212 protein-coding genes, 1 pseudogene and 1 riboswitch (2 of these 214 running past the window's edge) are annotated in these 228,843 nt (G+C 68.4%); of the genes and pseudogenes, 117 read left to right on the top strand and 96 right to left on the bottom strand.

What is annotated here, in order from left to right:
* The 3 genes in view from EV653_RS13205 to EV653_RS13195 are tightly spaced (at most 21 nt apart) and all read left to right on the top strand, a layout consistent with a single transcriptional unit that may run on beyond the window.
* On the top strand, positions 1-3,942 hold the 3' portion of the coding sequence (locus EV653_RS13205; protein ID WP_134102206.1) for an ATP-binding protein. The gene continues 1,572 nt to the left of window position 1, outside the view; only the last 3,942 of its 5,514 coding nucleotides appear in the window; the start codon falls outside the window, past its left edge; the stop codon is at positions 3,940-3,942.
* 21 nt (positions 3,943-3,963) lie between these two features.
* Positions 3,964-6,090 (top strand): transglycosylase domain-containing protein, encoded by a 2,127-nt coding sequence (locus EV653_RS13200; protein WP_134102203.1) that lies wholly within the window; start codon positions 3,964-3,966, stop codon positions 6,088-6,090.
* 6 nt (positions 6,091-6,096) lie between these two features.
* On the top strand, positions 6,097-7,050 hold the full coding sequence (locus EV653_RS13195) for a calcium/sodium antiporter (protein ID WP_134102200.1): 954 nt from the start codon (positions 6,097-6,099) through the stop codon (positions 7,048-7,050).
* On the opposite strand, the gene EV653_RS13190 is transcribed toward EV653_RS13195, so the two are convergent.
* The 3 genes from EV653_RS13190 to EV653_RS13180 all read right to left on the bottom strand — a co-directional run bounded on the left by EV653_RS13190 (position 7,047) and on the right by EV653_RS13180 (position 8,431).
* The gene (locus EV653_RS13190; protein WP_134102197.1) at positions 7,047-7,382 is read right to left on the bottom strand and encodes a hypothetical protein; all 336 of its coding nucleotides are present in this window, start codon (positions 7,380-7,382) and stop codon (positions 7,047-7,049) included. The genes EV653_RS13195 and EV653_RS13190 overlap by 4 nt on opposite strands.
* Positions 7,383-7,451: 69 nt before the next feature.
* Entirely contained in the window at positions 7,452-7,676 is a 225-nt protein-coding gene (gene infA, locus EV653_RS13185) for a translation initiation factor IF-1 (RefSeq protein WP_134102194.1), read from the bottom strand.
* Positions 7,677-7,678: 2 nt separating this feature from the next.
* Positions 7,679-8,431, bottom strand: coding sequence for a GNAT family N-acetyltransferase (locus tag EV653_RS13180; RefSeq protein ID WP_134102191.1), 753 nt, complete (start codon positions 8,429-8,431; stop codon positions 7,679-7,681).
* Between the two features lie 236 nt (positions 8,432-8,667).
* Between EV653_RS13180 and EV653_RS13175 the strand changes: the two genes are divergently transcribed.
* On the top strand, positions 8,668-12,093 hold the full coding sequence (locus tag EV653_RS13175) for an error-prone DNA polymerase (protein WP_134102188.1): 3,426 nt from the start codon (positions 8,668-8,670) through the stop codon (positions 12,091-12,093).
* Between the two features lie 1,098 nt (positions 12,094-13,191).
* Here the strand turns inward: EV653_RS13175 and EV653_RS13165 are convergent.
* A complete protein-coding gene (locus EV653_RS13165) occupies positions 13,192-13,734 on the bottom strand; it encodes a hypothetical protein (protein WP_134102185.1) in 543 nt (180 codons plus the stop codon).
* A gap of 73 nt (positions 13,735-13,807) precedes the next feature.
* Between EV653_RS13165 and EV653_RS13160 the strand changes: the two genes are divergently transcribed.
* Positions 13,808-14,248: an SRPBCC family protein gene (locus EV653_RS13160; protein WP_134102182.1), complete on the top strand. Its 441-nt coding sequence runs from the start codon at positions 13,808-13,810 to the stop codon at positions 14,246-14,248.
* Between the two features lie 4 nt (positions 14,249-14,252).
* Here EV653_RS13160 and EV653_RS13155 read toward each other — a convergent pair whose 3' ends face one another.
* Both EV653_RS13155 and EV653_RS13150 read right to left on the bottom strand, forming a co-directional pair.
* A complete protein-coding gene (locus EV653_RS13155) occupies positions 14,253-15,032 on the bottom strand; it encodes an inositol monophosphatase family protein (RefSeq protein ID WP_134102179.1) in 780 nt (259 codons plus the stop codon).
* Between the two features lie 26 nt (positions 15,033-15,058).
* Positions 15,059-15,541: a MarR family winged helix-turn-helix transcriptional regulator gene (locus tag EV653_RS13150; RefSeq protein WP_134102176.1), complete on the bottom strand. Its 483-nt coding sequence runs from the start codon at positions 15,539-15,541 to the stop codon at positions 15,059-15,061.
* A gap of 86 nt (positions 15,542-15,627) precedes the next feature.
* On the opposite strand from EV653_RS13150, the gene EV653_RS13145 reads away from it, so the two are divergent.
* The gene (locus EV653_RS13145; protein ID WP_134102173.1) at positions 15,628-16,200 is read left to right on the top strand and encodes an NADPH-dependent F420 reductase; all 573 of its coding nucleotides are present in this window, start codon (positions 15,628-15,630) and stop codon (positions 16,198-16,200) included.
* Positions 16,201-16,286: 86 nt separating this feature from the next.
* Here the strand turns inward: EV653_RS13145 and EV653_RS13140 are convergent, their stop codons facing one another.
* Positions 16,287-16,916 (bottom strand): LysE family translocator, encoded by a 630-nt coding sequence (locus tag EV653_RS13140; protein ID WP_134102170.1) that lies wholly within the window; start codon positions 16,914-16,916, stop codon positions 16,287-16,289.
* Between the two features lie 39 nt (positions 16,917-16,955).
* Between EV653_RS13140 and EV653_RS13135 the strand changes: the two genes are divergently transcribed.
* Both EV653_RS13135 and EV653_RS13130 read left to right on the top strand, forming a co-directional pair.
* A complete protein-coding gene (locus EV653_RS13135) occupies positions 16,956-18,329 on the top strand; it encodes a BNR-4 repeat-containing protein (protein ID WP_202871583.1) in 1,374 nt (457 codons plus the stop codon).
* 23 nt (positions 18,330-18,352) lie between these two features.
* Entirely contained in the window at positions 18,353-19,480 is a 1,128-nt protein-coding gene (locus tag EV653_RS13130) for an MFS transporter (protein ID WP_134102167.1), read from the top strand.
* Here the strand turns inward: EV653_RS13130 and EV653_RS13125 are convergent.
* On the bottom strand, positions 19,446-20,030 hold the full coding sequence (locus EV653_RS13125; RefSeq protein ID WP_166679382.1) for a TetR/AcrR family transcriptional regulator: 585 nt from the start codon (positions 20,028-20,030) through the stop codon (positions 19,446-19,448). The two genes, EV653_RS13130 and EV653_RS13125, sit on opposite strands and share 35 nt — an antisense overlap.
* A gap of 70 nt (positions 20,031-20,100) precedes the next feature.
* On the opposite strand from EV653_RS13125, the gene EV653_RS13120 reads away from it, so the two are divergent.
* Positions 20,101-21,180: a serine hydrolase domain-containing protein gene (locus tag EV653_RS13120; RefSeq protein WP_238159703.1), complete on the top strand. Its 1,080-nt coding sequence runs from the start codon at positions 20,101-20,103 to the stop codon at positions 21,178-21,180.
* On the opposite strand, the gene EV653_RS13115 is transcribed toward EV653_RS13120, so the two are convergent.
* A complete protein-coding gene (locus EV653_RS13115; protein ID WP_134102160.1) occupies positions 21,168-22,616 on the bottom strand; it encodes an alkaline phosphatase PhoX in 1,449 nt (482 codons plus the stop codon). The two genes, EV653_RS13120 and EV653_RS13115, sit on opposite strands and share 13 nt — an antisense overlap.
* 272 nt (positions 22,617-22,888) lie before the next feature.
* On the opposite strand from EV653_RS13115, the gene EV653_RS13110 reads away from it, so the two are divergent.
* Positions 22,889-23,173, top strand: a complete 285-nt coding sequence (locus EV653_RS13110; protein WP_134102157.1) for a hypothetical protein — start codon at positions 22,889-22,891, stop codon at positions 23,171-23,173.
* A gap of 194 nt (positions 23,174-23,367) precedes the next feature.
* On the opposite strand, the gene EV653_RS13105 is transcribed toward EV653_RS13110, so the two are convergent.
* A complete protein-coding gene (locus EV653_RS13105; protein WP_134102154.1) occupies positions 23,368-24,636 on the bottom strand; it encodes a S8 family peptidase in 1,269 nt (422 codons plus the stop codon).
* A gap of 63 nt (positions 24,637-24,699) precedes the next feature.
* Here EV653_RS13105 and EV653_RS13100 point away from each other — a divergent pair, with 63 nt between their 5' ends.
* The 3 genes from EV653_RS13100 (at position 24,700) to EV653_RS13090 (ending at position 28,454) form a co-directional block, all read left to right on the top strand.
* Positions 24,700-27,321 carry a CHAT domain-containing protein gene (locus tag EV653_RS13100; protein ID WP_134102151.1) on the top strand — a complete coding sequence of 874 codons (2,622 nt, stop codon included), beginning with the start codon at positions 24,700-24,702 and terminating at the stop codon, positions 27,319-27,321.
* Between the two features lie 72 nt (positions 27,322-27,393).
* Positions 27,394-27,987 (top strand): RNA polymerase sigma factor, encoded by a 594-nt coding sequence (locus EV653_RS13095; RefSeq protein ID WP_134102148.1) that lies wholly within the window; start codon positions 27,394-27,396, stop codon positions 27,985-27,987.
* Positions 27,984-28,454 carry a hypothetical protein gene (locus EV653_RS13090; RefSeq protein ID WP_134102145.1) on the top strand — a complete coding sequence of 157 codons (471 nt, stop codon included), beginning with the start codon at positions 27,984-27,986 and terminating at the stop codon, positions 28,452-28,454. Before EV653_RS13095 ends, EV653_RS13090 begins: the two co-directional genes overlap by 4 nt.
* Positions 28,455-28,584: 130 nt before the next feature.
* On the opposite strand, the gene EV653_RS13085 is transcribed toward EV653_RS13090, so the two are convergent.
* From EV653_RS13085 to EV653_RS13075, 3 genes are read right to left on the bottom strand one after another with little or no spacing between them, the layout of a single operon-like run.
* Positions 28,585-29,016 carry a VOC family protein gene (locus tag EV653_RS13085; protein WP_134102142.1) on the bottom strand — a complete coding sequence of 144 codons (432 nt, stop codon included), beginning with the start codon at positions 29,014-29,016 and terminating at the stop codon, positions 28,585-28,587.
* Between the two features lie 20 nt (positions 29,017-29,036).
* Positions 29,037-29,858 (bottom strand): IclR family transcriptional regulator domain-containing protein, encoded by an 822-nt coding sequence (locus EV653_RS13080; RefSeq protein WP_134102139.1) that lies wholly within the window; start codon positions 29,856-29,858, stop codon positions 29,037-29,039.
* 21 nt (positions 29,859-29,879) lie between these two features.
* Positions 29,880-31,346 (bottom strand): amidohydrolase family protein, encoded by a 1,467-nt coding sequence (locus EV653_RS13075; RefSeq protein WP_202871582.1) that lies wholly within the window; start codon positions 31,344-31,346, stop codon positions 29,880-29,882.
* Positions 31,347-31,538: 192 nt separating this feature from the next.
* Between EV653_RS13075 and EV653_RS13070 the strand changes: the two genes are divergently transcribed.
* Genes EV653_RS13070 through EV653_RS13050 form a run of 5 tightly spaced genes read left to right on the top strand, consistent with a single transcriptional unit; the run spans position 31,539 to position 35,704 of the window.
* Positions 31,539-32,690 (top strand): CaiB/BaiF CoA transferase family protein, encoded by a 1,152-nt coding sequence (locus EV653_RS13070; protein ID WP_238159702.1) that lies wholly within the window; start codon positions 31,539-31,541, stop codon positions 32,688-32,690.
* Positions 32,687-33,487 carry a citryl-CoA lyase gene (locus tag EV653_RS13065; protein WP_134102133.1) on the top strand — a complete coding sequence of 267 codons (801 nt, stop codon included), beginning with the start codon at positions 32,687-32,689 and terminating at the stop codon, positions 33,485-33,487. The genes EV653_RS13070 and EV653_RS13065 overlap by 4 nt, the downstream gene beginning before the upstream one ends.
* 10 nt (positions 33,488-33,497) lie before the next feature.
* The gene (locus EV653_RS13060; protein ID WP_134102130.1) at positions 33,498-34,361 is read left to right on the top strand and encodes an extradiol ring-cleavage dioxygenase; all 864 of its coding nucleotides are present in this window, start codon (positions 33,498-33,500) and stop codon (positions 34,359-34,361) included.
* Positions 34,358-34,720 carry a hypothetical protein gene (locus EV653_RS13055; RefSeq protein ID WP_134102127.1) on the top strand — a complete coding sequence of 121 codons (363 nt, stop codon included), beginning with the start codon at positions 34,358-34,360 and terminating at the stop codon, positions 34,718-34,720. Before EV653_RS13060 ends, EV653_RS13055 begins: the two co-directional genes overlap by 4 nt.
* A 9-nt stretch (positions 34,721-34,729) precedes the next feature.
* Positions 34,730-35,704, top strand: a complete 975-nt coding sequence (locus EV653_RS13050; RefSeq protein WP_134102124.1) for a quinone oxidoreductase family protein — start codon at positions 34,730-34,732, stop codon at positions 35,702-35,704.
* Here the strand turns inward: EV653_RS13050 and EV653_RS13045 are convergent.
* On the bottom strand, positions 35,688-36,350 hold the full coding sequence (locus EV653_RS13045; protein WP_134102121.1) for an ATP-dependent Clp protease proteolytic subunit: 663 nt from the start codon (positions 36,348-36,350) through the stop codon (positions 35,688-35,690). The genes EV653_RS13050 and EV653_RS13045 overlap by 17 nt on opposite strands.
* Positions 36,351-36,434: 84 nt before the next feature.
* A complete protein-coding gene (locus tag EV653_RS13040; protein WP_134102117.1) occupies positions 36,435-37,364 on the bottom strand; it encodes a nucleoside hydrolase in 930 nt (309 codons plus the stop codon).
* 64 nt (positions 37,365-37,428) lie between these two features.
* Between EV653_RS13040 and ftsH the strand changes: the two genes are divergently transcribed.
* Positions 37,429-39,483, top strand: coding sequence for an ATP-dependent zinc metalloprotease FtsH (gene ftsH / locus EV653_RS13035; RefSeq protein ID WP_134102113.1), 2,055 nt, complete (start codon positions 37,429-37,431; stop codon positions 39,481-39,483).
* Positions 39,484-39,582: 99 nt separating this feature from the next.
* On the opposite strand, the gene EV653_RS13030 is transcribed toward ftsH, so the two are convergent.
* Genes EV653_RS13030 through EV653_RS13020 form a run of 3 tightly spaced genes read right to left on the bottom strand, consistent with a single transcriptional unit; the run spans position 39,583 to position 43,956 of the window.
* Positions 39,583-41,016, bottom strand: coding sequence for a DUF4832 domain-containing protein (locus EV653_RS13030; protein WP_134102110.1), 1,434 nt, complete (start codon positions 41,014-41,016; stop codon positions 39,583-39,585).
* A 17-nt stretch (positions 41,017-41,033) separates the two neighbouring features.
* The gene (locus EV653_RS13025; RefSeq protein WP_238159701.1) at positions 41,034-42,767 is read right to left on the bottom strand and encodes a DUF4832 domain-containing protein; all 1,734 of its coding nucleotides are present in this window, start codon (positions 42,765-42,767) and stop codon (positions 41,034-41,036) included.
* 58 nt (positions 42,768-42,825) lie between these two features.
* Positions 42,826-43,956 (bottom strand): ROK family transcriptional regulator, encoded by a 1,131-nt coding sequence (locus EV653_RS13020; RefSeq protein ID WP_134102107.1) that lies wholly within the window; start codon positions 43,954-43,956, stop codon positions 42,826-42,828.
* 169 nt (positions 43,957-44,125) lie between these two features.
* On the opposite strand from EV653_RS13020, the gene EV653_RS13015 reads away from it, so the two are divergent.
* Together EV653_RS13015 and EV653_RS13010 are read left to right on the top strand one after the other, a co-directional pair.
* Positions 44,126-45,106: a Gfo/Idh/MocA family protein gene (locus EV653_RS13015; RefSeq protein ID WP_134102102.1), complete on the top strand. Its 981-nt coding sequence runs from the start codon at positions 44,126-44,128 to the stop codon at positions 45,104-45,106.
* A 10-nt stretch (positions 45,107-45,116) separates the two neighbouring features.
* Positions 45,117-46,109 (top strand): Gfo/Idh/MocA family protein, encoded by a 993-nt coding sequence (locus EV653_RS13010; protein WP_134102099.1) that lies wholly within the window; start codon positions 45,117-45,119, stop codon positions 46,107-46,109.
* On the opposite strand, the gene EV653_RS13005 is transcribed toward EV653_RS13010, so the two are convergent.
* Positions 46,106-47,014 carry an SDR family oxidoreductase gene (locus tag EV653_RS13005; RefSeq protein WP_134102096.1) on the bottom strand — a complete coding sequence of 303 codons (909 nt, stop codon included), beginning with the start codon at positions 47,012-47,014 and terminating at the stop codon, positions 46,106-46,108. The genes EV653_RS13010 and EV653_RS13005 overlap by 4 nt on opposite strands.
* Positions 47,015-47,102: 88 nt before the next feature.
* Between EV653_RS13005 and EV653_RS13000 the strand changes: the two genes are divergently transcribed.
* Positions 47,103-47,660 (top strand): TetR/AcrR family transcriptional regulator, encoded by a 558-nt coding sequence (locus EV653_RS13000; protein ID WP_134102093.1) that lies wholly within the window; start codon positions 47,103-47,105, stop codon positions 47,658-47,660.
* Here EV653_RS13000 and EV653_RS12995 read toward each other — a convergent pair.
* On the bottom strand, positions 47,623-48,867 hold the full coding sequence (locus EV653_RS12995; RefSeq protein WP_202871581.1) for a low temperature requirement protein A: 1,245 nt from the start codon (positions 48,865-48,867) through the stop codon (positions 47,623-47,625). The two genes, EV653_RS13000 and EV653_RS12995, sit on opposite strands and share 38 nt — an antisense overlap.
* 139 nt (positions 48,868-49,006) lie before the next feature.
* Here EV653_RS12995 and EV653_RS12990 point away from each other — a divergent pair, with 139 nt between their 5' ends.
* The 6 genes from EV653_RS12990 to EV653_RS12965 all read left to right on the top strand — a co-directional run bounded on the left by EV653_RS12990 (position 49,007) and on the right by EV653_RS12965 (position 53,051).
* Positions 49,007-49,762 (top strand): SDR family oxidoreductase, encoded by a 756-nt coding sequence (locus EV653_RS12990; RefSeq protein WP_134102090.1) that lies wholly within the window; start codon positions 49,007-49,009, stop codon positions 49,760-49,762.
* The gene (locus EV653_RS12985; protein WP_134102087.1) at positions 49,759-49,977 is read left to right on the top strand and encodes a hypothetical protein; all 219 of its coding nucleotides are present in this window, start codon (positions 49,759-49,761) and stop codon (positions 49,975-49,977) included. The genes EV653_RS12990 and EV653_RS12985 overlap by 4 nt, the downstream gene beginning before the upstream one ends.
* 13 nt (positions 49,978-49,990) lie before the next feature.
* A complete protein-coding gene (locus EV653_RS12980) occupies positions 49,991-50,860 on the top strand; it encodes an RNA polymerase sigma-70 factor (RefSeq protein ID WP_134102084.1) in 870 nt (289 codons plus the stop codon).
* A 12-nt stretch (positions 50,861-50,872) separates the two neighbouring features.
* Positions 50,873-51,235 carry a hypothetical protein gene (locus EV653_RS12975; protein ID WP_202871580.1) on the top strand — a complete coding sequence of 121 codons (363 nt, stop codon included), beginning with the start codon at positions 50,873-50,875 and terminating at the stop codon, positions 51,233-51,235.
* Positions 51,236-51,321: 86 nt separating this feature from the next.
* Positions 51,322-52,368, top strand: coding sequence for an LLM class flavin-dependent oxidoreductase (locus EV653_RS12970; protein WP_202871679.1), 1,047 nt, complete (start codon positions 51,322-51,324; stop codon positions 52,366-52,368).
* On the top strand, positions 52,365-53,051 hold the full coding sequence (locus EV653_RS12965; RefSeq protein WP_134102081.1) for an NADPH-dependent F420 reductase: 687 nt from the start codon (positions 52,365-52,367) through the stop codon (positions 53,049-53,051). Before EV653_RS12970 ends, EV653_RS12965 begins: the two co-directional genes overlap by 4 nt.
* 118 nt (positions 53,052-53,169) lie before the next feature.
* Here EV653_RS12965 and EV653_RS12960 read toward each other — a convergent pair whose 3' ends face one another.
* A complete protein-coding gene (locus EV653_RS12960) occupies positions 53,170-54,039 on the bottom strand; it encodes an EamA family transporter (RefSeq protein ID WP_134102078.1) in 870 nt (289 codons plus the stop codon).
* A 71-nt stretch (positions 54,040-54,110) separates the two neighbouring features.
* Here EV653_RS12960 and EV653_RS12955 point away from each other — a divergent pair, with 71 nt between their 5' ends.
* Entirely contained in the window at positions 54,111-54,989 is an 879-nt protein-coding gene (locus tag EV653_RS12955) for a LysR family transcriptional regulator (protein WP_134102075.1), read from the top strand.
* A gap of 24 nt (positions 54,990-55,013) precedes the next feature.
* On the opposite strand, the gene EV653_RS12950 is transcribed toward EV653_RS12955, so the two are convergent.
* Positions 55,014-56,744 carry an L-aspartate oxidase gene (locus EV653_RS12950; RefSeq protein WP_134102072.1) on the bottom strand — a complete coding sequence of 577 codons (1,731 nt, stop codon included), beginning with the start codon at positions 56,742-56,744 and terminating at the stop codon, positions 55,014-55,016.
* A gap of 153 nt (positions 56,745-56,897) precedes the next feature.
* Between EV653_RS12950 and EV653_RS12945 the strand changes: the two genes are divergently transcribed.
* The 3 genes from EV653_RS12945 (at position 56,898) to EV653_RS12935 (ending at position 61,860) form a co-directional block, all read left to right on the top strand.
* The gene (locus EV653_RS12945; protein WP_134102069.1) at positions 56,898-57,608 is read left to right on the top strand and encodes an alpha/beta fold hydrolase; all 711 of its coding nucleotides are present in this window, start codon (positions 56,898-56,900) and stop codon (positions 57,606-57,608) included.
* 85 nt (positions 57,609-57,693) lie between these two features.
* Positions 57,694-60,459, top strand: a complete 2,766-nt coding sequence (locus tag EV653_RS12940) for a helix-turn-helix transcriptional regulator (RefSeq protein ID WP_134102067.1) — start codon at positions 57,694-57,696, stop codon at positions 60,457-60,459.
* 60 nt (positions 60,460-60,519) lie between these two features.
* Positions 60,520-61,860 (top strand): NAD(P)/FAD-dependent oxidoreductase, encoded by a 1,341-nt coding sequence (locus EV653_RS12935; RefSeq protein WP_238159700.1) that lies wholly within the window; start codon positions 60,520-60,522, stop codon positions 61,858-61,860.
* Here EV653_RS12935 and EV653_RS12930 read toward each other — a convergent pair.
* The 3 genes from EV653_RS12930 to EV653_RS12920 all read right to left on the bottom strand — a co-directional run bounded on the left by EV653_RS12930 (position 61,838) and on the right by EV653_RS12920 (position 66,730).
* Entirely contained in the window at positions 61,838-63,190 is a 1,353-nt protein-coding gene (locus tag EV653_RS12930; protein ID WP_134102064.1) for a peroxidase family protein, read from the bottom strand. The two genes, EV653_RS12935 and EV653_RS12930, sit on opposite strands and share 23 nt — an antisense overlap.
* A 68-nt stretch (positions 63,191-63,258) precedes the next feature.
* Complete coding sequence (locus EV653_RS12925; RefSeq protein ID WP_238159699.1) at positions 63,259-65,226, bottom strand: heparinase II/III domain-containing protein; 1,968 nt, start codon at positions 65,224-65,226, stop codon at positions 63,259-63,261.
* Positions 65,227-65,347: 121 nt separating this feature from the next.
* Entirely contained in the window at positions 65,348-66,730 is a 1,383-nt protein-coding gene (locus EV653_RS12920) for an MFS transporter (protein WP_134102060.1), read from the bottom strand.
* Positions 66,731-66,820: 90 nt separating this feature from the next.
* Between EV653_RS12920 and EV653_RS12915 the strand changes: the two genes are divergently transcribed.
* Positions 66,821-67,594 (top strand): SDR family oxidoreductase, encoded by a 774-nt coding sequence (locus EV653_RS12915; protein WP_134102057.1) that lies wholly within the window; start codon positions 66,821-66,823, stop codon positions 67,592-67,594.
* 112 nt (positions 67,595-67,706) lie between these two features.
* On the opposite strand, the gene EV653_RS12910 is transcribed toward EV653_RS12915, so the two are convergent.
* The 6 genes from EV653_RS12910 to EV653_RS12885 all read right to left on the bottom strand — a co-directional run bounded on the left by EV653_RS12910 (position 67,707) and on the right by EV653_RS12885 (position 74,514).
* The gene (locus EV653_RS12910; RefSeq protein ID WP_238159698.1) at positions 67,707-68,741 is read right to left on the bottom strand and encodes an ABC transporter ATP-binding protein; all 1,035 of its coding nucleotides are present in this window, start codon (positions 68,739-68,741) and stop codon (positions 67,707-67,709) included.
* Between the two features lie 118 nt (positions 68,742-68,859).
* Positions 68,860-69,837, bottom strand: a complete 978-nt coding sequence (locus EV653_RS12905; protein WP_238159697.1) for an ABC transporter ATP-binding protein — start codon at positions 69,835-69,837, stop codon at positions 68,860-68,862.
* Positions 69,818-70,753: an ABC transporter permease gene (locus EV653_RS12900; RefSeq protein ID WP_134102049.1), complete on the bottom strand. Its 936-nt coding sequence runs from the start codon at positions 70,751-70,753 to the stop codon at positions 69,818-69,820. The genes EV653_RS12905 and EV653_RS12900 overlap by 20 nt, the downstream gene beginning before the upstream one ends.
* Positions 70,754-70,756: 3 nt before the next feature.
* Positions 70,757-71,755, bottom strand: a complete 999-nt coding sequence (locus EV653_RS12895) for an ABC transporter permease (RefSeq protein ID WP_134102046.1) — start codon at positions 71,753-71,755, stop codon at positions 70,757-70,759.
* 64 nt (positions 71,756-71,819) lie between these two features.
* Positions 71,820-73,535 carry an ABC transporter substrate-binding protein gene (locus EV653_RS12890; RefSeq protein ID WP_134102043.1) on the bottom strand — a complete coding sequence of 572 codons (1,716 nt, stop codon included), beginning with the start codon at positions 73,533-73,535 and terminating at the stop codon, positions 71,820-71,822.
* A 31-nt stretch (positions 73,536-73,566) separates the two neighbouring features.
* Positions 73,567-74,514: an ROK family protein gene (locus EV653_RS12885; RefSeq protein WP_134102040.1), complete on the bottom strand. Its 948-nt coding sequence runs from the start codon at positions 74,512-74,514 to the stop codon at positions 73,567-73,569.
* A gap of 119 nt (positions 74,515-74,633) precedes the next feature.
* On the opposite strand from EV653_RS12885, the gene EV653_RS12880 reads away from it, so the two are divergent.
* The 3 genes from EV653_RS12880 to EV653_RS12870 all read left to right on the top strand — a co-directional run bounded on the left by EV653_RS12880 (position 74,634) and on the right by EV653_RS12870 (position 76,675).
* The gene (locus EV653_RS12880; protein ID WP_134102037.1) at positions 74,634-75,830 is read left to right on the top strand and encodes an ROK family transcriptional regulator; all 1,197 of its coding nucleotides are present in this window, start codon (positions 74,634-74,636) and stop codon (positions 75,828-75,830) included.
* Positions 75,831-75,894: 64 nt separating this feature from the next.
* On the top strand, positions 75,895-76,251 hold the full coding sequence (locus EV653_RS12875; RefSeq protein ID WP_134102034.1) for a VOC family protein: 357 nt from the start codon (positions 75,895-75,897) through the stop codon (positions 76,249-76,251).
* A gap of 19 nt (positions 76,252-76,270) precedes the next feature.
* Positions 76,271-76,675 (top strand): hypothetical protein, encoded by a 405-nt coding sequence (locus tag EV653_RS12870; RefSeq protein WP_134102031.1) that lies wholly within the window; start codon positions 76,271-76,273, stop codon positions 76,673-76,675.
* On the opposite strand, the gene EV653_RS12865 is transcribed toward EV653_RS12870, so the two are convergent.
* Positions 76,652-77,161 carry a winged helix-turn-helix transcriptional regulator gene (locus tag EV653_RS12865; protein WP_134102027.1) on the bottom strand — a complete coding sequence of 170 codons (510 nt, stop codon included), beginning with the start codon at positions 77,159-77,161 and terminating at the stop codon, positions 76,652-76,654. The genes EV653_RS12870 and EV653_RS12865 overlap by 24 nt on opposite strands.
* Before the next feature lie 53 nt (positions 77,162-77,214).
* On the opposite strand from EV653_RS12865, the gene EV653_RS12860 reads away from it, so the two are divergent.
* Complete coding sequence (locus tag EV653_RS12860; RefSeq protein ID WP_134102024.1) at positions 77,215-77,673, top strand: nuclear transport factor 2 family protein; 459 nt, start codon at positions 77,215-77,217, stop codon at positions 77,671-77,673.
* Here the strand turns inward: EV653_RS12860 and EV653_RS12855 are convergent.
* From EV653_RS12855 to EV653_RS12845, 3 genes are read right to left on the bottom strand one after another with little or no spacing between them, the layout of a single operon-like run.
* Positions 77,663-78,394, bottom strand: coding sequence for a DUF4386 domain-containing protein (locus tag EV653_RS12855; RefSeq protein ID WP_134102021.1), 732 nt, complete (start codon positions 78,392-78,394; stop codon positions 77,663-77,665). The two genes, EV653_RS12860 and EV653_RS12855, sit on opposite strands and share 11 nt — an antisense overlap.
* Positions 78,391-78,630, bottom strand: coding sequence for a hypothetical protein (locus EV653_RS12850; RefSeq protein ID WP_134102019.1), 240 nt, complete (start codon positions 78,628-78,630; stop codon positions 78,391-78,393). The genes EV653_RS12855 and EV653_RS12850 overlap by 4 nt, the downstream gene beginning before the upstream one ends.
* A gap of 54 nt (positions 78,631-78,684) precedes the next feature.
* Positions 78,685-81,261 carry a LuxR C-terminal-related transcriptional regulator gene (locus EV653_RS12845; protein ID WP_134102017.1) on the bottom strand — a complete coding sequence of 859 codons (2,577 nt, stop codon included), beginning with the start codon at positions 81,259-81,261 and terminating at the stop codon, positions 78,685-78,687.
* A gap of 135 nt (positions 81,262-81,396) precedes the next feature.
* Here EV653_RS12845 and EV653_RS12840 point away from each other — a divergent pair, with 135 nt between their 5' ends.
* From EV653_RS12840 to EV653_RS12830, 3 genes are all read left to right on the top strand, one after another.
* Positions 81,397-82,449 (top strand): M4 family metallopeptidase, encoded by a 1,053-nt coding sequence (locus EV653_RS12840; protein WP_134102014.1) that lies wholly within the window; start codon positions 81,397-81,399, stop codon positions 82,447-82,449.
* 126 nt (positions 82,450-82,575) lie between these two features.
* Positions 82,576-84,327, top strand: a complete 1,752-nt coding sequence (locus tag EV653_RS12835) for an ABC transporter ATP-binding protein (protein WP_238159696.1) — start codon at positions 82,576-82,578, stop codon at positions 84,325-84,327.
* Positions 84,320-86,104 (top strand): ABC transporter ATP-binding protein, encoded by a 1,785-nt coding sequence (locus EV653_RS12830; RefSeq protein ID WP_134102008.1) that lies wholly within the window; start codon positions 84,320-84,322, stop codon positions 86,102-86,104. Before EV653_RS12835 ends, EV653_RS12830 begins: the two co-directional genes overlap by 8 nt.
* Here EV653_RS12830 and EV653_RS12825 read toward each other — a convergent pair.
* Entirely contained in the window at positions 86,101-86,523 is a 423-nt protein-coding gene (locus tag EV653_RS12825) for a cupin domain-containing protein (protein ID WP_238159695.1), read from the bottom strand. The two genes, EV653_RS12830 and EV653_RS12825, sit on opposite strands and share 4 nt — an antisense overlap.
* Before the next feature lie 93 nt (positions 86,524-86,616).
* Here EV653_RS12825 and EV653_RS12820 point away from each other — a divergent pair, with 93 nt between their 5' ends.
* From EV653_RS12820 to EV653_RS41660, 10 genes are all read left to right on the top strand, one after another.
* Positions 86,617-87,633, top strand: a complete 1,017-nt coding sequence (locus EV653_RS12820; RefSeq protein ID WP_134102003.1) for a ferritin-like domain-containing protein — start codon at positions 86,617-86,619, stop codon at positions 87,631-87,633.
* Between the two features lie 144 nt (positions 87,634-87,777).
* A complete protein-coding gene (locus EV653_RS12815) occupies positions 87,778-88,716 on the top strand; it encodes an ABC transporter ATP-binding protein (protein WP_134101999.1) in 939 nt (312 codons plus the stop codon).
* On the top strand, positions 88,716-90,080 hold the full coding sequence (locus EV653_RS12810) for an ABC transporter permease (RefSeq protein ID WP_134101996.1): 1,365 nt from the start codon (positions 88,716-88,718) through the stop codon (positions 90,078-90,080). Before EV653_RS12815 ends, EV653_RS12810 begins: the two co-directional genes overlap by 1 nt.
* Before the next feature lie 96 nt (positions 90,081-90,176).
* The gene (locus EV653_RS12805) at positions 90,177-92,843 is read left to right on the top strand and encodes an alkaline phosphatase family protein (RefSeq protein WP_238159694.1); all 2,667 of its coding nucleotides are present in this window, start codon (positions 90,177-90,179) and stop codon (positions 92,841-92,843) included.
* A gap of 148 nt (positions 92,844-92,991) precedes the next feature.
* The gene (locus EV653_RS12800; RefSeq protein ID WP_134101990.1) at positions 92,992-95,013 is read left to right on the top strand and encodes a HelD family protein; all 2,022 of its coding nucleotides are present in this window, start codon (positions 92,992-92,994) and stop codon (positions 95,011-95,013) included.
* Positions 95,014-95,039: 26 nt separating this feature from the next.
* Positions 95,040-96,311 (top strand): hypothetical protein, encoded by a 1,272-nt coding sequence (locus EV653_RS12795; RefSeq protein ID WP_134101987.1) that lies wholly within the window; start codon positions 95,040-95,042, stop codon positions 96,309-96,311.
* Between the two features lie 66 nt (positions 96,312-96,377).
* Positions 96,378-97,811, top strand: coding sequence for a glucose-6-phosphate dehydrogenase (locus tag EV653_RS12790; RefSeq protein WP_202871578.1), 1,434 nt, complete (start codon positions 96,378-96,380; stop codon positions 97,809-97,811).
* A 90-nt stretch (positions 97,812-97,901) separates the two neighbouring features.
* Entirely contained in the window at positions 97,902-100,397 is a 2,496-nt protein-coding gene (locus EV653_RS12785; protein ID WP_134101984.1) for a X2-like carbohydrate binding domain-containing protein, read from the top strand.
* Positions 100,398-100,622: 225 nt separating this feature from the next.
* Positions 100,623-101,558, top strand: a complete 936-nt coding sequence (locus EV653_RS12780) for a GTP-binding protein LepA (RefSeq protein ID WP_166679381.1) — start codon at positions 100,623-100,625, stop codon at positions 101,556-101,558.
* 10 nt (positions 101,559-101,568) lie between these two features.
* On the top strand, positions 101,569-102,162 hold the full coding sequence (locus EV653_RS41660) for a TetR/AcrR family transcriptional regulator (RefSeq protein ID WP_202871577.1): 594 nt from the start codon (positions 101,569-101,571) through the stop codon (positions 102,160-102,162).
* 16 nt (positions 102,163-102,178) lie between these two features.
* On the opposite strand, the gene EV653_RS12770 is transcribed toward EV653_RS41660, so the two are convergent.
* Positions 102,179-102,955, bottom strand: a complete 777-nt coding sequence (locus EV653_RS12770; protein WP_134101981.1) for an NPP1 family protein — start codon at positions 102,953-102,955, stop codon at positions 102,179-102,181.
* A 224-nt stretch (positions 102,956-103,179) separates the two neighbouring features.
* Between EV653_RS12770 and EV653_RS12765 the strand changes: the two genes are divergently transcribed.
* From EV653_RS12765 to EV653_RS12755, 3 genes are all read left to right on the top strand, one after another.
* The gene (locus EV653_RS12765) at positions 103,180-103,443 is read left to right on the top strand and encodes a hypothetical protein (RefSeq protein ID WP_134101978.1); all 264 of its coding nucleotides are present in this window, start codon (positions 103,180-103,182) and stop codon (positions 103,441-103,443) included.
* Between the two features lie 70 nt (positions 103,444-103,513).
* Complete coding sequence (locus tag EV653_RS12760; protein ID WP_134101975.1) at positions 103,514-104,284, top strand: SDR family NAD(P)-dependent oxidoreductase; 771 nt, start codon at positions 103,514-103,516, stop codon at positions 104,282-104,284.
* Entirely contained in the window at positions 104,281-105,549 is a 1,269-nt protein-coding gene (locus EV653_RS12755) for a wax ester/triacylglycerol synthase domain-containing protein (RefSeq protein ID WP_134101972.1), read from the top strand. Before EV653_RS12760 ends, EV653_RS12755 begins: the two co-directional genes overlap by 4 nt.
* Here the strand turns inward: EV653_RS12755 and EV653_RS12750 are convergent.
* Entirely contained in the window at positions 105,505-106,695 is a 1,191-nt protein-coding gene (locus tag EV653_RS12750; protein WP_134101969.1) for a PucR family transcriptional regulator, read from the bottom strand. The genes EV653_RS12755 and EV653_RS12750 overlap by 45 nt on opposite strands.
* A gap of 118 nt (positions 106,696-106,813) precedes the next feature.
* On the opposite strand from EV653_RS12750, the gene hpnC reads away from it, so the two are divergent.
* Genes hpnC through hpnH form a run of 7 tightly spaced genes read left to right on the top strand, consistent with a single transcriptional unit; the run spans position 106,814 to position 115,327 of the window.
* Positions 106,814-107,659, top strand: coding sequence for a squalene synthase HpnC (gene hpnC / locus EV653_RS12745; protein ID WP_238159693.1), 846 nt, complete (start codon positions 106,814-106,816; stop codon positions 107,657-107,659).
* Positions 107,656-108,534: a squalene/phytoene synthase family protein gene (locus EV653_RS12740; protein ID WP_134101966.1), complete on the top strand. Its 879-nt coding sequence runs from the start codon at positions 107,656-107,658 to the stop codon at positions 108,532-108,534. The genes hpnC and EV653_RS12740 overlap by 4 nt, the downstream gene beginning before the upstream one ends.
* A complete protein-coding gene (gene hpnE / locus EV653_RS12735) occupies positions 108,531-109,892 on the top strand; it encodes a hydroxysqualene dehydroxylase HpnE (protein ID WP_134101963.1) in 1,362 nt (453 codons plus the stop codon). The genes EV653_RS12740 and hpnE overlap by 4 nt, the downstream gene beginning before the upstream one ends.
* A gap of 14 nt (positions 109,893-109,906) precedes the next feature.
* Positions 109,907-110,929 carry a polyprenyl synthetase family protein gene (locus EV653_RS12730; RefSeq protein WP_134101961.1) on the top strand — a complete coding sequence of 341 codons (1,023 nt, stop codon included), beginning with the start codon at positions 109,907-109,909 and terminating at the stop codon, positions 110,927-110,929.
* Positions 110,926-112,830, top strand: a complete 1,905-nt coding sequence (gene shc, locus EV653_RS12725) for a squalene--hopene cyclase (RefSeq protein ID WP_134101958.1) — start codon at positions 110,926-110,928, stop codon at positions 112,828-112,830. The genes EV653_RS12730 and shc overlap by 4 nt, the downstream gene beginning before the upstream one ends.
* Entirely contained in the window at positions 112,827-114,329 is a 1,503-nt protein-coding gene (gene ispH / locus EV653_RS12720) for a 4-hydroxy-3-methylbut-2-enyl diphosphate reductase (RefSeq protein WP_134101955.1), read from the top strand. The genes shc and ispH overlap by 4 nt, the downstream gene beginning before the upstream one ends.
* A gap of 2 nt (positions 114,330-114,331) precedes the next feature.
* Entirely contained in the window at positions 114,332-115,327 is a 996-nt protein-coding gene (hpnH, locus tag EV653_RS12715) for an adenosyl-hopene transferase HpnH (RefSeq protein ID WP_238159820.1), read from the top strand.
* Positions 115,328-115,406: 79 nt separating this feature from the next.
* On the opposite strand, the gene EV653_RS12710 is transcribed toward hpnH, so the two are convergent.
* Both EV653_RS12710 and EV653_RS12705 read right to left on the bottom strand, forming a co-directional pair.
* Positions 115,407-116,615 carry an MFS transporter gene (locus EV653_RS12710; protein WP_134101950.1) on the bottom strand — a complete coding sequence of 403 codons (1,209 nt, stop codon included), beginning with the start codon at positions 116,613-116,615 and terminating at the stop codon, positions 115,407-115,409.
* A 94-nt stretch (positions 116,616-116,709) separates the two neighbouring features.
* Positions 116,710-118,038, bottom strand: coding sequence for an ADP-ribosylglycohydrolase family protein (locus EV653_RS12705; RefSeq protein ID WP_202871576.1), 1,329 nt, complete (start codon positions 118,036-118,038; stop codon positions 116,710-116,712).
* Between the two features lie 41 nt (positions 118,039-118,079).
* Between EV653_RS12705 and EV653_RS12700 the strand changes: the two genes are divergently transcribed.
* The gene (locus EV653_RS12700; protein WP_134101948.1) at positions 118,080-118,646 is read left to right on the top strand and encodes a putative glycolipid-binding domain-containing protein; all 567 of its coding nucleotides are present in this window, start codon (positions 118,080-118,082) and stop codon (positions 118,644-118,646) included.
* A 66-nt stretch (positions 118,647-118,712) separates the two neighbouring features.
* On the opposite strand, the gene EV653_RS12695 is transcribed toward EV653_RS12700, so the two are convergent.
* Positions 118,713-119,639: a hypothetical protein gene (locus tag EV653_RS12695; protein ID WP_134101945.1), complete on the bottom strand. Its 927-nt coding sequence runs from the start codon at positions 119,637-119,639 to the stop codon at positions 118,713-118,715.
* A 499-nt stretch (positions 119,640-120,138) separates the two neighbouring features.
* Here EV653_RS12695 and EV653_RS12690 point away from each other — a divergent pair, with 499 nt between their 5' ends.
* On the top strand, positions 120,139-120,603 hold the full coding sequence (locus tag EV653_RS12690) for a hypothetical protein (RefSeq protein ID WP_134101942.1): 465 nt from the start codon (positions 120,139-120,141) through the stop codon (positions 120,601-120,603).
* Here EV653_RS12690 and EV653_RS12685 read toward each other — a convergent pair.
* The gene (locus EV653_RS12685) at positions 120,600-121,547 is read right to left on the bottom strand and encodes an alcohol dehydrogenase catalytic domain-containing protein (RefSeq protein ID WP_202871575.1); all 948 of its coding nucleotides are present in this window, start codon (positions 121,545-121,547) and stop codon (positions 120,600-120,602) included. The two genes, EV653_RS12690 and EV653_RS12685, sit on opposite strands and share 4 nt — an antisense overlap.
* A gap of 82 nt (positions 121,548-121,629) precedes the next feature.
* Here EV653_RS12685 and EV653_RS12680 point away from each other — a divergent pair, with 82 nt between their 5' ends.
* Entirely contained in the window at positions 121,630-122,208 is a 579-nt protein-coding gene (locus EV653_RS12680; protein ID WP_134101937.1) for a TetR/AcrR family transcriptional regulator, read from the top strand.
* Positions 122,209-122,273: 65 nt separating this feature from the next.
* On the opposite strand, the gene EV653_RS12675 is transcribed toward EV653_RS12680, so the two are convergent.
* Positions 122,274-122,876 carry a sigma-70 family RNA polymerase sigma factor gene (locus EV653_RS12675; RefSeq protein WP_134101935.1) on the bottom strand — a complete coding sequence of 201 codons (603 nt, stop codon included), beginning with the start codon at positions 122,874-122,876 and terminating at the stop codon, positions 122,274-122,276.
* A 168-nt stretch (positions 122,877-123,044) separates the two neighbouring features.
* Here EV653_RS12675 and EV653_RS12670 point away from each other — a divergent pair, with 168 nt between their 5' ends.
* On the top strand, positions 123,045-123,542 hold the full coding sequence (locus EV653_RS12670) for a DUF2505 domain-containing protein (RefSeq protein WP_134101932.1): 498 nt from the start codon (positions 123,045-123,047) through the stop codon (positions 123,540-123,542).
* 46 nt (positions 123,543-123,588) lie between these two features.
* On the opposite strand, the gene EV653_RS12665 is transcribed toward EV653_RS12670, so the two are convergent.
* From EV653_RS12665 to EV653_RS12655, 3 genes are read right to left on the bottom strand one after another with little or no spacing between them, the layout of a single operon-like run.
* The gene (locus EV653_RS12665; protein WP_134101929.1) at positions 123,589-125,166 is read right to left on the bottom strand and encodes a DUF4139 domain-containing protein; all 1,578 of its coding nucleotides are present in this window, start codon (positions 125,164-125,166) and stop codon (positions 123,589-123,591) included.
* A 27-nt stretch (positions 125,167-125,193) separates the two neighbouring features.
* Positions 125,194-126,027 carry a helix-turn-helix domain-containing protein gene (locus EV653_RS12660; protein WP_202871574.1) on the bottom strand — a complete coding sequence of 278 codons (834 nt, stop codon included), beginning with the start codon at positions 126,025-126,027 and terminating at the stop codon, positions 125,194-125,196.
* A gap of 9 nt (positions 126,028-126,036) precedes the next feature.
* A complete protein-coding gene (locus EV653_RS12655; RefSeq protein ID WP_134101926.1) occupies positions 126,037-126,837 on the bottom strand; it encodes an alpha/beta fold hydrolase in 801 nt (266 codons plus the stop codon).
* Between the two features lie 81 nt (positions 126,838-126,918).
* Here EV653_RS12655 and EV653_RS12650 point away from each other — a divergent pair, with 81 nt between their 5' ends.
* The 9 genes from EV653_RS12650 (at position 126,919) to glsA (ending at position 138,638) form a co-directional block, all read left to right on the top strand.
* Complete coding sequence (locus EV653_RS12650; protein WP_134101923.1) at positions 126,919-127,419, top strand: hypothetical protein; 501 nt, start codon at positions 126,919-126,921, stop codon at positions 127,417-127,419.
* A gap of 26 nt (positions 127,420-127,445) precedes the next feature.
* A complete protein-coding gene (qcrC, locus tag EV653_RS12645) occupies positions 127,446-128,288 on the top strand; it encodes a cytochrome bc1 complex diheme cytochrome c subunit (RefSeq protein ID WP_134101920.1) in 843 nt (280 codons plus the stop codon).
* 163 nt (positions 128,289-128,451) lie between these two features.
* Positions 128,452-131,073, top strand: a complete 2,622-nt coding sequence (locus tag EV653_RS12640; protein ID WP_134101917.1) for a LuxR C-terminal-related transcriptional regulator — start codon at positions 128,452-128,454, stop codon at positions 131,071-131,073.
* Between the two features lie 20 nt (positions 131,074-131,093).
* Positions 131,094-132,050, top strand: coding sequence for an RDD family protein (locus tag EV653_RS12635; RefSeq protein WP_134101914.1), 957 nt, complete (start codon positions 131,094-131,096; stop codon positions 132,048-132,050).
* 85 nt (positions 132,051-132,135) lie between these two features.
* Positions 132,136-132,618, top strand: a complete 483-nt coding sequence (locus EV653_RS12630) for a DUF1269 domain-containing protein (RefSeq protein WP_134101911.1) — start codon at positions 132,136-132,138, stop codon at positions 132,616-132,618.
* Between the two features lie 34 nt (positions 132,619-132,652).
* A complete protein-coding gene (locus EV653_RS12625; protein WP_134101909.1) occupies positions 132,653-134,176 on the top strand; it encodes a leucyl aminopeptidase family protein in 1,524 nt (507 codons plus the stop codon).
* Positions 134,173-135,843, top strand: a complete 1,671-nt coding sequence (locus EV653_RS12620) for an AbgT family transporter (RefSeq protein WP_134101906.1) — start codon at positions 134,173-134,175, stop codon at positions 135,841-135,843. Before EV653_RS12625 ends, EV653_RS12620 begins: the two co-directional genes overlap by 4 nt.
* Positions 135,844-135,859: 16 nt before the next feature.
* Complete coding sequence (locus EV653_RS12615) at positions 135,860-137,650, top strand: SLC13 family permease (protein WP_134101903.1); 1,791 nt, start codon at positions 135,860-135,862, stop codon at positions 137,648-137,650.
* A 1-nt stretch (position 137,651) separates the two neighbouring features.
* Positions 137,652-138,638, top strand: a complete 987-nt coding sequence (gene glsA / locus EV653_RS12610) for a glutaminase A (RefSeq protein ID WP_202871573.1) — start codon at positions 137,652-137,654, stop codon at positions 138,636-138,638.
* Between the two features lie 11 nt (positions 138,639-138,649).
* On the opposite strand, the gene EV653_RS12605 is transcribed toward glsA, so the two are convergent.
* The 3 genes from EV653_RS12605 to EV653_RS12595 are packed head-to-tail and all read right to left on the bottom strand — an operon-like array spanning position 138,650 to position 142,740.
* Positions 138,650-139,783 (bottom strand): S1C family serine protease, encoded by a 1,134-nt coding sequence (locus EV653_RS12605; RefSeq protein ID WP_134101887.1) that lies wholly within the window; start codon positions 139,781-139,783, stop codon positions 138,650-138,652.
* Positions 139,784-139,786: 3 nt separating this feature from the next.
* Positions 139,787-141,727, bottom strand: coding sequence for a hypothetical protein (locus EV653_RS12600; protein ID WP_134101885.1), 1,941 nt, complete (start codon positions 141,725-141,727; stop codon positions 139,787-139,789).
* A gap of 35 nt (positions 141,728-141,762) precedes the next feature.
* Positions 141,763-142,740 carry a lysylphosphatidylglycerol synthase domain-containing protein gene (locus EV653_RS12595; protein WP_166679380.1) on the bottom strand — a complete coding sequence of 326 codons (978 nt, stop codon included), beginning with the start codon at positions 142,738-142,740 and terminating at the stop codon, positions 141,763-141,765.
* 176 nt (positions 142,741-142,916) lie between these two features.
* On the opposite strand from EV653_RS12595, the gene EV653_RS12590 reads away from it, so the two are divergent.
* Together EV653_RS12590 and EV653_RS12585 are read left to right on the top strand one after the other, a co-directional pair.
* Complete coding sequence (locus EV653_RS12590; RefSeq protein ID WP_134101879.1) at positions 142,917-143,132, top strand: hypothetical protein; 216 nt, start codon at positions 142,917-142,919, stop codon at positions 143,130-143,132.
* Positions 143,133-143,281: 149 nt separating this feature from the next.
* Positions 143,282-144,760 (top strand): GntT/GntP/DsdX family permease, encoded by a 1,479-nt coding sequence (locus EV653_RS12585; RefSeq protein WP_134101876.1) that lies wholly within the window; start codon positions 143,282-143,284, stop codon positions 144,758-144,760.
* 19 nt (positions 144,761-144,779) lie between these two features.
* Here EV653_RS12585 and EV653_RS12580 read toward each other — a convergent pair whose 3' ends face one another.
* Positions 144,780-146,375 (bottom strand): S53 family peptidase, encoded by a 1,596-nt coding sequence (locus EV653_RS12580; protein WP_202871572.1) that lies wholly within the window; start codon positions 146,373-146,375, stop codon positions 144,780-144,782.
* Positions 146,376-146,575: 200 nt separating this feature from the next.
* Positions 146,576-146,959, bottom strand: coding sequence for a substrate-binding domain-containing protein (locus EV653_RS12575; RefSeq protein WP_166679379.1), 384 nt, complete (start codon positions 146,957-146,959; stop codon positions 146,576-146,578).
* Between EV653_RS12575 and EV653_RS41110 the strand changes: the two genes are divergently transcribed.
* Positions 146,873-147,157, top strand: coding sequence for a hypothetical protein (locus EV653_RS41110; RefSeq protein ID WP_166679242.1), 285 nt, complete (start codon positions 146,873-146,875; stop codon positions 147,155-147,157). The genes EV653_RS12575 and EV653_RS41110 overlap by 87 nt on opposite strands.
* On the top strand, positions 147,157-147,417 hold the full coding sequence (locus EV653_RS12570) for an RICIN domain-containing protein (protein ID WP_238159692.1): 261 nt from the start codon (positions 147,157-147,159) through the stop codon (positions 147,415-147,417). The genes EV653_RS41110 and EV653_RS12570 overlap by 1 nt, the downstream gene beginning before the upstream one ends.
* A gap of 278 nt (positions 147,418-147,695) precedes the next feature.
* Here the strand turns inward: EV653_RS12570 and EV653_RS12565 are convergent, their stop codons facing one another.
* Both EV653_RS12565 and EV653_RS12560 read right to left on the bottom strand, forming a co-directional pair.
* Positions 147,696-149,498 carry a bifunctional metallophosphatase/5'-nucleotidase gene (locus EV653_RS12565; RefSeq protein WP_238159691.1) on the bottom strand — a complete coding sequence of 601 codons (1,803 nt, stop codon included), beginning with the start codon at positions 149,496-149,498 and terminating at the stop codon, positions 147,696-147,698.
* Positions 149,499-149,627: 129 nt separating this feature from the next.
* Entirely contained in the window at positions 149,628-150,794 is a 1,167-nt protein-coding gene (locus tag EV653_RS12560) for an ROK family transcriptional regulator (RefSeq protein ID WP_134101868.1), read from the bottom strand.
* Between the two features lie 206 nt (positions 150,795-151,000).
* On the opposite strand from EV653_RS12560, the gene EV653_RS12555 reads away from it, so the two are divergent.
* The gene (locus tag EV653_RS12555; RefSeq protein WP_134101865.1) at positions 151,001-151,195 is read left to right on the top strand and encodes a hypothetical protein; all 195 of its coding nucleotides are present in this window, start codon (positions 151,001-151,003) and stop codon (positions 151,193-151,195) included.
* A 25-nt stretch (positions 151,196-151,220) separates the two neighbouring features.
* Here EV653_RS12555 and EV653_RS12550 read toward each other — a convergent pair whose 3' ends face one another.
* From EV653_RS12550 to EV653_RS12540, 3 genes are all read right to left on the bottom strand, one after another.
* On the bottom strand, positions 151,221-152,525 hold the full coding sequence (locus EV653_RS12550; protein ID WP_134101862.1) for an epoxide hydrolase family protein: 1,305 nt from the start codon (positions 152,523-152,525) through the stop codon (positions 151,221-151,223).
* Positions 152,526-152,614: 89 nt separating this feature from the next.
* Positions 152,615-154,213, bottom strand: coding sequence for a DHA2 family efflux MFS transporter permease subunit (locus EV653_RS12545; RefSeq protein ID WP_134101859.1), 1,599 nt, complete (start codon positions 154,211-154,213; stop codon positions 152,615-152,617).
* Between the two features lie 61 nt (positions 154,214-154,274).
* On the bottom strand, positions 154,275-155,159 hold the full coding sequence (locus tag EV653_RS12540) for a helix-turn-helix transcriptional regulator (protein ID WP_134101856.1): 885 nt from the start codon (positions 155,157-155,159) through the stop codon (positions 154,275-154,277).
* A gap of 118 nt (positions 155,160-155,277) precedes the next feature.
* On the opposite strand from EV653_RS12540, the gene EV653_RS12535 reads away from it, so the two are divergent.
* The 3 genes from EV653_RS12535 to EV653_RS12525 are packed head-to-tail and all read left to right on the top strand — an operon-like array spanning position 155,278 to position 156,955.
* Positions 155,278-156,267 (top strand): aldo/keto reductase, encoded by a 990-nt coding sequence (locus tag EV653_RS12535; protein ID WP_134101854.1) that lies wholly within the window; start codon positions 155,278-155,280, stop codon positions 156,265-156,267.
* A gap of 46 nt (positions 156,268-156,313) precedes the next feature.
* Positions 156,314-156,628, top strand: a complete 315-nt coding sequence (locus EV653_RS12530; RefSeq protein ID WP_134101851.1) for a hypothetical protein — start codon at positions 156,314-156,316, stop codon at positions 156,626-156,628.
* 27 nt (positions 156,629-156,655) lie between these two features.
* On the top strand, positions 156,656-156,955 hold the full coding sequence (locus EV653_RS12525; RefSeq protein ID WP_134101848.1) for a hypothetical protein: 300 nt from the start codon (positions 156,656-156,658) through the stop codon (positions 156,953-156,955).
* Here the strand turns inward: EV653_RS12525 and EV653_RS12520 are convergent, their stop codons facing one another.
* The 7 genes from EV653_RS12520 to EV653_RS12490 all read right to left on the bottom strand — a co-directional run bounded on the left by EV653_RS12520 (position 156,956) and on the right by EV653_RS12490 (position 162,524).
* Positions 156,956-157,435, bottom strand: a complete 480-nt coding sequence (locus EV653_RS12520) for a pyridoxamine 5'-phosphate oxidase family protein (protein ID WP_134101846.1) — start codon at positions 157,433-157,435, stop codon at positions 156,956-156,958. It abuts the gene before it with no gap.
* 40 nt (positions 157,436-157,475) lie between these two features.
* A complete protein-coding gene (locus EV653_RS12515) occupies positions 157,476-158,450 on the bottom strand; it encodes an RNA polymerase subunit sigma-70 (protein ID WP_134101843.1) in 975 nt (324 codons plus the stop codon).
* Between the two features lie 11 nt (positions 158,451-158,461).
* Complete coding sequence (locus EV653_RS12510) at positions 158,462-159,295, bottom strand: zinc-binding dehydrogenase (RefSeq protein WP_238159690.1); 834 nt, start codon at positions 159,293-159,295, stop codon at positions 158,462-158,464.
* Positions 159,296-159,512: 217 nt separating this feature from the next.
* The gene (locus tag EV653_RS12505; RefSeq protein WP_134101841.1) at positions 159,513-160,442 is read right to left on the bottom strand and encodes a hypothetical protein; all 930 of its coding nucleotides are present in this window, start codon (positions 160,440-160,442) and stop codon (positions 159,513-159,515) included.
* 185 nt (positions 160,443-160,627) lie between these two features.
* Positions 160,628-161,611, bottom strand: a complete 984-nt coding sequence (locus EV653_RS12500; protein ID WP_134101838.1) for a calcium-binding protein — start codon at positions 161,609-161,611, stop codon at positions 160,628-160,630.
* Positions 161,612-161,778: 167 nt separating this feature from the next.
* Positions 161,779-162,207, bottom strand: a complete 429-nt coding sequence (locus tag EV653_RS12495) for an SRPBCC domain-containing protein (protein ID WP_166679378.1) — start codon at positions 162,205-162,207, stop codon at positions 161,779-161,781.
* Positions 162,204-162,524, bottom strand: a complete 321-nt coding sequence (locus EV653_RS12490; protein ID WP_238159689.1) for an ArsR/SmtB family transcription factor — start codon at positions 162,522-162,524, stop codon at positions 162,204-162,206. The genes EV653_RS12495 and EV653_RS12490 overlap by 4 nt, the downstream gene beginning before the upstream one ends.
* Positions 162,525-162,591: 67 nt before the next feature.
* Here EV653_RS12490 and EV653_RS12485 point away from each other — a divergent pair, with 67 nt between their 5' ends.
* Complete coding sequence (locus EV653_RS12485) at positions 162,592-162,990, top strand: DUF6855 family protein (RefSeq protein ID WP_134101830.1); 399 nt, start codon at positions 162,592-162,594, stop codon at positions 162,988-162,990.
* On the opposite strand, the gene EV653_RS12480 is transcribed toward EV653_RS12485, so the two are convergent.
* A complete protein-coding gene (locus tag EV653_RS12480; protein ID WP_134101828.1) occupies positions 162,987-163,634 on the bottom strand; it encodes an HAD family hydrolase in 648 nt (215 codons plus the stop codon). The genes EV653_RS12485 and EV653_RS12480 overlap by 4 nt on opposite strands.
* Complete coding sequence (locus tag EV653_RS12475; RefSeq protein WP_134101825.1) at positions 163,631-165,706, bottom strand: hypothetical protein; 2,076 nt, start codon at positions 165,704-165,706, stop codon at positions 163,631-163,633. The genes EV653_RS12480 and EV653_RS12475 overlap by 4 nt, the downstream gene beginning before the upstream one ends.
* A 163-nt stretch (positions 165,707-165,869) precedes the next feature.
* Between EV653_RS12475 and EV653_RS12470 the strand changes: the two genes are divergently transcribed.
* Complete coding sequence (locus EV653_RS12470; protein ID WP_134101822.1) at positions 165,870-166,217, top strand: YciI family protein; 348 nt, start codon at positions 165,870-165,872, stop codon at positions 166,215-166,217.
* Here the strand turns inward: EV653_RS12470 and ligA are convergent.
* From ligA to EV653_RS12455, 3 genes are all read right to left on the bottom strand, one after another.
* On the bottom strand, positions 166,214-168,202 hold the full coding sequence (gene ligA / locus EV653_RS12465) for an NAD-dependent DNA ligase LigA (protein ID WP_134101819.1): 1,989 nt from the start codon (positions 168,200-168,202) through the stop codon (positions 166,214-166,216). The genes EV653_RS12470 and ligA overlap by 4 nt on opposite strands.
* 32 nt (positions 168,203-168,234) lie before the next feature.
* Entirely contained in the window at positions 168,235-170,964 is a 2,730-nt protein-coding gene (locus EV653_RS12460; RefSeq protein ID WP_134101816.1) for a helix-turn-helix transcriptional regulator, read from the bottom strand.
* Positions 170,965-171,078: 114 nt separating this feature from the next.
* Positions 171,079-171,450, bottom strand: a complete 372-nt coding sequence (locus tag EV653_RS12455; protein ID WP_134101814.1) for a glyoxalase superfamily protein — start codon at positions 171,448-171,450, stop codon at positions 171,079-171,081.
* 86 nt (positions 171,451-171,536) lie between these two features.
* Here EV653_RS12455 and EV653_RS12450 point away from each other — a divergent pair, with 86 nt between their 5' ends.
* Positions 171,537-171,941: a DUF1003 domain-containing protein gene (locus tag EV653_RS12450; protein ID WP_134101811.1), complete on the top strand. Its 405-nt coding sequence runs from the start codon at positions 171,537-171,539 to the stop codon at positions 171,939-171,941.
* Positions 171,942-172,014: 73 nt separating this feature from the next.
* Here the strand turns inward: EV653_RS12450 and EV653_RS12445 are convergent, their stop codons facing one another.
* Complete coding sequence (locus EV653_RS12445; protein WP_134101808.1) at positions 172,015-174,672, bottom strand: beta-N-acetylhexosaminidase; 2,658 nt, start codon at positions 174,670-174,672, stop codon at positions 172,015-172,017.
* A 305-nt stretch (positions 174,673-174,977) separates the two neighbouring features.
* Here EV653_RS12445 and EV653_RS12440 point away from each other — a divergent pair, with 305 nt between their 5' ends.
* Positions 174,978-177,746: an ATP-binding protein gene (locus EV653_RS12440; RefSeq protein WP_134101805.1), complete on the top strand. Its 2,769-nt coding sequence runs from the start codon at positions 174,978-174,980 to the stop codon at positions 177,744-177,746.
* Here the strand turns inward: EV653_RS12440 and EV653_RS12435 are convergent.
* Positions 177,740-178,129: a hypothetical protein gene (locus tag EV653_RS12435; protein WP_134101802.1), complete on the bottom strand. Its 390-nt coding sequence runs from the start codon at positions 178,127-178,129 to the stop codon at positions 177,740-177,742. The two genes, EV653_RS12440 and EV653_RS12435, sit on opposite strands and share 7 nt — an antisense overlap.
* The gene (locus EV653_RS12430) at positions 178,129-180,414 is read right to left on the bottom strand and encodes a CehA/McbA family metallohydrolase (protein ID WP_134101800.1); all 2,286 of its coding nucleotides are present in this window, start codon (positions 180,412-180,414) and stop codon (positions 178,129-178,131) included. Before EV653_RS12430 ends, EV653_RS12435 begins: the two co-directional genes overlap by 1 nt.
* 148 nt (positions 180,415-180,562) lie before the next feature.
* A riboswitch (cobalamin riboswitch) is annotated at positions 180,563-180,683 on the top strand.
* Between the two features lie 39 nt (positions 180,684-180,722).
* On the opposite strand from EV653_RS12430, the gene EV653_RS12425 reads away from it, so the two are divergent.
* From EV653_RS12425 to EV653_RS12415, 3 genes are read left to right on the top strand one after another with little or no spacing between them, the layout of a single operon-like run.
* Positions 180,723-180,938 (top strand): CbtB domain-containing protein, encoded by a 216-nt coding sequence (locus EV653_RS12425; RefSeq protein ID WP_238159688.1) that lies wholly within the window; start codon positions 180,723-180,725, stop codon positions 180,936-180,938.
* Between the two features lie 21 nt (positions 180,939-180,959).
* A complete protein-coding gene (locus tag EV653_RS12420) occupies positions 180,960-181,817 on the top strand; it encodes a CbtA family protein (RefSeq protein ID WP_134101797.1) in 858 nt (285 codons plus the stop codon).
* A complete protein-coding gene (locus EV653_RS12415) occupies positions 181,814-182,506 on the top strand; it encodes a (2Fe-2S)-binding protein (RefSeq protein WP_134101794.1) in 693 nt (230 codons plus the stop codon). The genes EV653_RS12420 and EV653_RS12415 overlap by 4 nt, the downstream gene beginning before the upstream one ends.
* Here the strand turns inward: EV653_RS12415 and EV653_RS12410 are convergent.
* On the bottom strand, positions 182,489-183,094 hold the full coding sequence (locus EV653_RS12410; RefSeq protein ID WP_134101791.1) for a TetR/AcrR family transcriptional regulator: 606 nt from the start codon (positions 183,092-183,094) through the stop codon (positions 182,489-182,491). The two genes, EV653_RS12415 and EV653_RS12410, sit on opposite strands and share 18 nt — an antisense overlap.
* Before the next feature lie 76 nt (positions 183,095-183,170).
* Here EV653_RS12410 and EV653_RS12405 point away from each other — a divergent pair, with 76 nt between their 5' ends.
* Entirely contained in the window at positions 183,171-184,253 is a 1,083-nt protein-coding gene (locus tag EV653_RS12405) for an ABC transporter permease (RefSeq protein WP_134101789.1), read from the top strand.
* A gap of 40 nt (positions 184,254-184,293) precedes the next feature.
* On the top strand, positions 184,294-185,043 hold the full coding sequence (locus EV653_RS12400) for an alpha/beta fold hydrolase (RefSeq protein WP_134101786.1): 750 nt from the start codon (positions 184,294-184,296) through the stop codon (positions 185,041-185,043).
* A 90-nt stretch (positions 185,044-185,133) separates the two neighbouring features.
* Here the strand turns inward: EV653_RS12400 and EV653_RS41105 are convergent, their stop codons facing one another.
* A complete protein-coding gene (locus EV653_RS41105) occupies positions 185,134-185,829 on the bottom strand; it encodes a sigma-70 family RNA polymerase sigma factor (RefSeq protein WP_166679377.1) in 696 nt (231 codons plus the stop codon).
* A 253-nt stretch (positions 185,830-186,082) separates the two neighbouring features.
* On the opposite strand from EV653_RS41105, the gene EV653_RS41100 reads away from it, so the two are divergent.
* The 6 genes and pseudogenes from EV653_RS41100 to EV653_RS12370 all read left to right on the top strand — a co-directional run bounded on the left by EV653_RS41100 (position 186,083) and on the right by EV653_RS12370 (position 191,402).
* On the top strand, positions 186,083-186,694 hold the full coding sequence (locus EV653_RS41100) for an Rv1733c family protein (protein ID WP_166679376.1): 612 nt from the start codon (positions 186,083-186,085) through the stop codon (positions 186,692-186,694).
* Positions 186,695-186,770: 76 nt separating this feature from the next.
* A pseudogene (locus EV653_RS12390) lies at positions 186,771-187,007 on the top strand (WhiB family transcriptional regulator); the annotation flags it as partial.
* A 107-nt stretch (positions 187,008-187,114) separates the two neighbouring features.
* Positions 187,115-187,288, top strand: a complete 174-nt coding sequence (locus tag EV653_RS12385) for a CsbD family protein (protein WP_134101780.1) — start codon at positions 187,115-187,117, stop codon at positions 187,286-187,288.
* 133 nt (positions 187,289-187,421) lie between these two features.
* A complete protein-coding gene (locus EV653_RS12380) occupies positions 187,422-188,522 on the top strand; it encodes a lactonase family protein (RefSeq protein ID WP_134101777.1) in 1,101 nt (366 codons plus the stop codon).
* A gap of 85 nt (positions 188,523-188,607) precedes the next feature.
* Entirely contained in the window at positions 188,608-190,260 is a 1,653-nt protein-coding gene (locus EV653_RS12375) for a DUF4091 domain-containing protein (protein ID WP_202871571.1), read from the top strand.
* A gap of 89 nt (positions 190,261-190,349) precedes the next feature.
* The gene (locus EV653_RS12370; RefSeq protein WP_134101771.1) at positions 190,350-191,402 is read left to right on the top strand and encodes a Gfo/Idh/MocA family protein; all 1,053 of its coding nucleotides are present in this window, start codon (positions 190,350-190,352) and stop codon (positions 191,400-191,402) included.
* Between the two features lie 3 nt (positions 191,403-191,405).
* Here EV653_RS12370 and EV653_RS12365 read toward each other — a convergent pair whose 3' ends face one another.
* Positions 191,406-192,431: a lysylphosphatidylglycerol synthase transmembrane domain-containing protein gene (locus tag EV653_RS12365; protein ID WP_166679375.1), complete on the bottom strand. Its 1,026-nt coding sequence runs from the start codon at positions 192,429-192,431 to the stop codon at positions 191,406-191,408.
* 90 nt (positions 192,432-192,521) lie between these two features.
* On the opposite strand from EV653_RS12365, the gene EV653_RS12360 reads away from it, so the two are divergent.
* The 7 genes from EV653_RS12360 (at position 192,522) to EV653_RS12330 (ending at position 197,731) form a co-directional block, all read left to right on the top strand.
* Positions 192,522-193,130 carry an HD domain-containing protein gene (locus tag EV653_RS12360; RefSeq protein WP_202871570.1) on the top strand — a complete coding sequence of 203 codons (609 nt, stop codon included), beginning with the start codon at positions 192,522-192,524 and terminating at the stop codon, positions 193,128-193,130.
* 105 nt (positions 193,131-193,235) lie between these two features.
* On the top strand, positions 193,236-194,615 hold the full coding sequence (locus EV653_RS12355; RefSeq protein ID WP_134101766.1) for a protein kinase domain-containing protein: 1,380 nt from the start codon (positions 193,236-193,238) through the stop codon (positions 194,613-194,615).
* 70 nt (positions 194,616-194,685) lie between these two features.
* Positions 194,686-195,141 (top strand): MarR family winged helix-turn-helix transcriptional regulator, encoded by a 456-nt coding sequence (locus EV653_RS12350; protein ID WP_134101763.1) that lies wholly within the window; start codon positions 194,686-194,688, stop codon positions 195,139-195,141.
* 101 nt (positions 195,142-195,242) lie between these two features.
* The gene (locus EV653_RS12345) at positions 195,243-195,506 is read left to right on the top strand and encodes a hypothetical protein (RefSeq protein ID WP_134101760.1); all 264 of its coding nucleotides are present in this window, start codon (positions 195,243-195,245) and stop codon (positions 195,504-195,506) included.
* A gap of 81 nt (positions 195,507-195,587) precedes the next feature.
* Entirely contained in the window at positions 195,588-196,490 is a 903-nt protein-coding gene (locus EV653_RS12340; protein WP_134101756.1) for a universal stress protein, read from the top strand.
* Positions 196,491-196,597: 107 nt separating this feature from the next.
* Positions 196,598-197,329, top strand: coding sequence for an FHA domain-containing protein (locus EV653_RS12335; protein ID WP_166679374.1), 732 nt, complete (start codon positions 196,598-196,600; stop codon positions 197,327-197,329).
* Positions 197,330-197,335: 6 nt separating this feature from the next.
* Positions 197,336-197,731 carry a hypothetical protein gene (locus EV653_RS12330; RefSeq protein ID WP_134101750.1) on the top strand — a complete coding sequence of 132 codons (396 nt, stop codon included), beginning with the start codon at positions 197,336-197,338 and terminating at the stop codon, positions 197,729-197,731.
* Here EV653_RS12330 and EV653_RS12325 read toward each other — a convergent pair.
* The 9 genes from EV653_RS12325 to EV653_RS12285 all read right to left on the bottom strand — a co-directional run bounded on the left by EV653_RS12325 (position 197,633) and on the right by EV653_RS12285 (position 204,756).
* Positions 197,633-198,535, bottom strand: a complete 903-nt coding sequence (locus EV653_RS12325; protein WP_134101747.1) for a hypothetical protein — start codon at positions 198,533-198,535, stop codon at positions 197,633-197,635. The two genes, EV653_RS12330 and EV653_RS12325, sit on opposite strands and share 99 nt — an antisense overlap.
* 23 nt (positions 198,536-198,558) lie before the next feature.
* On the bottom strand, positions 198,559-198,957 hold the full coding sequence (locus EV653_RS12320) for a DUF302 domain-containing protein (protein WP_134101744.1): 399 nt from the start codon (positions 198,955-198,957) through the stop codon (positions 198,559-198,561).
* Between the two features lie 23 nt (positions 198,958-198,980).
* Complete coding sequence (locus EV653_RS12315) at positions 198,981-199,256, bottom strand: DUF167 domain-containing protein (RefSeq protein ID WP_134101741.1); 276 nt, start codon at positions 199,254-199,256, stop codon at positions 198,981-198,983.
* A 19-nt stretch (positions 199,257-199,275) separates the two neighbouring features.
* Positions 199,276-199,662: a hypothetical protein gene (locus EV653_RS12310; RefSeq protein ID WP_134101739.1), complete on the bottom strand. Its 387-nt coding sequence runs from the start codon at positions 199,660-199,662 to the stop codon at positions 199,276-199,278.
* A 158-nt stretch (positions 199,663-199,820) separates the two neighbouring features.
* Positions 199,821-200,042 carry a hypothetical protein gene (locus EV653_RS41655; RefSeq protein ID WP_202871568.1) on the bottom strand — a complete coding sequence of 74 codons (222 nt, stop codon included), beginning with the start codon at positions 200,040-200,042 and terminating at the stop codon, positions 199,821-199,823.
* Positions 200,039-200,758 carry a hypothetical protein gene (locus EV653_RS12300; protein WP_134101735.1) on the bottom strand — a complete coding sequence of 240 codons (720 nt, stop codon included), beginning with the start codon at positions 200,756-200,758 and terminating at the stop codon, positions 200,039-200,041. Before EV653_RS12300 ends, EV653_RS41655 begins: the two co-directional genes overlap by 4 nt.
* Positions 200,755-201,399 (bottom strand): hypothetical protein, encoded by a 645-nt coding sequence (locus EV653_RS12295; RefSeq protein ID WP_134101732.1) that lies wholly within the window; start codon positions 201,397-201,399, stop codon positions 200,755-200,757. The genes EV653_RS12300 and EV653_RS12295 overlap by 4 nt, the downstream gene beginning before the upstream one ends.
* A 60-nt stretch (positions 201,400-201,459) precedes the next feature.
* On the bottom strand, positions 201,460-204,003 hold the full coding sequence (locus EV653_RS12290; RefSeq protein ID WP_134101729.1) for an ABC transporter permease: 2,544 nt from the start codon (positions 204,001-204,003) through the stop codon (positions 201,460-201,462).
* A 3-nt stretch (positions 204,004-204,006) separates the two neighbouring features.
* Positions 204,007-204,756: an ABC transporter ATP-binding protein gene (locus tag EV653_RS12285; protein ID WP_134101726.1), complete on the bottom strand. Its 750-nt coding sequence runs from the start codon at positions 204,754-204,756 to the stop codon at positions 204,007-204,009.
* 205 nt (positions 204,757-204,961) lie between these two features.
* Here EV653_RS12285 and EV653_RS12280 point away from each other — a divergent pair, with 205 nt between their 5' ends.
* Both EV653_RS12280 and EV653_RS12275 read left to right on the top strand, forming a co-directional pair.
* Complete coding sequence (locus tag EV653_RS12280; RefSeq protein ID WP_166679373.1) at positions 204,962-206,251, top strand: GAF domain-containing sensor histidine kinase; 1,290 nt, start codon at positions 204,962-204,964, stop codon at positions 206,249-206,251.
* A 1-nt stretch (position 206,252) separates the two neighbouring features.
* Positions 206,253-208,256 (top strand): hypothetical protein, encoded by a 2,004-nt coding sequence (locus EV653_RS12275; RefSeq protein WP_134101721.1) that lies wholly within the window; start codon positions 206,253-206,255, stop codon positions 208,254-208,256.
* On the opposite strand, the gene EV653_RS12270 is transcribed toward EV653_RS12275, so the two are convergent.
* The 6 genes from EV653_RS12270 to EV653_RS12245 form a co-directional block, all read right to left on the bottom strand.
* On the bottom strand, positions 208,240-208,623 hold the full coding sequence (locus tag EV653_RS12270; RefSeq protein WP_202871567.1) for a response regulator: 384 nt from the start codon (positions 208,621-208,623) through the stop codon (positions 208,240-208,242). The genes EV653_RS12275 and EV653_RS12270 overlap by 17 nt on opposite strands.
* 114 nt (positions 208,624-208,737) lie before the next feature.
* A complete protein-coding gene (locus tag EV653_RS12265; protein ID WP_134101715.1) occupies positions 208,738-209,403 on the bottom strand; it encodes a response regulator transcription factor in 666 nt (221 codons plus the stop codon).
* A gap of 51 nt (positions 209,404-209,454) precedes the next feature.
* Positions 209,455-210,435 (bottom strand): PD40 domain-containing protein, encoded by a 981-nt coding sequence (locus tag EV653_RS12260; protein ID WP_134101712.1) that lies wholly within the window; start codon positions 210,433-210,435, stop codon positions 209,455-209,457.
* The gene (locus tag EV653_RS12255) at positions 210,432-211,679 is read right to left on the bottom strand and encodes an MFS transporter (protein WP_134101709.1); all 1,248 of its coding nucleotides are present in this window, start codon (positions 211,677-211,679) and stop codon (positions 210,432-210,434) included. Before EV653_RS12255 ends, EV653_RS12260 begins: the two co-directional genes overlap by 4 nt.
* 84 nt (positions 211,680-211,763) lie before the next feature.
* A complete protein-coding gene (locus tag EV653_RS12250) occupies positions 211,764-212,615 on the bottom strand; it encodes an alkaline phosphatase family protein (RefSeq protein ID WP_238159686.1) in 852 nt (283 codons plus the stop codon).
* Between the two features lie 170 nt (positions 212,616-212,785).
* On the bottom strand, positions 212,786-213,313 hold the full coding sequence (locus EV653_RS12245; protein WP_202871566.1) for an AAA family ATPase: 528 nt from the start codon (positions 213,311-213,313) through the stop codon (positions 212,786-212,788).
* Positions 213,314-213,385: 72 nt separating this feature from the next.
* Here EV653_RS12245 and EV653_RS12240 point away from each other — a divergent pair, with 72 nt between their 5' ends.
* Positions 213,386-213,973 (top strand): TetR/AcrR family transcriptional regulator, encoded by a 588-nt coding sequence (locus EV653_RS12240; protein WP_166679372.1) that lies wholly within the window; start codon positions 213,386-213,388, stop codon positions 213,971-213,973.
* Here EV653_RS12240 and EV653_RS12235 read toward each other — a convergent pair.
* The 3 genes from EV653_RS12235 to EV653_RS12230 all read right to left on the bottom strand — a co-directional run bounded on the left by EV653_RS12235 (position 213,963) and on the right by EV653_RS12230 (position 216,310).
* Positions 213,963-214,724, bottom strand: coding sequence for a GAF and ANTAR domain-containing protein (locus EV653_RS12235; protein WP_202871565.1), 762 nt, complete (start codon positions 214,722-214,724; stop codon positions 213,963-213,965). The two genes, EV653_RS12240 and EV653_RS12235, sit on opposite strands and share 11 nt — an antisense overlap.
* An 86-nt stretch (positions 214,725-214,810) precedes the next feature.
* Positions 214,811-214,951 carry a hypothetical protein gene (locus EV653_RS41095; RefSeq protein WP_166679371.1) on the bottom strand — a complete coding sequence of 47 codons (141 nt, stop codon included), beginning with the start codon at positions 214,949-214,951 and terminating at the stop codon, positions 214,811-214,813.
* Between the two features lie 57 nt (positions 214,952-215,008).
* Positions 215,009-216,310 carry a cytochrome P450 gene (locus tag EV653_RS12230; protein WP_134101699.1) on the bottom strand — a complete coding sequence of 434 codons (1,302 nt, stop codon included), beginning with the start codon at positions 216,308-216,310 and terminating at the stop codon, positions 215,009-215,011.
* A 114-nt stretch (positions 216,311-216,424) separates the two neighbouring features.
* Between EV653_RS12230 and EV653_RS12225 the strand changes: the two genes are divergently transcribed.
* The 6 genes from EV653_RS12225 to EV653_RS12200 all read left to right on the top strand — a co-directional run bounded on the left by EV653_RS12225 (position 216,425) and on the right by EV653_RS12200 (position 221,203).
* Positions 216,425-216,859 (top strand): SRPBCC family protein, encoded by a 435-nt coding sequence (locus EV653_RS12225; RefSeq protein ID WP_134101696.1) that lies wholly within the window; start codon positions 216,425-216,427, stop codon positions 216,857-216,859.
* A 149-nt stretch (positions 216,860-217,008) separates the two neighbouring features.
* Positions 217,009-217,785 carry a phytanoyl-CoA dioxygenase family protein gene (locus tag EV653_RS12220; protein ID WP_134101693.1) on the top strand — a complete coding sequence of 259 codons (777 nt, stop codon included), beginning with the start codon at positions 217,009-217,011 and terminating at the stop codon, positions 217,783-217,785.
* A gap of 162 nt (positions 217,786-217,947) precedes the next feature.
* Positions 217,948-218,226, top strand: coding sequence for a twin-arginine translocation signal domain-containing protein (locus EV653_RS12215; RefSeq protein ID WP_134101690.1), 279 nt, complete (start codon positions 217,948-217,950; stop codon positions 218,224-218,226).
* Between the two features lie 70 nt (positions 218,227-218,296).
* Positions 218,297-219,673 carry a DUF4331 domain-containing protein gene (locus EV653_RS12210; protein ID WP_134101687.1) on the top strand — a complete coding sequence of 459 codons (1,377 nt, stop codon included), beginning with the start codon at positions 218,297-218,299 and terminating at the stop codon, positions 219,671-219,673.
* Entirely contained in the window at positions 219,673-220,044 is a 372-nt protein-coding gene (locus EV653_RS12205; RefSeq protein WP_134101684.1) for a hypothetical protein, read from the top strand. Before EV653_RS12210 ends, EV653_RS12205 begins: the two co-directional genes overlap by 1 nt.
* 76 nt (positions 220,045-220,120) lie before the next feature.
* The gene (locus EV653_RS12200; RefSeq protein WP_134101681.1) at positions 220,121-221,203 is read left to right on the top strand and encodes a Gfo/Idh/MocA family protein; all 1,083 of its coding nucleotides are present in this window, start codon (positions 220,121-220,123) and stop codon (positions 221,201-221,203) included.
* On the opposite strand, the gene EV653_RS12195 is transcribed toward EV653_RS12200, so the two are convergent.
* Positions 221,197-221,985, bottom strand: a complete 789-nt coding sequence (locus EV653_RS12195; protein WP_134101679.1) for a maleylpyruvate isomerase family mycothiol-dependent enzyme — start codon at positions 221,983-221,985, stop codon at positions 221,197-221,199. The genes EV653_RS12200 and EV653_RS12195 overlap by 7 nt on opposite strands.
* 136 nt (positions 221,986-222,121) lie before the next feature.
* Between EV653_RS12195 and EV653_RS41650 the strand changes: the two genes are divergently transcribed.
* The 3 genes from EV653_RS41650 (at position 222,122) to ppgK (ending at position 224,571) form a co-directional block, all read left to right on the top strand.
* Positions 222,122-222,385: a hypothetical protein gene (locus EV653_RS41650; protein WP_202871564.1), complete on the top strand. Its 264-nt coding sequence runs from the start codon at positions 222,122-222,124 to the stop codon at positions 222,383-222,385.
* A gap of 130 nt (positions 222,386-222,515) precedes the next feature.
* Positions 222,516-223,655, top strand: coding sequence for a CehA/McbA family metallohydrolase (locus EV653_RS12190; protein WP_202871563.1), 1,140 nt, complete (start codon positions 222,516-222,518; stop codon positions 223,653-223,655).
* Positions 223,656-223,809: 154 nt separating this feature from the next.
* A complete protein-coding gene (gene ppgK / locus EV653_RS12185; RefSeq protein ID WP_238159685.1) occupies positions 223,810-224,571 on the top strand; it encodes a polyphosphate--glucose phosphotransferase in 762 nt (253 codons plus the stop codon).
* 13 nt (positions 224,572-224,584) lie between these two features.
* Here ppgK and EV653_RS12180 read toward each other — a convergent pair whose 3' ends face one another.
* The 3 genes from EV653_RS12180 to EV653_RS12170 form a co-directional block, all read right to left on the bottom strand.
* Positions 224,585-225,250, bottom strand: coding sequence for a phosphatase PAP2 family protein (locus tag EV653_RS12180; protein WP_134101677.1), 666 nt, complete (start codon positions 225,248-225,250; stop codon positions 224,585-224,587).
* A gap of 14 nt (positions 225,251-225,264) precedes the next feature.
* Positions 225,265-226,653, bottom strand: a complete 1,389-nt coding sequence (locus EV653_RS12175) for a sensor histidine kinase (protein ID WP_134101674.1) — start codon at positions 226,651-226,653, stop codon at positions 225,265-225,267.
* 76 nt (positions 226,654-226,729) lie between these two features.
* The gene (locus tag EV653_RS12170) at positions 226,730-227,536 is read right to left on the bottom strand and encodes a PIG-L deacetylase family protein (protein ID WP_238159684.1); all 807 of its coding nucleotides are present in this window, start codon (positions 227,534-227,536) and stop codon (positions 226,730-226,732) included.
* 81 nt (positions 227,537-227,617) lie between these two features.
* Between EV653_RS12170 and EV653_RS12165 the strand changes: the two genes are divergently transcribed.
* Positions 227,618-228,661, top strand: a complete 1,044-nt coding sequence (locus EV653_RS12165; RefSeq protein ID WP_134101671.1) for a lysylphosphatidylglycerol synthase transmembrane domain-containing protein — start codon at positions 227,618-227,620, stop codon at positions 228,659-228,661.
* Positions 228,658-228,843, top strand: partial view of a glycosyltransferase family 4 protein gene (locus tag EV653_RS12160; protein WP_134101668.1) — the 5' end (the start) only. 915 nt of this gene lie beyond the right edge of the window; only the first 186 of its 1,101 coding nucleotides appear in the window; it begins with the start codon at positions 228,658-228,660; its stop codon lies beyond the right edge, outside the window. Before EV653_RS12165 ends, EV653_RS12160 begins: the two co-directional genes overlap by 4 nt.

Here is a 228,843-nt window from a genome sequence, read left to right as displayed (position 1 = left end):
TTCCGGGTCGGGGTGGGCAACGGCAACGGCAACCTGAAGGTCGTGGACGCCGAGCTGGAGCGGCTGGACGAGTACACGAGCAGGCTGGTTGTCGGCGGACAGCGGTTCCGCCTGGTGACCGCGACGCACGGCCCGGTGCACCTGGTCGAGGTCGACGGCGTGACCCACCGCGTCAGTCGCGACGAGGGCGGCGTACTGCGCTCGCCCGCGCCCGCGCTGGTGGTCGCGACGCCGGTGCAGACGGGTGCTGAGATCGAGGCCGGTGCGCCGGTGCTCGTGCTCGAGAGCATGAAGATGGAGACGGTGCTCTACGCGCCGTTCAAGGCGACCGTGAAGGAGCTGCTGGTCTCGACCGGCAGCCAGGTGGAGACCGGTGCGCCGCTACTCCGGCTTGAGCCTGTGGCAGATGACAGCCTCGAGCAGGCGGCACCGGTTCAGAACGGCGTAGAGCTGGATCTGCCGAACGGTACGGGGGAGAAGTCTGCTGCCGAGCGGGTGGAGCGCGGGCTCGATGACCTGCGGAGCATGCTGCTCGGGTTCGATATCGACCCGCAGGACGAGGGCGGCATGCTGGCCGACTACCTCGCCGCGCGATCCGAGCTCGCACATCAGCTGGCCGGGCCTCCGGTCGGGCCTGAGATCGAGCTGCTGAGCGTGTTCGCCGACTTCGCCGAGCTGAGCCGGAACAGGCCAGCCGGCACGGACACGAGCATCGAGAACCGCGTACACAGCCCGCGCGAGTACTTCTATACGTACCTGCAGAGCCTGGATCCGGATCGCGGTGGATTGCCGGCCGAGTTCCAGGCCCGGTTGACGCGGGTGCTCAGCAACTACGGCGTGACCGGGCTGGAGCGCAGTCCCGAGCTGGAGGAAGCGGTCTTCCGGATCTTCCTGGCGCAGCAGCGCTCGAATCCCGACGTGGTGCTGGTGACGTCCGTGCTGCAGCGGTGGATCGCCGAGCCGCTGCCGGAGTCGCCGCTCGACGAGTCCGTGCACGAGCTGCTGGACCGGCTGGTGCCGGCGACGCAGCTGCGGTTCCCGGTCGTCGGTGACCTGGCCCGGAGCGTTCGCTTCCGCTGGTTCGACCAGCCGCAGGTCGACGCCGAGCGGGCCTCGATCATCGCCGGGGTGAGCGACGAGGTCGCCGACCTGGCCGCGCACCCGGATGCGCCGGACCGGCAGCAGCGGATCGACGCGCTGGCCGCGATCCCGGAGCCGATCGTGCGGTTCCTCGCACAGCGGCTCGAAGGCGGCTGGGGTGAGCGCGAGCCGATGCTCGAGGTGCTCGTCCGCCGGCACTACCGCGAGTACGAGCTGCACGACCTGCGCGACTTCGCCGTCGACGGGCGGCCGGTCGCAACCGCCGACTATTCGATCGACGACCGTCCGAGCCATCTGGTCACGACGGTCGGGACCGTGGCCGAGCTCGCCGACCGCGACAGCGCCCTGTCCCGGATGCTGACCGCGCAGGTCGACGCTCGTACGGCCGGCCACGAGGCCGTCGTCGAGCTGTACCTGTACGGCCCGGACCTGCCCGAGTCGCAGCAGGAGGCCTCCGACCTGTACCGCCGCATGGTCGGCGACCTCCCGGTCTCCCAGCGGGTACGCCGGATCTCGGTCGCGGTCGCACCGGGACAAGGCCGCCCGGTCTCGTACTTCACGTACCGCCCGGCCGGCGGGTCGATGGCCGAGGACGACAACGTCCGCGGCGTACACCCGATGGTCGGCCGCCGCCTGAACCTCTGGCGGCTGCGCGACTTCCGCATCACCCGCCTCGATGCGCCCGAGGATGTGCTCCTCTACTACTGCGTCGCCCGGGACAACCCGGCCGACCGGCGGCTCGTCGCGCTGGCTCAGGTCCGCCAGTTCGCCGTCGTCCGGGACGAGGACGGCCAGGTCACCTCGCTGCCGCACGCGGAGCGGGCGATCGCGAACTGCCTCGAGGCGATCCGCCGCGCCCGCTCAGCGCGTGGTGCGGCCGGCGCCAAGCTGGACATGAACCACGTCTGGGTGCAGATCTGGCCGGTGGTCGAGGCCCAGGTCGACGAGGTGACCGCGCTGCAGCGCAACATCGCCCCGCTGACCGCGGGCGCCGGGATCGAGGAGGTCCTGGTCCAGGGCCAGGTCCAGGCTCCGGACGGTACGACGAACCCGGTCGCGGCCCGGTTCTACTACCAGCACGGCGCGGGCGTCGTCACGTCGGTCGAGCAGCCGCCGACCGGTCGGCTGATGCCGCTCGACGACTACGCCCAGAAGGTTCAGCGGTCCCGGCGACGCAACACGATCTACCCGTACGAGGTCAGCGGCATGGTCGCCGGTCAGGGCGGCTCGTTCGTCGAGCACGACCTCGACGACGCCGGCAACCTGGTCCCGGTCGAGCGGCCGAAGGGCCTGAACAAGGCCGGCATCATCGTCGGTATCGTCACCACGCCGAGCGAGCGGTACCCCGAGGGCGTCACCCGGGTCGCGATGAGCGGCGACCCGACGATGGCACTCGGCGCGGTGGCCGAGGCGGAGTGCTCGCGGATCATCGCGGCGCTCGACCTGGCCGAGCGGATGCAGGTCCCGGTCGAGTGGTACTCGCTGTCGGCCGGCGCCCGGATCTCGATGGACTCCGGCACCGAGAACATGGACTGGGTCGCGAAGGCGCTGAAGCGGATCGTCGAGTTCACCCAGGACGGCGGCGAGATCAACGTCGTGGTCGCGGGGATCAACGTCGGCGCGCAGCCGTACTGGAACGCCGAGGCGACGATGCTCATGCACACCAAGGGCATCCTGGTGATGACGCCGGACAGCGCGATGGTTCTGACCGGCAAGCAAACGCTGGACTTCTCCGGCAGCGTGTCGGCCGAGGACAACTTCGGCATCGGCGGGTACGACCGGGTGATGGGCCCGAACGGACAGGCGCAGTACTGGGCGCCCGACCTGAAGGCGGCCCGGGACGTGCTGATGACGCATTACGACCACACGTACGTCGTGCCGGGGGAGAGCGGTCCGCGCCGGGCCGTGACGTCGGACCCGGTGGATCGCGACGTCACGCCGTACCCGCACGAGGTGGCCGGGAGCGACTTCAAGACGATCGGTGAGATCTTCTCGACCGCGACGAACCCGGACCGGAAGAAGGCGTTCGACATCCGCACGCTGATGCGGGCGGTCACCGACCAGGACCACCCGGTGCTGGAGCGCTGGGCGGGGATGGCCGACGCCGACACCGCGGTCGTGCAGGATGCCCGGCTCGGCGGGTTCCCGGTCTGTCTGGTCGGGATCGAGTCCAAGTCGGTTCCGCGCCGGGGCTTCCCGCCCACCGACGGCCCGGACACGTACACCGCGGGCACGCTGTTCCCGCGGTCGTCGAAGAAGGTGGCGCGGGCGATCAACTCGGCCAGCGGCAACCGTCCGCTGGTCGTGCTGGCGAACCTGTCCGGCTTCGACGGCTCACCGGACTCGATGCGGAACCTGCAGCTCGAGTACGGCGCCGAGATCGGTCGCGCGATCGTGAACTTCCGGGGACCGATCGTTTTCTGCGTCGTCTCGCGCTATCACGGCGGCGCGTTCGTCGTGTTCTCGAAGTCGCTGAACCCGTCGATGACCGTGCTCGCGGTCGAGGGCTCGTTCGCCTCGGTGCTCGGCGGCGCGCCGGCGGCCGCGGTCGTCTTCGCGGGCGAGGTCGACGCGCGAACCGCTGCGGATCCGCGGGTCGCGACGCTGGCCAAGCGGGTCGGCGAGGCGACCGGAGCGGAGCGGGCTGCCTTGGCGACAGAGCTTGCCGACGTGCGAACCGTCGTACGGGCGGAGAAACTGGGCGAGGTCGCGACCGAGTTCGATCGCGTGCACAGTATCGAGCGGGCGCGCGACGTCGGGTCGGTCGATGCGGTCATCAGTGCAAGGGAATTGCGGCCAAAGTTGATCGAGGCAATCAATTCCGGGGTACCCGGAAGCTGATCACTCGCCTACCCTGGGGATATGCGTACCGGGAGGGGCGGTCGCAATTGGGCTCGGTCGTTGATCACGTTCATCGGCGTGAGCGTGCTGTCGGGTGCGCTGGCGGCGGGGTTCGTGGTGCCGTTCGCCGGATTCGCCGGACGCGGATCGGCTGACGTCGCGGCCTCGCTCCAGAACCTGCCGAAGGAGCTCGTGATCGATCCGGTGGCCGTCCGCAGCCGCATCCTGGCCGCGGACGGCACGCTGATCGCCACGCTGTACGAGCAGAACCGCGTCCCGGTCCCGCTCGGTGCGGTCAGCCCGATCATGCGCAAGGCGATCGTCGCGATCGAGGACTCGCGGTTCTACGACCACGGTGCGCTCGACCTGAAGGGCACGCTGCGAGCGATGCTGCGCAACCAGACCGAGGGCGAGGTGCAGCAGGGCGGGTCGAGCATCACCCAGCAGTACGTGAAGATGAGCCTGGTCGAGAAGGCGCGGACCGCGGCCGAGCGGGCGGCGGCGACAGCGGTCACGTACGAGCGCAAACTGACCGAGCTGCGGTACGCGATCGCGGTCGAGGACCAGTTGTCCAAGGACGAGATCCTCGAGCGGTACCTGAACCTGGCGAACTTCGGCGACGGCGCGTACGGCGTCCAGGCGGCCTCACAACACTATTTCCGGACCACGGCCGATAAGCTCACGCTCCCGCAGGCGGCGCTGCTGGCCGGGCTGGTGAAGAACCCGACCGGGTACGACCCGACGAACGACCTGACTCGCTCCAAGGCGCGCCGCGACGTGGTGATCAAGCGGATGCTCGAGCTCGGCGTGATCACGGTCAGTCAGGCCAACCGTGCGCTGCGGGCGCCGGTGATCGACCTGGCCAGGGTCGAGCCGGTACCGAACGGCTGCGCCAATTCGCGGTACCCGTTCTACTGCGACTACGTGGTCTCACAGCTGCTGACGAACCCCGAGCTCGGGGCGACCGTGAAGGACCGCGACCACTACCTGAAGACCGGCGGCCTGCAGATCCGGACCTCGATCGACCCGCGGATCCAGGCGGCCGCGCAGGCGTCGATCGACAAACACAGCAAGCGCACCGACACCGCGGTCGCCGCGATCACGGTGGTCGAGCCGGGCACCGGGCTGGTCAAGGCGATGGTGCAGAGCAAGCCGTACGGCAACGGGCGCAACCACACGAACTACAACTACAACGTCGAGAAGTCGTACGGCGGGTTCGGCGGGTTCCAGAACGGCTCGACGATGAAGGCGTTCACGATCGCGGCGGCCCTGTCGAAGGGCTTCCCGATGGACTACCGGATCAACTCGCCGGAGCAGATCGACCTGCGGAACACGAAGTTCCGGACCTGCACGGGGACCACCCGCGATCCGACGTACCAGCCGAAGAACTCGACGCACAGCGGTGACCTGACCATGGTCGAGGCGGCGCGGTTCTCGACCAACACGTACTTCCTGCAGTTGTCGCAGCGGACCGGGCTGTGCGCGATCGCGAAGATCGCGGCCAAGCTCGGGATGTACAACGGCCAGACCGGCGAGCCGCTCGACCAGGTCGCGTCGATGACGCTCGGCGTCGGGTACGTGACGCCGTTGATGCTGTCGAACGCGTACGCAACGTTCGCGGCGCGCGGGAAGTACTGCAAGCCGCTGGCCGTCACGTCGGTCCGGGACAAGTCCCACAAGCTGATCCCCGGGCCCGGCTTGGACTGCAGGCAAGCGCTGCCGCGTGCGGTCGCGGACGGGGTCAACCGGGTGCTCAGCCAGGTGATGATGCCTGGCGGCACCGGCGGCCACCTGCGCTTCGGCACTCGCGACATGGCCGGCAAGACCGGCACCATCCAGCAGAACCTGGCGGTCTGGTTCGCCGGCTACACCCCGAACCTCGCCGCCGCCGCGGTCGTCGCGGACGCCACGCTGCCGTACACCAACCTGATGTTCCGCCACACGCTGAACGGCGTGGACATCGCCGACCCGACCGGCTCCGGCACTGCCGGCCCGCTCTGGGAGAGCGCCATGCAGGGCGCTCTCCGCGGCCTGCCGGTCGAGCGTTTCGTGAACCCGCCGAGAAAGATGATCGGCAACCCGAACCCCACGCCTGCCGACTCCGGGAAGCAGAAACCGACGCCCAAGCCCAACACCGCTCCCCGCTGAGCTCACGTGCCCAGCGCCCTGCTGATCGTCGTCGGTCTGGTCGGGCTGCTGGGCGGCGCCGAGCTGGTCGTGCGCGGCGGGTCGGGGCTGGCCGTGCGGCTCGGCCTGACGCCGATCGTGGTCGGGGTCACGGTGGTGTCGCTGGGCACGAGCATGCCGGAGCTGGCGATCGGCGTCGACGCGGCCCGGCAGGGCAACGCCGGGCTGGCGGTCGGCAACATCGTCGGCACGAACCTGGTCAACCTGCTGCTGATCCTCGGCCTGAGCGCGCTGATCAGCCCAGTCACCTTCGACACCCGGACGCTGCGGTTCGAGCTGCCGCTGATGACGGGGGCTTCGCTGTTGCTCGTGCTGATCGCGCTCGACGGGTCACTCGGTACGGTCGACGGCATCGTGCTGGTGCTGTTCGGGGCCGGCTACACGTACGGCGTACTGCGGTCCGGACGCCGCGAGTCCGCGCCGGTGAAGGCGAAGTACGACGCGTCGTACGCCAAGCCCGCCCGGACCTGGGTCGATGTGCTGTGCCTGATCGCCGGGCTCGCGGTGATCGTCGTCGGCGCGACGCTCCTGGTCGACGGGGCGGTCGACGTCGCGATCTCGCTCGGGGTGAGCGACGCGGTCATCGGGCTGACGATCATCGCGATCGGCACGTCCGCGCCCGAACTGGTGACCACGATCCTGTCGACCGTCCGCGGCGACCGCGACATCGCGCTCGGCAACCTGCTCGGCTCGAGCGTCTACAACATCGCGATCATCCTCGGGATCACGGTGCTGGTCGCCCCGGGCGCCGTCGAAGTCCCGTCCGAGGTCCTGGAGAGCGACCTGATCCTGATGGCCGCCGCAGCCGTCGCCTGCGTCCCCGTCTTCCTCTCAGGCCGCCGCATGACCCGCCTCGAAGGAGCCCTCTTCGTCACCGCCTACGCGGCCTACCTGACCTGGCTCCTCCTCACCCGCGCCTAGAGCGGCCTGAGGTCGGTGCCCGGGACCCAGGCGATGTCGCCGTTCTTGTCCCGGACCCGGCCCAGCCACTCGCCGTTGTCCCGTATCCAGACGTCGAGCTCACCGGTCGACCAGGTCGCCCGCTGAACCTTCTGAGCCGGCTCGACGTGCCGCACGGCGTCCGCCGGGCGTGGCCCGTGAGCGTCGTACTGCACGTCGAGATCGGAGGCCAACTCCCGCGCCTTCCCCTCGTCGTCGAGACCTGTCGCACGCCACCCGTTGACCGCCCCGTCCCAGACGCCGAACCCGTTGGATCCGTCGTCGGACGGGCGAACCGTGAACCGACCAAGCATGTTTTCAGATTACCGCTTGATCGAACATATGTTCTAGTCTTGATCCCGACGGGAGGTGTGTGAGATGGATCAGGTTCGGTAGCGGAAGATGATGCGGCCCCGGTTCAGGTCGTAGGGACTGAGTTCTACCAGAACGCGGTCCTCCGGGAGGATCTTGATGTAGTTCTTGCGGATCTTGCCGCTGATGTGCGCCAGGACCTTGTGGCCGTTGGTGAGTTCGACCCGGAAGTTGGCGTTGCGGAGGCACTCGACGACGGTGCCCTCCATCTCGATGCCGCCTGCTGTTCTAGGCATGATCAGACCCTTCCCGGCCGGCTGATGAGTTCCAGACTGCCGCCTGTGCGTTGGGCGCCGAGCCCTTCGAACAGCGCCAGCGCGGCCGTGTTGGTCTCGTCGACCTCCGCTGTGGCTGCTTCGAAGCCGGCCTGATGCAACCCGCTGAGAGTGTGAGTCAGCAGGGCGCGAGCGATGCCGTGCCGCCGCTCGGCGGTCAGTACGGCGACCAGCCCGATCCGCGGCCGCCGGGTCCTCGTCGCCACGCGGACCAGTCCGACGTACCGTCCGTCCCGCACCGCGACCGTGTACTTCGACGGGTCGAGTGGTCTCGTGCCGCCCTGCCACGGCAGCACCTCCGCAGGCATCGTCTGCCAGCCGACGGTCGCCTCGACCTCCGCGCGGATCGCGCGGTCGAGCTCACGCAGCGGAGCCTCGGCCGCGGTCGTGATGACCACTCCGGACGGCGGGTCCACCGGCGCGAGTTCAGTGGGTACGACGAACTCCGACTCGCGACGCTCGCGGGTGAATCCTGCGCGTTCCCAGTTGGCGGTGAGGTCGCGATCGGTCTCGTCGACCACGGTGTACCGCGGTGCCGGCTGATCGGCCAGCATTGCGGCGGCGAGCCGGTCGAAGACCGCGTCACTCCAGGTGTCGATACTCAGGAACGTCCTGCCGTCGAGCCGCCGCGAGGCATGCCCGCGGCCGACGACCAGATCGTTCTCGATCGCGTGCCATTGATTCTCCGCGACACGCGAGAGCGTCAAAGTGTTCATAGGTGTTTCCCTTCGGGAGCCTGTCGTGGCGCTCCCGGCTGACACCTACGTCAGTCGCCCGCCCGTGACCACGACAGGGGGAGCACCCATTGCTCTGCAGCGTTCATGGGGGCATCACCTCCTGGTGTGGTGTCACGGACCACGGCAAGGTACCAACCCGCTGGTCGCGGCTGCCACTCATTTTGCGCGCTGTCGAACATATGTTCTAGTCTTGATTCCGACGGGAGGTGAGTGCGATGGGCTACAACAATCCGCCGATAAAGTGGTCGGAGCTGGAGCGCAAGCTGTCGGACCGCTCCCGCCCGGGCAGCCACGGCGGTCGGCCGGTGACGGGCGACGGCGGTGACAGTCCGGCATGGTCGCAGCATCGCGGGCCGTATGTCGCCGACGCCGTCCACCGCCCAGAGCACGCCGTGCCGTATGCCGAGCTCCACGCCCATTCGAACTTCTCCTTCCTGGACGGCGCCTCCCAACCGGAGGATCTGGTCGAGGCCGCGGTCCGCCAGGGGCTGCATGCGCTGGCGCTGACCGACCACGACGGGTTCTACGGCGCGGCGCGGTTCGCCGAGGCCGCAGCGGCGTACTCGATGCCGACTGTTTTCGGTGCCGAGCTGTCGCTCGGGCTGACCGGCCCGCAGAACGGCGTGGCCGACCCCGAGGGCAGTCACCTGCTGGTGCTGGCGGAGGGGCAGGACGGCTATCACACACTGGCCGGCGCGATCACCAAGGCGCAACTGGCCGGAGGGGAGAAAGGGAAGCCGGTCTATGTGCTGGAAGAGCTGGCTGCTGTTGGCCGCAAGCATTGGCTGATCCTCACCGGCTGCCGCAAAGGCCTGGTCCGGCAGGCGCTGGAGCTCGGTGGACACGCCGACGGTCCGGCGGCCGCGGGCCGTGAGCTGGATCGGCTGACCGCTCTGTTCGGCAAGGACCGCGTGGTGGTCGAGTTGATCGACCACCACCTGCCTGCCGACACCCTGCGGAACCGGATCCTGGCCGACCTGGCCGCCGACCGGGGTCTTCCGGTAGTTGCCACAAACAACGTTCACTACGCGACCCCGGCGAAGCACAAGCTGGCGGCCGCGCTGGCCGCCGTGCGGGCCAGGCGCGACCTGGATTCGATGGACGGCTGGCTGCCACCGAGCGGGATGGCGTTCCTGCGTTCGGGGGCGGAGATGGCGGCCCGCTTCCGGCGGTACGACGGGGCCGTGGCGCGCTCGGTGACGCTGGCCGACCAGCTCGCGTTCGACCTCGCGCGGGCGAAGCCGAAGCTGCCGCTGCGCGACGTACCTGATGGTCATACCCCGATGTCGTGGCTGCGGGAGCTGACGTTCGCCGGCGCCGCGAAGCGGTACGGGACCCGTGAGCAGCGGCCGGATGCCTACGAGCGGCTGGAGCGGGAGCTCGACGTCATCGAGGAGAAGGGCTTCCCGGGGTACTTCCTGATCGTCGAGGACATCGTCCGGTTCGCGCACGACAACGGGATCCTCTGCCAGGGCCGCGGCTCGGCGGCGAACTCGGCGGTCTGCTACGCGCTCGGCATCACCGCGGTGGACAGCATCCTCTACAACCTGCCGTTCGAGCGGTTCCTGGCCACCACCCGGGCCGAGGAGCCGGACATCGACGTCGACTTCGACTCCGGCCGGCGGGAGGAGGTGATCCAGCACGTCTACGAGAAGTACGGCCGGCACAACGCCGCCCAGGTGGCGAACGTGATCTCCTACCGCCCGAAGTCCGCCGTCCGCGACATGGCGAAGGCGCTGGGGTACTCCGTCGGTCAGCAGGACGCCTGGTCGAAACAGGTGGACGGCTGGAGTCCGGAGATCACCTCGACCGAGCACGACATCCCGCCGCAGGTGGTGTCGATGGCGACCGAGCTGCTGAAGTTCCCGCGGCATCTCGGGATCCACTCCGGCGGGATGGTGCTGACCGAGCGCCCGGTCGGCGAGGTGGTGCCGATCGAGCACGCGCGGATGGAGAAACGGACCGTCCTGCAGTGGGACAAGGACGACTGCGCGTGGATGGGGCTGGTGAAGTTCGACCTGCTCGGGCTCGGCATGCTGGCCGCGCTGCAGTACTGCCTCGACATGGTCCGCGAGCAGATCGGCGAGTCGTGGGAGCTGCACACGATCCCGCGGGAGGAGGCCGGCGTCTATGACCAGCTCTGCCGGGCGGATTCGGTCGGGGTGTTCCAAGTGGAGTCCCGCGCACAGATGGCGACGCTGCCGCGGCTGAAACCGCGACGGTTCTACGACCTGGTCACCGAGATCGCGTTGATCCGCCCCGGCCCGATCCAGGGCGGCGCCGTCCATCCGTACATCCGCCGGCGGACCGGCGAGGAGCCGATCACCTACCTGCACCCGAAGCTGCGACCGGTGCTGGAGCGGACCATGGGTGTGCCGCTGTTCCAGGAGCAGCTGATGCAGATGGCGATGGCGGTCGGCGAGATCGACGGTGACGAGGCCGACCTGCTCCGCCGGGCGATGGGGTCCAAACGCGGCATCGAGAAGATCTCGTCCCTGAAGGACAAGCTGTACGCCGGGATGGCGGGCAACGGGATCACCGGCGACCTGGCCGACGAGATCTACGAGAAGATCGAGGCGTTCGCGAACTTCGGGTTCGCCGAATCGCACTCGATCAGCTTCGCGCTGCTCGTCTACTCCAGCACGTGGCTGCGGCTGCACTACCCGGCAGCGTTCCTGGCTGCGCTGCTAAGGGCCCAGCCGATGGGGTTCTACTCACCACAGTCCCTGGTGGCCGACGCCCGCCGTCACGGTGTCGAAGTACGCCGTCCGCACCTGCATCTCTCGGGTGTCGACGCGGGGCTCGAGTTTCTCGTCGACGGGCAGGAGCGCACCGGTCCGACCGGGTCGCCGGACTGTCTGGCGGACCCGCAGCCGTTGGTGGGTCCGTTCGATCCGCAGGCGCCGTTCGACAACACCGTGCATCGCCGGGACGGTGTGTTCGCGGTCCGGCTGGGGTTGTCCGAAGTACGCACGGTGGGGGAGAAGGGCGCGAAGCTGATCGTCGAGGAGCGGGAGCGGGGTGGGCCGTTCACCGAGATGGCCGACCTGGTCCGGCGGACCGGGATCACTGCGGCCCAGGTCGAGGCGCTCGCGACAGCCGGGGCGTTCGACTGTTTCGGACTCGACCGGCGGCAGGCGTTGTGGGAAGCGGGCCGCGCAGCCGAGGAGCGCCCCGGTCAGCTGGCCGGCATCACCGCCGCCGGCCCGCCGCCGACGCTGCCCGGGATGAGCGACATCGAGGCCGACATGGCCGACCTGTGGTCCACCTCGATCACCACCACCAGCCACCCGATGGAGCGCGTCCGCGAAAGACTCCGCGCCGAAGGGATCCTGTCCGCCGCCCAACTCCGCGAAGCCCCCGACGGCGCCCGCGTCCGGGTAGCCGGCGTCGTCACCCACCGCCAACGCCCAGCCACCGCCTCCGGCGTTACCTTCATGAACCTCGAGGACGAGACCGGCATGGCCAACATCGTCATCACCGTAGGCTGCTGGCACCACCACGCCGCCGTAGCCCGCAACGCCGCCGCCCTCATCATCCGAGGCCGCATAGAACGGGCCGGCGAAGTAACCAACCTCTCCGCCGAACACCTAGAACGCCTCCCCCTAGCCGCCCGAACCAAATCCCGAGACTTCCGCTAACCCCACCCACCCACCCACCCACGCAAACCCACCACCACACCGTGAACAGGACACCGCTTCGCGGCGGCTGTTTTGTTGGCCTCTTCGCGGCGAGCGTGGACTGCCGGGAGCACGTACCCTGACGAAACAGCTGCAACCTGCGGCTTGCGAGGGGGACACCGCTTCGCGGCGAGCGTGGATTGCCGCGACTGAGGTTGCATCTGGCCGAACAACTGCGAGCTGTGGTCGGGTTCGCCGAGCAGGATGCCCCGAAGATGCAGCAAATGCTCAGCTCCGCGAAGTGGACGCCGCTGGGCAGTTGCTCAGTTGTTGACCTGCATCCTCGGGGTCGGAGTGTTGACGGGGATTCTGATTGGTGGAGCGACTGCGAGCACGCGACGATTGGTGCGACCATCAATTCGACGGCTGTGCCACATGCGCGTTGGTGAACCAGGCAGACGTCGGTGTAGGTCGGCGGGTGGGGTCCGTCGGTCGCCGAGTCGTGGCGGATGGTTCGGGGGTGGAAGCGCGAGTCGTGGATCGGGGTTGCTGGGACGAGCCGAGATCCACGACTCGGCGGGTGCGGCGCGAAGATTTGTGTTGGCGATGTACGTGGTGCAACGGCTGCAAGGAGCTGCGACGCCGGCGAGGCCGAGCTCGGGCACGGCCGGTTCTCGGTCGTCCGTGCCGGCGGCGGATTGGACGGCGGGGCGGGGACAGCTGCAGTGGGAGCAGTCGGACTTAAGCGCGGGTGAGCTCGTATGCTCGAATATTCGGGCTTGGCCTGTGCATGGGGCGACGTCGCTTACGGCTGCGTCTACGTAACCTCCACCGACGTACACCTCGTCGGGATACGCATGCCAGTTGGCGGGTGGCGGCGGCCGGCATGCAGCTTCCGGAAGGGTGGTTCGGCGCGCTGGAGCAGGCGGAGTTCCCGCACGGGCAACGTCGTACGGCGGACTCTCTCGTGGCGACGCTCGCCACCCGCGCGGGCATGTTGGTGATGTCAGCTGAGGAACGCAACGCCACGCTGGCCCGCATCCGCGCTTACCTAGCGAGCAGACCAGAGACTGCCCGCGGCGAGTTCACCCTCCCCGATGCTGACCGCAGTACTACGTGTCAAGCGGCTCCACGGGGTGGGCGGTTGAAGATGCGGCGCAGGCGGTTCAGAGCCTGATCGGTGAACAGGCCGGTGAGCGCGCCGGTCAGGACCAGGACGGCTACGCCGGCGCTGGAGGTGGATTCGTCGCCGATGCTGATCAGGCCGGTGTTGACGGCGATCACCGAGACGGAGGCGAGCAGCGCGGACCACAGCGGACGCATGATGTACCACGCGACCTGGTGATTCGCGCCGGTCGTACGGGCGAACGTCATGCTCTGCTGGATGACGCTGCCGACCGCGCCCGCCGCGGCGCCGACGATGAGCAGGCTCATGTTCAGTGTGATCGCGAAGTCGACCGGCCAGTGAGCCGACCGGCTCGCGACCTGGTGCGGCCCGACGGCCTCCTGGGCTGCGACCAGGTGTTCCGCCAGCCCGTACGCCGCGATGAGACACGGCAGCGCGATGACAGCCTGGGCGATGTTGATCGTGACGATCAGCCGCCGGTGAGAGCGCCGTACGGTCCTCGTCCGCCTCCGATGTGGTTCGACTGTGTTGCTCATGGCAGTTCCTCCCCCTCAATCAGACGGAGTCGCCGACAACCCGCCGCGATACATGAGAAGTACAGTGCGAAGGGTGCCTGTCGATGTGGTGACGGAGGTCGTGATTGAGCGGCCGGTGGATGTGGTCGCGGCGTACGTCGGGGATCCGTCCAATGCGCCGGAGTGGTACGCGAACATCGAGTCCGTGGACTGGCAGACCGAGCCGCCGGTCGAGGTTGGATCGCGGATGGACTTCGTTGCGCACTTCCTGGGCCGGCGGCTCGCCTACACGTACGAGGTGGCCGAGCTGGTTCCTGGTCGTCGCCTTGTGATGCGCACAGCTCAAGGGCCGTTCCCGATGGAGACCAGCTACGAGTGGTCGGAGGCAGACGGCGGCGCGACGCGGATGACGTTGCGGAATCGCGGGGAGCCGAAGGGATTTGCCGGGGTCGCAGCGCCGTTGATGGCAGCGTCCATGCGGCGGGCGAACACGAAGGACCTCGCCCGCCTGAAGCAGCTACTCGAAACGCGCTGAGACCTCAGCCGGCCTGCGACTCGGACAGGTGCGGGGCCAGCAAGGTGAGTAGTTGGGTGTGAGTCTCGGGGGAGGCGGAGGCGAGCAGGCCGGGGGTGGTGTGGAGAGGGTCGCCGCGGAAGTTGGTGACCGGGAGGCCGGCGGCTTGGCAGAGGATGGTGCCGGCGGTGAAGTGGACGCTGGTCGGGCTGACGTTGTCCGCGATGTAGGCAGCTTGGCGGCCGACCGCTACCCAGGCCAGGGCGAGCGTGGTGGAGAAGACCCGGAGGGCAAACGCGGCGCGGAGTTTCTCGTCTGTCAGGAGTTGCGCGCCTAGGAACGGTCCGGTGCCGTCGATGTCGATGTCCACAAGCCGCGAGGCCACGGAGGGTACGGCGGGACGATCGGCGCCGTTGTGGCGGATGAAGACCGTGGTGCCGTCGGTCCAGAAGATCTCGTGGGTGAGTGGCTGGGCCACGGCAGCGACATCGCCGCTCGGGCTGCGAAGTGCGACGTTCACGGAGAACAGCGGATTCTGAGCCGCGAAGTTGAGCGTCCCGCAGAGCGGGTCGACCAGCCAGGTGCGCTCCGCCTCGCCGCTGGCGCCGAACTCCTCGCCGATGACCGCGTCGTCCGGACGGGCGCCCTGGATGACCGCCATGATCGCGCGTTCGGATTCCAGGTCGGCCTCCGTCGCGAAGTCGGTCCCCGCCTTCGCGTACCGCTCCAGCTGCCCGCCGAATCTCTCCCGGATCACCGCGGCGCCGGCCTCCGCCGCCGCAACCGCCACCTCTGCATCATCCATACCGGTATCCAACACGGGGCGGCAGGTCAGCGCTGGTAGACCTCGCTGAGATTGCCCTCCGGGTCGACCGACTTCAGGATCGCGCCGGTGATGTCGGCCAGTTGCGCGAGCTGCTCAGGCGTGAGTACGTTGATGATGTGCTGGCGAACCGTTGCCACATGGCCCGGCGCGGTCGCGCGGATCTTCTTCCAGCCGGCGGCCGTCAACCGTGCGTTCGTCGCCCGCGCATCCTCCGGGCAGGGGAACCGCTCGACGATTCCCCGATCCTCCAGCCGCTTCACGACGTGTGACAGCCGGGGGAGGGTCGCGTTCGTTCGCTGGGCCAGCGCGGTCATCCGAAGAGTGCGCTTCGGTGCCTCGGACAGCATTGCCATCACGAAGTACTCGTAGTGGGTCAGCTCCGCGTCGCGCCGCAGTTGGGAGTCGAGGACGCCGGGCAGCAGCTCGAGTACGGCGGCCAGCCGCAACCACGCCGTCATCTCCGTGTCGTCCAGCCATCGGGTGCTCATCTCAACATTCTGGCAGCAAAAGGTTGTAGCTACAACCTTATTGCGCTACCGTGATGGTTGAACGCACAACCAAAAGGAGCTTGAGCATGACGCACGTCAGCATCATCGGAAGCGGCAACATGGGGCAGGCGATCTCGTCGGTCGTCGCCAAGGGCGGCAACAGCGTCGAGCTGTTCAACTCCAAGGACACGGACAAGCCGGTCACCGGCGACGTCGTGATCCTCGCGGTGCCGTACCCGGCGATCGACCAGGTCCTCGCCGATCGCGCCGACCAGTTGAGCGGCAAGGTCGTCGTCGACATCACCAATCCGCTGAACTTCGAGACGTTCGACTCGCTGGTCGTGCCGGCGGACGGTTCGGCGGCGGGCGAGCTGGCCGGGAAGCTGCCGGACTCCAAGGTTCTGAAGGCGTTCAACACCACGTTCGCGGCGGCGGTCGCGTCGGGCCGGGTGGGTGAGGTTCCGACCACGGTGCTGATCGCCGGCGACGATGCCGACGCCAAGGCGCTGCTCGCCGGGATCGTCAGCGCCGGCGGGTTGAAGGCGGTCGACGCCGGGTCGCTGAAGCGTGCCCGCGAGCTCGAGGCGCTCGGGTTCCTGCAGCTCACCCTCGCGATCGGCGAGAAGATCTCCTGGACCGGCGGCTTCGCCCTGGTCTGAGAACTGGTCCGCGGACCTCCCGCCTGAGGACCGGTCCGAGGATCCGACGCCTGAAGGCCGGTCCGAGGACCTCGCGTCTGAGCAAACTAGCGCAACAGCGCGAGCCGTACGCCGAGGCCGATGAAGATCCCGCCTGTCGCCGTGTCGATCCGGCGGCGGGCGGTACGCCGGGAACGCAGCCAGCCGCCGATCCGTCCGGACAGCAGGCCGACCGTGCCGTCGACGAGGAACTCCAGCACGATCAGGATCGCGCCGAGCACCGCGAACTGCAGCCACACCCGACCGTGCTCCGGCACCACGAACTGCGGTAGGAACGCGATCGTGAACGTCACCATCTTCGGGTTCAGCAGGTTCGTGGTCAGCCCGGTCAGATAAGCCTTCCGCCCCGACATCGCCGCGCCGGCCGGTGCATCGCCGATGGCGTCGTTGCGGTGCCGGATCATCTGCACCCCGAGATAGATCAGGTACGCCGCGCCGACGATCCGTACTGCGGTGAACGCAACCGGCACCGCCGCGAACAACGCGGCCAGCCCGGCCGCCGCCACCGCGACGTGAACAGCCTCACTCGTGGCAACCCCGGCCGTCGCGAGCAATCCGGCCCGCGGACCGCTGCGCATCCCACACCCGAGGATGAACAACATGTCCGGCCCGGGCGTGATCATCGCGATCGTCGTCGTCAGCAGGAACGCGAGCAGAAGGTGCTGGTCGATCGGCATATCCCGATCGTCGCACGGCCATCGGACAATTCTGACCGAATGCGGGCAAGCGCTTACCTGATCGCTCCGACGATGGAACACTGGGCGACCATGGATGCGCCTCGAGTGATCAATGACAACGGTGCTTGGTGCTGGTTCCAGGACGAGCGGGCCTTGGTCGATCCGGAGAGCGGCCTGCTCGTCGTCGGTTCGATCGCCGCCCCGGAGGGGCCCGGCGGCGACGAACGGGCCGGCAACGTCGAGCTGACCGTCGTAGATCTGCAATCCCCTTCAACCCAGGTCGTCGTACTGCATGAGCAGTTCGAAGCCGACGATCACGACGTACCGGCGTTGTGGCGGCGGCGGGATGGTCGTTGGCTGGCGGTGTACACGAAGCACAAGACCGACGACCTGACCCGGTGGCGGATCAGTGAGCCCGGCGACCCGCGCACGTGGGGCCCGGAGCGGACGTTCGACTGGAGTGAGTTCACCGGCGGCCGCGGCGTCACGTACTCGAACCTGCATCAGCTCGACGGCCGCCTCTACTGCTTCGCCCGCGCGGTGAACGACGACCCGTGCGCACTCGTGTCCGACGACGAGGGCGACACGTGGGAGTACGCCGGCAAGCTGTTCACGCGCCCGAAGGTCGGCTACGTCAACGGCTACACGCGCTACGTCTCGACGCCCACGCGCGTCGACCTCATCACGACCGACCACCATCCGCGCGACTACAACAACTCGATCTACCACGGTTACTTGGAGGGCGGTGCTCTGCACCGGACCGACGGCACTGTGGTGGACGCGAGAGCGCTCGACGCCGACGCGCCGTCGCAGGTGGAGCTGACCACGGTCCTCGCCGCGGACTCGGTCTGGGACGGCGAGCCGATGACGCACTGCTGGACCGTCGACATCCGCCGTGGCGATGACGGCTCGCTCGCTGCGGTGATGCTCGCCCGCCACGACGTACCGGAGAATCCTGAGGATGCCTTCGCTCGGGAGCATCCGGTGCCGGATCACCGCTTCTTCTATGCACGGCTCGCGCCCGGCGGCACGTGGCAGGTGCAGCAATTGGCTAAGGCCGGCCACGGTCTGCTGGTGCACGAGAACGACTACACCGGCCTGGTCGCGATCGACCCGTACGACCTCGACTCGCTCTACGTCTCGACGCCGATCGACCCGCGCGACGGCGCCGCGCTGAAACATCACGAGATCTTCCACGCCCGCATGAACGGCGCCGGAACAGCCGGGACAACGGGGACAGCCGGGACGACGTGGACGCCGGTGACCGAGAACTCCAGCGTCGACAATCTCCGGCCGATCGTCGCGCCCGGCGATCCGGCGCGCATCCCGCTGCTCTGGTTCCGCGGCGAGATGACGGCCTCGCAGCACTACGCGTGTGAGGTCGTTCTCCTGGATCGCCTGCGACAGACATAATAACAAGCGGTACCATCTCAGCCATGACTGTTCCGGTATGGCGGTTGTGGGTGGCGGTGCTGTTCGGGTATCTCGCGTTCGGCGCGACGTTGCAGGCGTTGCCGTCGTCTGTGCCGGAGAAGTTCGGCGGCGGCGCGCTGGCCAGCGGGACCGCGGTCGGCATCGCGTTCCTGGCGACGGCGTGCGGGCGGCCGTTCGCGGGCCGGCTGGCCGACGCGGGCTGGTCGCGGCCGGTTGTCCTGATTGGGGGAGTGCTGGCCGCGATTGGGGGCCTCGGGCAACTGCTTGCGCCGGATCTGTTGCTCCTGCTGGTCGCGCGGCTGGTGATGGGCGCGGGTGAGGCCGCGCTGTTCTCCGCGGCACTGCCCTGGGTGCTGTCAGGTGCACGCGTGGCGCAGCGCGGGCGGTTGGCCGGCTGGTTCGGCTTGTCGATGTGGGGTGGGTTGGCCGCGGGACCGGTGATCGCGACACTGGTCGGCGCCGAGGTCTGGTGGGTCGTCGTGGGACTGTCGCTCGCCTCGGCCACGCTCGTGCTGACGACCCGCTCCGACCCGGGTCGACTCGAACCGCTGGCCAGGATCCGTCGCCCGAGCGATCTCGTGCCGCCCGGCGTACCGTTGCCCGGAGCAACCATTGGCCTGGCCGCCTACTGCTACGGAACAGTGGCCGCCTTGCTCGTACTGCGATTGCGCGCTGGCAACCTCGGCGTCGACAACATCGCGCTCGCGGTGTTCGCGGCAGGATTCCTGGTCACGAGATTTGCCGGCAGCCCGCTGGTTGATCGGTTCGGCGGCCGGAGCATCGCGGCAACGACCGTGAGCCTCGAGATCGTTGCCCTCATCGGACTCGCCGTGGCCACAGATAATGCGACGGCGATCACCTTCACGGCACTGGCCGGCGTCGGCCTGGCGCTGATCTACCCGGCCTGTATCTCGATGACGCTGGATCGCGTACGTGGACTGCGGCCGGGCATCTCGATGGGTGTGATGACGTCGTTCTGGGATCTCGGCGTCATGGCCGCCGGCCCGCTCGGTGGTCTGATCGCCGAACAGGCCGGCTATCAACAGGCATTTCTCGTCGCGGCCGGAGCCGGACTGCTGTGTGTCCTGGTCGCCCTCAGAGTGCCGACTCGAGCAGCGTCTCCACGATGACCCGCGCCTCCGCGCCGAGCCCCGGATCCTGGTCGACCGCGCTGATCAGCGTCGCACCTTCCAGTACGACGACCAACTGCCGCGCGGTCCGCTCCGGATCATGAGCCCCGGCATTCGTCAGCAATCGCTCGAAAAGCTCGCGATAGAAGGCGAGATGCTCTCGCGCGAGCCGCCGCGGCGCGCCGTCCTGAGCACGGTCCTCGGTCGCGGCATTCATCATCGCGCAGCCGCGGAACCCGGCTTCGGCGTACCAGCTGGCAACGAGGTCGAAGACGGCGAGGATCTGGTCGCGGCCGGGCGGTGCCTGCTCGACCGCTGCGTTGTGCCAGGCGCGCACCCGTCGGGTGCGGTCGGCAAGCACCGCTTCGACGAGGCCGTCCTTCGACTCGAAGTTCTTGTAGATGGTCAGCTTCGACGCGCCGGCGGCCTCGACGATCTCGTTGATCCCGGTCGCGTGGATCCCGCGCCGGCCGAACACGTCGGCCGCCGCCTTCAGGATCCGGGCCTTCGTCGCCTCCGGATCCAACCGTTCCCCAGCCTTGACCGGCATCGTCCAACCACCTCCGCACCCCAGCCTACCGAGCTGGACCAAGATGAGAACGATCGGTACTATCAAGCTCATGTGGACAGCAGCGGGATTCGAGCACGTGGCCGAGGCCTTCGACCGGAACTTCACGCAGCGCGGTGAGCTCGGCGCGGCGTTCGCGGCGTACCACCGGGGCGAGTTGGTCGTCGACCTGTGGAGTGGTGTTGCCGACCCGGAGACGGGCCGGGCGTGGGATCGCGACACGATCCACCTGATGTTCTCCGGCACCAAAGGCCTCACCAGCGCGTGCGTCCTGCTGCTGGTGCAGCGTGGCCAGCTGTCGCTGGACGATCCGCTGAGTCGCTACTGGCCCGAGTTCGGTGCCGAGGGCAAGGATCGGATCACGATCGCGGAGGTGCTGTCCCACCAGGCCCGCCTGCCGTGGGTCGAGGCCGGGTACGCCGACCTGCTCGACCACGACGTGATGGCAGCACACCTCGCCGCGCAGGCGCCGGCCTCCGATCCGCGCGCAGGCTTCATGTACCACGCGGTGACCTGGGGCTGGCTTCTCGACGAGTTGGTACGACGGGTCGACGGCCGCACGGTGGGGCGGTTCTTCGCGGACGAGTTCGCCGTACCGCTGGAGCTCGAGGTCTGGATCGGCCTGCCCGAGGAACTGCACTGGCGAACGGCGACGATGGTGGCTCCGGAAGGTGTTCTCGTCGATGGCCCATGGTCGGAGTTGAACCGGCCCAATCCGCTGTGGATTCCAGGTTCGGAGAAGATCTGGAACAGCGAGGAATATCGCAGCGCCGGGCTCGCGGCGGTCGGTGGTTACGCGACAGCCCGAGGGATGGCGAAGTTCTACGCATCTCTCCTGGGAGACGGTGTCCTGTCGCCGGAGATCGTCGAGCTCGGTCGCCGGGAGATCCGGCGTGGCATCGAGCCGACGTGGGGCAGCCCGATGGTTTACGGTGCCGGCTTCGAGTTGCAGAGCGGCGACGGCCCGGCCGACGCGTTCGGTCACCCGGGGGCCGGTGGCTCGCGGCACGGCGCATGGCCGGGCCGCGAGACCACCTTCTCCTACCTGATGAACGAGGTACGCGTCGGACCGGACGAACGCTCGCTCACCCTGCTCGCTGCCTTGTCAGGGGTTCGGGCTCAGCCGAGGTAATCGCGCCACGGGCCGGTGATGGCCAGCGTGATCCCCGGCGTCTGGATGTTGACGAACAGCACCTTGCCGTCCGCGGAGAACGTCGGGCCGGTGAACTCCGAGTCGTTCAGCATGTTGCGGGCGATGGCGTACGTCGGTCCGCCCGGCGTCGCGCTCAGCACGTGGCTGCTGGCCTGACCGTCCTCGGCCAGGATCAGCGAGCCCCACGGCGTCACGGTCACGTTGTCCGGGCTGTCGAAGTTCAGGTCGTCGTACTTCGCCTCGGGGCCCTTGTTCGCGGCGGCGTTCTCGGGGAAGTACGTGACCAGCTGGATGGTCTTCGCCTCGTAGTTGTAGAACCACACCATGCCGTCGTGCGGTACGGCGTCGGCGGGCAGGTCGGCGGTGCCGGACTCGGCGTACGAGTTCACGACGTACACGCCCTGCTCGGTGCCGTAGACACCCTCGAACTTCTTGCCGCGGGTGATCTGGCCGTCGGTGAACTGCTTGCGGACCGAGGTCGTCGCGCCGTCGCGGTCCGGCACCGGCACCCAGGTGGTGCGGAACGGGCGGAGCAGTTGGGCCGAGGTCAGGTACGCGACGTCCGGGATCGGCTTGCCGTCGTCACCGAGGATCGCCAGCGCCTCGAGCGTGCCGAAGTCCTTGTTCTGCAGGTCCTGCCAGCTGCGCGAGCTGAGCCGGTAGCCGCGCGGCGCCGACCAGCGGTAGAAGGTGCCGTTGGGGCCGGACGCGTCCTCGGACAGGTAGATGTGCGTGCGGTCCTCGTCGATCGCGAGCGCCTCGTGCGCGTAGCGGCCGAGGGCCTTCAGCGGCACCGGGTGCACGGTCTTGCCGTCGGCCCAGACCTCGAAGACGTAGCCGTGGTCCTTCAGACGGGTGGTGCCGTTGGCCTTGTTCTCGGTCTCCTCGCACGTCATCCAGGTGCCCCACGGCGTCGGGCCGCCGGCGCAGTTGGTGATCGTGCCGGAGATGCCGACCCATTCGCCGAGGTTCTTGCCGTCGCGGTCGACGGAGATGACCGTGCAGCCGCCGGCCGCACCGACACCGCTGTCGTACACGGTGCCCGCGATCGGCGGTACGCCGAGCGGGTTGTCGGCGCCGATCTCGTGGTTCTGGATCAGGGTGTAGGTGCCGTGCCGGCTGCCGTCGAAGACCGCGGTGCCGTCGTGCAGCGTCGGCGTCGGCTGACCGCTCGTCAGCTTGGTCTCACCGGCCTGGGTGACGACCCGGTACTTGAACCCGGCCGGCAGCGCGAGCAGGCCCTTCGGGTCGTCGAGCAACGGCGGGAAAGGCCGGTGCTGCGGGAACGGCGTGTGGCCGCTGCGCGAAGCCGGCGCGGCCTCGGCCAGCGTCGGTACGGCGCCGACAGCGGTGAATCCGACTCCGGCCGCACCAACGGCGGCTCCGCGGAGGACGGAACGACGATCGACAGACATGCAATGCTCCTTGGCCGTGCGGTAGACAGAAAGGGCGGTTCCCGAGTTCCCCCGATCCTTCAGGTCGCCGGCTGACAGGTGGGAAACGGAATCTGAACAACATTCGTGCGATACATCTGCAACGAATACAGGTGTTCCGCCGTCTACTGTGGGAGGTGATGGTGATGCGGACAGTGAGCGTCGTACTCGCGACAGCCTGCCTTTTGGTTGCTTGCGGCAATAACACCGGAACTGACACCGGAAACGGCACCGGCACGGGAGGGACTCCTTCGATGACACCAAGCCCCACGAGCAGCAGTACTCCGCCGGGCGGACCCGTCGAGCAGGCCAAGGCCGACCTCGCCAAGCGGCTCAGTGTCGATGCGGCACGGGTGACGCTGGTGAGTTCGGAGGAGGTCACCTGGTCGGACGGCAGTCTCGGCTGTCCGGAGCCGGGGATGATGTACACCCAGGCGCTGGTGCCGGGTGCGCGGATCATCCTCGAGGTCGACGGTACGCAGTACAACTACCACTCCGGCGCCAACCGGGCGCCGTTCCTCTGTGAGCATCCGCGCTAGCCGGCCCGTAGGAAACTTTCCTGGTGACCGGGTGTATCAACTGGCACCGAGGGTGACTCCGCACAAATGGGGGGATGTCCTCAAGTTGTTGCAGGGGGGAGGACAACGCGAGGGCGCGCAGAGGGGGAGGCTGAGGTGGTGCGGGAGGACCGGCGGTCAGGCCGGTGAGTCCCGCACCGCCTCAGTGCGTCACGTCAGCTGACCGACGTGATCGCGTCGCCGGCCCGCAGTACCGGACCGACACCCGGCTCCGGCTGGGTCAGCGCGAAGGCGAGCAATGCGTCGGCCGCCTGCTTGGCGTTCTCGCCGGTGAGTGACATCCGCCCGGCGATCAGGCCCGCCACGAGCGGCGTCGCGAACGACGTACCGCTCCAGCGCGCCATGCCGGCGAACGAGCGCAACTGGCCGGCGTTCGGCGGCTCGGTGCACTCGTAGTCGCCGGTGAGGAACGCGTTGACCAGATTCTCGCCCGGTGCGTAGACGTCGACCCAGCCGCCGAAGTTGCTGAACGACGCCCGGTCCCGGCCGTTCTCCGCGAGCGCTCCGACGCCGACGGTCTCCGGGAACGCCGCCGGCCAGAAGTAGTCCCGGCTCGACTCGTTGCCGGCCGCGGCGACCAGCGTGAGGCCGTTGACGCGGTTCAGCCGGGTCTTGATGAACACGTCCAGACCGAGCGCCGGCAGATCGAACCGTGTCCGGGTGCCCGCGGACAGGCTGATGATGTCGGGCGCGAGATCGAGTACTTCGTCCAGCGCCGCGGCGAGGTCGAACTCCCACATCGCGCCGGCCGAGGTGAAGTAGCTCTTCACCACGATCTCGACGTTGCGGGCGATGGCTCGCATGACGCCGGCGATGAAGGTGCCGTGCCCGGCGTACGGCCGGATCCGACCCGAACCGTCGAAAGCGTTCTCCGGGTCACCGGTCACACCGTTCAGCCAGTACGCCGCCGGCGCGTCCGACCAGCCCACGTCGAGTACGACGACCTTCACGCCGCGACCGTCCGCGGCGCCCGCGGACAGGAACGGTGTCGGCAGCACCGGGTCCGGCGGGATCCCGGGTGGCACCTCCTCCGGCTCGGTCGCCGGACACGGGCTGACGCTGGGCGTCACATAGAACAAGTGCTCGGGCGTGACCACGCCGCGCCCGAGCCGCAGGTCGGCGTACTTCAGGAATCGCTGGGTGACGGAGCGGTCCTCCGGCGCGTCGCCCGGAACCTTCTCCGGCAGCAGCAACCGGGTCACGCCGCCGATGCCGCCCTCGGCCGGGCGTCCGCCCTGGAAGAGCTCGATCACGCGGGTGAGATCCTCGTCCCGGACCAGGACGACCCCCGTGCGGTATAGATAGTCGACGCCTTCGGGGCGCTTCTCCCAATCCTCGGGATAGACCTCGACCTCGCGTTCGAACGCGGCCAGAATCAGTTCGATCTGAGCGATGTATTTCCGGTCGCCCGTTTGATCCGCCATTTCCTTCCTTCCCCCCTCGATGAATACAGCGCTTGATCAGCGCGGCGCCGTTATCATTCCAGAATGTCGACGCCCGGGGGGAGTGCCGAGGCGGTGGAGAATCTGCTGCCGCTCGCATTGTCACGCCCGCACGACGCGATCGCTTCCGCGCGCACGGTGCTGGCGAGTGATCCGCTCGCGATCGAGGCCTCGTTCGCGCATCAGGCCTGGGGCATCAGTCTGCGGCAGCTCGGCGACATCCCGGCGGCGGTCCGCGAACTGCGTACCGCGCTGCGGCTCGCCGAGCAGTCCGGACGTTCGGAGCGCGAAGCGGATGTCCTTGCCACATTGGGCGCAACGCTCGGTCGAGCAGGCCGGAGCCGCGAGGGTTTGGCGCGGCTCGATCGTGCGGTCGAGCTGAGTCGCGGTGCGCTGACCGGCCGGGTGTTGCTACGGCGTGCCGACGTACTGCTGGTGCTCGGGCGGCATCGTGAAGCGCTCAACGATCTGCGGTTGGCGATCGAGCGGTTGCGGCGTTCGGGCGATCAGGTCTGGGAGGCTCGGTCGCGGAACTATCGCGGTTTCATCCAGCTCGCGTTGGGTGGCACGAAGCGGGCGGATGCGGATTTCGCCGTCGCCGAGAAGTTGTACGCGGCAACCGGGCAGGAGTTCGAGTACGCCGAAGCGCGGCAGAATCGCGGATTGGTCGCGTACTCGCGCGGCGATCTGCCGTCGGCGCTGCGCTACCTCGACGAAGCGGGACGACGCTTCGCCGCGGTCGGTGTGGTCTGGCCGGACCTCGCGATCGACCGCTGCGGCGTACTGCTCGCCGCCGGGCTCAGCGCGGAGGCGCTGGCCGAGATGGATCAGGCGATCGCCCGGATGGAAGCAGAAGGTGGTACGGCGACCAAGCGGGGTGAGCTGTGGTTCGCGGCAGCGACGGCGGCGCTCGCGGCAGGCGATCCGCAGGCCGCGCAGGACCGGGCGGATCGGGCGCGTCGGTTGTTCTCCGCGCAGCGCCGGGAGTGGTGGTCGGTGCGGTCGTCGATGGTGCAGTTGGAGGCTCGCTATCAGGCCGGTGAGCGGGGTGCGCCGTTGTTGCGCCGGGTGATTGCGACGGCTCGGCGGCTGGACGCGTTGGGTGCGTCGGAGGCGTCGGCGGCGCATCTGCTGGCGGGTCGGCTAGCGTTGGCCGATGGTCGGTCGCGGACCACGGATCGTGAACTGGAGTTGGCCGGGCAGCACAGCAAGGACACGCCGCCGATGGCTCGGAGCGCTGCGTGGTTGGGGAAGGCGTTGCGGGCTGAGGCTCGGGACGATGTGCGCGGGATGTTGTCGGCGTGTGGTCGCGGGCTCGACGCGTTGGACGAGCATCGGCTGACGATGGGCGCGACCGAGTTGCGCGCGTTGGCGACTGGTCAGGGCGCTGAGTTGGCGCAGTTGGCGTTGCGGGACGCGTTGCGGCGGGATGATCCGCGGCGGTTGCTGGTCTGGGGCGAGCGGTGGCGGGCGACGGCGTTGGGAGTGCCGCCGGTCAGGCCGTCGGATGACGAGCAGTTGGGCGCTGACCTTGCTGCTTTGCGAGACGTCGTACGGCGGTTGGATGCGTCCCCTGATCATTCGTCGGAGAAGGAACGCCGACGGCTGGAGAAGGCCGTTCGGGATCGGGCGTTGCGAGCGCAGGGTGGGGCGTTGGGTGGTATGGCGTCGCGGTTCGACGTCGATACGTTGGTTGATGCGCTGGGCGAGACCGTGCTCGTCGAGTTGATCGAGGTCGACGGTGTCCTGCATGCGGTGGTGGTCCGGGACGGACGCATCACCCGGCACGAGGTCGGGCCGCTGGCCGCTGCCGCCGTTGAGGTCGAGCGCTCTCGTTTCCGCTTACGCTGGCTCGCCCATGCCCGCGGCACGGCGGGTGGTGCGCGGGGGCGGGAGTATCGGGGGCCTTCGCTCGAGGTGCTGGGGCAGCGGCTCGGGGATGCGATTCTGGGGAGTGCGCAGGAGTTGTTAGGGGACAGGGCGGTGGTGATGGTGCCGCCGAGTCGGTTGCAGGCGTTGCCTTGGGGACTGGTGCCAACGTTGGCCGAGCGGCCGGTGAACGTGGTGCCGTCGGCGGCTACCTGGCTGCGGGCGCGGCGGTTGCGACCACCGGCTGACCGGCGGGTCGTGCTGGTGCTCGGGCCGGGCTTGTCAGCAGGACGGGCGGAGGTCATGCGATTGGCCGAGAAGTACCCGGACGCGACCGTGCTCGCCGACGGCGATGCGACCGCGGAGAAGGTACTGCGGGAGCTCGACGGCGCATGGATCGCGCACATCGCGGCACACGGGACATTCCGCGCGGACAGCCCGCTGTTCTCGTCGTTGCGGCTCGACGACGGCCCGCTGACCGTGTACGACTTCGAGCGGCTGCGCAGAGCGCCGTACCGGATGGTGTTGTCGAGTTGCGACTCCGGGCTGGCGAAGCCGGTCGGTGCGGACGAGCTGTTGGGGTTGAGCAGCAGTCTGATTCCGTTGGGCGCGGCGGGGATCCTGGCGAGCGTCGTACCGGTGAACGATCCGGCGACCGCGCCGTTGATGCTCGCGTTGCACGACAACCTGCGGGCCGGTCAGTCGCTGGCGACCGCCTTCGCGGGCGCACGGACCGAGGCCCGTGGCGATCCGGTCACGATTGCCGCGGCGCGATCCTTTGTCGCGCTCGGCGCCTAGCGACCGGATGTATCAGTAGTGGTCCGGACCGACTCTGTACTAGTGAAGCGGTCCGGTGCGAGAGGGGGCGGCATGCGGGACGACCCGACAGTCGTCGACCTGGTCACCCGGGCCAGGGACGGCGAGAAGAATGCCTGGGACGAACTGGTGGAGCGATACGCGCCACTGGTCTTCTCGGTGTGCCGGCGGTATCGGCTGGCGCCGCCTGATATCGACGATGTCGGGCAGAGCGTCTGGTTGCGGTTGGTCGAGCATCTGCCCGGCCTGCGCGAGCCGGCCGCGTTGCCGGGCTGGATCGCGACGACCACGCAGCGGGAGTGCTTTCGGCTGATCCGGTCGACCAGCCGGGTCGAGCCGGTCGACCTGGCGGAGTCGCCCGACGTACCCGAGCAGGCGATCGCCGAAGAAGAAGTGCTGCGGCACGAACGCCGGACGATCCTGCGTACCGCGTTCGCCGAATTGTCGCGTCGGTGCCAGCTCTTGCTGGCGTTGCTGATCCAGGATCCGCCACCGCCGTACGACGAGATCAGCCGGCGATTGCAGGTGCCGATCGGCAGCATCGGGCCGAACCGGGCGCGCTGTCTGACCAAGCTGCGGCAGACGCCGGCGCTGGCGTTGCTGGCGGCGGACGGACCTGATGGTTTCGATCAAGGGACGAGGGGGTGAGAACCGTGATGAATCCGGACTGGAACGACGACGAGAAGTTGATCGATGCCTTGCGGGACGCGCTGGCGTCTTCCGACGAGGTGCCGACCGCGTTCGTCGACGCGGGTAAGGCGGCGTTCGCGTGGCGGACCATCGACGCCGAACTGGCAGCTCTCACCTACGACTCGGCCTGGGATTCACTGGACGCGCTGGCGATCCGGTCCGAGAGCGCGATTCTGCGGTCGCTCACGTTCGCCTCCGACGGCTGGACGGTCGAGCTCGAACTGACACCCGACGCCGTCCTCGGTCAGCTGGATCCGCCAGAGGCCGGAGTGGTCAGCGCCCGCGGCGAGACCGGCAAGCTGGCCACCACCGACATCGACGACCTCGGCTTCTTCGTCCTCCACCCGCCGCCGAACGTACCATACCGTTTGGTATGCACGACCACGTCCGGCACCACGATCCTCACCGGCTGGATCACCCCCTGACGGGTGGACAGGTCTGTGGTTTGCATCAGCAACTGGTGGGCTTGAACAAGAACTGGTGAGTCTGAACAAGGAATTACTTGTTCGAGGCCCCGACAACCTGTGTCGGGCACCGAGGCTCGGCAGACCGGGGTCAGGCGGCGAAGACCTGCGAGTCGTCCGCGAACGCCTTGAATTCAAGGGCATTCCCGGCCGGGTCGAGGAAGAACATCGTCCACTGCTCGCCGGTCTGACCCTGGAACCGCACGTACGGCTCGATGACGAACTCGGTGCCGGCCGCCTTCAACCGCTCCGCGAACGCCTGGAACTGCTCGACGGTCAGGATCAGCCCGAAGTGCGGCACGGGTACGTCGTGACCGTCGACCGGGTTGTGGATACGCTGCTGCCGCTCGGGGGCGAGGTGGGTGACGAACTGGTGGCCGCGCAGGTTCCAGTCGATCCAGGTCTCGGAGCTGCGGCCCTGCTCGAGGCCGAGGACCTCGCCGTAGAAGTGTCGCGCCGCATCGAGGTCGTCGACCGGCATCGCGAGATGGAAGCGGGGGATAGGCGAGTCGAGAACGGTCATGCCGTCATTCAAGCAGTCATTCAAGCAGTCGTCTCGTGCCGTTGCTCGATCTCCACGTGAGGACGAGATTGCCAGAGCGCCCACTCCGCGCTGACGTCGCCCGCGGTACGCAGCAGCAGTGGGAGGTGGTCGTGCAGCAGCGTGTCGACCGTGGTCTCGGCAGCGTGGACGGTCACGTTCATCGCGGCCCGGACCGTGCCGGTGCCGTCGCGGACTGGCGCCGCGACCGAGCGGACGCCCGGCGCGAGCTCCTCGTCGGCCAGCGCCCAGCCGCGGGCACGGATCTCGGTGAGCTCGTCGCGCAACTGGTCAGCGGTCCGGCCGATGTACGGCGGGAGTCCCGCGCGACTCGGCAAGGCGAGAACATCGGCCAGCTCGTCGGGCGAGAGCGCGGAGAGCAGCACCTTGCCCTGCGAGGTCTGCGCGGCCGGGAACCTGGTGCCGATGTCGACGCGCAGCGCGATCAGCTTCGGCACGGACACGCGGGCGACGTACACGATGTCCGAGCCGTCGAGTTGTGCCATCGACGACGACTCACCGGTCCGGGCGACGAGTGACTCGAGATGCGGTTTCGCGATGTCCCAGAGTCCGAGCGAGCCGACGTACGCCATCCCGAGGGTGAGGACCTTCGGGGTGAGCTGGAAGGCGCCGTCGCTGGTGCGGACGAAACCGAGCTCCTCGAGGGTCAGCAGGAGGCGGCGCGCCGTCGGCCGGGCCAGGCCGGCCGCCGTCGCCACCTCGCTGAGGGACATGGTCCGGTGATCGACGTCGAAGCAGGCGAGCACATCCAGCCCGCGAGCCAGCGACTCGACGAAATCCGGACCTGCGCCACGCCCTGCCATCTGTTGCTCCTCCTCGATCGGCTACCGCTCACCGAAGATGGTGCCACGTGCTTCCCGCGTCGAGTCGGACTTGTAGTCGGTGTACTGGTACGGGTTGTCGAGCACCTCGCCCTTCGGCAGCTCCGGGTTCATCCCGCTCCGCCACGCCTCCTCGCCGAGCGTCGACCGCAGGTAGTCGACGGTCGACTCGACTTCCCGGCGTACGGCGGCCAGGTCGCAGCCGACCAGCTGATGGTCGTGCTTCACGACGCGGCCGTCGACGATCACGGTGTGTACGTCGCCGCGCTGGGACTGGAACGCCACCTGGCCGTACGGGTTGATCAGCGGGAAGGACACCGGCGAGCTGTCGTTCTTGATCAGGATGACGTCAGCCTTCTTGCCCGGTTCGAGGCTGCCGAGGTCGTCGCGGCCGAGTGCCTTCGCGCCGCCGCGAGTCGCCCAGTCGACGACATGCTCCGCGCGCAGATGGCTGTGGGTCACGGTGGCGCCCTTCATGTGCGCCTCGAGATGTTCGCGGGCCCGGTCGGCGCCGAGCGTGGTCCGCATCGAGCTGAACAGGTCGCCGCTCCACCAGACGCTGGTATCCATCGACAGCGACACCGGGATGTTGTGCCGGCGGACCTGCCAGGTGGGCGGGTAGCCCTGGCCGGCGCTCTGCTCGGACTCGGTGGAGACCGAGATCGAGCCGCCGGTCGCGGCGATCCGCTGGTACGAGTCGGTGGTGAGCGTGGCCGCGTGAACGTAGATGTTCTGCGGCGTCATGAATTCGTTCTCGTGCATCAGCTTGATGCCGTTGTCGTTGGTCGCACCCCACACGCCCGCATGCGTGGTCACGCCGAGCCCGAGCTCCCGCGCCACCTCGAAGGCGGCCTTCTCCGGGAAGGCCGGGTCGCCGGTCACGTCGAAGGCCAGTTGCAGCCCGAGCGTCGAGTCGTCGCGCATCCGCTCCAGGAACGAACGCACCGCCGGGTCCGCGGTCCACTCCCACGGTCCGGCCTGAATGTTGCCGTAGGCAAGAACAAACCGCCCGGGTACGGCGCGTAGCGCGTCCGCGGCCGCCTCCGCGTGGTCGACGCTCTGCAGCCCGTGCGACCAGTCGACTGTCGTGGTGACTCCGGCCTCGAGCGACTCCCAGGCCGAGGTCAGGTTGCCGGCGTGGATGTCCTCCGGCCGGAACGTCTTGCCGTGCTCGAGGTAGTACCAGACGAAGTACTGCGTCAGCGTCCAGTCGGCGCCGTACGCGCGCATCGCGGTCTGCCACATGTGCCGATGGGTGTCGATCATGCCCGGCATCACGATGCCGCCGCTCGCATCGATCACCTGCGTGTTCTCGGGGACTTCGAGCGCCGGCCCGAGGGCAGCAATCTGATCGTCGACGATCAGGACATCGCCGTTGTCGACGATCGTGTGACGGTCGTCCATGGTCAGCACGGTCCCGCCGCGCAGCAGGATCGGCCGGCCCGCCAGCGGCGTCTCGGCAGTGGTCATGGTTCCCCTCCAGCAAGTGGCCGGACATGCGTCCGTATGGCGGTCATCGGGGCGATGAGACTCACTATCTGAGTGCCGGAGCGGGGGTGTCAAGGGTTCGGGCCGGTGGTTGACAGCCGAGCGCCGAGCGGCTGAGACTGAAGCGATCCAACCGCGCGGACACATGTCCGGAATTCTCTGCTGGGAGGTCGTGTGACGGGTCCGCTCTCGGGACTGCTGGTGGCCGACTTCTCCCGGATCCTGGCCGGCCCGTACGCGACCATGCTGCTGGCCGACCTCGGCGCCGACGTGATCAAGGTCGAGGCGCCCGGCGGGGACGACACCCGGTCGTGGCAACCACCGGTCCGCGACGGCATCTCGACGTACTACCTCGCGGTGAACCGGAACAAGCGGTCGATCGCGCTCGACCTGAAGGACCCCGGCGACCTGGCGGCGGCGCAGGAGCTGGCGCGGCGCGCGGACATCCTGGTGGAGAACTTCCGGCCGGGTGGCTTGGCCCGGTTCGGGCTGGACTACGAGACCGTTGCCGACGGCAACCCCAAGCTGATCTACGCCTCGATCAGCGGGTTCGGCTCGGGGCCGAAGGGCGCCGCGTTGCCCGGGTACGACCTGATCGTGCAGGCGATCTCCGGATTGATGAGCCTGACCGGCGACCCGAAGGGCGAGCCGTTCCGCGCCGGGATCTCGGTCTTCGACGTGATGGCCGGACTGCATGCCACGATCGGCGTGCTGTCCGCGCTCAACGCGCGGCACGAGACCGGTCGCGGCCAGCACGTCGAGGTCAACCTGATGTCGTCGGCGCTGTCCGGTCTGGTCAACCAGTCCAGTGCGTACGTTGCGGGCGGCGTCGTACCGCTGCGGATGGGGAACAGCCATCCGAGCCTGTTCCCGTACGAGCCGCTGCCGTGTGCGGACGGGGAACTGATCATCACGGCCGGGAACAACGGGCAGTTCCGCAAGCTGGTCGAGGTTCTCGGCGTACCGGAGCTGGCCGACGATCCCCGGTTCGACCGGAACGAGAAGCGGACCGCGAACCGCGAGGAACTACGGCCGTTGCTGATCGAACGACTGTCGACCAGAACCAAGCTGGAGTGGTTCCGGGACATCATCGCGGCCGGGGTGCCGTGCGGGCCGATCAATACCGTCGACGGCGGCGTCGCGTTCGCGGAGGACCTCGGGCTGGATCCGGTGGTCACGGTCGGCGGGATCCCCGGGGTGCGCAATCCGATCACGTTCACCGGCGACACAGGCGGCTCAGGCGAGGCCGCGTCGTACCGGCTGCCGCCGCCGTCGCTGGACGAACACGGCGCCGAGCTGAGGAAGTGGCTGGAGGGCCAGGAATGAGCGACGAACAGGTGGCACCGCCGGCGTTCCCGACGTCACTCGGTACGTCGACCGCTGACGAGATCCGTCTGCTCGGGCAGGATCTGACCGCGGATCTGATGGGCAAGGTGGGGTTCGGCGAGCTGGCGTTCTGGCTCGTCGCGCTGCGCCGGCCGACACCGTCGGAGACCCGCGTGTTCGAGGCGGTTCTGGTCGCCCTGGCCGACCACGGGTTCACGCCGACCGCGATCGCCGCGCGGGTGACCTACTTGTCGGCACCGGATTCCCTGCAGGGGGCGCTCGCCGCCGGCCTGCTCGGTGGCGGATCCCGCTTCCTCGGCGTGACCGAGGACTGCGGGATGTTCCTGCACCGAGCGCTGGCCGGCGGCGAGCCGCCGACAGACGATTCCGGCTGGGACGAGCTCGCACTCGAACTCGTCAAGCAGTCGCGGGCGAACGGGACCTTCATCCCCGGCTTGGGACACCCGGTCCACAAGGTCCAGGACCCGCGGACGCCGGTGCTCATCAACCTCGCCCGCGAAGAAGGCCTCGAAGGTCCGCACCTCAAACTCTTCCAGGCGATCGGCCGCGTGCACGAGCAGGTGCTCGGCCGCAAGCTGCCGCTGAACGGGGCCGGTGTCTGTGGCGCCGCGCTGGCCGACCTCGGGTTGCCGGTTGAGCTGCTGCGCGGATTCGCCTTGCTGGCAAGAGCCGCCGGGCTGCTCGGCCAGCTCGCGGAGGAGCGTCGCCGGCCGATCGGAATGGATATCTACGCAGGAGTCGACCGCAACGCCGTGTACGTCGATCCGGAATCCTGAAGGAGATCGTATGGCCACAGTCGCCGCCGTGATCGCTTCCACGCATCATCCGTTCTACTACCGGGCCAGCACCGCCACCGGCGCGGACCGGCCGCCGTTCGCCGACGAGTGGGTGGCGAAGATCGAGGCGTTCCGCGAGACGCTGACGAAGGCCCGGCCGGACATCCTGGTGATGGTCGGCAGCGATCACTTCCACCAGTTGTGGCTCGACAACATGCCGCAATTCCTGGTCGGCAAAGCGCCGTACTTCGACGCGAACTGGTACAACGAGGAGCGCGAGTTCGGGTTGCCGCGGATGCGACTGGCCGGCGACGAGCAGCTCGCCTCGCACATCCTGCGCAACGGGCTCGACGCCGGCTTCGATCTTGCCTTCAGCAACGAACTGCGGATCGACCACAGCATCACCTGCCCGATCATCACGCTGCGCCCGGACGCGGACCTGCCGATCGTGCCGATCTACACGAACATCTTCGCGCCGCCGCTGCCGCGTCCCGGCCGGTTCGTCGAGCTGGGACGGACGATCCGGCAGCTGGTCGAGTCGTGGCCGATCGACAAGCGCGTCGCGATCATCGGCACCGGGCACTTGTCGCTGGAGCTCGGTGGTCCGCGGCAGTTCGGCGAGCACGGGCCCGATCCGGACTTCGACCGCAAGGCGGTGGACTGGATCGCGAGCGGTGACCTCGACGGATGCCTGTCCGAGGTAACGCTGGACAGCCTGCATCAGCCGGGCAATGCGACGCACGGCTTCATGGACTTCATGCTGATGATGGGCGCCGCGGGTGCGGGTGCGAAGGCGGATCACGTCGACTCGCTCGATCTGTTCCACACGATGGAGGCGTATTTCACCTGGTACCCGAACGGAGTGCCGGCATGAGTAAGTACCTGCTCGACAAGTTCCTCTATACCGTCGATCGCGACCCTGCCCTGGTCGAGCGGTACCGGGAAGACCCGGCCGGGACAGTGGCCTGGTGGGAGCAGGAGCGGGCCAACGAGATCCTGAACTGCGCCGTGGCGGAGAAGTCGACCTGGCTCTCGTTCACCGACGACGAGCGGAAGGCTCTTCGGGAGCATGACCATGTCGCGCTGTTCGGGCTCGGCGCGCATCCGTTCCTGACATTGACGCTCTTCATCGCGATGTTCGAGCGGGACCACGGACCGCTCGAGTACCAGAAGACGTACGGTCGCGTGCTGCAGGAGCACTACTCTTTGCCCTATCCCGACATCGCCACCTGAGGAGGACGCGTGCGAGCCGCAGTACTGCAAACTCACGGCGAACCACCCAAGCACGTCGAGCATCCGGACCCGGTTGCCGGGGAGGGCATGTCGATCGTGCGCGTGACGGCCGCGCCGGTCGTTCCGCTGGACCTGTTGTGCGCTTCGGGTACGTCGTACTTCGGGCCGCCGGCGTTGCCGTACGTGCCGGGTGTGCAAGGTGTCGGCGTGGTCGAGCAGTCTGAGGTGATGACGCCGGGGACGCGAGTGTTCTTCGCGACGTCGGCCGGGATGGCCGCAGGGGACGGCAGTTTCGCGGAGCGGGCCGCCGTACCCGATGCGGACCTGATTGCGTTGGAGACACCGGTCGGGGACGCGGCGGTGGCGGCGATCGGGTTGTCCGGGGTGGCCGGCTGGATGACGTTGACCTGGCGGGCCCAGCTACAGCCGGGGGAGCAGGTTCTCGTGCTCGGCGGCGGTGGTGCCGTGGGCCAGGTCGCGATCGGCGCGGCCCGGGTGCTCGGTGCGTCACGAGTCGTCGCCGTCGCCCGGTCGGACGCGTCGAAACAGCGGGCGCTCGCGGCCGGCGCGGACGAGGTGATTGCCGCGAGCACCGATGTCGACGAGCTGACGAGCCGGCTCGGCGCCCCGTCGTACGACGTGGTGATCGACTCGGTCTTCGGAGCAGCCGCGACGGCCGCGGCGCGGGTGCTCGCTCCGGGCGGCCGGCTCGTCAACCTCGGCGGATCGTCGGGCGACGAGGCGGTGTTCTCGTCGGCGGTACTGCGGGGCCGGTCGGCGAGCGTGCTCGGGTACACGAACAACGCGCTGACGGCGGACCAGCGGCGGGAGGCGTTGACCGCCGTACTCCACCATGCGGCTTTCGGTGCCATCGCGGTCGCTCACGAGACCGTCACGCTCGACGAGGTCGCGGACGCGTGGAAACGTCAGGCCGCCGGCGAAACCAGCGGCCGCCTCGTGCTGACGATCACACCAGCCGAGTAACCAGACCGAAGTCCTTCGCTTCGTCCGCGCTGAGGACGCGGCCCGGCTCGAGGTCGTTCATCACCTCGTCCGGCGAGCGGCCGGTTGCGTTCGCAATCAGATCCCGGAGGCGGGTGATCTGGCGTTCATGCTGGTCCGCCACGGTGGCGAGGTGGTCGGCGGTGCCTTCGGCGGCGAACTGCGGCAACGACAGGACGAACATGGTGTGGCGGTGGGCCTCGCGCTGTCCGGCCGCGGCGAGTACGGCGATGGCCGGACCGCGAAGGGTGCCGCGGGCAACGGCATGGACCGGTGAACCGACCAGGTCGATCGCGGCGGCGAGCGCGAGCGCGGCTTCGAGCTCGGACTCGGCGGAGGTCAGTTGCAGGGTGATCGGGTCGTTGCTGTAGGCATCAAGCAGGAGGAGCTGCGCGGTCACGTGACTCGCGAGTGCGTCGTCCAGCCGGCCACTGACCAGGATGGTCCGCTGTGCGAGCAGCCGGTCGGCAAGCTCCCGCTCGAGACTGATCGAGGTCGGCTCGTACCAGGTAGGCAGGATGGGCTGAGGGGCCGGCTGCGGCGGCCCGGGCCGGGGTGGAGTCGCGGGTCTCGGGCTCGGGATCTCCGGGCCCGGCGGCCAGGTCGCGGCGGGCTTCTCCAGGTACATGATTTTCCTCCCGGTTGCTTCCTTCCCACCACCCTGCGCCACCCGATCCGCCGACAGAAGGCTGTTCCGCTGTCAGCAGACGAGTCAGCTGAGGGCAGACACGGCGGCGACGATCCGGTCCCAGAAGACGGCTTGGTCGAGGGTGACGGCGATCCGCGCGTTGGGCGGGCGGCCGGTGTAGCCGTCGAGGTCGACGACGGTTGCGCCGGAGGTCCACTCGCCTCGGGTTTCGATGACGAGGTTTGCTTCGACGCAGCCGACGATCGCCGGCTCGATCACCCGCGCGACCGCGACCGGATCGTGGAGCGGCGGTGACTCGAAGCCGAACAGCTCCCGGTAGGTGGACGCGAAGAAAGTCATCCACTCGATGCACACCCGCGCCAGCGGCGTCCCGAGCTGCTCGAAGCGCGCGAGGACGCCGGCCGTCACCAGCGCCTGATGCGTCACATTCAACCCGCACATCGTGAACGGCACGCCGGACCGTACGACGAGATCCGCCGCCTCGGGGTCGACGTACGCGTTGGCTTCGGCGAGCGGTGCTATGTTGCCGCGGTCGGTGGATCCGCCCATCCAGACGATCTCGGTGATGTTCGCGGCCAGGCCCGGCTCGTCGGCGAGCAGTCGCGCGATGTTCGTCAGCGCGCCGGTCGCCACGATCGTCGCCGGCGTCGTCCGCAGTACGTCGACCAGCAGCTCGTGCGCGGAGTACGGCGACTCCGGCACGGACGGCTCGTCGTCGAAGAGCGGCCCGTCGAGACCGGTCTTTCCGTGGACGTCGTCCGCGATGCGCAACCGCCGTACCAGCGGCCGATCCGCACCACGCGCGACCGGGATGCCGGCCCCGCCCGCGAGCGACAGCACCCGGCGCGCGTTCACCGTGCACTTGTCGACGGTCTGGTTGCCGGCGACGGTCGTCACCGCGAGCAGGTCGACAGCCGGATCGGCCACCGCGAGGAGGATCGCCATCGCGTCGTCGTGGCCGGGATCACAGTCGAGGATGAAAGGTCTGGCCATGCGCCAGGGTACGACGCTGGAGTTGTTGCTGTTTCCGGGACGGTTCAGGTCCTATGTTGGCTTCATGAGCGAGAAGGAGCAGCCGCCGCCGCAGGACCAGTCCACGGCCGACCGCGGGCCCGGCTCCGGTCGGGACTCGGGTCCGGGGGATCGCGGCGACGGATCGCGGCGGCCCCCGCACAAGCCGTGGCGGACCGAGGGCCTGCCGCCCGGGCACGGTGACGGCGACAAGCCGCGCCGCCCGAAGTGGTGGAAGTGGGCCGCGTGGATCCTCGGCGGGTACCTCGTGCTGTTCCTGCTCACGACGATGCAGGACCAGATGTCCGGCGCCCAGCAGACCATCGCGTACACCGACTTCACCGCCCAGGTGCAGAAGCACAACGTCGCCGAGATCTTCGCCCGCGGCGACACCATCCAGGGCCGGCTGAAAGAGGCCGCGCCGGTGCCGGGCAAGACCGACCAGACCTACACGAAGTTCACGACCGAGCGGCCGACGTTCGCCAACGACAACCTGTACGGCGACCTGCAGAAGGGCGGCGCCACGGTCCGGGCGACCCCGGTGGTCGCGCAGCGCGGCGTACTGCTCAACCTGCTGATCTCGCTCAGCCCGTTCCTGCTGATCGCAGCGTTCTACTGGTGGTTGTTCCGGCGCCAGCGCGCCTCCGGTGGTCTCGGCGGTATCGGCGGGTTGTTCGGCGGCGGCGGCCAGCAGAAGAAGCCAGTGGATCCGAGCACGGTGCGGGTGACGTTCGCCGACGTCGCCGGGATCGACGAGGTCGAGGCCGAGATCGAGGAGGTCGTCGACTACCTCAAGGATCCGGAGAAGTACCGGCGGCTCGGGGCGCGGGCGCCGAAGGGCGTCCTGCTCGAGGGCGCACCCGGCACCGGCAAGACGCTGCTGGCCCGCGCGACCGCAGGCGAGGCCGGCGTGCCGTTCTTCTCCGCGAGCGCGTCGGAGTTCATCGAGATGATCGTGGGCGTCGGCGCGAGCCGGGTCCGGGAGCTGTTCGGTGAGGCACGCAAGGTGGCGCCGGCGATCATCTTCATCGACGAGATCGACACCATCGGCCGTGCTCGCGGCGGCGCCCGCTCGATCAGCGGGCACGACGAGGGTGAACAGACGCTGAACCAGATCCTCACCGAGATGGACGGCTTTTCCGGCACCGAGGGCGTCGTGACGCTTGCAGCCACGAACCGCGCCGACGTCCTCGACCCGGCGCTGCTGCGGCCCGGGCGGTTCGACCGCACGATCACCGTAAACGCGCCGGACCAGCCGGGCCGCGAGGCGATCCTCAAGGTGCACGCGCGCGGCAAACCGCTCGCCCCGGACGTCGACCTGAACGCGCTGTCCAAATCCACCCCGGGGATGACCGGCGCCGATCTCGCGAACCTGCTGAACGAGGCAGCCCTCGCGGCGGCGCGGCAGGGCAAGTCGCAGATCACCCAGCGCGATCTCACCGACGCACTCGAGAAAATCCAGCTCGGTGCGGCGCGGAACGTGGTCATGCCCCAGGAAGAGCGCCGGCGTACGGCGTACCACGAAGGCGGGCACGCCCTGCTGGGGATGATCCAGAAGGGCGCGGATCCCGTCCGCAAGGTGTCGATCATCCCGCGCGGCCGTGCGCTCGGCGTGACGCTGTCGACGCCGGACACCGACCGGTACGGGTACGACGTGGAGTATCTGCGCGGCCGGATCATCGGCGCACTCGGCGGGATGGCGGCCGAGCAGGAGGTGCTCGGGGTTGTGACCACGGGCGCCGAGAGCGACCTCGAGACGGCGACCCGGATCGCCCGCTCGATGGTCGGCCGCTGGGGCATGTCCGACGCGATCGGGCCGGTGTCGATCCTTCCGCCCGAGGGTGACGCGCGGACGGCCGGAGTGTCGGACGAGCTGCTCAACACCGTCGACGCGGAGGTCCGGAGCCTGATCGAAGAGTGCTACGCCGAGGCCCGCCGCCTCCTCCGCGACAACCGCCCCCGCCTCGACTCCATCGCCGAACAACTCCTCCTCCACGAAACCCTCGACGAAGCCGACGCCTACGCCGCCGCCGGCATCCCCCACGAGGCCCCCGCAACCACCACCGCCCAACCCCAACCAGCCCCCCGAGACGGCGCCTGACCAGCGTCTCCGACGGGGAGGATCCGGATCTGGGCGGGCCTCCTGCCGGCGCTGGTTGGTGTGTGGCGCCGGGCGGGAGGTCGCCTTGATGTTGGGGGCTTATCCGATGGTTACTGTTTGGCCGAGGTCGTTGTAGCCGGTGGTTGGTTGCCAGGTGCCGTTGTTGGCGAGTTGTACTGCGTAGACGGCGTTGTAGGTCTCGGTGGAGCCGGGCAGGTGGGACTGGGACTGGAGCTTGGGGTCGGCGATGTTGAGGAGGACCTTGTACTTGCCTGCGGGGACCTTGACGCTCCAGTTCAGGCTCACGGTTTGGCCGGCGCCCCAGCGGCGTGGATCGGCCGGAACGTTGATGCGGTAGGTGTGCTTGGAGTTCTGGAACACCAGTTGCACCTGCCGCGGGTTGTACGGCGCTGCCCAGCCGTCGTTCCGGATCTTCACGCCGACGTCGACCTTGCCGTGTGACTGCGACACCGTGGACTGGGTCAGCGCGAACCGGTAGCCGAGCTTCTGCTTCGCGATCGTGATGTTGTCGCCCCAGCTCGCCAGCACGTCCGGGTGGTACTCGATGTTCAGGAACGAGAAGTGCAGCTGGGCCATCTCGGCCGAAGCGGACGGCCACTCCGAGCGCGGTGCGTCGACACCGCACGTCTCGCCGCCCTCGGGCACATAGTTGGTGTCCTGGGCAACGAAATCCTTGTCCAGCTGGAGCGGGTCGCTCAGGTAGGTGCCGAAGTCGTCCGGGCTGGCCAGGAAGCAGTCGTTGTGCTGCCCGATCCGCGCGACCGCGGACCCGTTGTACGCCTGCTGCGCGGTGAGCCCGCCGGCGGTCCCGGTCGGCAGGCCGTACATCCGTTGCTTCATGTACGGCGTACGCACCTGGACCATCTTGTCCTTCGGCAGCGCCTGGAGCAGCGCGTCGATGACTGCCTTGCGGTCGGCCCAGTTCTGGTCCGACACCTGGCTCGGGTCAGCCGGGTTCGAGAAGTAGTCCGTGTAGTAGCCCTCACCCCACAGGCCGACGAAGCCGGACTGGACGACCGCGATCATGTCGGCGTTCTTCCGCAGGATCGGCGTCAGCTGCTTGATCTGCTTGACGACCCGGGCGACCGGCGCATCGCCGTACGGCGTCGGCGGCGGCCAACCGTCACCGGGCAGCGCGTAGGCGAACCGGACGATCATCTTCACCCCGGCGGCCCGTGCGGTGTTGAAGTCGGCCTGCATCAGGTCGAGGTAGTGCTGGTCGATCACGTCCTGCTTGGCGAACTTCTCCAGATAGAACAGGCGGAGGATCTGGGTGATGTGTTCCTGCGTCCGGAAGTTGCGCAGCTTGGTGACGTCGAGCGGGACGTAGCCGGAGTTGTCGGCGTAGTAGTGCGTCTCGGCGTGGTGGTAGAAGCCACGTTCCTGATTCGAGATCACTTCGTCGGACGTGCTGTAGGTGACAGTAGTGCTCGGGGGAGCGTGGTGTGCCATCGCGGTCTGGGTCGGTAGCAGCAACCCAACCACCGCGAGGCTTGCGGCAAGCCGTCTCATGCGGGTGTCTCCTCGGACTAGCTGACGGTGAGCGTGTGCAGGAGCGAGTTCATCCCGGTCGTCGCATCCCAGGTGCCCTGGTTCGCGAGGTGGATGGAGTACTCGGGGCGAGTGGACAGAAGCGGATCCGGCAGGTTCAGCAGCAGGGAGTACGAACCTGCCGGAAGATTCGTGGGCAGCGTGAGGGTCTGCGACACCGTGGTCGACGTACCCGCCGTCCAGCGGCGCGGGTCGGAGCTCATCGCGAGCTTGTAGGTCGAGCCGGTCGACGTGTTCCGCAGTACGAGCTCGAGGCTGCGGGGGTTGAAGGGCGTCGCGTAGCCGTCGTTGTGGACGGTGAACGAGATCGGCAGGCTGCCGCCCGCGGAGGCTGTCGCGGGATAGGTGCCGGACTCGAGGCGGAAGCGGTAGCCGAGGTTCTTGCTGATGTCCGCGAGGCAGCCGCCGGTGTTCCACGAGTTGAGGACGGTCGGCTCGTAGTCGGTGTTGATGAACGACCAGTGGAACTGCGCGAGCTCGCCGGTCGCGGTCGGGCAGCTGGAGCGCGGCGGGTTCGAGCCGCAGGTCTCGCCGCCCATCGGGACGTACGTCGTGTCGGCCTGGAGGTACGGGTACTCGACGGACGTGTTCTCGTACGTGCCGAAGTCGTCGGGGCTGGCGAGGAAGCAGTCGTTGTGGTGACCGATCCGCGAGAGCGCCGAACCGTTGTAAGCGGCCCCCGGTTGTACGGCGGTCGTCGAGTACATGGTGCGCTTGAACTTCGGCGTACGGAGCTGGATCATCCGCGTCGACGGGACGACGCTCAGCAGCTTGTCGGTGACGGCCTTGCGGTTGGCCCAGTCGGTCGACGTGACCGTGCCCGCGTTGCCGAAGTTCTGCGTGTAGTACCACTCACCCCAGGCGCCGATGAGACCTGCCTGGACGACAGCGATGACGTCCTTGCCGGAGTTGAGGTACGGCGCCAGTTGGTCGAGATGAGCCAGGATCCGGTCCTTCGTGGTGTCGTCGCCGGTGGTCGACGTCGTGTACGCGAAGCGGAGGACCATCTTCAAACCGGCCGCCCGCACGGTGTCGATCTGCTGCTGGAGCTGATCGAGCGCCGCCTGTGCGATCGGCCCGTTCTTGTACTCCGCCAAGTAGAAGACGCACATCACCAGCGAGATGCCCTGACCGGTCCGGTAACTCTGCAGGGTGCTCTGGGAGAAGTCGGCTTTGTCGCAGTCTCCGGTGTGGTGATAGAAGCCGCGCTCGGGGTTGGAGAAGTTCTCGGAGGACGCCGTGTAGGTCACGGTGCCGCTGGTGCCACCGGAGTACACCTGCGTGTACTTCGTGGACGTCTCGAGCGGAGCCTCTACCTGGAAGATCAGGTCCGCGTCGTTCGGGGTCGCGGTCTCGCCGAGGTCCGAGCGGTTGACCGTCCACTGGGCGACTCCGCCTGAGCTGGAGAACGTGACCGTGCGGATGAGCGTCCAGCTCCAGCCGGTGCCCGTGTGCTGGTACAGGCTGCCGTTCTCGAGCAGGTAGTCGGCGCCCGTGCCTGCCTGCGCGAACCCGGTCGACGCGTTGCGGTCGGCGTCGACGTACACGCGGAGGAACTGCGGGGTGCCGGTGTAGGAGAAGCGGTAGGTGACGGTCGTGGCGGTGTTGGTCGCGGAGGTGCCGCTGATCGCCGCCTCGGCGGGGGAGACCAGCAGGGCAGCAAGGAGTGCACCGGTGAGGAGTGCGCTGAGCAGGCGGAACGGACGCATCATGATGCTTCCTCTCGCTGGGCGGGGCGATGGAATAATCATGGAGTCCAGGAAAATTATGTCAAGGTCTCAGGCCGGTCCTGATCGTCGCCTCGACCTCGTCGAGCGCGAGTCGTACGGCGCCGAGCGCGACCCCTTCGTCGGCGAACGCCGACACCCGGATCTCGGGCGTCCGCAGACACCACCGGTCCAGCTCCCGCCGTAACGGCTCGACCATCACGTCCGCCGACCGCGAGAACCCGCCCCCGATCACCACCAGCTGAGGATCCAGGGTGAGCACCAGAGCCGAGGCCCCCACGGCCAGATCACGCACGTATCCGCGCACTGCTCGGGTCGCGTCCCGGTCTCCTTCCCGAGCGGCGAGGAACACGCTCTCGAATCCGGCGGACGTCGAGGCGTTCTCGAGCCAGCTCTCGAGGTGTTTCGGGGCTTGTAACCACCCTGCGGCGGGGAGGGCGCCGATCTCGCCGGACCAGTTCGCGAAGCCGCGGTGGAGCTTGCCGTCGATGATCAACCCGGCGCCTGTTCGGAGCCCGGCCAGCAGGAACACGACGTCCTTGGCGTAGCGGGCCACCCCACGCCAGGTCTCGGCCAGGGCGGCCAGCTTGCAGTCGTTCTCCACCCGGACAGGTCCGGGGACAAGGCGGCGTACGTGGGCGGCCAGGTCGACGCCGCTCCACTCCGGGAGGGAGTCGGAGAGCATCACCTTGCCGGAGCCGTCGACGAGCCCGGTGGTCGCCACGCCTGTGGACCAGATCTGACCGGCCTCGACGCCCGCGCCGGCCAGTGCCTTGGCCACGCAGCGGTCCATCACTGCGAGTCGCTCGCGCCGGCCGGCCTCGGGATCGACCGTGATGCGGGTCTGGTTCAGCACCTCGCCGTCGAGGTCGGTGACGAGGGCGAGTGCCTTGTGTCCGCCGATGTCCACCCCGAGCAACCGGCCCGCCCCGGCGTTGAACCGGTACCGCCGCGCCGGCCGCCCGACCGACCCCGACGCCGGCGCGACCTCGGCCAGCCACCCGCGTCCGAGCAGGTCGCGTGCAACATCTTCGGTCGAAGCGCGCGACAACCCCGTGCGTTTCGACAACTCGGTCAGCGTGAGTGGCTGATCGCCCCGTAACTCCCGCAGTACGGCGGATGCGTTGAGCTGACGCAACCGCGAGAGATCCCCGCCGACAGGCTCCTCACTCATCGCGGCTCCTCTAGTTATCCAGGACTCCCGGATAACTATAAGCACTCCGGCTGCGCGCGGATCTCACCGTGTGAAAGGGCGCGCCGCACCCCTGTCCAGACCTCCTGACAACGTTGTACCGTGATCTGCCGACGGTCGATCCGAAACGTTTTCGCATCAGGAGGACCAGGTGTCCAACCCACTGAAGATCGCGACCCTCAGCTTCTGGCACGTGCATGCCGGCGACTACTCGAGGCAGGCTCAGGCGCACCCGGGGACGGACCTGGTGGCCGTCTGGGACGACGATGCCGAGCGCGGCAAGGCCGCCGCCGAACAGTTCGGCGTCGAGTTCACCGGCGACCTCGACGCCTTGCTTGCGCGGGAGGACCTGGACGGTGTGGTGATCACGACGCCGACCAATGTCCACCGCGACGTGATGGTCAAGGCGGCCCGGGCCGGCAAGCACATCTTCACCGAGAAGGTGCTCGCGCCGACGGTCGCCGAGGCCGAGGAGATCGTTGCCGCGACCGACGAAGCCGGCGTGAAGCTGATCGTGTCGCTGCCGCGGCTCTACCACGGCTACACGCAGGCGATCAGCGAGGTCATCGACGACGGCACGCTGGGCACGATCACGTACGGCCGGGTCCGGCTCTCGCACGACGGCGCCATCCCGCGCGACGGTGTCGAGGGCTGGCTGCCGCAGCGGTTCTTCGAGCCGTCGACCGCGATCGGTGGCGCGCTCACCGACCTCGGCTGCCACCCGGTGTACCTGACCCAGTTGTTCCTCGGCGCGCATCCCGACACGGTCAGTGCGACGTACCGCTCGATCGCCGAGCGCGGTCTGGAAGACAACGCTGTCGTGGTCGTCGGATACCCGGACCAGAAGATCGGTGTGATCGAGGCAGGGTTCGCGAGCCCCAACCCGTTCACGATCGAGCTGTTCGGCACGGACGGCACGCTCACGTACACCGACGCGGGCAACGTGCTGCTGGTGAACGGTGAGCAGGTGGACGTCCCGGAGCACTCGACCGACGCGTTCGCGCAGTGGGTCGATCACATCAACAACGGGACCCGCGCGGACGACAACATCGCGCGCGCAGTCGAGTTGACCCGTTTGGTGGTGGCTGCGAACGAAGCCGCCAAGACCGGTAACGCCATCGCCTACAACTGAGGAGACAGTCATGCTCAAGGTCGGACTGATCGGGGCTGGCGGGATCGCCTCGGCGCACATCAAGGGTTACCAGCAGCACGCGGACAAGATCGGCGTGACGGCGGTGGCGGACGCGGTCGAGGAGACGGCGAAGAAGCGGGGCGAGGAGCTTGGCGCAACGCCATACACGGACTACCGGGAGATGCTGGCCAACGAGGAGCTGGACGCGGTCGACATCTGTCTGCCGCACCACCTGCACCGCGACGCGATCGTCGCGGCCGCCGAGGCCGGCAAGCACGTCCTGTGCGAGAAGCCGTTGTGTCTGTCGGCCGAGGAAGCAGCCGATGTGCGCAAAGCGGTGGTGAAGAACGGCGTGACGCTGATGTGCGCGCACAACCAGTTGTTCATGCCGGCGGTCGCGAAGGCCAAGGAGCTGCTCGAGGCCGGGACGATCGGCACGGTCTACGAAGTACGGACGACCGACAGCTTCTACAACGACTTCGACCCGAGTTCGATGGGCTGGCGGGCGAGCAGCAAGACGAGTGGCGGCGGCGAGCTCATTGACACCGGGTACCACCCCACCTATCTGATGCTGCACCTCGCCGGCGGGCTGCCGGTCGAGGCCACCGCGATGCTCTCCACGCACCGGTTGAAGTTCATGGAGGGCGAGGACTCCGCGCAGGTCCTGATCAAGTTCGACAACGGAGTCGTCGGTCAGCTCGTGACCAGCTGGGCGTACGAGCCGGCCGCCTCCACCGAGCGCTTCTCCGCCGTCGGCGAGCTCGGCTCACTGACCAGTGACGGTACGACGCTGTCCTACCGCCTGCGCTCGGGCGAGACCGAGACGTTCGACTTCGAACCGGTCGACACCTTCGTCGCCGAGATCGGCCACTTCGCCGACTCCCTGCTCGGCAAGACTCGTCCGCTGCATACCGAGGAGGAAGGGATCGCCGTCCTCGGCATCCTGCTCGCGGCGTACGAAGGCTCCCGATCGAAGACGATCGCGCCAGTACTCAAGGTCTAAGCCTCGAAGTAGAACCCCTCTGCCAGATCCGCGAGGAGGTCCGGGTGCGTGGGCTGCCAGCTGAGCAGCTCGCGCGTCCGGGCCGAGGACGTCGGAGTGTTCATGGTCGCGAAGTGGGCGAGGAAACCGAGGTACTGCGGTGCGTCCTCCGCCGTCACCGCGCGGGTCGGAAGATCGAGCCCCGTGCCGATGGCCTCCGCGATCGTGCGGAACTCGATGCCCTCGTCCTGGACGGCGTGCAGACGGGTGCCCGCCGGTGCCGACTCGAGCGCCAAGCGATAGAGCGTTGCGGCGTCGAGCGTGTGCACGGACGGCCAGCGGTTGGCCCCGTCACCGACGTACGCCGAGAAGCCGTTCTGGCGGGCGAAGGCGATCAACGACGGCGCGAAGCCGTGGTGATCGAGCCGGCTGTGGGTGATCTGCGGTAGCCGGACGATCGACGAACGGACGCCCTTGGCCGCGAGCTCGACGACGAAGTTCTCCGCGTCGATGCGGTACCCGCCGGACGGATCGAAGTCGTCCTCGGTCCCGATCCGGTCCTTGACGATGCCGGCGAGCATGCCTGTGCCCGACGTACTGACCAGTGGCTTGTCGGTGCCGGCGAGAGCGTCGCCGATCGCCTGCAGTGCGGCGAGATCCGAGGCGGCAGCGGCGGCCAGATCGCCCGCCTGCATGGCGTCGTGGCGGAACGCGAGGTGCACGACTCCGTCCGCCGCGGCAGCCGCCGCCTGCAGGCGGTCGAGGTCGTCGAGGTCACCGCGCACGACCTCGGCGCCCCAGCTCGTGAGGCGCTTCGCCGACTCGTCGGAGCGGACGAGGCCGAGAACCGAGTGGCCGTTGTGCAGGAGTTCCGGTACGACGGCCGAACCGACGTGCCCGGACGCTCCGGTGATGAACACGCGCATGCGAGATCCCTTCTCAGTGATGTCATTGACTGACATCACGATGCTACACCTTCTGATGTCAGTCAATGACATCAGCTAGGATCGATCCATGGGACGGTGGGAACCGGATGCCGCCGGGCGGCTGCGTGAGGCGGCGATGGCGCTGTACGCCGAGCGCGGGTTCGACGGCACGACCGTCGCCGACATCGCCGACCGGGCCGGTGTCACCGCGCGCACGTTCTTCCGGCATTTCACGGACAAGCGCGAGGTGTTGTTCGCCGGATCCGAGCTTCTCGAACAGTCGATGGTGAAGGCGCTGGCCGATGCTCCGGCGGACGCGGGGCCGATGGAGGCGGTCGCGGCCGCCGTCCTGGCGTCGGCCGAGTTCTTCGACGACATCCCCCGGGACTACTCACGCCGCCGTCAGGACCTGATCAATGCGACCCCCGAGCTGCGCGAGCGCGAACTGATGAAGATGGCCGCGCTGACGTCCGCGCTCACCAAGGGCCTGCTCGAGCGAGGGGTGGCTGCCGACGTCGCGCCGCTCGCGGCCGAGACCGGGGTCGCGGTGTTCCGGGTGTCGTTCGAGCGATGGATCTCCGCCCCGGACGGCGAACCGATCGCCGACGTCATCCGGTCGACGCTGAAGACACTGAAGACCCTGTAACCCCTGTCCCGCCTGACTGTTTGACGATCTCGTCCCAGGATGCAACGGCGACGAGGGCGACACAGGTGACCGCGATGAGAGCGAGGTCGGTCACCGAGCCGACCTGCGGGGTCGCGAGTGGCAGGAGCAGCAGGACCACCACGCCGGCGAACGACGTACCGAGGTGGATGCGGGACGGTTCGGAGATGATCCTGTGCACGCCCCACAGGAGCGCAACGAAGCAGGCGGCCGGCACGGCGACGGAGTAGCTCGCGGCGGTCGGAGAGATGTGCAGGTCGTGGCTGGTCTGCTCGACGACGACCTCCAGGCCGGCGCCGAGCGCGGCGAGCGACGCGAAGATGCCGTAGTGGCCGTAGCCCCAGCGGTACGAGCGATCCCGGCGCTCCTCGAGCCGCGGGCCAGCCGGGCGCAGGAAGTACAGCCACCACAACGCGAACAGGATCACCAGACCGCACGCGGCAACCGCGATCAGCTCGGCACTCACCTCGGTCTCCTCGACAGCACGCCGTACTGCGTTGGAGGAGGCCAGGACCGCCTCGCCGAGCAGGATGATCGTGAACAACCCGTACCGCTCGGCGATGTGGTGGGGGTGCCAGTGCGTGGCCCGTGGTCGCTCGGCCCACAGCGGCACCGATAGCTCGAGGATCGCGAGGATGATGAATGCGATGAGCAGCACGGTGTCGGACGCGCCCGCGTCGGCGAGATACAGCCGCCCGAACCAGCCCACCTGCAACGCCCCGATACCGAACGCGTAGCGGAACGCAGTACGGCGTGAGGCCCGGTCCTCGATGCCCGCCCGCAGCCAGAGCGAGACCAGCCCGAGCCGCATGACCAGGTAGCCGGTCGTGACCATCACGTAGTCGCCGTGGTCCGCGGCCGCCGGAACGCCCGCCGCGAGCAGCAGCACTCCGGCCATCTGCACCATGGTCAGGATCCGGTACGTCACGTCGTCGGTGTCGTACGACGACGCGAACCAGGTGAAGTTCATCCAGGCCCACCAGATCGCGAAGAACACCTGCAGGAACGGCAGTACGCCGTCGCCGCCGTGACCGGCCGCGATCGTCCGTGCGAACTGCTCGGTGACCGCGGCCACCGCGACGACGAAGGTCAGGTCGAACAGCAGCTCCAGCTGGCTGGAGACCCGGTTCGGCTCGTCGATCGGCCGTGCGGTCATCCGCACGCGGATCCGGACCGTGGCGTTCGGCACGGGGTGTCCCTTCGTCAGGCGTCGTCAACCAGTGAGACAGGACACAAGCCTCAGGTGTGACTGTCACAAGCCCGGTGGGTGCCCTGTCTTACCTGATGACAGCGCAAAGACACGGAAAGACAACCGAAGGGGATCTGCGATGAAGATCGTCATCATCGGCGGTACCGGCCTGATCGGCACGAAGCTGGTGGCGAAGCTCACCGAGCACGGCCACGAGGCGGTGCCGGCCGCGCCGAGCACCGGTGTCAACACCATCACCGGAGAGGGCCTGGCCGAGGTGCTCAAGGGCACCGACGTCGTGATCGACGTGGCCAACTCGCCGTCGTTCGAGGCCGGGCCGGTGATGGAGTTCTTCAAGACCTCGACCGGCAATGTCCTGCAGGCCGAGGACGCGGCCGGGGTCCGGCACCATGTCGGCATCTCGATCGTCGGCACCGAGCGGATGCCGGAGAACGCGTACTTCGCCGCGAAGATCGCCCAGGAGGAGCTGATCAAGGCCTCCGGTCTGCCGTACTCCCTCGTGCACTCGACGCAGTTCTTCGAGTTCGTCGGGCCGACCGCGGATTCGGGCACCGGCGACGACGGCAAGGTGCACATCGCGCCGGTCGCGTGGGCGCCGATCGCCGGTGACGACGTGGCGAAGAACCTCGCGAAGGTCGCGGTGGGCGAGCCGCTGAACGCGCGGATCGACATCGCCGGCCCGGACGAGTACCGGATGGACGAGTTCTTCCGCAAGGCGCTGGCGCAGCGCGGCGACACCCGCGAGGTCGTCTCCGACCCGCACGCGCTCTACTTCGGCGCTGAGCTGAAGGAGCGCAGCCTGGTCCCGGTCGGCCCCGCCACTCTGGGCGAGCTGCACTACGACGAGTGGTATGCCGCACAGGCCGGTCGATGACGATGGGTACGAACGACGAGTTGCGGGAGCTCGAGGTCGAGGTCGACGCGGACATCGAGCTGGACGCGGCAGACACACCTCCGGACGATGATGAGCTTGACTGGGTGCTCGACCCGTACGAGGCACAGGCCGAGACCGCCGATCTGAACAGCCTGCGCGGCGCGATCCAGGCGCTGGAGGGCGATGAGCAACCGTATTCTCCAGCAGGGGACTGACAGAAGGGTGTCGATGGAGCTCCACGAGCTTGACGGGGCGGTCGCGGTCTTCAACGAGGTGCGGCCCCGCCTGATGGGGATCGCGTACCGGATGCTGGGCAGCCACACCGAGGCCGAGGACCTGGTCCAGGAGGTGTGGCTGCGCTGGCAGGCCGCGGACCGCGGTACGGTCCAGAGCCCGGTGGCGTACCTGTCGACGGCGGTCACCAGGCTCGCGATCAACGCGAGCCAGTCCGCGCGTGCCCGGCGGGAGACGTACATCGGGCCGTGGCTGCCGGAGCCGGTCGACACGAGCGCCGATCCGTTCCTCGGTGCCGAGCGCGGGGAGGCCTTGAGCTTCGCGGTCCTCCTCGTGCTCGAGCGGCTGTCGCCGACCGAGCGGGCGGCGTACATCCTGCGCGAGGCGTTCGACTATCCGTACGACGAGCTGGCCACGATGCTGCAGTCGACCGAACCGGCGGTGCGGCAGTTGGTCAGCCGGGCGCGGAAGCGGATCCGCGCGGAACGCCGTACCGAGGTCAGCGGGAGCCAGCAGAAGAAGTTGCTCTCGGCCTTCGTCGAGGCGGCGCGGTCGGGTGATCTCGCGGTGCTGGAGCAGTTGCTGGCCAAGGACGCGATCAGCTACTCCGACGGCGGCGGGGCGGCGCGCGCGTCGAAGTTCCCGGTCGTCGGGCGGGAGCGGGTGGCGAAGTACCACCGGGCGTTCCACTCGCGGTTCTGGGCCGGCGTCACGGTGGAGTTCGGCCGGGCGAACGGCCGCGCGGTCGCGATGCTCGAGCGCGACGGCGTGGTGTTCGCGGTGTGCACGGTGATCGCCTCGGACGACGGCATCGACGAGGTGCTGTGGATGATGAACCCGGCGAAGATCACCGCCGTCGCTTGAGCTGGAGGAGATGTGTTCAAGCGGGGCGATCATGCCGTCGTACACCGGTTCGCCATGGCGTGCCGGGCCGGCAGTGCGGCCGCGATCCGGAGCCTGCTGGCGCCTGAGGTGATCGCGGTCAGCGACGGCGGCGGGCAGGTGTTCACCGCACCGGGGCCGGTGCGGGGGATCGCGCAGGTCGCGGAGTGCGTGTCGGCGGTGCTCGGCGTACATCCGGAGATGGCGCTCACCGTCGAGGCGGTCAACGGCCAGCCGGGTGTCGTGTTGCGTGCCGCCGGCCGGGTCATCGCTGTCGTGAGCCTGAAGGTGACCGGCGCGAAGGTGGCCGCGGTCTGGATCGTGCTGAACCCGGACAAGCTGCGGCACTGGGTCTGACTCTCTCCTGGGGAATGAACACCCCCTGGTCTGGTGTTGACGTGTCAACCTAGAATTGTCGGGTGAGCGGACAGGAGAGTGGCGACATGGCCGATTTGGCCACGCTGGATTTCGGGCTGGACACCTTCGGGGACATCCCTGTGGACGACACCGGCGCGCCGGTGACGGATGCGGCGGCGATCCGGCAGGTGGTCGAGGAGGCAGTCCTGGCCGACCAGATCGGCGTCAATGCGATCGCACTCGGTGAGCACCACCGGCCGGAGTACTCGATCTCCTCGCCGGAGACTGTGCTGGCCGGCATCGCGACCAAGACCTCGAACCTGAAGCTCGGCTCGGGTGTCACCGTGCTGAGCTCGGACGACCCGGTGCGGGTGTTCCAGCGGTTCTCCACCGTCGACGCGCTGTCGAACGGGCGGGCCGAGGTGATCCTCGGGCGTGGGTCGTTCACGGAGTCGTTCCCGCTGTTCGGGTACGACCTGGCCGACTACGACAAGCTGTTCGAGGAGAAGCTGCAGTTGTTCGTGCAGTTGCTCGACGAGAAGCCGGTCACCTGGGAGGGCACGGTTCGCGCCGCACTCGACAACGCCGACGTCTATCCGAAGACCGAGTCCGGGCGGCTGCACACCTGGGTCGGCGTCGGCGGGTCGCCGCAGTCCGTCGTCCGTACGGCGTACTACGGGTTGCCGCTGATGCTCGCGATTATCGGCGGGGCGCCGGACCGGTTCGCGCCGTACCTGGATCTGTACAAGCGGGCGGCGGAGCAGTTCGGGACCGTCGCGCATCCGGTCGGGATGCACTCGCCGGGGTTCGTCGCGGAGACGGACGAGCAGGCGAAGGAGATCTTTTACGCGCCGTACAAGGTGATGCGGGACCGGATCGGTGCGCTGCGCGGCTGGCCGCCGTTGAAGCGCGACGAGTTCGAGTCCGAAGTACTGCACGGATCGATGTACGTCGGGTCGCCGGAGACCGTCGCGCGCCGGATCGCCGATGCTGTCGGGACCCTCGGGGTCTCGCGGTTCGACCTGATCTACTCGGGTGGTCCGTTGCCGGTGAGCGCTCGGCTGAAGGCCGTTGAGCTGTACGGCACGAAGGTGATCCCGCTGGTGCGCGACATGCTCGCGGAGTCCAAGTGACGACGATCGGGATCCTGGGAGCTGGCAAGGTCGGGACCGTCCTTGCCAGGCTCGCGATCGCCGCTGGGTATCGCGTGCTGATCGCGGGATCGGGTGACGTGTCCAAGATCGCGCTGATCGTGGAGGTCGTCACGCCGGGCGCCGTGGCCACGACCGCTGCCGAGGCGGCGGCGGAGGCCGATGTGGTGATCCTGGCGCTGCCGCTCGGGAAGTACCAGACCATCCCGGCCGACGCGCTGCGCGGAAAGCTCGTCATCGACGCCATGAACTACTGGTGGGAGGTCGACGGCATCCGCGACGACCTGACCGATCCACGGACGTCGTCCTCGGAGCTCGTCCAGGACTTCCTGCCCGACTCACGCGTGGTCAAGGCCTTCAACCACATGGGGTATCACGACCTCGACGAGGGCTCTCGCCCTGCAGGCGCGGCCGATCGCAAGGCGATCGCCATCGCGGGCGAGCCGGCCGACGCGGCCGAGGTCGCACAGCTGGTCGACGCGCTCGGCTTCGACCCCGTCCTCGCCGGTTCGCTTGCCGAGGGCAAGCGCCTCGAGCCAGGCACCGAACCCTTCGGCGCCAACGTCCCCGCACCTGAACTGCGCGAAATGCTTGCCCGCTACCCCGAAACCGTCAAAGGCCAAGAGGTAGCGCAGCTCCGCTCCGCTGCGGAGAACGCCGCGTAGCTACCCGCCCCTAGCGCACCTTGAGCACCCACCAACCGTTCGTCCGCGGACGTTGTGGTTGGTGGGTGCTCAAGGACGGTTGTCAGGTGCGGCGTGGATGTCGAGCGGCGTACACCTGTCACTGACCGGCGACTACGCCGGCGAGCTCCTTCACCTGAGGGCGCGCGGCTCGTTCGGCGCCGATGCCGGCGCTGATCACGCAGGCGATGCCGACGGCCTGGAGGAGACCGGGGGACTGGCTCAGGAAGATCCAGCCGACCAGTAGGGCCAGTGCCGGCTCGAGGCTCATCAGAGTGCCGAACACTCCTGCATCGAGCTTGCGGAGGGCGAGGTACTCGAGGCTGAACGGGATCACCGGGAGCAGCAACGCCAGCCCGAAGCCGATCACGACCAGCTGCCACGTCATGACCGGGATCGTGCTCGGCCCGGCGACCGCGGTGGCGACGACGGCGGCTACGGGCAACGAGACGCCCATGCCTTGCAAGCCGGTGACGTTCCCTCCGACATGCTGCGTGAGGACGATGTACGCCGCCCAGCACGCCGCGGCGCCCAGTGCGAACATGACGCCCAGCCCGTCGACCGAACCGTGCCAGGGCTGGGTCAGCAGCATGACCCCGGCGAACGCCAGCGCGGGCCAGATCAGCCGGCCGCGACTTCGCAGTACTGCGACCGAGAGCGGACCGAGGAACTCGAGCGCGCTCGCCGTACCGAGTGGCAATCGGGCGGCGGCGGCCATGAAGAGCAACGTCACACCGGCGGTCGCGATGCCGAGCCCGACCGCGGCCAGGAACGAGTTGCGGTCGAACGAGCTGCGGCGCGGGCGGAACAGCACGAGGACGATCAGGCCGGCGCAGGCGAGCCGCAGCCAGGCCGCGCCCTCCGGTCCGACCTGGTCGAAGAGCCCGACGGAGGCAGCCAGTCCGAGCTGGACCATCGTCATCGACAGAACCGCGAACGCTACGCCGGTCTGCCTGTCTCGTGTGCGCATGCCTCCAGTGAAGCCCGCGATTTCATTCGCGTCCACGTGAGAATCGTGGACACATCGTTCATGATGTGTGAATGGACGTACGCCGTCTCGAACTCCTGCTCGCGCTGTCGCGACTGGGTTCCATGCATGCGGTCTCGGACGCGCTCGGGGTGACGACGTCGACGGTCTCGCAGCAGATCGCGGCGCTGGCCAAGGAAGTCGGGACGCCGCTGATCGAGCCGGACGGTCGCCGCGTGCGGCTCACTCCGGCGGGTCGGCGGCTGGCCGGTCACGCGGTCGACATCCTCGCGGCGCACGAGGCCGCGCGCGCCGACCTCGATCCGTCGGCCGAGCCTGCTGGGACCGTGCGGGTGGCGGCCTTTCATACCGTCATCCGGGACAGCTTGCTGCCCGTCGTAGCTCAACTGCCGCCGGCCGTGCGACTGGAGATCCAGGAGCAGGAGCCACCCGAGGCGCTCGCGCTGTTGGAGCGGGACCAGGTCGACCTTGCGCTGAGCTACGACTACAACCTCGCACCCGCGGCGGTCGACCGGGCGCTCGAATCCATACCCCTCTGGGAGTCCACCTGGAGCCTCGCCGTACCGTCCCGCTCCCGCCGCACCACCGGTACGACGGCCGACGTACTGGCCGCCTTCGCCGACAGCGACTGGATCGTCAACTCCCGCCACACCGCCGACGAACACGTAGTCCGCACCCTGGCCGCCCTCGCCGGCTTCGAACCCCGCATCACCCAACGAGCCGACACCCTCCAACTCGTCCAGGAAATGATCACCGCCGGCTTGGGCGTAGCCCTCATGCCGGCCACCTACCCCAAAACCACCGGCATCTCCCTCCGCCGCCTCCGCACCCCCGAACCCCAGATGCGCGCCTACGCCCTGACCCGCCGAGGCCGCACCGACTGGTCCCCGCTCTCCCTCGTCCTCAGCCTGCTGACCCGCCGCGCCCGTTAGCGCTTCACAGATGGGGGGGTCACCTCACTCGACCAGCTTGCCGTCGGTGGAGACGTGGCGCATCAGGGGGCGGAGCTCGTCCGGGATCGGTGGGATCTGCTCGGGCTGGATGTCGCCCGGGCCGGACCAGACGAAGTTCACCTGGAGGGAGTCGTCGAGGTCGGGGTAGTCGGAGCGGTTGTGGCAGCCGCGGGTCTCCCGGCGTACCAGGGCTGCGTCGAGCGTTGCGCGCGCGGCCATTGCCGACGCCTTCAGGTCGAACGCGTGCGCCAGGTCCTGGAAGCCGGCGATATCCGGATGTACGCCGACCTCCTGGATCCGTGCCTCGAGCTCGGCCAGCTCGGACAACCCGGCGTTCAGACCGTGCTCATCGCGTACGACGCCTGCCCGCGCGGTCATGGTGTCGCGCAGCGACCGCTGCAGGGCTCGGACGTTCTCCGGGCCGTCGTTCGCCAGCAGGGCGTCGATCTCGGCGCGGGCCTCGCCGACCGCGTCCGCCGAGCGCAGCTGCGCCTGGCGCCCGATCGAGTACTTCGCGGCTTCCTCGGCCACGATCCGGCCGAACACCAGCAGCTCGATCAGCGAGTTGCCGCCGAGCCGGTTGGCGCCGTGCAGCCCGCTGGCCGCCTCGCCGATCGCCCACAGCCCGTCCACCCCGGTGCCGTGGTCCTCGGGCCGGACCCAGACGCCGCCCATCGAATAATGCGCGGTCGGCGCGATCTCGATCGGCTGCTTGGTGATGTCGAGCATCTGCAGTTCGAGCAGTGTCTGGTAGACGCGCGGGAGCCGGCGCATGATCGTCTCCCGGGGGAGGTGGGACACGTCGAGCCAGACGCCGCCGTTCGGGGTGCCGCGGCCTTCCTTGATCTCGGTGTACTCCGCGAGTGCGACCCGGTCCCGCGTCGACAGCTCCATCCGCTCCGCGTCGTACCGGGCCATGAACCGCTCGCCGAGCGCGTTGCGCAACTGCCCGCCCTCGCCGCGTGCCGCTTCGGAGACGAGGGTGCCGGCGGCGTTCTCGGGCTCGATCAGCCCGGACGGATGGAACTGGACGAGCTCGGGATCGCGCAGCTTCCCGCCCGCCCGGACCGCGAGCCGGAACGCGTCGCCGGTGTTCTCGTCGCGACGGGACGACGTACGTCGCCAGATCCGGGTGTGACCGCCCGCGGCCAGGATCACCGCGTCGGCGTGGATCACGTAGCGCCGCCCGGTCGTCAGGTCGAACCCGTACGCCCCGAACACGGTGTTGTCCTTGACCAGGATCGACGTCACGTAGACCGTGTCCAGGATCGGTACGCCGAGCTGGACCGCGCGGTTGATCAGCGTCCGCTGGATCTCCAGGCCGGTGTAGTCGCCCGCGAACGCGGTACGGCGATAGGTGTGCGCGCCGAAGAACCGCTGCGAGATGCGACCGTCCGCCTCGCGTGCGAACGGCATACCCCAGCGCTCGAGATCCTCGATCCCGCGGGCGGCGCCGCTGGCGACGATCTCGACCGTGATCGGGTTCGCCAGCAGGTAGCTCTCCTGCAGCGTGTCGGCCGCGTGCTGCTGCCAGGTGTCCTCGGGATCCATCGTGGCCAGCGCCGCGTTGATGCCGCCGGCCGCCAGCGACGTGTGCGCGTCGGACCGCGGGCGCTTGCCGAGGGCGAGAACTTCGACGCCCTGTTCCGCCAGCTCGATTGCGGCCCGCAGACCGGCACCACCGGTTCCGATCACCAGGACCGATGTGGCGATCTGCTGTTCGGTGATGCTCATGGGGTCTCCCTGTGCTCGGTGCTCTCACCAAACAGGACAGCGCAGCGTGCCCGGTTGTGACTGTCTCGCCGGTCACAACAGCGGTGTCTGTTCGGTCTCTACAGTGATCCCGAAGTGGAACCCGAAGTTGAACCCGAACAAGAAGAGGAACCCATGAGCGAGAATCCGGTCGTCGTCCTGGTCCACGGCGCGTTCGCCGAATCGGCCAGCTGGAACGGCGTCATCGAGCGCCTGCAGGCCCAGTCGATCGAGGCCGTCGCGGCGCCGAACGGACTGCGCAGCCTCGAGGGCGACGCGCAGTACGTCCGCGACGTGATCGCGGGCATCGGCAAGCCCGTCGTCCTCGTCGGCCATTCGTACGGCGGCATGGTGATCACCGAGGCCGCGGCGAACAACGACGCGGTCAAGGCCCTGGTCTACGTCTGCGCGTTCGCACCCGACCAGGGCGAGAGCGCGTTCGCGTTGTCCGCGAAGTTCCCGGGCAGCACACTCGGCGACGCCCTGAACGCGTACCCGGTCAGCACCGGCGGCAACGACCTGGCGATCCGGCCGGACGTCTTCCACCAGCAGTTCTGCGCCGACGTACCGGCGGACCAGGCCGCGCTGATGGCCGCGACGCAGCGCCCGGCCACCGAGGCCGCGCTGACCGCCGAGCTGGCGACCGACAGCCCCGCGTGGAAGTCGACGCCGTCGTGGTTCGTGTTCAGCGACCTCGATCTCAACATCCCGGTCGCCCTGCACCGGTTCATGGCCGAGCGGGCCGGCGCGAAGAGCACCCGCGAGATCGCGGGCGCCTCGCACGCCCTCAGCGTGTCCCAGCCCGAGGCCGTCACCGCCACCATCCTGGAGGCCATGAACGCATAGCTCCGACCGCGCGTAGTTTCGATACCCAAGGGTTCTGTACCCGCATCGGTGTTCGCCCGTAGCCTCTGCTGAGGGGGTGCGAGCGATGACCACCAGCGGCAACGAGCCGGAACTGCGAGGGCGCCGGGCGGAGTGCGCGCGCCTCGACCAGGTCGTTGCCGGCGTGCGCTCCGGTTCCGGTCAGGTGCTCGTCGTTCGGGGCGAAGCCGGGATGGGCAAGTCGGCCCTGCTCGACTTCCTGGTCAGCCGTGCCGAGGGCTGTCGCGTCGTACGGGCCTCCGGCGTCGAGTCCGAGATGGAGCTCCCGTTCGCCGGCCTGCATCAACTGTGTCTGCCGATGCTGGAGTTCCTCGACCGCCTCCCGGGTCCGCAGCGGGACGCGTTGGGAGTCGCGTTCGGGCTGAGCGTCGGCGGACCACCGGACCGGTTCCTGATCGGTGCGGCGACGCTCACTCTGTTGTCGGCGGTATCGGACCGGAGTCCGCTGCTGTGTGTGATCGACGATGCGCAGTGGCTGGACCAGGCCTCGGTCCAGACCCTGACGTTCGTCGGGCGCCGGTTGTTCGCCGACCGGATCGGACTCGTGTTCTCGCTCCGCGAGCCGGTCACGGGCCCGGAGTGGCGCGGCTTCCCGGAGCTGCCGGTCAGAGGCCTCGCCGACGAGCACGCCGGTTCGCTGCTGGACTCCGTCGTACCCGGGCGGCTGGACGCGCATGTCCGCGGCCGGATAGTCGCCGAGACCCGCGGCAACCCGCTCGCCCTGCTGGAGCTGCCGCGTGGCCTGACCGCGGCGCAGCTGGCGGGTGGTTTCGAGCTACCCGATGCCCGTCCGATGGCGAATCAGATCGAGCAGAACTTCGCTCGCCGCGTGCAGGCCCTACCGGCGGACACCCAACGGCTGCTGCTGACCGCAGCCGCCGAGCCGGTCGGCGACGTACCGCTGCTGGTTCGCGCCCTGACGATCCTCGACGTCCCGATGAGTACGGCGGCGGCGGCCGAAGCAGCCGGGTTGATCGATATCGGTGCCGGGGTCCGCTTCTGGCACCCGCTGGTGCGTTCGGCGACCTACCGCACCGCCGATCCGGCCGGCCGGCGGGCAGTTCATCAGGCGCTGGCCGAGGCGATCGACCCCGCCATCGATCCCGACCGCCGGGCCTGGCACCGGGCCCAGGGTGCGGACGGCCCGGACGAGGGCGTCGCCACCGACCTGATCAGTTCCGCCGACCGAGCACAGCGCCGCGGTGGGATGGCCGCGGCGGCGGCGTTCCTCCAACGGGCGACCGAGCTGACCCCGGATCCGGCGACTCGGGCGATCCGCGCCCTCGCGGCCGCCCAGGTCACTTTGGCAGCGGGCGCGTTCGAGACCGCGTTGCGGCTACTCGTCACGGCCGGCAACGGCGAGGTCGATGATCTGCACCTCGCCCGGGTGGAGCTGCTGCGCGCGCAGATCACGTTCGCATCCGGCCACGGGCTGGAATCCGGTCCGCTGCTGCGCGCCGCCGCCCGCCGCCTCGAACCGCTCGATCTCGAGCTCGCTCGCGACACCCACATCCAGGCGCTGGTGGCGGCGCAGTACGCCGGGAGGTTCGGCGCGACATCGGGCCCGGGCGGGACCAGCGCGCTGACGGCCGCCTCTCAGGCTGCACGAGCAGCCCCGACCTCCGACCGGCGGCGCAAGCACGACGTGCTGCTCAGCGCTGTCGCGACGACGTTCGCGGACGGGTATCCCGCCATGGTGCCGCTGGCCCGGGAGGCGGTCCGGTTGTACGCCTCCCCGGACGGGACGAGCGACAGCGACGACCTGCGATGGCTCTTCCACGCGGAGTTGATGGCCGTCGACCTCTGGGACGACGAGGGCTGGGACGCGCTGGCCACCCGCCACCTCGGCATCGCCCGGGAACTCGGCGACCTGAACGAACTCCTGCTCGCGCTGCACCACCGGGTGCATCTGAACCTCTTCTCCGGCGAACTCTCCGCGGCCGAGAGCCTGCTCGCGGGGGCCAAGAACATCAAGGACGCCACGGGCACCGACCTCGCGCCGTACGGCGAGATGGGCCTCGCGGCTTGGCGCGGACGCGAGGCGGCGGCCAGGCCGCTGATCGCCGCGGGCATCGAGGATGCGACCAACCGCGGCGAAGGCGGCGGATTGACCACCTGCTATGTCGCGAATGCCGTTCTCTACAACGGCTTGGCCAGGTACGACGATGCGCTGGCGGCAGCGGTGCAGGCGACGGCCTACCCGGCCGAGTACGGCGTGGCGAACTGGGCACTGCCCGAGCTCGTCGAGGCGGCCGTGCGCGGTGGCCACCCCGAGCGGGCGGCCGAGGGGTTCGAGCTGCTGGAGCGGATCGCGTTGTCGTCCGGCACGGACTGGGGCCTCGGGCTCCTGGCCACGGCGCGCGCCCTGCTCGCCGACGGGGACGCGGCGGAACGGGCGTACGGAGAGGCTGTCGAGCGCCTCAGCCGGACACGGATGCGGATGTACCTTGCGCGGGCGCAGCTGTTGTACGGCGAATGGCTGCGCCGCGAGGGCCGTCGACAGGATGCGCGCGGGCAGCTGCGGACGGCGTACAAACTGTTCTCCGCGGCGGGCGCGAGCGCGTTCGCGGAGCGGGCCGGACGGGAGCTGTCCGCGACCGGCGAGGTGCTGGACGAGCGCCGGGCGGACCGCAGTCCAGGCCGGGATTCGCTGACGGCTCAGGAGGCTCATATCGCGGAGCTGGCGGGCGCCGGGCTGACCAACGCCGAGATCGGTGCGCAGATGTTCCTCAGCCAGCACACTGTGGAGTGGCATCTGCGCAAGGTCTTCGCCAAGCTGGGGATCACGTCGCGCAAACAGCTCCGCCCCTGAGCCCGTCACAATCGGCAGGCGCGGGTTGTCATACCTGACAAAGAGACTATGGACGGAGAAATGGTGCGCAGGATCCTGGTGGTGGGCGGCGGGTATGCCGGTTTCTACACGGCGTGGCGGCTGGAGAAGAAACTGCGGCGGGACGAGGCCGAGGTGGTCCTGGTCGACCCGCGGCCGTACATGACGTACCAGCCGTTCCTGCCCGAGGTGGTCGCCGGTTCGGTCGAGGCGCGGCACGCGGCGGTGTCGCTGCGGCGCAACCTGAAGCGGACGAAGATCGTGTCCGGGATGGTGATCAACATCGCGCATGCCGACCGCACGGTGACGATCCGGCCCGCGGACGGCCCCGACTACACGATGACGTACGACGTGATCGCGGTTACCGCGGGCGCGGTGACGCGGACCTTCGACGTACCGGGTGTGGCCGATCGGGCGATCGGGATGAAGCATGTCGAGGAAGCGGTCGCGATCCGGGACCGGCTCTTCACGGCCTTCGACGAGGCGGCCGGTTTGGAGCCGGGCAAGCAGCGGCGCAAGCTGCTCACGGTCACCTTCGTCGGCGGCGGGTTCTCCGGGGTCGAAGGGTTCGCGGAGCTGCTGTCGCTGGCGCGGGCCTTGCTGAAGAAGTACCCCGAGCTGTCGGAGAGCGACCTCGCGTTCCACCTGGTCGAGGCGACCGGCCGGATCCTTCCCGAGGTGAGCGACAAGCCGGGGGAGTGGGTCGTGAAGATGCTCGAGAAGCGCGGCGCGGTCGTGCACCTCAGCACCACGATGCAGTCGGCGGACGACGGGCACGTGGTGCTGTCGGACGGCTCGGAGTTCGACTCGGAGCTGATCGTGTGGACGGCGGGGAACGCCGCGACCCGCCTGCTGCGCAACCACACCGACCTGCCGCACAACCAGCGTGGGATGGTCCAGGTGCGGGCCGACCTCCGGATCGGGACCGACACCGAGGTGATCGAGGACGCGTGGGCGGCCGGCGACGATGCCGCGGTTCCCGATCTCACGTCGTCGACTCCGGGCGCGTACACGGTGCCGAACGCGCAGAACGCAGTACGGCAGGGGAAGCTGCTCGCCAAGAACCTGCTGCGGTCGCTGCGCGGGCGGGCGCCGAAGAACTACGAGCACCACAGCCTCGGCGTGATCGCGACGCTCGGTCTCGGGACCGGCATCTTCCAGTACAAGCGGCTCGTCATCAAGGGCGTGCTCGCCTGGCTGATGCACCGCGGGTACCACGTCCTGGCGGTCCCGACGTGGGACCGCAAGTTCCGGGTGCTGGCGATCTGGCTGGTGGCGTTCTTCTACGGCCGCGACATCGTGTCGCTGGCCTCGGTCCAGAGTCCGCGTGAGGCGTTCGAGACCGAGGCCAAGGCGACGCTCAGCGCGAGCCGGCCGGGATGAGCAGGTCGGTCAGCCCGAAGGTGTCACCGGCAGCGGGCAGCATCGGCTGCCAGTCCGGCTCAAGGCTGAGGTAGCTGGCCGGGTCCGCACGCAGGAGCCCGATCAGCACCTCGGCCACGATCCGGCCGCCGACCGGACCGAGCCGGTCGCCGTCGGCGAGGTACTCGGACTCCTTGAGGATGTAGAACCACAGCGGCGTACCGCCGGGCCAGGTGTCCCCGGTGATCGACAAAGGCAACGGCGGTACGCCGAGGAGCTTGGCGACCTCCTCGCCACTCGGCAGACCGGTCGTGTCGCCGCGGAGCAGATCGCGAACGGCCAGCGACCGGTACGCCGATTCGTCGACCGCGCCGGTGATCCGCTCGGGCAACCCGATCAGGCTCGCGGCCAGCCGCCCGTCGAGTCGCTTCGCCCGCTGCGCCGGCGGCCGGCCCGGTACGTCGAAGATCTGCGCGAGGTCGAGGCGCCGATCGACGGGCAGCGGGCCGAATCCGACCAGGTCGGGGAACAGCGGCAGCTCCGGCCCGTCCTCGACCAAGTGGTACGCGTGCCGGATCTGACCGTGCCCGTAGCGGTACGCGGCGTCGGCGTACTCGAGCGGGATGAACGCGTTCATCGGCTCCGGGTTGAACCACTTCCCGCCGTCCTCGAGCACCTCGTCGACCAATGCCTGGCCGACCAGCCGCGGCAGGAAGTCGTGGACGGCGATCCACTGGTAGTGCCAGGTCAGCGCGATCCGCGCCTTGTCGAACACGTCCGCTTCCGGTACGCCGTGCGTCCGCAGGTGGTCGACGATCCGGTTGTGGGCGTGCAGCAACGCCACGTGCAGGCTCAGCGTGAAGATGTGGACGTCGTTGCGCGGATCCCCGATCAGCGCGATCCCTTGCTGGTTCCGCGGTACGTCGTACCCGTCGGGGCTGAGCAGGAATTTGGCCGGATCGTTCGCGTCGAACATGTACGGCGAGCCGATCGGCCCGTCGGCGTACAACATCTCCAGATTGAGCCGGGGCGACCGCGCGTTGCGCAGTGCGTCGGTCTCGACCCCGCCCATCAGCGGCGACCGGTCCGCGGTCGTGTCATGAGCGAGCAACTGCCCGAAGAACGGCCAGCCGGCCGCCTGCTCGGCGTCGTCCCCGCCGGCACCGAGATCCAGTGCGGCGGCGGCATCACAGATCCCGCCGTCACTGCCGGCTCGCATCAACACGTGCGGGTCCGTCCCCAGCGGCTCGAGTCCCGGAAACATCCGCCCGTACCGCGCTCCGCCAGTCGGCCGATCCACACTGCGCACCAGACTCAGACAGTGATCCCGCGCCGCCGGATGCATACTCATCCCAACCTCCCGAAGATTCCGATCCACAGGGAAAGACAGCCCAAGCATGCCTCTTGTGACCGGAGTACTCAGCTGATCCGAGTCAGTCGGCCGTCGGGGAGGACGCGGATGGTGGTTCTGCGGGCGCCGACCGTCAGATCGACGAAGAACATGGTGCCGACCGTGCGGGTCTTGTAGGTGACCGTTTCGGTGGAGTTGGCGGGGACGATCGCGGAGAGGATGGTGGCTGTCGTTCCGTTGCGGCCGAACTTCACGACCGGGGCCGGCTCGCGGTGGAAGATGTCGGGGTAGTACCAGCCCTGGACCGGGTCCTGCTGGCCTTGCACGACCGTGATGCCGTCTTTGGGCGGCTGCTGCTGGTAGGGGATCTGGAGCAGATAGGTCTTGGACTTGTCGCCCGGCTTCGCGGCGACGGCCGTCGTGGGGGACTGGACGGTGATCTTCTGATCCGGCGCGAGGTGCCAGAGGGTTTCATAGCGCTGCGGGCCGACGGACTGGCCTCGGTCAAGGGTGATGATCAGGTCCGGGTCCTTGAGGACGAGTACGTCGCGTTTGCGCGTCACGCCCGGCGCCGGGGAGTCGGCCAGCGAGTACGACTCCGCGGTCGGCGTGATCGACGCCTGCACCAACTGCGTCTCCACCGACGTCATGTCCGCCGACGGGATCGTCATCACGTTGTGCGCGGCCGCGCTCTTCGACCACGCCTGCCACTTGTCGAGCTGGTAGCCCGAGTGTCCCGGGTCGATCAGGACGTCGCGGCCGTGCGACGAGTACGTGATCGACATGTGGTCGTCATGGCCGTGCAGCCGCCGCCCCACGCCGTACCGGATGCTGTACGTCGACTCCTGCGCGAACGGTCGCGTCTCGCCCCACCCGGTCCGGCCGAAGACGTACCCCGCGTCGTACACCGCGATGCGCTTCGACGGCTTCGTCCCGCGCTTCCCGAGCGTGGCGACATAGTCGAGCGCGGTCCCGGCCGCACCCGTCGGCTTCTGCGCTACGGCGTCACCGACCTGCTGCAGCTCACCAGTCGACTTGGTCGCGAGCGCCAGCCACTCCGACAGCGCGGCCCGCCGCTGTGAGATCACCGGTCCGGGGTTCGATCCGCAGCGCTGCAGGGCTGTGGTCGCCCGGCCCCACAGCAGGTAGTTGAACATCGCGTACCCGACCGACTGCTCGTTCGTCGAGCCTTGCGTGTCGATCGCGGTGGTGATCGCCTCGGTCAGCCGATTGACCGCGAGCGTCTTCAACTCCGGCCGCTTCAGCGTGCAGCCGACCCCGAACAGCGCGATGCTCTCGTCGGTTCCGTGGTTCGACGGGCCGCTCCAGTTCACGATCATGAACTGCGCATGGTCGATCAGCGCCTTGTCGAGCCAGGCGTACTGCGCGGGCAGGCTGCGGACATGCATCCCGGTCAGAATCGCCTGGCGCGCGCACAGCAGCACATTCGTGCGGTGCATCGTGGCCTCCCACGCGCCGACGTCACCCTTCCACGAGTACGGGTTGTCCTGCACCCAGTCGTGGATGATCGCCATCGTGTGCGCGAGCACCTTCCGGTCGCCGCGTTGTCCGGCTTCGATCCCCTGACCCAGCCAGCGCAGCGAATGCAGCCACATGTACCAACTCGGCTTCTTATACGGGTCGGAGCGCCAGTTGATGTCGCCGTTCCCGTTGCCGACCTTGTACGGCGGGTCGTCGCCCCAGGAGAACGTGTCGTTCATCAGCATCGACACCGGGACCTTCGACTGGATGCCGCTGTACCCCGAGCACTCGTACGTGCCGGTGTTGGCGACCGGCGTCGCCGGCGGGGGAGTGGCCGGGGTGTCGACGCCCGGGAGCGGTTCGTCGGTCGAATCCGGGAGGGTGGGCTTCGGGCTCGGCGTACTGGGCTTCGGTCGGCTCGGCGTCGGCGAGCCGGCGGCGACAACCGGCGTACTGCGGTCGCGGGTGCCGGGCATCAGCACGAAGACGGCGCCGGCGAACGCGACCGCGCAGACCAGCACGCAGGCAAGCGTCAGCGCGACGGTCGTGCTCAACCGCCTCGTGCGCTGGGGCGCCACTCGCTCCCCCTCCCGGCCCGGCTCTCACCAAGCAAGACGCTCCGACCCACCCGATTAGTTGCGTCCAGCCCCCGTCGAAGCGTAGCGGTGGGACGGTTCAGCAATCGGAGGCTGCCGACGGTACCGGGATCGGCGTACGTCGGCCGGCGGCCGCAAGCGCGGTGACACCCAATCCGGCGATGCTCGCGGCGGCGGCCACGATCGCGCAGGTGATGAAGCCGGTGCTGAGGCTGTGGGCTGTGCCCAGTAGGGGGCCGAAGGTGGCCACGCCGATGGCGCCGCCGATCTGGCGGGAGGTGTTGAAGGCGGCCGAGGCGGCGCCGTGCAGGTCGGGTTCGACGGCGGCGATGGATTGAGCGGTCATGGTGGGGACGAGGAGGCCGGAGCTGAACCCGATGGGGACGAGGGCGAGAACCATCGGCCAGACGGCGGACGCGGTACTGGCCCAGGCGAGTCCGAGGAGCGCGAGGGTGAGGACGGCCTGGCCGATCGCGAGCACGGCGGGGCGACCGAGGCGACGGGTCAGCGGGGCGGAGCAGAGGTTGGCGATCGAGATGAGGCCGGTCAGCGGTAGGAACAGGAGGCCGGTGACCAGCGGGCTGAGTCCGCGGCCCTGCTGGAGCAGCAAGCTCATCGTGAACAGCACGCCGTAGAACGCGAAGTTGAGCAGCGTGCCCTGGGCAGCGGCGGCCGCGAAGCCACGGTCGGCGTACAGCTTGAGCGGCAGCAGCGGTGCGCCGACGGAACGCTCCACGACGATGAAGGCGACCAGCCCGGCGACCATCAGCGCGGCCGCACTCAACACCGCCGGATCGAGCCACCCGCGCGTCGGCGCCTCGATCAACGCGAAGACCAGGCCACCGATGAAGGCGGTGGCGGTCCCCATCCCGGCAAGATCCATCCGACGAGCCCGGCGAACCACCGACGGCATCGAGCGCATCGCCCAGATCGCGGCCGGGATCCCGATCACCACGTTGACGGCGAAGACCGCTCGCCAGTTCGCGAGCGCGACCAGGCCGCCGCCCAGGAGGGGACCGGCCGCCATCCCGGCGCCACCCGCAGCGGCCCACCAGCTGACCAGGCGGTGCCGGCTGTGCTCGTCAGTTGCCGACGCGGTCGCGAGGACGAGCGCGCTCGGCAGCAGCAGCGCCGAGCCCGCGCCCTGGACGAGCCGAGCGAGATTCAGCATCAGCATCGAGCCGGCCGCCGCGCACACCGCGGAGGACACGGTGAACACCACCAGCCCGGTCAGGAAGGCCCGCTTCGCGCCGAGCGTGTCCGCGATCGCCCCGGCACCGAGCATCAGCGCCGCGAACGACAGCGTGTAGGCGTTGAGCGACCACGCGAGCTCCGCGCGGGACGCGTTCAGGTGGGTGGCAAGCTGGGCGAGGGTGACGTTCACGATCGTGCTGTCGATGAAGACCATGAACGAGGCGATCAGGGCCAGCGCGACGACGGACCGGCGGTGCTCGAAGGGCATGACACCCACCCTACGTCGCTGTTCGATGTGCGTCGAACAATATTTCGGTGCGCGGACGCGGTACCGTTCTCCGCGAAGGGGGTACTGCGGATGGATCTGCAGCTGGGTGGGAAGACGGCGGTCGTGACGGGTGCCGGCCGAGGAATCGGCCTGGCGATCACGCGCTCGCTGGTCGACGAAGGTGTGAAGGTCGTCGCGGGCTCGCGCACGATAGGCGCGGAGCTCGAAGGGCTACCCGTCGAGGCGTTCGCCGTCGATCTCGGGACGACGGACGGTCCGGCGCGGCTCGTCGACGAGGCGGTCAGCAAGGCCGGCGGGTTCGACATCCTGGTGAACAACGTCGGCAGCGTGCGTCCGCGCCCGGGCGGGTTCGCCTCGGTCACCGACGACGACTGGCTCGAGACGCTCAACCTCGACCTGATGTCGGCCGTTCGTACGACGCGCGCCGCGTTGCCGATGCTGATCGAGCGGTCCGGCGTCATCGTCACGGTCTGCTCGGTCAACGCGACCCTGCCCGACCCGCTGGTGATCGACTACAGCGCCGCGAAGGCCGCATGCCTGAGCTTCTTCAAGTCGTTGTCGAAGGAGGTCGGGCCGAAGGGCGTCCGGGTCAACACCGTCAGCCCCGGTCCGGTCGCGACCGACCTGTGGCTGGGCAAGGGTGGCGTCGCGGAGACCGTCGGCGGTGCGGTCGGCGCCGCGCCGAAGGATGTCGCCGCTCAGGCTGCGAAGGACTCGGTCACCGGCCGCTTCACGCGTCCGGAGGAGGTCGCCGATCTGGTGGTGTTCCTGGCCAGCGACCGCGCCGGCAACCTCACCGGCGCCGACATCATCCTCGACGGCGGCATGACACCGACGATCTGACCGACGCCGATGGTCTGACCGACGCCGATGGTCTGACCGGCGGCGACGAGCTGACCGGCGGCGACGAGCTGACCGATCCCGGCGCCGCGGGACCGGCGCCGGGATCGAGCTGTCAGGCGGCGAACCCGGGGTCGGGCTCGGCCACGTGGCAGGCTGCCTCGTGGTCCTCGCCCAGGCGGCGGAGGACCGGCGTCTCGACGTGGCACCGATCGACCGCCAACGGGCAGCGCCAGCGGAAGCGGCACCCCGGTGTCGGGTCGATGACCTTCGGCGGCTCGCCGGTGTCGCCTTCGATCCCCGCGGCCAGCGGCGCCCGCGGATCCGGCACCGCACCGAGCAGCAGGTCCGTGTACGGGTGCTTCGGGTTCGCGAGCACCGATTCCGCCGGGCCGGACTCGACGATGTGCCCGGCGTACATGATCATCAGCCGGTCCGCGACGTACCGCGCGCTGGCGATGTCGTGGGTGATGTAGAGGAACGACACCCCTTCGGTCCTGCGCAGCTCGGCCATCAGATTCAGCAGGCCGATCCGGATCGACACGTCGAGCATCGACACCGGCTCGTCGGCCAGGATCAGCTTCGGTTTGTGCGCGAGCGCCTGCGCGAACCCGATTCGTTGCCTCTGGCCACCACTCAGCTCGTACGGGTACCGGTGCATGATGTCGCCGGCCGGCGTCAGCCCGACCGCCTCGATCACCCGCGCGGCCTCGTCCTCCCGCTGCGACCCGCTGAACTCGGGCCGGTGCAGCTTGAGGCTGCGCAGGATGCCGTGGGACACCCGGAACGCCGGATTCAGCGAGCTGAACGGGTCCTGGAACACCATCGGCACGTCACCGCGGTAGGACAACTGGTCCTTGCGGGACCTGAACGTCGACATCGCCCGGCCCTGGTAGAAGATCTCACCGCCGGTCGGCTTGTACACGCCCGCGAGCAGCCGCGCGATCGTGCTCTTCCCGCTGCCGCTCTCACCGGCGAGCGCGACGATCTCCTGCCGCCCGATCGAGAAGTTCACGTTGTCGACGGCGTGCAGCATCTGCCGCGAGAACCCGCGCCCGACCTTGAAGTGCCGGCTCAGGTCCCGCGCCTCGATCACCGGCGCCGCGGCCGATTCCGTCATCTCGCGCGATTCGGTATCCATCGAGGTCATCGGGCCTCCCGGCCTGGACTGAGGAGCGGAGGGAGCGAAGCGACCGGAGCGACGAGGGAAGGCCGGGAGTCACAGCCCGATGACCACGCCGGTGCCGAAGGCCCGGCCAAAAGTACAGTCATGACACCTCCCGGGCGGATGCGATCGACGGTGCGTGCAGTAGGCAACGAGATTGGACGGCGCCGACCTGGTAGAGATCGGGCTCGATCTTCGGGCAGTCCTCGAACGCCTTCGGGCAGCGTGGCTGGAACCGGCAGCCGGGCGGCGGATCGGCGAGGTTGGGCGGGCTGCCAGGGATACCGGTCAGCGGCACCTTCGGCCCGCGGATCGACGGGAACGCATCAAGCAGACCTTCGCTGTACGGGTGCTCCGGGTGATCGAAGACCGCCCGCGTCGCGCCGAACTCGACCACCTGCCCGGCGTACATCACCACGAGCTTGTCGGAGAAGTGGCTGACCAGCGACATGTCGTGCGTGACGAAGATGACCGCGAACCCGAGCTTGCGCTGCAGCTCCTTGATCTGCACCATCAGCGACCGCTGCGCGACTACGTCGAGCGCGGACGTCGGCTCGTCCATGATGATCAGGTCCGGCGTGAACAGCAGTGCCATCGCGATCATCGCGCGCTGCCGCATGCCGCCGCTCAACTGGTGCGGGTAGCTCTTCAGGTGGATCGGGTCGATGCCGACCAGCCGCAGTACCTCGGCCGGCCGGTTGTCGTCGACCACCTCGTCGTGCGCCATGATCGTGTCGTGGAACTGCGCGCCGATGCTCTTCACCGGGTTCAGCGCGTTCATCGCGCTCTGCATCACCACGGAGAAGTCACGCCACCGCAGCGACGCGAGCTTCTTCTCGCTCATCGTGACCAGGTTCTGCCCGAGGAACTTCACGCTACCGCCGGTGATCGCGGCCGGCGAGCTCAGCAGGTGCGCGATCGCGAACAGCAGCGTCGACTTCCCGCAGCCTGACTCGCCGACGACACCGACGAACTCACCTGCCTGTACGTCGAGATCCACGTGGTCGACCGCGACGACCGGGTGTTGACCGGTGTCGTACTCGACGGTGAGATCACGGACCTCAAGAAGCTGATCGGGCACGTCGCCTCCGAACCGGCCGCAGCGCGGGATTGCTGATCTCGTCGAACGCATAGTTGAGCAGGGCAAAGGAAACACCGAGCAGCGCGACCGCCAGACCCGGCGACAGCGCCCACGCGGGTAGCCCGTTGACCAGGGCGCCCTGGTTCTGGGCCCAGTAGAGCATCGTGCCCCAGCTCAGCGAGTTGGGGTCGCCGAGGCCGAGGAACTGCAGGCCGGCGGCGGTGAGCACGGAGTACAGCGCGGCGCCGAGGAAGTTCGCGACGATCAGCGAGATCATCGTCGGCAGGACCTCGACCACGATGATGTACGACGACCGCTCGCCGCGGACCCGGGCCGACTCGAGGAAGTCGCGGTTGCGCAGCGACAACGCCTGGGCCCGCATCTGCCGTGCGCCGTACGACCAGCCGGTCAGGATCAGCACGACGATGATCACGGTCAGGTTGCCCTTACCGGCGTACGTCGCCAGCACGATGATCAGCGGGAACGTCGGCAGCACCAGGAAGATGTCGGTCAGCATCGACAGGCCGTCGTCGGCGTAGCCGCCGAGGTAGGCGGCCGAGACGCCGATGATCACGGACAGGATCGTCGCGCCCAGTCCGGCGACCACCGCGATGATCAGCGACTCACGGGTGCTGTAGATCAGTTCGGCGTACACGTCCTGGCCGAGGCCCGTCGTGCCGAGCCAGTGCTTGCCGGACGGGGACTGCAGCGGCAGTTCGCCGATCGCCCGCGGATCGCCGTGCAGCCAGGGCACGAACAGATGCGGGAACGCGGCGAGCAGGATGAACAGCACCAGCAGGCCGGCGCCGATCATGGCCTTGCGGTTGTGCATGATCGCGCGCAACAGCCCGCCCCGCGGTCGCCGGGTGGCAGTGGTGGTTGTCGGCGCGGCGGCGCCGGTGACGATTGCGCTCATCGGCTATCCCTTCGTCCGGGCTCGTGGGTCGAGGAGGAACACCGCGAAGTCACAGAGCAGGACGCAGATCAGCACGGCCAGCGTCACCAGCAGGAAGAGGGCCTGCAGCAACGGATAGTCGGTGCTCACGGTGGCGTTGTAGAACATGTAGCCGAGGCCGGGGTAGTTGAATACGTACTCGACCAGGATCGTGCCGGAGATGACGAAGCCGAGCGACATCGCGAACCCGGACAGGTTGGGCAGGAACGCGTTCCGGCCGGCGTACCCGAACATGATCCGCCGGCTCGGGATGCCCTTGGCCCGCGCCATCCGGACGTAGTCCTCGGCCAGCGTGGTGATCATGTTGTTCCGCATGGTCAGGATCCAGCCGCCGATCGCGGTGATCAGGATCGTCGCGGCCGGCAGGATGCCGTGTTTCAGGACGCTGAAGATGAACTCACCGTTGAACCCCGGCGTCAGTCCCTGGTCGTAGTTGAAGTCGTTGGGCAGGATCGCGTGGTCACCGATCGCGAACAGCGAGATGAACAGCAGCGCGACCCAGAAGTACGGCAGCGCCGACGTGACGATGAAGACCGGCGGCACGACCCCGTCGATCAGCCCGCCCCGCCGCCAGCCGGAGATCGTGCCGATCAGCGTGCCGATCGCGAACGCCAGGATGGTCGTGATGCCGACCAGCCCGAGCGTCCAGGGCAGGGCACTGCCGATCAGCGTGGTCACCGGGACGCCGAGGCTGCTGCCGATCGACACGCCCCAGTGCCCGGTGACCATTGCTTTCAGATACTCCAGGTACTGCAGGACGATGTTCTTGTCCGGCTCGAAGCCGAACTCGGCCAGGACGGTCCGCAACTGGTCCGCCGTGACCACCGAGCCGCCCTTGCTGAGCCGCTCCCGCAGCGCCTCCTCCGGACTGCCCGGCATCATCCGCGGGATGAAGAAGTTCAGCGTCATCGCGGCCCAGAGCGTGAGCACGAAGAACCCGAGACGTCGTAGCAGGTATCTCACCGCAAATAGCTCCTCGTGCTCACGCTGGACGGTACTTCCGGACTACTTCTGGACTATTTCTGGACTACTTCTGGGCCGACTTCGAGTACAGGTTGGCCAGTACCTGTCCGGCGTCCGGGATGTTGTACGGCGCCGGCTGGGCGTACGGGTTGTCCTGCGTCGGCCAGCCCTCGATGTCCTTGGTGTTGTACTGGTACCAGTCGACCGACTCGGTCGTCGGGATCAGCGGGACATCCTTGATCATGTACCCAGAGATCTGCTTGATCAGCTTGACCTGGGTGTCAGGATCCGCGCTGGCGTACTGGTCGAACAGCTTGTCCACCGCGGGGTTGCTGTACCGCGAGTAGTTGCTGTTGGCCTGCTTGCCGATCGGGGCGGTGTTCTTCGAGTACAGCAGCTGCCGCAGCTCGTAGTACGGCGTCGGTCCACCGGACAGGCTGGAGTAGGCCAGGTCGTAGTCACCCGTGTACAGCTTCTGGTTGTACGACTGCTGCTGCAGGTCCTGGACGCTCAGCTCGATGCCGACGGCAGCGAGGTTCTGCTTGACCACGGCCAGGGACGCGTCCCAGTCGGTGTAGCCGGTCACCGTGATGACGCTGAGCTTGAGCGGGTTCGACGACGAGTAGCCGGCGCTCTGCAGCAACTGCTTCGCCTTGTCGACGTTCGGCTTGTCGTAGCCGGCCGCCGTCAGGGCGTCCTTGTCGAAGTACTTGTCGAAGGTCGGCGTGACCACACCGGTCTGGTTCGCGGCCGGCTGGTAGCCGCTCTCACCGATCTTCGAGATCTGCTCCCGGTCGAGCGCGTAGGCCAGTGCCTGCCGGACCGCCAGCTTGCTGGTCGCCGGGCGGGACGGGTCGTTGTTCGGCACCAGGGCGACGTTCGCGGTCGGCGGGAACCAGTAGTTGTTCTCCGGCGACTTCGACTTGTAGAACTTGTCGATGTTCGGGATGTACTGACCGCCCCACTGCGCCTTGCCGCTGGCGAGGTCGAGGTTGGCCGGGTTGTTGTCCAGGTACGCCGGGTACTGGACCTTCTGGATGTACGGCTTGCCCGGCTGCCAGTAGTTGGCGTTGGCGGCGTACGAGATGTTGTTCGCGGTGCAGGACTCGACCGTGTACGGACCGGTGCCGACCGGCTTCGGGTCCGCCCAGGTGGCCGGCTTGGAGGCCGCCTCACCGGTCGACCAGATGTGCTTCGGGACGATGTCGACCTGGTTGGCGAAGTTGAAGAAGTACGGCTCGGCCGCGCCCTTGAACTTCAGCGTGACCTTGTTGCCGGCCGCGGTGACGCTGGTCAGCCCGGCGCCGGTCCACAGCGCGTAGATGTCCAGGGCCGGCTGCGCCTTCATCAGGTTGAACGTGTAGACGACGTCATCGGCGCTGAACGGCTGCCCGTCGCTCCACTTCACCCCGTCGCGGATCGTGAAGACGATCGAGTCCTTCTTCGGCGACCAGGCGAAGTCGGTGGCCAGCATCGGCGTGGTGGCACCGGCCTTCAGCACGTTGACGAAGGTCAGCGGCTCGTAGACGAAGCCGCCCGCGACGCCGTTGACCGACGGGTTGAACGGGTTGAACTGACACGGCCAGGTCTGTCCGCCGACGTTGGCGATGGTGACCGTGCCGCCCTTCTTGTACTGCCCGGTGCTGCCGCCGCTGCTCGTCGAGGACGACGGGTTGCTTGACGACGCCCCGCTCCCGATCGGCTTGTCGCCACCGCCGCACCCGGCGGTCAGTGCGCCGACCGCTATCGCGGCGACCGCGATGCGTGTGATGCCCCTCATCGTCTCTGCCTTTCGCTACTGGTAATCCTGCTCATGCGAATGCTTCTGCACCGAGGACAACTCCTGCTGCCTCGACGCCAAGGGCGAGCGCCCCGATCAGCGGAGCGTCCGAAGGAAACCGGGCCACCGACAACTCCGGTGGGAACGGGACGGCCACGTCGAGGGCGCGACGCAGGCCGGCTTCGATCTGGTCCCAGGAACGAACCAGGCCGCCGCCGACGACGATCCGGACCGGATCGACCGCGATGGCCAGGTTGGCGAGATGCATCGCCAGTTCCCGGACGAACTCGTCGGTGAGGACGGCGGCGTCCGGCTGGGTCCGCGCCATCGTGAAGACGTCGGCGGCCGTGACCGGCTGCCCGAGCCGGGCGGACCCGGTGGTCTCGAGTGCCTGACCGCTGACGACGTGTTCCAGGATCGTGCGCTCGTCCGCGTCGACGTACACGTCGCCGGCCGAGCGCAGGTTGTAGCCGATCTCGCCGGACGCGCCGTGCGCGCCGGTGATCACGGTGCCGCCGGCAACGATCGCGATCGCGAGACCGGTGCCGAGATTGACGTACAGCCCGGGGTCGCAGTCCGCGAGCGCGCCCCAGCGCAGCTCGGCCGCCGCGGCCGCCTTCACATCGGTTGCCAGCCGCACGGGTACGCCGGGAAAGCCGTCCCGCACCAGCCGGCCGAACGGGAGGTCGTCCCAGCCCGGGAAGGTGGGAGCCAGTTCGACGCGGTCGTCGTACGGGATGCCGAGGGTGGCCGCGCCGACGCCGGCGAGCTCCTGGCCGGGGGCAACCTCGGCGAGCAGTTCGTGACCTGCGGACAGGCCGCGGGCCATGGCCTCGGCAGCACCGCCGGACGCCCCGTCGAACTCCGGGCGGCTGTCGATGGTCCGCGTACCCAGACGGCGTCCGGACAGGTCGCTGACCGCCAGGGCGATCTTCGTCCCGCCGAAGTCGAGTCCGAGGACGACCGGCGTTGGAACCACGGGGGTGGCACCTCCTCGGGCCAACCAATAGAATCGATAGGAAACTAACTTAACAACCAACGGACCACAAGCCTTAACTCCGAGTTGGTGGTCGAGTTGTTAACAGCGAGGGGGTCGACGTGACGGTTGTTGCGCCAGGTGCGTCCGCGGCACGCCCGCAGCTGATCCGGGAGATCAACGAAAAGGTACTGCTCGATCACATCCGGCGATCCGGACCGATCTCGCGGACGGAGCTCGCCGGGCTGACCGGATTGTCGAAACCGACCGTGTCTGCGGCGCTGAGCTCACTCGAGCGGACCGGTCTGGTGCACGTGACCGGCCAGCGCACCGGCGTACCAGGACCGGCGGCGAGCCTGTACGAGGTCCGGCCGGACGCGGGGTACGTGCTCGGGCTCGACGTCGGGCGGGAATTCCTGCGCGGGGCGATCTCGGATCTCGCCGGCACAGTGCGTGCGCGGCTGAGTGTGCGGACCAAGGCCGGCGACGCGATGGCTCGCATCCAGGAGCTGGCGGACCTGACCGCAACCCTCGCGACGGAGACGGGGATCGACGTCACGCAACTGACCCAGACGGTCCTCGGGAGTCCCGGTGTCTACGACCCGCGACTCGATGCCTTGACACTGACGGGACGACTGTCCGGCTGGGATTCACCGGCGACGCTGGCGGCGCTGCGCGACCGGTTCGGTACGTCGTTGATGATCGAGAACGACGTGGACGCCGCCGCGATTGCCGAGCGGGTGCACGGGCACGGCCGGAACGTCGACAGCTTCGCCTTCGTTTCGGTCGGTACCGGTATCGGTATGGGACTCGTTCTCGACGGGAAGCTTCGGCACGGATCGCACGGAGTAGCGGGGGAGATCGGGTACCTGCCGTTCACCGAAGGCAGCGGTAGCGATCAGCGGGATGCCCGTAAACGTGGCGGTTTCGATGCGTCGGCGTCGGCGGCGGCTGTAGTGCGAGCAGCACGGCGGGCCGGCGTCCGCGGGGCGTCGACTGCCGAGAAGGTGTTCGCGGCCGCCGCTCGCGGCGACGCCGTAGCAGCCGCCGTCGTCGCCGAGGAGGCACTGCTGGTCGCCAAGGCGGTGTGCACGGTGATCACTGTGGTGGATCCCGAGCTGGTCGTGCTGGGCGGCGGTATCGGCCAAGCGCCCGGCTTCCTCGAAGCCGTCTCCCAGCAACTTCACAGGCTCGCCCCGGTGATGCCGGATGTGAAGGCCAGCGTCCTCGGCCGCGAATCGGTGGTGGCCGGTTGTCTTGCCGCCGGTCTGGATCGGTCCTGGCAGACCCTCGTCGGCCGGGTCGGAACCCAGGGCTGATTTCTGCACCGACGGTTCGAGTTCCGGGCGTGGATCGTCCGGAATGGTCAGTAGGGTTCGAGCCATGATCGCTATGTACCCGAGCTTTGTGATGGATTGCCCCGACGCCGGGGCCCTGGCGCGGTTCTACGCCGAGATCCTGGGCTGGAAGGTCGAGGCCCGCGACGACTGGGCCGACATCAAGCCGGAGGACGGGAGCAACTGCATCTCGTTCCAGCAGGTGGAGAACTTCAAGGCGCCGTCGTGGCCGGGTCAGGACGTGCCGCAGCAGATGCATCTCGACGTCATGGTCCGCGATCTGGACGAGGCAGAGGCCGAGGTGCTGAAGCTGGGGGCGACCAAGCCCGAGCACCAGCCCGGGACGACGTTCCGCGTCCTCCTGGACCCGGCGGGGCACCCGTTCTGTCTCTGCGTCGACTGAGATCGCCTAGGGTTGGGGCGTGACGAGTTGGCGCGAGGAACGGCGGCAGGCGGCGGTCGAGCATGCCGCTGCGCTCGAACGCCGGAAGGCCTCGGAGACCGCTCAGGCTCGTCAGCTCCTCACCGACTTCATCGCGACGCTGAAGGAACGGGGCGTCGAGCCGGAGCCCTTGCGCGCGCAGGTCGTCGGGACGAACACGAGCTATCGGACCGACCTCACCGGGTGGTACCTGCGCCGCAACCGCTCGCTCGCCGTGGATGTCGAGGGCAACTTCTACATCCTCGGCGTGCCCGCGAGCCTCAAGGCCCGCGTCGCCGGCGTGCGAGTCGCGCCGTCCGACCCACCGCTGATCGTCGGCCAAGGCGCCCGCGACGGCGAGTCGCTGCCTCTCGCCGAGCTGCTACGCCTTCGCCTGGAGTCCTGACAGCACGCTCTCGATCAACGCCGTACCGGGCGCTGTCCGGCCGCCCGGTCCGGGTGACGGCATGACGTCGTCCATCTCCAACGCCTCGCCGCACTCCGAGCAGCACACCGTTGCCCTCGTCACCTTGCCGCACGTCGTGTGCGTGAACCGGAGCGGCTGGCCGGCCGGGGGAGTCGCCCACCGATCGCCCCAGGCGGTCAACGCGATCAGGATCGGCACGAGCTCCTGCCCCGCCTGGGTCAGCTCGTAGCTGTACCGGACCGGGTTCTGCTGGTACGGCGTACGTCGTACCAGGCCGCCGTCGACGAGGGTCGTGAGCCGATCGGTGAGAAGGTTGCGGGAGATCCCGAGGTCCGTGACGAACTGGTCGAACCGATTCAGGCCCAGGTAGAGATCGCGCAGTACCAGCGGCGTCCACCAGTCACCGATCAGCTCCAGGGACTGGGCGAGCGAGCAGTGCATCGAGGCGAAGCTGGTGTTCCGCATGCCCCGAGTGTAGTCAGTTGCGTCATTGAACTCACTCGCTCTAGGGTGACGGCATGGGCCTTTACCACCGGATCGTGGCGCGGCAGGTGCGGAACGCGTTCGCGCAGATCAGCGCGGGCAACTGGGAGGCGATGGTCGCGGGGATGGCGCCGTCGTTCACGTACCGGTTCTACGGGGACCACGCGCTGGGCGGCGAACGCCGGACCCATGAAGCGCTGCGCAGTTGGTGGGAGCGATGCTTCCGACTCCTGCCGAACACCCGCTTCGAGGTGCGGGACGTGCTCGTCAACGGCTGGCCCTGGAACACCAGGGTCGCGACAGCAGTCACCGTCCACGTGGGCGTCGTGGACGGTTCGACGTACGAGAATGTCGTTCATCAGTTCCTGCGGATCCGGTGGGGCAAGATCACCGAGGTGCGGACGCTCGAGGACACCGCCGTGCTGGAGAAGACCCTCGACCGATTGGCCGCTGCCGGGTACGCCGAGGCGCACGCCGCGCAGATCACTGGTTGAGACTGTCCGGCTTGAGGCCTTTGAAGGTCAGGTAGAGGCCGATCGACAGCTCCCAGAGAGCGACCGGCACGGTGGCGATCCCCGACCATGCGGACAGCTGCGTGTTGTGTCCGAGGACCGTCAGGATGTTCGCGGTGAGCAGCAGCGGTGCGCCGATGAGGCCCATGATCGGCATGAAACGCGGGACCCGGCGGGAGCGGTACATCAGGGTGCCGAGCAGGATCGCGCTGATCGCGGGCATGGTGCCAGGGCCGAAGAGGAAGGTCCAGTTGCGGACCTCGACCAGCGCGCGGCCGACGGTGGCGAGGGCCGCGGAGTCCGTCCCCTGAGCACCGGCGAGGTCCTGTCGGAGCGTGACGACGGCGACGAGGCTGACGACACCGATCATGATCACGGCGGCCTCGACCGTGCGGGACGTGACGAAGCCGAGGGCCAGCGACTCCTTGTGCCGCTTCATGACCGGGAACAGGGCGACGGCGCTGCCGATGCCCGCCAGGGCGTTGACGAAGTCGAGGAGACATCCCCACAGCACACGGGTGTCCTGCCCGGCCCCGAGGATGTAGTTGTGATCGTTCAGTACCGGCCCGATGAGGAACAGTGCGGGAAACGAGGCGGCGAACGTCACCAGGTAGAAGATCCCGGCGGCGCGGGCGTGGCCGCGGTCCGGATCGGTGGTGACGGTGCTGACGGGGGCGGTCGCGGCTGGTGCGGTGATGGTCATGACTGTTTCCTTTGCGGTTGATCGAGGTCGACCCGGTCGACGGACAGCAAGGGCAGACCGAGGTCGCGGAGTCGTTGCAGCAGGCCGTGCAGGGCTGCCTGATCGGCCAGGGGGCCGTGGAGGACGGTGGTGCCGTCGGCGTGGGTGCGCAGCGTCATACCGTCGAACCACGCGGCCCACCGGGGATCGAGACGCCCGTGGAGGCGGATTTCGTACCAGGCTGATTCGTGGTTCATGCCTGCAAGTTAGGAGCGGGCCTGGTGAGGGCGCATCACATCATGTGGTGATCTTCAGCGGGTGAGGAGACCGAGCTGATGGGCTCGCCTTATCGCTGCGCGCCGGTTGTTCACGCCGAGCTTGGTGTAGATGTGTTTGGTGTGCGTACGCACGGTGTTGAGCGACACCACGAGCTCGCGTGCGATCGAAGGTCCGTCGAGCTCGCTCGTGAGCAACCGCAGTACGTCGAGCTCGCGATCGCTGAGCGGGTCGAGCAGAGTCTGCGGAGTGCTGACGCGTGTGGGCTGCCGGGCAGCGTCGAGGAGCCTTCGTACGTACGCCGATGCGGGTCGGAGCCGCTGAAGCATCGTCAGCATGGGCTCACCTTCGGCGACGAAGACCCGGACGTAACCTTCCGGTTCGGCCAGCGTCAGTGCTCGTTCCAGAGCCGCCGGATCGCGGCCGGCGAGGGCCTGAAGGACGAGGATCTCGATCAGGCTGCCGGTCCGGTCCTCCGCGGCCGCTCGCAGCCTTTCGAGTAGCGGTACGGCGTCCTTGCGCTGAGCCATCATGAGCCGGGCCGCGGTGATGTGCTCGTACTCGTGCAGATACGACAACTCGTCAGGCACGCTGTCTGCCCACTCCTGCGCCGCGGACAGGTCGCCTTGCCTGATCAGCAGTCGTGCTCGTACGGCGGTCAGCGGGCGGACGTTGGGGGAGAAGTCGCCGACGTACACCGTGATCGCGGCGTCCAACAGGTTGAGTGCGCTGTCGAGATGGCCTTCGGCCTCGCGGATGCGGGCCATCGCGAGTCGCCAGCGGTACGGGTTCTGCGGGAGGTCGGACGCCGCGCCCAGCTCCTCGGCGCGGCGCAGGTAGTCGGTGGCCGCATCGAGATCGTTGCGCTCCCAGGCGATCCGGCTCAGTCCGACGTACATGTCGGATGCGCCGCGTATGCCGTCACCGGCGAGGGAAAGAGCTCGTTCCAGCGTCGCCTCCGCCTGACGGAGCCGGCCCTGGGTCATCTCGAGGTCGGCCAGCGTGACGGAGCAACCGAGGACGTCGGAGATGTGGCCGGCGCGTTCGAGCCCGGCGGCGGCCGCGGCGTACCCGCGATGCGCGGACTCGATATCCCCACCGGCCCAGGACGCGAGAGCAGACAGCGCCGACGCGGCGGCGATCGTGAGGTCGTCGCCGGGGATGGCGAGATCGAGCGCGACCGCGGCGTGCTCGATCGTGCCGGGTGGATGGCCCGCTATGAGGTCGAGCGCGGCCCGGTACGTCTCGATGGCGCTCGGCAGGCGCTCGAGCTCCGAGCGATCAACGACGACGAGTTCGTCGGCAGGCCCGGCCAGTTGCCGCTCGATGTCCTGCAGCCGTTGCTCGACTCCTGGGAACTCGTTGCTTGCCATCAACGCTCCGACGAATCCGATCGCGAGCACCGGCCTCCGCCGTACGACGTCCTCGGGGATGTCGTCGAGCCAGCGCCGGATCGTCGCCTCCTGCCGGTCCCGCCTGAGCGCAGGGACAGCGAGCTCGACCAGGTCCGCGGCATGGTCGACGTCTCCGGCCGCGACGGCATGGTGCACGGCTGCGACGGTGTCGCCGGCATCGTCGTACCACTTGGCTGCGCGTCGATGCAGGTCTGTAATGTCGCCGCGCTCGGCGAGTAGACGTGCTCGTAGGACGTCGGCGAAGAGGTGGTGATACCGGTACCACTGCCGGCGATCGTCAAGCGGTACGACGAACAGGTTCTGGCGCTCGAGCGATTCGAGCATCGCTCTGCCACCGGGCTGTCCGGTGACGGCATCGCACAACGAACCGGTCAGTCGATCCACGATGCTGGTCTCGAGCAGGAACCGGCGTACCTGCGCCGGTTCACGATCGAGCACCTCGTCGACGAGGTAGTCGACGATGTACCGGTCGTCGCCGGCGAAGTCGTTGATGAACCCGGTCGCGTCGCTGCGACCGCGCAACGACAGTGCCGCCAGTCCGAGAGCGGCGATCCAGCCTTCGGTGCGTTCCTCGAGCGTCGCGATCGCGTCGGCGTCGAGCCCCATCCCGGTGAAGTAGCTGCTCACCTCTTCGAGCGTGAAGCGCAGATCGGCGGCCCGTACTTCGACGAGCTCGCCCCGGGCACGCAGGCGCGCCAAGGGGAGGGCAGGGTCGGCCCGGGTGCTGATCAGCAGGTGCAGCTGAGGCGGCAGATGATCGAGCAGATAGGTCATGCCCCGGCTGATCTCGAGGCTGTCGGCGAGGTGATAGTCGTCGAGGACCAGATCGATCTCGCCCGGCAGAACGCTGAGCTCGTTGAGAACGCTCGCGAGGATGGTCTCGATCGGCGCGGGACCCGACTGCAACACCGTCAGTGCGTCGTCGGCGACCCCCGGTGCTGCGCGATCGAGCGCGGTCAGAACGTACGTCCAGAAGGCGACCGGGTCCTGATCGCTCTCCTCCAGCGATACCCACGCCGCGCCGTCAGAGGCCCACTCCGATACCAACGTCGTCTTGCCGAAGCCGGCCGGAGCGGACACCAGGGTCAGCCCGGTGCCGTCCTTGCGCAGCAGCCGCTCGTCAAGCCGTGGCCGGTCCACCAGACCCGGCCGGGTCCGCGGCCGGAAAAGCTTGGTCTCGACGAGAAGGCCGGCCATCACACCCCCTCCGGTACGACGTCCTGGGACGAGAGTAAGCCCGCGATTGTCGTCGGCCGACGACATCTTCCCCCGGCGCGGACCGCGATCTACCGTGTGGGAGCAAATTCCCTGCGAGTCGATCCGGAGCGGGCCATGGCGTCGAAGTCCTGGAGTTCATGTGTTGCCTTGACCTCGGCAGCTGTGCTGACACTGGTTGCCGGGGTGGCCGCGCCCGCCGCCGACGCGAAGCAGCCGGCCGGCGGCACCACCGCGAAGGCACTGGTCTTCATCCCGAACCCGGTGCAGTCCAGCGGCGACGAGTCGCTCACGGACCAGAAGGACTCCGCGACCGCGGTCCCGCGCGGGGACTACTACCAGGTGACCCTGACCGACCTGGACGGGTCGGGCTACCTGCGCGGCACGTGGGCGAACGTCCGCAGTGCCACCGGCACTCCGGCGTACACGACCAACGGCACGTACTTCTACAACCGCCACGACGACCAGTTCGAGCAGGTGATGGCCTACTTCTGGGGAACCCAGGCGCAGAAGTACCTGCAGTCGCTCGGCTTCGGGCGGGACCTGCCGCCCGTGAACGCCGAAAGCCAGGACTACAAGGTCGACCAGTACGGCCTGGACAACTCGTTCTCCCGCGACGATCACGACACCATCACCCTGGGCAAGGGCGGTGTGGACGACGCCGAGGACGGCGAGGTGATCGTCCACGAGACCGGTCACGCCGTGCACGACGCACAGGTCCCGGGCTTCGGGTCGACCCTGGAGGCCGGCTCGATCGGTGAGGCGTTCGGCGACTACTTCGCGGTGACCGTCGGCGACTGGGTCGCCAAGCAGTACGGCGTACCGGTCAAGGAGCCGCTGGCGTGCGTGGCCGACTGGGACTCGGTTTCGTACACGTCGATCGTCCCGCACTGCCTGCGCCGCCTCGACGCCGGCAAGCACTACCCGGCGGATGTGGTCGGTGAGGTGCACGCGGACGGCGAGATCTGGTCCCAGGCGCTGTTCCAGATCCGGACCGCTCTCGGCCCGGCGGTGGCTGACCGGATCATTATCGACGCGCAGTTCGGATTCGCGCCGGGCACCAGCTTCGCGGCGGCGGCCCAGCAGACGGTCGCGACCGCACGAGCCCTGTACGGCGCATCGCAGGCGGCCGTCGTCCAGAAGGCGTTCGCGGACCGCGGCATCCTCTGATCCCTCCGATTGCGGGCCCGGCCGGAAACCCGGATGCTTTTGTCGGCGGGGCCGGTTACGGTCGGTCGGGTGCTGACTCTGCTTCGCTACGGCGTTCGTGTTGCACCTGGAAGCACCCTTCTGACGATGGGTCTGGCTGTCCTCGGTTCGCTGCTGGGGATGGCGGTCACGTTGCTGACCGGGCGGGTCGTCGGGGCGGTTCCGGGTGTGATCGACGGACGCGCCGATGCGATGTCGCTCGAAGAGTTCAGCTGGCTGCTCGGCGGGCTGCTGGCGGTCTTCGTCATCGACAGCCTGACGCCGGCGCTGCAGCAGGTCGCCTCGCTGACGATGGATGCCGGCATGGTCCGCGCGATCGGCACCGGCATCACCGAGCCGCTGCTCCGCCCGCGTCGCGTGCAGCACCTCGAGGACGCCGAGGTCCTGGATGTGCAGGAGCGTGCAAAGGGCAAGGGCGGATTCCACCTCGCCCAAGGCATGAGCCAGTTGCCGTACCTGCTCGCCAGCCGGATCACGCTGATCGGCTCCGCGGTGATCGTCGGCGCGATGTTCGCCTGGTGGGTCGCGGCCATGCTGGTCGCGATGACGCTGATCCTGGAGTGGTACGGCGGACGTCTGGTCGAGCGTGAGATCGACACCTGGTGGGGCAACACCGAGGAGCAGCGCCGCGCGAGCTACCTGTTCAACCTCGGCATGCGCGACGCCCCGAAGGAGCTGCGGGTCTTCGGTCTGCACAACTGGCTGGTCGAGCGGTATGTCTCCGACTGGACGGCCGGCTACCGCCCGGTCTGGGCCCGTCGCCGCCAGAACGTGAAGTTCTCGATCCTGATCGGCGGCGTGCACCTGATCGCCAACGGCATCGCGATCGTCGCCGTCGGCCGCGCGGCGCTGAACGGCTCGTTGCCGCTCACCCAGGTCGCGACCACCCTGCCCGCGATCCTCGCGATCGGACAGTCCAACAACGGGTACGGCGTGGTGCAGGTCCGCCGCGGACTCTCGGCGTACCGCGCGATGCGGGACCTGCCGCAGACGATCGCCGAGCGGCACCCGGAGCCGGTCGCGGACCTCCAGCACCGCATCGAGACGATGCCGGCTCGGGAGATCCGTTTCGAGAACGTCAGCTTCCGCTATCCCGGGTCGGAGGTCGACGTACTGCGTGGCCTCGACCTCACGCTGCACGCGCACGAGGCGCTCGCGCTCGTCGGCATCAACGGCGCCGGCAAGTCCACCTTGGTGAAGCTGCTCGGCGGCGGGTACAAGCCGACGAGCGGGCGGATCCTGGTAGACGGTGTCGATCTCGCGGAGCTCGATCTGGCGGCTTGGCAGCGCCGGGTCGCGGCGATCGTGCAGGACTTCCTGCGGTTCCCGCTGTCGGTCACGGACAACGTCGTGTTCGGTGCGGTCGAGCGTGCAGGGGACGAGCTGACGCTGGCCAGGGTCGCCCGCGAGTCCGGGATCGACGCTGTCGTGCGGGGTCTGCCGAAGGGGTGGGACACCGTGCTGGACAAGACGTTCGACGGTGGCGTCGACCTGTCCGGTGGGGAGTGGCAGCGGGTCGCGTTGGCCCGGGCATTGTTCGCCGTCCATGCCGGCGCGGGCGTGCTGGTGCTGGACGAGCCGGCCGCGGCCCTCGACGTACGGGCCGAGGCCGAGTTGGTCGAGCGGTATCTCGAGCTGACCTCCGGCGTGGCGTCGCTGATCATCTCGCACCGGTTCTCGGTCGTGCGCAACGCCAACCGGATCTGTGTGCTCTCGGACGGACGCATCGTCGAGGACGGAACGCACGAGGAGCTGCTGGCCGAGGACGGCGAGTACGCCGCGATGTTCCGCCTGCAGGCCGAGCGTTACGTGACCGGACCGGAGGCTGTCGATGCCTAAGACGTTCCGCATCCTCGCCCTCTGGCTGGGTACGTCGTTCCGCGCGGCGCCCGGGCTGATGACGATCTCGGCCGTACTCGTCGCGGCCCGCGCCATCACCGCACCGATCCAGACGTACGGCGTGAGCCGGCTCGTCGACGGGATCGCGTCGGACCAGTCGAGCACGATCGCTCTCGGCATCGCGATCATCGTCGGCTGCCTCGCCATCTCGTTCGTCGCCGACGGACTGGGATGGCCGTTGCAGGACACCGCGCAGGAGCGGATGGCCGGTCGCGTGCACGCGGACCTGCTGGACGTGACGGCTGGGATCCCCGGGCTGTCCCACCACGAGCGGCCAGATGTCGCCGACCGGCTCGAGCTGGTGCGTGAACGTGCCTGGCGGATGGGCGTCGGCGCAGAGGTGCTGTTGTGGGCCTTCGCCACGGTGACGAACACCGTGACGGTCCTCGCGCTGCTCGGGTCCGTGCATCCGCTGTTGCTGATTCTCCCGTTGCTGGGTGGCGCGCGCATCTGGTCGGCGTACCTGAGCAGCACTCGGCAGCAGAAGGCGTGGGAGGACTCGCTGCCGCAGGAGCGCCTGGTCGACCGGCTGATCGAGGTGGCGAAGGATCCGCGGACCGGTCTCGAGCTGCGGGTGTTCGGACTCGGGAAGGTCTTGCTCGACAGGATCTTCGCGCTGCAGACCGAGCGGTTCGAGCGCCGCGTTGCCGCTGCGCGTTGGGGCGGGAAGGTCGACGGCTCGGTGCGGCTCGTGTTCGGCCTCGCGTACGCCGCCGCGATCGTCTGGGTGATCGCACTGGCCCGGGACGGGCAGGCCACCGCGGGCGACGTCGTACTGGTGCTGCTGCTCGCGCCGCAGGTCGATCAGATGACCGGCGGCATCGCCCAGAACGTGTACTGGGTGGGCGAGGTCGTGCGCAGCTTCAGCCGCTACGACTGGCTGCGCGAGTACGCGAAGCAGAACTCGTGGCGCTCCAGCGCGACCCCGGCCCCGGAGCGTCTCACCTCGGGGATCGAGCTGCGAGACGTCGGATTCTCCTACCCTGGCTCGGAATCCGCTGTGCTCAGCGGCATCAGCCTCACGCTGCCGGCCGGTGCGGCGGTCGCGCTGGTGGGGGAGAACGGCGCCGGGAAGACGACCCTGGTCAAGCTGCTCGCGCGGATGTACGACCCGACGACCGGAAGCATTCGGATCGACGGCGTGGACCTCGCGACGATCCAGCCGGACGAGTGGCGATCGCAGCTCTCGGCCGGCTTCCAGGACTTGGTGAAGTTCGAGCTGACCGCGCGCGAGGTCGTCGCGATCGGTGACGTGGCGCGGGCCGGCGACGAGGACGCAGTCCACACCGCGATCGCGCGCGGAGATGCGGAGTCGGTGATCGCCGGGTTGCCGCACGGTCTGGACTCTCAACTGGGCAAGAAGTTCACCGACGGCGTCGAGCTGTCCGGCGGCCAGTGGCAGCGGCTCGCGCTGGCCCGTGCGTTCATGCGCGAACGCCCGCTGCTGTTGCTGCTCGATGAGCCGACCGCAGCGCTCGACCCGGAGGCCGAACACCGGCTCTACGAGCAGTACGCCGAGGCAGCGAAGGTCGCCGCGGCTGAGACCGGCGGGATCACGGTCCTGGTCTCACACCGGTTCTCGACCGTCCGGATGGCCGACCTGATCGTCGTCATGCACGACGGCCGGGTCGAAGAGTTCGGCACTCACCCCGACCTGCTCGCAGCGGGCGGGCGGTACGCCGAACTCTTCGAACTCCAGGCCCGCGCCTACCGCTAGGCCCGCACCCGCCGATCCGCACGCTCAGCCAGCTCGTCCTCACCGACCAGCGTGATCATCTGCCCGTCCGGCGCGCACAGCATCGTCACGGTGAACTTCAGCGGGATGTCGGACCGGTTGTTGCCGTCGCTGTAGTGGATCACGTCACCACCCGGCTCCCAGAACGCCTCACCCGCCTTGATCACCCGCGGCGCCTCACCCTCCAGCTCGAACAACATCTCGCCTTCGACGACGTACCCGAACGCCGGCCCGGAGTGCCGGTGCGGCGGCGCACCCGGATCGCCGCGGCATAGTCGATCACCACCGTCATCGCATGAAAGCCCTCGGGGACGAACGGCGGCTCGATCTCCTGCAACATCGTGAACGCGTTCTGCCAGGTCGTGGACCGCTGCTCGGTCGTATCGGTCATCGAAGGTCACCTTCCAGTCGGTAGTGGATCTCTGCAGGAAAGACCGGTCAGCGTGGTGGTGTGTGACGGTCACACGGCAGGGGGCTGCTCTGTCTTAACGGGTATGAGCCAGCGCATCGAGACCGTTGACGACCTTCATCAGCACCTGCAGTGGGCGATCGAGCTAGAGCACGCCACACTCCCGCCGTACCTGTGTGCGCTCTATTCCCTGGACCCGGCGCGGAACCCGGATGCGGTCGAGCTGGTGAGCAGCGTGTTCGTCGAGGAGATGATCCACCTCTCGCTGACGGCCAACCTGTTGAACGCCGTCGGCGGCGAACCGCGGCTGGACTATCCGGGCATGCTGCCCGGGTACCCGCGCCGGCTTCCGCACGGTCAGGTCGAGCTGTCGCTGTTGCCGTTCGGTCCCGAGGCGCTGGAGATGTTCCTGCGGCTCGAGAAGCCCGAAGCGCCGGGCTCAGCGGCGCAGAGCGATCACTACGAGACGATTGCGCAGTTCTACGACGCGATCGAGGAAGGTCTGCGGTACCTCTGCGAGACGCTCGGCGAGGAGAAGGTGTTCTCCGGCGACCCGGCGCGTCAGGTGACGGTGGGAGCGTTCCATCACACCGGCGGCACAGTGCAGCCCGTCACCGATCTCGCGTCGGCGTTGGCCGCACTGGACGAGATCGTCGAGCAGGGGGAGGGCACGTCGCGCGGCGAGGTCTGGGACGGCGACCACGACATCTTCCACCCGGACCGCGACGAGGTCGCGCACTACTTCCGGTTCAAGGAGCTCGAGCTCGGCCGGCGCTACCGGCGCGGCGACACCCCGCAGTCCGGTCCGACCGGCGAGCCGGTCGCGCTGGACCTCGCCGGAGTATCCCCGATGCAGCCGAGCCCGCACCGATCGGACAACGCGCAGATCCGCGCCGCGCAGGAGGAGTTCGACGACTCGTACTGCACGCTGCTGTACGTCCTCGAGCAGGCGTTCACCGGTGAGCCGGCCCTGATCCGCGACTCTGTCCGGGCGATGTACGGCCTGAGGGCCGGGGCGCTCAAGCTCATGCAGCTGAGCGAGGACGACGACACGGTGGCTGGCCCGACGTTCCTCTACATTGATCCGGAGCGACGACGCTAGGGCCGCTGGAAGGCCCCTGAGAGGGCCGCCGAGAGGGCAACTGAGAAGCCGCTGAGACGTTTGGCCGAAAGAGCCGCTTCCAGTTCGCCATTTGTTAACGCTCGGTCTTCACCTCGCCGTACATCGGTTACTAATGTATTCACCATGGACACACCGCCCGCTGTCCGTGCTCGCGGAATCACCAAGTACTTCGGTGAGGTCGTCGCGCTCGACGGCGTCGACCTCGACGTCGCACCAGGCCAGATCCACGGCATCGTCGGACCGAACGGCGCCGGCAAGACCACGCTCCTCGGCCTGCTGCTCGGACTCGCCGTCGCCGACCGCGGCACGCTCGAAATCCTCGGTACGCCGGTCGGCCGAGCCCTCGCTGTACCGGTAGGGGTCGCCGGCTTCGTCGACGGTCCCGGCCTGTACCCGTCGATGACCGCCAGACAGAACCTCGCGGCCCTGGCCGCGCTGCGCGGTGACGAGACGCAGACGATGAACATCGACGAGGCCATCGCCCAGGTCGGCCTCACCGATGTCGCCGACGACCGCGTCCGCGGCTTCTCGCTCGGCATGCGCCAGCGCCTCGGCCTGGCGGCCGCGCTCCTCACCAAGCCCAGGCTGCTGATTCTCGACGAGCCGTCCAACGGCCTCGACCCGGCCGGCAAGAAGCACGTGTACGGCGTACTCACCCGCCTGGCCGCGGACGGTACGGCGGTGATGCTCTCGAGTCACCGGATGGACGACGTCGAGCAGCTCTGCTCCGAGGTGACGATCCTGTCGGCCGGACGGGTCGCGTTCTCGGGACCGATCAGCAAGCTGGCCTCGGAGGACAGCGAGCTCGACTACCGGGTTCTCACCTCGAACCCGGCGGCCGCCCGCCGGATCGCCCGCCAGACGAACGGGATCCGGCTGCGCGACGAAGACACCGTCAAGGACGGAGTCGAGTTGCTGGTGATCTCGGCGACGATCCCGGCGCTGGACGAATTCGTGAAGCGGCTCGTCGAGGAAGAGATCGCCGTCCGCGAACTCGCGCCGGTCGTATCGCCCCTCGAAGCAGCCTTCCTCGCCCTCACCGAGCAGCAGGAGAACAACTGATGACGGCTACCGCCGCCACCGACACCAGTGCCGTCACTGCCGGCACGCTTGTGGTCCGCAAGGTCCCGGTTTCCCGCGGGTATCGCTTCGAACTCGTCAAACTGCTCTCGCAGTGGCGCGTCCGGGTCCTGATCATCGCGTGCTGGCTCGCCCCCGCGGCTTTCGTCGCGATCATCAGCCAGCAGGCCTCGCTCCCGGTCGACACTCTGTTCGGCCGGATGATGCATGCGACCGGCTGGGCCGGTCCACTGGTCCTGCTCGGCTTCTCGGGATCGTGGGCGCTGCCGCTGCTCACGTCGCTGGTCGCCGGTGACGTGTTCGCGTCCGAGGACCGCCTCGGCACCTGGCGGCACCTGCTGGTCGCGGTGCGCTCGCCGCGCCGGATCTTCGTCTCGAAGGCACTGGCCAGTCTGAGCATCATCCTCGTGCTGGTGATCGGACTGGTTGTCTCCAGCACGGTCAGCGGCCTGCTGGTTGTCGGCAACCGCGAGCTGATCGGACTCGACGGACATCTGCTCTCGCCGGGCCACGCGGCCGGGGCGGTCCTGCTCGCCTGGCTGTGTGCACTTGCTCCGACCCTGGCCCTGGCCGCTATCGGCCTGCTCGGCTCGGTCGCACTCGGCCGGTCGCCGATGGGCCTGCTTCTCCCGGCAGTGGTTGCGCTGGCGATGCAGATCGTGCAGCAACTCCCGGTCCCGGTCGCGTTCCGCCTCGCCCTTCCCGGCTACGCCTTCATCAGCTGGAACGGCCTCTTCACGAGCCCGGCACAGCGCGGGCCGTTGCTGATCGGCGTCGCGGTCAGCCTGGTCTGGACGATCGTCGCCACTGGCCTCGCTTACTTCCTCTTCGTACGCCGTGACTTCACGAACCCGACGAACGACGGCTCCGGCCGCCGGGCGTTGACGGCCGGCCTGCTGCCCCTCGTCGGATTGCTCGTGGTCAGCACCGCGGTCATCGCTCCGGTGAGCGGCGTCGGTTCGGGCATCGACCAGGACAAGGTGCAGAAGGCCGTCGCGACCGAATTCGCGCATCTCTACCGCCTGCAGACCAAGCAGCTCAATCGGGCCGATGTCACCGAGGAGCAACTGCAGAGCGCCGCGGAATGCACCAAGGGCGGGGACCAGGTTGCCGCGAAGGGGCCTGGCAACGACTGGCGGTGCGTCATCAGCTGGCACATCCCAGGGGTGGAGGTCGCCGGCTCGGCGATCTACCAGCTCGACATCAACCCACTCGGTCGGTACGTGTCCGACGGGGACGGACCGAAAGAAGTGAACGGCTTCTTCCTGGTCCGGACCCCGTCCGGGGACGAACCGAACCCACTGTGGCAGTTCGACGGCAACATCGAACTGCTACCTGCCAAGTAAGGCCAACCCGAAGGGATCAATCCCATGCAGGTAACACGCCGCCGCAGGCGTGACGAAAAGGGTCCGTCCAGCCCCTTGCGACGCAGAGTACCACTGGTGACAGCCGGTACTACTGCGATCGCGGTGGCACTGGCCGGGACCGCGGTCGCCTCGACGACCGGCTTCGGTCACGACCAGGTCGGCCAGGTCACGGACAAGGGTCAGGTCGTTTCGTCCGACCAGTACATCAAGCCGATCGGCGACCGTCTCGTCCTCCAGAAGGGCAAGATCATGTCGTCCAGCACGAGTCCGGACGGCAGCCACCTGGCCGCCGGCGTGACGGACGGCGGGATGGCGCTGGCGATCGTCGACCTGAAGAACTGGAAGGTCCAGCAGTACGTCGGCAACAACGCCGCCGCGGACCTGAAGATCCCGGGCAACGACATCGGCCAGGAAGGCCCGACGTACTCGCCCGACGGCAAGCAGCTGTGGCTCGGCCAGACCGACGGCTACCGCCGGTTCGACGTGAACGCGGACGGCTCGCTCGCGAACCCGACGTTCGTCACGATCGCCGCCGACGGTGCCAAGCACGCGCTCGCCAGTGAGGTCGTCTTCTCGGCCGACTCCAAGACGGCGTACGCCGCGGTGAACGGCCAGAACCGGGTCGTCGCGATCGACACCGCCACCGGCACGATCACGCAGAGCTGGGCGACCGGCAACGCGCCGCGCGACATGGTGATGGTCGGCAACAAGCTGTACGTGAGCAACGAGGGCGGCCGGACCGCGCAGCCCGGCGACACGACGCTCGACTCGTACGGCACGCCGGTCGTCGCGAACCAGAACTCGATCACCACGACCGGTACGGTCAGCGTGATCGACACGAAGAACCCGGCCGCCGCGGTCGGCAGCATCCCGGTCGGTCTGCACCCGACCGCGGTGTACGCCAAGAACGGCGCCGTGTTCGTCGCGAACACCTCCAGCAACACGGTCTCGGTGATCAACACCAAGTGGGACAAGGTCGCCCAGACCATCACCACCCAGCCGTGGGCCGAGGCCAAGGTCGGCTACGAGCCCGACGGCATCACGCTGACCGACGACGGGCACCTGCTGGTGTCGCTCGGCCGCGCGAACGCGGTCGCGGTCTACAAGTTCCGCAACCCGCTGGAGCCGGTCAGCTACGTGGGTCTGCTGCCGACCGACTACTTCCCGGCCGAGCTCGCCCAGGTCGGCAAGGACATCGTCGTCTCCAACACCCGCGGTATCGACGCCCGTCGCGACACCACGGCCGCCGGCCACGGTACGCACGACACCACGTCCAGCCTGACCAAGTTCCAGCTGCCCGACGACCACGCGATCTCGAAGTACACCGCGACGGTCTTCGCGCAGAACGGCTGGACCAAGAACTCGGCCCAGCTGGCCACCGACAAGGGGCACCGCGCCCCGGTCGCGGTCCCGGCCAAGCTCGGTGACCCCTCGACGATCAAGCACGTGTTCCTGCTCGTCAAGGAGAACCGCACCTACGACCAGGTGTACGGCGATATCCCGACCGGCAACGGCGACCCGGCGCTGACGCAGTACGGCGAGAACGTGACGCCGAACCAGCACGCGCTGGCCAAGCAGTTCGGGCTGTACGACAACACCTACGACGTCGGCACGAACTCCGCCGAGGGTCACAACTGGCTGATGCAGGCCGACAACCCGGAGTACACCGAGTCCTCGGCCGGTGAGTACCTGCGCAGCTACGACACCGAGAACGATGCCCTCGGCCACCAGGCCAGCGGCTTCATCTGGACCGGGGCCCAGGCGGCCGGCAAGAGCGTCAAGGACTACGGCGAGTTCCTGTCGATCGAGAAGAAGCCGGCTGGTGCGAGCTGGCAGAACCTGTACTGCGACACCAAGCAGATGCAGGGCGGTGCCGACACGAAGTACCCGATCCAGGTCGGCTCGGCGATCCCGTCGCTGAACAACGTGGCGGTCCAGGGCTTCCCGCAGTTCGACACCACGGTGCCGGACATCTACAAGGAACAGGTCTGGGAGAAGGACTTCAAGAAGAACGGTCCGGCGAACCTGAACATGTTCTGGTACTCCAACGACCACACCGGCGGGACCGCGAACGGCCCGGCGCAGGTGGCCGACAACGACCTGGCCGTCGGCCGGACCGTTGACGCGATCACGCACAGCAAGTACTGGAAGGACTCGGCGATCTTCATCGTCGAGGACGACTCGCAGGCCGGGCTCGACCACGTCGACGGGCACCGGGCGCCGATCCAGATCATCAGCCCGTACGCGCAGCACGGCGTCACGGACAGCCACTACTACACGCAGATCATGATGATGCGGACCATCGAGCAGATCCTCGGGATCCACCCGATGAACCAGAAGGACACCGCGGCCACCCCGATGTTCGGCGCGTTCACCAACAAGCCGGACTACACCCCGTTCACCGCGGTCCCGAACCGGACCTCGCTGACCGGCGGCGTGAGCCCGCTGCCGACCTGTGGCGCGGACGTTCCCGCGGCGCAGAACCCGAACGTCGCGCCGGCACCCACGGCCGCCGTTCCGGCGAGCATGACCGCGATGGCCGCGACCTGGTCGGCGTGGAAGGACCAGCAGCGGACCACCGGCCCGAACGCCAAGGCCGACTTCGCGAACCCGTCGCAGATGAACCACTACGACTGGTACGAGGCGCACAACTGGTCGACGCCGTACCCCGGCGAGACCAAGATCGTCGCGCCGAACGACGTACCGGGCGCGATCATCCCAGCAGGAGAGAACGACAACTGATCGGCTGACCGCTTGGTGAGGCAGTAATTGGGTGGCAGGCCCGCGACGTCGCTGGTAGCGTCGCGGGCCTGTCTTTTTCGGGATCGAATCGAACCGGATGGATCAGCTCCGGGGCGGGACCCATGCTCACGATTCGAGGCACTCTGCCATGGCCGAACTCGAGGCCGAACGGGCCTTCCTGACCACTGCCCAGACCGCGCTCCACCGCATGTACGCCGAGGTCGTCGACCGCGACGTCCCGGTGATCGGTGGCGAGGACAACGACGAACGCTTCACCAACGAGGCCAACCAGCGGGCCAAGGAGATGCGCACCCACGCGCTTCTCGACCTGCCCGACGTACCGCTGTTCTTCGGCCGGCTCGACTACGAGCACGGCACCATCCCGGACCTCGACCAGATCTACATCGGCCGCCGGCATGTGCACGACGGCAGCGGCGTACCGCTGGTCATCGACTGGCGTGCTCCGGTGTCGGTGCCGTTCTACCGGGCGACCCGGAGCGACCGGCAGCGGGTGCTGATGCGTCGCCGCTACGGGTTCTCGGACCATGCCGAGTTGACCGGGTTCGAGGACGAGCCGCTGACCGGCGTCGTCGAGACGGATCAGGCGGATGCCTTCCTGCGAGCCGAGATCGAGCGGCCGCGCACCGGGCCGATGCGCGACATCGTGGCCACGATCCAGCCCGAGCAGGACGACCTGGTCCGCGCGCCGCTGCATCCGAGCGTCTGCGTGCAGGGCGCGCCGGGCACGGGCAAGACCGCCGTCGGTCTGCACCGGGTCGCGTACCTGCTCTACACCGAACGTGAACGCCTCGGCCGCGGCGGCGTCGTGATCGTCGGCCCGAACCGCTCGTTCCTGTCGTACATCCGCAAGGTCCTGCCCGCGCTCGGCGAGGTCGACGTACGGCAGATCACGATCGACGAGCTGCTCACCCGGCCGACCGGGGCGATCGACGACGTGGAGGCCGAGCGGCTGAAGGGCGACGCCCGGATGGCCGACGTACTGCGGCGCGCGTTGTGGTCGTACGTCGGTACCCCGACCGAGGGAGTCCTTTACAGCAAGGGATCCCGGCGCTACCGGGTGCACGACTACGAGGTCGTCGACATCGTGTCGGACCTGCGCGAGTCGACCCGGTACGCGCCCGGCCGGAACGCGCTCGCGCAGCGGATCGCACACGTCGTCCTGGTCCGGATGGAGGAGCGGGCGGAGTCACCGGACGACCGCGTGCAGAACGCGGTCGCGCGCTCGAAGCCGGTGAAGGATGTGCTCGACTCGGTCTGGCCGCGCGTCGCACCCGAGCAGATCCTGCATCGTCTGTTCTCCAACGCGGACTTCCTGGCCCAGGCCGCTCCGGCGCTGACCGACGAGGAACGTACGGCGCTGTTGTGGACCAAGCCGGCGCGGTCCTGGAAGTCGGCGAAGTGGTCGTTCGCGGACACCGTCCTGCTCGACGAGCTCGAGGACCTGATCGAACGGCGGACCGGATCGCTCGGTCACCTCGTCCTGGACGAGGCGCAGGACCTGTCGGCGATGCAGCTGCGCGCACTGGGCCGACGCTGCCGGACCGGTTCGGCGACGGTGCTGGGCGATCTGGCCCAGGCGACGACGCCGTGGGCCGCGGGTTCGTGGGACCGCGTCCTCGGTCATCTCGACAAGAGCGACGGTGTCGTGGCGGAGCTCGACCGAGGGTTCCGCGTGCCCGAGCAGATCATCCGCTTCGCGGCGAAGCTGCTTCCCGAGATCGCTCCGACGCTGAGTACGCCGAGCGGCGTCCGGACGGTCGCCGACGCGCTGAGCGTCGTACCGGCCAGTGAGTCGACGCTCGCGGACGAGGTCATCGCGGCGTGCAAGTCCGCGCTGGCCGGCGAAGGTTCGGTCGCCCTCATCGCCGCGGACGATCAGGTCGCGGCGCTCAGGGATGCGATCGCTGCCGCAGGCCTCGAGGTGGCGCTGATCGGCGAGACCGAGGACGAGATCGACACGGTCCGGCTCGTCTGCGTGCCGGCAACGCTCGCGAAGGGCCTCGAGTTCGACGCCGTCATCGTCGCCGAGCCCGCACATATCGTCGCGGCCGAGCCCCGCGGCCTGCACCGCCTGTACGTCGTCCTCACCCGCGCCGTCAGCCGCCTCCAGATCATCCATGCCGAGCCGCTTCCGGGTGCCCTCGGCTGATCCCCTCGCGCAGCTATCGTGGCGCGATGAAGCTCTTCGTGGTGGTCGTGATCGTGCTGTTCGCGGCCGGACTCACCTGGGGCATCGTCGCGCTCGTACGCCGGCAGCGGTACATCGACTCGCTGCGGCAGCGTGGCTGGAACTTCGTCAACAGCCCGACGTTCGACGCCGTCGCCCGGCTCGGCAATCCGCCGTTCGGGCTCGGTTTCGTCCGCAAGCCCGATGACCAGATCACCGGTCTGACCGCTCTGGGTCGTCCGTTCCAGGTGATCGAGTACAGCACCTCGCACTGGTCGGGCTGGGTCGGCATGGTCACGTTGTCGCGCCGCCTCCCCGAGTTGTGGATCACCGGCGGCGACACCCGGCCGCGGTACGGCGTCCTCGCGCACGCCGTGCCCGCTCCGCCGCAGCTCGGGCCGGGCTGGCAGGTCGGTGCACTCGAGCCGGACTTCGCCGCGGAGGTGATGAATCCGCAGGTGTGTTCGCAGCTGAGTGCGATGGCCATGTCAAACTCAGGCCTGCCGGGGTTGAACGTGGGTATCGACAGCGATCAGCTCGTGGTGCTGGATCCGCCGCGGCAGAAGCCCGAACTGCTCGCCGCCTGGCTGGAGCAGCTGGGCGCCGTCGCGGCGGCGATCGACGCCACGCCGCTCGACCGCTGGATCCAGCCCGAGCCGCAGGCGCGACTGACCTTCTATCACCACCCGGACTGGTACTGGGTCGGTGTCGACGACAGCCTGCTGGAGTTCACGCCGGTGAACCGTGGCGGCCACGCCCACAGCACCAGCGAAGTGATCCGCGGTCGGGACGGCGACGGGCCGCCGTTCGTCGCGTTCACCCACCACTGGAAGACGACGCGGACGGAGTCGTACACCGACAGTGAGGGCCGCACGCAGACCCGGACGGTGACCGAGAACCACAGCGAGCCGATTCTCGGGTTCCAACTGCCGATCTGGATGCCGCGACTGGAGGTCGGGCCCAAGGGGTGGGGCGGCGGGATCAGCTTCGAGAGCGAGGCGTTCAACCGGCAGTTCGCGGTGCACTCGCAGGACACGAAATTCGCGTACGACGTGATCCACCCGCGCCAGATGCAGTACCTGATGGCGAACCCGCCGGCGTCGTTCCGGATCGAGGAGGAGTGGGCCTGGTTCTCGCCCGGCGAGCACAGCCAGCCCGCGATCGCGCACAGCTCGGAGTTCCTCCGCGGGTTCCTGGCCCGGGTCCCGCGGTTCGTCTGGCGGAATCTCGGCCTCCCGGATTCACCCTACCCAGCCCCTGAGATAACGCCCGTCCCGTAGGGGGAATGCGATTACCCTCGGCGCGGTTGCGTCTTTGGGTGTGGCTCCACGGATGAGCCACGTGTCTTGGGAGGCATCATCACAACGCATGCGGCCCTGCTACCGGGCGAGCGAACCTCGGCGGCTGCAGGTCAACATACCGGCCAACGAACCCTGGTCATCTTCGGCGCCAGCGGCGACCTGAGCTCGCGGTTGCTGCTGCCGGGTCTGGGCAGTCTGCTCGCCGGACCGCGGGCGACCAGTGTGCGCATCATCGGGACCGGGCGCTCTCCGCTCGCGCCGGACGAGTGGACGGACCGGGTCCGGTCCGCCTTCGAGTCCCGCGGCGAGATCAGTTCGGCGGCCGCGGACACGCTGGCAACGACGGAGTACGTCGCCGGTGACCCGACCGATGTCGAGCACCTCCGGGCGCTCCTCGAGCTCGCGGGCCCCGCGCCGGTCCTGTACTTCTCGCTGCCGCCGGCGGTGACGACGGCCATCGTCGCGAAGCTCCGCGACGTCGAGCTGCCGGAAGGCACCGAGCTCGCCTTCGAGAAGCCGTTCGGCACCGACGCCGAGTCCGCCGCCGCGCTCAACCAGCTGGTCGGCTCGCTCGTGCCCGAGGAGAACGTCCACCGCGTCGACCACTTCCTCGGTCGCACAGCGGTTCTGAACCTGATCGGCCTGCGGTTCGCGAACCGACTGTTCGAGCCGGTCTGGAACGCCGAGCACATCGAGAGCGTCGAGATCGTGTACGACGAGACGCTCGGCCTCGAGGGACGCGCGCAGTACTACGACAACGCGGGCGCGCTGGTCGACATGATCCAGAGCCACCTGCTGCTCGTCCTCGCACTGCTCGTGATGGACGCACCGGCGACCATGGACGCCGTCGAGGTGCGCAGCGAGATGGCGCGTGCGCTGCGCAGTACGCATCTCTACCGCGGCTCCGCGATCGAGGCGGGTCGACGGGCGCGGTACTCCGCGGGCATCGCGGACGATCGCGTGGTTCCGTCGTACGCCGACGAGGACGGTGTCGACGCGGAGCGGGGGACCGAGACGCTGGCCGAGGTGACGGTCGAGGTCGACACGAACCGCTGGGCCGGTGTGCCGTTCACCCTGCGCTCGGGCAAGGCGCTCGGGGTCGCGCGCAAGGAGATCGTGGTCAAGTTCAAGCCGCTGCGGCACCTGCCCTCCGGTCTGAACGGCGCGCGCGACGGCGAGACGCTCCGCATCGGGCTGAACCCGGGCGAACTGTCCCTGTCCGTCCCGGCGCTCGGTGTCGACGGCCCGTACACGATGGGCCAGGTCTTCCTGGACGCGACACTCCCGTCCTCCTCGGTCCTCCCGTACGGCGAGGTGCTGAGCGGCATCCTGCGTGGCGACCCACTCCTGTCGGTGCGCGGTGACGTGGCCGAGCGGTGCTGGGAGATCGTCGAGCCTGTCCTCGCCGCGTGGCGCGCCGGCGAAGTACCCCTCGACGAGTACGACGCAGGCTCGAACGGACCGGGGACCTGGAAGTAATCCGGGCCGATATCGCACAGAATCTTGACACGGTTAAGTAAATAGAACCAATATCCTATCCGATTCGGTTCTCTCAGAGAGGTCACCGCCATGACCAGATCCGTTCGGAGCAGGAAGGTGCGGACCGTGCTTACCGGTCTCGTCGCCGCCGTACTGCTGCCGGCAGGTTTGACGGCTACAACGTCCGCAGCAGCACCCCAGACGACGCCTCCGATCGCGCCAAAGACGGCTGCTCCGCAGCAGGCCGTACGGGCTCCGGCGGTCACGACCACCAACGTCGAGTCCGGCGGCCCGGCCGGCGATATCGCACTGCACCCCTACATGGGGTGGAGCAGTTACAGCATGCAGGTGTACGACGGCGCCGGGAACTGGATCTCCGCGGACCAGTTGATCAAGCAGTCCGACGCGATGCACGCCAAGCTCCAGCCGTACGGGTACAAGAACATCAACATCGACGCCGGCTGGAACGACGGTATCGACGCGTACGGCCGGCCGGTGCCGAGCAAGAAGCTCTACCCGAACGGGCTGCAGGCGGTGATCGACCACATCCACGCCAACGGCCAGAAGGTCGGCCTGTACGCGATCCCCGGTATCGGCAAGGAGGTCATCGACGCCAACCTCCCGGTGTACGGCGCTCCCGAGTGCAAGACCGGTGACCTGCCGGTGCAGCCACTGCAGAAGGCGGACTACTGGGGCATCGGCTACAAGATCGACTTCTCCAAGCCCTGCGCGCAGAAGTACATCGACTCGATCGCCGACCTGTTCGGCTCCTGGGGCCTGGACTTCCTGAAGTTCGACAGCGTCACGCCGGGCTCGGGCATCAGCGACCTGTCGGTCGACGCCCGCGACGACGTCAAGGCCTGGTCGTCGGCGCTGGCTCGGCACAAGATCTGGCTCGAGCTGTCCTGGGCGCTCGACATCAACTACGCCGACACCTGGAAGCAGTACGCGAACGGGTGGCGGATCGAGTGGGACGTCGAGTGCTACTGCCCGGGCGTCGCGCTCACGCAGTGGCAGAACATCAACCGGTTGTTCCCGAAGCTGGCGGACTGGTGGCGCCACGCAGGACCGGGCGGCTGGAACGACCTCGACTCGCTCGACGTCGGCAACGGCCAGATGGACGGTCTCACGAAGGACGAACGTCGTACGGCGGCCACGCTGTGGGCAGTCTCGGCGGCGCCGATGTACGTCGGCAACGACATGACCCGGCTGGACGACTACGGGCTGAGCCTCCTGACGAACCCCGAAGTCATCGCGGTCAACCAGGCCGGACGGCCGGCGCAGCCGCTGTCGACGAAGACCAACCGCCAGGTGTGGTTCGCGCTGAACCCGGACAGCAGCTACACCGTTGCCTTGTTCAACCTTGGCCAGACCGACGCCGACATGACGGTCAACTGGGCCGACCTCGGCCTGGACGGTACGGCGAAGGTGCGGGACCTGTGGGCGAAGAAGGATCTCGGTCAGTTCGCGACCGGTTTCACCGCCAAGGACGTGCCGATCCACGGCGTACGGCTGCTGAAGGTCACGCCGCAGAAGGCGTCTTCGATCCGCGTGAACGACGACGACCTGCGGGTCGCGTACGACGGCGCGTGGCAGCGCAACAACAACTACGAAGTGCCTGCAGTGTCCGAGCCGCTGACCGTGACGGTCACCGACTCGCAGGCGAAGACCGCGGATGTGGGTTCGCGGACGCTCGAGGTCAACAACGACGACTCGCAGATCACCTACACCGGCAACTGGCACCAGAGCACGGGTCGAGGGCTCGGTGACTACAAGGACGACGTGGCGTGGACCGAGACCGATGGCGACTCGTTCTCGTACAGCTTCGTCGGCACCGGCGTCGACTACGTGACGGAGACAGATCCCGGACAGGGTGATGTCGACATCTACGTGGACGGTCAGTTCAAGCAGACGGTGAGCACGTACCTGGATCCGTCGCAGGGACACAACAAACCGCAGCAGGTCGTCTACAGCATCTCGGATCTGCCGAACGGCTCGCACACGATCCGCGCGGTGAAGAAGTCCGGCCAGTTCATGCTGCTCGACAAACTGAACATCCGGCAGGAGAGCCTGCTGAACCCGGACTCGGCGACGTTCGACAAGGGCGCCCCGGCCGACGTCAGCGTCGAACTCGGCCGCGATCCCGGTGAGCTGGCCGGCATCTCGAAGGCCGGCCAGGACCTGGTCGCGGGCACCGACTACACGGTGGCCGGCAAGGTCGTGACGATCAAGGCGGCGTACCTCGCGACCTTGGCGGCGGGCACGGTGCCGCTGGACTTCCGGTTCCGGGGCGACTACCGCGACGACATCCACGCCACGACGGCGAACGGCGCGGCGGTCAACTTCGCCTTCACCGGCACGGGTGTCGCGTGGAGCACCGAGGTCGCTCCGGACCAGGGGAACGCCGACGTCTTCGTCGACGGCAAGCTGGTACGCCGGGTGAACCTGCACGGCGATGCCCGCGTGACCAACCAGCAGGTGTTCACGGCGACCGGCCTGAAGAACGGGCCGCACACGCTGCGCATCGTCAAGGTCGACGGCGACGTACTGCGCAACGACACGGTCAGCTACACGCTCGCGAAGTAAGCACCCGTTTGGTGGGTATACCCACCGCAGTGGGGGTTGGCCAACCGGAATCCGGTTGGCCAACCCCCACTCTTGTTGGTCTACCCACCAAACGCGGCGGGGGCGGGGGCGGGGCGGTGTTGCTGGGGTCACAGGGTCTGACTGACTGATCAGTCAGTTACTTTGTTAGGCTTGCCTGCGGGGGATCGAGCTGGCATCCCTGTCGAACGAGCGAGGTGCCGCCTTATGTCGTTGAGCGATATCACCGTCCCGCGCCGACGTAGCCGTCGGCGGCGGGAAGACTCCAAGCTGGCCGACCATGTCGAGCGTCTGGGCGAGGAACATCCGCCGATTCCGCTCGAGAGCGTCGACTACACGATCAAGCGCCCACGGCTGCTGGCCGAGCGCTTCGGGTCGGTGCTGGCGTACATGACCCGGGTTGAGCTCGAGGTCGAGCGGAACGTGCTGGAGCTGAACATCCTGCTGCCGGACCCGCCCGAGGTCGACCGGCGGTTCTACGCGGACGTGTGGATGCCGCAGGAGACTCGGCACGGCCTGATCCTGGACCAGATGCGGGAGCTGGCCGGCATCGAGGCGCACGAACCGAACCTGACCGACGTCGACTTCAAGCTCAAGCTGCTCGGCGCGCTCGGCAAGGTGCCCGGCGTACAGGACATCAGCAGGATGCTGTACTACCTGACCGGACTGGCGACCGAGCGCTCCGCGGTGCTTGCCTACAACAAGCTTCATGCAGGCCTCCTCGAGCTCGGCGAGAAAGCGATCGCCGCCACCGTGGTGGCGCCGATCAAGCGGCAGGAGCCGGGGCACTTCGCCTACTACCAGATGGCCGCGCAGGAGCTTTGGGGGCAACTCTCCGGTTGGCAGCGGTGGCTGACGCGCGGGCTGCGGAAGCGTACGTTCGATGTTGTGGGTGCCTACAACAAGCTCCAGCGGACCCAGTTCGGTGACGTGATGCACGCCCTGGACATCAGCAGAGGCGGCGAGGACGACCTGCGGGAGTACGCGCAGAAGGTCGGGCGCGCCGAGTACGAGCTGATGTTCGCGCACCGGCGCGGGCTGCGGGTTCCGGACTACGTCTTCAAGGCCCTGCGGCGATCCGCCGAGCTGGCCGCCGAGCGGAAGGGCGAGGCCTGGCCAGCCGTTGAACCAGCCGCATCATGAGGCCCACGGCATGACTGCTCACGCGCACGCGCGTCACACCAAGCGGCAGGTCATCATCGAGACCGCCGAACGGCTGTTCGCCGAGCACGGGTACGACGCGACGTCGACGGCACGGATCGCGCACGAGGCCGGCGTACCGTCCGGTCTGGTGTTCTACCACTTCGCGACCAAGCTCGACCTGCTGCTCGCGATCGTGCAGGAGCGCCCGTCCCCGAGCGAGGTACTGCGATCCGCCGCCCGCGGCCGGACCGTACGGCGCCGGTTGCAGGCGATCGTGGCGACGATGGCGGAGGAGCTGGAGCACGACCGGGCCGCCAGGATCATCGTGTTCCGGGAAGCGCAGGGCAGGCCGGAGATCGCCGAGCGGGCGGCCGAGTTGTTCGCGGAGGCGACCGAGACGGTGGCCGACGTACTGAGTGGTGCCGACGACGTGGTCGCCGAGCCGGACCGCGTGCAGACGGCCGCAGAGTTGGTGGTCAGCCGGGTCTTCCTCGACACGGTCGCGCTCGGTCAGGCCGATACGGCGGCCGAGCGGCACGAAGCGATGATCGATCTGGTCGCGGATTCGCTGACCACCCCCGGCGGGCGCGCCCAGCAGGACTGAGCGCGCCCTTCTCCGGTCAGGCCCAGGGATCGAACGGGATCCCGGCCGGCTTGGACGCGTTCAGCAGGTTGCGGAAGCGGTCGTCCTTGTCGGTGATCTTGATCGTGGCCGAGCCGAAGTCGGCGGTCATCAGGATGTCGCGCAGCGACGTGCTCGGGTAGCCGTTCCAGCCGACCAGCGGCGGGTACCGCCAGTCGTGGTAGTGGTTCTCCGGCGGCTCGTCGTTGCTGTTGGCGAGGCGGAAAAAGTGCGTGCTCGCGCCGTCCTTGTGGTAGACGACCTTCGGGTGCGATCCGTCGAAGCGGACCTGCGAGCGCGGGTAGGTGACCTGGCTCGAGTGCTGCGTCGTGGTCACGTACTCGACCTGGTTCGACGCCTGGTTGATCCAGGAGATCACATGCTCCCAGTCGTGCCGGTGGCCGCCGAGGCTGCTGCCCGGCAACGCCTGGTCCTTCTCGAAGTAGCTTGCGTACACGACCGCGCACCAGCCGTTGTTGCACTTCTCGCGGGAGTAGGTCTGTGAGTTGTCGAGGTCGGACTGGTCGCGGCAGTTCCCGTTCAGGGCGCCGGTCGGGTTGAGGCCGGGGTTGAGCGTGCCGTCGGCTCCGATGGCAGGGGTGGCGTAGCAGCCGTCGGTGTCGTAGTCGTACGCCGGGGAGAACGACTGCTCGTACCCGTCGGCGTTCTGCGGGAGGTGCGGCGGCGGGGCGGCGAACGCGAACGCGGCCGAGGTGACGATCAGGGCGGCGGTTCCGAGGACCACGCCGAGCGTGCGGCGGGCGGACACTTTCATCGAATGCTCCTTCAGAACTTAGTTCAGGGCGGAAAGGAACGGCACGAGGATGCCAGTCGCGGTGCACCGGCGCATATACGTCACGTGCCTACAGGTTGACGGTCCGTGAACACCCGGAATTCGTGGGATGCCAGGTCTCGTATTGGTGGTGCAGAGTGGGTCCTGAGACCTGTCGGCTGGGGATGCTGAGGAGCGACGGCAGGTAGTTCCTGGGGAGGAACAGCGTGGCTTTTGAGGAGAAGGCGGCGCCGCCGCCTGCGTTGCCAGACGGGTCAATCCCGACGTACGGCGGTCACGGGCTGCCAGGGAGCACGAACGGCGAGCCACCGCTGTCGCCGTTCGGCTGGGGTCCGAGCCTGACGTACTTCGACAACAAGAGCATCCGCGGCCGGGCACCTGTGGGCAGCGTGCTCCCGTTCATCGTTCTGCTCGTCCTGTACGGCGGAATCGTCTCCGCGCTGCTCACCGCACTCGCCGTCCGCGCCTGATCCTTCGACGCGCGCCTCGCCTCTGGCCCAGTAGTTGCTGTTGGCATCATGCTGGTGACCGGGAGGTGTGATGCGGCTGGACGGGAAAGTTGCGCTGGTCACCGGTGCGTCGGCGGGGATCGGTGCGGCGGTTGCTGAACGGCTCGCGGTGGCGGGCGCCCGGGTGGTGGTGCACGGGCGCGACGCGGAGCGCACCGCTGAGGTCGCCACGAGAGTAGGCGGAGCACCTGTCCTGGGCGATCTCGCCCTGCCGGGCGTCGCTGCCGAGGTCGCGGATGCCGCCCTGGCTGTTCATGAGCGGATCGACATCCTGGTCGCGAACGCCGGGCTGGGGTGGTCCGGGCCGTTCGTGCAGATGCGGGCCGAGGAGATCGACCATCTCGTCGCGCTGGATCTGCTCGCGCCGTTGCAGCTGGTCAGGTGCTTGCTTCCGTCGATGGTCGAGCGGCGCGGCGGGCATGTAGCGCTGGTCGGCTCGATCGCCGGTCGTACGGCGGTTGCCGGTGAAGCCGTGTATGCCGCCACGAAGGCCGCACTCGACGTCTTCGCCGAGAGCCTTCGCCTGGAGATTCGTGGTAGTGGTGTATTCGTGAGCCTGACCGTCCCGGGTGTCGTCGACACCGGTTTCTTCAGCGCTCGCGGCCGGCCGTACGACCGCAAGCGCCCCCGCCCGGTGCCCGTCGCCGACGTCGCGCGGGCGCTGGTTGATGGCATCGCCAACGATCGTGCCGAGATCTGGATTCCCCGTTGGTTGCGCGTCGCACCCGCCGTACGCGCGCTTGCGCCGGGACTGTACCGGCAGCTGTCGGCGCGGTTCGGCGAGCAGGTGATGCCACGGTGAGAGGCATCGTCGTACCGTCGGCGGACGCGTTCTTCCTGCATATCGAGCGGACCGGCGCACCGCAGCACGTCGGCGGCATCGTCGTCCTCGAACCGTCGGCCCGACGCCCGACGATCGACGAGGTCCGCACGATCGTCGCGGACGGCTTCGCGCAGTTGCCGCGGATGCACCAACGGCTCGGACCGCCGTCGCGTTGGCGCCGGCCGCGCTGGATCGAGGCCGGCGAAGCCGACCTGGACTGGCACGTCGTCGAGCACCGGTCCACCGACGGGTACGCCGGTCTGCTGCGTTACATCGGCGACCTCGCCGAGCAACCGATGCCCAGGGACCGTCCGATGTGGCGGATCGCGATCGTCCGCGACATCGGTCCGGGCGGTGTCGACGGGCTGGTCGTGCTGGTCCACCATTCGATTGCCGACGGCATCGGAACGGTCCTGCAAACGTTCAGCCTGTTCGAGCCGCCGACCAAGATCGAGCTGCCGTCCGGCGCCGGTCCCGGTCGGCTGACGCGCGCCGTGGCGACAGCCGTCGGCCTCGCCCAACTCGCAACCGACGGTACGGCGGCCAAGCTGCCGCCGAGCTCGCTGCGTCGCGAGTTCGCCACCGCGGCGGTCGAGCTTGACGTCGTACGACGGGCCGCGTCCGCCCGCGGCGTACGTGTCACCGATGTGCTGATCGCCCTGCTCGCGGACAGCGTGTACGCCGTCGCGCCCGGACTCGCCCAAGCGGTGAACGGGCAGCTGCGCTTCTCGGTGACGACGATGGTTCGTACGCCGGACAGTGCGGCCGAGGGCAATGCGACGGCCGCGGTCATGGTCGAGGTGCCGGTCGACGGACGGCCGTTCGACGACTTGCTGACCGAGGTGTCGGCGCGAACCAGGCGGCTGCAGCGGCCGACCCGAGCGCTGGCTTCCCGGTTCGTGCTGGCGACCGGATTGCGGCTCGTGCCGGAGCCGTTCGCGCGCTGGTTCGCGCCGACCGTCTACGGGCAACGATTCCTGCACGCGGTGGTCTCGAACATGCCCGGCACGACCGAACAGCTGTCGTTCGCGGGTGTGCCCCACGATCGGGTGTATCCGATCCTGCCGCTGGTGCCGGGGACTCCGCTCGCCGTCGGTGCGCTGAGCTGGACAGGCGTCCTGGGGATCGGTCTCGCGACCGATCCACAGCTGATCGACGGTCCGGCGCTGGCCGCCCGGCTCAACCAGGCGTTGGCGCGGTTAAGGACCGGGCCACTCGAGGGCGAGGAACAGGCGAGCGCGTGATTCGGGGTCGTCCAGGCGATCGCCGTACAAGGCCCTGAGCCGGGCCATGCGATAGCGGACGGTCTGCGGGTGGATGCTCAGCTCGTGCGCGATCGCCTGCCGGTCGCCGAAGTGCTTCAGCCAGCTGGCCAGCGTCTCCGCGAGCCGCTCGCGGGCAGCCTCGGTCTCGCCGGCGAGCGGCGCGAGCATCTCCTCCCGTAAGGCGGCCACCAGGGCCTCGTCCCGCCAGACGATCAGCGCGTCGAGATGCTCGTCCGCGAACACCGGGTCGTCCGTGAGTACGCCGGTGTTGCGCAACCGGACCGCGATCCGGGCGATCTCCAGGCTGCGCGGGAGCTGAGCCAGGGCGACCGAATTGCCAACCACTGCGCCCATCCCGGCGAGCTCGCGGCTCAACTGCAGGCGGCGACCCGGGCCGGACGGTTCCGGAATGATCGCGCCGACCACGGCAGCGTTGCGACGAATCGGCAATGCACCGGGCTCGAGCCGTGCCACCAGCGTCCCGGCCGGCTCCTGGTCGCCGTCGCTGTAGATGACAACCGCTGCGGTCTCCGGGATCCGCCAGGCGGCCTGCTGCGCGGCAGTCCGGATCGCCTCCGTGCCGGCCCGTCCGGAGAGCAGGAGGTTGGCGAGGTCTTCGCGGCGTCGTTCGCGCGCCATCGCATCCTCGATCTGCTCCTGCAGGTAGCCGTCGGCCGCGGAGAAGGACAGCTGGTTGACGAAAACGAAGACCGAGTCGGCCAGCGCGGCGAGGTTGTCCGGCGCGAAGTCCAAGCGGAGCGCGGTGGCGGCGACGTGCCGCCAGGCCACCCGGGCCCCGAGCTGAAAAGCTGTCAGTAGTCGGGTCAGGTCGTTGCCCTCCTGCAACTGGCGTCGGCCGATCTCCTCGAAGACCCGTCGGACCGTCTCGTCGGCGCGGTCGAGGGTGGTCTGCTCCGGGTTGGCCAGGTTGGCGATCGACATGTCCAGCAGACGGTGCACGAACAGCTCGGCCGGCTTCACGACCGCGGCCCGGTCGGTGTCGAGGAAGGCGGCGTAGTCCGGCCAGTGCTCGGCCAGCCGGTCCCGCACTTCGGCCACCAGGTCAGGTAGTCCGTCGAGCAAAGCGTCCTCGAGCCGTGCCCGGTCGAAGGTTGCGATGGTCATTGAAGACTCCTCGGGGGGAACCCACTGAGGCCAACTGTAATCCTGTGACAAATTCTGGCCTGCCGAATGTTCGTCAACGGGGCAGAGTTGGCACGAAACCGCTTCCCATCATGGAACTGTGCATCCAGACGGACTGCAGAACGTCGCCCCCCTCCGGCAACTGGGTAGAAGGGAACGCACCGAGAACTTTCCTGTCGCACTGAAGCTCCTGCCCGCCTCGCACCGGGAGTCGCTGCACGCTGTCTACGGTTACGCGCGGACCGTCGACGAGTTTGGCGACAGCTACGCCGGTGACAGTACGGCGGCGCTGCGCGCGTTCTCGGTGGATCTCGACCACATCTGGGCCGGTGAAGAGCCCGAGCATCCGGTACTGCGCAGGCTGCGCCCGATCGTCCGGCAGCACGATCTGCCGACCGATCCCTTCCACCACTTGATCCAGGCCAACCTGCAGGACCAGACGGTCACCCGCTACCGAACCTTCGAGGACCTGGTCGGGTACTGCCGGCTCTCTGCCGATCCGGTCGGTCGCATGGTGCTCGGCGTCTTCGACGTACACGATCCCGAAACTGAGCGCCTGTCGGATCTGGTGTGTACGGCGCTGCAGCTGGTGGAGCACTGGCAGGACGTCGCCGAGGATCGCCACGCGGGGCGGATCTACCTGCCGCAGGACGACCTCACGACGTACGGCGTGGCGGAGACCGATCTCGATCGACCTCAGGCGACACAGCAACTGCGCGACTTGATGATGTTCGAGACTGCGAGGGCCGCGAAGATGCTCGACGAAGGTGCAGCGATCGTCGGCCGGTTGCACGGCTGGGCGCGGATAGCCGTGGCCGGGTTCGTGGCCGGTGGTCAGGCGACGGTCCGGGCGTTGCGTCGTACCGGCGGCGATGTACTGGCTCGGCAGGCCAAGCCGTCCAAGCTCGCTACCGTCCGCTTACTGGTCAAGGCGGTCGCTCGATGACGCAGCTGAGCGAGACGGTTGCGGAGGCGTACGCCGCCTGCCTGGATATCACCCGGACCGAGGCACGCAACTTCTACTACGGCATCCGCCTGCTGCCACCGCCGAAACGCAACGCCCTGTCGGCGCTGTACGCATTGGCGCGTCGCATCGACGACATCGGCGACGGTGACCTGCCGCTGGAGGAGAAGCGCGCCGCGCTGGCCGGAGTACGCAAGGATCTCGGTCGGCTCGGGGATATCGACGAGCCCGTGTACGTCGCGGTTGCCGACGCAGCGCGCCGGTACCCGGTGCCGCTCGGCGCCTTCGAGGAACTGGTCGCGGGGGTGGAGACCGACCTTGCCGACGTACGCATCGGTGATTTCGACGAGCTGGTCGTGTACTGCCGGCGCGTCGCGGGCTCGGTCGGGCGGCTGTGCCTGTCGATCTTCGGCCCGACGGGCTCGGCCGACCTCGAGACGCTCGCCCTGTACGCCGACCAGCTCGGTATCGCGTTGCAGCAGACCAACATCCTCCGCGACATCCGCGAGGACCTGACCAACGACCGGATCTACCTGCCGGCCGACGAACTCGAACGCTTCGACGTCCTGATCGAACTCGACGAGCACGGCAACCTCGACGATCCACAAGGCCGGCTGGCCGGGTACATCCGGTACGCCGCCGGCCGCGCGCAGGACTGGTACTCGCTCGGCTGGCGTCTGCTCCCGTACCTCGACTGGCGCAGCGGCGCGTCCTGCCGGGCGATGTCGGGCATCTACCACCATCTGCTCCGCCGGATCGGAGCCAACCCCGTGTTGGTCTACGACCAGCGCTTGTCATTGTCGGCGGGGGAGAAGGCACAGGTCGCGATCGCCTCGCTTGCGGGAGCCCGCTCATGAGGAGGGTCGCTGTGGTCGGAGGTGGCCTCGCAGGGATCACTGCGGCGCTGCAGCTGGCTGATGCCGGGTGTGAGGTGGTCCTGCTGGAGGGGCGGCCGAAGCTGGGCGGCCTGACCCATTCGTTCGAGCGCGACGGGCGGTGGATCGACAACGGGCAGCACGTGTTCCTCCGCTGCTGTACGTCGTACCTCGGGTTGCTCGAGCGGCTCGGAGTGCGGGATCAGGTTCAGCTGCAGTCACGGCTCGACGTACCGGTGCGGAGCGGACAGCGTCGCGGCGTCGGGCGGATTCGGCGGAACGCGATGCCGGCGCCGCTGCATCTCGGGCCGGCGCTGGCGACGTACCGCTGGTTGAGCCTGGCCGAGCGGGTTGCTGCGGTGCGCGGCGCGTTGGCGATGGGTCGGGTGGATCGGACGGCAGCGGAGACCGACGCGCAGTCGTTCGGCAGTTGGCTGGCGGCGCACGGGCAGGACGCGCGGGCGGTGGAGGCGCTGTGGGAGTTGATCGGGATCGCGACGCTGAACGCGCGTGCTGACGACGCGTCTCTTGCTGTCGCGGCAACGGTGTTCCAGGTCGGTCTGCTGGAACGGAGTGATGCTGCGGATATCGGGTGGTCGTTGGTGCCGTTGCAGCAACTGCACGGCGAGGCTGCTGCGCGTGCGTTGACGGCTGCCGGTGTTGCTGTCCGGTTGCGGGCGCGGGTTCGGGCTCTGGACGCGGTGGATGGTGCGTGGACGATCGAGGGGGAGCGGTACGACGACGTCGTACTGGCGGTGCCGCCCTCGGAGGCCGCGAGCCTGCTGCCGGACGATGCGGTGGACTTGCCGGCCGGGTGGGCGGAGGCACTCGGCAGCTCTCCGATCGTCAACGCGCACGTGGTGTTCGACCGCGTGGTGCTCGACGAGCCGTTCGTTGCCGGCGTCGACAGTCCACTGCAGTGGGTCTTCGACCGCACCGTCCAGAGTGGAAGCAATCCGGCCGAGCAGTACATCGCCGTCTCACTGTCGGCGGCCGATGAGCTGATCGACACCCCGGTGACCGAACTGCGCGACGTGCTGGTGCCTGCCCTCCGGCGGCTGCTCCCGGCGGCCGCCGACGCGCGTGTGAAGGAGTTCTTCGTGACCCGAGAGCGACATGCCACCTTCCGGCCGGCACCAGGCACCGGCCGTTTCCGCCCCGACGCGACCACCACCCGCCCCGGCCTGCACCTGGCAGGCGCCTGGACCGCCACCGGCTGGCCCGCCACCATGGAAGGCGCCGTCCGCAGCGGCCAAGCCGCCGCCTCCTCGGTTCTGAGCCGCACGGTGGAGTCCGCGGGGTCGGCGGCCGAGCCGTCGGTGGGGGATGTGGTCCTGTGACGGCTGTGGAGAGGATGCCTTCGGCAACTAACGTGCTGGATCTGCTGGCCCGTGGGCGGGAGCTGGTTGATCCGCACCTGCGGCACGCGCTGGAGCGGCTCGACGAGCACAGCCGGTTGGTTGCGACGTACCACTTCGGTTGGTGTGACGAGGAGGGTCGTCCGACCGGGGCGAACTCCGGTAAGGCGATCCGGCCGGGGCTGACCCTGCTCGTCGCCGAGGCTGTGTGTGGATCACCTGAGCCCGCGGTGCCCGGTGGTGTCGCGGTCGAGCTGATCCACAACTTCTCGCTGATCCACGACGACCTGATGGATCGCGATACGCAACGCCGCCATCGCCGTACCGTCTGGGCGATCTGGGGCGACGCGACCGCGGTGCTGGTCGGCGACGCGCTCGCGTGTCTCGCGGACGAAGTGCTTGCCGAGTGCAACTCGCCGTACGCCGTTCACGCCGGGCACGCCCTCGCAGTCGCCACCCGCGAACTGATCCGCGGGCAGGTGCTCGACGTCGCGTTCGAACGCCGCGAATCGGTCAGCCTGTCCGAGTGTGTGGATATGGCGGCGGGCAAGACCAGCTCGTTGCTCGGTGCATCGGCGCAGCTCGGGGCGATCCTGGCGGGTGCCGACGCCGCGACCTGCGAGGCGTTCCGGACGTACGGCTGGGAGCTCGGGCTGGCCTTCCAGATCGTCGACGATCTACTGGGCATCTGGGGAGCGCCGGAGAAGACCGGTAAGCCTGTGTTCTCCGACCTGCGCGCGCACAAGAAGACGTTGCCTGTCGTGTGGTCCCTCGAGTACGGCGGTGTGCACGGGCGCGAGTTGGCCGCGTGGTTCGCCGAGACAAGCGATCCGAGCGAGGACGACGTACGACGGGCCGCCGTACTCGTCGAGGATGCGGGCGGTCGGGAATGGGCGTTGGCAGAGGCCGAGGAGCGGGTGCGTAAGGCCGGGAAGGCGCTCGACGCCGCGGGTATCGCTCCGGCCAATCGGGATCAGCTCGATCAGTTGGCCCAGTTCATCGCGGAGCGGCAGCTGTGACGGCCGAACAGGTAGCCGATGCCGACCTGCGCGTCGAGGAGTGCCTTGACGCCGCGGTGGCCTACCTGCGTTCGTTGCAGCACGACGACGGCTGGTGGAAGGGCGACCTGGCAACCAACGTGACGATGGACGCCGAGGACCTGATGCTGCGGCACTTCCTCGGTGTGGCGACTGCGCAGACCGACGCGGAGACAGCGCGGTGGATCCGGTCGCAGCAACGTGAGGACGGGACGTGGGCGACGTTCCCGGGTGGGTCGGGCGATCTGTCGACGACGGTCGAGTCGTGGGTCGCGTTGCGGATGGCCGGCGATGATCCGGCCGCCGCACACATGGCTCGGGCGGCGTTGTTCATCCGGTCTGCGGGCGGGGTCGAGAAGGCCCGGGTGTTCACGCATATCTGGTTGGCGTTGTTCGGTTTGTGGGAGTGGGACGACTGTCCCGATCTGCCGCCGGAGATGATCTTCCTGCCGAGTTGGGCGCCGTTGAACGTCTACAACTGGGCGTGCTGGGCGCGGCAGACGATCGTGCCGCTGACGATCGTGAGCGCGCATCGTCCGGTGCGTCCGGTCGCCTTTACCGTGGAGGAGTTGCGGGCGGGTACGACGGTTGTGCCGCGCCGGGCGCCGTGGACGCTGGAAGGTGCCTTCCAGCGGCTGGACGTCGTACTGAATGCGTACTCGCGGTGGGGACCGCGCGGGCCGGCGAAGGGGCTGCGGCGGTTGGCGATGCGGCGGGCGGTGGAGTGGATCGTTGCCCGGCAGGAGGCCGATGGTGGGTGGGGTGGTATCCAGCCGCCGTGGGTGTACTCGCTGATCGCGCTGGATCTGATGGGGTATGCGATCGATCATCCGGTGATGGCGGCGGGGTTGCGCGGGCTCGAGGGTTTCACTGTGCACGCGGAGACTGCTGAGGGGCCGGCGCGGTGGTTGGAGGCTTGTCAGTCGCCGGTGTGGGATACCGGGCTGGCCGTCGGGGCGTTGCTCGATGCAGGTGTCGAGCCGGACGACAAAACGGTGCTCAAGGCAACCGATTGGTTGCTGGCGGAGCAGATCGACGCGCCGGGGGACTGGCAGGTACGTCGGCCTGGGTTGGTGTCCGGCGGGTGGGCGTTCGAGTTTGCGAACGACGGCTATCCGGATACGGATGACACGGCGGAGATCGTGCTGGCCTTGCGGCGGGTCGACCATCCTGAGCCCGCCCGGTTGCGGAAGGCGTTGGACAAGGCGGTCGAGTGGACGGCCGGGATGCAGTCTGCTGATGGCGGGTGGGGTGCGTTCGATGCGGACAACACGGATACCACGCCGTTGAAGCTGCCGTTCTGCGACTTCGGCGCGGTCATCGATCCACCGTCGGCGGATGTGACTGCGCATGTGGTCGAGATGCTGGCGGCTGAGGGGCGGACCGAATCTGCCGAGTGTCAGCGTGGGGTGCGCTGGTTGCTGGACTCGCAGGAGAAGGACGGATCGTGGTTCGGGCGTTGGGGGACGAACCACGTGTACGGCACGGGTGCCGTCGTACCTGCGCTGATCGCTGTCGGCATGTCGCCGCGGGATCCCGTCATCCAGCGGGCGGTGCGGTGGGTGGAGGAGCACCAGAACGCCGACGGCGGATGGGGCGAGGACCTGCGTTCGTACGTCGACCCGTTGTGGATCGGCCGTGGTGACTCCACCCCGTCGCAGACGGCGTGGGCGCTGCTCACCCTGCTTGCCGCCGACGAGCGAGGTGACGCCGTACACCGGGGGATCGGCTACCTGGTCGACACCCAGCGCGCGGACGGCGGCTGGGACGAACACCGCTACACCGGCACCGGTTTCCCGGGCGACTTCTACATCGGCTACCACCTGTACCGCCTTGTCTTCCCGATCTGGGCCCTGGGCCGCTACCTCGGGAGAGACAGATGACTCCCGTCGTCTACACCCCCTTATTCGCCGAGTACTTCGCCCTCCGCGACAAGCTGACGATCCCCCTGACCCGCACCGGCCGCTCACAGGGCACCCCAGCCCAGGGCCCCGCGCTGATTGCGGGCGTCGGCGGCGCGCTCATAGACCGCATCGCGCCAGGTGATGTCATCGTCGCGAGCGAGATTCGCCAGCGTGGCGAGCCGGGGGCGGCGTCGGGCGCCGGACCGGGCGAGGGCCGGCGGGTCGTACCGAGCTATTCGGCTGAGTTGGTCGCGGGGCAGTTGCGCCGGTTGGGGATGACCGTTCACACCGGGCCGGTTGTGACGACGGACCAGGTGATCGACGCGGTCGGTGCGCGGGCTGCGCTGGCGGCCACCGGGGCGATTGCTGTTGACACCGAGTCTGGTCTGCTGGCGGGGGATGACGGGCAGAGCGTCGTTGTGCGGGTGATGGTTGATACGCCGGCGCAACCGTTGCGCCGTGTCGGGATGCCTGCTCGGGGGATCAAGGCGTTGGCTCAGCTTCGGCGTACTGCTCCGGCAATCGATGCCTGGGCGAGGGCTGTAGGCGAGCGGGAAGTCCGGCTCGCGGCGCCGCGGTCGTTCTGTGCTGGGGTTGAGCGCGCGATCGACACGGTGGAACGGGCGTTGGAGCGGTTCGGGGCGCCGGTGTACGTGCGTCGCCAGATCGTTCACAACCGGCATGTCGTCAATGACCTCGAGCGCCGCGGCGCGGTCTTCGTCGAGGAACTGGACGCCGTCCCCGAAGGCAGCCTCGTCGTACTCGCCGCCCACGGTGTCGCACCGGCCGTACGACGGCAGGCGGACGAGCGTCGTCTCACAGTCATCGACGCCACCTGCCCCCTCGTCGCGAAGGTGCACCACGAGGTACGCCGGTACGCCGCCCGCGACACCACCGTCGTACTCATCGGCCACCCGGACCACGAGGAAGTGATCGGCACGATGGGCGAGGCGCCGGAGCACGTGATCGTCGTCGCGTCTCCGGCCGAGGCGGAGACGGTCGACATCCCCGACCCGGCAAAGGTCGGCTACGCGATGCAGACCACGCTCGCCGTCGAAGAAGCCGCCGAGACAGCCGCAGTACTGCGGCGCCGCTTTCCCCTGCTGATCGAACCAAGAACCGACGACATCTGCTACGCGACCAGCAACCGCCAGGCCGGCGTCCGCGAGATCGCCGCACAGTCCGACCTGGTGATCGTGCTCGGTTCGCAGAACTCGTCCAACTCGCAACGCCTCGCCGAAGTCGCCGAGGCGGCCGGTGCCCGCGCAGTACTCGTCGACGACGCCGGCGAGCTCGACCTCGAGCTCCTGGCCGGTGCCGAGCGGATCGGCATCACCGCGGGAGCGTCGGCCCCGCCTGAGCTCATCGACCAGTTGATCCGCTGTTTGTCCGGGCTGGGCCCGGTGTCCGTCACCGAGAACGGGACGCTGACCGAGGACGTCCGCTTCGCGCTACCGAAAGAGGTGAGTCAGCCGTGAGCATGCCGCTACGGCAGTCCATCCGCCTGGGCGGATACCTGATGAAGCAGAAGCTCCGGCGCCGGGAGAAGTTCCCGATCCTGCTCGAGCTCGAGCCGCTGTACGCGTGCAACCTGAAGTGCGCCGGCTGCGGCAAGATCCAGCAGACCCACGACTGGCTGAAGAAACGGATGTCGGTCGAGCAGGCCGTCGCCGCGGTCGAGGAGTGCGGTGCGCCGATGGTGTCGATCGCGGGCGGCGAACCCCTGATGCACAAGGAGATCGACGAGATCGTCCGGCAGTTGCTTGCCCGGGGCAAGATCGTGTTCCTGTGCACGAACGCCGTCCTGATGCCGAAGCATCTGCACAAGTTCGCACCGCACAAGAACTTCGCGTGGATGGTGCACATCGACGGCCTGCGCGAGCGGCACGACCAGTCGGTCTGCAAGGACGGCGTGTTCGACCAGGCCGTGGACGCGATCAAGCAGGCGCAGGCGGCCGGCTTCCGGGTGATGACCAACACCACGTTCTTCGACACCGACAGCCCGCAGGACGTCATCGACGTACTCGATTATCTGAACGACGAGCTGAAGATCGACAACATGCAGATCTCGCCGGGGTTCGCCTACGAGAAGGCGCCGGACCAGGAGCACTGGCTCGGCCCGGAGGAGACCCGGCAACTGTTCCGCAAAGCGTTCGGCGACGGCCGGCGGAAGAAGTGGCGGCTGAACCACTCGCCGCTGTTCCTCGACTTCCTCGAAGGCAAGGTCGACTTCAGCTGTACGGCGTGGGCGATCCCGCTGTACTCGCTGAAGGGCTGGCAACGCCCGTGCTACCTGATGGACGACGGGTACGTCGGGACGTACCAGGAACTCATCGACGACACCGACTGGGACAGCTACGGACGCGGCAAGGACGCGCGCTGCGCGAACTGCATGGCGCACTGCGGCTACGAACCGACCGCAGTCGTTGCGACCCTCGGCTCCCTCCGCGAATCGATCCGCGCCGCCGTCAGCTGACCACTGTCTGATGGGTACACCCACCTGGCTGTGGGTTCACCCACCGGAATCCGGTTGGCCAACCCACAGCCAAGTGGGTTCACCCACCGGAGTGCTCGCGGAGGCTGAGGATGGTGAAGGCGACGATCGCGAAGGCGGTGAGCGTGGCGGGGATGAAGAAGACGTGGGGGAGGCCGATCGCCGCCACGCCGATGCCGCCGATCGTGCCGCCGATCGCCGAGCCGAGCGGGATCGCGCCCAGGAAGACGCCGGACGCGGTGCCGGCGCCTTCCGGGTAGAGGTGCTGGGCGATGGAGACGCCGAGCGCGCCGACGCACGCCCAGAGGCCGGCGTTCAGGATCTGGCCGAGGAACAGCCCGGCGACCGACGTACTGAGGGCGTAGGCCAGGTTGCCGCACAGGCCGAGTACGGCGCCGGCCGTCATCGCTCGCATCGGGCCGAAGCGGTCGGCGAGGCGGGCGACGACGGGCAGCATGAGGAGTTCGAGCAGCGGTTGGATGCCGATCACGAGGCCGCGCACCGAATCGGAGGTGTGGAGCTGCTCAGCCATGTAGATCGGGAGGTAGCCGAACTTGATGGTGTCGCCCGTCATCGCCAGCACGCAGACGGCGGTGAACACCAGCAACGGCATCATGTGATCGATCCGCCGGCGCTCAGGCTGGTCAGAGGGCGTGCGGGTCGACGGGACGTCGTACCGCTCGACGCGCTGACGCCCGAGCGGGATGATCGCGGCGAACACGCAGACCGCGGTCGCGACCAGCAGCGCCCGCAGCCCGAACACACCGCCGAACCAGCTGCCGAACACTGGCCCGAGGATCCAGCCCGTCGTGAACGCCATCCGGATGGTCGCGATGACCCGGTTCTCGGCCCGGGTCGGGTGGCGGCTGAGCTCGTCGCGGCAGGCGGCGAACAACTGCGCCATCGAGCCGCCGGCAACGCTCAGCGCGAACGTGCTGATCACGAACGGCATCCACACTGCGTTTGCCGACGCCATCAGCAGCCAGCCGGCCGCTCCGACCACCGAGCAGATCCGGAACCACAGCAGCCGGTCGTGACTCCGGTCCGACCAGCGGCCGACGATGAACCCGGCGATCGGGGAGGCCACGTTCGTCACGTAGTACAGCCCGGCGAGCGGCAGCGGCGTCCCGAGATCGCGGACCAGGAACAGCGTGAGTTGTGGAGTCGCTGCCGACAGCCCGACCCCGGCGATCAGCAGTGAGAGGAAAGCCGAACGGTAGAACCGTGACCGAAGCACAGTGCCCAGGGCCGACTCCGACCGGTCCAGCATCCACCCCTCCAACGGAAAGCGCCTGCCTCGAACGATAGGCGTTATGCCGCGATCTTGCTTAAGTGTGTCAGTCCTCGAACAACAGACCGTCCGGCTAGAGCCGACCGGCCAGCCGGACCGTCCGGTCGGCGAGGTCGGAGATCACCGAGTTGTCGAAGCCGAAGAGCGCGGAGCGAGTCCGGTTCTCGAGCGGCGCGATGAGTTGCTCCGGCAGGTTCTGGGTGCCGCTCAAGATCCCGAGGACCGACCCCACGGTCGCGCCGTTCGAGTCGGTGTCCCAGCCGCTCATCACCACCCGCCCGACACCGGTCAGGTAGTCGCCCTCCGACCAGAGCAACGCCGCCGCGACGATCGCCGCGTTGTTGATCGTGTGAATCCACGAGTAGTGCCCGTACCGCTCCTGGATCACCCGAAGCGCGTCCTCCCACGAGCCCTCGAGCTCCAGCACGTCCCGGATCGCCTCGGCCAGCCGCGACTGCGGTGGCACGACGGCCAGTGCGCGCTCGACGGCCTCGCGCGGTGAAGACGCCGTGAACGCCGCTGCAACGAGCGCCGCGGCCCACATCTCGCCATAGATCCCGTTCCCGACATGCGACAGCGCAGCGTCCTGGTAGGAGAGCCGCGCGGCCGCCCAGGGGTCACCGGCGTGCACGTACCCGAAGACGTCGCCACGGATCTGCGCGCCGATCCACTCCCGGTACGGATTCCGTCGCCGCGCCACCTCGGGCACGGTGAACCCGTCCACGAGATTCACGTACGCCGCCCGCTCCGCCGTGAACACCTGGCCGACCGGGAACAGCCGCAGCCACGCCGCGCCGACGTCCTCGGGACGCAACCCGCTGCCATGTGTTTCGAGTAGATGCAGCGCCAGGATCGGGTAGTCGATGTCGTCGTCGCGCGCCGAACCCTTCACGTTCCCCCGCGTCGTCTCCGGCCAGCACGACGTCAGCTCGAACCCGTCCGGCATCGGATCGAGCACCGGCACGTAGTCCCGCAGTGGGTAGGAGTCCGCGAGCGTCAGGTAGTCGCGGATCCGGGCCGACGTCCAGTAATCCCCCGATTCGACCGGCTTCCCCACGTTGCACCCGGCGATCCGGCCGAGCCACGCGGCGTGGATCTTGTCGGCCAGGTCAGGCACCTCCGCCGGGTCAGCCGCCTCCGGGAGCACGCCGAGCGTCTCCTCGATCTCGTCGAGCTCGTCCGGTTCGACGTACTTCCAGCCCGGCAGCCTGGCCGCCAACGACATCCGGTCGACGAGGTCGAGCACCGCGGCCCGGTCCTCCGGGTCGGTCCGGTTGGCTTCGCGGACCACCTCGTCGACGTCGTACCCGGTCTCCCGCCGCTGCCGCACCTCGGCGTACAGCAGATCCGCCGGCCGCATCGCGTCGTAGTGTCCACTCGAGTACCCGGGCCCCAGCTCCACAGCGCCTCCTCGTCCTGTCCGCTTCTGGCTAGGGTCTCAGCATGCAGCTGAAATCGATGCCCCGGGCCGCCTCGTGGTTGCACGTCGAGGTGCGGGTCGGGTTCGAGGTGCTCTTCGTGGACGGTCACCGGCTGCGCGGCCGGACGTCGGCCCGCGAGGGGGAGTCGACGTGGTACGTCGGGTACGAGATTGACGTAGACCCCGACTGGCGGACGCGATCCGTGCACGCGATCAACTCGAGCGCGTCGGGGGATCGCGAACTCGTGCTCGAACGGAGTACCGACGGTTGGACCGTCGACGGGGTGGCTCGGCCGGATCTGGACGGCTGCCTCGACGTGGACTTCGAGTCGTCAGCGGTCACGAACACGCTCCCGATCCACCGGCTGCCGTTCGTCGTCGGTGAGGCGTACGACGTGCCGGCCGCGTTCGTGCAGGCCGACGACCTGAGCGTGATCCGGCTCGAACAGCGCTACACCCTGCTGAGCTCCGACGACCGCCGGCACGTCTTCCACTACGAGTCCGCGACGTTCGACTTCGCGTGCGAGCTGACGTACGACGCCTCGGGACTCGTCCTGGATTACCCGGGCATCGCCGTCCGCGACCGTTAGAAGCAAACTGTGCCCGCCCTCCGGGGGAGGGCGGGCACAGTGCTCAGACGGAGGTTGGGCTGGTGGTCAGCCGCCGTTGAGGGTGTCGAAGTTCGGCGCGATGCGGAAGTACTGCGGGTCCGAGAAGGTCAACGGGACCTTGCCCAGGCTCTTGATCACGGTGCTCGTACCGTTGGCGTGACCAACGGCGTAAAGGTACCCGGACTTGGTGTCGCGGTCGATCGCCAGCAGCAGCGTGCCGCTCGTGCCGCACTTGGTGGCGATCAGCTGCTCGAAGCCCTGCCAGGTCGCGGTGCGAACCGTCTTGCCGACCGTCGCGGCGTTGTTCTTGGTCGGCCAGGTGACCGTCAGCAGCGTGCCGGCCCGGGTGTTGGCGATGAAGGTCTCGGTGGTGTCGGTGCGGCCGATCAGAGCCATCGACTTCACCGTGCTGAGGCCGCCGACCCCGCCGGTCGAGCGCCAGCCGGAGCCCTCGGCAACCCAACGGTCCAGCTGGCCGTTGGTGCGCTGGGCATACAGCGTGGTCCGGGTCGGGGACCCGACCTTCTGGTGGATGGACTGGTCGATCCAGCGGTAGCCGGCCCAGCCGCCACCGATGCGCAGGTTGTTGTGCGGGTAGTGCGGGTCGATCTGGCTCTCGGTGTCGACGGTGAACGTGCTCGAATACAGCGCGCCGCCTATGACGGTCAGCCCGGACCTGGTCTCGCCGCCGGCGCGGAGCGGGGTGCCGGTGACGGTGCTGATGTGCTGGACCTGGTTCGCGCCGAACACTCCGGCCGTCCCCCGGACTCCGCCGACGGTGATCGGCGCCGTGGCGTTGATCATCCGGCTGGTGAACGCCCCGTTGGCCGTCACCGATCCGAGCCGGAGTGCGCATGCGGCGGTCGTGCTGGACTCTGCGGTCGGCTTCGCCTGCGCCGACGACGCTGCGGCCGCGCCGAGCCCCAGTGCGAGCACCGCGGCCGAAGCCAGACTTGCGGTCTTGCGAAACATGTGGATCGTCCTCCCCTGGTGCGGAGGCGTCCGCGCCTCCGTCGTACCGCATTGGATTCCGGCCGCCGCCGAAAAGTTCACAGCCGTGTTGCGGGAAATCCCGGCGTCCGGCCCGACTAGGGTTCGGGGTGATCGGGCGGACTAGCGGGGACGGAAGGGAGGGCGCGGCGGCGAAGAGTTCGGCGGCGGGTCCGGCCGCGCGCCGTACTCCGCGTCCTGGTCCCGGTGGTGCTCGTGCTCTCGATGACTCCGGACTTGTTGCTGCTGGCAACCGGATTTATCCCGCACACCTCCGGCATCGCGGTCGCCGTCCCGGCGTTCGAGCTGTCAAGAGGTTGAAGGCTGCGTGGTTGAGAGCGACATCGAAGTGACCCTGTGACATACACGACTCGGCCGGCGTTCGCCGGTGGTTCAACGGGGCGTGTGAAAGCTGCCGTGTGACCGGGCTACCTGGTAGACACAAGACTCGGCACGGGCGGCGGACAGGGAAACGGCTTCGATGGTGATGGTGTGGCGGTTCGGCGCCGTGAGCGTCGACGCTGTCATGGCGGTGATCCGTGACCCGGCGACCTTCGCGGACTGGATGGTCGCCGTGCCGTCCCCGCTCCGGGCCGGGCCGAGCTGGCCGGAGACCGGGTCCGTGATCCAACGCGACACCGGCCGGGAGATGCGCGGCCGCCACATGCAGAACCGCAGCCTGATCGTCGCGATCGTCGATCGCTGGCGACCCGATCGGGAGCTGATCGTCCGGCTGCGCAGCGGGCTGGGCGGTTGGGTCCAGATCGCCGTCTCGGTTCAGCCGCGTCCCGGCGGATCCCTGATCGAGGTGAGTGCCGAACCGCTGACCGCCTCCGCTCGCCTCCGGTACGCCGGCACCGGCCGCAACGCCGCCGAACGACGCTGCGCCCTCGTCGCCGAACGCCTGATCGCGCTGGCGACCCCAAGCCCCGTCGACGAGTACTAGGGGATCAGCACGATCCGCCCGAACACCTCGCCGGCGTCGATCTTCTGATGAGCAACTACGGCGTCGTCGAGCGCCAGCTGCTCATGCACGACCGTTGGCAGCTCACCTCGAGCGGCTGCCGCGAACTGCTCGGCTCTGACAGTACGACGCTGCTCGGCCGGCACAGTGTCGGCGCTGAAGGTGGAGAACGTCAGCGAACTGCGGAACGCCGCCATCAACGTCGTACCGAAGTCGGCAGGCGGTTGGCCACCCACGATGCCGACGACAACAAGTCGGCCGTTCGGCTTCAGCTTGCCGAAGTACGTCGGCAGGTCCGGACCAGCGACGACATCGACGATGACGTCGTACGCCGGGGGACCGTCGCCCGCGCCGGATCGGTCCAGAACGTGGATCGCGCCGAGCCGGCGCAGCTGTTCGCCGCGCTTGGCCGACGAGGTCGTGACCGCTACAGCGGATGCGCCCCGGCGGGCAGCCAACTGCACGCTCAGGATGCCGATGCTGCCCGCGGCGCCGCGAACCAGGACGGACTCATCGGGCTGGAAATGCACGTGTTCCAAGGCGAAATGGGCCACGACTCCCGAACTGCCGAGCGTCACGGCGTCGGCGGCAGACAGGTCGTCGGGAAGCGGTACGACGTGGTCGATCTCGGCTGTCGCGTGATCGGCATAACCACCACCCAGGCCGGTGAAGCCCCACACGCGTCGGCCGATCCAGGACTCGTCGACCTCCCGGCCGACGGACTCCACCGTGCCCGCGACCTCGGAGCCGGGCACGAGTCCTTCGGTGAACCCCCAGCCGGCGAGGCTGCCGTTGCGGATCAGCGCGTCGACACCACCGACGCCGATCGCGTCGACGGCGATCAGCACCTCGGTCGGTCCGGGCACGGGCTTCGGCAGGTCGACCACGCTCAGCCCGTCCGGCGCGCCGAATGCCTTGATGATCACGGCCTTCACTCTAAGTTCCTCTCGATCGGTTGCGGATCGAGCCTATGTGGACGCAGGTGTCCACTTAGCTAGAGTGAGAGTGATGACCGAGCAATTGCCTCAGAAGCTGCGTTCCGACGCGGAGGACAACCGCGACCGCATTCTCGAGTCGGCCCGCGTGCTGTTCGCCCGTGAGGGGCTGACTGTTCCGATGCGGGCGATCGCCCGGCATGCCGGGGTCGGGCCGGCCACGTTGTATCGCCGTTTCCCGACGAAGCAGCTGCTGGCGACCGAGGCGTTCGCCGAGCAGATCCGTGCGTGTCAGGCGATCGTCGACGAAGGTCTGGCGACGCCGGATCCGTGGCAGGGCTTCTGTTCGGTGATCGAGCGGATCTGCGAGTTGCATCTGCAGAACAGGGGATTCACCGATGCGTTCCTGGCGACGTACCCGGATGCGGTCGATATCGCCGAGAGCCGGGAGCTCACGCTGAAGTCGGTCGCGACCTTGGCGCGGCGGGCGAAGGCGCACGGCCGGTTGCGGAAGGACTTCGAGTTGGCTGATCTGATGATCATGCTGACCGCACATCGCGGACTGCACGTGTCGGATCCGGCAACCCGCACTACGGCGTCGCGCCGGTTCGCAACCCTTGTCGTACAGGCGTTCGCGGCCGAACACGCCTGAGGCGGTCGTGGTGAACGTCACTGGCCTTGTCGAAGCAGTCCGCTTCCGTGTTGTGGTTGCGTTGATCAACGATCCTTGACCACTTGGCGCAGGCGGTTCGTGGCGCGGAACTGGAGTTGCTTGATCGCGCCGTCGGTGCGGTCCATCGCCGCTGCGGTCTCGCTGATCGACAGGCCGGCGAAGAAGCGCAGTACAAGGCATTCGCGCTGATCGTCGGGCAGCCGGGTGAGTGCGTCGCGCACCGTCGCCGTGCTCACGGACAACAGTGCGGCCTGCTCCGGTCCGACGGCGTCGTCGACCTGCGGAGTGATCTCGTCGGTGACGATCGCCAGCCTGCTCCAGCCGGAGCGGTGGTGGTCGATCACGACGTTCCGGGCGATGGTGACGAGCCAGGCCGCGAAGTTCAGCTGTGCCCGCGGCCGGCGGGCGATCGCGCGGAACGCTCGCAGGAACGTCTCACTGGTCAGATCCTCGGCCGCGCTGCGGGACGAGGTCTTGCTGTAGGTGTAACGGTAGATGGACGGCAGGTACCGATCGTAGAGCTGCCCGAAAGCGGCTCCGTCACCCGCTTGCGCGAGCCGGATCAGTGCGTCCTCGTCGTCGGAATCGTCGGTGTGTCTGTGATCGGCAACCCTGTAGGCAGCCGTGCTTGCACCTGCGATGGCCATGCGCTTCCCAAGCCCCGTTCTCAGTCAGCTACGCGGTGAACATCACGAAAAGGTTACCGAAAGTCGCCCACCGTGTCACTCCCCTTCCTCCCTGTCACGTGTCCTGTGTCAACGGCTCGGGTTCGAGGTGAAGGTTCGGATGCGCCTTGGTTTGTGATTCAGTGCCCTATGCGTTTCAGGCTGGACACGTCGTACGACGCCTCTCCGGAGGAAGTGTTTGCGATGATCACCGACATCACGTTCCAGGGACAGGTGTTCGAGCGGCTGCGGGTGCATTCGTACGACGTCGTGGTGGGAGATGCCGGTGACGACCTGAGGGTGCGGTTCCACTGGCAGACGCAGGCGTCCGACGTGCCGGTGGTTGCGCGGCGGTTCGTCGGGAACACGTTGGAGCTGGCGCAGGTGAAGGTGTGGCACCGGCCCGATGCCAACGGCGCGCGTGAGGCTGACGTCGACGGTGAGGTGACCGGCGTACCGGTGAAGGTGTCCGGCACGACCCGCATCGTGCCGGACGGGCGCGGGACCACCCAGGCGTTCGACCTGCAGGTGACGGCCTCGGTGCCGATGGTCGGCAAGGGTATCGAGCAAGTGGTCGCCGACGCCGTACGCGTCAGGTTGGAGAAGAAGTTCGAGGTGGCCCGCGCCTGGCTGTCCGGCTCGTTGTGATTTCACGCCAGGGCTGAGTTCGCGCTCTGAATCCCAGCCCCAGCGGCTATTCGCGCCAGCCGGTCAGGTCGACGGACTTGGCGGTGTCGACGCGGAACGCGAGTTTGATCGCGGTTTCCTTGCCGGCGGGGAGGTCGAGTTTCCAGGTGATGACGCCGAGGTCGGTGGTCTCGGCCGGCTCGGGTTCGGCGCTGAGCGGCTTGACGGTGATCTCGTGGTCGCGTGCCACCGGCAACTGATCGAGGACCGTGATACGGGCGTTGCGCGGCGTGTGGTTCTCGATCTTCGTCTCGTACTCGACCTGACGGCGGCGCGTCGATCCGAGCGTCGCCTTGCTCGCTTCCCGGCGTACCAGCTTGCGCTCGACGCGGATGCGGTCGTCGAGGCCCAGCGCGAGTTCGACGTCCTCACCGGGAGCCCACAACGGCAGCGCGGCCGAGCCGACGAACTCCGCTTCGTGGAAGACCGAGGCCTTGCCGGCGGGCAACGTGTGCGCGGACGAGTTCACCACCGTGGCGCGCAGATGAACGTCGGTCGATCGCACCGGTGCCGTGATGTAGTCCAGCTCGGCCTCGAGGTCGATCGAGGCGATCGTCGCGCGGTGCGTTGCTCCGTCCGCCGGTACGGCGACCGGCCGCGGCGGGGTATAGCTCGCGGCGGTCATGCCCTGTTCGACGGTCGCCTCGACGGCATCGAACGCCGCCTGCTCGGCGACAAGCGCGGACGCTCTGCGGGACTGGAGATTCTCTCGTCCGCCCGCCACTTGCATGCCGAGCGCGACCGGGCCACCGGGCGCGACCGGCATCGGCGGCTGGAAGCGGTCGAGGTACCACGGGTCGAGCTCAGGCACCTTCGCGGTGACCGTCGGCCGCGCTGTCGACAGGGTCAGGTCGCACTCCGGCCAGTCCTCGCCGGACTGCTGGGTGATCAGGCCGTACCAGCTGAGCGTGAGCCGGCCGCCGGTGAGACGGACGTCGTACGAGCTGGTCCAGTTGGCCGCGGGCACGACGTACGAGAGCTCGATCTCCACCTCGGCCTCGGTCTCCAGCGCGAGCGCGATCGCAGCCGTCCGCCGGTCGGGGATGCGCTGCTGCACGATCGCGGCCAGCCGACGGTCCGCGGCGGCAAGACGCTTCTCGGCCTCGCGGCGTTGCGCGGCGAGCTCGCGTCGGGTCGCGCGTACGGCGGACAACCGGTCGGTGAGCGACTCGGTGAAGCCGCCCAACTCGGCGCCCGCGTCGCCGGATGCCAGCGTGCGCGCGAAGCTGTTGCCGGCGCGGCGGGCCAACTGTGCGAGGAATGTGTCGAGCTGCGCCTGGACGTCATCGGCGTCGATGAGCTGCGTGACCTCGTCCTGTGCGTCGAGCCGCGCTTGCTCCAGAGCCGCGACGGTCTCGTCCGGCGCCTGCGGGTAACGCTGGGTCGCTACGTCCACGCCGAGCACGGTCGCGGGTCCACGGCCGGCAACGCGAATCGAGTCCTCTTCCAAGGACAGCGGCAGCGGTTCGACGTATACGGTCTGGTCCCCAGCGGGCACGGTGATCTGTCCGCGTCGCGTCACCCGTGCGCGACCCGGATAGACAGTGACAGCAACGATCGGCGCATCCACCACGAGTTGGTCCATGCCTCCGACAGTAGCCGCCGACCGGGACTACCTCCTGGGTGTTACCGGCCAAGCGACGTCGTCGATCGCCAACCACGGAGCAGCAGCGACGACGGCAGGCGTCGTACCGGCGAATGCGCCGACTTCGCGGTGCAGGTGGGACTGGTCGACGTACCCGCTCTCGGCGGCAACGGTGGCTATCGCTTCGCCCGCTGCCAACAGGTGCGCGGCGTGGTCGAAGCGCACCAGTTGAGCGGCTCGCTTGGGGGTGATGCCGAGCTGTGAGCGGAAGCGCTCCCACAGGCGTTTGCGGCTCCAACCGACCTCGTCCGCGAGGCCGTCGACCCGCAGGCGCCCCTGGCCGGCGAGGGTTCGCTGCCAGATGTGTGCCACCTCAGCGTCGACCGACGTATTCAGCCGTCGGCCGAGCACCTCCACCACGATGGCGAACCGCTCGTCCCAAGACGCAGCAGCACGCAATCTGTCCTCGAAGCGCTCTGCCCCGCGACCCCACACCTCCGCGAACGGCGCCACCGTTCCGGTGAGCCCCGCGGCGGGACCAAAGGCGCGAGCTGCCACGACCGGCGATAACCGGACCTGCAGACATTCGCCCAGCGTCCCGGCCGCGTGCACATCGCCCGGAAGGAGCCCGACGAATGCGCTGCCCTTCTGGCTCCGGCCCGCTGCGTCGTAGATGAGGCCCTCGTCGTCGCTCAGATCGACGATCAGCGTGACCGACGGATGCGCCACCATCGCGATATCGACGAACGCCGGGGCCCGATGCCGGAACCCCGCCATGCGCACGCCGGGCAGCTCACCTGGAGTGCGTGGTACGGCGATCTCCACCTGCGTCCAGTCAGGCGGCGCCACGGTCAAGCGCATGTATCGATGCTAGGCCGTGAATTCCAGGACGAGCTTCACCGTGAGCTCAGGCGCTTCGAGCGGAGTCACGTGCCCGATCCCCGGCAGCATCTCGATCCGCGCGTCCCGCACGACGGCGTAATCGTTCGCCGATGCCGGATCCCAGCGCGGATCGGCGGCCCCGAAGACGACGAGGAGCGGTAGGTCGAGCTCTGCGAGCCGCTCGGGGACGCCGCGCTCGCTGATGTATTCGCCGTTGCACCGCAGTACGTCGACGAAGTCGCGGTACGGCAGACCCCGAAGGTCGGCGATCAACTCGTCCGGGATATCCAAGTGGACGGCGCAGGTCGCACTGATGCCCTTACGGATGAGCTTGTCCGACCGCAGCGCCCAGGTGAGCCGACCGAGCGGCGGCCCGGACAGCGCACGAATGATCGCCGGTTGCGGCAGGAGCGCCTCGAGTCTGGGACCGGTGCTGAGCAGAACCATCGAGGTCACCAGATCGGGCCGCTGCTCCGCGAGCGAGGTAGCGACGTACCCGCCGCTCGAATGTCCGACCACGGTCAGCGGCCCGAGGCCGAGTGCGTCGATCATCGCCGCCACGCGCCCTGCCTGTGCAGGGATGTCGTACGACGTGACCGGCGCCGAATGGCCCAACCCGGGCAGGTCGATCGTGACGACATGGTGGCGTTCGGCAAGTGCTGGGACCATCGGCGCCCAGCATGCGCCGGAAGCGCCGGAACCGTGGATCAGCAACAGCGGAGCGGCTTGCTGCGAGCCGCTGTGGACCACATGCACTCCCTGCGAGTGCTCGACGGAGTTCTCACTCATGTCGATGACAATGCGCGTTCGGCGGCTTGTCGGTCTTGTACAAATGTCCGTAGTCTGCGAAGGGCAGCTAAGGAGGTTCCGATGAACCAAGGCTTGCTGAACTCGTTGACGGAGGCCGAGCGTCTGCTGGTCGCGGAGACCGAGCGGGACGCGTTGAAGGGCCTGGACGAAGACGAGTTGCTGGACCTGCATCAGCGGATCCGGCGCGCGCGGACGAAGTACGTGAAGAACTACCGGCGGGCGGCGAGTGCGGCCGTGGCCGACGTCGGCGGCCGCGGGATGTCGTACCCGCGCAACCAGCGGGACCGCGACAAGGCCGAGCTGTTCGAATCGGTGCTGGCGAAAGTCAGCCGTGAAGTCGCCGTGGTCGCGAACCGCGCGTCGATGCAGCTGCGCAGTGAGCGACTCGAGGCGGCGCGGGCCGCGAAGGCGGCGGCACCTGCCATGCGTGCGACCGACGGGTCCACGTCCGAAGTGGTCAGCAGGCCGCGGACGGTGAAGAAGACCACCGGCGGACTGAAGAAGGACGCCTCGACGCGGGCCATGGGTGCCCGCCGGCAGGCGAAGCGCGACTCTCGCTGAAAGCTCACCCGAATCGGGGGATCACAATGCGCGTGCTACCAGGGTCTGCTGGTCCGGTGCGTCGACGGAGGTTTGCGAAGACACTGGTGATCGGCGCTGCGCTGGTCACGGTAGGTCTCGCCTACACCGTGCTGGTGCCGCGCAGCGCGACGGGTGCGGACGGTCCCCAGTCCGACCAGATCGAGGCGGGCCGGCGGCTGTTCGCGGTCGGCTGCTCGAGCTGCCACGGCCTGCACGCCGAGGGCGGCACGAACGGTGAGGGCCGGGTCGCCGGCCCTTCGCTCATCGGCGTCGGCGCGGCCGCGGTCGACTTCCAGGTCAGCACCGGACGGATGCCGGCCGCCCAGACCAACGCACAGATCCCGCAGAAGCCGCCGGTCTACACCCAGGAAGAGATCGCCCAGCTGGCCGCGTACGTCGCCTCGCTCGCCCCCGGGCCTGCGATCCCGTCGCCCGACGAGTACGACGTGAGCAAGGTGACGCAGGCGGAGATCGTCCGCGGCGGCGAACTGTTCCGGACCAACTGCACCGCGTGCCACAACTTCTCCGGCCGCGGCGGAGCCCTCCCGAACGGCCGCTACGCGCCGTCGCTGAAGGGCACGTCGCCGCGCAACATCTACCAGGCGATGCTCACCGGACCGCAACAGATGCCGGTCTTCTCCGACAGCGTCCTGCTCCCCGACGACAAGCGCGCGATCATCGCCTACGTCGTCGCCCTGCAGCACACCGACGACCCGGGCGGATTCGGCCTCGGCCGGCTCGGACCGGTCTCCGAGGGCCTGTGGGGCTGGTTGGTCGGTATCGGTCTGCTCGTCGTGGTCGCGGTCTGGATCGGGGCGAAGGTGCCCCGGGTCCGCCGCCGCGACTGACCGCGGAACCTGCTGCTGTCCGCCACGCCCGGCTGCGGTCCGTCACGCTCAACCCCTGCCGCAATCGACCCGAACCCGTTAGTCTCGATTTCCGAAGTACGTACGAGGAGTGGGGACCAAGGATTCGGACATAGCACGCCCGCCCAGGGGAGGGGTGACGCGCGTGACGAGCCCAGGGCTCGATCGGGAGCGCGACGCATTCCGGAGGTCGGCCGACGGCAAGACGCCGCGACCGCCCCTCACACTTGTGACGCGCGAGCGGCTGCATTCAGCGCTTGATCTGGGCGTCGCTTCGCCGCTGACCATGGTGATCGCACCGGCCGGCACCGGTAAGACGGTTCTGCTGTCGGACTGGGTGACGCGCCGGCGACGAGCCGGGGAGCCGGTGGTGTGGGTGCCCGGGCAGACTCCCGGCTCGCTGCAGGGATTCCTCGAGCGGGTGGACGCCGCCGAGGGCTCCCCGATGCTGGACCCGATCGTCGTCGACGACGCCCACTTGTTGCCTGCTTCAACCGTCACCGCCTTGGCCCGCGTTCTGCAGGAGGCACCGCACGCACTCCGGCTGTTGCTCGCCACCCGGTACGACCTGCCGCTGCCGGTCTCGGAGCTCGAGGTCCGGGGGATGGCGCTGACCTTGCGCTCGCGGGACCTGCGGTTCAACGACGCCGAGGCGACCGAGCTCGTGCAGGCGCACGCCGAACACGCGACCGCGGACGACATCTCGCTGGTCCAGGAGAAGACAGCCGGCTGGGCCGCGGCGCTCGTACTCGCCGCTCGAACGCTGCAGGCGTCCGGCGATGTCGTGTGGCCGCTCGCCAACCAGCGGCCGGTGCTCGACCTGTTGCTCGGCGAGACGCTGAACACGCTCGACGAACGGGTGCTGGCGATGCTCCTCAGCACCTTCGCGGCCACCTCCCTGACAGGGCAGTTGGCCGCCGTACTGAGCGGCGACAGCGAGGCCGGCTCGATGCTCGAGGATCTCGCGGGCAGCGGTCTCCTGGTCACGGCGTACGCCGATGAGGCTGCCAATGACCGCGGGAGCAACCCGCTGTACCGCTACCACCCGCTCCTGGTCGAGCTGCTTCGCCGGCGGATCGCGACGAATGCCGCGGACCGGCAGTTGGTCGTCACCGCGCACCACCGTTCGGCCTTGTACTACGAGAGTCACGGCGACAGCGAGGCCGCACTCCGCAGCGCGCTGGACGCCGACGACGTCGAGTTGGTCGAGCGGATCCTGCTCGGTCACGGGCCGGCACTGCTCGCTGCGGGCGAGGCCGACCTCGTCGAGGCCGCCTTCGACTCGCTCCCGGCCGGCTACGTCGACCAGCATCGACACCTCTTCGGCGTCCGGGGACTGTTGCGCCGAGTCACTGGAGATGTGGCCGGCGCCGTCCAAGATGCCGCATTGGCTGACGAGCCGGCGACTGAATCGACCCCGGAGGTGGAGGCGGACGCAGTACTGCTGCGGTTGTGGGAGTCGCGCTACGGCTGGCATGACGTACACGTCGCGATCGAACGGGCCAGGTCGCTGCTGACGCGCGCCGTACTCGGTCCCGAGCGGCTGGCCTGGTTGCTGATCGAGCTCGCGGCGGCGGAGACCTGGGCCGACGAGCTGGACGCAGCGCTCAGCCATCTGGACGAGGCCCTCGTGACTGCGCGGATGGCGGGCCAACGCCAGCTCATCGCAGGTGGCCTTGCCCACCGGGCGGTCGTTCAGCATGTGCGCGGCCAGGTCCGGAGCGCGGCCCAATCGGCCCAGGCCGCTATCGACGTCGGGGGAGAGCGCGGCCTTCCCCCGGAGTACGCCGTACGAGCGCAAGTCGTGCTGGGATTCGCTGCGCTCAGCGAGCTGGAGGTGGACACCGCGTGCGCTTACCTTCAACAGGTCGCGGCCGCCGACGTGGCCGGATCCGACACGGTGGTCGCCGGTCTGCGGGCGATGTTGCGTGCGGTCCTGCTCGTCGAGCGAGGTCGTCTGGGGGAGGCCCTGACCGAGGTCACCAATGACCCGGTGGCCGCGGGCCCGTTGCCGACGTACCTCTCGCGGGATCTGGCGTTGCTGCGGTCCTGGCTGGCGACGTTGCTCGGCGACAAGACCACGGTCGACGCACAGCTCACGGTGCTCGAGCGCACCGGCAACGCAACCGAGGCCGAGCTCATCCGGGCCATGACCTCGTTGGTCCAGGAGGACGCCCCGACAGCATTGAAGCTGCTCGACGCCGGCCTCGAACACCCCGACATCTATCCACCGCTGGCCTCGGCCGCCGCCTCGTTCCGGACCGTCCTGCTGGACCGGACCGGCGACGAGCCGGCCGCCGAGGCCGCACTGGTCGACACCCTGAATCGCGTCACGCCGCAACGCATGCTCCACGTGCTGACCTCGGCCGGCGACGAACCCGCCTTCCTGGACCGCCTGCGCAGACATGTCACCGGTCCGAACCCGCACCCGTTCGCGGCCGCCGCGCTCGAGAAGTTGTCCGACTACCAGGCCGGATGGAGCCAGGCCGGCGGGATGACGCCACTCGCACGGACCAGGCCGGACGCGAACGCCCCGCCGCCGCGGCGGCTCGACGCCGTCGTGAACGGCGCCCGGATCCGGCTGACGGCCCGGGAGGCCGAGGTGCTCGACCAGCTCGCGCTCGGCAGCTCGTACGCCGAGGTCGCGCAGGCCCTGTTCATCACCGAGAACACGGTCAAGACCCATCTGATTTCGCTCTACCGCAAGCTCGGTGTGGACAAGCGATCCGCCGCCCTGCGGACCGCCCGTGCCGTCGGGCTGCTGTAGTGGTGGATCACCTGGAGCGGGTGAGTTCCCGTCCCGGCGGGGTTCTGGGACGGCTGGCCGGCAAGGTCACCGAGCGGGTCGTCGAAACCGTCCAACCGGACCTGGTGCTGTCCCATGTCGACGTGGACGCCCTGGTCGACCGCGTAGACCTCAATCGCGCCCTGGCCCGCGTCGACCTGAACCAGCTCTTGGAGCGCGTCGACCTCAACCTCCTGCTGGAACATGTCGACCTCAACCTTCTCCTGGATCGCATCGACGTCGATCGCCTGATCGACCGTGTCGATGTCGAGCGCCTGCTCGAACGCGTCGATATCGAGCGTCTGGCCCGGCGGTCCGGTCTGCCTCAGATCGTGGTCGAGAGCCAGACCCGCCTGGCAGGCTCGCTCCTCGACGTGATGCGTCGACAACTCGCCGGCCTCGACGCCATCCTCAACCGCGGCATCACCCGTCTGCTCCGCCGGGAACCCGCGCCCCGGTCCCGAACCGTCACGGGTGAATACGCCGGCATCGTGACCAGGGCGACTGCCACCGCACTCGACGTCCTGATCATCGCGACGACCTTCACGATCGGCCTGGCCGGCGTGAACCTGCTGACCACCTCATTCTGGGGCGTTGAAGTACGACATGCCCTCCCGGCAACGATCGCGCTGGCGGTCTTCGCGTTCTCCTACGCCTTCGGGTTCCTGGCGGTCGCGGGCCGCACACCGGGGCAGGGCACCATCGGCCTCCGGGTCGTGCGCTCCGACGGCGGCCCGATCCACCCCGGACAGGCCCTGAGGTGGGTCGTCGGCTTCCCGCTCAGCGTCGTACTGTTCGGACTGGGTTTCGTGTCGATCGTGTTCCAGCGCGAGCACCGGGCGCTGCACGACCTGATCGCGGGCACCACGGTCGTCTACGACTGGGGCGACCGTCCCGCCGAGCTGCCCGGTCCGTTGTCCGCGTTCCTCGCGCGGCACGAGGACGCGGGTTCACCCTAATCGGAGGAGGCCGGCGACGGACCCGGTTTGATGGGATGAGGCGTCCAGCGCGGCACAGGGACGCGCCTGCCATCGAGGAGTTCGCATGACCCATCTGGTGGTTCTCGGTCTGGACAGTCGTGAGGACGCCGAACGCGTCATCGCACTGACCGATGATCTTGCCAAGCAGCAGCTGCTGCAGCGTGAGGACGCGGCGTACGCCTACAAGGACGCCAAGGGCAAGGTCCGCATCCAGCAGTCCATCAACCTGACCGGGGCCGGCGCCGCGAGCGGTGCACTGTGGGGAACGCTGATCGGCCTGATCTTCCTCAACCCGCTCGCCGGCTTCGCCGTCGGCGCGGCGTCCGGAGCGGTGGCCGGCAAGCTCACCGATGTCGGCATCAACGACGACCTGATCAAGCACGTCGGGCAGGAGTTGCAGGACGGCCACGCCGCGGTGTTCCTGCTGGCCAAGTCGGCGACCGTCGATCGCGTCGTCGACGCGCTGAAGCCGTTCAACCCGACGGTTATCCAGACGAACCTGACCAAGGAACGCGAGGAAGAGCTCATCGAGGCCCTGCAGAGCTGATCCCGGTCCGCACCGAGGTACTGAGGAGGGTTTCGTGAACACGACCCCACGCGACTTCGATCCGATTCCTTCGACCCGGTACCAGGTGCGGGTCGCTGTCGTTTCGCTCAAGCAGGCCACGGACGAGGCGGACGCGCTCGCCGTGCCCGTGGCTGCCGGCGTCGAACCCCCGGAAGAGCTGGGGACCGACCTGGCCGGTCTCGAGTCGGCCGGCTTCACCGGCAAGCGCGGTCAGACGCTGGTTCTGCCGCGTGCAGACGGGCCCGTCCGGGTCGCGGTCGGGATCGGCGAGCGCGGCGAGACCGACCCGACCGTCGTCCGTGATCTGGCCGCCGAGTTCGCGCGCGCCGTTCCGTGGCACCGCAAGCTCGCGATCGAGGTCGCCACCGGGGACCAGGCGGACTTCGGGGTCTCGGTCGCCGACTTCGCGCAGGCTGTGACCGAAGGCGTGCTGCTGGCCCGCTGGCGGTACTTCGTCGGCCGCGACGCCGAGCAACCCACGCTGGAATCGCTGCTGATCGTTGCCTCCGACGACGACACCGCAGCGGCCGAGTCCGGCGTCGAGCGCGGCCGGATCGTCGCGGCCGCGTGCGCTCTCGGCCGCGACCTGGCGAACTGCCCGGCGACGACGCTGTCCGCCGTACGGATGGCCGAGGTTGCGGTCGAGGTGGGCGGGGCTTCGGGGCTGGAGGTCGAGGTCTTCGACAAGGACCAGTTGATCGCGATGGGATGCGGCGGACTCCTCGGTGTCAACCGGGGCAGCGTCGAGCCGCCCCGCATGGTCCGGTTGCGGTACCAACCAGCCGATCCGACCGGCCGGATCGCCTTGGTCGGCAAGGGAGTCATGTACGACTCGGGCGGCATCAGCCTGAAGCCGAGCGACGAGTCGCACGCCCAGATGAAGAACGACATGACGGGCGCGGCCGCCGTCCTCGCCTCGATGACGGCACTGCGCGACCTGGGGTGTACGGCGGCCGTGACCGGCTACCTGATGTGTACCGACAACATGCCGTCCGGGTCGGCGATGAAGCTCGGCGACGTGCTGACGATGCGCAACGGCACCACGGTCGAGGTGCTCAACACCGATGCGGAAGGTCGTCTCGTCATGGCCGACGCGCTGGCGCTGGCGACCGAGGAGCCCGTCGACGCGATCGTCGACATCGCGACGTTGACCGGCGCGTGCCTGCGGACGTTCGGCATCGAGGTCGCGGGCGTGATGGGCAACAACTCCGCTGTTGTCGAGCAACTACGGCACGCCGGTGACGCGGTGGACGAGCCGGTGTGGGAGTTGCCGCTGCACCGGTCGTACCGATCTCAGCTCGACTCGACGATCGCCGACCTGACGAACATGGGCGGGATCAACGCCGGCTCGATCACCGCCGGCCTGTTCCTCGAGGAGTTCGTCGACGGCAAACCCTGGGCTCACCTCGACATTGCCGGTACGGCGCAGGCCCCCGCGCCGCGGACGTGGCGGAACAAGGGCGCCACCGGCTTCGGCACCAAGCTGCTGATCGAATTCGCCCTGAAGTTCGCGGCCCCGAAGGACGGAGCGGCATGAACGCCAAGGCGGTCCCGGACGACAAGCCGGTGAAGAAGGGCGGGATGCAGCGCGTCCTCGACGGCATCGAGCGCGTCGGCAACAAGGTCCCGCACCCGGCGCTGATCTTCCTCGGGCTGATCGTCCTGGTGATCGTGCTGTCGGCGATCCTGTCCTGGGCCGGGACGAGCGTGACCACCGAGGTCGCCGAGCCGGCCACGGCGCAGGTCGCGCCCGAGTACGAGGGCGGCACCAGTGTTGCCGGCAACGACGCACCGCCCGCGCCGGCGATCCCGGACTACTCGCTCAAGCACGAGACCATCACCGCCGAGAGCCTGCTGACCGGGGACGGCATCCGGTTCATCTTCACCACCGCAGTGCAGAACTTCAACGACTTCGGTGTGGTCGCGGTGATCCTGGTCGCGATGATCGGGGTCGGCGTGGCCGAGGAAGCGGGGCTGATCGCCGCGCTCATCCGGAAGATGGTGAAAGTCGCGCCCCGGGCGGCGATCACGTTCATCATCGTGCTGCTCGGCGGTATCTCGAGCGTTGCCTCGGATGCGGGCTATCTGGTCCTGATACCGCTCGGCGCGGCGGCCTTCGCCTCCCTCGGGCGACATCCGCTGGCCGGCATCGCGGCCGCGTACGCCGGTGTCAGCGCGGCGTTCTTCGTCAACATCCTGATCACTCCGGCCGACGGCATCATCACCGAGGTCACCAACGAGACGATCAAACTGGTCTCTCCCAACGTCCACCTGAACGTCACGGCCAACTTGTACTTCAGCATCGCCGCGACCCTGTTCTGCGCCGCGGTGATGACGGTCATCACCGAGCGCCTGCTCGAGCCGCGGCTGGGCAAGTACGACCCGGCCGAGGCGCCGGCCGACGCTCCGGTCGACCACCAGCCGACCGAGGAGGAGATGCAGCTGGAGTCCCGCGGGCTGCGGTGGTCGGTCTACTACCTGCTCGTCGCGGTCGCGATCGTGTCGGCGCTGACGTTCATCCCCGGCGCTCCGCTGCGTAACCCGGACACCGGCGAGATCTTCGGGTCCTCGCCGTTCATGAGCAGCCTGCTCTTCATCATCTCGATGCTGTTCCTCGCCGCGGGTCTCGGCTACGGCCGGGGCGCGAAGTCGCTGACCGGTAGCACGAACGTGATCAACGCGATCGTGAAGACGTTCAACGGGCTCGGCGGACTGATCTTCCTGATGCTGCTGATCGCGCAGTTCATTGCCTACTTCAACTACTCGAACATGTCGAGGCTGGCCGCGACCGGCCTGGCCGACCTGCTCGAGCGCGCGGACATCGGGGCGTTGCCGTTGCTGATCGGCTTCATCCTGCTGGTCTTCGTGATCGACATCATCATGCCCGGTGTGATCCCGAAGTGGGCGATCCTGGCGCCGATCTTCATCCCGCTGTTCTACCGGCTCGGCATCGCGCCGCAGACCGTGATCGCGGCGTACCGGGTCGGGGACGGTCCGGCGAACGTGATCACTCCGCTGATGGTGTACCTGCCGTTCATCGTGCTCGTCTGCCAGCGGTACCGGAAGAAGGCCGGTATGGGCACCGTGGTGTCGATGATGCTGCCGTACACCGGGATCGTGCTGGTCACGTGGACGCTGTTCTACATCCTCTGGTACGTGATCGGGATTCCGTGGGGTCCGTCCGCTCCGGTTCACCTCGGCTAGACAGTCGGGACGAGAGATGGATGACGGCACCCTCAGCCTGATCATCCTCGGAGCGGCCGTCGTACTGTTCGTGTGGAACAGGCTGCCCGTCGATGTCGTCGCGGTGCTCGTCGCCCTGTCCTTGTGGGCGACGGGCGTGCTGGGTTTCACCGACGTCCTCGCGGGCTTCGGCGATCCGGTGGTGATCTTCATCGCCACCTTGTTCGTGGTGAGCGAGGGTGTCGACTCGACGGGCGTGACCGCGTGGGCCGGCCAGACCATCGTCCGGTACGCCGGAACCACGCGGACCAGGCTGCTGATCGCCGTCACGGCGTTGTGCGCGGTGCTGTCCGCCCTGATCACGCTCAACGGGTCCGTGGCGGCACTGCTCCCGCTCGTGGTCATGCTTGCGATCCGGATCGGGCAACCGCCGTCACAGATGCTGATGCCGCTCACGTTCGCCGGCAGTGCGGGATCGTTGCTGATGCTGACCGGGACACCGGTGAACATCATCGTGTCGGAGGCGGCCAGAGATGCCGGTGCGGGCCAGTTCCAGTTCTTCTCCTTCGCGGTCGTCGGCGTGCCGCTGGTGATCGGCACGATCGCGATCTCGGTGCTGCTCGGTCCGAAGCTGCTGCCGTCCAGCCGGCCCACGCACCAGGAGGCCGACCTCGCCGTGCATGCCCGGACGCTCGACGTCCACTACGCACTGCGGGACGGCTTCTACCGCTTGCAGGTCCGTGACCTGTCGCCCTTCCTCGGGCAGAGCGTGCACGAGATCGACCTCACGCCGTACCCCGGGGTGGCGATCGTCGGCGTGCAGGACGGGCAGGGGCACAACCGCACGGACGCGGCGATCGACGCGGGCGACGTGCTGGTGGTGACCGGGCCGTCGGAGAAAGTCAGCGATCTGGTTGTCGACAATCTGCTCGCGGTGAGCATGACACCGGTCGACGATCTGCTGACCCGGGACTCCGGCGTGGTCGAGGCGGTGATCCCGCCGCGGTCGGCACTCGTCGGCGAGACGGTGTTCCCCGGGATGCATCGAGGTCACGACCTGGTGATCATCGCCGTACAGCGGATGGGAAAGGACCGCGGCAACCGGCACACCCAACTGGCCGAGGGCGACGCCCTGCTCGTACACGGGCCATGGGAGACCCTCGAGGAGCTCAACCGGGACCGGGACATCCTGCTCGTCGACTCGCCGGAGCTGGTACGGCGGCAGGCCGTGCCGTGGGGGCCGAAGGCGTCGGTCGCCGTCGCGATCCTCGCGGCGATGGTCGTGCTGCTCGCGACCGGGGCGGTGCCGCCGGCGATGGCCGGTCTGCTGGCGGCGACGGCGATGGTGCTGTCCCGGGTGGTCGGTCCGAGTCAGGCCTATCGGGCGATCTCCTGGCAGATCGTGGTCCTGATCGGTGCGCTGATCCCGTTGTCAGGCGCGATCCAGTCGAGTGGCGGCGCGGACCGGATCGCCGACCTGATCATCGACGCGGTCGGGCCGGGCCGTCCGTATCTGTTGCTACTGGCACTCTTCCTGGTAACCGCCGCGCTGGGGCAGATGGTCAGCAATACCGCGACGGTGCTGATCGTGGCGCCGATCGCGGTGGCGGCGGCCGAAGGCACCGGGACGAACGTCAAACCGGTGCTGATGGTGATCGCGGTCGCCGGTGCCGCCTCGCTGCTGACCCCGATCTCGACACCGGCGAACATGATGATCATGAGCCCGGCGGGCTACCGGTTCGGGGACTACTGGAGGCTCGGTCTGGTCGTGATGGCGTGGTGGTTGCTAACGGCAATCATCATCGTCCCGCTGGTCTGGTCGTTCTGACGTGTCGGCGAGCAGGTACATCTCGACGGGCGGCCTGCCCGATCCGTCGACGGTCGACGATCTGGTGCGGATGACCTACGAGCTGTACCGCGGCGTCGGCGAAGGGACGGTGTCCGATGTGTATCCCGCGTTGGCCCGGGTTGATCCGAACACGTTCGGGGTGTGTGTCGTCGCGACGAACGGGCGGTTGTTCGAGGCGGGGGACACGCGGCATCCATTCACGATCATGAGCGTCGCCAAGCCGTTCGTGTTCGCGCTGATGTGCCAGGCGGTGGGTGTCGACGCCATTCGCGAGCTGGTCGGGGTGAACGCGACCGGTCTGCCGTTCAACTCCGTGCAGGCGGTCGAACGGTCGCCCTCCGGGCGGACCAACCCGATGGTGAATCCGGGGGCGATCGCGACGACCAGCTTGACGCCCGGCAGTTCGCTGGAGGATCGGTGGCAGTTCATCGTTGACGGGTTGTCGCGCTTCGCCGGTCGCGAGCTCGAGCTCGACGTCGAAGTGCTGGAGTCGGCGTTGGCCACGAACCATCGCAACCGTGCGCTGGCGGCTCTGCTGAAGAGCATGGGCGGCCTGGCCGGAGATGCTGCCGAGGCGACCGAGCTCTACACCCGGCAGAGCTGTTTGAGCGTTGCGGCGACGGACCTGGCGGTGATGGGTGCGACGCTGGCGGACGGCGGGGTCTGTCCGCTGACGCAGGAGCGGGTGGTCGACGCGGATGTCGCTCGGGTGACGTTGGTGGTGATGGCGATCGCGGGGTTGTACGAGACCTCTGGTGACTGGTTGCTCGACGTCGGCGTACCGGGGAAGAGCGGGATCGGCGGCGGCATCGTGACGGTCTCACCCGGCAAAGGCGCGTTGGGCACGTTCGCGCCGCGGTTGGACCGGGCGGGCAACAGCGTGCAGGGGCAGCTGGCCGCGCAATTCCTGGCGCGGCAACTGGGCCTCGACCTACTCGCCTCGCAACCCGTCCCGCCCGTCGCCTAGCGCCCCGCCTCTTAGGGGGCGGCGAGCTTCAAGGTGGCGGTTGCTGAGGCGCCTGCTCGCAGGTAGGTCAGTTCGATGGTGTCGCCGACCTTGCGCGTCAGTGTGGCGACCACGATCTGCTCGCTGCTGACGGCCGGTTGACCGTCGACCTTGGTGATCACGTCGCCGGCCTTCAGACCGGCCGCGGCGCCCGGACCGGTTGCCGCGAGAACGAAGAGGCCACTCGGGCTCCCCGATGCCTGAGCGAGCGCGGGAGGAATCTCCTGGACCTGCAGCCCGGTGGTCGGGTGCCCGGGTTTCCCGGTGCGGATCAGCTCGTCGGCGATCGGATTCGCGAGATCGATCGGTATCGCGAAGCCGAGACCTACGCTTCCGCCACCACTGACCCCCGACGCGTTCGGGACGGTGGCGATCGCGGCGTTCACCCCGACCAGCTTCCCGGCACAGTCGACCAGCGCACCACCGCTGTTGCCGGGGTTGATCGCGGCGTCGGTCTGGATCGCGCCGATCAAGTGGTGCGTCACCGTCTCACCCGGCACCGGCACGTACCGATCGAGCGCGCTGACGATCCCCGAGGTCACCGTGCTCGCGAGACCGAGCGGAGCGCCGAGCGCGACCACCGGCTGGCCGACCTGCAGGTTCGCCGACGAGCCGACCCCGATCACCGGATACCCCTTCGCCTCGTCAGCAGCTTTCAGTACGGCGAGATCGGTACTCGGATCGCGCCCCACGATCGTCGCGGCAGCGCTGTGACCGTCGCTGTACTGGACGGAGATCGCGCCGCCGGTGGCAGCCGGCGAGATGACGTGGTCGTTCGTGAGGATGTAGCCGCCGTCCCGGAACACCTGCCCCGATCCGGTGCCGGCCGCGGCGCCGCTGCTCGCCGAGATCGTGACGATCGACGGCAGGACCTGATTCGCGACCGGGATCGCCGCACACATCGCCGTACCGCCACCGGCACCGCCACCGCCACCGCCGCCGGCTGACGACGCGTTGGCGGTGTCTCCGCTGCGGCGGATGCTGACGATGATCAGCGTGGCGACCAGCGCGGCGACGATCACGCCCTCGACGATGGCGGTGATCAAGAGCCGGTTCGGGCCGCGCTTCACCGCGGGCTGTTGCGGTCCGCCGTCAGCCTGGGACATTGCCTACCTCCCTTGCCGAGAATAGGTACGGTCCGGCTCCGGGAGGTCACCTGATCCGGGCGACTCCGCGTCGGTGACCGCGCGGTCGAAGTACAGGTAGACGACGGCGGCCGCGACGAGCGGCATCGCCACCGCGAACAGCAGCGAGGAGACCACGTTGATCAGCCTCGGCTGCAGGTCCGTCGCGAGCAGCAGGATGATCCCGGCGATCGGCCCGATCGACAGGCCGAGTCCGACGATGATCGCGAGCGGCCAGGCGGTTCGCCACCATCGCCCCTTGACCAGGAGCCGGCTGCGTCTCAGCGCTGCACTCGCCGAGACCCGCTCGGCCATCACGGCAGGTATCGCGAACGCGCGGCTGGCCGCGTAGTAGATGGCCAGGGGGATCGTCGCGACGATGATCGTGAGGACGGCGATGATCACGAAGTACCGCACCGACACGGCGGCCAGCGGCCGGGCTTGCGCGCGTACGTCACGCCAGGTGAGTGCGGCCGACGCCGGGGCGTCCCGGTCGAGTCGGTCGAGTGTCGAGGTGACCGCGGCCAGCAGTGCGACGTATGTCGCGGCGGTGAGGATCGTGATCGCGAGCGCGATCAGCGAGGCCCAGAAACCGGTCGCGTGCTGGGTCGGCGCGCCCAGATCGGTCGGCGAATCGCGGCGCGCCGCCTGAAGATCCGCCAGCAGGAGCGTGGCCAGACCCAGTACGACGAACGTCGCCGCGAAGGCTCCGAACAGCCCGGGGCGTCGCCGGAACAGCTGGAGCGCAGACGCCACCGTCTGCCCCCACGCGCGCCGCCTTCGGGCAGGCAACGGCGCGGCGTCACTCCAGCGGGTCCGGCTCGCGGCGAACCAGATCACTGCGACGAGCGCGGCCAGGATCAGCACGAGCAGCCAGATCCGGTCGAGGGTCTCGCGGAGCAGGTTCGATCCGGCGCCGACCGCCGTACAGAAGACGCCGGTGCCGCTGGGCCCGAGCACCCGGCCGGCGGGCACGATCGTGCTGTCGTCACGCCAGGTCGTCTCGGCATCCTGGATCGGCCGCACCCAGGAGTCCTTCTGGTTGGGCCCGGTCGGGCCGTCGAAGAACGAACGCTGCCGTTCGCCCCATCGGCCCTCGAACGCCAGCCAGGGGTACTCCTTGAGGTACTCGGCGCGCGCCATCGGTACGTAGGCGACGTGGGGTCTGAGCTCGGTCGCGGGTCTGGTCGTGTCGTCGCAGCCGAGACCCTCCGAGCCGCGACCGAGGTACAGACGTTGACCGTACTTGTTGGCATGCGAACCCGCCGCCGGATAGACGACCGGATGGCTGCCGTCGACGATCTCGAGCTTGGTGTCGCCCCACCGGGCCCGCTCCGCGCCGCCATGCTGGCTGAACCCGATCGCCGTCGGCTCCGTGGCCAGGGCAGCCTCCGGCGTTGCCGCGTCGAAGATGAGCTGGACGGACTCCCAGTCGCCTTCATGCGTGTTGTTGTAGTCGTTGAAGATGTAGAAGAACCAATACTCCAAGGACAGCTTCCCCGGGTACGCCGGATCGCCCGCGACGTGAGCGTAGACGGTCGCCGGATGCGTGCTGTTGATGCGTGCAGACCACTCGGCGTAGTCGCAGCCCGGGCGCAACGGATCGCCGGGGAAGTCGAGGAAGTGACCCGGGTACCCGCGGCCCAGGTCCGTACCCTCAGGCTGAGTCTTGACCAGGTCCGGCGGTCGCCAGGGGCCGCGCAACGCAACCTGCTGATCACCCAGTACGGCGTTGACGTCGGTCGGCTGGAACTGTTCCCCGCTGTCGCAGCTCGTCCCGAGGTTCTGCAGGCGGACCACCGGGGCGTAGCGATCAGCGAGTGTTTGTGCCGCTGTGTCCTCGGGCGAGACCGCGGCGGCGGGTTGGGCCAGTCCGGCGAACAGGGCGCCTGCCAGGGCGAACACCAGCGTCCCGCGCAGCGTCATGCGACCAGGGTGTGGGTCAACTGTTCCTGGCCGGGTCACCCGTTCCAGGTGAACCGCCGCCACAACGCGATGATCAGCAGCCCGACGACAACCGGCAGCAACTGGATGGCGACCCGCCACACGAGCAGTCCCGCGACGAGGTCGGTCGCGTCGACGGCGGTGTGGTCGGACACGAAGGCCGCATAGGTCGCGTCCAGTACGCCCGCGCCCATCAGCGGCAGGCCGGTCAGCGGATAGAGCACCATGAAGCTGCAGAACATGACGATCACGGTCGGCCCGTCCAGCGTGACCCCCACGAACCCCTGGCACAGAACGAGCACACCCGCTTCGACGCCGATCAGCAGCAACTGGCTGAGAAACGCGAGCCACCCGCGCTCTTGCATCCGCCCCGCGCTGTGCGACTGGAACGACACGAGTCGCTCCTCCCATACCTCCGGACCCGGACTGGACGGCCGCACGCGCTGGATCAGCCGTCCGAGCAGACGCCCGATCGTCGCCGCCGACCGCGCGGCCCGCAGCGCATAGAGCAGGCCGACGAGCAGTACGCCGGCTGCCACGCCGAAGAGCAGCGCCGCCCAGGCGAAGGGCGCGTAGAAGTCACGCGTCGCCCAGAAGATGACGAAGCCCATCACCGGAGCGGCGAGGCGGGCGATGTAGAACAGCGTCGTACTGAGCGTCAGGCCCGATGCGGCGTCGGTGTTGTCGATACCCCAGGAGCGGAGCATCGCGAGTCGCAGTACGACGTCGCCGGGGGAGGGCGCGATCGTCGCGATGGAGGCTGCCGCGACATCGCTGATCATCGCTTTCAGGTAGCTGAGACCGGCGATGAGCAGCGCCAGCGGGGCGGCCAGGATCGCACGGCGGATCAGGATCACGACCAGCAGGACCGCGATCTGCCATGCACTCAGATGGGTGAGGGCATAGCCGACCTCCGCCCAGTCGATGCCGCGCAACAACCGCAGCAGGAGCCAGGCCACCACGACGATGACGACGAGCCGGGCCAGTTGCACCACGGGTTTCGGGATCTTCCGCCGAGCAGCTCGAGGAGTTGGCACTGCCGGGGGAGCAGACTCGGCCACATCTCCCAGCCTGCTGACCGTGCGAACAACCACCATCCCCCGATCCGGGGGAGCCGAGTTGCCCACGACGGCAGCAGAGTCCTAAGTGACGGCCGTGAAGGGGGCGTCCTATGGGCCACTACGTCATCCGGGTGAAGGGAACCTTGTCGCGCGACCTGACCGACGCGTTCCCGTCGATGACCGCTGATACCGAGCCCCCGCAGACCGTCCTGCACGGGTACCTCGACGACCAAGCGGCGCTGGCCGGCATCCTGAACCACCTCGACATGCTCGGGATCAGCATCGTCGAAGTCCTGCAGGTCCCCCCTCCAGCGAACGAGCACTGAGAACGTTCTGCCGGCCGTCCTGTCCACTGTTCTGGTCGGAAAGGGCCTAGACCTGTTCCGGTGAGGCGGACGGCGCGCCGTTGGGGGGTTTCGGCGGGGACGCGGTGGGAGACTGCGGGAGGGGGGTTGGTCCGGAGGAGCGTGAAGCTATGGGTCTGACCGATGCAGTCACCGCACTTCCCTTGGCGGCGAGCGCTGATGTGAACGCGCCGTGGAACGCGCACGACACCCGGGTGCTGGTCGTCGCCGTGATCGGGATCGGCATCATCGTCGCGCTGATCGTGGGATTGAAAGTCCATGCGTTCCTCGCGCTCACGATCGGGGCTCTGTTCGTCGGGCTGGCATCCGGCATCCCGGCCGGTGCCGTGACGAAGTCGTACGAACTCGGCGTCGGCAGCGTCCTCGGGTACGTCGGGGTGCTGATCGCGCTCGGCGCCATGGTCGGCAAGTTACTGGCGGACTCCGGCGGCGCCGATCAGGTCGTGGACACCCTGCTGCGCGGCAAACGCTCCGTGCTCCCGTGGAAGATGGCGCTGATCGCCACGATCATCGGCATCCCGATGTTCTTCGAGATCGGGTTGGTGCTGCTGGTTCCCGTGGTCGTGCTGGCGATCCGGCGGACGGGCGCGAAGGCGATGTTGCTCGCCATTCCGGCTCTCGCGGGCCTGTCGGTGCTGCACGGGTTCGTCCCGCCGCACCCGGGACCGTTGGCCGCGATCGGCGTACTGCACGGCAACGTGGGCATCACGCTCGCGCTGGGCCTTTTGGTGGCGATCCCGGCTGTGATCATCGCCGGGCCGCTGTTCGGGCAGATCGCTGCTCGCTGGGTGCCGATCGGCGCGGCCGGTGCCGGGCTGGAGGTCGCGGGCGGCGCGCAGGACAGTGAGCCGGGCGGGACGGGTGCGTCGCCGTCCGGTCCGGGCGGAGTCGAGGTCGCTACCGAGCAGGCCCAGCGGACGGGGACGCCGAGCTTCACCTGGACGATCGTGACCGTGCTGAGTCCCGTCGTACTGATGCTGCTCAAGGCCGCGTCGGACGTGTGGATGAGCAAGGACAACGCGCTGTATCCGGTGCTGCAGTTCATCGGTGACCCGGTGGTCGCGCTGCTGTTCGCGGTCTTGCTGGCGATGTACACCTTCGGTACGGCGATCGGCTTCGGTATCCCGGTCCTGAGCAAGAAGATCGGCATGAGCCTGATGCCGATCTCCGGGGTGATGCTGATCGTCGGCGCCGGTGGCGGGTTCAAGCAGGTCCTGGTGGACGGCGGGGCGGGGACGGCGATCGCGAAGATCGCGATCGCCGCGAACCTGTCCGCGCTGATGCTCGGCTGGATCGTCGCCGTACTGATCCGGCTGGCCACCGGTTCCGCAACGGTGGCCACCGTGACCGCCGCCGGCATCGTCGCACCGCTGGCCGTCGGCGAGAACTCCACGCACATCGCCCTCGTCGTGCTCGCCATCGGCGCCGGCTCGCTGTTCTTCTCGCACGTCAACGACGCCGGCTTCTGGCTGGTCAAGGAGTACTTCGGTATGACCGTTGGCGAGACCATCAAAACCTGGTCGGTGATGGAGACGCTGATCTCCGTCGTCGGCCTCGCCATGACGTTGCTGTTGTCAACCTTCCTCTAGCGTTCCGTCAGCGAGGCAGCTAGGCGGTCAGGGCCTTGATCAGTTCGGCGACGTCGGGGACTCCGATGCCGGTGACCTGGTCGTAGCCGGCGGCCGCCGTGAACGCTCCGTTGGTGCCGGCGGTGATGTCGCGGAAGCAGGGGCCGCCGGCCAGCGGGTAGAGCTGTGGATTCAGGAAGCCGAGCGGCTCCTGTCCGGCTTTGATCCGGGCTTCGTTGATCAGGGCACAGAAACCCGCCCACACCGGCGCGCTCCAGCTCGTCCCGCCGACGCCGTGCGGCAGCTGCAAGCCGTTCAGAACCAGGAACGCGCCCGTGCCGGGATCGGCCACGAGACTGACGTCCGGCACCAGCCGCATCTTTCCCTTGGGTACACCGGGACCGGTCTGCCAGGCGGGTCGACGGAAGAAGATGCTCGCCCCGCCGCCGCTTCCGGCCCACCCGGTCTCGGCGGACGCCGTGCCCTGGTCCGTCAGGTGCAGTGACGTGCCGCCGACCCCGACCACCGCGGTGTCCGACGACTCGAACTCCGCCTGCAACGGGCCGTGCGAACCGTGCCCGGTCAGATCCGGGTTCGAACCCGCGTCGCCGCTGGAGACGAACACGTTGACCCCGGCGGCGGCGAGCCGCAGGAATTTCGCGTGCTGGGTCGCGACCTCGCCCTGTGGCCCGCCCATGAACGTCTCGCCGAGACCGAGGCTGATCGATAGTTGCCGAAGGCCCGGATTGCTCGGGAGATCGGCGATGATCCGGTCGAGAGCGCGGTCCAGTGCGACGAACGCGAGAGATCCGCTCGCGTACACACGAATCTTCGCGCCCGGTGCGATCCCGCTCGACCAGGCGACGTCGAGCGTCTCCTCGCCCGAGGTCGCGGGCAGCGCCCCGCCGCCGACATTGATCTTCCTCACCCGGCTCGCCTTGGTGCTCAGCCCGTTGACCTTCCAGAACATCGTGATGTCGGACGTCTTCGGCACCGTGTCGATCAGGATCGCGATCGTCTGCCCCGTACCGTCCACCTCGAGGCCGCTCGCGCCGTACGCGCTGAGGATCTCGGAGACGAGGTACGGCGGCGAGTTCGGCACGTTGACCGCCTGCGCCGCCGGGACGGCCGGCCCGGGGACCGCGCGGAAATGCTTGTTGGCGCGCCGGAACGGCTGCAGGCCGATGATGGCCCGGACGCCGTCACCGACGGTCGACGGCAGGCTTGGTGCGTTGCGGGCAGCGGTGAACGTGATGCCGTCCTTGGTCACCTGTGCCATCTCGACCTGCAACTGCTTGGACAGATTGTCGACGGTCGACGTCGTGTAGATGCTGGTCCCGTCGTCGGACACGTGGTCGATCGCGAACCCGTGTGCGTCCAGCCACTGCTCCAGCTTGGCGCGTTGCTTGTCCGACGCCTTCAGCGCGCCGAGCTGATCGGCCGGTACGACGTCCCCGCGCGCCACCGCGTCCTCCAGGCTCTGCTGGTCGGCTTCCGGCAGCGCGAGCGAGAACATGACCTCCATCGTCTCGCTCGCGTTCCGCGCTGTCGCGGCCTGGACGAGCAGCCCGTTCGCCGCGAGTCCGTCATCGGGTGGCAGCGGGACAACGCTGTCTTCGAACAACTTCCTGGCCATGATTCCCCCTTGTGGCAATGCCTTTCGATCCCCCTGGTGCTCACGCATCAGCCACGTTCGACGTTCCTCCTCAGCCCGGGGAAGGTCAATGCTCGGTCTCCAGGCTTTCGCCGGATTCCGATCCGGGAGACGGCGGCGGACAACGGGTGCTCTCGCGGATGACGAGGTCGTAGTCGGCGGCGATCTCCGCCGGGGGAGAATCATCGCCGGCCAGGCGGTTGAGGAGCAGTTGTACGGCGTGCTTGGCGATCTGGGCCTTGCAGCTCAGCCATCGCGGCGGCGCCGTCGGCCCGGTGGAAGAACTCCGTCGGACGAATCAGCTCGGGCATGAGCTCCATCCCCGCAGTACGGAGAGCGGCCGTGTAGCCCTGGGTCCGAAGCCGGCCGGTCTGGCGGCTCTCGTCGAACTGGTCGCCGATCGCCGCGATCCGTTGCCGGCCGAGGTCGATCAGATGCCGGGTCGCGAGCTCGGCGGCGGCGACGTTGTCGATCATGATGTGGTCGAGGCCGCCCTGGACGACACGCTCACCGAGCAGCACCACCGGTGTCGAGGACGGCCGGTCGCGCAGGTCGGCACCGCCCAACGCCAGCGGGTTGAAGATCAGCCCGTCGACGGCGCGACCCGGCAGTACCTGTCGAACTGCACCCAGACCAGCGGCCTTCCGAACACCATCGGCGCCGGCATCTGGGAGCCGCGGTTCCTGCTCACTTCGAACAACACCCTCGCCTGCTTCATCTCCGACGAACGCGCCGGCGGCGTACTGGGCTGCAGTGGACGATGATGGCCAGCGGCACCATCCGCTCGTTGGGCAAGGCCCTGGACATCGTCGGCCACGGTACGGCGAACCTGACCAAGGTCCAGCTCTGGGACTGCGGAACCGCCGGCGGGCAGATCTGGCAGCCCCAGCTCAATGGCGCTCTCCTCAACCCCCAATCCGGGCGGTGCCTCGACAGCCCGAGCGGTGCCACGGCCGACGGAACGAAACTGCAGATCTACGACTGCAACGGTCTAGACCCGCAGAAGTGGAACGTTCCCGTCTAAGCAATGCTCAACGAGCGGCAACCTGCGTTCTCGGCGCTGGGCGAGCCGGATGGCCTGTGCACGGCTTGAAGGCTCGCCTGGCGGCTCGGGCGTGGACTCGGACCGACGGGGGCACCTGCACGTCTCGGGGATGAGGGTCGCGCGGTCTGCACAATCGGTCTGTCAGCCCGGTTTGTGGGGTATACCGCCAGGCGAACACTTCCACCCTAGAACCGGACGGACCGGCAAGTGTCGATTTCCGCCGACTTGACCGCTAACCGGACAAGACCACTCCCGAATCAGCTCACCGGACGGGCTCGGCCGAGCGCGGACGGAGTCAGGACCGGGTGGGCGCGGAGGTAGGCGATGAAGCCCTCGTGGTCGCGGTCGTTGCGGTACGGGTCGGTGAAGCCGGCGAAGACCTTGGTGCCGTCGCCGCCGATCAGCGTGTAGGCGAGCGCGGCGACGCGGTAGGTGCGGGTCAGATCGAGGGGCTTGCCGTCGATGCGGACGGCACCGGGATCGACGCGCTGACCGATCGGCTTCGTCGTGTCGTAGGTGTAGCTCACGTTGTGCGACACGGCGAACGGCGCGAACTTCTCCGTCCCGTTGGCCTGCGCCACCCACTGGGCTTCGAACGCAGCGTGGAGTTGCGTCCCGGGCAGGGTCACGGTCAGCACGGGATTGCCGTAGCCGAACGCGCTCCACGCCTCGCCGAACAGAACGGTGCCGTCGGCATCGGCCGGATTGGTGCCCTTGGCAAACAGAAGGTCCCCGGTCAGCGCGTTCGAACCGGACACCGGCTTGACCGAGATCATCGCCAGGTCGGCGCGTCCGTCGCGGTGCTGGTTCGCGTCCCAGTACGCGAAATCGGCGGCCAGGTTGCCCATCGTCGATTCGCCCGACGCGTTCGGCGTACGCGTGAAGTCGCCGGTGACGGTGGCCAGCGGTGTGGCGTAGCGCTTCGCGCCCTTGGCGGTCCAGTAGTCGGCGATGTACTGCAGCTCTTCATCGACCGGTACGTCGCGGGTGTTGGCGTGGTTCGTGGACGTGGTGAGCTCACGGATCACGTCACCCGTCCGCGGGTCCAGCTTGAGGTTGATCTCGTTGATCAGCGACCCGTGGTTGCCGGCCTCGACGACCGGACGCGGTACGCCGTTCGGGTCCGGGACCATCATGTTGAAGCGGCAGTGCCAGTGCCCGGTGACGATCGCGGCGATGTCCGGCGAGGCCTGCGCGGCCAGCTGGAAGACCGGTCCGGAGGGGTTCGTGCCGGCGTTGTAGTCGTTGCCGGCCACACCGCCGTCGTGGATGTTGATGACGATCGCGTTGATGCCGCGCTTCTTGAGCTGCGCGGCGAGCTTGTTGGCCTGCTCGACGTCGGACAGCGACCGCAGCTCGGGCTGGTACGACGTGGACCCGGTCGGGGTGTCCATCACGGTCAGGTGGATGAACGCGATCGGCAACTTCCGCCCGCGCCCCGCGTCGACCCACTCGATGTTGTACGGCGGGACGATCGTCCGGCCCGTGTCGGCGTGCACGATGTTGGCCGTGTAGAAGCGGAAGTTCGCGCCGCGGAACCGGTGACCGGTCGAGTCGACGAAGTTGTCGTCGCGCCCGTTCACCGGGTACGGCGCACCGTGCTCCATGTGGTCGACGAGGAAGCTGACCGACTGGTCCAGCTCGTGGTTGCCGACCGTGCTGAACTGCAGCCCGAGCGCGTTGAGCGCCTCGACGGTCGGCTCGTTCGCGTGCGCGTCGATCTCGAACGGCCAGCCGGAGAAGTTGTCGCCGGAGGAGAAGAAGAGCGAGTTCGGTCGTCCCTCGCGCAGCCGCTTGAGGTGTGTCGCCATGTAGCCGACACCGCCGACGGTCACCTGGACGCCACCCGCGCCGGTGATCACGCTGCCCTGACTCGGCGTGGTGGGCTGCAGGTAGCCGTGCAGGTCGGTGATGTTGAGCAGTTGTACGTCGACGTACCCCGCGGCTGCGGCGTCGTCGAGGGCGTCCGGGCTGGCGTACGCGAGGTCGCCGACCGCTGCGGCGGTGGCGACCGCTCCGGTGGTGGTGAGGAACGTCCGGCGGCGGATCCGTCTGTTCACTGCGAACCTACTTCCTGGGGGCGTCATGGGGGAGAGCGCGCGTTCGTGCGCATTATTGCCTCTTTCCGACATTAATAGCCTCGCCGCGGGCAGGCGTCAACGCCTGACTGAACAATCGGCGAACGCGAGTCAGCGCTGGGAGGAGTCGAGACTGGCGGCTGCCAGCGTCGGCAGCGGCCCGCGCGAGCGGGCGAGCAGGTGCTCGTCGACGGCGTCGAGAGCCAGCGATGCGGCGCCGAGCGCGACGCACAGCGCGCCCAGCGAAGAGGCCCGCAGTTGCGGCACCCGCGGGCACAGGCGGTCCAGCTCGGCGGCGAGCGGCTCCATCAAGACGTCGGCCGCCTGCGAGAACGCGCCGCCCAGCACCAGCAGCCGTGGATCGACGATCGAGATGGCCGTCGCGGCCGCGACGGCCATCGCCTTCGCATACTTCCGTACGGCGTTTACCGCGGCTCGGTCGCCGGCGCGGGCAGCTGCGAACGCCCGCTCGGCCTTGTCCATCTCGGGAACCTCGGCCGGTGCGACGGCATGCAGGTGCTCGAGCGCCGCCTCCCAGGCGACTCCGCGCAGCGCCGACATATCCGCTGCCGCGCCGTACGCACCGCGTCGCAACTTCCCGTCGAGCACCAGCGCCAACCCGGTGCGTCGGCCCGCGTGCAGGAACACCATGTCCGTGCCGCCGCGGCCGCCGCGGCGTTGTTCGGCCAGGGCGGCGAGCTGGCTGTCGTTGTCCACGACAACGAGTCGTGCCGATCGGCCGAAGTACTCCGCGAGATCGGTGCCGGCCCAGTCGGGAATCGCATTCGCCCGTACGACGGTGCCGGCGGCGTCGACCAGTCCGGTGGTGCCGACGCCGACGGCCCACAGGTCCGCGTCGGCCTCACGCGCGCACGCAGCGACCACCTCGTCGGCCGCCGCGAGTCGTTCGAGGCGCGGCGTCTCCGGAGTCACGGATTGCCGTCGGCTCACGAGCGTCTGCCCGTTCAGGTCGGTGAGAACCCCGCGGACGGAGAACGCTCCGATGTCGAGGCCGACGACGTACCCGGCCTCGGCGCGGAAGCGGTAGCTCCGAGCAGGCCGGCCGCGGCCCCGGATCGCCGGGCTCTCCTCGACGAGCCAGCGCCGGGTGACGAGGCTCGCGAGGACCTCTTCGACCGCGGTCCGTCCGAGCCCGCTCTGCTCGACGATCTGCGCGACCCGCACCTCACCGGCGGAACGCACGCCCGCCAGTACGGCCCGCTCGTTGAGCTGCCGCAACCGGGACTGGTCCCCGGCATCCGGCATCGTCGACCCCATGATCGCGCCAGCTTAGTATCACGAGTCCCAGATCGGGCCGAGCGCAGGGATCCCCAACTGTTCGAGTCCGTGCACCACCGACGAGGTGACGTTGCGGCTGGACACGCAGACCACCGGCCAACCCATCAGGTTGATCAGTGAGCCACCACTGCAACGCAGCCTCAACAATCCCCACGGATGACCCTGGAGCACGCGATCGTGAGCAGATGGCCGGAAACGAAGGACAGCCCAAGGTCCCCGACCTGACCGCGGAGTGGGTCGAGATGTTCACGAACACTCCGAATCCGCTGTCCGAGAGGCTCCAGAACCTGGAAGAGTCTGGCGCGGATACCGAGGCCCGGGCCGCCTTCCTCCGTGGCGAACTGCACAAGCTCACCCGCAAGGACGGGCCGTCCAAGTAGCCCTGGAGCCGACCGCTGTCGGAGGCTACCTGAGCGAGCGGAACGCTGTGCGGACCTCCTGGGTGAACAGCTGGGGCTCTTCCCAGGCGGCGAAGTGGCCGCCGCGGGCCGGCTTGTTGTAGTAGGCAAGGGTCGGGTAGGCGAGTTCGACCCAGCTGCGTGGCGACTGGAAGATCTCGCCCGGGAAGGAGCTGAACGCTACCGGCACGCTGACCGGTGGCGGGGTCTGTCCGCCGCGGGCCATCGCGCCCTCCCAGTAGGCGCGTGCGGCCGAGACGCCGGTGCCCGTGAGCCAGTACAGGGTGACGTTGTCGAGGATGTGGTCGCGGGTGAGATTGCCGGAGACCAGTCCGCCGCGGAACGCGCGGGAGATCTTGTAGTAGCTGTCGGTGTCGTGGTCGAGCATCCAGGACGCCAGCGCGACCGGCGAGTCGAGCAGGGCGTAGCCGATGGTCTGCGGACGGTTGGACTGCTCGACGATGTAGCCGTTCCCGGTCCGGCCGAACTCGCCGAGCGCCTCGGACGCGGCCACCTCTTCCGGCGTGGTCGCCGGGAACTTGGCGCCGCCGAGGGCCGGGACGAGCAGGTTCAGATGGATGCCGAGTAGGCCGGCTGGTGCGAGACGGCCCAGGCTGTCCGTGACGGCGGCGCCGACGTCGCCGCCCTGGGCGACGTACTTCTGGTAGCCGAGGCGGCGCATGAGCTCGTCCCAGGCCCGCGCGGTCCGGCCGGTGTCCCAGCCGGTCTCGGTCGGCTGGGCGGAGAATCCGAAACCGGGGACCGACGGCAGGACCAGGTGGAACGCGTCCGCGGCGCTGCCGCCGTGAGCGGTCGGGTCGGTGAGCGGGCCGATCGTCTCGAGCAACTCGACGATCGAGCCGGGCCAGCCGTGGGTCATGATCAGCGGCATCGCGTCCGCGTGCCGGGACCGAACGTGGATGAAGTGGATGTCCACACCGTCGATCTCGGTGGTGTACTGCGGCAGCTTGTTGAGCTTGGCCTCGAACCTGCGCCAGTCGTACCGGGTGTTCCAGTACTTCGCCAGCGCTTGACTGGTGGCCAGCTGCACACCCTGCGAGCGATCCGCCACGAGCTCCTCGGAGGGCCAGCGGGTCGCGGCGACCCGCCGGCGCAGCTCGTTGAGCTGGTCGCGCGAAGCGGTGAAGTGGAACGGCCGGATCCCGGTCGAGCCGGATGAGGACGACCCAGCAGCCGGAGCTGCCACGGCCTGGTCGCCCAGCGCCGAGACGGCCGGTACGGCGAGCCCTGCGGCGATCCCGCCGTACAGCACTGTGCGTCGGCTGGGCCTGGGGGACGCTGACGTAGACATATTCTTTCCTTTCACGAGTTCGGGGTACTCGTGAAAGCCTGCTCTGCCTACGACGGCGTCGCCCCAGTAGAAGTCCCTGGTCCCTGGTCTCAGTCGATGACCGCTGGTGGGGCCTTCTGGTCGGCCAGGTTCACGACTTCACGCTTGCGCGGGAGCATCAACGCCGGCACCAAGGTGATGACCACCAGCACCCAGGCGACCCAGTAGGTGTGGGCGAACGCAGCGGCGGCTTCGTTCAGGCCGCGCTCGATCACGGCCGGGTCGAGGTGCAGCGGAATGATGCTCGCGGGGCGCGTGTTGGACAGGATCGCTGCCTGCGTCTCGCGGAGTCCCGCGCCGAGCCCGGGAATGTTCTGGGTGCCGGGGATGATCGGCGAGTCGTTGAGCTGGTTGGTCAGGATGACCGACATCGTCGCGACGCCGCACGAGGAGGCGATCTGCTGGCTGATGTTGAGCAGTGTCGAGCCGCGTGCGACCTGGGGGCCGCGCAGGGTCCGCAGTGCGGTGGTGAACAGCGGCATCATCGTGCCGCCCATGCCCAGTCCCATCACGAAGAGCATCGCGATCAGGATGCCGTACGGCGTGGTCGCGGTGATCTGGGTGAGGCCGAACATGCCGATCACGATCAACCCGATCCCGAACGGCACGATCCGGCCGACCGGGACCTTGTCCACCAAGCGCCCGGCGATCGGCATCGTCACCATCGCACCGATGCCTTGCGGCGCGACCAGGAGGCCGGCCTGCAGCGTGGACTCGCCGCGGATCTGCTGGAAGTACGTCGGGACCAGCAGCAGTCCGCCGAAGAACGCGGCGGCGAACAGGAACATCGTGATGATCGAGATGGTCAGGTTGCGGTCGCGGAACAGCCGGAGATCGAGCAGTGGGTGCGCCGGCCGGAACGAGTGCCAGACGAAGGCCGCCATCAGCAGCACACCGATCAGCACCGAGACCCACACGCGAGGTGCAGTGAAGTCACCACCCTCGGCCGGCAGCGACGAGATGCCGAACAGGAACAGCGCGAGCCCTGGCGACATCAGCAGCACGCCGACGAAGTCGAACGACTCGGACGGCTCCGCGTGGTCCTTGGCCAGCGCGAACCACGCGTAGATCAGCGCGGCAACGCCGAGCGGGACGTTGATCAGGAAGATCCAGTGCCAGCTCGCCACCTGGATCAGCCAGCCACCCAGGATCGGGCCGAGGATCGGGCCGAGCAGCATCGGCACACCGAGGATCGCCATCAGCCGGCCCATCCGGCGCGGACCGGCGGCCTGGGTCATGATCGTCATCCCGAGCGGCATCAGCATGCCGCCACCCAGACCCTGCAGGACGCGGAAGCCGATCAGCATGTCGATGCTGGAGGCGGTCGCACACAGCGCGGACCCGGCGGTGAACAGGAAGATCGCGGCCATGTACAGCCGCTTCGTGCCGAACCGGTTGGCGGCCCATCCGGTCAGTGGGATCACGGTCGCCAGCGCGAGCGTGTACCCCGTGACCGTCCAGGCGACCGTGGAGTACGCGACCGGGTTGCCCGGCGTCCCGAACTCGTCCTGGAACGTCGGCAGCGCGACGTTGACCACGGTGATGTCGAGGATGGACATGATGGCCCCGAGCACCACGACACCGGCGATCTTCAGTACTGCGGCATCGATCTGATCGGGGTATTCGGCTTGCGTATCAGGCTGACTCACGAGTCCCCCCTTGGGTACGAGCACGTCAGTCCAGAGCCTACGCGCGCCCACCCCCCAAAAGTCAGCCAGTTTCGCCGGCGTGACTCCCTGTCGTCACCCAACTGCCGAGCAGAGCCAGCGCGTCCGCGGAAGGGGACGCGGGCTCGGGGGAGTAGGCCGTGATCGTGAGCCCGGCGTCGGCAGACAGTTCCATGGCTTCGAAGTCGACCGTGACCACGCCGACCACCGGGTGGCAGAAGGACTTCGTGCCGGTGCGGTGCAGGCGGACGTTCTGGTCGGCCCAGCGGGTCCGGAAGTCCTCGCTGCGGGTGCTCAGCTCGCCGATCAGGTCGGTCAGATCCTTGTTGTACGGGTCGCGTCCGGCCTCGGTGCGCAGGATCGCGACATTGGTGTTCGCGGACAGATTCCAGTCCGGGTGGAACTCGTGTGCTCTCGGGTCGAGGAACCCGAACCGTGCGTGGTTCGGCGCCTGACCGGGAGCGGTGACCGGGCTGTCGAACAGCGGCGCGAACAGGGCCCGCCCCAGCGCGTTGGCGGCCAGGACGTCGAGGCGTCCGTTGCGGACCAGCGCGGGTGTCGTCGCCATGCTGTCGAGAATGCGCTGCACGGCCGGCCTGACCCGGCGAGCGGGTTCGCGGTGCGGAGTGCGATGGCCGGCGTTCGCAGTACGCGCTAGGTCGAACAGGTAGGTACGTTCGGCTTCGTCGAGCTGGAGGGCGTCCGAGATGGCGTGCAGGATGGTCTCGGAGACGCCGGAGATGTTGCCCTTCTCGATCCGGGCGTAGTAGTCGACGCTCAGCCCGGCCAGAGTCGCGACTTCTTCCCGGCGTAGGCCTGGCACCCGGCGGTTGCCGCCGTAGTACTGCAGGCCGGCCTGCTGCGGTGTGACCTTCCCGCGCCGGCTGACGAGGAAGTCGCGCACCTGCTTCCGGTTCTCCGTGCTCACGTTTCCAGCTTAGGAACCCCGGCACCGAAGAGGGGGGTTCTGTCAGTACCCCGTTCAGCGAGACCTCCCGCTTGCCGTCCGGTGGGGGTTGTCTGGCTATGAGCATCTAGGAGGACACATGAAGGAACGCACCCTTGGAGCCGACGGTCCCGTGGTGTCGGCGATCGGGCTCGGCTGTATGACGATGACCGGTGGGTACGGCGGTCGGCCGGATCGAGGGGAGATGGTCAAGCTTCTGCACGCCGCGGTGGAGCTTGGTGTCACGTTCTTCGACACCGCGGAGACCTACGGGCCGCATGCGAATGAGGAACTCGTGGGGGAAGCGCTGGCGCCGTACCTGGATCGGGTGGTGGTGGCAACGAAGTTCGCGAACGCGATCGATCCGGTCGAGCGGAAGCCACTCGGGCGGTTGTTGCGGCCGGACGAGGTTGCAGGCGCAGCTGAAGGCTCGTTGCGGCGGCTCGGGGTCGACGCGATCGACCTGTATTACCAGCATCGCGTGAATCCGGCGTACCCGATCGAGGAGTTCGCCGGGGCGGTGAAGGAGCTGATCGAGGCGGGAAAGGTCAAGCGGTACGGGATGTCCGAGGCCGCCGCGGGTACGATCCGGCGCGCGCACGCCGTGCAGCCCGTGACCGCCGTGCAGAGCGAGTACTCGTTGTGGTGGCGTCGGCCGGAGGAAGAGGTCCTGGCGACGTGTGAGGAGCTGGGGATCGGGTTCGTGCCCTTCAGCCCGCTCGGCAAGGGATTCTTGACCGGAACGGTCGGGACCAGCTTCGACAAGGACAACGATCTGCGGGCGCGGATCCCGCGGTTCGCGGCCGAGGCTCTGCAGCACAACGTTGCAATGGTCGAGTTGGTGCAGTCCTTCGCCACCTCGAAGGGCGTGACGCCGGCGCAGATCGCGCTCGCGTGGTTGCTGGCGCGGAAGACGTGGATCGTTCCGATTCCGGGTACGACGAAGCTGCACCGGCTGGAGGAGAACCTCGCGGCCGCGGAGGTCACGCTGACCGCGGACGAGCTCGACCGGCTGACGGAGGCGTCGTCCCGGATCGAGATCGAGGGCGGCCGGTACCCGGATGAGCTGGAGGCCCAGACCAACCTGTAGGTCGTGGCCTACTGTGGTGCGTGACGGACCCCGTTGAGGAGGAACGATGTCGGACGAACCTTTCGAGACGTCGGAGAACGTGCACCGCGATCGCCGCGAGCACGGTGGCGCCGACGCGATCCACCCGGACCAGGACGAGCTGGACCGCCGGACCGAGGAGGAGCGGGTCGAGGCCGGCGTCGACGCGTACGACCCGGACGAGGTCCCGCCGGCGACGGACGAACCGCTCCCGACCGACGTGACCCAGTCCGAGGTCTACGAGGAGGCGAAGGCGGAACTGGACCGCGAGGAGTCCGAGGGCGAGATCTACCCCCTGACCGACCGCCACCCCTTCCCGCCGTCCCACTACGACCGCTCCTGAGCCCAGGGCCAGCGCATGATCGCGCGCATGTGGCGAGGCTTGGTGCCGACCGAGAAGGCCGCGGAGTACGCCGAGATCGTCGAGCGCACCGGCATGTCCGGGTACCGGCGTACCCCGGGCAACCAGGGCGCGCAGCTCCTGACCCGGGACCTCGGCGACGGCCGGACCGAGATCGTCACGCTCAGCTGGTGGACCGACCTCGACCACATCCGCGCGTTCGCCGGCGACGACATCACCCACGCCAAGTACTACCCCGAGGACGACGACTACCTGCTCGACCGAGAGCTCACCGTCACCCACTTCGAGGTCAGACCCGAGGACACCTGACTACAGCTGGGCCTCTTCGGCGGCGTACGACAGCAGGCGCGCGGTCCTGAGCACGATCCAGACGTTGACCCACTTCCAGACGCCGGGCCAGTGCTGGTCGACGGCCGCCCGTACGTCGTCGGACACGTCGTCCAGCGGTACGACGTCCGCGGGCCCCTCGGCGATGACCGCGACGTGGGTCTCGTCGTCGTTCTCGGCGATGACCATGGTCAGCCAGGGGTTCTTCGCCAGGTTGCGCGCGCGGATCGACCCGGCCACCGCGGGCAGCCAGAAATCGGTGCCGCTGCGGATGTACATCGACATCGACGCATGAGGCCGGCCGTCGGGGCGGCTCGTGCCGACGACGGCGTACTCCCGCCGGCTGAGATACCGCGTGAGCTGGTCGGCGGTCAGCCGGCGCTCGGGTGGGTAGGTGCTCGCCGTCGCCGCGGTGGCGTGCTCGAACGTCCGGTCCTGCAGTTCGGCGAGTACCTCCGTCATCGTTCACTCCCAAAGGTCGCGTGGTTGTCTGCGACTCACGCTAGGGGTGTGGGGCCGGTTCCTGCTTCTCGATTCCTGACGGGAAGCCGAAGGGCGCGAGGAGGGTGGGGTCGTGGAATTCGACCACTCGGGAGATGCCGGTGGGGGTGATGGTCAGTACGACGATGCCGGTGGCCTGGCCTTGGTGGTAGACGGCGGCGGCGGGTTGGGCGTTGGCGGTCGTGGGGATCAGCTTCCAGTCGCCGGGCGCGCCGAACACGTGAGCCTCGAGCAGGTGGATGCATCTCGTCTTGCCCGATTGCCAGTCGCGGAACGGCGTCGCCTCGAGCGTGGCGTCTGCGCGGAGTACCTGCGCCAGGAGGTTCGCGTCCGAGCGCTCGAAGGCGGTGATGTAGCCGTCGAGCAAGGCGCGTGCCCGCTGGTCGGTCGGCTCGAGGAGCTCGTCGGGCTCCACCTCGTCGAGGGTCGAGCGGGCGCGTTGCAGGGCGCTCTTGACCGCCGCCGTGGTGGTGCCGAGGATCTCCGCGGTCTCGGTCGCCGGGAACGCGAGGACCTCGCGCAGGATGAGGACCGCCCGCTGGCGCGGCGGTAGGAGTTGCAGGCTGGCGATGAGTGCGAGCCGCACCGACTCACGCGCGACGACCACCGCGGCCGGGTCGTCGGCGGCCGGGGCGATCCAGCTGTCCGGGAGGGGCTCGAGCCACGAGACTTCGCCGGGCGCGGCGGGGACCGGCGGGCGATCGGGGCCGTCGTACGGGCCCGCGAGACCTGACGGCAGCATCCGGCTCTGGCGCGAGTCGAGAGCCGTCAGGCAGACGTTCGTCGCGATCTTGTAGAGCCACGAACGGATCGATGCACGGCCCTCGAAGCCGGCGTACGAACGCCAGGCCCGCAGGTACGTCTCCTGCACCAGGTCCTCGGCGTCGTGCGCGGAGCCGACCATGCGGTAGCAGAGCGCCAGCAACTCCCGCCGGTACCGCTCGGTGTCGGCGGCGAACTGCTCGTCGGAGCCCATAAACGATTCTCTCAAGGCAGCAGGGCCAGCTTGCCGACCGTCGCGCGGGCCTCCAGCTCCGCGAGCGCTTTCGGTCCGTCGGCGAGGTCGTAGGTGGTGGGCCGACCGGGGGAGAGGACACCGGCAGCGATGAGCCCGAACAGCTCTCCCATCAGCTCGCCGAAGAGGTGCGGCGCGGTCTCGATGAGTACGCCGAGGTTGAAGCCGATCACGTGGACCTGATGCCTGTACACGAGGTCCCAGTTGGTGATCGCAGCCTCGCCTCCAGCCAGGCCGGTCACGACCACCCGTCCGGTGACCCGCTCGGCCGCCGCGAGGCTGGCTTCGAGCGTCCCGCCCGACTCGACCACGAGATCGACGCCCCCGGTGAGCCGCAGTACGTCGGCCGCTAGCGCATCGCTCCGCGAGTCGAGCACATGGTCAGCGCCCAGCGCCAGCACGACCTCATGCTTGCCAGGCGATGCGGTGCCGATGACCGTGGCGCCGTAATGCTTGGCGATCTTCACCGCCGCCTGCCCGGTCGCACCCGCGGCCGCGTGGATCAGGACCGTCTCACCGGCGACAACTCGGCCGAGCGTCGTCAGCGCGGCCAGTGCGGTCGGCCAATTCACCATCAACCCCAGCGCCTCCTGCGCCGTCCACCCCGCAGGCACCGGCACCGCCGCCGGCAAGACCATGTACTCCGCAAACGCACCGTCCCCGACCCCGACGACCAGTTCCCCCAAGCGTGCCTCGCTCACCCCGCCGCCGACCGCGACGATCTCCCCAGCCGCCTCGAACCCAGCCAGGTACGGCGGCGTCGGCCCACCACCGAAGACGCCCGTAACTCTTCGAGATGTCGGCAAAGTTGATGCCCGCCGCGCCGACCCGAATCAGCACCTCACCCGGCCCAGGCACCGGCACCGCCGCATCGGCGACCAGCCGCAGGTCCCGAGGCCCGTCGAAAGACATCTGCTTCAGCGCTCGCATTTCCATGCCAGGTAGACCAATCCCGCGACCAAAAGGAATCGGTCTGGTTCGATGAGATTTCCCGGGAGTGCGACGCGGTGCTGGGCCGTGGGGTCACTCGCCGAACGGGGGTACGGCGGCCGGGCCGGTCCAGTGGAAGTACACGGGGTCGTCGAGAGTGACCGGGATCTTGCCGCGGCCCTGGATGACGGTCGCGGTGCCGTTCGCGTGGCCGACGGCGTACACATTGGCCGACCTGGTGTCCTTGTCGATGCCGATGAGGACCGTGCCGTACTGACCGCACCTCTGTGCGACCAGCGCTTCGAAGCCCTGCCAGGTCGAACCGCGGACGAGCTTGACGACGGGCTTGATCGGCGTCGCCGTCGGGATGTGGATGGTGTACAGCGCCCCGCCTCGGGTGTTGGCCAGGAAGGTGTCGTAGGTGCGGGTCTGGCTGATCAGCGTCATTGACTTCACCGCGGCGAAGCCGGGGTACGACGTCTTGTTCCGCCAGACACCCTGCGTATCGACGGTCCAGCGGAAGAGTACGCCGTCGCTGCGCAGACCGTACGTGTTGGTTCGGTAGAACGAGCCGGTGGAGTACGTCGACTGGTCGATGGCTGCGAAACCGGACCAGCCGCCGCCGACCCGGCTGAGACCGGAGCGGAGGATCGCGCCGTCCGAGAAGTTCGCCGCGTAGAAGCTCTTGTCCAGGGTGTCGCCGATGACGAGATAGCCGCTGACCTCGGGACCGGCGGCGTTCGCGTCGGCGGTCATCGTGGCGCTGAGCCGGACCTGACCGTCCGGGTACACGTCCCGTCCGACGATGTGTTCGTACGTGCGGGCCGGCGGTGAGGTCGCGGCCATGATCTGCGTCCGATGGTCACCGCCGGCAGTGACCGATCCCAGGTCTACCGCACAAGCCTCCGCCGCCGCACGTGGCGACGCGCCGGCCGATGTCGGCACGAAGCCGACCGCGAGTACGGCCGCGAGTATGGCCGCGACGGGTCCTGCGACGCGTCCTGTGACGAGCGTTCGTTTCATCTGTCTGTTCCCCCCGGACTGGTGCTCGGCGCCCGGCGGCAGACCCCAGGAGACGGATGACCGTCCTCCCGCTGCAGGCTCTCACCTGTCCTGATGCCCGCGGTGGGACCAAAGTTGCGGGCGGCTTGGAGCCCGGCGTCCGGGGGAGCGGACGCCGGGCCATGTGATGAGCGTCGTCGGAGCGGTCAGCGGATGCTGAGTCCGATGGTGCCCCGAGCGAGCCCGCCGGTGGATACCCGGTCGTTGCCGGCGAGTGTGTCGACGGTGAGCTGGTCGGTGGATTCCGCGTTCCTGAGTTGTACGTCGGCACGCAGTCCGGACACCCGCACATCGCCGCGGGAGCCGGAGACCCGGATGCGGTCCCGGCCGGCGGTGCCCGTCACGGTCACCGCGTCGATCGCCGAGTCGCCGCCCTTGGTGTTGAGCTGGGCACCGAGATCGACCGAGACCTTCTGGACATCGGTACCGCGCAGATCGCCGACGGTGACGGTGTCGGCGCCGCCGAGGGCGTTGAGCGTGAGCCGCTCGACATCATCGGTGTCCATCACGATGTTGCCCACGTCCCGGGTGAAGCGCAGTCGCGGACCGTTGGCAGAGGCAACGAACTTCTCCGCGGCGGCCGAACCGTTGAACACCATCGTGTCCTGGTCGCGGCCGCCCTCGACGACGTCGCTGCCGTCGCCCGGATCCCAGGTGAAGGTGTCGCGACCCGTGCCGAGCAGGGCCGTGTCGGCACCGCGGTTGCCGTCGACGCTGTCGTTGCCTGCGCCGGTGCGGATCAGTTCGTTGCCGCTGCCACCGAACACGGTGTCGTTGCCGTCCCCGGTGTCGATGATCGTGGCCGGCTGGACCTCGGCGGCGTAGTCGATGCGTACGACGTCGTTGCCGCCGCGGCTGGTGATCTGGATCTGGGTGAAGTCGGCCCGCTTGACGGTGCGCTTCGCCATATCGTCACCGAAGTCGACCTCGACCACCGACGTGTCGGCGGCCGGCACGCTGAGCGTGATGTTGTCCGCGTGGTTCGTGCCGGTGACGATCAGCTGGCCGGTGTCGATCACGACACTTCCGGCCGGCGCCGCGGACGCCGGACCGGCAAAGCTCACGGCGATGCCCGCGCTGACAGCTGCGACGGCGAGCCCGCGCCGAAAACGCTGTGCCACAGTACTCATGATGTTTCTCCCCTGTTGTTCACGGCCGTCTCGAGTCGACTCGCCGGAATGTATGGGCCCTACACGGGCCTCGACGCCGATCGGTTCACACTGAACCGAATTGCTTCGATGCTCGTATGCACGGCACACAAGGGGAAAACAGGTGATCGTGGGTTACACCAACGGTCCTACAGGGTGGCGATGTAGCGGGAGGTGATCGCCGCCCACGCCGCCCCCGTTCGGTCGCGGCGTGGGCGGCCGGCCGGGCCAAGGTTGTCCCAGCCGGTCTGTTCCAGCCGTACGACGGTGCCGTCGCCGCGCGGGCTGAACGTGATCTCGACCTCGGTCGCCTCACTGCGGTCGAAGAACAGGTGCCACCGGAATCGCAACCGCCCGGGCGGCTCCCAGTCGAGGACCTCGCCCCACAGGTGCTCCGCGCCGTCCGGGCCGGTCTCGACGATTCGCCCGCCGGCCAACGGCTCGAAGGTGATCGCCGACGGATCACCGCTGACGGTGTGACTGGTCGGCCACCAGGCGACGCAGTTGCGGGTCCACACGTCGAACGCGTGCGCAACGGACGCGTCCACGTCGAACTCGACCACCAGCGGCTCGATCACCGCTCCTCCGAGGTGTTCTCGGCGACGATCCGGAAGCGGCCGGCCGCAGACCCCCACACCTCCGCGAAGTACGCGCGGACCGCGTCCACGCCCTCCTCGCGCAGTTGGTAGACCCGGCGAGTCCCGTCGGGTACGTCGCTGACGAGCCCGGCGTCCTTCAGTAGCCGCAGGTGCCGCGACACAGCCGGCCGGCTGATCGGCAACTGCTCGGCGATCTGCCGGACCGACAGTGCGCCGCTGCCGAGGATCTCGACGATCGCCCGCCGGTTCGCGTCGCCCAGCGCGTCGAGCGCGGGCGCGGCCTCACCCGGTTCCACGTGTGACCCTCCCCAGCTCGGTAACCTGAGTGTTACGGTAACCGAAAGTGGACCAAGAGGGGGAGCCATGGACGGACAAGGTTCGGGGACGGCCGCGGATCCGTGGGTGCTGACCACGCCGCCAGGCAGTTCGCAGTACCAGGTGTATCGCGATGAGACGGCCTTGGTGTGCCAGGTCGGTACGACGAAGCTCAGCTACGACGCGCGCTGTATCGACGATCTGCACGCGATGCTGAAAGCGCATGGTGACTGGATGCCGCTCGGCAACGCCGACGAGCAGAAGTTGGCCGCACCGGGCACGGTCGAGGCCTGGGCGCGGTCCGAGGACAACCCGGTCGGCGGCTGGTACGGCCTGCGCAAGGGCTACCGCGGCCGCTTCGCCAACTACGTCCCGCCCGTCCTCGAAGTCCTCGGCCTGGTCGAACTCGAGCACAACCCGCGCAACAACCGCGTGCGCGCGCTCTAGCCGGCGAGGAGGTCCGGGGTGACCTCGTCGAGGGAGTGGACGACGACGTCGGCCAGTGCGAGCGCGACGTCCTGCGGCGGGTAGTTCGCGTTCGGTACGGCGATGACCCGCAGCCGAGCCGCGGATGCCGAGCGCAGCCCGTTGCTGGAGTCCTCGATGGCGGCGACTCGGGACGGGTCCGCCCCAAGTCGACGTACGACCTCGTTGTAGACCGCGGGGGAGGGCTTGCCTGCGCCGACCTCCTCGGTGGAGACCGTGACGCGGAAGTGGTCGCTCAGGTGCGCTGCCTCGAGCACAGTGTCGATCAGCCGTCGAGGCGACGACGAGGCCAGCCCCAACGGCCAGCGACTCGCGAGCCGCCGCACCGCCTCGACAGCGCCCGGCAACAACGGCAAGTGCGACTGGTAGCGCGCGACCATTCCGTCGATCACCCTGGTCGCCACCTCCTCGGCCGACCCCGGGACGCCGACGACGTCGGTCAGGTACGCCGACCACTCCGGCGTGCTCATCCCCTGTAGGGCTTCCGTGGCATCCGCGGGCCAGTCCCGGCCTGCGGACGCCACGACGCCTCGCCGTACCTCGTCCCACAGCGGTTCGGAGTCGATCAGCACCCCGTCGAGATCGAAGACCACGGCATCAGTCATAACCTGATTTCTACGCGGGTCCCGCTCGGTTCGCCAGGATGACGCAGCCGCAGCACGCCGGCCGCGGCGTCGTACTCGTGGTCGGTGCTGACGGATGCCGGCTCGGACGGGACGCGGAGAGCGGTGATGACCTGGACGCCCTTCGGAGCCTCGCAGGTGAAGGTGATGGTGCCGTTGTCAGAAGCCCAGTCCACGACCCGGCCCGCCGAGGCCAGCAGCGGCTCCTCGTCGTACGTGAGGTCGCGAAGCCAGGTCAGTTGCCCCGGGCCCAGTTCGCGCCGCCGGACGATGCCCAGCCCCGGATCGAGCAGGTCGAGATAGTTGCCTTCGACCACATGCGTCCCGTCCAGCACGGCCCCGATGACGTAGGGACCGCGTTGCACCGACAGCCAGTTGGTCGACTGCCACGTGTGGCCGCCCGCCTCGGCCAGTTCGCGGATCGCCGTGACCAGTTCGGCGGCACGTTCGGGGGACTCGGTGAAATCGGCCGGGCGGACCGGCAGGAACCGGACCCGGCCCTTGCCGATCGACTGGATGCCGTCGCGGTCCGCACCGAGAGCCTCGGCCAAATGGTCGGCGCAGGTCTCGTAGCGGCCGGTCCACCACGAGCGGATCGCGTGGTACGGATCAGCGCCGTCGCCGACGTACAGCAGACTGCCGCCGCGATTGACCCACCCGGCCAGCGCATAGTGGATGCTCGGCGCGAGCGGCTTCTGGAACTCGTAGCTCAGGACGAGTACGTCGACATCGTCGAGGGCATCCGGTGTATCGATCACGTTCTCCAGCTGCACCGGCGCGACCCGCTGGCCGTCGAACAGCGGCGGCAGCGCGAGACCGTAGAAGTCCGAGAAGTGCAGCTGCTCGCGTCCTTCCAACGCCAGCGCATCCTGCAGGCCGTCGTAGTGCCCGCTCTCACCGCCGGGGGACCAGCGCTGGAACATCGCGGTGTCCGAGAGCGCGATCCCGATCCGCGGGCCCTCCTGGTCCCAGCGCACGTCCGGCTGGTCCAGATCGCGCAGGCTGTTCATCGCGATCAGGTAGCTCGTGGCGGTATCCGGTGGAATGAGCTCCCGTTCGGTCGATCCCTCGCGCAGGTACGGGCGGTTGAAGATCCGGTTCGGCCACGGTGCCACCTCGTACCGCGAGACGCCCGGGTGAAGCAGCGACGCGATGAGCGTGCGCTGGTAGTTGGCGAGGTAGTCCTCCCAGGTGCGGTCCGGGTGGTCCTCGATCGGGTCGTGCAGGAACCACATCCGCCGGTCGGTGCCGCGGGTCAGATCCTGCGCGATGCCATATTCCAGGTACGCCGTCTCGAACGTACGCTCGGCGACCCGGCCGGCGTACACGTTCGGCGTGCGGGAGGTCCCGGTCCACACCTGCGCGATCGCGCCGTCGATCGAGGGGAGCGTCCGCAGGCGTGATTCCGGGCTGATGATCTGCCACTGCGTGTAGTTCAGCAGGCTGTGGGTCGGGACGTAGAAGCGCACCTCACGGCCTTGCCGGAGCGCTTCGTCGCGCAGTACGGAGGTGACCCGGTCGAGGCTGCGGGACAGCAGATGCTGCTTGAGCTGCCCGGCGCGGAAGTGGGCTTCGGGGCTGCTGTGCGGGGCTTGCCATGGCTCCTTGAAGAACGCCTGCCACTCGCGCTTGAACGACTCCGAGTAGCCGGCCCGCGCCCAGAACTCAGGCTCCTCGAGGTGGATGCCCTCGACACCGAGCTCGATGATCGGGCGGAGCTTCTGGACCAGGTACTCCGTGAAGCTGAACGTCGGGACCATGTACGGAATGTCGGTGCTCTGACCGTGCAGGATCGGCTTTCCGTCGGCGGTGGTCTGAGCGTCGGCCCAGTGGTCGGAGCCGTCCCATCTCCCGTCCAGATAGTCCTGGTATGTGCCCCACGAGATGCCCGTCATCAGATGGACGCGGTACCCGGCCTCCCGCCACCGGGCGATGCGCTGCGCTGTGGTGTCGTTGAGGCCGTAGACCATGACGAAATCGGTGCGCAGGTCGATCGATTCGTCGTACGGCGCTTGCTCCTGAAAGCCGGTCGCTTCACGGTGCTTGTCCGTCATACGTCAACCCTTTCGCGCCCGGCACGCCGGGCGCCAGCGTGCTGTCAGGAACTGGACAGCGGCTGGGAGACTTTCCTCGGAGGACCTGTCGGATCCGGGGTACGCCGTTCGTAGCAGGGGTGAGAGGCGGCCGGACAGCGGCCGCGGGACAAGGAGCGCTCAGATGACGCAGTACCTGATCTCGTTCGAAGACGGCGCGATGGACATCACCGAGGAGGAGCTGCCCCAGGTCGCCGACGACGCGCACGCGGTGGTGCAGGAGGCGAAGGACGCCGGTGTGCTGGTCTTCACCGGCGGGCTGGACTACCGCCAGAAGCACGCCCTGGTCGACACCGACGGCCTGATCACCGACGGGCCCTACCCGGAGAGCAAGGAGCTGATCGGCGGCCTGTTCGTCGTCGACGTGCCGACCTTCGACGACGCCTTGAAGTGGGCCGCGAAGGTCGCGGTCGCCTGCCGCTGCGCACAGGACGTCCGCGAGTTCTTCCCCTTCCGCCGCACAGATATCTAGTTGAGCAGATCGGCGGCCTGGAGTTGTTGCCAGATCTCGGACTGGTCGACGACGGTGACGCCGAGCTTCTCGGCCTTGGTGAGTTTGGCGGCGCCGACGTCGGCGCCGGTGATGAGAAGGTCGGTGCTGGCCGAGACCGACGAGGCGATGGTCGCGCCGGCCTTCTCACAGAGCCGCTGGAACGCCGGCCGCGCGACCTTCTCGCCGGAGCGCGGGTCGCTGATCGAGCCGGTCACGACCACGGTCTTGCCGGCCAGCGGTGCACCGGCCGCGACGACCGGCGGGAGGTCCTCCTCGCGTACGTCGAGCGATACGCCGGCTTCCCGCAGCCGCTCGAGCTCGGGGCGTAGCCGGGTCAGGTGCTCGATCAGCGAGGCGGCCACCTTCGGGCCGATGTCGTCCACCGCGACGAGGCCTTCCTCGCCGGCGTCCGCGACCGCTTCCAGCGAGCTGAAGCCCGCGCGGCACAGCCGGGCCGCGGTGCCCTCGGAGGCCATCGGGATCGCGAGGCCGATCAGTGCGCGGCGGAGGCCGACCTGCCGGCTCGCGTCGATCGACTCGATCATCCGGGCCGCCGAGACCTCGCCGATCCGGTCGAACTCCAGCAGCCGCTCGGCGGTCAGGTGGTAGAAGTCCGACGGGTTCTCGAGGATCCCGGCCTCGGCAAGCCGCTCGATCCAGACCCCGCCGATCGCGTCGATATCGGCCGCGGCGCGCGAGGCCCAGTGGATCAGTCGCCGGACGGTCTGGGCGGGGCAGGAGACGTTGGTGCAGAACAGTTCGCGGCTGTTTCCTTGCTCGGTCAACGGGAAGCCGCAGGACGGGCAGACGACCGGCGGCACGATGTCCTGCTCGTCGCCGGTGCGCTTCGACGCGTCGAGCACGCCGGCCACGAACGGGATCACGTCGCCGGCCCGGCGGACCAGGACCGTGTCGCCGATCTTGATGTCGCGGGCGCGGATCACCTCCTGGTTTGCCAGGGTTGCGCGGGTGACCGTCGTCCCGCCGACGAAGACGGGCTCGAGCCAGGCGACCGGGGCGATCTTGCCGGTTTTGCCGACGTCCCAGACCACGTCGGCCAGCACGGTCGTCTTCTCCTCGGCGGCGAACTTGAACGCCAGCGCGCCGCGGGGCGAGCTCGACCGGGTGCCCGCGGCGGCGAACGCATCCCGATCGGCCAACCGCAGTACGGCGCCATCGAGGTCGTAGTCGAGGTCGTTCCGTCGCTGCTCGATCGAGGTGATGACCGCCTGCGCCGCGGCGGCGTCGTCGCAGTGCCGCATGTCGGCGACGGTGAAGCCCATCGTGGTGAGCGCACGCTCGAGGTCGGTGTCGGCGCTGTCGGTGAGCAGGTCGAAGGCGAGGAACTGCAGGCGGCGCTCGGCGACCGTGGCCGGGTCCTTCGCTCGCAGCGTGCCGGCAGCGGCGTTCCGCGGGTTGATCAGCGGCTTGTCGGGGTGGGCGGCGTTGTAGGCCGCGAACGTGGAGCGCAGCATGACGGCCTCACCGCGCACCTCGACGCGATCCTGCACGTCGAGCTTGGCCGGGACTCCGTCCGTGAGTGCCCGCACCAGCGGGGTCACGTCGTCGCCCGTCGTCCCGTCGCCGCGGGTGACTGCGCGGGCCAGGCGGCCGTTCTCGTAGACGAGCGCGAGTGAGAGGCCGTCCAGCTTCGGCATCACGACGACGGACTGGCCCGGGAAACGGCTGAAGAACGCCTCGACCTGCTCCGGCCGGGTCGCCTTCTCCAGCGACAGCATCGGCCGCGAATGCCTGACCGGTGCGTGCAGCACCGCCGGCGCCCCGACCTGCTCCAGCGGGTTCGGATCCGGCGCGAGCTCCGGGTTGGCCTCGATCAGCGACCGCAGCTCGTCCTCGATCGCGTCGTACTCCGCGTCAGCCACCGACGGCGAGCCGCGATAGTAGGCGTCCCGCAGCACGACGATCTGATCGGCAAGTTCCTGAATCCGCTCCCCAACGTCCACAGCGAGGACCTTACCGGGGCGGTCCGACAACGTCAGTTGCTGCGAGCAAGGGCGTTACGCAGCTGACGGCGAGACGTGATCCCGAGCTTCGAGAACGTCTTGCGCAGATGCCATTCGACCGTGCGCGGGCTGATGAACAGCTGCGCCGCGATCTCGGGGTTGGTCAGGCCGTCGCGGGCCAGCCCGGCGATCTGGGCCTCCTGGGCGGTGAGGTCGTTGAGCGTGTCCGGGCGGCGCTTGCGAACGGTCTCACCGGTCGCGAGCAGCTCGTGCCGGGCGCGCTCCGCGAACGCTTCGAGGCCCATCTGCTCCAGCTGCTCGTGCGCGATCCGGAGCTGTTCGCGGGCGTCGACGCGACGGCCTTCGCGCCGCAGCCATTCGCCGTACAGCAGGTGGGACCGGGCGGTCTCGAGGCGCAGATCGGTCTTGCCGAGATACTTGATGGACTGGCGATACGCGGACTCGTCGCCGCCGAGCAGGGCCCGGACGCGCGACTCTATGCCGCGGCCCCAGTCCGTCGGGGTGGCCGTGGTGCGTTCGGTCAGGAAGGCGAGGGTGCTCTCGACGAGCTTGACGTCGCCTGTTCTCGACGCGGCCTCGGCCAGCTCGCCGGCGGCGAGTGCGGAGTACCCGAGGACGTCCTGCTCGAACACCTGCTGCGCCGCGTCCTTGGCGACGTCGTACCGGCCGAGGCCGTTGTGCAGCACGGCATTCGTGTACGTCGCGAAGGCGGCGATCCTGCCCTGGCTCTGATCGGTCGCTCGCTGGATGGCTGTGTCGATGAGCTTGCGTGCCGTCGCCTCGTTGCCGCGGTACGCCTCGAGGAACAGCCGGCCGGTGCCGACGCTCGCGTTGCCGGTCGCCGCGGCGATGCCGGCGTCCTCCTCGACCAAACGGGACACGGTCTCGAGGTCTCCGGTCGCGCAGAGCATGTTGGCCCGGAAGTTGAGTGCGAACTGCAGCTGTACGAGCGCACCCGTCGCGCGCGCGGTCCGCTCCTGCCGGGTCGCGAGGTCGAGCGCGGTCTCGTAGTCCCAGACCTCGACGGCGACGATGCCGATGCCGCGGTTGCCGGTGAGCCAGAACCAGTCGCCGACATCGTCCGCGCCGACTTCGGCAGTGCGCGCCCGGTCGAGGGCCGCGACGAGGTGGGGCGCGGCCGCGGTGTAGCCGCGGGTGTAGCGCAGCGCGAGGGCCTCCAGCAGAACGTCGACGGGCGAGTCGGACGAGGCAGGCACGGGAGGCGTCTCGGCCGCCGCGTGGGCGACGATACCCGGCGCGTTCGGCCCGCTCGCCCAGATGGCGGCCGACATCGCTTCGAGGTAGGCGACCCGGGCGCGATCGGGGTCGAGCGGCTCGAGTTGCTTGGCCGCGGCGAGCAGCCCACTGGCAGCCTCGCGTACGCGGCCCTGGTCGAAGGCGATCTCGCCGCGCAGATGTTCGGCCTCGGCTGTCCGGAGCGGATCCGGGGGACCGGCGGTCACCGCGCGGAGCAGCTCCAGAGCCGAATCGAGCGCGCCGGAGCTGCGCTTCGCCACGGCTGCGGCCAGCGTCCGTTGGGCTCTGCGGTCCGGGTCCGGGGTCAGCTCGGCTGAGCGTTGGAGGAACACCGCGGCCGAGTAGAAGCCGCCACGGCCCCGGGCGCGGTTCGCGGAGCGTTCGAGCTCGGCCGCGACGTCCTCGTCGGGCCGTACGGTCGCCTGGGCGCGGTGCCAGGCGCGGCGGTCCGGGTCGATCTCCGGGTCGGTGACGTCGGCCAGGGCTCGGTGGACCGCTTGCCGGTCCTTGGTCGTCGCCGTCCGGTACGCCGCCGATCGCACCAGCGGGTGCCGGAAGGCGATCTGCTGCCCGAACGTGATCAGTTCGGCCTCGATCGCCGCCGCGGCCGGGTCGGCGCCCAGACCGAGTCGCTCGACGGCACGCCAGAGCAGGGTCGCGTCACCGAGCGGTTCGGCCGCCGCGACGAGCAGGAGCAGGCGGGTGTCGGCCGGCAGTCCTTCAAGCCGTCGTACGAAGCTGTCCTCGATCTGACTCGCGAGCGTCGTACTGCGGAGGCCGTCGGCGAGCTCGGCCGCGGTCCAGGTGCGGGGGAGTTCGAGCAGGGCGAGCGGGTTGCCCCGGGTCTCGGCGACGATCCGGTCGCGGACCCGCGGGTCGACCGGCCCTGGCAGCACCGAATCCAGGAGGGCGCGGGCGTCGGAGTCGTCGAGACCGCGGATCTCGAGTTCGTTGATCCCGGTCAGCGCGTGGTCGATACCGTCGCGGACCGCGAACACCATGACGACCGATTCCGCCTCGAGCCGGCGGGCGACGAAGGCGAGGATGCGCGCGGACATGAGATCGAGCCACTGTGCGTCGTCGACGACGCACAGCACCGGCTGTTTGGATGCCGCGTCGGAGAGCAGGTTCAGTACGGCGAGGCCGATCAGGAACCGGTCCGGAGCCGGTCCGTCCTGTTGACCGAACGCGATCCCCAGCGCCTCGTGCTGCGGCCTAGCAAGCCTGTCCATCCGGTCGAGGAACGGGCGGCAGAGCTGGTAGAGGCCCGCATAGGCCAGCTCCATCTCGGATTCGATGCCGACGATCCGCGCGACGACGCAACTCGTGACGCGCGCCGCCAACGCGTCGAGCAGCGCGGACTTCCCGGTGCCGGCCTCGCCACGGAGTACCACGGCTTCGCTGCGTCCCTGGCGCGCGGCGTCGAGCATCCGGTCCAGCACGGCGAGCTCGTGCTGCCGCCCCCGCAATTCACGATCCGCCATTCGATCAGGCTTTCACCGGCCTGGCCCCGAAGGCAAACCCTCGTAGCCGGTCTGCGCCGGGGCTAGCCGGTCTGCGCCGGGGCGCGCCGGGGCACGCGCGGCGGGCTGTGAGCTTCAGTTGCGGTTGGTGATCTGCTGGAGTGCCCAGGAGTTGCCGTCGGGGTCGCTGAAGAAGACGAAGCGGCCCCAGGGGAACTCCTGCACCTCCGAGACCTCCACCCCGCGCCCGGTCAATTCGGCCCGCGCCGCGTCCACATCGGCCACGACGATCTGCAAGCCGCGAACGGACCCCGGCTCGGCCTGATCCATCCCGCTCCCGAGCGCGATCGAACACGCCGACCCCGGCGGCGTCAGCTGCACGAACCGCAGCTCATCGCTCACCTGATGATCGTGGTCAGCCACGAACCCGACCTGCTCGGTGTAGAACGCCTTGGCCCGATCCACATCCGACACCGGCACCGAAACCAACTCAAGCCTCCACTCCATACCCGGCAACCTACCGCGCCCCACGGCATCCGGCGCGAGACTGTGCACAGACACGGCACGGCGCCGGCATCACCCTGGGAGATCAGATGGATGACAAGTTGCCTCACGAGCGGCCGCACCACCCCGTTGTGGTCGAGTTGGCGGCCAAGCGGGCGGAGAGTCTGCAGTTGCGGATAGCCGATCAGATCACCGCGTTCGCCGGCTCGATGCGCTTCGTGTATGTGCACGTGGTGTTGTTCGTCGTCTGGATGCTGGTCTTCGAGTCCAATCCGTGGCCGACACTGACTCTGGCCGTCTCGCTGGAGGCGATCTTCCTGTCCACCTTCGTGATGATCGGCCAGAACCGGCAAGCCGCCTTCCAGCAGGCCAAAGCCGACCATGACTTCAGAGAGTCCGAGCTCGAGCTGAAATCGAACACCCAGCTGACCCGCGAGATCCACGTCCTCACGGTCGAGCTCCACCGCCGCCTGGTCGAGGAGGCGACGCCGTGACCGCTGTTCGCGGTGTAGTTTGGCGCAAATTGGTCTTCGCGAGACGAGTTCGCGGCCGTTTCCGACAGGATCGTCAGAGTCCGGCGCACTGGCCCGACTTCGGGCCGGTAACTGTGTTGGGTAGGCCGGCGTTGGTTGGTGTGGGGGAGTTGCCGGAGCAGGTCAGTGGGCCGCTGATGCGGTTGCCGGAGACGATCGTCGAGCCGGTGTTGTTCTGCAGCGACACCGGCCCCTTGATCGTCGACGGTGCGCACTCGCCGCCCGGGTTGCCGAGCCAGACGCGGGTCCGACCCGCGACGCTCACCGGCCCGGACACCGTCGTACCGCAGAGCAGCACGTCGCCCGCGCCGGATGCCGTCACTGGACCGCGGAAGTCTGACCCGGAGGCGTAGAGCCCAGCGCCCGCGGCAACGGTCACCGGTCCGGAGACCGTTGCGCCGTCGAAGCAGGCGACGCCCGACGTGACGTTCAGCGGGCCGTTGCGCGTGCCGCTGAGCATCGTCGTACAGGCCGGAACACCGGTCGCGACGAACGGGACGACCCAGGTCTGGGCCTGACGGGTGTAGGTGACAGTGCCGTGATAGGTCCCGTCGGCCGGGTAGGTGTGGCTCCCGCTGACGGTCATCAGACTTCGGCCCTGACGCTGACTCGCCACGTAGTCACGTGCGGCGATCGTGCCGGTCTCGGCTGCGGATCCGTCGCCCCAATCGATCGAGGCGGTGACCTCACCCGGCGGAATCGAACCGGCCGCCAGACGTCCGAGCGGCGCGGCGGTGATGGTCCGGTCGACGCCGAAGCGAGTGACCGTGCCCATCGATTCCGGCGTCCAGTTGACCTGGGCGATCGAGCCGTAGTTCACGCCTCCGAACGCCCACCGCGGACCGGCGACGCTGAGCCGCTGCACGTAGGAGTCGTAGTCCTGCGTGAGCACCTTCGGCGACCAGGCCTTCTCCAGGATCCCGGCCAGCCGCGGGAAGACCATGTACTCGTTGGTGGCCAGCCCGCGCATCTGCTCGCCCCAGATCGGCGCCTCGATGCCGATGATGTCCTCCGCCTTCGGGCCGCCGTACGCCGGTTGGGCCCAGACGGAGCGGTACTTCTCGTAGACCCACTCCGGGTCCCACCCGTAGGCCTTGTCGAGCTCGGTGCGCGGCGTGCGGCCGGGCGAACCGTCGTACCCGAAGTCGAGGTACGCGTTCCACTCCGGGGTCGTGATGACCGGGCGGTGCTGGTTGAACCACTCGGGCTTGATCAGCGGCGGACCGCCGCCGGTGTAGTCCGACCAGTAGTGGTTGATCGACGTCGAGCCCGGCGCGTAGCCCTCGAGGGCCGGATTCCAGCCCATCATTTGCTTGCCGTTGGCGTTGACAATCTTCTCCATCTGGCCGATCCACCACTTGTAGTCCTCGTGGGGCATGCCGATGGCCTCGTCGCCGCCGATGTGGATGATCGGTGCGGGGGAGATGGCCGAGAGCTGGGCGATCGCATCCCGCCAGAAGGCGAGGGCGCGTTCGCTCGCCGGGTCGGTCGGGTTGGTGCAGAACCGGTCGGTCTGCGTCTGGCCCTGGCAGCCCATGACCGCGACGCCGCCGAGGGACCTGACCGCGGCCGTGGCGTGGGCCGGGCCTTCAAGCTCAGGAACGATCTCGATGAAGCGGTCGGCGGCGTACTTCACCAGGCCCTTGAAGTCCTCCTGGGTGTAGAAGCCCGCGATGCAGGCTGTTCCGTTGCAGCCGGTGCCGTCCAGAGCGGGGTAGCCCTTGATCTCGAGACGCCAGGACTGCGAGTCGCTCAGGTGGAGGTGCAGCCGGTCGCCCTTGAGCGCGGCCAGCTGGTCGATCATCGAGCGGATCTCGGGCACGGTCATGAAGTTGCGGGCCGGGTCCAGCTGGAGACCTCGGTGCGGGTACCGCGGGTAGTCGAGGACCGTGATGGGCTGTGCGGTCCACGGACCGGTGCCGGTCGTCGGCGAGTTGATTGCTGCTGGCAACAGTTGTCGCAGGCTGACGAAGCCGTTAAACAGGCCGTGTGCCTGCGGGGCGACGATCTGCACGCCGGCACTCGACACCGTGAGCGAGTAGCCCTCGTCCGTCTTGTCCTGCGGGATGCCGGGCACCGGACCGGTAGCCAGCGAGATGTCGGCGGCGGTTGCGGAGCCGGTCACCACTGGCAGCACGAACCCGGTGGCCGGGCGCAGGTAGCCGGCGAGCACCTCGGCCGTCGCGGCGAGCGCGCTGCTCGAGACGACGATCCGGGACGTGTTCGTGAGCTGCCACGGCTGGCCGGTCCCCGGCGTCTGCTTCACCGGCACGGGGATGATCTGCCCCACCGTCGGCGGCGGCTTCGGCCCGGACCAGATCTCGAACTCGTTGATCGTGTACCCGACAGTGGACGTCGTCGCGAGCGCCTGCATCCGGACACACGTCACCGGGTCCTGGTGATCGATGACGTGGGAATCCTTGTCGGCGGGATTCACCACACGGGTGACCGTCGACCACGTCTGGCAGTCGGCGTCCGTCGACACCTGCAGGTCGTACTCCGACGGTTTGGCCGGCGAGGTCCACCGGGTGAACACCTCGTACACCGGCGACGGCGTAGCCAGCTTCACCTGGAACCAGTCCTGCGTCGGGTCGTACCCGCTGCCGACCGACGCGTAGTTCGACGTCCACCCGTTGTGGACGAACACATCGGTCGCGTTGGCGGGCGCATAGGTCAAGGCGGGCGCAGTCATCCGTTGCGACTTGGCCGACGCGACTGCCCCCGGCAGAAGGGACAGGTTGACACTCTCAGAGGAAGCGGAGGCCGACGTCGGCGTGCCGGCAGAAACCTGCGGAACCAGCACAGCGGCGACCAAACCACCAATTGCAAGAGCGGGGACGGCACGGAACGAAAATCTCACGTCACTCCTAACCGGGGCAGCGGCATCAAGCGGACGCGGAGGACGACCGTATCGGTGATTTTCTCCCGCGTTCCCTCCCCGCACAAGTAGCAATCTTCCTTTGCAGTAGTGGGTGGGCGGCGGTAGCGTCCGAGGGCATGTCGGCTCTGGATCCGCGGTACGGGTTGCGGGGGCGGCGGGATGAGTGTGGGGTGCTGGACCGGCTGGTGGGGAGTTTGCGCTCGGGGCAGAGTCAGGTGCTGGTTGTGCGTGGGGATGCCGGTGCGGGGAAGTCGGCGCTGCTGGGTTACCTGCAGCAGAGCGCGACGGGTTGCCGGGTGGCGCGTGCGGTTGGGGTCGAGTACGAGATGGAGCTCGCCTACGCGGGTCTGCATCAGTTGTGTGCGCCGATGCTTGAGCTGCGCGAGCGGCTGCCTGAGCCGCAGCGCCGGGCGCTCGAGACGGCGTTCGGGCTCAGCGCCGAGGCCCCGCCGGACCGGTTCGCTGTGGGTCTCGCAGTACTCGGGCTGCTGTCGGAGGCCGCGGAAGAACAGCCGCTCCTCTGCGTCATCGACGACGCTCAGTGGCTGGATGAGGCGTCGGCGCGGACGATCGCCTTCGTTGCTCGTCGGTTGTTCGCGGAGTCGGTCGGCCTGGTGTTCGCCGTACGGCGAACCATTCAGGTCCGCGAGCTGGACGGGCTTCCGGAGCTGGTCCTCGGCGGGCTCAAGGACAAGGACGCCCGTGCGCTGCTCGACGCGGCGTGGCCCGGGCGGCTGGACGGTCAGGTCCGGGATCGGGTGATCGCGGAGGCGCGGGGGAACCCGCTCGCGCTGATCGAGCTGCCGCGGGGCTTGAGCCCGGCCGAGTTGGCCGGCGGCTTCGAGCTTCCGAACGCATCACCGCTCACGAACCAGGTCGAGCGGAGCTTCCTGCGACAGGTCGAGTCGCTCCCGGAGGAAACCCGGCTGTTCTTGCTGACGGCTGCAGCCGAGCCGGCAGGTGATGTCGCGTTGCTGTGGCGGGCCGCGGGTGCCCTCGGGCTGAGGATCGGCGCCGGACTGCCCGCGCAGGAGGCGGGACTGATCGAGCTCGCTGCGTACGTCCGATTCCGGCATCCGTTGGTGCGCTCGGCGGTCTACCGGACCGCGTCCACGACCGACCGGCTGAAGGTGCATGCGGCGTTGGCCGAGGCAACCGATGCCGAACGCGACGCAGATCGGCGCGCCTGGCATCGCGGTCATGCGGCACCTGGCCTGGACGAGTCCGTCGCCGACGAGCTGGAGCGCTCCGCCGGACGTGCGCGGGCTCGCGGCGGTATCGCCGCTGCTGCCGCGTTCCTGCAGCGAGCCGCTGAGCTCACGCCGGACCCGGGCCGTCGTGGCCGACGGACGCTCGCCGCGGCCGAGGCCAAGGTCGGTTCGGGTGCACTAGAGGGTGCGCAACGGCTGCTGGCGATGGCGGAAGGCGCCCCGCTGGACGGCCTCGGGCGCGCACAGCTCGCTCGCCTTCGCGCGCAAATCGTCTTCGCGGTACGCCGCGGGATCGAGGCGCCGCCGGTCTTGCTCGACGCAGCCGAGAAGCTCGCGCCGTACGACGCCGAGGCGGCGCGCGAGACCTACCTGGATGCGCTCGGAGCGACGATCTACGTGGGCCGCATCCATCGCGGGGTCGGCCCGAAGGCGGTCGCGGCTGCCGCCCGGAAGGCCCCTCCTGGGCAACGTCGGGACCGCCCGGCGCATCTGCTGCTCGACGGTCTGTCGACCCTGTACATGGACGGCTACATCGCAGGGATCAAGCCGTTGCAGCACGCGATCGAAGCGTTCGTGCACGCCGAGGGGGACGACGAGAACGACGTACTGCGGTGGTTCTGGGTGCCCTGGCTGGTTGCGGGCGAACTGTGGGACGACGCGAAGTGGCACGACCTGGCGACCAAGGCGGTCCGGGTGTGCCGCGAGGCCGGTGCGCTCACCGCTCTGCCACTGGCGCTGGGCTATCGCGCTTTCGTTCATCTGCACGCCGGCGAGTTCGCGGCGGCGTCGACGCTGCTCGCGGAAGTCGATGGGATCACCGCCGCGACCGGCGGTGCCGCCGTGGGCTATCCGAAGCTGATGCTCAGCGCCTGGCGCGGCGGCCATCCCGACGCGATTCTTGCCTCCTTCGAGAGCGCGATCGCGGACGTGATGGAGCGAGGCGAAGGGCGGGGGATCAGCGGCAAGGGGTACTCGACCGCGGTGCTGAACAACGCCCTCGGCCACTACGACGCCGCGTTGGCCCAGGCCCGGGTGGCCTGCGAGTACGACGACCTGGGCATCTACGGCCTTGCGCTGATCGAGCTGATCGAAGCCGGCAGCCGCAGCGGCGCGTACGACGAAGCCGCGGACGCCCTGCGCCGCCTGACGGACCGGACGACCGCGGCCGGCACCGACTGGGCGCTCGGCGTCCAGGCCTGGACACAGGCGATGCTGAGCGACAGCCAGACCGCCGACGCCCTCTACCGGGAAGCCATCGCGCGCCTGGAGCGGACCCGCGTCATCGTCTATCTCGCCCGTGCCCGGCTCGTGTACGGCGAGTGGCTGCGTCGCGAGGCGCGCCGGGTCGACGCCCGCGAGCAGCTACGTGCGGCGTACGACATCTTCAGCCGGATCGGGGCCGAGGCGTTCGCCGAGCGGGCGCGGCGAGAACTGTCCGCCTCGGGCGAGACCGCACGTAAACGAGGGGAGGAGCCGCACGGCGTGCTCACCCGTCAGGAGTCGCAGATCGCGCGGCTCGCCCGGGACGGCCTGTCCAACCCGGAGATCGGTGCCGAGCTCTACATCAGCCGCCATACGGTCGAATGGCACCTACGGAAGGTGTACGCGAAGCTCGAGATCACCTCCCGCAACCAGTTGGGCCACCTGCCCACCAGCGCCCTCGAGTGCTATTGACTGCGCAGAAGGAGATGCATCGCACTGTGGGTAGCGAGGCCTCCGAGTGCGCCCAGCGCGCGGAAGTTGAGGGTGACGTCGACGACGGTGGGGGAGTCGAAGCGGACGCGGATCGCTCCCTCTTGGCGTGGTTCGCCGGTGAGTTCGTGGGGTGGCAGGTCAAGTTCGACACCGGGCACTGGGTCGCTCTCGATGACCAGTTGCCCGGTGACGTAGCCGTCGTTGACGATCGTCAGGTCGATCGGATGCCAGTGACCCGATGCGACCGGCTCCACCCGGGTTGCGGTCCGGGCGACGTTCACGCGGGCCTCCGGGTTGATCGTGACGGAGATCGGCGCCTTGGTGTCGACAGGGCCGCAGCAGCCCGCGGGTTCGCCGTACATCAGTCCACCTCCGATTCGTCGCGACGGGCCAGGTAGGCGGCCTGCGCGGCGTCGTACGCCTCGCGGGCCTCGGCTCGTTCGGCTTCGCGGATGAAGCCGGACTTCGCCTTCCAGAGCGCGTCGACCGAGTCGTGCAACCACTGGGCGCTCCGCCGGGACGCGCGGATCGGCTGACCCGCGAGCTCGACGAAGATCGGCTGGGTGTGCACGCTGCGCAGGATCCGCAGCGCCACCCAGGACGAACGCTCCAGCGGTACGTCGAACTCGACGGCCTGCTCGTTGCCGTCAGCAACCAGCTCCCGCGACGCGACCGGGACACCGTTGACGAGCACCTCGACCAGCACGTTGCGGGTCCGGCCGATCCTCGCGCGTTCGAGATGCCAGCCGACCGGAGCGCTGTACGCCGGTTGACCCGCGGCCGGCAGTGCGGGTGGATCCTCGGGCAACCACGCCGCGACGGTCGCACTGACCCGGACCGGTCCGGCGGCGTCCGCCGTACGCTCGCGGCTCGTGTCGCCGTCGATCGCGAAGTCGTAGACGTGGCTGCGGCCGTCACCGAAGTACGACGCCCTGTTCTTCAATCCACCGAGCCACGCTTCCAACGCCTGCGGGCCTTGCGGCGGCTCGGGCAGCTGGACGTACGTGCGTCCGACGCCTGGGCCCTCGTCGTAGATGCAGGGGTAGTCGGTCTCGCCGAGCATCAGTGTGCGGTAGCCGACGTTCAGCAGGTGGTACCAGATGTTCAGCTCCGCGGCGGGCGCGAACTCGGCGCCGCACTGGAAGTCGGCGGCACCGAGCGGTACGTCGACGATGATCTCGTTCGAGCCGATCGACTGGAAGCCGGGGATCACGTAGTTCGGCAGCTCGTCCGTGCCGACCGACAGGCCCAGTCCGCAGTGTGCGTAGCCGACCATCGCGTTCTGCGCGTGACCCCAGCGCATGACCGGCAGGTTGTACGACGGCCAGTCCTCGATGATCTTCGTCCCGGGATAGTCCTGGTCGGTCAGCCCGAGCAGGATCACGTGACCGGAATGGCTCGACGGAAAGCCCGACACCTCGAGGTCGTACCGCAGCAGGCTCTGACCGTCGTGATCGGTGTCCTGCGGATCCCAGTTCATGCCCTGCGCCTGCTGCATCGCCGGGTACTCGAGCTCGGCCCGCGGGCTGATCGACGAGCCGCTGAAGAACTGCTTCTGGTGGTAGTAACACGGTCCCCAGGTGAGCACGCTGCCCATCCACAGGCCCTCACCGCGGACGTGCCGGATCATCGTCTCCGGCGTGACGCCTTCGGACGGCACGCTGTAGTGCGAGCAGCCGCCGGCGTGGATGTGCGGATCCCCGGAGTAGTACCCGTGACGTGCCGGATCGGCCCACCGATCGAGCTCGATCGTGACCGCGTCGTCCTCGGCCGTCAGGTCGACGTCGACGCGCACCTCGCGGTACTCCGGTCCGCGCCGCGCGGAGATCTCGTACTGACCGGCCGGGAGCGTGATGACCTCGCCGGTCGCGCGGTAGACGTGTTCGTGGAAGAACATGTCGGGAGCCAGCCGCATCCCTTTCGACGGGTAGGAGCGCCGTTGGGAGTCGCGAACGGTGAGCGCCGCCACGCAACTGCTCCCGTCGGGTTCGCGGATGTCGAACCGGATGTCGTGCGCGGGCAGGCACTCGAACTCGTACGACGCCTCGTACTGGCGGCTCTCGGATCCCATCCGCTTCCAGGCCTTCGCGAGCGGCGGCCTTGTGTAGCTGTGTTCAGCCTCCTCGAGGGCCATGACGAATCCCAGCTCGCCCTTGTGTGTGCCGCCGTCGCGGCTGTAGAGGCTGATCACCTTGTACTCGACGTCCAGGCCGGAGACGTCCGTCGGCCCGGCCAGCTTCACCTCCAGCCAGCTGCGCTTGATCCTCGGGACGATGGTCAGCGTGTCCGCCATCGCGATTCGCGCCGCGTGGCTGTGGTAGTCGATCGTGCCGAGCACATGGTTCGACTGCGCGGCCAGACTGCCGACCAGCCGGTGCGGGTTCTCGATCCGGACCAGGAAGCTGCGCCAGCCATGCTGGACGAGGCGCGGTTGCGCGGCGCCCGGCGTACTCGTCGGCAGTCCTTGCTCGTCGATGGCGACGTCGACGAGGACATACGGACGGAGCAGGTCTTCGACTGCGGCGGGGGATTGGGAATCGTCGGCCAGCTTGGCCAACTGACTGGCGAGGTCGTCGGGTAGTGGTTCACCGATAGCGCGGAGTTTCTCAACAGCTCGGGTCGCAGAAGCGTGCAGCGGCTGGAACACGGGGCCTCCTCGGGGTGCACCGGGCCTCCGAGCTTAACGGCCCGACCACGAGCGGCCGGAATCATTTTCCACCGGCCACCCGCTCGACGGGACCTCGACCTACGTGATGTGAGCAACCCGCAATTGACGTGCCCCGAAGGCGTCCGTAGTCTCGCAGCGTAGTGACGGCGCAAGGAAGCCGATGAGACTTCGGCACGGTCGCGCCACTGTGAGCCGCTCGCCTCGTGCGAGCGGTGAGTCAGATACTTCGCCGTCACGACGCTCCATTGGATGAGGGACGCACGATCCCCTAGAAGGAGGCTCTACTCGTGAGCAATCTGTCTGCTCCCACCTCGGTGTCCACGCCGGTCGTCGTACCGGTCTCGCGGGCTGTGATGTGGCTGGTCGGTACCGCGATCGTCGCGTTCGCGCTCTACTACTTCATCGGTGTCGATCAAGGCGCGTACTCGATCTTCGGCAAGGACATGCACATCCACGAGTTCGTGCACGACGCGCGGCACTTCCTCGGCTTCCCGTGCCACTGATCGACCGACTGATCACCTGACATGGAACGCAAACTCATCCTGCGCGGCGCACTCGCCGGCGCAGCGGCCGGGCTGATCGCGTTCGTCTTCGCGAGGATCTTCGCCGAGCCCCAGATCCAGGCTGCGATCGACTACGAGAGCGGCCGCGACGCGGCCCAGCACGCGCTGGACGAGGCGGCCGGGCTGCCGGTCGAGCACGCCGGCCACGACATCTTCAGCCGCACCCTGCAGGCGAACCTCGGCGCTGGTGCCGGCCTCGTGCTGTTCGGTGTCGCGATGGGCGCGCTGTTCGCGGTCGCCTTCGCGATCTGCCTGGGCCGGGTCGGCACGTTGCGCCCGCGCAACCTGGCGATGCTGGTCGCGCTCGGCGGGTTCCTCGGCGTGTACTTCGTCCCGTTCCTGAAGTACCCGGCCAACCCACCGTCGATCGGGCACGAGGACACGATCCACGACCGAGGCAACCTGTACCTGGCGATGGTGGCCTGCTCGATCGTGCTGCTGATCGGCGCGGTCCTGCTCGGCAAGCGACTCCGGCCACGCTTCGGCAACTGGAACGCGACCCTGCTCGCGATCGCGGCGTACGTCGCGATCATCGGCGTACTGATGGCCGTGCTGCCGTCGGTGGGGCACCTGGCGGCGAACGTCGAGGAGTACGGGCGGCACGCGACCGAGACACCGTTGCCGCTGACCGATGCCAAGGGCAACATCGTCTACCCCGGCTTCGACGCGGACAGGCTGTACGCGTTCCGCCTCTACTCGGTCGGCGCCCAGGTGCTGTTGTGGGGCGTCATCGGCCTGATCTTCGGTCCGCTCGCGGAGCGCCTGCTCCAGCCCCGTAAGGACCGCACCGAGCAGGCGGAGCCGGTCCGCACCGCATGACCCTCGACCAGGTCGTTGCTCTCGGCCCGTTCTACGCGCACGAGCAACACCTCTCGGGTACGGCGCCGGCCGCACCGTGGCGGGCCATGTCGGAGCTGCTCGACGACCCCGCCGTACTCGAGGACCGGGTGATGGCCACCCGCGCCTATCTGGCCGCGGCGGGCGGTCAGGACCCCGATGCTGTCGAGGTTCGCGTCGCTGCGTCGATCACCCACCTCGGCCTGGTCGCGCGCCTCGTCTCACCCGCCCTGGCGACTGCAGTCCTGGACGCCGGCGTTCCGCCGCTCGACCTGGAAGCCGTCTACTGGCAACCGGTTCTCGGTGGAGCCTTCCCTCTGTCACTGGCTCCGCCAAGCAAGTCACGCGACCTCGCCACCGAGGTCTTCGAAGGCCCCTTCCCGGCCCTGAATCAGGCCACCGAGCGGTTCTCCGTCTCAGATCACATCCTCCGGGGCAACGTGGCCTCGGCGATCAACGGCGCATCCATCGCCCTCACCAACGCAGCACCCCAGCTAGCAGACCGAGCCACCGAAATGGCCGCCCGCCTGCTCGCACATCCGACGGTCCGTGAGGCTCACACCACGGCGGACGGCACCTTCCGCCGCCGCAGCTGCTGCCTCATCTACCGAGCCGCCCCCAACCACGCGGGCGCCCTCTGTGGCGACTGTGCACTAGCCGGCGACCGCTGACGGCGGCCACAGCGCCCTCAGCGCATCCGGAGTGTCGGCGACAGCGTCAGGCCCAAGGAGCGCGAGCTGCTGGATATAGCCGACCAGAATGGCGATCGTCACAGACGCCAGTGACTCCGCCGACGGACCGGCCGGCAACGTGTTCGTCCGCTGGTAGTGAGCGACGACTTCGGCCAGCTCGGACCGCAGCCCGGTAAGCATCTCCTCGAACGCCGCCGCGATTCGGGGATCACGCAGCGCCTCGGTCCAGGCCTGTACGCCGATACCGGCCAGCCCGTTCTCCCGGTGTTTGGCCTGGATGGTTTCGACCGCCGCGGCCAGTGCGGCGCCGAAGGAGCCGTCGGCGCGTTCCTCCGTGACGGCGCGGATCATCGCGCCGATCTGCCGGATGTTGTCCTCCACGATCGCGACCACCACCTCGTCCTTGCCGGCGAAGTAGCGGTACACCGCGCCGGAGGACAGGCCGGCCTCGGCGAACAGGTCGTGCATCGACGTCGCGTGGAACCCGTTGCGCGCGAAGGCGCGCCGGGCGGCGTCGAGGATGTACTCCCGCCTGGCGTCGCGATACCTCTCCGAAGTCCTCGGCATAAGCGGAGTATAGTCGAAAGAGAACGATCGTTGTCGTTTAGTGAGAGCATCTAACACCAGTCTGAAAGGCGCAGAAGTGCCCAAGAATCCGCTCGTTCACCACCCGCCGTGGCGCCAGCTGCTGATCCTGTCGGTGATCGCACCGCTGATCGTCGGCCTCGCGGTCCTGGCGTTCACCTGGCCCGCGTCCCGGACCGAGGCCCGCAGCCTCCCGGTGGGCGTGGTGGGCACCGGAGTCGCCGCACAGAAGGCAGCCGAAGGCCTGACCAGCACCCGGCCGGGCGCCTTCGATCTGCACCTGTATGCCAGCGACGCCGAGGCCCGGTCGGCCATCGAGCACCGCGAGGTGTACGGCGCGTTCGAGGTGAGCAGCCGCCACATCGTCTTCCTGACCGCCAGCGCGGCCAGTCCGGCCGTCGCGCAGCTGCTGACGTCGGCCGCGGGCGCTATGGCCGGACAGCTCTCGTCGACCACCCAACCTGCGGCGGAATCAGTGGTACAGGACGTGGTTCCGACGTCGAGCGACGATCCGCGCGGTTCGACCTTCGCCGCCGCGATGACGCCGCTCGTGCTCGGCGGAGTCATCCTCGCCGTGATGGTCGCCGTACTCGTCGGCTTCAAGCCCGCCGTACGAGAGATCGTGGCTCTGGCGGTGGTCTCGTGCATGGCCGGGGCCTGTGTGCATCTGGTGGCGCAGGACTACATCGGCGCCCTGCCGGGGAATCGGATCGGGACCTGGGCTTCGTTGTCCTTGATGCTGTTCGCGATCAGCAGCTTCGTCGCCGGTATGGCTGCGCTGCTGGGCCCCGCCGGTGTCGCGGTCGGCGCCATCCTCATGGTCTTCGTCGGGAACCCGTTCGCGGGAGTGAGCTCGGCGCCCGAGCTGATGCCTTCGGTCATAGGCCAGTTGGGGCAGCTGATGCCGCCAGGCGCCGGTGCCAACCTGCTCCGCAGCGCCGCCTACTTCAACGGACACGGTGCCGCACAGCACGCCGTCGTACTCGGTGTGTGGAGTGTCGTCGGGATCGCCGCGATCCTGGAAGGTCACCGGAGGGTGGCGCATCGTCACAATGCCCGGCACAGCAACGACCTCCTCGCGGACAGCCCGCTGTACGAGGCGCTGACCGATGTCACAGCCGACAGCGGTGTCCGGACCTAGAAGGCGAGTGGTTGACCCTTCTACGGAACAGGACAGATTCATGAGCACTGACATCAGTGGTGACACAGGCGGTCAGGCACCACAGGCGACCATCGTGCTGGTGCACGGTGCGTGGGCGGACGCGTCGAACTGGTCGGGCGTCATCGATCGGCTGCTGGGCGACGGGTACACGGTGCGGGCGATCCCGAACCCGTTGCGTTCGCTGCCCGGCGATGCCGCCTCGGTGCGAGCGTTCCTCGAGACGTTGTCCGGTCCCGTCGTCCTGGTCGGTCATTCGTACGGCGGTGCGGTGATCACCAACGCGGCCACCGGGCTGCCGAACGTCAAGGCGCTCGTCTACGTCAACGCGTTCGCGCTCGACGAGGGCGAGACGGCTCTCGAGGCCGCCGGGGCCGACTCCGACCTGTCGAACCCGGATCCGACGCAGGTGTTCGACTTCGTCCCGGCCGGTCCGCCGACGCCGGCCACCGATCTCTACCTGAAGAAGCCGACCGTGTTCACGTCGTTCGCGACCGGCCTGGACGACGACGACAAGGCCAAGGTCTACGCGACCCAGCGGCCGGGCGCCTTCGGTGGCCTTGCCGACAAGTCCGGTACGCTGGCCTGGAAGACGATCCCGTCCTGGTACCTGATCGGCACCGGCGACAAGATCATCCCGCCGGACGTCCAGCGGGCGATGGCCAGGCGGGCCGGCTCCGACGTCACGGAGTTCGACGAAGGACACCTGGGCCTGATCAGCGATCCCAAGACGACCACGCAGGTGATCGAACAGGCGGCCCGAGCTAGGTGAGGATTTCTGACCGTCTTGACGGTCCAGTCGACCCGGAGCCCGATCCGCAGTCACTCTTTGCGGACCGGGCTCCGGCCTGTGCGGGGGCGGTCAGGCGGCCAGATCGGTGGCCAGATCGGTGGTCAGGAGTTGTTCGAATCCGGTCAGGTCGCCGGCCCGGGCCGCGTCGAGGAACGCGTGCACGAAGTGCTGGTGTGAGGCTGGGCCGACGATTGTCTGCTTGTCGGTCGCGATCCGTCGCCGCGCGCGGCAGACCAGCTGCCGGCTGTTCGCCGTACCGAGGTGGAGAAACTCGGCGAGTTGGCCGTACGAGTAGTCGAAGGCCTCGCGCAGTACGAAGGCCGCACGTTCCCTGGGGGACAGGCTCTGCAGGACGATGAGTGCTGCGTGTTCGACGGCGTCGCTCTGCTCGACTGTCGCCGCCGGGTCCTCGCCGTCGTCGATCCGCTCGGCGGCCGCGGAGGTCATCGGGGTCTCATGGCGTCGCCGCGCGGACTGGCTGACGTTGATCGCGAGTCGTGTGGTCATCGTCGCCAAGAGCGCCTGGGGATTCTCCACTACCGTGCGGTCCGTCCGCTGCCAGCGCAGCCAGGTCTCCTGCACCACGTCCTCGGCGTCGGCCGCACTGGAGAGGAAGCGGTATGCGATCGCCAGCAATCGCGGACGGACTGCCAGGAAGATGGCGACCGCATCGTCCAGGTCGTCACCGACTTGCCGGGTGCATGCGGCCTGGACCGCTGAGTTGTCCCCGTCGTACCGCACCTGCCGTGACACTGTCGCGTTCACGTTCCCGGCTCCTCTCCGGCTCGTCGTGCCCTTGGGCTTCACGATCCGGCGACAGGCCCCACGGTCGCGCCGCTGAAGAGCGTGGGCAGCTACGTAGTAGCCGCCACTACGTACACGTGGGGGCCACCACGTGGTTGACCTCTGCAACGTGCGGTCCGTGCTTGCAGGTCCGGACGCCGGCGCCGTTCGTGACACGACGTCACAGCCGGCGCGCTTGTGCGGTCTTACCTTGTGAAGCAGATAGGGGAGCGGGATGAGTTCCACGCAGCAACGCCGTGCCGAGCTGTTCGTGATGATGCAGCTGCGGCGGCTCAGCTTCGGGCACAATCCGTTGCGCCGGAGGGTCGACCGGATCGAGGCGGCGTTCCTGCTGGTCGCGATCGCGCTCGCGCTGCTGGTGATCCCCGCGGCAGCAGCCCTCGGTACGACGCTGCACGATCGCGCCGAGCAGTCCGTGGCCGACGACCACGCGAGCGCTCAGCAGGTCCACGCGCGAACGCTGGAGGGCACGGCCAACGCCGTTCCGTCGACGCTGGGCCTCAGCACCACCTCGGTGCGCGTCAGCTGGCAGGACCGGTCAGGTTCGTGGCACGAGGGCAAGGCCGACGTTCTGCTCGGTACTCCGGTCAACGCCGACTTGACGATCTGGATCGACCAGACCGGCGCGATGACAGGCGCCCCAGGCACGTCCAGCGACAGCGCCGCCCTCGGCACCGCGATCGCCCTGACCTTTCCGCTGCTCGCCTGGCCCGCGCTCTACGCCGCGTGGCGCCTCGCCCGCCGTCCACTCGACCGCCACCGCGCCGACGAATGGGCCCGCGAATGGCGCAAGGTCTCCCCACGTTGGACCGGCCACCAATTCTGAGCGGCCGTCGGACAACGTCACAAACCGGCGGTTCGTGTTGTCCTGTTGAGGAATGACGTCGACCGAGGAGGTCGAGATGAAGGCGACCCAGCGCTGGCAGCACCGAGCCGCGTGTGCGGCCGAAGATCCCGAGCTGTTCTTCCCAGTAGGTACGACCGGGCCCGCACTGCTGCAGATCGAGACCGCCAAACAGGTCTGCCGTCGCTGTGAAGTGGTGGACGTCTGCCTCAACTGGGCGCTGCGCTCCGGGCAGGACGCCGGTATCTGGGGAGGCCTCGACGAACTCGAACGCCGCACGCTGAGGCGCAGCGAGCTGCCCGTCCGGAGCAGCGGGGATCAGGTGGTTCCTGGCCCCGCGTTTCGCGAGGGCGGTTGGGTGGCACCGGAAGGCGACGATCACCGCAACGGAAGGAGAATCCGATGAGTGCTGGTGACAAGGTCAAGAACGCCGCCGAGGCTGCCAAGGGCAAGGTCAAGGAGACGACCGGCGACGCGACCGACAATCGCGACCTGCAGGCCGAAGGCCGGGCAGAGAAGACGAAGGCCGACCTGAAGCAGGCCGGCGAGAAGGCGAAGGACGCCTTCAAGGACTGACAGCAGCTTAAGTTTCACGAACGGAATGGGTCGATAACGGCATCCTTACCGTGCTCGGAAATTCCTCTCCAGGATCGCGGAAAGCCCTACTGTCAAAGGCGTTCCAGTGATCTCCTGCGTGAGAGGAATTTCCATGCCCATTCATTCTGCCCGGCTGCTGGCGCCTGCCTTCGCTGCCGTTGCCGTGGCCTCACTGCTGGCGGCCGCACCCGCGAACGCCGCGGTCGACGGACGGTCCGGCGACGTCGTCGGTCACGTCTACGAGACGACGAACGCGGCCGCCGGCAACGCCGTCCAGGTCTTCGATCGTCTTCGTGACGGTCGTTTGCGCGCCGACGGCACGGTTCCGACCGGTGGTCGCGGACTGGGCTCGTCACTTGCTTCGCAAGACGGACTGGTGCGTGACGGCAACCTGTTGTTCGCGGTGAACGGCGGCGACGACACCGTGTCGACACTCGCGATCACCGACCGTGGCCTCGTACGCCGCGACGTCGCTCCCAGCGGCGGCGACCTGCCCGTCAGCGTCACCGTCCGGCACGGGATCGTGTACGTCCTGAACCAGAACAGCGAGACCATCAGCGGTCTCCGCGTCAGCGACGACGGACACCTGCAGCCTTTGCCGCACTCGACGAAGACGCTCAGCAAGTCCGGCGCGACTCCGACGGCAGCGGCCCAGGTCTCCTTCACTCCGGACGGCCGGAGCCTGGTCGTCACCCACAAGGGCGATCAGACGATCGACACCTTCGCCGTACGCAACGGATACGCCGGTACCGCGACCCCGCATCATTCCGCCGGCGTCACGCCGTACGGATTCGATTTCGATCGTCGTGGTGACGCGATCGTCTCCGAGGCCGGTCCGTCAGCGGTCTCGTCGTACTCCGTGCACGGCAACCGTGTGCGGACGATCAGCGCCTCGGTCAGTGACCAGCAGGCCGCGGCGTGCTGGCTCGTCGTCACGCGCGATTACGCCTTCACGGTCAACGCGGCGAGCGCGTCGATCTCGTCGTACCGGATCAGCTCCGACGGACGGCTCCACCTGATCGCAGCGGTTGCAGCCTCGACGAGCGCCGGGGGATCGGACGCCGCCCTCAGCCCCGACGGCAAGTTCCTGTACGTGCGGCTGTCGAACGGCTCGGTCGCTTCGTACGCCATCCACCACGACGGCACGCTCACGAAGCAGCAGGACGTCGCCGGCGCGGCCACTGCAGGCACCGCGGGCCTCGCCGCCGACTAACTGCTGGCCGACCTCCGCACCATTGTGCATTGATGCGCGTATCTGCATCATAGAGTCCACAATTGCGCATAGGAGGATGGTAGGCGTGGCTGGAACGTGGGAGTTTGTGGTCTGCGATGCGCTCGTGAAGGTGCATCCGGTACGGGACCCGCGTCCCGTGTCGGCCGAGACGCGGCTCCAGGCGTTCCTCGGCGAGCCGGCCTCGTTCCAGTTGGCCTACCGTCCTCCGCTCGTGCCCACGTTCCGCGACCCGAGCCCGCTCCAGGTTCGAGTCGAAGGTACGGCGGTCGACCTGGTCGCGGTGTCGTCCGTCGACCTCGTCCCTTGCTCGTTCGTCGCGCTCCCCGGTCATGACGACGGCTACGAGTTCGACGAGCCCGGTCTGTACCCGGACCTGTTGCGTCCGGTCTCGAACGGCGAGGCGCCGGTGCGGTTCGGCGGCTGGGCAGCGCTCTGGTTCGACGTGACCACCAGCGATCCGGCGCGGGCCGGCGTCCACGAACTGACCATCGTGATGACCTCGTCCGACGGCACCGAATTGCATCGAGCATCGGTCACCGTCGAGCTCACCGCGATCGAGTTGCCGCCGCTGGACATCGTGTCGAGCCACTGGATGCACCTCGACTCGCTCGCGGATCACTACGGCCTCGAGGTGTTCAGCGAAGAGCACTGGAACGTCGTGGAGCGGTTCATGGCGTCCGCGGCGGAGATGGGTGCCACCTCGCTGCTCGCACCGGTGTGGACGCCGCCGCTCGACACCGCGGTCGGGTCGTACCGCACCGTCGTTCAGCTCATCGAGATCACGGAGACCGCCGACGGGTACGAGTTCGGCTTCGACCGGCTGCGACGGTGGCTCGAGCTCTGTCGCCGGACCGGGATCACCGGCGTCGAGGTGGCGCATCTCTTCACCCAATGGGGCGCGAAAGCGACGCCGGGCATCATCGTGGGCCAGCAGCGTGCCTTCGGATGGGACGTTCCCGCGACCGACGCCCGGTACCGGCAGCTGATGGAAGCGCTGTTGCCGGCGTTGCAGGCCGTGCTCGACGAGGAATGGGATCGCGACCACGTCGTCTTCCACATCTCGGACGAGCCGGCGGGGGAGGAAGGGCTGGCGACGTACCTCGCCGCGAAAGCCGTGGTCGCCGACCTGCTCAAGGGCTGGACAGTCGTCGACGCCCTGAGCGAGCACTCGTTCTACACCTCGGGTGCTGTCGCCGTGCCCGTCGTCGCGACCGATCACGTCGAACCGTTTCTCGCCGAGCGGCCGGAGCGCCTGTGGGTCTACTACTGCGTCTCACAGGATCGGGACGTCGCCAACCGGTTCGTCGGGATGCCTTCGGCGCGCAACCGTGCACTCGGGCATCAGTTGTTCGCGGCCGGCGTGGATGGCTTCCTGCATTGGGGATTCAACTTCTGGTACACCTGGCACTCGATCCGGCGGGTGAACCCGTTCGAGGACACGTCGGCCGGAGGAGCGTTCCCGTCCGGTGACGCCTTCGCGGTGTACCCCGGTCCGGACGGTACGCCGTGGCCGTCGATCCGCCACCGCGTCTTCGCCCAGGCGATGTGGGACCACCGCGCTCTGCAGGCGATCCGCGCGACCCACGGCGGTACGGCGGCGCTGGACATCATCGATCCCGATCGCACTCTGCGCTTCGACCGGCCCGTGCTCGACCCGCAGCACTACTACGAGTCCCGTCAGCGGATGACCGCTGCGTTGTCGGCTACCGCAGGTTGACGCGCGGCTCGCCCAGGGGTTGGCAAGCGCTTGCCGGATTGGCATAGGGTGAGTGGAGTTCAGGTGCTGCCGAGTATCGAGGAGTACGGGTGACTTCCACGCAAGCTGTCAGGTTCGCCGCTGTTGGGCTCGACCACGCGCACATCTTCGGTCAGATCGCAGGCCTGATCGCGGCCGGCGCGGAGTTCGTCGGGATGGCGACCGACGACCCGGCTGCGGCGATCGCGACCCGGGTCCGCGAGCGGTATCCGGACGTTCCGGTGGCCGAGAGCCCGGACGAGTTGCTCGGCCGCGACGGGATCGACCTGATCGTGACCGCCGCCGTACCGGATCGACGCGGGCCGATCGCCGTGACGGCGTTGCTGGCCGGCAAAGACGTCGTGACCGACAAGCCCGGCTGCGTGAGTCTCGAGCAGTTGGAGGAGATCGAGAAGGCGGTCGACCGGAGCGGGCGGTTCTGGTCGGTGACATTCTCGGAGCGGTTCGAGGTGCCCAGCGTGATCAAGGCCGGTGAACTGGTCCGCGAGGGCAAGATCGGGACCGTCGTACAGACCATCGGCATCGGGCCGCACCGCATCGGCGACCGCGGCCACCTCGGCGGCGGCGCCGGTCGCCCGGACTGGTTCTACGACAAGAGCCGGTACGGCGGCATCCTGACCGATATCGCCTCGCACCAGATCGACCAGTTCCTCTGGTTCACCGGCGCGCGCACGGCCGAGGTCGTCGCGAGCACGGTCGGGAACTTCGCCAACCCGGACGAGCCGGGCCTGCAGGACTTCGGTGAGATCCTGCTCCGCAGCGAGAACGCGCAGGGCTACATCCGGGTCGACTGGTACACCCCGGCCGGCCTGCCCACGTGGGGCGACGGCCGCCTGATGATCCTCGGCACCGACGGCTACATCGAGCTCCGCAAGTACGTCGACATCGCCGGCCGCGACGGCGGCGACCACCTGTTCCTGGTCAACCAGGAAGGCACGCAGTACATCGACTGCTCGACCGTCGAGACGACGTACTACGCCGACCTGGTTCGCGACGTACGGGAACGCACGACGTCGGCCGCTCCGCAAGAACACACCTTCGAGACGATGCGGCTGGCCCTGAAGGCTCAGCAGCAGGCGACCCTCCGGGGCGCAGCAAAGTAGCCTCTACGTCTGTTTTGCCGGCATCAGCGCGCCTTGGGCCCGGAGGCTCAAGTAGCAGAGGCCGGCCAGCGGCACCGGCGCCCAGAACTGGAGCAGGCGCCAGGACAGTACGGCGAGGAGGGCGGCCTGGCCGTCGACGCCGAAGCCGATCAGCGACGAGACCGCGATGCCCTCGACGACGCCGATGCCGCCGGGGGTGAGCGGTACGACGGCGGCCAGGTTCGCGGCGCAGTACGCGATCAGGACCACGATCGGGTGGACCCGCTCACCGAAGGCGGCGAGAAATGTCCAGAGGACGGCGGCGTCGAGGAGCCAGTTCAGCGTCGCCCAGATCAGGAACGCTTTGCGTACTTCGGGGTCGGCGACGACATCACGCAGCCGGCGGGCGACGGTGGAGATCCACGGCCTGACCCGCTGGGGGAGCCGTCCCAGGACCGCTCGCAGCAGTCGTGCCGCGAGATGTTCGATGCTGGATCGCCCGCGGTCGGCGAGGAAGGCGGAGATCAGGACGACCAGACCGATCAGGAACCCGATGAGGTACGCCGTGGACGCCTCGCGCAGGAATACCGCGGGGATCGACGTCAGCCAGGCGAGCAGCACCAGTGCGAGCGGGGAACCGATCGCCTCCGCCGTGACCGTCGCCGTCACGTTCGTCGGTTGTGCACCGCCCATGACAAGCAGCCGGAAACGCAGCGCGGTCGCGGTTGCGGCACCTCCTGGTACGACGTGGCTCACGCCGTACCCGGTCAGGTCGGAGCGCAGGATCCAGGAGAACGGGAGTTGGTCCTTGCCGAGGAGGGCTCGGCTGAAGAGCGAATAGCACACCAGGCTGCCCGCTTCGAGCGCCACGGCGAGGATCAGCCAGGCAAGGTTGAGCTCCGAGACGCGGTGCAGCGACTCCCGCGCGAGGGCGAGTTTCGGGAGTACGACGTACTCGACGACAGCGAACAGGATGACCAACGACACTGCGGACCACAAGCGGCGATGCCAGGCCGGCCGGGTCCGGGGCGCTCTGTCCTTCGATGGCACGACCCTAGTGTGCCGGTGCCGACAGTGGCCCACACTCATGGTGTCGGATTGGACCAACGATGGGGGCCTTTCGCGCCGTACTGTCGAAACATGATCAGTACGAAAAACCTTGCGATTCCGGCCACGACTGCCTCGGCGGCTGCGTTGGAGGTGGCCACCGACTACCTGTCCAGCGCCTTGCTGAGCCACTCGCGACGCGTCTACCTGTGGGCGGCCGCGTACGGCGAGCAGCATGGCATCCAGTACGACGCCGAGCTGCTGTTCGCGGCCGCGATGTTCCACGACATCGCGCTGGTGCCGGAGTTCGACAGCCACACCGTCTCGTTCGAGGAGGCGGGCGGCCATGTCGCCCGGGTCTTCGCCGCCGGCGCCGGCTGGCCGAGCGAGCGCCGCGAACGCCTCGGCGAGGTGATCGTGCGGCATATGGTCCCCGACGTGGACGTGACCGCCGATCCCGAAGGTCATTTGATCTCGCGAGCGGCCGCGCTGGACATCGTGGGCAAGGGCGTCGACGACTTCAGTCCCGCGTTCCGCGCCGAAGTACTCCGGGACTTCCCGAGGCACGGGTTGTCCACCGAGTTCCTCACCTGCTTCCAGGCCCAGGCCGACCGCAAGGCCAACAGCTCCGCTGCCCGCGCAATCCAGACCGGCCTCGCCACCCGCATCGCCGCCAACCCGCTCGACGTCGCCACCCCTTGAGTCCCGGGACCTTGCGTCGTTTGACATCCTGAAGGCGGTTATTTGTCACGACGAGACTCTTGATACACCGGTTACCGTGCCGGGGTCGCGGGTACGGGGGACAGGGTGTTTGTAGCGAAGCGGTACAGATTGGGTTCCTCCCTGGGCCGAGGCGGCATGGGCGAGGTCTTTCGTGGTACGGACGAGCAGTTGGGGCGCGAGGTCGCGGTCAAGTTGCTGCTGCGGTCCGACCGTGATCCACGCGCTGCCGAACGGTTCCACCGCGAGGCGCGCGCGGCCGCGCGCCTGAACGACGGGCATGTCGTGGCCGTGTACGACTTCGGTCAGCACGACGACGGGTTCTTCCTGGTGATGGAGCTGGTCGAGGGCGGGTCGGTCGCCGACGAGCTCGCCGAGCACGGTCCGCTGTCGAAGGAACGCGCGATCGAGATCATCGAGCAGAGCGCCGCGGGACTGGCCGCGGCGCACCGGGAAGACGTCGTCCATCGTGACGTGAAGCCGAGCAACCTGCTGATCTCGACCGACGGGACCGTCAAGGTCGCGGACTTCGGCATCGCTCACCTGCCGGGTGAGGGTGCGAGCACGCTGACGGGGACCGGTCAGATCATCGGCAGCGCGCAGTACCTCGCGCCCGAGCGTGCACAGGGCGGCCACGGCGGCAAGCCGGCTGACATCTACGCGCTGGGGTGTGTGCTCTACCAACTGGTCACCGGCCGGCCGCCGTTCGCCGGGGAACATCCGACCGCGATCCTGTACCAGCACGTCGACGCCGATCCGACTCCGCCGAGCCTCGAGCGGCCCGAGCTCGCCGGCACGTTCGAGCAGGTCCTGCTCCAGATGCTCGCCAAGGACCCGGCCGACCGTCCGACCGCCGCCGAGATCGAGGCCGGCGCCCTGAGTGCCACCACGCCGGTCGCCGCCACGGCTCCCATGCCCCTTCCTGTTCCGGTCGCCGAGCCCGCTGCAGCCGTTCCCGTTGGTCCCGTTCCAGCCGGCTCCGCCGCTTCGCTCCAGGCACAGCGCGATCGACGGATGACGTTGATAGCCGGCGCGATCGCGCTGCTGGCGACGGCGGGCGCCGTTCTGGCCGTGGTTCTGCTCAACGACAACGGGACGAAACCGCCGACGACCGACGTCGTCCCACCACAAGGCGTGACCAGCAGTACGCCGACGTCGCAGCCGACCACGCCGTCATCCACGACGACTGCCCCGACCCAGACCGAGCCGACCAAGCCGAGCCAGTCGACGCCGCCCCGAACCACCTCACAATCACCGACCCCCACACCGAGCGCGACCCCGACCAATACGCCCTCGACCAGCCCGACGCCGTCCGACACTCCGCCGTCGAGCAGCCCGACCCCGAGCGTCTCCACTCGGAGCACTCCGTCGACCTCGCCGTCACCCACGCCATCCAAAACGCCTTCGAGCACCCCGCCGACGAACACCCCTTCACCAACCGCGCAGGGCAACCCCCTCGCAGGTTGAGAATGGTTATCGCACTAATGATTAGTGTGGTGCGGTAGCCTAGACGGGACGACGTTTGATGGAGGTCCCGGTGAGTGACTTCGGCGATATCGATCCGCTGGAGCTGGAGAATCAGGTGTGCTTCGCGCTGGCCGTGGCCTCGCGCACTGTGATCGCGGTGTACCGGCCGCTGCTCGAGCCGATGGGGCTGACCCACCCGCAGTATCTGGTGATGCTGGCGCTGTGGCAGCACGCGCCGCTGTCGGTGAAGGAGCTGAGCAGGCTGCTGCAGTTGGAGCCTGCCACCCTGTCGCCGCTGCTCAAGCGCCTGGAAGCGAGTGGGTACGTCGAGCGCCCGCGGGCTCGCACCGACGAGCGGTCGCTCGCGGTCACGCTGACCCCGGCGGGCTGGCGGCTGCGCAAGGAGGCCGAGAAGATCCCGGCGGCGATCGTGAGCCGGCTGGGCATGGAGGTGTCCGAGCTGCAGCATCTCCATCAGGAGCTGACCCGGGTGATCGCGGCCGCCAAAGAGGCCAACGCCACATAGTTTGCGCACTAATCGTTCGTGTACTATGGAAGGCGTGAGAGGCGCTTAGTGGGCGCCTCAGGATGTAGGAGCTCGTTGTGCGCCGCAGAACACCGAAACCCATGAAGATCGAGACCGTCCAGCGTTGGGTCGCCTCGGTCATCCTCTTCCACGTCGGCAGCGTCCCGGCGATCACGCTGGCCGTCTACAGCATCGGTGTGGCGGAGAAGGAGTACGGACGGGGCGTCGGTCTGTGGCTGATGTCCGGCGTCATCGGAGTTCTCACCGCTGCCGGCATCCTCGCCATCTTCCAGCGCTCGCTGAAATCCGTCTGGCTCGTCGTCGGCCTCCTCCCGACCATCGTCACCGGCTTCTACGTCCTCTGAGGCTCCCGGTCCACTTGTTGCCGGGCTCTGGAACGGATGCGGCTGATGGGGTGTCCTGGGAGGTGGTAACCGGGACGAGCCGTGGAGCTGATCGTGGTCGCGAACGAGATAGTCGTGGGAGCAGACACCGCCTGGCGGCGTTCCGGGGCGGTCGACTGGGCGCTGCACGAGGCGATACTGCGGCGGATGCCCCTCCGTGCGGTGCACGTGGTGGACGAGCGACGACGGCATGCGGACGTCGCGCCGGTGAAGATCGACGGCGAGGTGATCATCCCGGACCCGGTCCCGGCGGCCGACCAGCGCGTCCTCGATGAGCTCTCGTCGTACGTCGCCGCAGCAGATCCCGCGCTCGACCTGGGGACCGATGTGCTCGTCGGCGCACCGAGCCGGCGGTTGGCCGAGCTCAGCGCGGAGGCGGAGCTGACCGTGGTCGGCCGGCGCGGCGCGGGCGGGTTCGCTCGACTGCTTCTCGGGTCCACGTCGGAGTACATCGCCTATCACGGTCAGGGCCCGGTCGTCGTCGTACCGGCCGGCTGGCAAGGACGCCCGGGCGGCGCTCCGATCGTTGTGGGCGTGGACGCACACGAGCAGAACGACGGCGCGCTGGCCTTCGCATTCGAGATGGCGGATCTGCATCATGCGCCGTTGCGGATGGTGCATGCGTGGGACGTCGCGGCACGGGACACCTTGGATCTCGCGGCGATCCCCGACCTACGCGACCACCAGCAGAGGCTGGCCGGCGAACTGCTCGACGCTGTCGCCGAGCCACTGCAGCACAAGCACCCGGACGTCCACGTGGAGCGGACACTGATCGAAGGCCACCCCGTCGAGGCCTTGCTCGACACCGCCGAGTCGCCTGCCGCCCAGCTCCTCGTCATCGGCGGGCGCCACCACCGGGCGACCACCTTGATGCTCGGCTCGGTCGCTCGCGGCGTACTCCATCACGCGACCGTCCCGGTTGCGGTCGTCCACGAACGCACCTGATCCAGGCCGCGAGCCTTGCATCTTGTCGTGGTTCAGGGGGAGTGGTTTGCTGATTGTGGGGGATGCGGTGCCGAGGTGCGAGGTGCCCGCGCGCGCCGCAGGGGACGATGAGCGATGGATCGAGTACGCCGTACCTCGTGGTCGAGACGGGGTCGCACGAAGGGCAACGGATCAACCTGACCGGTGCGCACCTGACGGTGGGCCGGCTGCCGAACTGCGACGTGCAGTTCGAGGACCCGTACATGAGCCGGACGCATGCCGCGCTCTGGCAGCGGGGCGGCGCGGACTACGTCGAGGATCTGGGCTCGGCCGGCGGCACGTTCGTCAACGGTGAGGCGGTCACGGTGCCGCGCCGGTTGTACCCGGGCGATCGGGTCCGGCTGGCCGACCTCCAGCTTCGCTACAGCGCCGGCGAGGGCGGGCGGACGGCGGTCCGGTACGACGTCGGCGAGCAGCGGGCGGACACGATCAACAACGTCGGGCGGGACCAGTACGTCCAGCATTTCATCCAGCAGCAGCGGGAGAACTTCTTCCGCGAGATCGCCGCGACCAGGACGAGGGCGCGCGGGCTGATCTGGGTCGGCGTCCTGGTGTTCGTGGTCGGGCTCGGGATCGCCGTGGTCGGTTGGTACAAGTACTTCGGGCAGATCGTGAACTTCTCGTCCGCGTCGATGCCCACCACGGACGACTTCAGCGGCTTCCTGATCTTCGCCGTCGGCGGCTTGGTGAACGTGGTCGGCATGCTGCTGATCATCGCCGGGATCGTGCTGCACATCGTCGCCACCTCGCGCCGCCGCCGGGTCGACCGGGACCTGCCGCCACCCCAGCTGATGAGATGAATCGCGATGACTTTCAACATCGGTAATCAGAACGCCGCCAACATCAACAACGTCGGCCGCGATCAGCACATCACCGGCGGCCAGACCGGCGTCGTCGTGACGCCGGAGCAGGCCTGGCAGGCGTTCGCTCAGCTGCGGGCCGGCGTCACGGCCGCGCGGCTCGACCCGGCGACGTCTGTCGCCGCGGAGAAGGAACTCGGCGACGTCGAGTCCGGTCTCCGCCAGCCGAAGCCGGACCGCGCCCGGATCGCCCCGAGGCTCGAACGCCTGACCCGCCTCCTCCTCGCCGCAGGCTCCCTCGCCTCAGCCGGATCCTCCCTCGTCACGCCCATCCGCATACTGGCCCAGTTCCTGGGCACCCTCGGAGCCCCGATCCTCGCCCTCCTCCCGATCCTGGCCTGACACCCCACGCTTCGCCACGAGTACAACAATCGAAGCCACGAACAGCAGCACGAAGCCGACCAGCAGAACCCACCCGAGCGGCTTCGAGGGATCGAGTTCCCGACGGAACCGGAGCGTGCCGAGCAGGATCGCACCGACCATCACCAACTCGACGCCGAGCATCCGCCGCAACGTGGACCAACGCGCATCGCGCCAGAACGCGACTCCGGCGACACCGAGACAGAACACCGCCGCCAGCGTCCGGCATGACAACGGGGTGAGTGCCCACGGCCACCGCTGCAGAAAGGTCGAGGGCGACAGGAACATCGCCGCTCCCTGGATCACGGCGAGTACGCCGACAGTCGCGACGGTACGACGTACGCCCGGCGGGACCACGTCGTCGCGCGGAGCATCGGCGTACCTGCGATTCGCCAACCAGGCGGCCAACACCAGGAACGGCGTGACTAAGTAGAGGGCCGACCAGATCCAGAACGCCGGGTTGTCGTGTATGAACTTGCTCCACTGCAAGACAGTCGCCAGGCCGAGGAGTCCGGCGAACAGCGTGACCGCCAACAGGCCGGGGGAGAGGACATGCCAGCGCCGCTCGAGGGCGGCCCGGACGAAGAAGTGGGCGCCGCCGAGGTACGCCGACGCGAGCACCGCCGAGGTCATCGCCGGATGTAGCGGCCAGGCCCACAGGCGGGCCGTGTGCTGCGGGAACAGATACAGGATCACGAACCCGGCGACCAGGAACGGCACGATGCACAACGAGAGAGCCCGGGTGTACGGCAACACTCGGTCGTCCGCTACGGAATCGTCACTCATCGGGTTTGGATCTGGGTGACGGGTCAGGTCTTGAGGACGGCGTCCGTCAGGGCGTCGATTGCAGAGAGGCCGGCGGCTGTGGCGGGCTCGAGGTTGTGGCGCTCGGCGATGGTGGCGGGGGAGTAGTAGCTGATCCGAGTAATTCCTGCGTCGTCCCAGATCAGTACCTTCAGCGGGAGATCCAGGCCGGCCAGCGGCGCGGCTGCCATCACCGGGGTGCCCGCCGCCGGGTTGCCGAAGACGATGAGGACGGTGTCCCGCAGGGTCAACCCGACCGTCTGAGCTGCAGCCGCCTGATCGATCACGGCAAACACCATGATCCCCTTGGCATCGAGGATCGCCCGGAACTTCGCCGCCACCTCCGCCACCGAGCCCACGGGCGTCTTGGTCACCACGCCATCCGGCGACGTCTCAGTCTCCATAGCCCCCAACTGTTACACACCCTTCAGCCGAGAAGCCGTTCGAGCCGCTCCCGAATCTCGCGGTCCTCACCCTCGACGTCCACCACCTTGTCCCGGCTCGTCGCACCACTGACAAGGCTCACGGCCGACCGTCGTACGCCGAACGCCTCTGCCACCGCCACCAGCACCGCCTTGGTAGCTCGCCCCTCAATCGCCCGAGCTCCCACCGCCACCACCAGAGCCACCCCACCCACACCCTCGTACCGCCCACCAACGGCAGTCCGCGAAGCCCCCGGCTTGACCCGCAGCAACACCCTCATGGCTGCAGTTTCCCAGGGGCTACCGCCCGAGGTGGGACAGGTAGTGGTCCATGAAGTGGGTGAGGAACTTTCGTTGGGTCGAGAGGGCTGATCTGCCTGCTTGGAGGTCGTCGGCGGTTCCCGTTTGGTAGGAGGTCTCCAGTTGGGCTCCTAGGGTGGGGTCGGCTCGCGTGGCTTCGGGGTTGAAGACGACCCAGTCCGTGTAGCCGTAGTGCTCTACGTCGAGTTGCGTCAGCGGATGCGGTCCGCGCAGGTTCGACAAGAACTCCATCAGCCTCGGATCGTCGAGGGGGAACTCGCGCCCGAGCATCAGCCCGAACGGCTGGTCCAGGCCGCCGGTCACCACCTCGCCACGGAGGCTGCCGTCGAGGTCGACGCCTGCGACTACCTCCGGATGTTTGAACATGACCTGCGCCGTGGTGGCGCCGCCCCGTGAGTGGCCGAACATGGCGATGCGCGGGTGCTGACCGGCTTGAGGGACCAGGCGTGACACCCGGGCGAGTAAGAGTTCGGCGTCCAGCAGCCGTTCGTCGACCGGTCTGGTGTCGGCATCTTCGCCGACGATCAGCGTGCCGTCGGAAGCCGGCGCGGACGGTCCGTCTGCTCGTCGATGCGGGACGGATCCGAGACAGACGTCGCGTGCACGCCGACGGCGTACGGGCCGGTCGGGCTGGGCAACGACAACAGGTGTCGCACCGGGCTCCCCGCTGCACTGGGGCAAACCCCGGCGATCAGCCCGGTCAGCAAGGCCGTGGCTGTCGCCAGGGGCGTCCGTCGTCTGTTCATCGAGTCACGGTTCGTCGGGTTGTGATGGGCAGGACGACGAGGGCGATCCCCGCGAGCACCAGAATGCCGCCTGCGACGAGGGCGATGACGGAGATGGGCAGTACGGCGGGCAACGTCGCACCCGCGCTGATGTTCGCGTCGATGCCGAGCGATCCGTCGGCGTTCATGATCAGGACCGTCCAGTTGCCGTCAGCAACCTTCTGGTCAAGCGTGCGCGCTCCGGTGCCGCTGTCCGAAGCCACCCAGAACGAGTGCGATCCCGGCAACGAGGTCGGCGCGCCGCCCGGACGGGACGTGTACGTCGCCTTGAACGGTGAGGTGTCGATGTCGGAGAGCTCGTCGTGGCCGACTCCGTTCAGGTACTTCGCGACCTCGTCCGCCGGACCGATGCCGATGAACAGCGGTGTCCCGGAGTTCACGGACTCGATCCGGATCCGCGCGCGTCCAAGCATGTTCTCGGCCGAGAAGGCTTCGGTACCGCCGACGTTCACGTCCAGCGACGGAACCGACAGCGCGGCTGTATCCGTGGTGAACCGCTCGGGTCCCGCCGTGTAGTACCCGGCGTTGTCCCGCTGCTGATGGAACCAGAGCCCGGCTCCGCCGCCGACGACAGCTCCGACGCCGAGGATGATCAACAAGCTGCCCAGGACGACAAGCACCGTGCGCCACCCACTCCACTCGCGAACGGTGGGTGGCGCCTGGACCGGGGTGGTCATGCGATCGCCTGGGATCGTGCCGGTGTCTTGATCAGCCAGACGCCGAGCCAGACCATCGCCAGCCCGAGCCCGATGCCCCACGGCGGCAACAACGCCTGGAAGCCGAGCAGGCCGCCGATCACGATGGCCACCGAGATCGCCCGCGGGAACACACCGGCGCGGAGGCTCGCGATGCCGAACAGGGCCCAGCCGGCCGCGAAGAGCAGATAGCTGGAGATGGCGCCGATCACGATCATGCCGCCCGGGTCGAGCTCCAGGACCTGAGGTGCATGATCGACGATGTAGGTGACGTAGAACGACTCGAACCACAGGTCGCCGCCGAGCCACATGGTGCCGACCACGGCCGCGATCATTCCGACCAGGCCGAATCGGCCGGCTTTGTGTGCTTGCCGTGCGTACGCCGCGACCGCGACGAGCACGAGCAGGCAGAAGGCGACGAAGTACACGACGCCGCTGATCCGGTAGACGAGGTTGGTCGACGTTCCGACGTGATCGTGAACATCGACGATGGGCAGGATCGCGAGTTCGACGACGATCATCAGCAGGCCGGCGGCAACGGCGAGCGGGCCGGCCATCCGCGCGAGTGACGACTGTGAGTAGTTCGGTTCTGTGGCCGTGGTAGGTCGTGCCAATCCGGTCATGCCGGGCAACCTTGCAAGGAGTAAGAAAACCAGTGAGGACAGATCGGGCACAGCGGAGGTTCAGTCGGCCACCACCGCCTTGAGGACGTCGACCTTCGCGGCGGATCGTGCCGGGCCGACGGCCGCGAGCACACCGGCGACGGCGGCGAGCACGACGTACAGGGTCACTTGGATGGCTGGCACCGAGACGGACTTGATGCCTTCATCCGCGAGCGCCTGCGAGAGTCCGAGGCCGAGCCCGATGCCGAGGGCGGCTCCGGCGAGTGCGCCGATCAGCGAGATGACCACGGACTCCCAGCGGACCATCGCCCGTACCTGAGCCCGCGTCATGCCCACGGCCCGGAGCAGCCCGAGTTCGCGGGTCCGCTCGTACACCGACAGCACCAGTGTGTTGACGATGCCCAGCAGCGCGATCACGACCGCCAGCAACAGCATCACGGTGACGAAGGTGAGCAGCTGGTCGATGAAACCGCTCGCCTCCTTCTCGAATCCCTTCCGGTCGAGGACTTTGGCGTCGGGGTGGCCGGCCAGAGCGTCGGTGATGGCGCGCTGCACCGTTGACTTGTCGGCGCCGTCCACGAGCGTGACCAGCCCGGAGGCCGTCAGTTGCCGGCCGGCAGCCGCCGTCTGTGCGGCGATGCTGATCACGTAGTCGTCGCTGATCCAGCCCTTGCTGTCGTAGATCCCGACGACCCGGAAGTTGCGCTTCCCCGTCTGTGCGAACTCGCTGGGGATGACGGTGCCGATCTTCCAGCCGTGCGTCGTGGCGGCAGTCTTGGCGACGACGACGCCGTTGGTGCCGAGGTCTGAGACCGAGCCGGACGACAGCCGCAGGTTCAAGCCTGCTGACGCTGTCGCCGGGTCGACGGCCGAGTAGCTCGTATCCTTGCCGTTGAACCGGGCCTGGCCGTAGCCGCTGGCCGAGACCGCGTCGACCCCGGACACGCCCTCGACGACCTTGATCACCTCGGGGCTGAAGCCGGGCGCCTGCTTGCTCGAGGGCGTCACGAACAGCTCGGCATTCGTCGAGTCTCCGACGATGTCCGTGAACGAGGCCTTCAGCGACGAGGCGAACACGCCCATGCTGACGACCAGGGTCAGGCCGACCATGAGGGCCGCGGCGGTGGACGACGTACGGCGAGGGTTGCGCATCGCGTTCTGCCGGGCCAGCTCGCCGGGCAGACCACGCAGCCGCAGCGGTACGCCGATCAACGACGCGAGCGGACGCGCCGCGGCCGGCAGCAGCATCAGGACACCGACGATGATCGCGAGCAGGCTGGGGCCGAACAGCCTCATGCTCAGATCGGCGTACAGGGTGGTGAACAGTCCGGCCAGACCGAGTCCGGTCACGAACACACCGGCGATGACGCGCTTGGTCGACGGGTTGCCGGAGCCGGGCACTGCTTCGCGCAGCGCCTCGACCGGCAGCACCTTCGTGGCCCGGTACGCCGGTACGAGTGCGGCGACGACTGTCACCAAGGTGCCGACCAGAAGTGACACCACGATCGTGCGCGGCTGGACCTGCATCGTCGTACTGGGCAGGGCGAAGCCGACCGCGTCCATGAGCAGGTTGAGGCCCTTGGCAACCAACAGACCGAGGGCAATCCCGACCGCGGAAGCGAGGAATCCCAGCAGCAGAGCCTCGATGATCAGGCTCTGGTTCACCTGACGCCGGGTGGCGCCGATGGCCCGCAGCAACGCGATCTCCCGGGACCGCTGGGTGATCGTCATCGTGAAGGTGTTCCAGATGATGAAGGCGCCGACGAACAAGGCGATCCCGGCGAACGCCAGGAACAGGATCCCGACGATCTTGAGGTCCTTGTTGATGGCGTCGGTGGATTCCTTCACCACGGTCGCACCGGTGACGGCCTCGGCGCCGTCCGGAAGTACGGCGTTGATCCGCTGCACGAGCTCGGTCGGCTGTACGCCGGTGTTCGCGCTGACGTTGATCGCGTCGAAGTACCCGGGCGCTCCGAGCACCCGCTGGGCCGTGCTGGAGTCGAAGTAGGCGCCGGTGGTGCCGCCGAGGTTCTTCTCCTTGCCGAAACCGACGGTCCCGACCACAGTGAAGTCCTGGGCCGGGCCCTGGAACAGCACCTTGATGGTCGAACCGACTGCGATGTGGTGTTCCTCGGCGCTGGTGGCGTCGATGGCGACTTGGTGCGGTCCGGTCGGGGCGTTGCCGCTGAGGAGCTTGACGTCGCCGCGCAGTGCAGGATCGGCCGCCAGGCTGTACCCCATCGTCGGCGCTCCGCCGCTGGTCAGCACGGCCTTGCCGCTGTTGTCGGTGAGCAGTGCGTACCCGCTGACGGAGCCTTCGGCGGCGCGGACACCGTCCACCGCGCTGACCTGCTTGAGGACGGCGGCCGGGATCGGAGCCCGGCTGGTGCTGATGCCCTCACTCTGGCTGTACGCGGCCTCGGTCCGGACGACCGCCGACGTACCGGCGGAGACCTTGCCGAACAGTTGGTCGAAGGCCACGCGCATGGTGTCGGTGAGCACCAGCGTGCCGGCCAGGAACGCGACCCCGAGTGCGATCGAGGCGATAGTCAGGACGAGCCGCACCTTGTGTGCGAGCATCCCGCGCAGCGTTGCGGTGAACATGGATCACGCTCCCAGGTGCTTCATGAAGTCGAGGACGGCGTCGGCCGTCGGTTCGAACATCTCGTCGACGACGTGGCCGTCGGCCAGGAACAGGACCCGGTCGGCATAGCTGGCCGCGGTCGGGTCGTGGGTGACCATGACGACGGTCTGGCCGAGTTCCTTGACTGCCTTGCGCAGGAAGGTGAGCAGCTCGGTGCCGGAGGCTGAGTCCAAAGCGCCGGTGGGCTCGTCGGCGAAGACGATCTGCGGGCGCGAGGCGAGGGCGCGGGCGGCCGCCACCCGCTGCTGCTGTCCACCGGACAGTTCGGTGGGGCGGTGCGACAGCCGGTCGGCCAGGCCGAGTTTGTCGACGATCGACTGCACCCAGGCCTGGTCGGGCTTGCGGCCGGCGATGCGGATCGGCAGCACGATGTTCTCGGCCGCGGTCATGGTCGGCAGCAGGTTGAACGACTGGAAGATGAATCCGATCTGGTCGCGACGCAGGAGCGTGAGGGCTTTGTCGTTGAGCGAGCTGATCCGGGTGTCGCCGAGGAAGACCTCGCCCGACGTCGGGCGGTCGAGACCGGCGAGCATGTGCAGCAGCGTCGACTTGCCCGACCCGGAAGGGCCCATGATCGCGGTGAACTGGCCGGCCTGCAGTGAGACATGAACGTCCTTGAGCGCGATCACGGTCGCGTCCCCGGTGCCGTAGAACTTGCTGACGCCTTCGGCCCGGGCCGCGGACGTGGTCGGAGCGATGGTGGTGGCAGACATAGGTGAGACCCCCTGTGCTGGAGTGGCCTCCCCGGAACGAGCGGCCGTGCTACCAGCAAAGGCGTTTCAGCTGTCTGCTCCCATCGGGCTGGGCGCACTCCGGACGGGGGCTGGCCGCAGCGGTGGAGCGGGCGATCGTGCGGATAACCCACCCCGCAGGGTTCGGGTACTCCCATCTCGGCGGATGGGGGAGCAGACTGCAGAGGTGAGGGTGAGGGGGCGATGGCTGACGGGCCGTGAACGCTTCGTCGGCCTGCTGGTGCTGGGCGGGCTCGTGGTGTTCGTGGTGCTGGTGTACGTCGTCATCGTGCTCGGCGGCGGGCTTCTGATCGGCCGTACGTCGTCCCCGCACGTAGGCCTGTCCGTGCTGGCCACCGCCGTCGTGGCGTTGGCGTTCGGCCGCGTGCAGTCACGCCTCGAGGTCGTCATGTCGCGGGTGGTGCACGGCGGACGGCAATCGCCGTACGACGTCTTGAAGCGGTTCTCGCCTGCGGTGGCCGGCGGACGTGACGACCTGCCGGTGCGGATGGCCGAGATCCTCGCCGAAGGCACCGGTGCACGTTCCGCGCAGGTGTGGCTGATGGTCGACGGTCGGTTGAGGCTCGCGGCGACCTGGCCTGACGGTGACGGACCGCCCGCAGCCGGCGACCGGTCCGGCCGACGTGAGCTGGCGGTGCGCCAGGCCGGGGAGCTGCTCGGTGTGCTGGCCGTCCAGGAACACGAGAATGTCCCGCTCACACCGGTCGAGGAGAGGCTGTTCGCAGGCCTCGCGGACCAGGCCGGACTCGTGTTCCGCGGCGTGCGGCTCCGGGCCGAGCTCGTGCACCGGATCGCGGAGTTGTCCAGGTTGGCGGCCGAACTGCGGAGGTCGCGGCAGCGACTCGTCGATGCCCAGGACGCCGAGCGGCAACGGCTGGAGCGCGATATCCACGACGGCGCGCAACAGCACCTGGTTGCCCTCGCGGTGAACTTGAGCCTCGCCCGAACCCTGGCCGGCAAAGCACCCGAACGCGCGGATCGGCTCGTCCGGGCGCAGTGTCAGGCGGCGATCGTCACCATCGAGACGATCACCAACCTGTCCCGCGGAATCTATCCGAGCCTGCTCGTCGACGAGGGACTGGAAGCAGCGCTTCGTACGGCGATCGCCCGCAGCCCGCTCCCGGTCGAGCTCATCGTTGCCGACCTCGGCCGCTATCCGGCCGGCGTCGAGGCCGCGGCGTACTTCTGTGCGTTGGAGGCCTTGCAGAACTCTGCCAAGCATTCGTCGGCGAAGGCCGCCCACCTCGGCCTCAAGGGCGGTCCCGGAGTCCTGGAGGTGACCGTCGAGGACGACGGTTCCGGATTCGAGCTCGACGCGGTGCGTGCGGGTGCAGGGCTGGTCAATATGCGTGATCGGGTCGAGTCGGCCGGTGGAACCCTGACGATCGCGACCGCGCCCTCGCACGGCACGCTGGTCGCCGCCAGGCTGCCAGGTGTGCGCCGGCAGGGAGATTGACATGCACCGGCGCCTGGCCTGGGTACTGGCAGCACTCACCGTGGTGCTGGCCGCGGCGGATCTCGGGGTGACGTCGGTGTACCGCCCGTTGCTGTCCGAGGAGGCCGTCGCCGTGCACGGTGTCCCGTTCGTCAGCATCGCGGTCATCGGCTGCGCGGCGATGGGAGCGTTGATCGTGGCCCGGTGGGCGCGGCATCCGATCGGCTGGCTGCTGTGCCTGATCGGCTTCACCTCCGCGATCTCCTTGCTGGCCGAGGCCTACAGCGTGTGGGTGGTGACTGCCGACGGGCCTGGCCCGCGGAGCCTGGGCGGGATCGCCGGCTGGATCGCTTCCCTGCTCGGCGGGCAGCTCTCGCTCGCTGCATTGGCCATCGTGTTCCTCGTCGCGCCGGACGGTCATCTGCTGTCCCGTCGTTGGCGCGCCGCAGCGGTCGTCAGCGCGGTGGGATACGGCGCGTACGCCGGGATGCTGCTCACCTTGTCGCCGAGCGAGTACAACGTCGACGATCACAACCTCGGCCCGGTCGGCAGCCTGCTGTCCGTGGTCGGCTTGCCCTTCATCGCCGGCGGCCTGGTCGTCGCCATGGTGTCCACGGTCGTGCGGTTGCGCCGCAGCCAGGGGGAGCAACGGCAGCAAGTGCGGTTGATCGCCGTCTCGGCCGCGTTCATCGCGCTGAGTTTCGTCTACCTGATTGTCGTCCAGACGATCAACGGTGGGCACCAGACCTGGCTCGCGACTCTCCCGCTGTACGTCTCCTATCCCTGTCTGCCCTTGCTGCTCGCGATCGCCGTACTGCGGTATCGCCTGTTCGAGCTCGACCTGATCATCAACCGGGCCGTAGTACTTGCCTTAGGCACCATCTTTGCCGGGATCGGGTACGCCGGACTGGTGCTGGCCGTGGCGGGCCTGGTGAACCTGGGGACCAGCGGATTCTGGGTGTCCCTGCTGGCCACCGCACTGGTGGCGCTCGCATTCCAGCCGCTGCGCCGGTGGGTGGTCCGGCTGGCCAATCGGCTTGCGTACGGAGTACGGGCGCTGCCGTACGAAGCATTGTCCGACTTCAGCCGGCGCCTGGCCGAGACACCTTCGCCGGTCTCGCTGTTGTCAGGGGTCGCGGAAGCTGCCGGGCGCGCGGTGTCCGCACAATCCTCGACGGCCGGCCTCCAGGTGCCGGGCGCCGAGTGGATCTCCAAGTCCTGGCCCCGCGAGTCCGACGGCCCGCCTGAGTGGGAGGTGCCGGTCGGGCACGGCGACGAGACTCTCGGCAGCATCGGCGTCACGATGCCGAAGGGGCGCCGGCTACGGCCGGTGGACGAACAGTTGCTCCGCGATCTGGCGGACCAAACCGCACTTGCGTTCCGCAACGCGGCAATGGAGTCGGAGCTGGCCGCACACGTGGTTGCTTTGGACGCGACGACCGGCGCGCTCGCGGAGTCACGCAGACGGCTGGTCGCGGCCGACGACGCCACCCGCCAGCGGCTGGAATCCGCGATCGCTCGCGACGTACTGTCCCACCTCGCGCCGATCCCGGAGCGTCTCAACACTCTCCACGTAGCCGGATCGGGCGTCGCCGCGGCGGCCGAGCTCGAGCAGCTCGTTGCGTCGACGAACACCGCGCTCGAGTCGTTGCGTGAGCTGACGCACGGGGTCTTTCCCACTCAGTTGGCACGATCCGGGCTGTCCCGCGCGCTGCGGTCACACCTGGCCCGGAACGGCACGGTCGCCGCCCTGCAGGTCGACCCGGCGGCGGATCGGCGGTTCCCGGCCGGGGTCGAAGCCGCGGTCTACTTCTGCTGTGTCGAAGCGCTGCGGGCAGGATCCAGCGCAGCCCGGATCGAACTGGCGATCGTGGGGGAGGACCTGGTGGTCCGGGTGCGTGGAGTTGCTCGCGGCGGCATCGACGTACAGTCCATCGTCGATCGGATCGAGGCGGTCGGTGGAACGCCGCACCTCGATGATCCGTTGCAGCTGTCGGTCAATATCCCGGTCAAAATCCCGGTCTAAATCCCGGTCTGACCGCTGTCCAGGTGGCGACGAGTTGCTCGGGACCGAAGGCGGCCTTCGCCAGATAACCGGCCGCCCCACAGCCGGAGAGATCGAGGTCGGCGGCGTCCAAGGTTGACAGGAGTACGACGACCGGCGACTTCTCGGCCTGGGTGATCCGCCAACTCGCCTCGATACCGTCGATTCCCGGCAGACGCACATCCATCAGCACCAGATCCGGGCGGAGCCGGGCGACGGCGTGCAGCGACTCCTCACCCGACGAGCTCGCCCCGACAACGACGAAGCCGTCGGTCTCCGACACAACGGCTGCGATCGCCCGCCGAAAGGGCTCCTGGTCGTCGACGACCAGCACGCGTACTGCGACCACTGACGTACCTCCTTGCAGTCAGCGTGACGCAAAGAGGCGGGGCAGGGCATGGGGCTGACCGCTCGGCCGTGGTGGGGTTGTCCCTACCTATCTGGACTACCTGGACTGCCTGGACTACCTGGTGGCGTCGAGGAACGCCAGTACGGCCATCACCCGGCGGTTCACGTCGGACTCGTCGGCCAGACCGAGCTTCTGGAAGACCGCGCTGACGTGTTTCTCGACCGCGCGCTCACTCATGAACAAAGCCTTCGAGGTGGCCGCGTTACTGCGCCCGGCCGCCATCTCCTGGAGCACCTCGCGCTCTCGCCCGGTGAGCCTCAGGAGCGGCGACTGTGCGTCCTTCACCTTCCGCGCGAGCAGGCGCTCGACAACGATGGGGTCGAGCACAGAGCCGCCCCGCGCCACGTCGTACAAGGCCCGCACCAGATCGTCGAGCTGGGAGACCCGCTCCTTCAACAGGTACCCGAGTCCCGCCACACCGTCCGACAACAGGTCGAACGCGTAGTCCTCCTCGACGTACTGCGACAGGACGACGACACCGGTGGTGGGATGCTCGGCCCGGATCCGCTTGGCCGCGTCGATCCCTTCGGTCGTGAACGTCGGAGGCATCCGGATGTCGGTGAGGACGGCGTCGGGCCGGTGTTCGGCGACGGCCCTGAGCAGACCGGCCGGATCGACGACCGTCTCGATCAGGTCGATCTCACCGGCTTCGGTGAGGAGTGCAGAAATCCCCTCACGCACCAGGAAATTGTCATCCGCGAACACAAGCCGCAGTACCATCCCACCACTCTAAGCAGCCGCAGTGGGTGTTTGTGCCGCGTCGTCGGACAGTTAGCTGATGGCGGCGGGGGATTCAGCGTGGGGGATGAGGAGTCGGGGAGTGCCTGAGCCGTCGGCGGGGACCGACCAGATGTCCGAGTCGGCGGTTCCGCGCGGAACTGCGTACCCGATGGTGTTCGGGTCCAGCCAGGCCGGTTGGTCGTCGACGCTGCGGGTTTCGGCCAGTGGGGTGCGGGTGCCTGAGGCAAGGTCGAGGACAGTCAACCGCCATCCCTTCGCCGGGTCTCCGTCGATCGCCGATTTGAAGGCGATGCGTTTGCCGTCGGGGGACAACGACGGGCATTCCACGTTCTCGGCGATGGTGTGCACCGACTTGGCCGCGATGTCACCTTCCACCAGGTAGCGGTGTCCGGCAGTGGACATCGTGGCGTAGAAGTGGTTGTCGTCGGCGGCGAACGTGATGCCCCAGAAGTTCAGGTCCGGGGCGGTGTACGGGTGCCCGTCGAGGGTGACCGGGAGGAACTCGAGCGAGTCGATCATGTCCTGATTGCGCAGGTCGATGAGCCCGGAGCGGGTGGAGAACCGCCCGTGGTTGTACGAGTCGCCTGCCACGAACACCGTCCACGCCACCAGGCGGCCGTCGCCGGACACCCGGGTCCGGTTCGGTACGCCGACGAGCGGAATCGCCTTCTGCACGTTCAAGTTCTTGTCCAGGATCGCGATCTGGAACGTGGTCAACGCACCGTCCTGCCGCAGGCACGTCCCGGTGCCACCCGCCGCGTAGACCCGCAGGCAGCTCAGGGCGGAGACCGATCGCGGCCCGCCCGGATCGTCCTTGGAAACGAAGGCCAGATGACCCTTGCTGTCCGGTGCGGTACTGCGGAACATGATCCGCGGGCCGGTGAGGCTCAGCGAATTGGCCGCCGCGACGGGCGTGCTGGGCTGACGCGATACGGCGAGTACCGCGTACCCGATCGCGACTGCCGCGAGCACCAGCGCTCCGACCAGTGCGAGCACGATCCGCCGCCTCATGCGGGCTGCTCCGCTGGGATGCCGCGCAGAAGCAGGGCGACGGCCAGCACGGCGACCGCGACCATCGCCGCGGCGATCCGGATGGCTGCCGCTGGTCCCCACGTCGTCCAGGCAAGCCCGAACAACACCGAGGACACGAGATACGACAAAGCCTGGCCGGTCTGGATCAGCGCGATCCCCGTCGTACGGACGCCGCTCGGAAGCACTGGTCCGGCCAGCGCGATCAGGACCCCGTCGGTCGACGCGTAGAACAGGCCGTACAGGCCCAGTACGACGACGAGCAGCGGCCGGCCGCCGAGTGGTCCGAACAGCAGCAGATACACCAGCATCAGCGCGAGGTAGCCGCCGATCACCACGTTCTGCCGGCCGATCTTGTCGGCGAGTACGCCCAGCGGCGTGGCCAGCAGCAGATAGGACAGATTGGTGCCCACGGCAAGCAACGGGAACCAGCCGATGCTGAGCTGCTCACGCCGTTGCAGCAGCAGGTAGACGAAGCCGTCGCCGATCGTGACCATCCCGGCGAGGCAGGCCGCCAGCACCATCCGTCGTACCGGTGCCATCCGCAGCAGGCCGCGCAGCGCCGACGGAGCCACCGTGCCTTTCGGCGGTTGTTGGTCGCGGTGATCCCGCACGAACAGGACCAGCACGAGTACGCCGAACGCCGCGATGCAGAAGCTGGCCACGAACACCGCGTCGTACGCCTGCGCGGTGCCGGCCAGGATGCCGAGCGCGACGAGCGGCCCGGCGAATGCTCCGATGGTGTCCATCATCCGATGTACGCCGAAGGCGCGGCCGTACAACCGCGGCGGGGTCGACAGCGTGATCAATGCGTCGCGCGGCGCCGTCCGGAGACCTTTGCCGGTTCGGTCCAGCGCGATCACCGCGCCGATCGCGCCGACGGCGTTGCCTGCGGCAAGTAAGCCGAGTTTGGCTACGGCCGACAAGCCGTAGCCGAGACCGGCGATCAACTTGCGCCGGTGAGCCCGGTCGGCGACGTAGCCGCCGACGAGTCGCAACAGGGCGGTCGCGCCGGTGTAGGTGCCGTCGACCACGCCGTACACGGTCGGGCTCAGGTGCAGGCCGATCATCAGGTACACCGGCAGCACCGCGGTCACCATCTCCGAGGAGACGTCGGTGATCAGGCTGACGGCGCCGAGCGCGAGGACGTTGCCGCTCACCAGGAACAGCGCACGCCGGCGCGACGTCTTCGCGGCGTGCGGACGGTCGATCGAGGACAGGTACACGAGCGCTCACCTCCGGGGCGGTTGGCACTCGCGGCCACACCATGTCATGGCACGTCATGGCATGGCCGCGAGTTTGGGGGACGGCTAGTTCCAGACGTTGGTAACCGCTGCCGCCGAGTTGAGATGCGTCAGCCCGTAGGAGCTCTCGATGGTGCTGAGGACGTTGTAATGGTTGATCTGGTTGGAGAAGGTGCCGACCTGCGTGTGCGCGCCGACGAACGCGGTGAAGATGTGGTTGGACGAGCCGCCGTTGTCCTCGTCGAAGGTTATGATCAGCAGGCTGTTGTGGGTCTTGGCCCACGTGGCGTAGGCAGTCAGGTTGTTCTTCAGCCAGGTGTCACCGGTGCCGACCGAGCAGTCGTGCATGTCGTTGCACATGTTCGGGGTCACGAACGACACGGTCGGCAGGCTCGCGTAATTGGTCGAGGCCGGGAAGTCGGCGTACCGCAGGTTGCTCGCCGCGGGCACGTTGCTGAAGTTCACCCAGCCGTTGTGCTTGCGCTGGTACTGGCCGCTCGAGCAGCCGGTGTAGCCGTCCGACGGCATGCTCTCGGAGTAGCCCTTGAAGGTCTTGCCGGCGTCGATCAGCTGCTTGCCCAGGTTCCCGCCCGTGAACGTGTGCGGGCAGCTGTCGCTGGTCAGGCCTTGCGTCGACCCGGAGAAGATCGCCGCGTAGTTGGGTTCGCTGGGATGGGTTACGCCGTACGCCTGGGTGAACTTCGCGCCCTGCCCGGCCAGGCTGTTGAACGTCGGGGCGCTGGAGCTCTCGCTGATCTGCGAGTATGCGTGGTTCTCGAACATCACCAGCACGATGTGGTCGAAGACCGGCACACTCGCCGCCGCTTGCGCGGGTGACGGTCGGCCGTTGACGACCACCGCCGAGGCGACGACGGCCGCCGCCGCCACGACCGCGGCCGCGATGCGTTTCCGTATCACGATTCCTCCTCACAGGATTGACCGGCCCTGACGGCACCGTCAGAGCCTGACCAATCGTGAGAGCCGACGGCCGCGCCGACCCCAACACTGCGAGCACCCCACATGTGCGCAAGGTAAACAACCAGCCGTCACTCTCAGAAACGCCGCGACCGCTCAGCGCAGCAACCAGCTCACGGCGTACGTCGGGTGAGGTGCGCGGTCAGCTCCTGGTACGTGTCGTTGACCGGGCGGGTGGTGTCGAGGACGAGGTGGTTGCCGGTGCGGGGCTGGTACTCCGTCATCAGTTGGTGCACCTGGTCCCAGGAGGGGTAGGTCCAGCCGGGTAGATCGCTGCCTCGCGTCTCGACGCGGCGGCGGTGCTCGGCGGTGTCGGGACACACGGTTTCGACGACGACATGGTCGGCCTCGACATCCGCCGCCAGGTGACGCCAACCGTCACGAGCTTCGGCGACCGGATTGACGGCGTCCGCGATCACCGTCAGCCCACGCTGCAGATGATTCGTCGCTACGTCGTGAGCCACGCTGTACGCGGCAATACCGGTCTGCTCGGGAGTCAGGCCGTTGCGGCGCATCGCCCCCTCGATCTCGTCGATGCGTAGCCAGACGGCCTTGGTGTCATGGGCGAGCAGACGCGCGAGCGTCGATTTGCCGGTGCCGGGCAGCCCGCCGAACTCGATCAGCAATCCTCTGTCGGACATCGTTGACCTTCCTCTCGCTTTACAGCCTGTATAGTGAGTCGCTATACAGCGTGTCAAGGGAAGGATCCGGCAGTGAGCACCATCGGTCGACGTGCCACCACGACAGCGGCAACCCGGCGCGGCATCATCGACGCTGCCCGGGAACTACTGGCCACGCGTGACTGGCAGCACTTCACGATCGAGGCTGTTGCCAACCGGGCCGGGGTGACCCGGGTGACGGTCTACAACCAGGTTCGATCGAAGCGCGGACTCCTGGACGCGGTGCTGACCGACCTGGTCGACCGCGCCGGCATGGACCAGCTCCTGACGGACACGCAGCACCTGAGCGCCGGTGACGCCTGCGCCGCGATCGTGCAGCGGACCTGCGTGTTCTGGCACTCCGAACGCGAGCTTCTCCGGACACTGTTCGGCCTCGCCGCCGTCGACCACGACGTCGCGTCGATCCTGAAACAACGGGAGGAATGGCGCAGGAAGCAGCTGCACAGTCTGGTACGACGGCTCGCGGCCGAGTCCACGCCTGCCTTAGCGGACGCAGACGTCCTGGCCGGCGTGACCGCCGTGACGTCGTTCGTCACCTACGACGCGCTGGGCGCCATCGCCGACGAGCCGGACCGCGCCGCACTTCTACTCACCCACCTGGTCCGCAGCCTCACTGACTGAGGCCGTAGTGCTGGAGGACCTCGGTGAGCTTGCCCGCGTGCTGGGCGTCGACGAGTTGGAGGCAGAGGTGTCTGAGTTTCACGTTCATGTCTTGTGAGCCGCGTTTGAGAACGTCGAAGGCGATGTCGGAGTTGATGTCGTACCGGTGCATCAAGATGCCCTGTGCTTGTCCGATCACGGTCCGAGTCTGCAACGCGGACTGTAGGTGCTCGATCAGTTGCATGCTGTTGTCGTAGAGCGTGATGTTGTCGAACGCGACGCCGGCATGCAGCGCGAACAGCAGGACGACGTCGTACGACGTTGTGCCGAACGCTTCCGGCTTGACCGAGAACAGGGTGAAGGCCGCCGGAACGCTACCGGCGGCATGAAGCGGGAGGAACAGGCAGCTGCGGTAGCCGGCGTTGATGGCCGCCGCGTTGAAGTCGGGCCAGCGGTGGTCCGAAGCCAGATCGCCGATGCGGCGAGGCTCGGCGTACAGCAGCGTTTCCTGGAGCGGGCCGCTCGACGCACTGAGCTGCTCGGCCAGGGCGACCCGGGACGGTTCGGCGACCTGGGCCGCGGTCTTGTGGTGGCGGGCGAGGATGTCGGGCCTGTCCTGTTTCAGCTGGGTGATCGATGCTTCCTCACATTCGGGGACGCTCAGCACCACGCGCCGGACGAACCGCTCCAGGACCGTGGAGACGTCGTCGTCGTCCACCAGCCGGCCGATCTCGGCCAGGTCCTGCGCCAGATCCAGAATTTCCTGCTCCATGCCGACCATCTTGCTGCATGCTCAGCAAATCAACGGCCCGGCGGACCCGTGAAATCCCAATATCTCTGGAGCGTCATGGCCGGGACTCAGCTGTCTTGGGGGAGTTGCTCGTCGGGGTTCTCGTCCGGGTCCGGTTCCGGGTACGACGTGAGGTCTGGATCGTCGTCCGGATTCGGACCGGTCGGGTCAGGCAGCGGGGGAACTGGTGGTAGCGGAGTCGTACTCATAACTGCCTCCTCATGCGATGTACACCCTCGGTGTCCGCCGGCGACCCTCGCCAAACTTCAGGAGCGCGGCCAGAAGCCGATCCGCACGGTCGCGTGGTTGAACGTGCCCGGCATGGGCCCGCTCAGTCGGGCCCGGGTGGTGGGATCGACGTCGATGTCGTACCGAGTGGCGACGCGGCTGACCGCTGTGCTCGTGGTGAGCAGTACGACGTTCTCGCCGGGGCACCCGGCTGGTCCCTCGCTGAACGGGATGATCGGCCACGAGCCGTCGGTCCTCCCGTCCAGCCACGCGGCGGGCTCGAAGTCGTTCGCGAAGTCGACTGCCTCGTCGTCTCGATGGAACACCGAGCTGACGATCGCGAACTCGGTCCCGGCCGGGGCGATCCGATTCCGCCACAGCGTCGGCTCGCGCGACTCCCGCAGTACGACGAGCGTCGTCGGCCAGAGCCGCAGCGACTCCTGGACCGCGGCGCCGGCCACGGCCAGCAACGGCGAAGCCTCCGGGTGACGCGCCTCCGCCACGATCGGCTCGAGCAAAGACGGATGCGTGCCGAGCACAGCGAAGAGGCGCCAAAGGGCGATGCCAGCGGCGTCGAACGCGAACAGCCAATGCGGCACCTGACCGGCTGGATCGAGCGTCGCGGGCTGACGGTCGAGTGCCTCGACGAGGCTGCCGGGCTCGGCATCCCGTACGTACTGCGCGATTCCGGCCAGGAAGCGCATGCGGAGTTCGTCGCGGTTCGGGCCGAGCTGAGCCCAGTTCGCGTCGGCGCGCAGCTGGTCGAGTTGGGCGGTGAGTTCCACGTCATGACGCGCCGCGTCGCCGAGAACGATCCGGCGTACGACGCGGGACCAGATCGCGCGGAAGTCGTTCCAGCCAAGAGTCGCGTGCAGGCCGTCGAGTTCCTCACGGACCACCTCGACGAACCGGTGGCCGTGGCGATGGACGGGACGGTGGGTCTCGAGCGCCTGCTCGTTCAACTCACGTCGCGCGGCCCTGAGCGGATCGTTGGTGACGATGACCGCGTGCGGCTGGAAGTGTGTCAGCGCGCCGACCTTCTCACCGGCCGCGGCGGCGAACGGGTGGGGTGTCTCCGCCAGCAGCCGGTGGACGTCGTCCGGGGCCAGGACGATCCCGATGGTGCGGCCGAGAACCCGGAGCAGCACCGGCCCGTCGCCATACTTGCGTCGCAGTCGCCGGACACACCGCAGAGCCCGGTCGTCGGTGTGCAGCTTCTCCGCCAGCGTGCCGAGACGGGGTCTGCGCAGGATCGGTCCCTGGGCGACAACCGGTACGAGGATGTCCCGGAGAATCCGGCCGGTGTCGGATGCGGAGGCAAACGGCAGCAGAGTCGGCATGAGTCTCTGGTGTCCGACCGGCCCGCGCTCAAACGCCGTCGGTGTGTCCAGGGGCTTGAGTCGGCCGCGGTGACTCGCCGGTCAACCGGGGGAGAGCTGGGTACCTGTCCCGGCATGAGCGAGAACGAGTGTCTGATCGAGGCGAGCGTCGAAGACGTGTTCGCGATTCTCACCGACGGCTGGTCGTACGCCGCGTGGGTGGTGGGTGCGTCCCGGATCAGGGACGTGGACCCGCCGTGGCCCGAGCCGGGCGGCCGGATCCATCACTCGGTCGGCGCTTGGCCGCTCCTGTTGGACGACACGACGACGTCGCTCGAGTACGAGCCCCTGCGCCGGCTGCGGCTGCAGGTCCGGGCGTGGCCGGCCGGCCACGGCGAGGTGGAGTTCCGGGCACAGGAGGAATCGGGTGGGTGCCGGCTGGTGATGACCGAGAAGCCGGTCAGCGGACCGGTCGCCCTGCTGCCGTCGGCGGTCGCCGACGCGATGCTGCACCCGCGGAACGCCGAGGCCCTCCGGCGCCTGAAGCTCCTCGCGGAGAAACGGGCCTGACCGTTCCTGACCGGTTCCTGACCGGTTCCTGACCAGTTCTGGCCGTTTCCGGCCTCGATCGGAACGACACGCGCACAGCCCGCGCGACCGCGGACCGGACCTCGGCAGGATTGGAATCGCTTCCACTACCTGACGAAGAGGACACAGTGATGCTTGATCCCGTCGTGGGCAAAGGTCAGCTGACCGAGACCGACCGCTTCATCTTCGAGTCGTGGGGCTACTTCCTGATTCCCAACGTCCTGACCAAGGAGGAAGCCGCCGAGGCGTACGACGTCTCGCAGCGTCTGCACCAGAGCCGCGACCGCGAGTTCGGGCAGATCGGCCGCACCTACGAGAGCGAGCCGGCGCTGGAGCGGTTGATCGATCATCCTGACGTGCTCCCGAAGGTGCAGGGTCTGCTCGGCGATCGCTTCGTGCTGCAGGCCGGCTGGAACACCATGCAGCCGGCACACGGCGGGAACGGCGGCTGGCACCAGGACGGATCGTCCGCCTTCGACTTCAAGGAACTGGGATATCCGGTCCCACTGATCCAGCTCCGGGTGTCGTACCTGCTGACCGACCAGACCGTGCCCGGCCTTGGCAACATGGAACTGATCCCCGGCAGCCACCGCTCTCGCGTCCCGCTGCCTGACTCGATCCGTCAGAACAAGGGAGACATCGCGATCGGCCATGTCGTGTGTGCCGAGGCCGGTGCCGCCCTGGTCTTCCACAACGGAGTCTGGCACCGAACCTTCCGCCACGACGGCGACTACGACCGCTTCACGACCCACTACGTCTACAGCCCCCCGTGGGTTCGTCCCGCCGACCGTCTCAGCAACGACCCCGAGTTCCTGGAGCGCACCACACCCCTCAGGCGCGCCCTGATGGGCGAGTTCGCACGCCCGGACGCCCCCTTCGGCGCCAACTACGACCCGCTGCCCATCTGACCCCGCGCCCCCTCCTCCTGGCCTCATTGAGCTGTCCGACCCATCCGGCCGTGCGGCGGCGGCGAACACCTCTCGAGCGGTGATGTGATCCGGATCACATGATCTGCGACTGGGTCGCAGATGGCAGTCGGTGCCGGCGCTCGTGAGAGGGAAGGGACAGACATGAGTGACGCAACACGCCGGGGGTTCCTGGTGTTCGCCGGCGCAGGGACCGCGGCAGCGGTCGGTGCTGTGGCGGTTCCGAAGATCCTCGGCGAGCGGCCGGGGGCGGCCGCGGGTGGGGACGAGTTGCAGGCGGCTGATCTGGCGACGGCCGAGTCGTTCGTCGTCCACGTGAAAGACGTCAAGTCGGGTGAGCTGGCGATTCTGGTCGGCGACCGCGAGGTCCTCCTGACCGATCGCGAACTGGCCGCCCGCCTGGCCGGTGTGGCCACGGCCTGAGCCGCGCTACGGGCCCGATTGCCGCGGCTCTCCCGGAATTCACACCGACGCTTTCACTGGAGGAACAGTCATGTCTTCGCACCGCGAAGCACCCGAAATCTCGAAGGACCCGGTCGCCGACAACACCGATGTCTACGCGTTCGTCAGCCCGGACAAGCCGGACACGGTGACGCTGATCGCCAACTTCATCCCGTTCCAGAACCCGTACGGCGGGCCGAACTTCTACGAGTTCGGCGACGACGTCCTGTACGAGATCCACATCTCCAACACCGGCACCGGCCGGGCGGACATCAGCTACCAGTTCCGCTTCCACGCCGAGATCAGGAACAAGAAGACCTTCCTGTACAACACCGGTCCGATCAGCTCGATCTCCGATCAGACCTGGAACCGTCCGCAGTACTACTCGGTCACGCGGGTGGAGCACGGCCGGTCGCGGATCCTGGCGCGCAACCTGGCGGCTCCGCCGGTGAACGTCGGCATCCGCAGTACGCCGAACTACGCGAAGCTCGCCGGGCAGGCGATCCACACGATCGGCACCCACCGCAAGGTCTTCGCGGGGCAGCGCGCCGACGGGTTCTTCGCCGACCTCGGCAGCATCTTCGACCTCGGCACGCTGCGGCCGTTCCAGATGGCTCACTTGATTCCGTCGGCCGCGGCGATGGGCGTCAACGGCCTGCAGGGATCGAACGTGCACACGATCGCGTTGCAGGTCCCGATCACCGATCTCACCCGCGACGGGCGGAAGCCGGCCGGCGTACTGGATCCGAAGGCGGTGATCGGTGTCTATGCATCGGCCAGTCGCCGGGCGTCGAAGATCCTCGACGACGTGCGGGGGATCCCGACGTGGCACGGCCCGTACAAGCAGGTCTCCCGGCTCGGGAACCCGTTGTTCAACGAGGTCATCGTGCCGATGGCCGAGAAGGACAAGTGGAACAGCCAGGCTCCGTACGGCGACAAGCGGTTCGCCGGCTACGTCACCAAACCCGAGCTCGCCGGTCTGCTCCCGGTCCTGTACCCGGGCGTGTTTCCGAACCTCGCGGCGTACAAGAAGTCGCGTGCCGACCTGGCGGCGATCCTGCTCACCGGCATCCCGAAGGGCGTCGTCCCCGGGTTCCAGAACTACACCGGACCGGTGCAGGCCGACCTGTTGCGGCTGAACGTCGCGGTCCCGCCGGCAAAATCGCCGAACCCGCTCGGCCTGGTCGCCGGTGACGCGGCCGGGTTCCCGAACGGTCGCCGGGTCTTCGACGACGTGGTCACCGTCGAACTTCGTGCGGTTGCGGGGCTGACGATCCCGCTGGTGGACCCGTCGTTCAAGCCCGATGCGGCGTCTGCCGCGATCAAGGACGGTACGTCGAACACGAACTCGGACTACCTGACGTCGTTCCCGTACCTCGGCACTCCGGCCGGCGGCTACCAGTCCAAGCCCGGAACCCCGGCCGCCTGATGAGCACCGTCGAGAACCCCCACGCGGGTAAAGGATCCTCCGTCCTACTGGATATCGGCGGAGACATCGGCGCCCTGGTCGTCACCCTGCCGGCAGTGCTGGAGGGCGAGGAGATCGAACTCCGCCCGGGCGACTTCGCCAGCACCCACGCCGGACGGCACGCCCATGGGCATGGGCATGGACACAGTCACGCGCTGCCGCACGTCGCGGTGGTGCCGCGGCCCTCACCGGACGGGGAGATTGTCCACTCAGCAGTCTTCTTCGAGGTCCCACAGGGGAACTACGAGCTGTACGTGCGTCCCGATGGGCCCGTGCAGCTGACCGTCGATGTCACCGGGGGCGTGGTGACGGAGGCCGATTGGCCACAATAGGCCGTAGTCCGACTGCGAGACCGCCGGAAGCCACGCACAGTTCCGGCGGTCTCGGTTCTACTCCTGAGGAGCCGGCGTGGATGTGATTGTGGTCGGACTCGGCTTCGGTGCCGACTTTGTGCCGATCTACCAGGCCCACCCCGAGGTCGGCCGGGTCGCGATCGTCGACACGGATCTCGCGCGAACGACGACAGTCGCGCAGCGGCGGGGGATCAGGGACACGTTCCCGACCCTCGATGATGCGCTGGCCTCGTCCGGCTGGGACGCCGTACACCTGCTGACACCCGTGCGCTTCCACGCCGAGCAGGTGCTCCAGGTGCTGAGGTCCGGCCGGCATTGTGCGTCAGCGGTGCCGATGGCAACGACGCTGGAGGACTTCGACGCGCTGATCACGGCGCAGGAAGGTGCCCAGCGCAACTACATGATGATGGAGACCGCGGTGTACTCGCGGGAGTTCTTCCACGCCAGGCATTTGCTCGAGTCCGGGAAGCTCGGTCGGCTGACGTACTTCAAGGGCGATCACCTGCAGAACCTCGACGGCTTTCCGGAGTACTGGCGTGGTTATCCGCCCATGCACTACGTCACGCACGCGCTCTCACCCGCACTGGCGCTCGCGGACACCCGCGTGGAGTCGGTCCGCTGCCTCGGATCGAGCCGGCTCACACCGGACCACATCGGCGTCGCGGGAGAGGGGTTCGGCACCGAGGCCGCGTTGTTCAAGTTGAGCGGCGACGACGACCTGGTCGCCAACGTGACGATGTCGTTCTTCCAGCTCGGCCGCAGTTATCTCGAAGGCTTCTCGGTGTACGGCGACGAGGGTGCGCTGGAGTGGCCGCAGCTCGAGGGCGGGCCGATGAAGGAGTTCTCGCTGCAACCTCTGATCGAGGGGCGTCGCGGCCGTGCGGTTGCTGAGGTGGACGTCGAGCCTGCCGGCGCGCCGGAGTTGCTGCCCGAGCCGCTGCGCAGGTTCGCCGACGGCGGTCACGGCGGCTCACACCCGCATCTCGTCCACGAGTTCGTGTCGAGCATCGTCGAGAACCGCGCACCCAGGGTGGACGCGCGGACTGCGGCGACCTGGACCGCCCCGGGAATCTGCGCCCACCAGTCGGCGCTCCGGGGCGGCGTCGAGATCCAGGTCCCCGACTACGGAGATCAGTAGCCCGGGAAGACCTGGCGGAGCGTGGCGAGGGTGATCGGGCCGGTGAGCTCGAGTGTGGCTGGGGTGTGGTCCGGCGCGAGCCGGCCCGCGATGAGCCGTAGCCAGGACTCTGCGGGCAGGGTCAGCGATCCGTCGGCATCGTCCGCGGGAGTCGGGTCGATGCTGACCGGGTCGTCGAGTCGGAGCGAGAACTCGGTTGCCGGATCGGTGGTGGTAACCGTCAGCACGGCTCGCTCGCCGTTGAGGTTGGCCGGCTTGCTGATCCAGCTGAGGTCCAAGGTGCTCTGGAACATCTGCGGCACGGCGTCAGCGTCGAGCGTCGCCCCCGGGTCGGACGCACTGCGGACATCCCACGAGTGATAGGTGAGCTCGCTCAGGCGCATGCGGGCGACCGTCGCCACGTCGGCGGGCGCCGGCAGGTAGCCGAGCTCGATGCGGAGATTCTCACGCTGGTCGTCGCTCAGCGACTCGAACAACGTCGTGAGCTTCTCGTTCCAGACCAGGAAGCCGGCGGCCTGCTCCTGGCGCGATGACGAGTCCCACCGGGCCCAGACGTTCTGGTTGAAGTCGCTGCCGGCGGCGGGCTTGCCGTCGAGCGTGAGCTGGATCGTATTGGTCATGATCTCCGCGCCACTGCCGAGGTGACTCAGCACCTGCGCGATGTCCCACTCGGCGGCTGCCGACGGGCCGGCCAGGGCGTCGTCGTCGAAGTTCGTCACCAACTCCGCGAGCCGTTCGTAGCCGCTGCGGAGCGCGGCGATGACGATGTCGGCGTTGCTCAACGTGTGCCTCCAGAGGCGATCGGACCAAGTAGTTGAAACATGTCATTGATACCACCGGGGTGGTGAGCGGTCCGGGTTTGGGTTGCGGTCATGTGGACGTTGCCTGCCGGACGCTGTGGAGTGCTTGGTTTCCCTCATGACCGACGTTGCCATGACCGCCATCACCAGGAGAGGCCTGCTGGCCGCAGCAGGCACCGGCACGATCATCGCGCTGGCGCCGATGAGTTTCGCGGCTGCCGCCACCGGTACCAAGACGCAGGTGGTCGACGGGCAGATCGCGCGGGCCGACCGACTTCGTCTACCTTCCGGTCAACGTCCCGCGAGGCGTTCAGCAGATCTCGGTCAGCTACAGCTACTCCAAGCCGGCGGTTCCGGCCGGTACGCCGGGCAACTCGTGTGACATCGGGATCTTCGACGCGCGCGGTTTCGACTTCGGCGGGCCCGGCTTCCGCGGCTGGTCCGGCGGTTTCCGCACCGGGTTCAGCGTCAGCCGCTCCGAAGCCACCCCCGGATATCTGCCCGGTGACGTGATGCCCGGAACGTGGCACATCGTCCTCGGCCCGTACCAGGTGGCCCCGCAGGGCATGGACTACCACGTCGAGGTCACGCTCACGTACGGCGATCCCGGCCCGAAGTACATCCCGGCGTACCCGCCGACCAGGGCGAAGGGCCGCGGCCGGGACTGGTACCGCGGCGACTGCCACCTGCACACCGTGTACTCCGACGGACGGAACCTGCCGGCCGATGTCGCGGCCGGCGCCCGCGCGGCCGGGCTGGATTTCATCGTGTCCACCGATCACAACACCAACGCCTCGCACGGTGCGTGGGGCCCGTACGCCGGTGACGACCTGCTGATCGTGACCGGAGAGGAGGTCACGACGCGCAACGGCCACTGGCTGGCTCTGGGCACGCAGCCCGGTCAGTGGGTGGATTGGCGGTTCCGGGCGCGCGACGGCGTCTTCGACCGGATCCAGCAGCAGGTCCATCGGGCCGGAGGTCTGTGCGTGTCGGCCCACCTGTACTGCCCGTGGATCGCCAGCGAGTGGAAGTTCGGATTCGAGGGCCTCGACGCGACCGAGGTGTGGACCGGCCCGTGGGGCTGGGACGACGACGCCGCGGTTTCCACCTGGGCGAATCTGCTGGCGGCCGCGGTACGGGAGAAGAAGCGCTGGTTGCCCGCGATGGGTAACAGCGATGCGCACAACCCCGGCAACGTGATCGGCCTGCCGCACAACGTCGTACTCGCGGATGATCTGACCAAGGACGCGGTCCTGGCCGGCCTGCGGGCAGGGCGGTCGTGGATTGCTGGGTCAGCTGCCGTCGAGCTCGAGTTCACGGCGACCTCGGCGTACGGACGCAAAGCCGGGATCGGCGAGCGCCTGGCGGCCCAGCCCGGCGAGCAGGTCACGGTCCGCCTGCAGGTCAGCGGCGTACCCAACGGCACCGTGCGGATCCTGACCGATGAAGGCCAGATGCTCCAGAGCAGCCTCGACAGCACCGGGGCCGGCACGGTCACCTGGCTGACCACTCCGCAGGCGTCCGCGTTCGTCCGCGCCGAGGTCCGCCACCCCCTCGCCGATGGCACCCCCGGCCACACCTCGATGGACCCAGGTCTCACCTTCGGCCCGATGGCAGCCCTGACCAACCCGATCTTCCTGGGCCGCAACTGACCCCGCACACCGCGCCTCTGACACGTGCCGTGCGGCGCTGACAGCGGGCGAGCCTGTACGGTCGATACGTGCCGGTGGCCTGCCGTGCCGAGCTGCTCGGCGGCGGCGAGCACGCCGAACCGGTGTGACAGCGGCGGACGAGGGGAGAGATCAGGTGCCCAGGATCAGGACGTCGACCGCTTTCGGGATCGACATCGGCGGCAGCGGGATCAAGGGCGCCGTCGTCGATCTCGAGAGAGGCGACCTGGCCACGCAACGGGTGAAATACCTCACGCCCAACCCTTCCACCCCGGGGTCCGTCGCCGAAGTCGTGGCCCGGCTGGTCAAGGAAGCAGGGTGGACCGGTGAGCTCGGTGCGACGTTCCCGGCCGTCATCCAGCATGGGGTGGCCAAGACTGCCGCGAACGTCGACAAGAGCTGGATCGGCACCGATGTCGACAAGGTCCTCACCGACGCCACCGGCTGCGAGGTGACCGTGCTCAACGACGCGGACGCGGCCGGCATCGCCGAGGCCCGCTTCGGCGCGGCCAGAGGCGTCGACGGCGTGGTCATCCTGCTCACCTTCGGCACCGGCATCGGCAGCGCTCTGCTGCTCGACGGTCAGCTCGTGCCCAACACCGAGCTCGGTCACCTCGAGCTGGACGGGCACGACGCGGAGAAGAAGGCCTCCTCGGCGGCGAAGGACAACGAGGATCTGTCGTACAAACAGTGGGCCAAGCGGGTGCAGCGGTACCTGCGCCACGTGGAGAACCTCTTCACCCCCGATCTGTTCGTGGTCGGCGGCGGAGTCAGCAAGTACGCCGACAAATGGGTGCCGCTGCTCGAGCTCTCCACGCCGGTGAAACCGGCTCAACTGCTCAACAACGCGGGCATCGTGGGCGCGGCGATGGCCGCGCACGAGAAGTTCGCCGAATAGGCCGCCCACAGGTTCAAGCGGACTGCCTGCGGTCGCGGCGGGCGTCGATCACATGGATCGCGGTTCCGATCAGGCACAGCCAGGTCAGCGCCACCGTCCAGCCGGCCAGGACGTCGGTCGCCCAGTGGTAGCCGAGGTAGACGCGACTGAGTCCCATCGCGATGCTCAGCACCACCGCCGCGATCGCACCGGCGATCTTGATCTTCCTGGAGACCTTCGAGTACCAGAGCAGCGCGGCGAGCAGCACGAAGAAGACCGTGGAGCTGAGGGTGTGGCCCGACGGGAACGAGAAACCGGTGTCGATGGTGCCGATCACCAGGCTCGAATCGGGCCGGTGACGTCCGATCAGGACCTTGAGTCCGTAGGTGAGGCCTGCCGCGCCGGCCATCCCGACAGCCAGGATGACGGCCGGCCGCCAGCGCCGGGTCAGGATCCTCAGCAGCGCGCAAACGACCACGGTGAGTCCGGTGAGGACCGCCACCTGGCCGAAGAAGGTGATGGTCTGCGCAACCTTGCTGAGGACCGCCGTGCGGTGGGCGACGAAGTCCTCGGTCAACCGGGGGTCGAACGCCGCGAGGCCGTCACCTTCGACGGCGGCATCGGCCTGTACGGCGAAGGCGATCGCCCCGAGGACGATCACCAGCAGGCCGAGCAACATTCGTCGTGACAAGAGACTCACAGCCTTCGGGGTGCCTATGGCAACGGTAGCGTGACCGTGGCCGTGGTGCCGCCGGTCGCGGCGGCGGTCAGGGTGACGGTTCCCTGGTGGGCCTTGATGATCTCCTGGACGATCGACAGGCCGAGGCCCGAGCCTCCGCTGGCCCGGGCCCGGCTGGTGTCGAGGCGGACGAACCGCTCGAAGACGCGCAGACGATCGCCCGCGGGGATCCCGTCGCCGTCGTCCTCGACGGTGACAACCGCCGTACCGTCGCGCTCGCTGGTGCTGAGTCGTACCGTGCTGTGCGCAGCCGTCGCGGCGTTGTCGACCAGGTTGCGGATCACTTGACTCAGCCGCAGCGGATCGCCGACGACCCGCACCGGCTGCACGTCGGAGAGCACCTTGAGCCGCTTGGCTTCCCGCAGTCGCAGGATCTCCGTGTCGACCAGGTCGTCCAGGTCGACGTCGGTGCGGTGCATCGGCAACGCCGCGTCGTCGGCCTTCGCGAGCAGGAGCAGGTTCTCCACGAGCCTGCGCATCCGCTCCGCCTCGCCCTTCATCAACCGATGGAGTTCCTCCCAGGCCTGGCCACGTGCCGACGGCTCGATGACGTCCAGGCCGGCGGCGACCGTCGCGAGGGGAGATCTCAGTTCGTGGCTGGCATCGGCGACGAAGGCACGCTGGGTGGCCTGACCGGCCTGCAACCGGTCCAGCATCGCGTTCATCGTCGCAGCCAGCCGGGCGATCTCGTCGTCCGTCTGCGGCACCGGCACGCGCTCGGTCAGGTCGCTGGATTCGATGCCCCGCACCCGCCTACGGATGCGCTCGACCGGCCCCAGCGCGCGGCCGGTCAGCATCCAGCCCGCGGCTCCGACCACGACCAGGAGCACCGGGAAGCCGATCGCCAGGTACTCCGTCACGGTGGCAACCGTCGCCCGCTGGGTCGCGACCGACGATGCGACCACGACCGTATAGGTCTGACCGCCGTACTCGACGCCACGCGCGACGATGAGGAAATCGTGGTCGTCGTCGAAGAGCGGCATCTCGCCGACCTCAGCACGTTGAACGGTGTCGGCAGCAGGTCTGAGCTGCGTGAGCGCCGCGGGCTCGGCCCTGGCCGACGACGCGGCGACGACCTGCCTGGAGCTGTCCAGCACCTGCACGATCTGACTCGACCTCGTCGTCTTGGCGAGATCGATGCTGAGCGCCGCGATTCCTACTTGCGAGACCTGTGCGGCAACGTCGTCCGCGCGCCCGTCCGCGGCGTCGGAGACCGTGGTGATGAGTGCTCGCTGCAGCAGGAGCAGAAGCAGGCTCGCACCCAAGGCCATCGCGACGGCGACGACGACGACAGCGGCCGCGGTCGACCTACTCCGAACGCTGGCGCGACGCAGCCTCGAGATCGCGCTGCGCAGTACTGGCAACTCGGCTCCAACCTGTGCTTGCCCTACCGATGTCCAGTGTGGTAGACGGTTGCTGAGCGTCGGCTGAGAAAGTCGATCAACGCAACGACGCGAAGACGTCGTCGAGCGGCTTGCCCGGCCGGCGCCCGTGTTCGACGTACCACTCCCGGCCCAGCATCGACGCGAACAGCCATCGCGGCAACCTCAGCAGCAGCGCAAGGGTGCGCGCTCCCTCGTCGGAGCTCGCCTGGCTGGCATGCGCCTCGAACGATGCGCGTTTCTGCCGCAGATAACGGCGTACGTCGACCCGATGAGTGATCGCCGTGCTGGGGGAGTAGGCGTGATCGTAGGCGTCAACCGAGACGTCGGGCAGTACGCCGGGGATCGCTGCCACGACGCGGATCAGCCGCCGGATCAGGCGGCGGTCGATCGTTGCCTCAAGCACCAATCGGGTGCCGGCCCGGGATGCGGCATGGGTACCCACCGCGTGGACCTGGCGGTGGTCCGGGTGACCGTAGCCACCGGCCGGATCGTAGATGGTGAGCGCGTCGGCCTGTTCTTCCCGCAGCAGCTGGATCAGCGGCTCGGCCGCCTCCTCGACGGCGAGGGTGCTGAAGCCCCCTACGATCCGTGGCCCGGCCGATCCGGAGTCCTTGAAACCGAAGCGCACCAACCGTGCGCAGCCCAGCGCCGCAGCTGATCGTTCCAGTTCGCTGCGCCGGTTTGCCGCCAGTCCGCCACCGGATCGGTAGGCCTCGGCGGCCGCACCGGCCTCGCCGTCGGTGGCGACCGCGAGTACGACGCGATGTCCTTCCGCAGCGAGCCTGGCCAGGGTCCCGCCCATCAGCAGGGCCTCGTCGTCCGGGTGCGCGTGGAAGGCCACGAGGGTGAAGGGTCCGGCCACGCTACGAGACTGACACGTCGACCGTGATCGGGCTAGTTGCTCTCAGCACCCTCTCAGCGCCGGGACACCAGGCTGGGACCGATGAGGCATATCGAACAGCGGCCTGGAGTGACGATGGACCGCACGCGACGCCGGAGGTTGGTGACCTCCGCCCTGAGCGGGTTGATCACGGCCGCGTTGGTGGTCCTGCTGCCACGAGCGGTCGGCGCGACCTGGACCGAGGTCGGAGCTGTCATCGGCCGCGTCTCGGTGGGATCGTTGGCGCTGCTGACGTTTGTGTGGATCGCGGGGCTGTGGGCTCATTCGTTCGTCCTGGCCGCGTCCCTGCCGGGACTGACGAAACGGCGTGGACTCACGCTGAGCTTGACCGGAAGCGCGGTCGCGAACGTGCTCCCGCTCGGCGGTGCGGTCGGCACGGCGCTCAACTTCACGATGGTTCGGCGTTGGGGCTTCAGCTCGAATTCGTTCGGTGGGTTCCTCGCCGTGACCACGTTGCTGAACGTCGCGTCCAAGCTCGGCGTGATCGCGCTGGCGCTGGGACTCGTGCCGATCCTGCACAGTGGTTCGGCCTTCGATTCGGCGACTCTGTTGTTCCTGCCGGTGCCGGTGTTCGTCGCGGCAGGTATCTGGATCCTTGCCGACGAGCGAGCGGCGGTTGTCGTCGGCGGCCTTCTGGACAAGGCGGCCAGCGTGATCCGGCGCACCCGCCTCGAGGAGCGGCTGCCGGCCTTGCGACAGCTGATCCTCCGGCTGATACGCACCGGATGGCAGCCGATGACTGGTGGCATGCTGGCGTACCTGGTGCTGCAGCTCGCCCTGTTGTGGCTCTGTTTTCAGGTGTTACACGTCCCGGTCGGTGTTCCTGTTCTTTTCACTGCGCTTGCGGTGGAACGCCTGCTGACCTTGGTGCCGATCACACCGGGCAGCGCCGGTGTGGTCGAGGTCGGGACGACTGCTGCGCTCGTCGCGCTCGGCGGCGATCCGGCCGGCGTCGCGGCGGGGATGCTGTTGTTCCGCGGATTCACCTATCTGATGGAGATCCCGGTCGGTGGCGTGATGCTGGCCGTCTGGTCGTGGCTCGGGCGTCGTACCGGTCGTGAACGGCTCGAGGCAGTGGCGGGATGAGGATCGCGCTCGTCAGTGACTGCTATCTCCCGCGGCTCGGCGGGATCGAGCTTCAGGTGCACGACCTCGCCGTCCAGCTGATCCGCGCCGGCCACGAGGTGACGGTCTTCACGATCACCGACGGGCCGTCGTCGGCGGGTGACGTCCCGGTCGTGCGGTTGCCCGCCTTCGGCGGCGTACCG

It is taken from the genome of Kribbella pratensis (assembly GCF_004365355.1).
Lineage (GTDB): Bacteria > Actinomycetota > Actinomycetes > Propionibacteriales > Kribbellaceae > Kribbella.
This window is presented reverse-complemented; position numbering and strand designations above follow the sequence as displayed.

Excerpts from the sequence above, each read along its gene's own strand:
- EV653_RS12730 (WP_134101961.1), top strand. The coding sequence starts at position 109,907 with ATGCCTTCGGCAACTAACGTGCTGGATCTGCTGGCCCGTGGGCGGGAG.
- EV653_RS12960 (WP_134102078.1), bottom strand. The coding sequence starts at position 54,039 with ATGCGCACACGAGACAGGCAGACCGGCGTAGCGTTCGCGGTTCTGTCG.
- EV653_RS12710 (WP_134101950.1), bottom strand. The coding sequence starts at position 116,615 with ATGCTGGACCGGTCGGAGTCGGCCCTGGGCACTGTGCTTCGGTCACGG.
- EV653_RS12300 (WP_134101735.1), bottom strand. The coding sequence starts at position 200,758 with ATGACCACCCCGGTCCAGGCGCCACCCACCGTTCGCGAGTGGAGTGGG.
- ispH (WP_134101955.1), top strand. The coding sequence starts at position 112,827 with ATGACTCCCGTCGTCTACACCCCCTTATTCGCCGAGTACTTCGCCCTC.
- EV653_RS12380 (WP_134101777.1), top strand. The coding sequence starts at position 187,422 with ATGCCCATTCATTCTGCCCGGCTGCTGGCGCCTGCCTTCGCTGCCGTT.
- EV653_RS12235 (WP_202871565.1), bottom strand. The coding sequence starts at position 214,724 with ATGGAGCAGGAAATTCTGGATCTGGCGCAGGACCTGGCCGAGATCGGC.
- EV653_RS12585 (WP_134101876.1), top strand. The coding sequence starts at position 143,282 with ATGGGTCTGACCGATGCAGTCACCGCACTTCCCTTGGCGGCGAGCGCT.
- infA (WP_134102194.1), bottom strand. The coding sequence starts at position 7,676 with ATGCCTAGAACAGCAGGCGGCATCGAGATGGAGGGCACCGTCGTCGAG.
- EV653_RS13045 (WP_134102121.1), bottom strand. The coding sequence starts at position 36,350 with ATGTACCTGGAGAAGCCCGCCGCGACCTGGCCGCCGGGCCCGGAGATC.
- EV653_RS12210 (WP_134101687.1), top strand. The coding sequence starts at position 218,297 with ATGTCTTCGCACCGCGAAGCACCCGAAATCTCGAAGGACCCGGTCGCC.
- EV653_RS12910 (WP_238159698.1), bottom strand. The coding sequence starts at position 68,741 with ATGACCTCGATGGATACCGAATCGCGCGAGATGACGGAATCGGCCGCG.
- EV653_RS12865 (WP_134102027.1), bottom strand. The coding sequence starts at position 77,161 with ATGCGGAACACCAGCTTCGCCTCGATGCACTGCTCGCTCGCCCAGTCC.
- EV653_RS13065 (WP_134102133.1), top strand. The coding sequence starts at position 32,687 with ATGAGCGACGAACAGGTGGCACCGCCGGCGTTCCCGACGTCACTCGGT.
- EV653_RS13145 (WP_134102173.1), top strand. The coding sequence starts at position 15,628 with ATGACGCACGTCAGCATCATCGGAAGCGGCAACATGGGGCAGGCGATC.
- EV653_RS12970 (WP_202871679.1), top strand. The coding sequence starts at position 51,322 with ATGGCCGATTTGGCCACGCTGGATTTCGGGCTGGACACCTTCGGGGAC.
- EV653_RS12875 (WP_134102034.1), top strand. The coding sequence starts at position 75,895 with ATGATCGCTATGTACCCGAGCTTTGTGATGGATTGCCCCGACGCCGGG.
- EV653_RS12670 (WP_134101932.1), top strand. The coding sequence starts at position 123,045 with ATGCGTTTCAGGCTGGACACGTCGTACGACGCCTCTCCGGAGGAAGTG.
- EV653_RS12690 (WP_134101942.1), top strand. The coding sequence starts at position 120,139 with ATGGTGATGGTGTGGCGGTTCGGCGCCGTGAGCGTCGACGCTGTCATG.
- EV653_RS13120 (WP_238159703.1), top strand. The coding sequence starts at position 20,101 with ATGTGGACAGCAGCGGGATTCGAGCACGTGGCCGAGGCCTTCGACCGG.
- EV653_RS12660 (WP_202871574.1), bottom strand. The coding sequence starts at position 126,027 with ATGCGCTTGACCGTGGCGCCGCCTGACTGGACGCAGGTGGAGATCGCC.
- EV653_RS13010 (WP_134102099.1), top strand. The coding sequence starts at position 45,117 with ATGCTCAAGGTCGGACTGATCGGGGCTGGCGGGATCGCCTCGGCGCAC.
- EV653_RS13155 (WP_134102179.1), bottom strand. The coding sequence starts at position 15,032 with ATGGATGATGCAGAGGTGGCGGTTGCGGCGGCGGAGGCCGGCGCCGCG.
- EV653_RS12950 (WP_134102072.1), bottom strand. The coding sequence starts at position 56,744 with ATGAGCATCACCGAACAGCAGATCGCCACATCGGTCCTGGTGATCGGA.
- EV653_RS12630 (WP_134101911.1), top strand. The coding sequence starts at position 132,136 with ATGACCCATCTGGTGGTTCTCGGTCTGGACAGTCGTGAGGACGCCGAA.
- EV653_RS12260 (WP_134101712.1), bottom strand. The coding sequence starts at position 210,435 with ATGAGGCGGCGGATCGTGCTCGCACTGGTCGGAGCGCTGGTGCTCGCG.
- EV653_RS13030 (WP_134102110.1), bottom strand. The coding sequence starts at position 41,016 with ATGAGACGGCTTGCCGCAAGCCTCGCGGTGGTTGGGTTGCTGCTACCG.
- EV653_RS12265 (WP_134101715.1), bottom strand. The coding sequence starts at position 209,403 with ATGGTACTGCGGCTTGTGTTCGCGGATGACAATTTCCTGGTGCGTGAG.
- EV653_RS12225 (WP_134101696.1), top strand. The coding sequence starts at position 216,425 with ATGAGCGAGAACGAGTGTCTGATCGAGGCGAGCGTCGAAGACGTGTTC.
- EV653_RS12295 (WP_134101732.1), bottom strand. The coding sequence starts at position 201,399 with ATGACCGGATTGGCACGACCTACCACGGCCACAGAACCGAACTACTCA.
- EV653_RS12215 (WP_134101690.1), top strand. The coding sequence starts at position 217,948 with ATGAGTGACGCAACACGCCGGGGGTTCCTGGTGTTCGCCGGCGCAGGG.
- EV653_RS13115 (WP_134102160.1), bottom strand. The coding sequence starts at position 22,616 with ATGTCTGTCGATCGTCGTTCCGTCCTCCGCGGAGCCGCCGTTGGTGCG.
- EV653_RS12835 (WP_238159696.1), top strand. The coding sequence starts at position 82,576 with ATGGGTCTGGCTGTCCTCGGTTCGCTGCTGGGGATGGCGGTCACGTTG.
- EV653_RS12700 (WP_134101948.1), top strand. The coding sequence starts at position 118,080 with ATGCAGCTGAAATCGATGCCCCGGGCCGCCTCGTGGTTGCACGTCGAG.
- EV653_RS12455 (WP_134101814.1), bottom strand. The coding sequence starts at position 171,450 with ATGGAGTGGAGGCTTGAGTTGGTTTCGGTGCCGGTGTCGGATGTGGAT.
- EV653_RS12985 (WP_134102087.1), top strand. The coding sequence starts at position 49,759 with ATGACGATGGGTACGAACGACGAGTTGCGGGAGCTCGAGGTCGAGGTC.
- EV653_RS12285 (WP_134101726.1), bottom strand. The coding sequence starts at position 204,756 with ATGTCTGCCACCACCATCGCTCCGACCACGTCCGCGGCCCGGGCCGAA.
- EV653_RS12320 (WP_134101744.1), bottom strand. The coding sequence starts at position 198,957 with ATGGAGACTGAGACGTCGCCGGATGGCGTGGTGACCAAGACGCCCGTG.
- EV653_RS12475 (WP_134101825.1), bottom strand. The coding sequence starts at position 165,706 with ATGACGGACAAGCACCGTGAAGCGACCGGCTTTCAGGAGCAAGCGCCG.
- EV653_RS12900 (WP_134102049.1), bottom strand. The coding sequence starts at position 70,753 with ATGAGCGCAATCGTCACCGGCGCCGCCGCGCCGACAACCACCACTGCC.
- EV653_RS12795 (WP_134101987.1), top strand. The coding sequence starts at position 95,040 with ATGAAGCTCTTCGTGGTGGTCGTGATCGTGCTGTTCGCGGCCGGACTC.
- EV653_RS12580 (WP_202871572.1), bottom strand. The coding sequence starts at position 146,375 with ATGGCCAGGAAGTTGTTCGAAGACAGCGTTGTCCCGCTGCCACCCGAT.
- EV653_RS12930 (WP_134102064.1), bottom strand. The coding sequence starts at position 63,190 with ATGAGTATGCATCCGGCGGCGCGGGATCACTGTCTGAGTCTGGTGCGC.
- EV653_RS13095 (WP_134102148.1), top strand. The coding sequence starts at position 27,394 with ATGCGGGACGACCCGACAGTCGTCGACCTGGTCACCCGGGCCAGGGAC.
- EV653_RS13075 (WP_202871582.1), bottom strand. The coding sequence starts at position 31,346 with ATGACCACTGCCGAGACGCCGCTGGCGGGCCGGCCGATCCTGCTGCGC.
- EV653_RS12325 (WP_134101747.1), bottom strand. The coding sequence starts at position 198,535 with ATGAGTGACGATTCCGTAGCGGACGACCGAGTGTTGCCGTACACCCGG.
- EV653_RS12440 (WP_134101805.1), top strand. The coding sequence starts at position 174,978 with ATGTCGGCTCTGGATCCGCGGTACGGGTTGCGGGGGCGGCGGGATGAG.
- EV653_RS12570 (WP_238159692.1), top strand. The coding sequence starts at position 147,157 with ATGGCCAGCGGCACCATCCGCTCGTTGGGCAAGGCCCTGGACATCGTC.
- EV653_RS13200 (WP_134102203.1), top strand. The coding sequence starts at position 3,964 with ATGCGTACCGGGAGGGGCGGTCGCAATTGGGCTCGGTCGTTGATCACG.
- EV653_RS12555 (WP_134101865.1), top strand. The coding sequence starts at position 151,001 with ATGGCCGGAAACGAAGGACAGCCCAAGGTCCCCGACCTGACCGCGGAG.
- EV653_RS12315 (WP_134101741.1), bottom strand. The coding sequence starts at position 199,256 with ATGAGGGTGTTGCTGCGGGTCAAGCCGGGGGCTTCGCGGACTGCCGTT.
- EV653_RS12860 (WP_134102024.1), top strand. The coding sequence starts at position 77,215 with ATGGGCCTTTACCACCGGATCGTGGCGCGGCAGGTGCGGAACGCGTTC.
- EV653_RS12335 (WP_166679374.1), top strand. The coding sequence starts at position 196,598 with ATGAGCGATGGATCGAGTACGCCGTACCTCGTGGTCGAGACGGGGTCG.
- EV653_RS12920 (WP_134102060.1), bottom strand. The coding sequence starts at position 66,730 with ATGCCCTTCGAGCACCGCCGGTCCGTCGTCGCGCTGGCCCTGATCGCC.
- EV653_RS12955 (WP_134102075.1), top strand. The coding sequence starts at position 54,111 with ATGGACGTACGCCGTCTCGAACTCCTGCTCGCGCTGTCGCGACTGGGT.
- EV653_RS12845 (WP_134102017.1), bottom strand. The coding sequence starts at position 81,261 with ATGGCCGGCCTTCTCGTCGAGACCAAGCTTTTCCGGCCGCGGACCCGG.
- EV653_RS12810 (WP_134101996.1), top strand. The coding sequence starts at position 88,716 with ATGACGGCTACCGCCGCCACCGACACCAGTGCCGTCACTGCCGGCACG.
- EV653_RS12485 (WP_134101830.1), top strand. The coding sequence starts at position 162,592 with ATGGACGGACAAGGTTCGGGGACGGCCGCGGATCCGTGGGTGCTGACC.
- EV653_RS13005 (WP_134102096.1), bottom strand. The coding sequence starts at position 47,014 with ATGCGCGTGTTCATCACCGGAGCGTCCGGGCACGTCGGTTCGGCCGTC.
- EV653_RS12590 (WP_134101879.1), top strand. The coding sequence starts at position 142,917 with ATGGGCCACTACGTCATCCGGGTGAAGGGAACCTTGTCGCGCGACCTG.
- ftsH (WP_134102113.1), top strand. The coding sequence starts at position 37,429 with ATGAGCGAGAAGGAGCAGCCGCCGCCGCAGGACCAGTCCACGGCCGAC.
- EV653_RS12800 (WP_134101990.1), top strand. The coding sequence starts at position 92,992 with ATGGCCGAACTCGAGGCCGAACGGGCCTTCCTGACCACTGCCCAGACC.
- qcrC (WP_134101920.1), top strand. The coding sequence starts at position 127,446 with ATGCGCGTGCTACCAGGGTCTGCTGGTCCGGTGCGTCGACGGAGGTTT.
- EV653_RS12830 (WP_134102008.1), top strand. The coding sequence starts at position 84,320 with ATGCCTAAGACGTTCCGCATCCTCGCCCTCTGGCTGGGTACGTCGTTC.
- EV653_RS13025 (WP_238159701.1), bottom strand. The coding sequence starts at position 42,767 with ATGATGCGTCCGTTCCGCCTGCTCAGCGCACTCCTCACCGGTGCACTC.
- EV653_RS12360 (WP_202871570.1), top strand. The coding sequence starts at position 192,522 with ATGATCAGTACGAAAAACCTTGCGATTCCGGCCACGACTGCCTCGGCG.
- EV653_RS12190 (WP_202871563.1), top strand. The coding sequence starts at position 222,516 with ATGCCCGGAACGTGGCACATCGTCCTCGGCCCGTACCAGGTGGCCCCG.
- EV653_RS12530 (WP_134101851.1), top strand. The coding sequence starts at position 156,314 with ATGTCGGACGAACCTTTCGAGACGTCGGAGAACGTGCACCGCGATCGC.
- EV653_RS13125 (WP_166679382.1), bottom strand. The coding sequence starts at position 20,030 with ATGCCGGTCAAGGCTGGGGAACGGTTGGATCCGGAGGCGACGAAGGCC.
- EV653_RS12245 (WP_202871566.1), bottom strand. The coding sequence starts at position 213,313 with ATGTCCGACAGAGGATTGCTGATCGAGTTCGGCGGGCTGCCCGGCACC.
- EV653_RS13175 (WP_134102188.1), top strand. The coding sequence starts at position 8,668 with ATGGGCTACAACAATCCGCCGATAAAGTGGTCGGAGCTGGAGCGCAAG.
- EV653_RS12550 (WP_134101862.1), bottom strand. The coding sequence starts at position 152,525 with ATGTCTACGTCAGCGTCCCCCAGGCCCAGCCGACGCACAGTGCTGTAC.
- EV653_RS12385 (WP_134101780.1), top strand. The coding sequence starts at position 187,115 with ATGAGTGCTGGTGACAAGGTCAAGAACGCCGCCGAGGCTGCCAAGGGC.
- EV653_RS12470 (WP_134101822.1), top strand. The coding sequence starts at position 165,870 with ATGACGCAGTACCTGATCTCGTTCGAAGACGGCGCGATGGACATCACC.
- EV653_RS12310 (WP_134101739.1), bottom strand. The coding sequence starts at position 199,662 with ATGTTCAAACATCCGGAGGTAGTCGCAGGCGTCGACCTCGACGGCAGC.
- EV653_RS12560 (WP_134101868.1), bottom strand. The coding sequence starts at position 150,794 with ATGGGGTCGACGATGCCGGATGCCGGGGACCAGTCCCGGTTGCGGCAG.
- EV653_RS12420 (WP_134101797.1), top strand. The coding sequence starts at position 180,960 with ATGGAACGCAAACTCATCCTGCGCGGCGCACTCGCCGGCGCAGCGGCC.
- EV653_RS12820 (WP_134102003.1), top strand. The coding sequence starts at position 86,617 with ATGAGCCAGCGCATCGAGACCGTTGACGACCTTCATCAGCACCTGCAG.
- EV653_RS12750 (WP_134101969.1), bottom strand. The coding sequence starts at position 106,695 with ATGACCATCGCAACCTTCGACCGGGCACGGCTCGAGGACGCTTTGCTC.
- EV653_RS12760 (WP_134101975.1), top strand. The coding sequence starts at position 103,514 with ATGCGGCTGGACGGGAAAGTTGCGCTGGTCACCGGTGCGTCGGCGGGG.
- EV653_RS41095 (WP_166679371.1), bottom strand. The coding sequence starts at position 214,951 with ATGAGTACGACTCCGCTACCACCAGTTCCCCCGCTGCCTGACCCGACC.
- EV653_RS12400 (WP_134101786.1), top strand. The coding sequence starts at position 184,294 with ATGAGCACTGACATCAGTGGTGACACAGGCGGTCAGGCACCACAGGCG.
- EV653_RS13150 (WP_134102176.1), bottom strand. The coding sequence starts at position 15,541 with ATGAGCACCCGATGGCTGGACGACACGGAGATGACGGCGTGGTTGCGG.
- EV653_RS12740 (WP_134101966.1), top strand. The coding sequence starts at position 107,656 with ATGACGCAGCTGAGCGAGACGGTTGCGGAGGCGTACGCCGCCTGCCTG.
- hpnH (WP_238159820.1), top strand. The coding sequence starts at position 114,332 with ATGCCGCTACGGCAGTCCATCCGCCTGGGCGGATACCTGATGAAGCAG.
- EV653_RS12450 (WP_134101811.1), top strand. The coding sequence starts at position 171,537 with ATGGATGACAAGTTGCCTCACGAGCGGCCGCACCACCCCGTTGTGGTC.
- EV653_RS12515 (WP_134101843.1), bottom strand. The coding sequence starts at position 158,450 with ATGGGCTCCGACGAGCAGTTCGCCGCCGACACCGAGCGGTACCGGCGG.
- EV653_RS13080 (WP_134102139.1), bottom strand. The coding sequence starts at position 29,858 with ATGGCAGGGCGTGGCGCAGGTCCGGATTTCGTCGAGTCGCTGGCTCGC.
- EV653_RS12165 (WP_134101671.1), top strand. The coding sequence starts at position 227,618 with ATGAGGCATATCGAACAGCGGCCTGGAGTGACGATGGACCGCACGCGA.
- EV653_RS12220 (WP_134101693.1), top strand. The coding sequence starts at position 217,009 with ATGCTTGATCCCGTCGTGGGCAAAGGTCAGCTGACCGAGACCGACCGC.
- EV653_RS12205 (WP_134101684.1), top strand. The coding sequence starts at position 219,673 with ATGAGCACCGTCGAGAACCCCCACGCGGGTAAAGGATCCTCCGTCCTA.
- EV653_RS12445 (WP_134101808.1), bottom strand. The coding sequence starts at position 174,672 with ATGACTGCGCCCGCCTTGACCTATGCGCCCGCCAACGCGACCGATGTG.
- EV653_RS12435 (WP_134101802.1), bottom strand. The coding sequence starts at position 178,129 with ATGTACGGCGAACCCGCGGGCTGCTGCGGCCCTGTCGACACCAAGGCG.
- EV653_RS12415 (WP_134101794.1), top strand. The coding sequence starts at position 181,814 with ATGACCCTCGACCAGGTCGTTGCTCTCGGCCCGTTCTACGCGCACGAG.
- EV653_RS12290 (WP_134101729.1), bottom strand. The coding sequence starts at position 204,003 with ATGTTCACCGCAACGCTGCGCGGGATGCTCGCACACAAGGTGCGGCTC.
- EV653_RS12460 (WP_134101816.1), bottom strand. The coding sequence starts at position 170,964 with ATGGCGGATCGTGAATTGCGGGGGCGGCAGCACGAGCTCGCCGTGCTG.
- EV653_RS12785 (WP_134101984.1), top strand. The coding sequence starts at position 97,902 with ATGACCAGATCCGTTCGGAGCAGGAAGGTGCGGACCGTGCTTACCGGT.
- EV653_RS13110 (WP_134102157.1), top strand. The coding sequence starts at position 22,889 with ATGACACCAAGCCCCACGAGCAGCAGTACTCCGCCGGGCGGACCCGTC.
- EV653_RS13180 (WP_134102191.1), bottom strand. The coding sequence starts at position 8,431 with ATGAACACTTTGACGCTCTCGCGTGTCGCGGAGAATCAATGGCACGCG.
- EV653_RS13040 (WP_134102117.1), bottom strand. The coding sequence starts at position 37,364 with ATGGCCAGACCTTTCATCCTCGACTGTGATCCCGGCCACGACGACGCG.
- EV653_RS12500 (WP_134101838.1), bottom strand. The coding sequence starts at position 161,611 with ATGAGTACTGTGGCACAGCGTTTTCGGCGCGGGCTCGCCGTCGCAGCT.
- EV653_RS13060 (WP_134102130.1), top strand. The coding sequence starts at position 33,498 with ATGGCCACAGTCGCCGCCGTGATCGCTTCCACGCATCATCCGTTCTAC.
- EV653_RS12330 (WP_134101750.1), top strand. The coding sequence starts at position 197,336 with ATGACTTTCAACATCGGTAATCAGAACGCCGCCAACATCAACAACGTC.
- EV653_RS13000 (WP_134102093.1), top strand. The coding sequence starts at position 47,103 with ATGGGACGGTGGGAACCGGATGCCGCCGGGCGGCTGCGTGAGGCGGCG.
- EV653_RS13055 (WP_134102127.1), top strand. The coding sequence starts at position 34,358 with ATGAGTAAGTACCTGCTCGACAAGTTCCTCTATACCGTCGATCGCGAC.
- EV653_RS12680 (WP_134101937.1), top strand. The coding sequence starts at position 121,630 with ATGACCGAGCAATTGCCTCAGAAGCTGCGTTCCGACGCGGAGGACAAC.
- EV653_RS12980 (WP_134102084.1), top strand. The coding sequence starts at position 49,991 with ATGGAGCTCCACGAGCTTGACGGGGCGGTCGCGGTCTTCAACGAGGTG.
- EV653_RS12520 (WP_134101846.1), bottom strand. The coding sequence starts at position 157,435 with ATGACGGAGGTACTCGCCGAACTGCAGGACCGGACGTTCGAGCACGCC.
- EV653_RS12525 (WP_134101848.1), top strand. The coding sequence starts at position 156,656 with ATGTGGCGAGGCTTGGTGCCGACCGAGAAGGCCGCGGAGTACGCCGAG.
- EV653_RS41650 (WP_202871564.1), top strand. The coding sequence starts at position 222,122 with ATGACCGACGTTGCCATGACCGCCATCACCAGGAGAGGCCTGCTGGCC.
- EV653_RS13085 (WP_134102142.1), bottom strand. The coding sequence starts at position 29,016 with ATGACCGTTCTCGACTCGCCTATCCCCCGCTTCCATCTCGCGATGCCG.
- EV653_RS12770 (WP_134101981.1), bottom strand. The coding sequence starts at position 102,955 with ATGAAAGTGTCCGCCCGCCGCACGCTCGGCGTGGTCCTCGGAACCGCC.
- hpnE (WP_134101963.1), top strand. The coding sequence starts at position 108,531 with ATGAGGAGGGTCGCTGTGGTCGGAGGTGGCCTCGCAGGGATCACTGCG.
- EV653_RS12850 (WP_134102019.1), bottom strand. The coding sequence starts at position 78,630 with ATGAACCACGAATCAGCCTGGTACGAAATCCGCCTCCACGGGCGTCTC.
- EV653_RS12855 (WP_134102021.1), bottom strand. The coding sequence starts at position 78,394 with ATGACCATCACCGCACCAGCCGCGACCGCCCCCGTCAGCACCGTCACC.
- EV653_RS12605 (WP_134101887.1), bottom strand. The coding sequence starts at position 139,783 with ATGTCCCAGGCTGACGGCGGACCGCAACAGCCCGCGGTGAAGCGCGGC.
- EV653_RS12695 (WP_134101945.1), bottom strand. The coding sequence starts at position 119,639 with ATGTTTCGCAAGACCGCAAGTCTGGCTTCGGCCGCGGTGCTCGCACTG.
- EV653_RS13190 (WP_134102197.1), bottom strand. The coding sequence starts at position 7,382 with ATGCTTGGTCGGTTCACGGTTCGCCCGTCCGACGACGGATCCAACGGG.
- EV653_RS12890 (WP_134102043.1), bottom strand. The coding sequence starts at position 73,535 with ATGAGGGGCATCACACGCATCGCGGTCGCCGCGATAGCGGTCGGCGCA.
- EV653_RS12230 (WP_134101699.1), bottom strand. The coding sequence starts at position 216,310 with ATGCCGACTCTGCTGCCGTTTGCCTCCGCATCCGACACCGGCCGGATT.
- EV653_RS41655 (WP_202871568.1), bottom strand. The coding sequence starts at position 200,042 with ATGAACAGACGACGGACGCCCCTGGCGACAGCCACGGCCTTGCTGACC.
- EV653_RS13165 (WP_134102185.1), bottom strand. The coding sequence starts at position 13,734 with ATGAGCAACACAGTCGAACCACATCGGAGGCGGACGAGGACCGTACGG.
- EV653_RS12345 (WP_134101760.1), top strand. The coding sequence starts at position 195,243 with ATGAAGATCGAGACCGTCCAGCGTTGGGTCGCCTCGGTCATCCTCTTC.
- EV653_RS12505 (WP_134101841.1), bottom strand. The coding sequence starts at position 160,442 with ATGAAACGAACGCTCGTCACAGGACGCGTCGCAGGACCCGTCGCGGCC.
- EV653_RS12815 (WP_134101999.1), top strand. The coding sequence starts at position 87,778 with ATGGACACACCGCCCGCTGTCCGTGCTCGCGGAATCACCAAGTACTTC.
- EV653_RS13130 (WP_134102167.1), top strand. The coding sequence starts at position 18,353 with ATGACTGTTCCGGTATGGCGGTTGTGGGTGGCGGTGCTGTTCGGGTAT.
- EV653_RS12945 (WP_134102069.1), top strand. The coding sequence starts at position 56,898 with ATGAGCGAGAATCCGGTCGTCGTCCTGGTCCACGGCGCGTTCGCCGAA.
- EV653_RS13100 (WP_134102151.1), top strand. The coding sequence starts at position 24,700 with ATGTCGACGCCCGGGGGGAGTGCCGAGGCGGTGGAGAATCTGCTGCCG.
- EV653_RS13105 (WP_134102154.1), bottom strand. The coding sequence starts at position 24,636 with ATGGCGGATCAAACGGGCGACCGGAAATACATCGCTCAGATCGAACTG.
- EV653_RS12650 (WP_134101923.1), top strand. The coding sequence starts at position 126,919 with ATGAACCAAGGCTTGCTGAACTCGTTGACGGAGGCCGAGCGTCTGCTG.
- EV653_RS12665 (WP_134101929.1), bottom strand. The coding sequence starts at position 125,166 with ATGGACCAACTCGTGGTGGATGCGCCGATCGTTGCTGTCACTGTCTAT.
- EV653_RS12655 (WP_134101926.1), bottom strand. The coding sequence starts at position 126,837 with ATGAGTGAGAACTCCGTCGAGCACTCGCAGGGAGTGCATGTGGTCCAC.
- EV653_RS13135 (WP_202871583.1), top strand. The coding sequence starts at position 16,956 with ATGCGGGCAAGCGCTTACCTGATCGCTCCGACGATGGAACACTGGGCG.
- EV653_RS12480 (WP_134101828.1), bottom strand. The coding sequence starts at position 163,634 with ATGACTGATGCCGTGGTCTTCGATCTCGACGGGGTGCTGATCGACTCC.
- EV653_RS13020 (WP_134102107.1), bottom strand. The coding sequence starts at position 43,956 with ATGAGTGAGGAGCCTGTCGGCGGGGATCTCTCGCGGTTGCGTCAGCTC.
- EV653_RS12600 (WP_134101885.1), bottom strand. The coding sequence starts at position 141,727 with ATGACGCTGCGCGGGACGCTGGTGTTCGCCCTGGCAGGCGCCCTGTTC.
- EV653_RS12780 (WP_166679381.1), top strand. The coding sequence starts at position 100,623 with ATGTCGTTGAGCGATATCACCGTCCCGCGCCGACGTAGCCGTCGGCGG.
- EV653_RS12940 (WP_134102067.1), top strand. The coding sequence starts at position 57,694 with ATGACCACCAGCGGCAACGAGCCGGAACTGCGAGGGCGCCGGGCGGAG.
- EV653_RS12915 (WP_134102057.1), top strand. The coding sequence starts at position 66,821 with ATGGATCTGCAGCTGGGTGGGAAGACGGCGGTCGTGACGGGTGCCGGC.
- EV653_RS12935 (WP_238159700.1), top strand. The coding sequence starts at position 60,520 with ATGGTGCGCAGGATCCTGGTGGTGGGCGGCGGGTATGCCGGTTTCTAC.
- EV653_RS41100 (WP_166679376.1), top strand. The coding sequence starts at position 186,083 with ATGAGTTCCACGCAGCAACGCCGTGCCGAGCTGTTCGTGATGATGCAG.
- EV653_RS12275 (WP_134101721.1), top strand. The coding sequence starts at position 206,253 with ATGCACCGGCGCCTGGCCTGGGTACTGGCAGCACTCACCGTGGTGCTG.
- EV653_RS12990 (WP_134102090.1), top strand. The coding sequence starts at position 49,007 with ATGAAGATCGTCATCATCGGCGGTACCGGCCTGATCGGCACGAAGCTG.
- EV653_RS12840 (WP_134102014.1), top strand. The coding sequence starts at position 81,397 with ATGGCGTCGAAGTCCTGGAGTTCATGTGTTGCCTTGACCTCGGCAGCT.
- EV653_RS12410 (WP_134101791.1), bottom strand. The coding sequence starts at position 183,094 with ATGCCGAGGACTTCGGAGAGGTATCGCGACGCCAGGCGGGAGTACATC.
- EV653_RS12615 (WP_134101903.1), top strand. The coding sequence starts at position 135,860 with ATGGATGACGGCACCCTCAGCCTGATCATCCTCGGAGCGGCCGTCGTA.
- EV653_RS12620 (WP_134101906.1), top strand. The coding sequence starts at position 134,173 with ATGAACGCCAAGGCGGTCCCGGACGACAAGCCGGTGAAGAAGGGCGGG.
- EV653_RS12675 (WP_134101935.1), bottom strand. The coding sequence starts at position 122,876 with ATGGCCATCGCAGGTGCAAGCACGGCTGCCTACAGGGTTGCCGATCAC.
- EV653_RS13140 (WP_134102170.1), bottom strand. The coding sequence starts at position 16,916 with ATGCCGATCGACCAGCACCTTCTGCTCGCGTTCCTGCTGACGACGACG.
- EV653_RS41660 (WP_202871577.1), top strand. The coding sequence starts at position 101,569 with ATGACTGCTCACGCGCACGCGCGTCACACCAAGCGGCAGGTCATCATC.
- EV653_RS12535 (WP_134101854.1), top strand. The coding sequence starts at position 155,278 with ATGAAGGAACGCACCCTTGGAGCCGACGGTCCCGTGGTGTCGGCGATC.